Consider the following 223,372-nt stretch of genomic DNA (forward strand, 5'->3'; position numbering starts at 1 on the left):
TCTGAGCGATTTCGGGGGCTGTCAGGTCTGGCCACTGGCTCTTCAATACGGCATAGGCTCCAGTGACGTATGCGGCGGCATAGGACGTTCCACGCAAATGAGCGATGCCGGTGCCGTTGGGGATTCTCAGGATATCCACGCCTGGCGCAGCGAGGCAAAAATCCTGTGCGAGGCCACAGCGGTTGGAGAAGTCCGCTATGTTTTTGTCTTCATCCACCGCGACGACGGCGATGAAGTGGTCCTTATATTTGGGCAGGACAACTGGAATGCCTGCATTGACTGAAACTTCGGGCAGGCCGCTGTTTCCTGCACCAAAAACGATCATCAAGTCATTTTCTACCTTTATAGCTTCATCCAGGGCATCGATGGTATCGTTTCCAAGAAATCTTTCAAGCCGATCGCGATTCTCGTCCCGAGAGAAAATTGGATTTGTAAAACCAATGATTGTGTGTGTGACTTCGATGCCATTGTCTATCACGGTCTCACTCCAGCTGTTGTTCATGACATGCGCATCGGCCGCGATTGCGCGGTTAATGGCATCAGGCCATGTAGTTCTAGCAGACGTCCTGTTAATTCCTTTGAAGATGACAAGTTCCGAGGCAAAGGCAACGCCGTGCAGGCCTTGCCCGTCTTTCCTGGCTGCAGCGATGCTGGAAACGTACGTGCCATGAGGGTTAGCGTTAACGTTAGAAATATCGTCGGGGTCACCGACATAGGAGTGGCTGTGTTCAAAGTCGATTTTATTGTCGACGCCTGGAAGGGGGGCGAATTCTGGACTGTCGACATCGATGCCACTGTCCAGGATGGCAATCTTTACACCTTGTCCGCGTCCGCCTTTTGCGTAGCGTTCATCGGCGCCAATCAGAGATAGGCCACGGTTTTCCTCGAATTCCGGGGTTCGGTAGTAGGTGGGATCGTTAGGTCCGGGGCCTGGATCGATTGGATCAACTGGATCGACCGGATCAATGGGGTTAGGTGATGGGTTGGGACCGGGGCCCGGGTTTGGAGTGCCGGGACCTGGGCTTGGATTTGGACTGGGGTTTGGAGAAGGTGATGGGCTGGGACCTGGGTTTGGAATACCGGTGCCTGGATTTGGGCCGGAGCCTGTCTCAGAGTCTCCACCACCACCGCCTGCGAGAGAAGCTGCGAGCCCAACTGCGGCGAGCCCAAGGGCGATCGAACCAATTCCGAAGGTCTCCCCTGTGCTTAGCTCCGAAAGAGAAAAACTACGGGTGTCTGGTGCCCGGTCTAAGGTTTGGTTGAGGTAGTCCTCCATAATCGCTGGTCGGCTCAGGAGGATGTACTTGCGTGCATCCTCGAAGGTTGATGGATCGCGCGCATGCTCACTGACGAGGAATTGCAAGGCCTGTTGATTTGAATAGGAGGTGAGTTGATCCGAGTAGATACTCGCCGCGACGGAGGTGGCAAAGGTGACAATGGCCGTCGTGGTCAGGGCTAACGTCTTAAACAGGCGCATGATGATTGCTATTCTTTAGCTGTTAGATTGTAACTGCTTGGTTGCGACCGCGCGCCGTTGATACCGATGAACCGCCCGACCCACCCGGCTCGCAAGTAACAGGCTGAATGTATTGCGGATATTGAGGATTGCTGACCGATCATTCGGTGGGCAATCAGTTCGTTTCCTGCCCAACTTTAGAACCCAGTTACTGTATTGGGAAATACTCCGATCCTATGTTTGAATAGCCACCAGCTATGGTGAGCCTATGCCTGTCACGCTTTCATTTTGCCAACACGGCCTAACCAGACAGTCGCTCAGTCGTAGCAAAAGCTCATTAGGGCCCGCTCACCAGCCACTTGCCACCTGATTTCTAAATGTCCGGAATGCGTGGTCTGCGACTTGCCTGCACCGGCAAAGTCCCAGATGCTGTTGAAGGCCTGATAAGGGCTCAAACTGCTACCCTTGATGTGACAACTGTATAGAGTTTCTCTCGGGCGCTCAGTCTCAACAAGATTTGCTGCACAGTTGAATGGGGTTCAGTTCGAATTGGGGCTGATCTAGCCCTCTACCACCCGTTCCACTTCACTTTCAGTTTTTACAGCATTCTCAAACCACAAATCGGACACAAATTTTAGAACCGAAAATCTTCGAGACGGGAAAGACCGGGCAGATTCAGTATGTTAATTGGCTTTGCCGCTCGGAGCAAAGGAACAACCTGACACTGCCGTTCACAGTAGCGTGGTCAACCAATACACCGCGTTCGACCATGATCTCTTCTAAATCGCGGTAGAACATCGTGTATCCCAGACAGAAATACACGGCCCTCAAAACTGATATCCTTGAGGAAATGGCAGCTTGTCAGGTAGGTCATGCTGAAACCTGTTCCAGCAGTGTTCAACAAGTACAAACGTCAGATCTCACATACGCGTCAAGAAGGTCCTGAAGTATTGCGACACATCCGGCTTGCGCCCGTTTGAGGAGCGTGTATTGCAAGAGTGAGGCGCTCAAAGAATGCTCATTCCTCGTCCAACATCAGGTTTCACGCCAGGCAGGTCTTCGTTGCAGTTGCCAGCCTGAATTAACCCAAACAGCAGTATGAAGCCCTATTTAGAATACGGCCACGCGAAGTTTGTCGCACTTGCTTCCGCTGGCACGGCGAACTTTCTTGATCCGGAGTTTTCTTCGGTCAGGGTGAGTGTTCCTGTCTGTAGTCCTTGGGTGACAATTCAAATTCCCTTTGGAACGCCCGGGTGAAAGACTGTCTTCCTGAGAAACCGACGCTATATGAAAGAGCCTCAATATTTTTGCCTTTACCAGATCTAATAAGTTCTGCCGCCTTCCTGACCCTTGTTTTTTGGACTAACTTTTGAGGTGAACCTATTCTACGACAAAGTCGAAATAGCGTCGCCCGAGACATACCGGTCGCCATAGCCAAATATTCAGGTGTCAGGCTTTGTTCACTGTAGTGCGTTTCAATGTAGCTGAGCACCACGCTTAGCCTGGATTGACCTGGTATTTCCGTGCTGTCCAAATCTCGAATCATTTGGAAACGTATTGTGTCGATAGTAAGCTGGCGAAGATGGCCAAGCATTTGAGCAGCTTCTGTATCGGAGGCTGATTTAAGTTCTTGAAAAATGCACGGTATCAACTGACGCAGCGTATTGGAAAGTGAACTATTGCGAATTATTTCGCCGCTTTGGGTGTGGATGAAGGGAAGTTCACCCAATACATCGCTGCGGTTCAACACCAGATTCAAGCTCTGAAACCTGGACAAGTCTGAAAAAAAGGGCGCTGAAAATCAATAATTCTCAGATCTTGAGGTTCAGTAACACTAGTGTTGTTTCCAAAGACGGCTGCAGTATCCCTTCCAGCCATGCGGTAGTGTAATGACAACCGATCCGACTTCGCAGTCGCCTTAGATTCTTCGGTCACACGAACTTGGAATGGATTCCCGAAAGTTGTGCTCTCCAAGGCAATGTTTGGAGCACTATAGCGCTGCACTTTAAACTCGAACGGTGATTTTGTGGGTTCTCGTCGCTCCACGAGCATTCCGCACATAGGCGCGAGTTCCTCACGCAAAAACTCAAACTGGTCTGAAGACCGCCACGCGATCGAGTCCAGAGTGAACGAGTTTATAACTCCCTGGCGTGTCATTTTCGGTCGCTTTCCCACAGCTCCAAGCGTTTTAGGCTGCTTAGCAATCTAAGGTTGCAACAAGTATTCGGGTTTTCCCGTAGAAAATCACAGAAGTAGGCAATCTTCCGTTCAGGGTCAGGAAACTTAGCAAAAACCTGCCGATCTGACACTTGTATGTGAAACGCAGGTAGCGCTTGAGAAATTCGGGGGCCGGTGTTGTCATGAGTAGAAGTCGGGGATTGTAAGCTTTTTTAGCATTGCGATCGAAGAGCACTGGACTTGCAGCGGTCGTTTATGCGGTTTTTGCGGGAACAGCCTGATAATACGCACAGCCTGCAGATTGGTCCACATCGCTTTGGCAAGAGTTTTTCGTTGTGCATTTGCACCATTACCGGAAACTCACCGGTGAGAAAAAAACTTAAGGCACTTTTAGTGATAATCGCGCCTGAGGGAACGCATACGGAAATGAAATCAGCAGTATTGCGGCTATATTGAGGGCTGTTTTATGAACCGGTGCCAATATTGGCCGGATCAAGGAGGCTTAATGGTTCCCTTAAGCACGCTTATGTCTGAGGTTGAAGTCGTTACGGACGGTGGTTGTCGTCGCCAATGTCCTGCTTCCGGGGGACCTTCAGCCCGTCATGACTCTTACGGAAACCCACAAGCTTCTTTGCGACCAAAATCCGCATCCGGTTTGACGGTGGAACTATGGGAGCCCATTCAGTGCGCGGACGGATTTGATGACCAGCCCGGGTAAAAAACGGCCGCGTCGCAGGATGAAGTTTGCATGCGTATGATGACTGTGCCCAGTGTCGGTCCTATTGCTGCATTGACCTTCAAATGGGCAATTGATGATCCGACCAGGTTTAAAAAGTCTAGAACGGTGGTCGCGCACTTTGGACTCACACCGAGGCGGTATCAGTCCGGCGAGCACGATAACCCGGGCCGTATCTCCAAAGCAGGGGATGGAAATATACGATCAACTCTCTATGCAGCGGCCAATGCACTGCTCATGCAGAACGTTGGCGGATCGCAGATCAAATCGTGGAGACTGCGCCTCGTGCGAACAAAGTGCAGACGCCGCGCTGTGGTTGCCGTCGCCCGCAAACTTGCTGTTATCCTGAATCGGATGTTGGTCGAAGGCACCAATTTCCGTCAGGAACAGGTGGGAGAACAGGTATGAAGCCGTGGTCCACCAATTTACCTGACGGGATCGTCCCTCCGGACGAGGTGTGTGGATGAAGCTGAAAAAGCCTGCTGCGCAACTTGAAGTGCGACAGAGAGCGAGGCTCTCCATAGCCAATCAGACACATGCAAACAGCGGCGCAATTAACAACGCCAAACCAGACTGCGAAGAGAAGTGTGACCCGGATGAGCGACAAAAACCCCCAAAAAGAAAGGAAAACGAGCTTGACCTGAACACCCAATTTGAGAAGTAGGTTTTGCATGTTCGGTATCGTCTCTCCGCCGATCACCCAGCGGATCATGCAGGCAAAAGACGCTGCGGCTTCATCCAAGAAACTCCTTAGCCCAACTTTGACTTCATGAGCGCCCAAAAGTCCTCCCTGCTGTTGTTATGCGGAAAAGGTTCATTAGGGATGGGTACGTCCAGAAATGCGCAAAGCGGTTTCCAGCCCTCAGTCACGTCGAAAATGAGAACCCTCTCTTGGGCTGGATAGCATCGCACGTCCGCTTCACGCTTTTCGAAGGCCTGCAACGCTGCGGATTTGTCATCGTGAGATGATCCAAAGGTCTGCTTCGCGATCATCTCGTTGATCAATTCAGGCACAGTGCGAATTTGCTCCGTTCCGTCTGATGTACCTTTCATACCAATGACCTTGCCCACAGTCGATGAAAAGCTTGTCCACCACTGTTCCGGTGCGCGCGTTGTATGAATGATCTTAGCCTCAGGGAATGCGTCAGCCAATTGCTCCCAATAATGTGCCGCAGGCCAATCGACAGCACTGCTATATCCATCAAACGCCACTGACCAGTCGACATCATCTCCTCTCACCGCTTGCCGCCAAACTGGAAGCTGGTCGGGGTTTGCGATGACTTCGTCCATATGATGACAAGGCCCAACGCCGAGTTTGTTCAACGCGGCTTTCAAAGACATCGTGCCGGTTCTACCGAAGCCTGACCCTATTATCGAAAGTGGCATATTGTTTTCTCGCGTATTAAACTGTGCAATCAATCCCTAGATGAAGTGTCTATATGCATACTACTCCAGATTGTGTGCCGTGCAAACTGGAAATCGAGATTGAAGCGGTGGTTCAGCTGCCCTATTAAACCGACCGGAGACGAGTTGTGTGGTGACGATAGCGGACATTTGGGTCTTAAACTAAGATATCCACTTAGCAGACATCCGCGCTCCTTAGTGTGAGCAATTCGGCAGGATTGTCGCCGCCACAAATGTCTTAGTTACCACCACGCCGCAGGAAATCTCAAAGAACACTCCGAAGCTATTGATCAGCCCCATTTGTGTGGTCCAATTTGATTGTTAGTGCATGACCGGCCTTTGGTCCATTTGAACGATGGTTTCCGGGGCCGGCGGTTTATATCCCAGAGCACTGTGAGGGCGTTTTGTGTTGTAGTGTTTCCTCCATTCTTCGATCAAAATCTGCGCTTCTCTTAGACAGTAGAAGACTTCTCCATTCAGGAACTCATCTCTGAACCGCGCATTGAAACTTTCACAGTAACCGTTCTCCCATGGGCTGCCTGGCTCGATGTATGCGGTCTTTGCTCCAACTGCATTGATCCAGTCTTGCACCGCCACGGCAATGAACTCAGGGCCATTGTCGGAGCGAATGTAGCTTGGCACACCGCGCATGATGAACAGGTCACTCAGCACGTCGATGACATCGCTGGAGTTCAGCTTGCGGTCCACACGGATCGCCAAGCACTCCCGGCTGTACTCATCAATGACGTTGAGCGTGCGGAATGCCTTTCCGTCATCCGTTCGACAATGCACGAAGTCATAGCTCCAGACGTGGTTTCGATGCTCCGGCCGCAGCCGAACACACGATCCATCATTTAACCAGAGCCGCCCCTTCTTTGGTTGTTTCATTGGCACTTTCAGCCCCTCCCGACGCCAAAGCCTCTCGACGCGCTTGTCATTCACCTGCCAGCCCGCATCTCTCAGCAAAGCCGCGATCCGGCGATAACCGTAGCGGCCATACTGGCGGGCCAATTCTATCATGTCCGCCACCAGGCGCTTCTCGTCAGTTCGACCTTTCGGCAGCTTTCGCTGTGTGGATCGGTGCTGTTTCAGGACGCGACACGCCCGGCGTTCTGAGACACGCAGTTTGTGGCGCACATGGTTGATGCAGGCACGGCGACGGGCGGGGCTCAGTAGTTTCCCTTGGCCGCCTCCGTCAGGATCAGTTTGTCCAGGGTAAGATCCGAGACGGCCTTTCGAAGACGCTCATTCTCTTTTTGAAGGCGCTTAAGTTCCTTCAATTGATCCGTACCCATTCCGCCGTACTTCTTCCTCCAGCGATAATAGGTCTGTTCAACAACACCAATCTGCCGGATCGCATCCAGACGGGACATGCCTTGCCCCATCAATATCTCAACCTGCCGCAACTTCGAGACAATCTCTTCCGGCTTCGGTCGCTTGTTCGCCATGTGGTTCCTCCATTTTCTTAACCATAACGGCGGACCACTTCAGAGGGGGAGGATCAGTTGAAGCGTTTCGGGTTCATCGAAGGCGAGAAGGCAATCGAGCGCGAAGCTCGCTTTTTCTGCACTTCTTAGAAGCCCAAATAGCTCTGCTTCGAGATCTTCGCCGGAAAGCCCGTGTCCAGCCCCAATTCTATGGGCCAGTTTTGAGCAAGGTTTCTGGAACGGGCGGTCGCATGTTTAGAGCCTGATGGGGTCTGACACGATTGTACTGTCTAAGCCAGGTATTGATGACGATCTGAGCCTGTTTGGTGGTGTGGAACCATTCTGCGTTGAGGACTTCCCGGCGCAGAGTGCCATTGAAGCGCTCGTTGTATCCATTCTCCCAAGGTGATCCCGGGTAGATTTGGATCGGCTTAATGCCCACCTTTCTTAACCAGGTCTGCAGGGCCGTTGCGATGAACTCCGCGCCGTTGTCGGAACGGATGTGTTCGGGCTTCCCGTGCCGCAATAAGAGTGGGTAGAGCGCATCCAGCACGTCTGCGCTGTTCATCTTCGGCTTGACCGCTACGCAGAGCGCCTCACGGGTATACTCATCCAGCACCGTCAGCATCTTGTAGCTCTGTCCGTTGCTCAGCTTGTCGTGGACAAAGTCAATGCTCCAGATGTGATTGGGATGTTGCGGTCGGAGCCGGATGATCGAGCTGTCCTTGTGGTACAGCCGTTTGCGTTTCTTGTGCCGTTGTGGGAGCTGCAAGCCTTCTTCGCGCCATAGTCGTTCGATCTTTTTATGATTGACTGCCCAGCCTTCGACACGCAGCAGCTCGGCGACCTTGCGGTAGCCGTAGCGCCCATACCGTTTGGCCAATCGGATCATCGCCAGACGTAACGCCTCATCATCCTTTGGCGCTGCGCGGTATTGCAGCGTGCTCCGCGCCAATCCAATCACGCGACAGGTGCGCCTGTCCAGCCCCAATTCTATGGGCCAGTTTTGAGCAAGGTTTCTGGAACGGGCGGTCGCATGTTTAGAGCCTGATGGGGTCTGACACGATTGTACTGTCTAAGCCAGGTATTGATGACGATCTGAGCCTGTTTGGTGGTGTGGAACCATTCTGCGTTGAGGACTTCCCGGCGCAGAGTGCCATTGAAGCGCTCGTTGTATCCATTCTCCCAAGGTGATCCCGGGTAGATTTGGATCGGCTTAATGCCCACCTTTCTTAACCAGGTCTGCAGGGCCGTTGCGATGAACTCCGCGCCGTTGTCGGAACGGATGTGTTCGGGCTTCCCGTGCCGCAATAAGAGTGGGTAGAGCGCATCCAGCACGTCTGCGCTGTTCATCTTCGGCTTGACCGCTACGCAGAGCGCCTCACGGGTATACTCATCCAGCACCGTCAGCATCTTGTAGCTCTGTCCGTTGCTCAGCTTGTCGTGGACAAAGTCAATGCTCCAGATGTGATTGGGATGTTGCGGTCGGAGCCGGATGATCGAGCTGTCCTTGTGGTACAGCCGTTTGCGTTTCTTGTGCCGTTGTGGGAGCTGCAAGCCTTCTTCGCGCCATAGTCGTTCGATCTTTTTATGATTGACTGCCCAGCCTTCGACACGCAGCAGCTCGGCGACCTTGCGGTAGCCGTAGCGCCCATACCGTTTGGCCAATCGGATCATCGCCAGACGTAACGCCTCATCATCCTTTGGCGCTGCGCGGTATTGCAGCGTGCTCCGCGCCAATCCAATCACGCGACAGGTGCGCCGTTCAGAGGTTGCCAGCTTTTGTCGGGTATGCATCACGGCCTGACGAAGCTGGTCTGCCGTCAGGCCTTCGGCTTTAGATAATCAAGGCTCTCCTTGAGAATGAGCTTGTCCAGTTCAAGCTCGGCCACGATCTTCTTGAGCCGATCATTCTCTTTCTGCAGTGCCTTCAGATTGGCCATCTCAGATCGTCCCATCCCACCAAACCGCTTGCGCCATGTGTAATAGGTCGCATCACTGACACCAGCCGTTCTGCACGCCGTCGCGACATCCGAACCAGATGCCAGGCCCAGCTCAATCTCGCGCAAAAGCCGCAGAATATCTTCGTCCGAATACCGTTTCCGCGCCATCAATCCCGTCTCCAAAACTAAGCCAACTGTGGCACAGTTTTAGGGGGCCAAGACATTGCCACTATTGTTCGCGCCGACGAACAGAGTGCGCTTTTGATCAAGGTCGATGCGAGTTGACTTGAGTTTTCGGAAGTTCCGCAATTCAATAAAATCGAGCTTCATTTTGCGTTTCGCAATCTAAAATCTATTTTCTAGCCACGGCACAACCCTATGCCGAGCAGAAAAAGCGGGATAGAGCTTTCTTCACTGGGAACCAGTTTCCAGGGTACCCCGGCGGGCCATCCTGCCGAATGGCGGCTTTACGCTGCCGGAAAGCCATCTATCGCGTTCGCAGCGAATGACTGGAGTCCGCCCATGCTGTTGAAGAACTCTGTGTTGCAGTGCGGCAAGTCGTTTGATTCACTTGATTTATCGAGATTGGGAGGATCGGGCGATGATGGGCATTCAAAAGGTTGAAGCGCAGCTGTTCTATGAGTTCGATTTGGACGCACATGTGCCGCCTAATCACGTATTGAGAGAGATTGACCGTTTCCTCGACATGGGCGACATGCGGGAGAGGCTGAAGCCCTTTTACAGCCACACGGGCCGCCCTTCGATCGATCCCGAGCTGATCGTCCGGATGCTGGTGATTGGTTATGCGATGGGCATTCGGTCCGAACGACGACTGTGCCAGGAGGTGCATCTCAATCTTGCGTATCGCTGGTTTTGCCGGCTCGGTTTGGAGGACAAGGTGCCGGATCATTCATCGTTCTCGCGGTGCCGCCATGGCAAGCTTCGGGAAAGCGACATGCTGCGCCATATCTTCGAGGCGACGGTGGAGCGCTGCCTGAAGGAGGACCTCGTGTCAGGCGAAGGCTTTGCTGTCGACGCCAGCCTGATACCGGCGGATGCCAACAAAGCCCGTTCCATTGCGGCTAAGGACTGGAGCGAAGACGTCGCTCGAGCTGCGGGCAATCGCGCGGCCAGAGAGTACCTTGAAACGCTAGACGATGCGGCCTTCGGTGCAGCCTCGCCGGTACAACCTAAGTTCGTCGCCAAGTCGGATCCGGCAGCTCAGTGGACCCGAGCTGAGGAAAGTCGTCCCTACTTTGCCTATGCCACGAACCACCTGATCGACACAAAAAGCTCAGTCATCATGGATGTTGAAGCCACGCGGGCGATCCGACAGGCCGAGGTGGGTGCCTCGCAAACAATGCTGGATCGCACTGAACAGCGCTTCGGCATCCGGCCGGATTGGCTTGCCGCGGACACGGCCTATGGATCCAGCGACAACTTGGGGTGGCTGGTCAAGAAACGCGGCATCATCCCCTTCATTCCAGTGATCGATCATTCGAACCGCAAGGACGGCGCATGGACCCGTTTTGAGTTTGAATACGACGAGGCCAACGACCAATACATTTGCCCCGAAGGTTTCGCATTGAAGCAGTTCCGCCGGAATTACTCCGATCCCAATCGCGACAAGAACATCCGCGGCACCCGAAAGTATCGCGCTCTAAAATCCGATTGTCAGGGGTGCCCATCGAAAGAGAAGTGCTGCCCCAATGCGATCTGCAGATCGATCAGCCGGGAAGAGCACGAGGACGCCCGGGACTTCGCGCGATCGAGCCGGAAGACGAAAGCCTACAAGGTCAGCCGTGACAAACGGAAGAAAGTTGAGATGCTCTTCGCGCATCTGAAACGCATCCTGAACCTGACCAGGTTGCGATTGCGCGGCCCGAACGGGGCAAAAGATGAGTTCCTGCTCGCTGCCATCGCACAGAACCTCAGAAAGCTCGCCAAGCTCAGGCCCAGGACCGCCCAAACGGAGGCCATGGGATGATCTGACCCGCCAAATCAGCCCATTTGCGAGACGACTGGGCCAGCGTCCGGACCAAACAACTCGCGCTGGTTCTCCAGCGATAATCTGGCAGTCAATTGCACCGAGTTCTTCAACAGAATCCGCCCAATTTGACAGAAATAACAACGAGTTGAAAGCACCGAGGGTCGCTGCCTGATCATGATCCGAGTGCCCCGGCGTTAGAGCATGGGAGTATGCCATGAACGTGATCTTCAATCCTGCGCTTGCGCTGAGGGTGCTGGTCTCGCCAATGGTGCCAAGCCCGGTGGGTTGGGATACCCCGCAGGGATGGCGTGGGCGGTGCGAGCATCGGCGGCCTTGTGCAGCCGGTCCGCAGCGGTGAAGGGCGCGCCATCAAGGGCATGGGGCGCGGCAAGGGAGACCAGCTCCTGGACGGTTTCGGGAACGGCCATCCTCAACTCTCTCCCGCCATCCATGCGGCAGCGGTCTCGACCACGCGCTCATCGAGTTTGTCGATGCCCTCATTCTCCATGAGGCGGGCGCAGGCATCGGCCAGGGCCATCGCTAAGCGCCAGTTGCCCCCCGTCTTTCTGAGAAAGGCCGTGGCGCTCTTCTGAGTGATGCTCCCGAAGCGCGGGGCCAGGACATAGGCGGCCATCTCGCCCGCCTCCTGCACCGGCTGCATCACCACCTTCTTGGTGCCGATCCGCTGGCGGAACTGCTCCAGGAACACCCGGATTTGCGGGTGGATGAACTTTCTGGCCAGCAAGTCCGTGCCCGCGATCACCAGCCCCGCGCCGCCGATGTCAGAGATCGAGCGCAGCATCTCAAGGGTGGGCCAGCGCAGGTGATTGGCCTCATCCACGATGATCAGCTTGCCCTCGGTCCCCTGCCGGATGAGGCGCTGGATCAGGGTGTTGGATGTGCCGCTCGCATCGATGGGATATCCGGCCTTGGCAAAGGCATGCGCCAGCTCTTGCAGGCAGGTCTTTTCCTTCATGCCTGCCCAGGCCTCGATACGAATGGCCCCCAGCGTCTCGGCCAGCCAGTAGGTCGCCGAGGTCTTGCCGGTGCCCGGATCACCCGTGATCTGACCCAGGCGGCTGTATTGTGGCACGGACATCACCGTTTCGCACATCATGCGCGCCCGGCCCGCCATCTCCGTTTCGACGAAGCTCCTCAATCCTCTTCCTCCGCATATGTGAAAGTCCTGACCACCTCGGGGTCGGCGGTTTCCATTGTTCAATGGGTTTGCGCGGCTCGGTATTGGCGGCCTCGGCCAGGGCCTTTGCGCGCGCCTCGGCATCCATGCGCACCATGCGGTCGATGATCCCGGCATCGACCACTGCAGCCACCGGGGCCTCCGGCGCATCGGGCATATGAGCGATGTGCCGCTCGGTTTCCTCGGTCAGCGACAACAGGGCCACATGCTTGCGCTTTTCAGCGATCTGGCGGCGGAAGGCCTTGCCGCGCCGGTTGACCTCCCGAGCGCCTGCATCATCCAGGACACCAAAGGTGCGCTCCGGGAAGGCCTGGCAGATCAACTCACCATTGGCGAAACAGAACACAAACGCGGGATTGAAGGCGGGCACCCGGAGGGTGATCTTGTGGGTGAGGCCCAGGAGCGCATCGTCGTAGAAATAGATCGTCTCGCCACGGCGGGGGGTGTAGCTCACCCGCCCGCGATCCGGCATGCGCTCGACCTCCTCGGCAAAGGCGAGGGCGAGAACCTCGGGGTGCGAGAGTGTGGTCTTGCCCCATCCCTGATCAATGAAATTGCGCAGGGCCTCATTGGGGCTCATGCCTGCAAGCCGCCCATGCTGAGGGCGCTTGTGATACCACTCAAGGCTTTGCCAGCGGTCTCCAGAAAGGCACTCGCATCGCCATCGAAGGCCACCGGGTCTTTGCCCTTGGCGTGGGTCTTCTTGTTCATGCGGTCGCCATCGGTCCAGCCTGGGATTGTGGCGAAAAAGACTTGCTCGATGTTGCCAAAGGCACCCTCAATGCCCGGCTTGCCCTTCGCATTGTAGGGCATCGACCGCACCACGGCTTCACGGCCCTCGGCCACGCGCGCTGCGACCTTCGGATCACCGGTGAGATCAAACACCTTGAGCCCGCCCTGCGTCAGTCTGGAGAGCTGGGTGAACCCGCCGATCATCGCATCCCAGGAATACTCGGACCCGTTGTCGAGATAGAGCATCTCGGGCAGGCCCCATTCCGCGACCATCGCCTCAAAGCTCTGGGCCACATGCTCGCGCCGTATGCCTTCACCGGGCTCGCAAAGCACGAACGTCATATGGATTTCATTGGTAGCTACGTCGTACCAGGCAATCGCCTTGGGATAGACCACCGTGCCATCGGCGCGGCGCATCATGATATCCACGGGGTGCACGTCCCCACCACGATCTGACGTGGCAGCAACGTGGCATAGTCCCGCCGGATCGAGGGCACATACCTGTCCTGGAAGGTGGCGTTGTCTTTGTCCTTGATCGCGAGAAGCGCGTATTGGCGGTGATGCTCCACCTGGCGGCGGTTCACATTACAGAGGCCGAACTGGGTGCCTTTGGCATTCGTGTCGCCGCACCGGCCCAGCTCCAGCGCCTCGAAGGGCACGACCCGCAGGTCTCGGCTCATCTCGATCAGGCGGGTGGTGGATTTCTCCGAGATCGCGCGCCAGCCGCATTCCCCCGCTGCCCAGAGGGACCGGATATAGGTGGTCAGGTCCGCGCCGATCCCGGCCTGCGTGGCCGCATCGATATGCGCCTCAAAAAACGCATCCCAGGCGCGGGTGACCGTCTGGCGCCGGACGCCGTGATCGGCGCGGCGCTTGCGGACCAGACCATTTAGACCAAAGGCCTCATAGTCGCGCAGCCAGTTATAGAGCGTCTGCTTGGAGATCAGCTTGCGTTTCCCGTTGGGGAACAGGCGCGGTTCCCGGGTGAGGCCCTCGATCACCGCCGCCCGCTCAGGTGAGCCCTTCTCAAAGGCCAGGGCCGGGCGGATCACCTCCTGCCGCCACCGCGCCAAAGCCAGATCGGCCTCAAAGCGTGCATCCGTTTGGTGGGCCTGCTCCGGTACAAGACAGGTGCCGCCGGTCGCCACATCGGGCTTTGCGTGGAGCACGATGCCACGCTCCAGATACCAGGCCTCCCGCAGATCAGCGGGTAAGTGGTCTACATGCGCTTGAGGTGCTCGACCTCCAGCACCGCCACGCCCGATTTCAACTTCTCTGACAAGAAGATCGACACCGCGCCACTTGCGCGACTGCAGGGCTTTGCTGACCGCCTGTTTGGATACCCCAGACAACTCGACCAGGTCATTCATCGGCAACCATTTTTCGTGGTTGACCAATGGTTGACCAACAGGTTGACCAACGGCTTCTAGCGGCGGATTGGTCAACCCCGAGGCGTTGGCCTCAACCAGTTCGAATTTGCGCGATGCCTGCCCCATGGCTTACACCGCCACCGTCTCGGGGCGCCCGCCCCTTCTCCGGCACCGGGGACGCGTTCCGTGACGCGTTCCCTCGCTCAGCACCGCATCGCGGGGTGCCATGCGCTTCCGGCGTTTGAGGCGCGCCTGGCCCGTGTCGTCCCCAGATTGTCCGCAGGTAGCCACGGGAGTGGTGCTGGTGTGGATGTTCTGCTTCCCACGCCCGCCGAGGTCTGAGGCGCGACATGCGCCAACGATGATCTCACATAGAACCGCTCCGGGCTGGAACGGCTTGCTTCTTGCTGACATAGTGTCCTCGCAATGCTGGGGTGCGTCGGTATGTTGTAATATCACAAATAAGACCAAATGCTCCTATAATCAAGCGACATAAGAACAAATGGACATAAATGAGCGACTAAAAGAGGCCGTATCTGCTAGCGGTTTGAGTTTGCAGGATTTTACCAATAAGATCGGAGCGAACTACCGAACCATGCAGCACTATCTCTCGGGCTCCAGGAAGGTGAGCGCTGAGCTTTTAGCAGCAATGGCGGAGCATTTGGACATATCACCAACGTGGCTTCTAACCGGGCGAGGCGCCCGATTGATCACGGAGAGTGTCGGAGCAAATGCTCATGAGAACCAAGCTTTGGCACTTCAACCCAATGATCGTGTTGAAGAGTTTGTCGCCATTCCGCACTTCGATGCGCAGGCGTCCGCTGGCTTCGATTCGCTAGTGGAGGCCGACGTCGGCTCCGGTTACTACAGCTACAGTCGGGCTTCCATTCAGCGGCGCGGGCTAAGTGAGGATCATCTGTCGGTGATCCGCGTGACTGGCGACAGCATGGAGCCAGAGCTCTCAGATGGTGATCTCGTCCTGATCGCCACGGATCAGAAAGAGCCACGCAACGGCTTTATGTTCGCCGTACATTATGACGGGCAACTGTTTGTTAAACGCGTACAGCGGTTGCCAGGTAATAGGCTCCAGCTGATCAGCACCAACGCACGATACCCACCGATCATTGTGGATTTGGAGGCACCAGAGGATGTCCGATTGGAAGGCAGAGTGGTCGCATCCATGCGTGAGTGGTGAGAGTTAATGCCGTTTTTGGAAACATCCGGCATCATCCGGCATAGTCCAGTTTAGTTCGGGCCATCCTTGCCGAACGGCCGATTTTGCCGCGCCGTCCCGCATCGCCAATAAAACAAGGCTATCATGCGATGACCTTCATCCACCTGTTCCAGTTTAAACCGTACTCACCGTTCCAATTAATTCCGATCCCCCCCAGCGCGACACAGAGGAAGTCACAGGAAGGGGCGCCGCCAGTACTTTGTGAAACTGCGCGTCGTTTTGTGCCTCCCACTCCGTGAGGCCTTCGCGCAAAAACCCGTGTGCCTCTCGCAAGTTGTCCAACTCTTTCCGGGTGTCTTTAGCTTGACGCGCTAACGCTGCTGCGGCGAAATGGACCATCGCCGCGCTTTCCCTGCCGGAAGGGCGCTGACCTTTTAAGGCCTGCGCTATCTGACCGTTCAGCTTGGAACGATCATCGTCCGCTAAATTCGGGAGGGTCGCCATCAACTCTAGTGTTTCAGGGTGGTCTGGCAGAAGACGAAACGCGGCGCGGGCATGGGTTAAGGCGTCATCCAGTTGACCCAAAGCAATATACGCTTTGGCCAGACGTAATTGCCCATATTGAAACTTTGGATTGTGAGCGACGAGATCAGTCAGCAAATCCAGTGCTTTATCCCACTGACGCAGCTCATCCAAAATATCCGCTTTCAGGCACAGGGCCTGCAGGTTTTTCGGTTGAACCTTCAACAGCTTCTCAACGGCATCAAGCGCCTTATCCATTTGATGTTCGCGCAATAGCGCCATTGCTCGTATGAACAGTTGTGCCGGCGTCAAAGGTGCCCGGGTTCCGATCTGGTCGATAAACCGAAGCGCCTTGTCCGAGTTGCCACCCTGCACCAGACTCAGGCCGTAATTCTGGATCAATTCCGGGTTGTTCGGATCAAGGCTCCAGGCTCGTTCGAAATTTGTTTGAGCCAACTTGAATTTTTGCTGCTGGACTGCACTTAACCCTGCGAGTCTGGGCAGTGCCGACGTTTTCGGCCACTTTTTTGCTGCCTTTGTAGCCCGCTTATAAGCCCTGTCTGATCTGCCTTTTTTTAACAAGTCACCGATAGCGGAAAGCTCCGCGCTCAGCGGATCAAATTTATTAACCATTTTCAATGCCCTACAAGTCGCCAGAAATCGAATAGATCAAACCTGAACTCGTTAACTCACACCTAAAATCACGCTTGGGGATCTATCACTTTGATATCTAGGGCGATCAAAGATTTTACAATGCGACGCCGCGTCCTCTGGTACTTTCTGCGCAAGCAGCGTAAAAGGAGTGCTGCGCGAAACATTTGGAGCCCCGCACCGATGAAAGACCATCGTGGCCGTCTGACCAAGGACGGTATCCGCATCTATGAAAAGGGTGACTTTGCCGGCATGCACACGGCAGGGGCTCTGGCCGCGCGGATTCTTGATGACATCGCGAACCATGTCTTTCCCGGCCAGACCACGGGCGAAATCGACCGGGTTATTACTCGGATGGTCGAGGATGCGGGCGCGGAATCGGCAACCATTGGATACAAGGGCTATCAGCACGCCAGTTGTATCAGCGTCAATCACGTCGTGTGTCACGGTATTCCCGGCGACAAAAAGCTCAAAGACGGCGATGTTCTGAATATCGACGTCACGGTCATCGTCGACGGCTGGTTTGGTGACACCTCGCGTATGTATGTGGCCGGCAAACTACCGCGCAAGGCCGAGCGGCTGATTCAGGTGACCCATGACGCGCTGTTCAAGGGCATAGAGGTGGTCAAACCGGGCAACACCTTTGGCGATATCGGTCACGCGATTCAGGCTTATGTCGAAGCGCACCGGATGAGCGTTGTACGCGACTTCTGCGGCCATGGGCTGGGCCGGGTATTCCACGCACCGCCCAACGTGCTGCATTACGGACGTCCGGGTACCGGTGCGGTTCTGGAAGAGGGTATGTTCTTTACCATCGAGCCGATGGTCAACCTCGGTCGACCTGAGACCAAAACGCTGGCTGACGACTGGACGGCCGTGACCCGCGACAAATCCCTGTCGGCGCAGTTTGAACATTCTGTGGGTGTGACGGCGGATGGGGTCGAGATTTTCACCCTGTCACCGGGCAACAGGTTTCACCCTACCTACTCATCCTGATCCGCACTCTGCTCGCGCCAGAGTTTCAGAAGCATCGTGTCCGGTCCCCATGGCGTCACCGCGTCGTGGATGAAAACGGACGACCGCATTGGCTTGCGCTCCGGTCTGGTCGCCGTTTCAGCATCCCGGGACACAGCCCAGAGCGGTGGTGTCATTGCGCGGTCCATGCACCGAGGCTAACACGGAAGCCTCAGATTCCCAAAAGCGATGGCACCTCCGACATATCCTTGAACACTTCAGCCCCCAACTTGGCCAATTCCACGCCATCATGATCCGGCGCGTAGGCCAGGCATCGCATATTGGCGCGCATTGCTGCCACTACCCCGCTTGCGCTGTCTTCCAGAACCAGCGGCGCGGTGACTCCAAAGCGTTTTGCCGCCGTCAGAAACATCAGAGGGTCGGGTTTGGCCGTGCCCAACGAATGGGCAGAAAACAGGGCGTCTTTGAACCGCGGCCATAAACCGTTCTGGCCCAGAGTGATTTCCATTTTTTCCGGCGGGCCGTTTGAGGCAATACAATAGGGGATTCCGCTTCGGTCCAGTGCATCCAGAAGGTCTGGCACACCCGGCATCAAGGGCACGTTTTCACGCAGGCGTTCAAAAATCTCAGCATGGACTTCCTGCACCCAATCATCCGATAAATCAGCCCCCAACGATCGCGCCTTGTCCCGGACCCCTTCCATTGTGCTGCCAAGGAACAACCCGACACTGTCCTTGACGCTCAGGTTCAGCCCGTACCGCGCAAGGTTTTCGACCATCACCTGATTTGACAGTGGCTCGCTGTCGACCAAAACACCGTCACAATCGAAAATGACCAGATCGTGCATGCCTGACCCCCGCTCGGTTTCCACGTGACGTACAGGAGGGCAGGTTTTCTTGCAAACCAACAACCGGCATCAACCTGCGCGTCGTGTTTCAGTCTGAAACACTCCGCCACATCAAGGTGATATGCGTATCACCGTATTTTCGGGCATCGTGCAGGTCGAACCCGACCGGTGCCGCCATGGGGGCGCTTTCTTCCCACACGATCAGAGCGTTCTGGGCAACCCAGCCACCCGACACGGCAGCGGCCAATGCCTTTTGACCCAGACCCTTGCCATAGGGTGGGTCCAGAAAAATCAGGTCATAGGGCGCGCCGGGGTTTTCGCCCAGCCGTGTCGCATCGCGCCGGATCAGACCCGTGCGGTCGGCGCTGCGGGTCAGATCGATGTTCTTGCGGATCAGGCTTTGGGCCGTGCGTCCATCATCCACAAAAGTCACGTGAGCGGCCCCGCGCGACAGCGCCTCCAGCCCCAGTGCGCCGGTGCCTGCAAACAGGTCCAAAATCCGCAGGCCATCAAAATCGATCTGATGTATCAGAACGTTGAACAGGCTTTCCCGCACCCTGTCGGTTGTCGGTCGCAGATGGGCAGCGGTATCGCCCTTGCCCACAGACGCCAGCGCCCTTCCGCGGAAGTCCCCAGCGATGATCCTCACGCCTTGAGCAGCGGTTTCAGGTCCGCATCCGGGTTGGAAACAACAGCAGGATCAGCGGTCTTGCCCATCTCGATCAGCCGCTTGCCCACCATGTAGGCCCGCGGATCGTTCATCGCGTCGACGGCAATCAACTGATCACCTTTATAATACCAGAAAGACACGGTCTGCCCAGCGCCCTGACGCGTCACGACCCGGTCATAGCCTGTGTTCAGCCCGGCAATCTGCAATTTGATGTCATACTGGTCCGACCAGAACCACGGTGTCGCAACATATTCTTTCGCGGCACCCAACATGTTTTGTGCCACCACTTCGGCCTGATCAATGGCATTCGGCACACTTTCCAAACGAATGCGCTCGCCCGCATGTGGGAATGAGGCACAATCGCCTGCTGCCCAGATCGACGGGTCAGAGGTCCGCCCAAAGGCATCGGTCTTGATGCCGTTGTCCAGATCCAACCCCGCCATTTCGGCCAGGTCCGTCGCGGGCGCGATCCCCACGCCCACAATGACAATATCGACATCCAGCTCTGTGCCATCTGTCAGCAGTGCGGATCTGACCTTGCCGTTCTCACCCTTCAACCGATCCAGCCCAACACCTTCCTTGATGTCAGCGCCGTAGCCACTGTGCAGGTCGCGGAAGTAATCGCTGGTTTCGGGCGCGGCAACCCGTTGCAGAATACGATCCGCCATTTCAACCAATGTCACTTTCACGCCGCGCTTGGCACAGACTGCTGCGGCTTCCAGCCCGATATAGCCGCCCCCCACGATCAGCGCGCGCGCACCTTCAGTCACATACGGCTCCATATCATCAACATGGGCCAGATCGCGCACCACATGGACACCATCCAAATCGCCGCCGATGGCCGCCGGCAATCGGCGCGGGTGCGAGCCTGTGGTGAGGGCGAGTTGATCGTAAGAGATCACCGCGTCACCCACCGTCACCGTCTTGGCCTGTGGGTCAATCGCAGTCACCGGCTGTCCCAGGCGCAATGTGATGTTGTTTTCCGCGTAGAAGCTCTCGGGTCGCAGAAACAGACGCTCCAACTCCATCTCGCCCAAAAGGTAGGCCTTGGACAAGGGCGGGCGCTGATAGGGCAGGTGCGGCTCGGCCCCAACGAGCGTAATGTCCCCCTCGAACCCGTCCTTGCGCAACCTGGCGACCAGCGAGGCACCCGCTTGCCCGGCTCCGATCACGACAATATGGCTCATGTTTCTCCCACCCTGTCGAATTCCCGTGGTTACTTTTGTCTGCACACCTATATTGCGGCTGGGACTGACTCTGCAAATCCAATCGACAGGAGCAAAACAATGATTTCAACAGGTGACACGCTGCCCGAAGCCACGCTGATCCAGATGGGTGCGGACGGCCCCGAAGAGGTTCGGATTTCAGACAAGACAAAAGGGCGTAAAGTGGTGGTGTTTGCTGTTCCGGGCGCATTTACGCCGACCTGCCATTCGGCACATGTGCCAAGCTTCATGCGCACCAAAGACCAGTTTGACGCCAAGGGTGTGGACGAGATCATCTGCGTCGCGGTCAATGATCCTTTTGTTATGAAGGCCTGGGGCGAGGCCACCGGCGCCACCGGGGCCGGTTTGACAATGCTGGCCGACGCCGCGTCTGAGTTCACCAAAGCCATTGGAATGGAGTTTGATGCCCCGCCCGCCGGGCTGATCGCACGGTCCAAGCGGTATGCGATGCTGGTCGAAGACGGCAAAGTTGTTGCGTTGAACCTCGAAGAAAACCCGGGTGCCTGCGAAACCTCGGCCGGCGAAGGGTTGCTTGACGTTATCTGACGTTGCTCTGGCCCCGGCACGTCCGGGGCCAGATGAACTCTATTTAACTTGATAGGCTGCCCGGTTATGCGAATACTGACCGCATACAATTGAGGGAGTTCTTTTATGAAACTTAGAGCATTCACAACAACACTTGTCGGCGCTTGCTTGCTGGCGGCGTGCGGGCCGGCACCTACGCCGCAACAGCAGGCGGCACGACAGCATGAAATCGCCTGTCTCAGTGGTACTTTGGGTGGCGCATTGATTGGCGGCGCCATCGGGAACCAATTTGGTGGCGGTTCGGGCAAATCCATCCTGACTGCGGCAGGTGCCGCTGCCGGTGGATTCGAAGGTCAGAGATACGCATGCTGAGGAGAGCCAGAATGAAACGTGGATTACTTGTGATTGCCGCTGCGCTTCTGGCAAGTACTGCCAGCGCCGAGACCGTGGCCGAACTGAACGCCATCGACGCAAACAATGATGGCTTTCTGTCCAAGGATGAGTTCAACGCCTTTTCAGACTATGCTTTTCAGGAAATGGATGAGGACAAGAACGGAACGCTGGGTCTGGAGGAAGCCAAGCCCTTTCTTGATATCAAGCAATTCCAGGATGTTGACCGCAACAACAACAGCCTTATCTCCAGAGCAGAATACAACGCGCAGATGGATGACGATTTCGACTCTGCGGATCAGGACGGCAATGGCCTGCTAGATTAGGCCGACTCTGACAGGAGCGTCTTATGAACAAATGGATGGGCGTGGGCGCACTGACGTTTCTTGCGGCATGTGATGTGCCGCAAGCGCCTATTGTGACAGGCCCTGACGGGCAGCAACAGATACAGATTAATACCAGTGGTTTGACCTGCTACAACACGCGCTGCCTGGATATAAACCCGGTCGCGCGTAGCGTCCGCTCGATCGGCAACCGGACAATTGGCATTCCGCGAAACATCAATGTCAGCGATGGCACCGTGACCCCTGCTGAGTTCGAGCAGATGGGCGTTGCAGCATCGCTGGCGGGTGGCATGGGATCGCGCGGCGACAGGGGTTAGTCCAAAAGGCTGTCCATCTTGCGCGCCAGCTTGGCGTCCAGTGACGACAAGCCGCCTACGTCGTGGGTGGACAAGACCACGTCGACCGTGCGGTAAACATTCGACCACTCGGGGTGGTGGTTCCACTTTTCGGCCCAAATCGCCACCTGTGTCATCCAGCCAAAGGCCGATACGAAATTGTCGAAGATAAAGGTCTTGGTGATCGCATCCCGGCCTTCGACCATGGTCCAGCCGTTGTTGAACAACGGATCCAACAGAGGGCCACGGGTCTCGGTCGACAAGAGTTCGGTCATTGTTGTTCCTCCGGGTCAGATTTTCTGAATGGACCATAATCGGTCAGGATTTCAATCTCTTCTCCCACTGCGCGGCCTTCGGCGTCCAGAAATTTCTGAACCGCATCGGCGAATCCCGGATCACCGATCCAGTGCAGACTGTGGGTACGCGTGGGCAAATAGCCGCGCGCCAGCTTGTGCTCGCCCTGTGCGCCGGCTTCAACACGGGCGAGACCGTGCGCAATGGCAAAATCAATCGCCCGATAGTAACACAGTTCAAAATGCAGACACGGGTGATGTTCGACGCAGCCCCAGTAGCGGCCAAAGAGCGTTTCACGTCCAATGAAGTTCAGCGCACCTGCAATCGGAAACCCATTACGTTCCGCGAGAACCAAAGCCATGTCATCGGCCATCGTCTCCTGCGCGATATCAAAGAAATCGCGAGTCAGATAGGGCACGCCCCATTTGCGTGACCCGGTGTCCTGATAGAACCTCCAGAAGGCATCCCAGTGTTCCGGTTGCAATTCCGCCCCGGTCAGAGTTCGGATTTCGCCACCAAAGTCGCAGGCCTGGGCACGTTCCTTGCGTATGTTCTTGCGCTTGCGCGACGACAGCGCGACCAGAAAACCGTCAAAATCGGCATAGCTGTTGTTGAGCCAGTGGAACTGTTGCGAGGTGCGGTGCATCAGACCCATCTGCTCGCCCGCAAGCGCCTCGTCTTCGGTGCAGAATGTGACGTGCAGGGACGAGACGCGATTGTCAGCGGCCAATTGCACGGCGCCCTGAGTCAGGGCCGACATTCCGATCCCTTCATATCCGGGCCGCACCAGAAACCTGCGCCCGGTTGCAGGCGTAAACGGCACCGCGATCTGAAGCTTGGGATAGTAGCGCCCACCGGCGCTTTCATAGGCGTGGGCCCAGTTGTGATCAAAGATATACTCGCCCTGGCTGTGTGACTTGGCGTACATAGGCGCAGCCGCGATCAGCATTCCGTCGAGGTAGGCTGTCAGATATTGCGGCTGCCAGCCGGTGCCACGCCCGACCGAACCGCTTTCCTCTAGCGCCAAAAGCAACCGATGGGTGGTAAAAGGATCAAGGGGCCGACCGCCGTCGCTGGCTTCGGGACAGGCACAACTGTCCCATTCCGCAGCAGATATCTGCGAGAGCGTTGCCAGAACCTGAACTTCGATTTGTGCCTGATCCATTTGCCCTCCGCACCTGTCCATTATGTGTGGCGGGGTGGGCCCCGATCAACCCGGCTGCGTGGCCAAATACCCTTCGAAGGTCACATTGTCGGCAGTCTTGCGTGCCTCTACCTCTTGTTCAGGCGAGCGGACGGTCCAGCACAGGATCGGCACTCCGCGAGCCTTGAGTTCGGCGACACGGGGACGGTTCAGATCATGTACTTCGTGGCTGATGAAACTTGCGCCGACCCGGTCGAAATCCGGAATCTCGCGCAGGCGATCGCAGGTCTCAACAGGCAAAGGCCAATTCAGGGGGTTGTACGCGCTGGTCACCAATCCGCGGGGAAGATCTGGCGCCAGCCGCGCCAATTCTGCGACACTGTTGGGATTGAACGACATCACCGCCACCGGACCGTTATAACCCTGCAACGCGCGCACGGCATCCTGCTCCAGCGGTCCGATATCAGTGCCCATAGCTCCGTCCTGATCTTTAAATTCGATCAGCAAAGGCACTTTCCCTTCTACGAGCTCCAGCACCTCGCCCAGCGTCGGAATACCATCGTGGGCGTGCAGCAATGGCGTGGCAGACGCCTGTGCCGCCGAGAGCTGCCGGATTGGACCCGGTTTTCCGGTCAGGCGGGCCATGTCGTAGTCGTGAAACACCATGGCTCGGTTATCGGAGGTGAGTTGCAGATCAATCTCAATCCCATACCCGGCGTCGACTGCGGCGCGAATGGCCGCCCCGCTGTTTTCCGGGCGGTTATCCGAGATGTCATGCAAGGCCCGATGCGTAATCGGGATCTGCAGAAATTCTGCGGGCAAGGGTGGTGTCATTGCACTTCGAAAATACCCTCGATTTCGACCGCCACACCCAGCGGCAGAGAGGCCGCGCTGACAGCGGACCGGGAATGGCGGCCAGCGTCGCCCAGAGCTTCGACAAGAAAATCTGAGGCGCCATTGATCACTTGCGGTTGCGCGGTGAAATCCGATGTCGAATTTACGAAACCTGTCAGCTTGATCACGCGCACCAGTTTCTCGATGTCACCCCCGCAAGCTGCCTTGACCTGTGCCAGCAGATTGATCGCGCAGACTTTGGCCGCTGCGGCGCCAGCATCGACATCCATGTCGTCGCCCAACTTGCCGGTGATCAGATCGTCAGCCTTGGAAATCTGGCCCGAGACGTAAACGATGTTGCCCAAGCGCACAAAAGGCACATAGTTTGCCGCCGGTGCCGGGGCGTCTGGCAGCGTGACACCCAGGCTGTCCAGTTTTGCTGCGATGCTCATAGGAAGGTCCTCACCTAAATTGACTCGGGCGGACGCTAACCGGGCGGCGAGCTTTGGAAAAGGCGGAATCGCATATTTTCTAGACTGCCCGGATTGTGGGCATAAGTCCTCTTATTCCGGGCCATGGGTACCGTGTCACTTTACCTCGACCCGGTGACGGGGTTAAACGCAAGCTGTTTCAATGTGGTTACGAAACGTCTATGTGACGGAAACTTGTGTCGCCACACATAGTCGAAGGCAGTATTGATTGAATGTTCGGACGCATCGCAACCGGACGACTTGGAGTAACAAAGACCGTGTTAAGCAGAGCCAACTTCAAATTCATGTTGCTTCTACCTCTGATGGCGGTGCTCAGCGCCTGTGCGACACAGCCCGCAGATCAGGCAGCCCGGGGCGAAATCTTTGACCCTTATGAGGGTGCCAACCGCTCGGTCCACAAATTCAATCTGGGCGTTGACCGGTTCTTGTTCCGTCCAGCCTCGAAAGGGTACGTCAAGATTGTGCCCGATCCGATGGTGACCAGCTTCAATCATTTTGCCGAAAACATCTCCCTTCCGGGTCAGGCCATTGATTATTTGCTGCAGGGCAACCCCAAACAAATGGGCAACGCGTTGCTGCGGTTTGTCGTCAATATGACCGTGGGCGGGTTTGGTCTCTCCGCACCAGCCGATGAACTGAATCTGCCCCCCGTGGACACGGATTTCGGTGAGACCTTGCATGTCTGGGGTTTTGGCGAAGGCGCCTATGTCGAACTGCCCTTTTACGGCCCCTCGACCACGCGGGACGCGGTGGGTGTGGTGGTCAATCTGTTCTCGAACCCGATCAATTTCAGCCCAACGCGCCCGGCGGACAATCTGGGGGTGTATGCCGAAGTTGTACGGCGTATGGGAGACAGGGGGCGGTTCTCGGATACGGTCGACTCAATTCTCTATGAAAGCGCAGATAGTTACGCGCAGGCACGCCTGATCTATCTGCAAAACCGCCGCTTTGAACTGGCAAGGGATGACGAAGACGCCTATCTGGGACTGTATACCGATCCTTATGCCGATATCGGGACCGACCCGGTCAGGGACCCCTATCTCGACCCCTACGAGGACCCCTATGCCGAATAACATATTGAACCGACGCTATTTTATCGCCTCAGGTTTGGCCGGCCTGGCCGTAGCAACGCTGCCTGTGCCCGCCATAGCCCTGAGCAAGGCCAGCGCCACAGCCCTGGTCAACAATGTGGTTGCAGACATCAACCGCGTGATTGCCTCGGGCAAATCGGAAAACGCGATGTTGCGCGATTTCGAAAAGATTTTCGTCCAATATGCCGATGTGCCGATCATGGCGCGGTATGCCTTGGGTGCCGATGCCCGAACGGCCAGCCCGTCGCAGTTGAAACAGTTTACCGACGCCTTTCAGCGCTACATCTCGCGCAAATACGGGCGCCGCTTCCGCGAGTTCATCGGCGGTGAGGTGAATGTCAAAAACGCACGCAAGATCAAAGCGGGATACGAGGTCAGAACCTCGGTCAAGCTGCAGGGATCTTCACCTTTTGATGTGACCTTTCTGGTGTCGGACAAATCCGGGCGCGACAAGTTCTACAACATGTTCATCGAAGGGGTTAACCTGCTGCTGACGGAGCGGACCGAGATCGGCGCCATGCTGGATGCGCGCAAGGGCAATCTGAACCAGTTGATCAACGACCTGAATCGAACCGGGTAAACCGGGCTCGAACAAGCGGCAGGCCGCCTCTAAGGCATGTAACTGCGGACCAAGGCGCCTGCAATCAGCGCCCATCCGTCTGCAATAACAAAGAATGCCAGTTTGAACGGCAAAGACACGATGGCCGGCGGCACCATCATCATGCCCATCGACATCAGAACGGCGGCCACGACGAGGTCGATGATCAGAAATGGCAAAAAGATCAGGAAGCCGATCTGAAACGCCCGCGCAATTTCCGACAACATGAAAGATGGCATCAGAACGGACAGAGGGGCCGCAGGCGACAATTCCATCTCTTCTCCGTCCGGGCGCAGCGCCGCCATTGAATAAAATGTGTCCTGATCCAGCCGGGATGCCATAAACACGCGAAACGGCTCCAACGCACGTTCCAGCGCCGGTTCGACCGCCAGTGTTTCGTCAATCATCGGGCGAATCCCGGCCGTCCATGCTTCGGTAAAGACGGGCTCCATAATGAAATAGGTCAGAAACAGCGCCAGGCTGACAATCAACATGTTAGGCGGCGATTGCTGCAGCCCGATCCCCTGCCTCAGAATGGCCAGAACGGTGATCAGAAACGGAAAACAGGTGATCATAATAGCCAGCCCCGGCGCAAGACTGAGGATCGTGATCAGCAGAATCAGTTGGATGGTGCGTGCCGAGAGCGACTCACCGTCGCCCAGCGACAAGGTCACATCTTGTGCGGCGGCCAACGTTGGCGTCATAAAAGCGGCCAGCAGAACCAGCCAGATCAGGCGGCGCATCAGCCGATCCCGTTTTGCAGGTCCGCAATCTCGGTTAGCCGCACGGCCAACTGTCCCGCCTGATCGCCTTCCATTTCTTCCAGCAGCCCACGGGCAACCAGTTGATCGCCGACATACAGGTCCACCGGATCCTCGACGCGCTTATCTAGTGTCAGAACGGCATTCTCACCCATATTGAGCAGGTCGCGGATCAATGGGCGCGCACGGCCAACCGATACCGTTACTTCGATCGGGACCGTATCGAACGGGTTGGATTTTTCGGGGTTCGGGATCTGGGGATCACTCATTGGACAAAACCTCTCTCGCTTCAAATAGATATGCTTCGAATACCTGCGCGATGGACGCCAGCACTGCATCACAATCCACTTCTCTGGCGGCCGTACCCACCTGCAGTCGTGCCTGACCCTGATCCAGCGCAGGGTCTTCAACAACACGCGGTTTCGAGGACAGGTCCTGTGGAAGCAACGCCTCAACATCCTCCGAGCGGCCTTCCGGGACCATAATCTGCATCGGCTGGTTCATGTGTTCACGAGCCATGTCACATAGTTGTTCGGTTACCCGCAGGGCGAAGCTGCGCTCCATCATCTCTGGTAGGACCACTTGGATCAGGCTTTGAAACATCGGCTCCAACGAAAGGCTCATGCGGGCGATTGCCTCATGGTAGGTAAAATACATGTCTTCCAAAGACTTACCGAGTTCCATCGATACCTGCCCCCGGCTTTTCTCTTGTGCTTGAACGGCGTCTTCCCAGCCCGCGCCATAGCCGTCCTCGAACGCAGTAAGACGCTGATCCTCCAGGGCCTCTTGGTCCAGCAGGTGAAGCGCGCCTCCGCCAGAGTGCAATGTGAAATCCTCAAGAAGATGGGCGATCGACATCAGGCTGTCTCCTCACCCTCTTCAAGCCAGCTGCGCAGGATTTCGACCGTTTCCTCCTGTTTGTCACCAATCATCGACCGCAACCGATCGACCGGGTCCGCAGGTGGGGCAGGCGCCAGCACCGGCTGCGCCGAATGAGCTGACAAGGCCTCGAAACCCGACGCGTCATCCGCAGCAATCTCGCCAACCAGAACCGGCGTATCCTCTGACCCGGACCCAGATGCTGCCGGCAGCAAGGTCGGGGGCGTGGGCGGCTTCATAAGTATCGGCCGGATCACGAACAGGGCCAGAACCAGAGACACAACGGCCAGAACGGCCAACTGGATCAGGGACATGGCGTCGAGATGGATATTGCGCCACAGTGAGGCCGAGGCCAGTGTCCCCTGGGGCTCAATCAGAGGCAAATCCAGAGATTTCAGGGTGATCACATCCCCCCGCTCGGCATCAAACCCAACAGCCGACGCTACTAATTCCTGCAATGCATCCAACTCGGCTTCTGGCAACGGAGTGAACACCTCAGCGCCTGTCGCATCTGTGGTGCGGGTTCCGTTGACCAGAACCGCCACGGTCAGGCGTTTGATAGCTCCCGGCGCGCTGTGCACTTCGAGTTCCGTTTCCGACACTTCATAATTCACCCGTTCGCGGGTCTGTGTCGCGGTTGAGTTCGATTCGTCCCCACCCGCGCCGTCACCGTCCGGTAGGTTCGAGGCCACGGTGACATCTGAGGATTGGTTGCGCGCGCTGTCCGACCGTTCCTCGACATCGGTGCTGATCGCGACGCGGCCCTTTGGGTCAAAACGGCGCTCGCGGATCGATTCGGTTTTGGTGACCGTGTCGACACTCACCTCAACCACGGCGTTTCCGGTGCCGACGCGGGCCTCGACCAGACGCAGCACGCGTTCACGTAGCAAGCGGGATTTGTCATCTGCGGTGTCCGCAGCAACCGCAGTGTCCTGACCCCCGATCACGGACCCGTTCGAATCGATAACGGTGACACTTTCCGGCGCCATCCCACTGACCGCCGAGGCCACGAGAAACCGGATCGCCTTGGCCTGATCGCCGGTGATCTGTGCGCCTGACGGCACTAGATAAACCGAGGCAGTCGGTGCGATGCTGCGCTGAAACGGGTTGGCTGACCCGTTGGCAATGTGAACACGCGCCTGGCTGACATAGCGACTGCCGACAATTGTGCGCGCCAACTCACCCTCCTTGGCGCGCCAATAAGCTGCATCGAACATCTGCGAGGTGGTTCCGAAGCCACTGAGGGAATCGAGCAGTTCATAGCCCCGGCTGCCGTTGGCGGGCAGGCCTTCGCTGGCCAGCGTCATGCGCAGTTCATCGCGCTGGCCGCCCGGCACATAAATGGAACCGCCGCGAATCTCATAAGGCACACCGCGCTGATCCAGCGCGCGCACGATGTCACCAGCAGCGCCGTTCTCCAGACCCGCATACAGCAGTGTCATCGACGGAGCAGTCACCAGCCGTGACATCGCCAAAACCCCTAAAAACACCAGCACGACCGCACCGGCAACGATGATTTGCTTACGCCTGTCCAAACTTGCCCAGACAGTTCCGATCTGCTGCACGCTCACCTCCGACTCGCCGACATTCTGTCCGACGCGCCCCCTGTTTGGACGATTGCCCTTAACAATCGGTTAGTTCTGCAGGGTTATCACTGGCAAAGATTAAATGGATGAGGACGTCATGACCGACTCAACTGCAGAACAAGCGGAAACACCTGACAAAAAAGGAAAAAACAGACTGATCGCCGGGTTGATTCTGGCGATTTCCGGCGCAGCTGTGGGGTACTTCCTGACCACTTCCGACCTGCTGCCCTTCGGAGGTGCCGCAAAAACTGATGGTAGTGCTACGGACGCTGCGGACAAACCCGCCAAAGCGTTGGCGGACGTGCGTTTCGTCGATCTGCCGCCGGTGATCGTGTCCGTAAATGCCGGCGAAGCCCGGCATCTTAAGTTTCACGCACAGCTCGAAGTTAACGCGCCGTACACCTCTGACGTGGAAAAAATGCAACCGCGAATCATGGATGTCCTGAATGGGTATCTGCGCGCAGTCGAGGTTTCGGACCTGGAGGATTCACTGGCCTTGATGCGCATCCGAGGACATCTGCTGCGACGCATCGAAATCGTGGTCGGGGAGGGTCGTGTGCGCGACGTTCTGGTGATGGAATTTGTACTGAATTAGGAGGCGGAATTGGAGCTTATAGCAGATATTTTGCTGGTTGCCGGAGCGCTGGGTGCCGGTCTTTACTGTTTCGTTCTGTCCCGTCGGCTAAAACGCTTTACCGATCTTGAAAAAGGCGTTGGAGGCGCGGTTGCGGTCCTGTCGTCGCAGGTGGATGAGCTCAAAAAATCGCTCGACAGTGCGCGCAACGCATCCGATCACTCGGGCGACCTTCTGAAAGACCTGACGCACAGGGCCGAGTCCGTGGCACAGCGTCTTGAATTGATGATGGCGTCCATGCATGACATCGTTCCCGCGGATGACAGCGTACCGGCCAGCCCGAAATCTCCGGATACCGATGACGGTCCAAACGACACTGAAACCGAAGGTTCGGTTTTCGATGAACCAAATGCCGCACCTGCTGTGATTGGACCAACGCCCACGACCAAATCCGACGCCGAAACGGCACCCAAGGGGGTGATGTTCCTCCGACATGATCGCAAGCAAAGCGAGACATCGGCATGATAGGTGCGTCGCCCCGGAGAGGCCCAACCCGCACTGTCAGTGGCGTATTGACAGTAATTTCCCTGCTGTTGCTGGGATCGGCGGCAATTCGGCTGGCATTGGAAACGGGACCAGCCTTTGCCACAAACGCTGATCCCGAGGCACCCAAATCCGAGCCCCTCGCACCCGACATGCAGGTTCTTTTAACAGAGCTTTTGCGCCGAGAAGAAGTATTGGAACAGCGCGAGGTTGCCTTGCAGGACAAGGAAAAGGCGCTGGAGATCGCCGATCAGGCCATTGAGACACGATTAATGGCTTTGCAGGAGGCCGAAGAAAAACTGCGCGCCACGCTGGTCATTGCCGAGCAGGCTGCTGAAACCGACCTGACACAGCTAACGGATGTGTATCAGAATATGAAGCCTAAAGACGCAGCCGCACTGTTTGAAACAATGGACCCGACCTTTGCCGCCGGATTTCTGTCGCGCATGCCTCCGGATGCGGCGGCTGGTGTTCTGGCCGGTCTCAACCCAGAGGCTGCCTATACGATCAGTGTTGTGATGGCGGGCCGCAACGCCAACGCGCCGGTGGAATGACGGTCATGGTCTTTAATCCCCTTTTCGATGTCGCCGGAGGTTTCAGATGATCGGGTTGTTTGGAATTGTCTTCATTTTTGTCATGGTCTTCGGCGGGTATCTTGCAGCCGGCGGAAAGATGGCGATCATTCTAAAGTCTTTGCCTTTCGAGATCATGATCATATGCGGGGCTGCGGTCGGGGCCTTTCTGATCGCCAATGACAAAAGCGCGATCAAACATACCATCAAGGATATGGGGAAGATCTTCAAAGGACCGAAGTGGAAGCCCGAAGACTATCGCGATCTGCTCTGCCTGTTGTTTTCCCTGATCAGGACTGCGCGAGCGAACCCAGTTGACCTGGAACAGCATATTGAGGAGCCGGAAAACTCGTCTCTGTTCTCGATCTACCCCAAAATTCAGGCGGACAAAGAGGCGGTAGACCTGATTTGTGATACGATGCGGTCGGCAGCGATGAACTATGACGACCCGCATCAGGTCGAGGAGGTTCTGGAAAAACGGATGGAGGCAAATTTCCATCATGCCATGCATTCCAGCCACGCGTTGCAGGTTGTCGCGGACGGCCTTCCTGCATTGGGAATCGTCGCTGCGGTTCTCGGCGTGATCAAGACTATGGGCTCAATCGATCAACCGCCCGAAGTTCTGGGAAAACTGATCGGCGGCGCGCTGGTCGGCACGTTTTTGGGCGTCTTTCTGTCCTACGGGTTGGTCGGACCATTTGCAGGTCGATTGAAAGCGGTCGTTGAAGAAGACAATCACTTTTATCAGCTCATCAAAGAGGTGCTTGTGGCCAATCTGCACAATCACAACGCCGCCATGTGCATTGAAGTCGGCCGTCAGAACACACCAACCCACAATCGTCCTGATTTTACCGAGTTGGAAGTGGCATTAAAGGAAATCAAGCAGGCGGCAGCATGATCCGGATATGTATTTTGGTTTCGCTGCTGGTCGCTGGCGCGACCGGCGCGGCATCCCGGGAAGTCACGGTCCGATCCGGCGAGCACGATGGCTACACGCGGCTTGTCGTTCAAGTACCGCCGGACACCGGCTGGGTACTGACACATCGTAAAAACGGGGCACGACTGTCCGTCGCGATAGATGGTGTGACGTTTGGTACTAGTTCCGTCTTTCGGCGGTTGTCATCCAATCGGCTGGCATCCGTGTCACAGACTCAGCCGGGCGCAGCGCTGGACTTGGAATTCGGCTGCGACTGCGTTGCGTCCGCATTTCTGTATCAGCAATCGATGATTGTGGTGGATATCGCGCCAGGAACTGTACTGCCGCCGCTGGCGTTCGATATTCCGGCGCCGGTTTTTCGAGACCCCGAACCCCGGGACACATCCGAGGTTCTGGGGCCCGCGCAGGCTATGGCTCTGCCCTTGCTGAACCTGAAAAGACAGGGATTTGAGGACGCATTGTCAACGCGCCTGCTGCAGGGGGCAGACCGGCAGATTCTGGACCTGAACCTCGCGACGGCCGGTCCGCGCGGTTCCGTTGCCGTTGAACTTTCGGCCGGTCCTCGGAGGTTGGGCGACAATGTCAATCTATCGACGGTGCTGGATGACGCGAGCGCTCCGCTAGGCATCGAACTGCAGCAGATCGAAACGGAACCGGTCTGTATTTCAAACGTCGGGCTTGGCTTTGACAGCTGGACCGACACGCGCCCATTCCCCGAGCAGGTGGCGGATTTAAGAGCCGGTTTGTTCCATGAATTTGACCGTATTGATCGCGAACGGGCTGTAGCGCTCGCCAAGCTCTACGCGTTTTATGGGTTTGGGGCTGAGGCGCTCCAGACTCTGAGTTTATTGGAAGCCAAGCCGGACGAAAGGGAGCGGGTAGCTGCGATTGCCGCCCTTGTGGACGACCAAAGGCCAACGCATCGGAACCCTTTTCGCGGTTTGCAACATTGCGAGAGTGACGCCGCTTTGTGGGCGGTTCTCAGCGAGCGGGCACTGTCGCCTGACGCCCGGTTGGAGGTGATCGAGCAATCCTTTGTGCGGCTGCCGGATCATTTGAGACGCACGTTAGGACCGGTCCTGTCGTCTATTCTTGTGGATGCGCAGGAACTGGAAGCCGCGCGTCGCGTTTTGCGCGCGGCCGAACGGGTTGAGTCAGACACTCCGCCGGAGTTGGCGCAGGCCAAGGCTCAAGTTGCGCAGGCCGAGGGAGATCCTGACCGTGCCGAAAACCTGTTGACCGAGGTCATAAGTGCGCCGGATGCTGCGACCGAGGCACCGATCGCCCTTGCTCGTCTGGTCGAAAAACGATGGGTGGATCGGGGCGCCGTATCGCCCCGGGAACTGGACCTCGCCGCCTCTTATGCGAAAGAACTGCGTCGCTCAGAAATCGGTCCGCTAATGGCGCGAACGCACGCAATTGCCTTGAGTCTGAACCAGCAGTTTGATGCAGCGTTGGCGCAGATTCAGACCCTTTCGGACAGTGCTGACCAAGTCGGGGCTTTGAACCGCCATTTGCAAGTGCTTGCCGAACGGTCGGATGACCTGACTTTCCTGCGCCAGACGGTTGGAATGTCGCAAGAAATGACCGGCTCACTGACAACTGAAACAGCCATTGCCTTATCAGATAGGTTGGCGGCGCTGGGGTTCTCTGCTCAGGCGCGGCACCTGGCCGGCAGACCGCAGGACAGTATCCGACGAGCAGAGAGGGCCCGGCTGCGCGCCCGCGCAGCGTTGGCGGATGACAGACCGCATCAGGCAATGCTGGACCTGTCCGGAGACGAGTCGCCCGAGGCGTTGTCCCTGAGGGTTCAGGCCTTGCAGGCGACCGGTGATTTTGAGGCCGCGGGCTCAATCCTGCGCGATCTGGGCGAAACCGAGGCCGCCAATCGACTGTTCTGGCTGGCGGGGCTTGGAGAGAATGTTACCGCAGACCCGGTCGATCAGTATGCCGCATTGAACGGTGCAACCCAAACGCTGTCGAACCCGGCGGAGCGGCAACCCGACAAACCATTGGCCGATGCAGCGTATCTGTTGAAGGACAGCGCCGAGATACGGCAGGTGATCGCCGGCATGATGGATGCGGTCCAACTGCCATAACGTCGCTCTTCGCTACACAACCGGAACGCAAACACTTTGGCGGGGAAGACTGGGTAGCAGCGCGACCATGCGCCCATTGTAAAACTGAATTACTTCTATCAGGGCATCACAGGCGCGTAGATAAGGTTGGCCAGATCAGCATAGCGCGATCCGGGTTTCGTCCAACTCAAAATGGTTGCGCTGATGTCTTCTGCCCGTTTGTCGCCAATAACAGGCGATGCGTACTGGTGGAATTTCTTCATGACATCTTCTTTGTCCAGCGGTGCCTCGGGCCCGCCGCGGGCATTGACATCGCCCGAGGTCAGGATGCGACCGTCCGAGGTGGTAATCTCAACATCCGCCCAGCGCCCCTGCGGGAAACGCGCATTGTGCCGGTCACGCTCAGCGACGTGAATGCGTGACATCAACCCGGCCACATCCGGGTCGGTTAAACCCGAACCCGAGATGTGCCTGGCCTCAATACGGCCATGCACCGCCTGAACAGCCACGGCGAAGGCCAGCGAATATTGTGCTTGCGATGTAGTGTCCGGGATGCCCGCGTAAAGGCAAACTGCCTCGTTGAAACTGTGGATATGCACCGCCTCAATCTGGTCATGGATCAAACCGTGCTCCTGCATAACCGCGCGCAGGCCATCAATGGCAGCATGGGCCCATCGGCAAATCGGATAAGGTTTGATGTATTGATGTTCGACCTGCCAGAACTGGCCCAGATTCGCCCAGTGCGGCGCGACCACGTCGGCCTCGATGGTGATCGCAGGGGCGCCGGTAAATCCCTGCTCGGCAAGGATCGCCGCCGACATTCCGACCATGGCACCCCAACCCGAGCCGTCATGCAGCATTGTCGGATTTGCAATCTCGCGCATCATCTGACTGCGGGGCCCATGGTACTCGGCGATGCCCATTGCCTGACGCATGGTTTCCGGTGAGTGCCCGCGCAATCGCGCGGCCATCGCAACAACACCCAGCGCATTCCATGCGCCGGATGTGTGGTAATCGCTGACGCTTGCATGCAGCGACAGACCGGCCCGCCCGGCAATCTCGTACCCGGTGACAACAGCTGCCAGAGCGTCCGGGCCGCTCAGATCCGGACAGTGTTCCGCAAGAGCGGCCAGCGCGGGCAAAACGACGACCCCGATGTGACCCTTGGTCGGATTGTAACCGTCATGGCCGTCCAGATTGTCCGTCTGCGTGGCCGCGGCATAGGCCGCTCCGGCCAAGCTGACCCTTCGCCCGTCGAACATCATGCGGGCGCTGTGGGACGGATCGGTGCTGCCATACAGTAATGCGGCAGTATCGCGGGCAATCACACCGGCCTCCATCGGGCCCGAAGCGATCAGGACACCCATCGTGTCCAGCATCAGCAGCGCCGCAGCCTCGCGCGCGCTGGCCGGAAAATCCTTCACCGACCGGTTGAGGGTAAACTCGGCGATGCGGGTGAACGTATCCGTCACTTGACCGGCTCCATCACCGATGCCCGGATGTCCCGCAGGCGCAACCCATCCGGATCGAACGGTGGTTTGGCAAGAACCCGGGCGGTGTGCGGTTTGCCGAGGATGAATATCTCGACCGTATCGCCGGGCTCTGCCAGTTTGGGGTCCGCATATCCGATTGCCAGCGATTTGCCGACCGAATACCCATAAGCCCCCGACGTCACGCGCCCAACGGATCGTCCGTCTGGTGTGAAAATCGGCTCGCCACCTGCTGCATCGGCATCTTTGGCGTCTACCTCAAAGATCGACAACACTTCCCGCGGGGCATTGTCCCTGACGGACAAATAGGCGTCTTTGTGCAGAAACTCTTTGTCCAGCTTGACCAACCCGGCCAGACCAACTTCCTGCGGCCAGTATTCCTGCGAGTATTCGCGGCCCCAAGAGCCATAGCCCTTTTCGATACGCAAGGACCCCAGCGCGCGCCCCCCCACCGGACCGCCACACAGTTCCTTGGCAGCCTCCAAAAGCGCCGTATAGAGCTGGATCTGATCCTCTTCGGCACAATGCAGTTCCCATCCCAGATCACCGGTAAAACTGACACGGATTGCCAGACAGGTGACCCCCGCCACCTCAATGGTCCGCGATCGCATAAACCGGAAGGCGTCGTTGGACAGATCCGTATTCGTCAAACGCTGTAGAACCTCGCGGGATTTGGGCCCGGCCACATTGAAGCCGGCAATGCGATCAGTGGCAATCTCGAACGTTGTATCCTTGGGGAGGTCCACCATGTTGAAGAATCGCTGATGATAGCGTTCGGCCATACCGGAACCGATCATCATGTAGTTGTCTTCAGCAACTTTGGTGATGGTAAAGTCACCCGCCACGCCACCCCGGACCGAAATCAGCGGCGTCAGGCAAGAGCGACCAACCTCGGTCGGCACGCGGTTCGCGACCAGACGATCCAGCCAGGCATGGGCGCCCGGTCCTTTAGCAACGTAGTTTGCGAAATTCGAGATATCGATAATGCCCACGCTTTCGCGCAGCATCCGGACCTCGCGCCCAACCGGCTCCCACCAGTTTTGGCGTGTGAAGCCATTGGTTTCCACCGCGCCGGGCTGATCGGCGAACCAGAGAGGGTGTTCCCAGCCGCAGTTGAGCCCAAAGACGCAACCCATGTCCTTTTGCATTTCATAAGCGGGGCGCACGCGGGCCGGTCGGCCCGCGCTGCGTTCTTCGTTGGGAAAATGGATGGCAAAGCGGTGCACATACTGATCCTCGACCCGCGCCTTGGTGAACTTTTTATCGGCCCAATCGCCAAATCCCGCCAGATCCCAGGCAAACATGTCGTATTGCGGTTCACCCTCGATCATCCATTGCGCAGACAACAAGCCAAGTCCACCCGACTGCGAAAAGCCGGGGATGATACCGGTGCAACAGAAATAGTTCTGCAGCTCGGGCACCGGGCCCCAGATCGCATTCGAATCCGGAGACCAGATCATCGGCCCGTTGATGACCCGTTTGACCCCTGCAGTGGCAGCCACTGGCACGCGTTCCGTCGCGCGGATGACGTTTTTCATGATCCGGTCCAGATCGTCGGGAAAGAGGTCATGAGCGAAATCCAACGGTGTGCCGTCTTCCGCCCAGAACCGCATGTCCTTCTCATACGCCCCGATCAGCAGCCCGTTGCCTTCCTGCCGGAAGTAATATTCGCCGTCGCGGTCGGCGATCGACGGCAGACGACGGCCCAGAGTGGCAACTTCGTCAATCGCCTCGGTGACAAAATACTGGTGTTCAGTCGGTTGCAACGGCAACTCGATACCGGCCAGCGCGGCAACCTCGCGCCCCCACAGACCACCCGCATTGACCACCCATTGCGTTCGGATATCGCCCTTTTCGGTGCGCACGACCCAACTGCCGTCTGGCTGCTGATCAGTGCCTATCACAGGGCAAAACCGCTCAATGGTGGCACCCATCGCCCGGGCACCGGCGGCGTAGGCATGGGTCACACCCGAGGGGTCCACGTTGCCGCCATCTGGTTCAAACATGATACAGCGGATGTCGTCGAACTGGGCCAGCGGGTGCAGTTTCATCGCCTGTTCGCGGCTGATCTCGTAGAAATTCAGACCGTAGAATTTCGCTTTGGCTTCCTGAAGGCGCAACTGGTGCTCTCGGTCTTCGGCCTGGGCCAGATAGAGAGACCCCGATTGGAACACCCCGCAGCCCTGCCCGGTTTCCTTCTCCAGCTTTTTGTACAGGTTCATCGTATAGTGCTGGATACGGGTAATGTTGTTGTTGTCGTGCAGCCCATGAATGTTCGCTGCCGCATGCCAGGTCGAGCCGCTGGTCAACTCGTCCCGTTCCAGCAGGATCACATCGGTCCATCCAGGCTTGGCAAGGTGGTAGAGGATCGAACATCCGACCAGGCCTCCTCCGATCACAACGGCCTGTGCGTGGGTTTTCATAGGACAATTCTCCTGTAATGCGGGCCTCTCAGAGCGGCTCGGATACAAGAAAGTCAGCCATAGGTCGGATGGGGCTTGTGCTCTGTTCCCGACGCGAAATGTCGGGAACAGAGGTTTTTAAACCCAAAAACTCTCATGTGAAGTTGAGTTAGTAGGGTGCCTCGATATCATTCATGGACACGTAGACGGTCTTCATTTCACTGAAATGATTGATCGCCAGTTTCGAGTTTTCGCGCCCGACACCTGACATCTTGGACCCGCCAAACGGAGCTTCGACGGGCGCATTGTTGTAGGTGTTGATGTAGCAGGTGCCCGCCTCGAATGCAGCCACGATACGGTGAGCCCGGGTCAGGTCATTGGTGAAAACACCGGCCGCCAGCCCGAATTCGGTTCCGTTGGCGCGGGCCAACACGTCCTCCTCGGTGTCGAAATCAAGCACCGACATCACCGGGCCAAAGATTTCCTCGCGCGCGATTGTCATATCGTCGGTGACATCTGCAAAAACGGTGGGCTGAATATAAAAGCCCTCGCCATCGATCCGCGCGCCGCCATGGACCAGCCGTGCCCCTTCCGCCTTGCCCTTTTCGATGTATCCCAAAGCAATATTCATCTGGTTTTCGCTGACCATCGGACCAAAATTCACCGCTTCGTCGAGCGGGTCACCGATCTTGGCCGTAGCAAGGCGTTCGGACAGACGGGTCAGAAAGGCCTCTCTGATCCCTTTTTGCACAAAGACACGTGTGCCGTTCGAGCAGACCTGCCCCGAGGAATAGAAATTGCCAAGGATCGCACCCGACACCGCATTTTCGATGTCCGCATCGTCGAACACGATCATCGGGGATTTGCCGCCCAGTTCCATCGTCACATGCTTCATCCCATCGGCCGCAGCAGCATAGACTTTACGCCCGGTTGGAACCGATCCCGTCAACGACACCTTGGCCACGCGCGGGTCGGTGACCAGCGCGGCCCCCACGTCTCCGTAACCTTGAACGACATTGTAGATGCCCTTGGGTGCACCGGCCTCGACCAGAATCTCCGCAACTTGCAATGCGGATAAAGGCGTGGTCTCGGAGGGTTTGAATATCATAGCGTTGCCGCAGGCCAGCGCCGGGGCGCCTTTCCAACAGGCGATCTGGGTCGGATAATTCCAGGCCCCGATTCCAACGCAAACGCCCAGCGCTTCGCGGATGGTGTAGACAAAATCACCGCCGCCCAGCGGGATGTGCTCACCGGTCAGGGACGCGGCCAACCCACCGAAATACTCCAGTGCATCCGCGCCACTTGTAGCGTCCGCCACCAGGGTCTCCTGCAGGGGCTTGCCGGTGTCGTGCGTCTCGATAACGGACAATTCACGGTTACGCGCGCGCATGATGTCAGCCGCACGTCGCAGCACCCGCCCGCGCTCGGTTCCGGACAGAGCCTCCCAGGCGGATTGGGCTTCTTTTGCACTATTTAGAGCCTTTTCCACGATAGCAGGCGTAGCGGAATGCAGCCGGGCGATCACCTCGCCGGTGGCAGGAAACACAACGTTGATTTCGGTGCCGTCGGTGTCTTCGACATACGCGCCGTCGATGAAGTGACTGGCGGTGGGTTGAAATCTCATGGAATCGTCCTTTGATCTGTGTTGGACGCGCAGATAACGCGCGCCGAATATGGTCGCAAGACGACGGGACAGGCTGGTTTGAAAACGGCACGCCAAGTGTCGCGATCAGCAGAAATCTTGAAACAGTTCCGAGAATGTTCTATATTTGTTCTCACGTGGAACAAAGGTTAATGAGCCATGTCCAACGCTGCCCGTCAAAGCTGGTTCGACGCGCCCAGCAACGATTATCACCTGTTACCGGTTACCGACCGGCAAATACGTTATGCCCGCGCGATTGCAGAAAAATCGGCGCTTGAGATTCCGGTCGAGGCGCAACGTGATCGCAAATCCATGTCGGACTGGATCTCGGCAAACAAACCGCAGGATCCCTCGCCCTTTGCCAACTACCCGACCGGCAAGCAGGTTGCCTTTGCCGAACGGATCTCGCGCAGCAAACGGCGCCCGATCCCGTCGGAATGTTTTCGCGACAAACAGATGATGTCGCGCTGGATCGATAAGAACCGATAATCAGTGATGGGTGTGGGTGCGCGCGTATATGCTGACTGCCGCCGCCACAAACATGCCAAGCAGAATGTATCCGGTGACGGCCTCGGCCGCGGCAAGGCCCCTGCACAGGCCGACAGGGGTCAGATCGCCGTATCCCACGGTAGTAAACGTGACATATGAGAAATACAGCACGTCCGCAGGCCCGTTTGCACCAAGAACGCAAAGATCATTGTACCCGAATGCCCCGTACACAGCGGCGAATAGAAACGGGACCACCTGAATAAAGGACACACCCATCAGGAACAAAAGCCGGCGAGGTGACCTGACCTGCGTTACGTAGAACCAGGATTGCGAAACGATCCAAACTACCAGTCCCACTGCAGCAACCGTGCCGATGGTGTCCCCTGCGGTTGCATCACTGAGACGAGACAGCCCGAACCACGCCAGAAAGCTGGCCAAAACCAGCCCAAGCGCTGCAACCAGCGTCGATTTCCATTCTTCCAAAGTTCTGGGTTCGCGGGACATGCGCGCTCCAATTGGCTGATTTGCAGGCAATCTTCGGGGTTCGAGCCGATCACCGCAACCCGAATTCCGTGCCAGTCAGTCTGAACCCAGGTGCTCGACCCCACGCGCACGGGCCAGCAGGATTTGTTTCTGCCGTTCGCGGAATCGCCCCTTGTCCACCTCGGATGTCTCGTTGATGCACTGGTGACAACACACACCATGCTCGTATTCCGGGCGCTTCATGTCCTCGGGCAGAATCGGGCGTCGACACCCGTGGCACAGGTTGTGCGGCCCTTCGACCAGCCCGTGCCCCACGGACACGCGGTTGTCGAAGACGAAGCATTCGCCATGCCACGCACTGTCCTCGGCCGGCATTTCTTCGAGATAGCGCAGGATGCCGCCTTTCAGGTGATAGACATCCTCAACCCCCTGCCCTAGCAGGTAGTTGGTGGATTTTTCGCACCGAATGCCGCCTGTGCAGAACATGGCAACACGTTTATTGTGAAAGCGGTCTTTGTTTGCCTCCCACCAGGCCGGAAAGTCCCGAAAGCTGGCAGTTTCAGGGTCTATTGCGCCTTCAAATGTGCCAATCGCCACCTCGTAGTCATTGCGCGTATCAATGACCACCACATCGTCCGAGCGGATCAGATCGTTCCATTCCTGCGGTTCGACATAGTTGCCGACGCGGGCGCGCGGGTCGATATCCGGCTGGCCCATGGTCACGATCTCTTTTTTTAGACGCACCTTCATTTTGCCAAACGGCGGGTGATCGGCGGTCGCCTCTTTCCACTCCAGATCCGCGCAGCCGGGCAACGCACGGATATGGGCCAACACTGCGTCGATCCCGGCACGGGGGCCAGCGATCGTGCCGTTGATCCCCTCTTGCGCCAACAGCAAAGTGCCTTTGACCGATTGTGCACAGCAAAGTTTTGCCAAAGGCGCACGCAGGGCAATGTGATCCGGGAACCGGGTAAAGTGATAGAGGGCAGCGATCGTGTACATGCGCGCGGTCTAAACCTGCAGGCACAGAGTCGCAAGAGACCGCATTGACGCCCCGCGTCCGGCCCCCTACCGATAGGGCATCCAAGGAGGCCACCATGACCCACGCGCTGATCGTAATCGACGTCCAGAACGATTTTTGCCCCGGCGGCGCGCTGGCCGTGGCAGGCGGTGACGAGATCGTTGCACCGATCAATGCCATGATGGATGAGTTTGACGCCGTGATCCTGACGCAGGATTGGCACCCCGCTGGTCATTCGTCGTTCGCCAGTTCACATTCGGGCAAGGCGCCGTTCGAGATGGCCGACATGCCCTATGGGCCTCAGGTCCTGTGGCCGGATCACTGCGTTCAGGGCTCCGATGGGGCAGCATTCCACCCTGATCTGCGCACCGATGGCGACCTGATCCTGCGCAAGGGCTTCCGCAGTGCCATCGACAGTTACTCTGCCTTTTTTGAGAACGACCAGACTACGCCAACCGGCCTGAAAGGCTATCTGGAAACGCGCGGGATCGGCCAACTCACCATGGTCGGATTGGCAACCGATTTCTGTGTGCACTATTCGGCTGTCGACGCGGCCAAGCTTGGCTTTGATGTCACCGTCCAGCTAAGCGCGTGCCGTGCGATTGACATGGACGGCTCGCTTGCGGTGGCACAACAGGCCATGCGGGATGTCGGCGTTGCATTGACCTAAGGCGACGCGCCGGCTGCAGCCAGATACTTGAACAACGCAAACAAAATGACCGCCAGCCCCAGCGCAAAACCAATCCGACCGGGCAGTGCGCGCCGTTTCGGTTTACTCTCAGTTCGCTGCGGGACTTTCCGCCGAACAGGCCGGACACGCACAACACCGGCCTTGGGTCGCGCGCGCCGAACACAGTCCAGGAACTGCCACAGATCGAACTCACCGCAATATTCGCCTTGCACGCCCCGGCTTTTGATATTGGCGAACAAAGCGCGCAAAATCCTGTCCCGGTCCGGCAGGTCCTCGGGCGGATACACGCCGGACGCGATGCCGCTGACATGGTCGTCCAGACCAAACCCGGCATCCAGAAACATCTTGCGGATTTTTGGTGACGCGCCGCGCAGGGCATCTGCGGTTTTGATGTCCCGAAACAGCGCAAGAACCACGGCACCGTCTTTATCATCAGGTCCCGTGTCTTCGGTGTCTATGTCGCCAAATGTCTTCTTAACAATGTCAAAATCGTACTCGAGACTCATTCACCAACTTCAACCTTTTCGTTCCATCCCCACACTTCACTAATTGGCGAACAGAACGCACAATATGCCCGCAATGTGACTTGAGCTGGGCATTGTCACCAATTCAGCGACTCTTGCCATTCACGGTGTCGATTGATCTAACAACGGAAATCGCAGGAGTTCCCCATGGTCGACATCGCGACCCGTGTCTACAATCACAAATGGAAGATCGACCCGATTGTGCGGTCTTTGATCGACACAGACTTCTACAAACTGCTGATGTGCCAGTCAGTGTTTCGAAACAAGCCTCAAACAGATGTCGTTTTTTCACTGATCAACCGCTCGAATCACGTACCTCTGGCCCGTCTGATCGACGAGGGAGAGCTGCGCGAACAGCTTGATCACATCCGGTCGCTCAGCCTCAGCCGGGGCGAGAGCACCTGGCTGCGCGGCAACATGTTCTACGGCAAGCGCCAGATGTTCCGCTCGGATTTCATGGAGTGGTTCGAAGATCTGCGCCTGCCTCCCTATCACCTTGAGCGGAAAGGCGATCAGTATGAACTGACCTTCGAGGGCAAATGGCACGAGGTCATGCTGTGGGAGATTCCGGCACTGGCAGTGCTGATGGAACTGCGATCACGCGCGGTCATCAATCAGATGCGCCGCTTTGAATTGCAGGTGTTGTACGCCCGCGCCATGACCCGTGTCTGGCAGAAAATCGAACAGTTGGGCGCAATTGACGGCCTGGGCATCGCTGATTTCGGGACGCGGCGGCGGCATTCGTTTCTCTGGCAGGATTGGTGTGTCCAGGCGATGATCGAAGGGCTGGGCGGCTCGTTTACCGGTACCTCGAATTGCCTGATTGCCATGCGCCGCGAGGTTGAGGCCATCGGGACAAACGCGCATGAGTTGCCGATGGTGTATTCAGCGCTGGCCAACAGTGACGCGGAACTGGCGCAGGCGCCCTATGATGTTCTGAGCGATTGGCATGACGAGCATGACGGCAATCTGCGGATCATTTTGCCGGACACGTACGGCACCAAGGGGTTTCTGGATCGTGCGCCTGACTGGCTGGCGGGGTGGACGGGTATCCGCATCGACAGCGGCGATCCGGCGGCAGGCGCCGAAATCGCCATCGGCTGGTGGAAATCGCGCGGCGAAGATCCAAAAGACAAGCGGATCATCTTCTCGGACGGTCTGGACGTGGACAAGATTCACGAGTTGCACGCCCAGTTTACCGAGCGCGCCAATATCTCGTTTGGCTGGGGCACCTTGCTCACCAATGATTTCCGGGGTCTCGTGCCCAATGACGCCTTGGCGCCGTTTTCTCTGGTCTGCAAGGCGGTGTCGGCGAATGGGCGCCCGACCGTAAAGCTGTCGGACAACCCGGAAAAGGCCATGGGTCCGTCCGACCAAATCGAGCGATACAAGCGGGTGTTTGGCGTTGGCGCGCAGGAGGCGATCGAGGTGATTGTATAATACCCAGAGTCCAAAAGGAATCTGGAATTAGCGTCGGCTTTGGTCTCTGTTCTTTTTTTTAGGTCACAGGATATGCCTCAGGGCAAAGGCCGTGTGCTCAATACCCCTTGGGAGCGACCCGTTCCAAGCATTTCAGATGTCCGGAAAATCAAACGAATTCAGCTGGGTGCCTCACTCTGGCGTGCGATGGCTTGCTTCGGGCTGACTGTCGCTGGCGTAAGCTGGCTTTCGTTGGCTTTGGCTTGCTTTTGCTGGCGCGAGGCTGGCTTTTGCGTGCTGTTGCTTACGATAGCTTGCTGCAGCTGGGTTCCTGTGAATCCGTTATATGCCGGATACAAGAGCAACCAACGCAATGTCAATAAAAAATCGAATAAAAACATATAGTTGACATATTTTATCGGGTATTCTCACCGCAAAAACACTGGGGTTGCTCGGGGCCGCGGCGTCTTCAGCGCCCGGCAAGACGGCCGACATTCCGCACGGACGCAGCTGAAACGGTTGTACCGCTCTGCATATTGAACGGCAGCCCTCTCATGCGCAGAACTTGCCAAACGGTCTGACACGACTAGCTTCACCGGATGCGTGTTCTTGTACTCAGCCTGCTCCTCGGCACACCTGCACAGGCGTGGGAAGCCACGGTTTTGGACAGATCTGTACCCTGGTGCATGACACCGACACGGCGCGTATCTTTCTGACCTACGATCCCGGTCGTCCGCTCTACACCCTCACTATTACCCGCTTGGACGGTGGCTGGGCCGAGGCGCCTTGGTTTGCCATGCGGTTTGACGGCTCTCGCACAATCGACATTGCGACTGCGCGCCACACGCTTTCACCGGATGCATCCACACTAACGGTCACCGATACGGGGTTCGGGAACGTGCTGGACGGGTTGGAATACAACGAAACGGCCTATGCCTTTACGCAGGATCAGGTCACGCAATTCCCGCTAGGCGGTGCGGCACCGGAGGTTCAGATTTTCCGCGACTGCGCCGGTGCGCAGCTGTCCTGAGACTAACAGCCGGGCTCAGAAATCGAACAGCTCGTCAAGAAAACCGCCGCGTTTCTTCTTTTTGCGGTATCCGTGATCTGACCGGTCGTCGTAGCGCTGGCGCGGCGGAGGCGGAGGTGCGTTATAGGAAGCCGATCTTTCGATGATCTTGTCCAACTCGCCTCGGTCCAGCCATACACCTCGGCATTGCGGGCAGTAGTCTATCTCGACCCCGCTGCGGTCGGCGATCACCAAGTCGGCTCCATCAATCGGACATTTCATCAGACGCTCTCCTGTTGCTGTCAAAATGAAATGGGGCGCGCCGTCCCAATGTCACCCCGTCTGCGACCAAGTACCCCGGTCCGGCCAAGAGACAGGATCAGGGGCGCACGAACTTGGCGTTGCCAACCGCGCGCTGGGTCGGCGCACTGGTTGATGGCGGCGTGCTTTGTGGTGTGGCGCTCTGGATGGGTTGCAGACCAACCGAGCCGCAAGCCACCCCGTCCCCATCCGGGTCGTTGCGCTTGTGATACCCCGCCTGGCCCTCACGAAACGGGCCAAAACCCAGGGCCTCTACCGTATCGCAGCCTGCCATAGCCAGAAGGTGCAGCACCGCCTCGTTCCGGTCATAGTCGGAGATGCGTAAAAAGATGCCGGCCGAGACCACACCGACGGTCAGCGGCAGCAACAAAACCATCAAGATGATACGCACGGGCGACAAGGCCTCGCGCCGCGTTGCATCGGCACGGCGCTGTCGTTTGGACGGAGGCATATCCGCCTCTTCGTGCACAGATTTTCCAACCATGATGCGCAATGGATACATCGGATTTGTGGCAATGCGAAGGCAGCAAATAGGAGTCATCGACGCGCAGGGCTCGCATAGAGCCCGGCGCGTGTGTATCACTGAGAAAATCTCGAACAACCGGACCGAGGCACGTGACCAAAACCGACCCCTATCGCCAAACGGATGACGCGGCCCGGACCCTTGCGCGGGACCTGATAAAGACGGCAACCCATGCATCGCTGTCGTTTCTGCGCCCCGACAATGGCTTGCCATCTGTCTCGCGCATCGCGCTGGCAACCGACGATCTGGGGCGGCCCGTGACGCTGATCTCGACGCTGTCGGATCACACAAGAGCATTGCAGAACGACCCTGCCTGTTCACTTTTGGTTGGCGAGCCGGGCGGCACGGGCGACCCGCTGACCCATCCGCGCCTGACGCTACATGCGACCGCCCTGCCGATCCCGCGCGGCACGGCAGAGCACGACACCCTGCGCGAGAGATACCTGCGCCTGCGCCCCAAGGCGAAGCTCTATATCGACTTCGCGGATTTCAGTTTTGTCCGCTTTGACGTCCACGACGGCTTGCTGAACGGCGGGTTTGGCAAAGCCTACCGCTTGACTGCCGCGGATTTCTGACCGTTAGCGGACGACGTGTACCGCACATTTGGCATGCCGCACGACATGTGCCGCAGTGGATCCGAGCAACAAATCCTGCATCCCCGGCCGGTGCGAGGCCATGATGATAAGGTCCGGTTCGTTTACCTCGACCCAATCCAAAATCGTCCGTCCGGAATGCCCCTCAACAACAACACCCTTCGCCCCTGGAACCTTTGCGGCCAGATTATCCAGTTCGGTTTGAATGGCCTTGCGCGCTTCTTTCAGGTACTCGGAGGGCATATAGGATATCGCATAGTTCGGAATGTGCTCGACCACATGCAGCAGGATTACCTGCGCATCAGGTGTCGCCAACACCTGCGCAAGTTTCAACGGAGCCGACGTATCGCGCTCGGCATCGAAGGAAATCGGGACAAGGATTTTGTGATACATAACGCGGGACTCCATTTCTGCGCGTTTAGCTTGCCCCGAACATCCGGTTTGGGCTTTGATCCATATCAGGGATCGTCAAATGTTTCTGCGACGTCATACATGACAGGTTCGAAACTCTTGCACAATTCGTTGATCTTGCGGTTTCGGTCGCGCATCTCGGGTGTGCGCAACATGGCCAGAAAGTCTTCGCGCCGCCGCCATTGCGAGTAATTGGCGATGCGGGTCTGGGCGTCGTTGACATGTAATCCGGCGGCAACAAAACCGGGTTGTTTGGAAATGAAATTGGAATAGGCATCCGTCAACGCTTCCAAGAGATCTTGGCAGGTTCCGGGGGTCATTTCGAATGTTGTAATCACAGTCTGCACGCTGGCATTTTTGGCTATGTTAGGCATCTGAATCCTCCATTGGCTGATCCGAGCCTAACACAGCTTTTTGAAAGGTATCACGTTTCCAGGGCAGGCAGACCTGTTTCTCGCCCCCGTCGGATAGCGCGGTCAATCATCCAACCTGGACCGATAGGGGACAAAGCCGCCCGGGCGGGACGGCTTTGGATTGACTCAGCTTTCAATGCGCATCATCACCGACACTTCACCCTTCAGATTTTCCTGCCAGCGCAGTTGCACCGCATCCCCGTTGCTGCCTTGCTCGACATCGACGTATGGCGCAGTGTAGCGCGTCGTGTTCAATACGGTTCTGAGGGGTCCCAGAGCGGTCACAGCATCACAATTGCGGGCCTTTCCCCCAAAGGGCAAGCGGCTTTGCGATCCGACCGTCCAAACCTGGGCGGGGCTGTTCTGGGTGTGACGCACCCGCAGCGGGTTTTCCACCTTGGCCGAAATTCCGTGATAGGTGTTGTTTCTGAAGGTGACATTGAGATGTCGATTGCTGTCGAGATCGGCAAATGTCGTGTCCACCCGCTCCGCCCGGTCCAGATCGCTGCTGTTAGAGCGGAACTTGTTGCCGGTCACGGCCAGCCCGTTCAGGAAATGCCCCGGACCGTGCGGACGGATAACGATATAGCTGAACCATGGCGGCGCTTCGCTGGAATAGAAAATGTTGTCGGTGATACTCATCGCGCTGAACGAGTACCCGGCGGTGTATGTGGGCACTGAATCCCGCTCGTTCGTCCACTCGACAAAGCAGTTGTCGACATAGTTCTCGGCTATGGTCGAGCTGTTGTAAGGTCCGATCATGATCAGCCCGGCGGTTCTGACACCAAGCGGAATACTGTCTCCCTGAAAGAAGTGGTTGCCCAGAACCATATTGTTGTCACCCGCCAGCACCGCAAAGTGCTTGAACCGGACGGCCCGATTGTGCCGGATCTTCACGTCGTTGGCGTTGGTGTTCAGTGCAATCGAATTGCGATCCGGGACAATGAAGGATTCTTCGCTGGACAGGAACTGGCAATTGTCGATCAGCATGCCCTTGCACCCGGTCCCAAACGAGGTGATGCCGCGATCCAGCGGTCTGCTGACAAAGCAATCGGTAAGGGAAAACGTGCTGCCCGACGGCGCCAGACGGATCCCGCTGCATCGACCGTTACACTGGAACTCAATCTGCTCCATGCCGAATTTTCGCAAAACGGCGAAGCCACCGAAATCTAGCAGGTATTTGAACGACACGAACGTGTAGGTCTGGGTGCCAGAAGCGTCATAGATCGGCGCATTCAGGGTGATCTCACCCGCGCCTACATCCTTCGACCGCACGTATATCTCACGCCCAACCCCATTGCCCTGCACCAGCGATCCCACCGGAATGTTGGCCACGTTGGCCACATTTGTCAGGCGGGTGGAATCCGCTGGATCGTACGTCGCGACCGAGGTAAAGGTCTCGGTATCCCAGGCCGAGCTGCTTTTGACATCGAACTGGCCGTTACGCACGATCCGTCGCGTGGAAAAACCACTCTGTTTGTTGGGCACAGCGGCAGCCATATCTATCGGCCCCGTGACGGCAATCTTGCGCCCACCCAGATCCAGCGATTCATGATCTGAATTGTTCAGCAGCGCCTGAAACGCCTTTTTGAACGCCAGCTCCTCGTCGCCAAAGGCCGAGATATAGCTGGGCAGGTCGAAATTCTTGGTCAGCAACAGCATCTTGTCGTCGGGCATCGTGACCGTGCCTTCGAAATCCATCTCAGATGCCATGCTAGTGGTTTCGGCCAGCAGATAAGAGCCCTGAGGCACATAAACCCGGCGCCCGCCCGCCGCCTGATCCGCCGCCTCGAACGCCGCCGAGTCATCGGTCAAACCATCTCCGACGGCCCCGAAATCACGCACGTCGACGATGCTGATCATCTCGCGCAGGAAGACACCGGTGACATCGGTGATTTCAATGTCATCGACCCGCACCAGCGCGCCATTCGCCCCCTCGATATCCAGACCGAAATGCCCATAGAGCGCGGCAACCCCCCATGGCATGTCCACGCCAGGGCGCTGCCCAGTGCCCACGATCGCCGTGATCTCGAGCACGGTGCCATAGCCTGACAGTTGGGTCGCCGGGCCCTGCTCGACCAAGCCCGTCACATGCGCATCACCTGCACCTCCGGCCCAGCCAGCAATCCGAACCTCGGGCAGCGGGCCGCTGATCGCTTTGACCCGCGCCTTGATCTGCAGGTAACACCCCGGCAGCAACGGCGTTTGGCCCATGTATCGCAACTGCTGCGTTGCATTGACCTTCAGTATCTCGAGACAACCCCCAAAATCCGCGTCAGCTGGCACAAACGCCCCGGTCCCCGACCCCTCATAGGTCGGTGATCCGGGCGTTCCGTCGCCGGCGGACCACACGCCCAGACCATTCGCGAATTGAGGCGGCATGAACACTATGCCGTCGGTGATTGCCTTGTTCATAGAAATCCCTTTCCCAATCGCGCCGCATGCCCTTGCGGCACGTTCAAACCCGTGTTCAGGTCCAGCCCGAACGCGAAAGTCTGAGTATCGAAAAGGAGTTAACCGCCGCTCTCATCACCGTGACGGTGGTGTTGCATCAAGCGGTCGGGTCAGAATTTCCCAGCAACTGAACGCCATTGATTTTCCAGCCATTGTCCTGCTGGATCATCTGATAGTCCAGGATGTGAACCCGACCGTCATTGTCTGTGACCATGACTTTCTGCCACAAGGCGCCGTTGATCTCACGCAACTCAAGAAAGCGCACATCCGCAGGGCGCCAAACCATCGGATAGCCGCGTCGCACCATGACCCCGAAATTCTCGGGCGTTCCGAACAAGCGCTGGATATTGGGGCTGGCAAAGGTAAAGGCGGTGGCAAAGTCATCTGCCTTGAATGCCTGTATCTGCGCCGCGATGTTCGCCTCGATTTCGGCGTTCTGGCCAAAGGCTCCCGAGGCCAGTCCGGCGCTCAGAGAAGCAGCGAGTAACAAACGGCGCATGGGTCATCCTCCTACCGGAAGATTAGCCCCATACGCCTTTAGGTCAAATCAGACCAACTCTCCAGCCAGCGCCTTGTCGATCAGGGCGATGGTTTCCGGCACTCCATAAAGCGCGATGAACCCACCGAACCGAGGCCCTTGCGAGGCCCCCAGCAGCACTTCATACAGCGCCGTGAACCAGCCGCGCAGCGGGTCAAAGCGCTCGCGACCAACCGCGTAGACCACCGATTGCAGCGCCTCGTCCTCGACGGGGCCGTCATAGGCCGCCAAAGCCGTCTTCAACGCGTCAAGCGCCTCGCGCTCTTGCTCTGTCGGCGCGCGGTGCTTGCGCGTCGGTTTCACGAAATCGTTGAAATAGCGCACCGCAAAGCCCGCCGCCTGATCCAGATCAGGGTGCGTTTCCGCCGTGGCCTCGGGCGCATAGCGACGAATAAAGCCCCACAGAGCCTCTTTGTCCTCGGCACCTGATACGGACGCCAGATTCAACAGCATCGCGAAGGGCACCATCAGAGTGGATGCAGGCACGTCCCCGCCGTGTATATGCCACACCGGGTTGTTCAACTGCGCCTTCAGGTCCTGCCCCGGATAGGCGCGCAGCTGCTGGTGATACTCATCATAGGCCTTCGGGATCACGTCGAAATGCATCCGTTTCGCCGTTTTGGGCTTTTGATACATAAAATACGCCAGCGACTCGGTCGGCGCATAGGTCAGCCATTCGTCAATCGACACGCCATTGCCCGACGATTTCGAAATCTTCTGCCCGTTCTCATCCAGAAACAGCTCATAGCTGAAATGCTCGGGCGCACGACCGCCCAAGGCCCGGCAGATCGAGTCATAGATCTTTTCATTGGTGGCGTGCTCCTTGCCGTACATCTCGAAATCCACGCCCAGCGCCGCCCAGCGCGCACCGAAATCCGGCTTCCACTGCAGCTTCACGTGGCCGCCGGTGACGGGAAGCGTCCATTCCTTGCCGTCCTCGTCGTCAAAGGTGACCGTGTAGGTTTCGGCACAGACCTTCTTCATCGGCACATAGAGAACCTGTCCCGTCTCAGGATGGATCGGCAGGAAGATCGAATAGGTCTGCTGGCGTTCTTCCCGCAGGCTTTTCAGCATGATGGCCATCACGTCGTCGTAGTTTTCCACGGCCCGCTTCAGGATCTCGTCGAACTGACCTGAGCGGTAGAATTCCCGCGCCGAGTAAAACTCGTACTCGAACCCGAAGGTATCGAGGAACCTGCGCAGCATGGCATTGTTATGCTCACCAAAACTGGGATATTCGCCAAACGGATCCGGCACCGAGGTCAGCGGACATTGCAAATAGTCCTGCAACGCCTCAGGGTTCGGCACGTTGCTGGGCACTTTGCGCATGCCATCCAGATCGTCCGAGAAACAGATCAGCTTGGTCGGAATATCCGACAGTGCCTCAAACGCACGTTTGACCATCGTGGTCCGCGCCACCTCGCCAAACGTCCCGATATGCGGTAGCCCCGAGGGGCCATAGCCCGTCTCAAACAGCACATACCCCTTGTCCGGAGCCCCCTGTCTGTACCGTTTGAGCAACCGCCGCGCCTCTTCAAAGGGCCAAGCCTTGGATGTCATCGCGATTTCACGCAGGTCAGACATTGAGATACTCCATCGGGAAACGTGCCCGACACCCCATGCGCCCGGCCCGGCCCCTGTTATTGTGCGGATGCAGCATGAGTCAATAAAGCCCGGAAATTACGCGGTCTATTTCTGGCCGGTATCCGAAATCCAATTGAGAATGTCCCGGACATGAGGTTCGGCGGCCAATCCGTCGCGCGCCGACAGAAAATACCCCCGGCTGGACACTGCCGTTGATGCTTCTAGGCGTGTGATGGCGCCCGTCTTCAAAAAACTGTCGAGGACTCCATCCCAGCACAGACAAACACCCTGTCCGGCCAGCGCCGCGTTCACCAGCATGACATAGGAGCTGAAATCGAGCACCCGCGCCTTTTTCGGCATTGCCATCCCTGCGGCCTGAAACCAACTCGGCCAGTCATGCCACTGACTGCGGGCCGCTTCCATCGTGAGCAGGGTCATGCGTGAAAAATCATGTTGATCCCGGCTCATCTCTTTTCTTGCCAGATACAAAGGGCTGGCAGCCGGAAATACTGCATCACCCAATAGGCGAGTCTCCTCTTCGGTTTCCCGGTGCCCAAACCGGATGACGACATCACCGGGGCGAACGGCCTCTCCATACTCCTGACTTATGATACGGATCGTTGTGTCGGGAAAGGTGGATTCCAACTCTCCGAGACGCGGAATCAACCAGAATGCCACAAAGCCAGACGGTGCCGTAACGCTGACAACCTTGCCCTGAGACGCTTGCCGGATCTGACCCACCGCGCTTTCGATTTGCCCCAACCCGCTGTGCAATGCCCGTAGTAAGTCCCTGCCATGCTGTGTCATTTTCACAGGTTTCCGGCTGCGGTCGAACAAAGCGCATCCCAGATCGGCCTCAAGATCCGCAATTCTGCGGGACACGGCCGGTTGCGACACGTTCAATTCCTGGGCCGCCGCCGTCAGCGTTCCGCGACGCGCAGCCGCGTAAAACGCCGTCAAACCCGAAAAGCTAGGCAATCTGTCCACGTAACATAACCTCAGCGTATGATTGACTTCATCTTTCTCTTATTGCCCCGTCAATACAATCGCGTCAAATGGCAGTACAAGGAGGACCAAAAATGACACATGAATTGGACACGTTGGCAACGGATTACAGCGAGACCGTTATTGTGCATTGTGCCAGCAATCTTGCGCATCCTCCGCTGGCCACAGATGCCGCGCATGTTCCCTTGTCGGGCGGCACGGATCCCTCTTACGGCGAGGTGCGCTGGCGCACCCTGATCAACGGCACGCAGGCAAGTCCCCGCGATCTGGTTCTGGGTATTGCCGAATTCGGACCGGGCGACCGCCTTTTGCCCCACCGCCATGACCCGGCCGAGTTTTATTTGGGTCTGGACGGGGAAGGCACTGTGACAATCGATGGGGTTGTGCACCAAATTCGGCAGGGTGTCGCGCTGTACGTACCGGGTGGTGCGGAACATGGCGTTGTTGCGGGTGAGGATGGCCTGCGCTTTGCCTACGGGTTCGCCAGTCAGGGCTTTGAGCACATCGAATACAGGTTTTCCGCCACCGCCTGACGGCCATTCGATGTCGAACGGCTCATAAACTTTGCTTTGTCGACCCGCCGCAATTCCCGTGCGGCCAAACAAGGTGTTGAACCTGCTCTCTCTGGCTCATATCGTGCGCGCTCAGAAACATCCAAGCAGGACGACCCAATGACCGAGCAAGTTCCTCACCCCATGTCCCCCCAGGACTGCCTTGTGGCGATCATGGTGGCGATCTCAGCGTCAGACGAAAACATCCGAACGGCGGAACTGGTCAAGATCGAAGGTGCGGTCAACATGCTGCCGGTCTTTGCAGGATACGACATCGACCGGACGCGTACGGTGTCTCAAATCGTGTTCGATTTGTTTGAACAGGTGGACGGGTTGGATGCGCTCTTTGGTCTGATCCGCGACAACCTGCCGGAACGGTTGCACGAAACTGCCTATGCGCTGGCTTGCGATGTCGCCGCGGCGGATGGATCTCTGGCCGAAACCGAACTGCGCCTACTGGAAGAAATACGCTACGAGTTGAACATCGACCGACTGCATGCCGCCGCAATCGAGCGCGGCGCACGGGCGCGACACACCACCTAGGCTCAACTACCGTAAAGCGCGCCCCACCGTTCGATCAGCGCCCTTTGCAGCTTGCGCGATCTGCGGTTCCAACTGCGCGCGCCTTCCGGGCGTTCGCGGAGTTCCCGCGGAATCGTTGCGCGATGATCCACATCGGCGGTGAAAATGGCAAACGCCAGATCGGATCCGTCCGCAGTGGTCACGAACCCACCCAAGCCCGACACAAAATTCAGCGTCCCAGTTTTGGCATCCACCTTGATTGGATGATCCTTGATCACCTTGCCATTGCTGTCAGTCAGGGCAAAGGGTTTCAACAAATGTCGTAACGCACCGGTTTTCCGGGCGGCAACCAAGGCACTGACCAGATCGCCGGGCGCCATCCGCGAAGCGTCGCCCAGCCCCGAGTGATCGACCATTGCGATGCGTCCAACCCCATAGGTTTCAGCCGCCCAGCGGTTCATTTTAGCTGCTGACCCCGCCAGACTTTTGGGTTGAACACCACGGGCTCTGGTGGCCGTCATCCCCACCATTTCCGCCGTCAGGTTGGTCGAATACTTCAGCATCCCCCGTAAAATGCTATCGAGGGGATCACTTTGGTGCACAACCAAAACGGTGCCTGTCGGCGCCTGCCGGGTGACCTGTACCCGGTTCAACACAATTCCATTTGCCCGCGCCAGCGTCCGGAAGACATCACCCGCATAAAGCGCCGGCTTGCGCACCGGCAACCACCGCGCGCCACCATTGCCCAATGCGGCCTTTGCAACGGTCCAGCGATCCTGGCGGGCACTTGGCTGATAGGTATAGATCGGCAACCGCCGCGCCTCGATCTCCATCGCGGCCATGTCGACATCGGGTCTGTACCGCGCGGTACGCGCATCCATGGTGACGTCGAAATTGGTCCCGTCGCGTTTCCACTCGAAATGCACGCGGTTGAAGTTCAGCGATATCCCACTGATGGCCGGGCTGTAGCCCACATGATCCGGTTGTCCTGGATCAATGCTGAACACATAAGGCAGGGCCCCGTCATACACTTTGAATGCACCGCGCACCTCTGTTACCCCGGCTGCACGCAGATTGGCCGCCATCGTGGCAAGGTCATCCGTATCAAGCAGCGGGTCACCTCCGCCCACCAGAATGAGATCGCCATTCAGGATGCCGTTCTCAATTGTACCATCTGCGATCAGCTTTGTTTCAAACCGATAGTCCGCACCCAGAACGTCCAACGCATAAAGCGCGGTCAGCGCCTTGCCCACGCTTGCAGGAGGCAATCCCGTCTTACCGCCAACCGCTTCCAGTTGCGCCCCTGTCGCCACATCCGCAACAGCAAACACAACTTCGCCCGGCAGGCCAGCCGCTTTGATAACCCGTTCGGCCCCGCCAAAAGGCAAAGACCGCGCTTGCGGTCGCAGGGATGCCAATGGCGCCTGTGCCAGAGCAGCGCCCGGAATCACCGAGGCCCCCAATCCCCCCAAAAACAAACGACGCGAAATACGATCAACCATAGGCCAATTAAAATCTCAGAGATCAAAACCACACAACCACTCGGACCGATTATGCGTTCAGGGGGGCTATTCCGGCAACACCCTTTCGCCCCACCCGGAACGCGTGCGAATTTCGGTCGAGCTGACATCGACCATCGGCACATTCACGAAACACCAGGCCGGAGCAGTTGCCTGCCCCAGCAAGTGCCGCGCCTGCCCGTCGATGCGATACTTGGCATAAACACGAGCCGCAGGCGACATCCGGGCCGAGATCCGATCCCCCGGCCGCGCCACTACGCCGACAGGCACGCTGTCCATGATCAGTCGCCAGTCTTTCCATTTGTGAAACTGCGCCAGATTGTCAGCCCCCATCAGCCAAACAAACCGCACCTTCGGATAGAGCCGCCTGAGCGCCTCCAGCGTATCCGCCGTCGCCCGTGTCCCGGTCAGCGCCTCGATGTCCGTCACGTCCACACGCGGGTGCCGCATCACCGCCCGCGCCGCCACTATCCGCTGTGTCAACGGAGCAGGCCCCCGCTCTTTCAACGGATTACCCGGAGACACCAGCCACCACACCCGATCCAGCCCGAAGGCCTTCATCGCCTCGCGCGTGACATGCACATGCCCCTGATGCGGCGGATCAAAAGACCCGCCGAACAGCCCCACAACCTGCCCGGGCGACGCATATGGTAGCGAACTGCGTCTCATTTCAATACGACAAGAGGGAGGAAGGCATTACCCAAACTTACGCAATACTCTGAATCCAAGTAGGGCTTTGTTTCTCTAAGCGCTTTCTCGGGGAAATGCTCTTGGACGATTTTGATCAGCAGTTTCTGGAAGCTATTTGAAACGGCACCGCTGGCACGAACGCTCCAGTCCATCCAGTCATCGATTACCATAGGGCTATCTACGCCGTTTTCTTCGGCCCAACGATTGACTCCGGCAACAAACACATAGTCTTCACCAAGCGGATAGAACGAGTTACCAACCATTTCATGATGGAACATACTCTGATTTGCTCTTTCGCTCACGTAAGCCAAGTTTGCTTCAACTTCGCTAGGTACGTAGTGGTTGGAAAACTTGTTTCGTATGAAATTCGAGACCTTGTAGCCATCTTCACACTTTAGACTGGTCAGTTCCGTCATGCATTCATCAAACAATTTCAATGTCGCATCAGCATTTTTGCGCACAAGCTTACGCCTGTAATCCGAAAATTGCTTTAACGCCTCGAAGACTTTTGCATTTAAGGCCCGCGCAAGCGTGTGCTTTTCGATCGCGAACATCGCACGCATGCTTTCATCGTTAGTTTCGGGCCTTTTTGAAGCAACAAACAGTCTTTGGAAGGTGTTTATCTCATTCAACGCATAGGCCATTGCCGACAGAAGCGCCGTTGTTTCGCTGCCAAGTCGGTTCAGTTCCGCCTTCGAAAACGACAGTTCACCATAGCTGAGTATTCTCATGTTCTTCTTGCTCATGACCTCAGGAAACTTGTTGAAGCGCTGTTGTCAATCAACAGGTTGCACTGGATCACCCAACCTGACCCGCCCGGGCTGCACCACGTCAGCACACCAACCGCCGTGACCGCGCACGGCGGAATAGCCACCCTTTCCCAATGCTTCCTCCATCCGACTGCACGGCGCGCAGATCACGCTAAAACACAGGATGGCCTCGCCGACCTGCACTTCTCGCCCTTTAAGCGACGCCAGATTGATCCCAGAGACTACCAGATTGCGTCGCAAGATTTCGGGCGCGATCGCCCCACGTCCCAGAAAGCTGCCAATCGTCGTCAGGTGCTCGTGCTGCACTAAGGTTACCGCGCGTTTGCCCGCACGACCTCGGTCTCCGTCCAGCCCGTCGGCACCCATCCTGATCTCTTCTTTGGCAACAACATCGGACCGGCGCGAAGGCCGCACGCCGATCCACTCCACGCGCCCTGGTTTCGCCCAACCCGCGATCAACTCAGCCATTTCCGACAAATCGTGCCCCGTGTTCGTTCCGTTCAACCTAACCCCGACATCACTGCCGAAGAAATCACAAATCCACCAGCTTGCCCCGCCCGCCCCGCTTGTCTATCTAGCGGTTTAACCCGATTTCCCCGACCCAGAGGACGCGACATGGCCGCCTATCAATATGTCTACCACATGCAGGGTGTCTCCAAGACCTATCCCGGTGGCAAGAAGTGCTTTGAAAACATCCACCTGAGCTTTCTGCCCGGCGTGAAAATCGGTGTCGTCGGCGTCAATGGCGCGGGTAAATCAACGCTGATGAAGATCATGGCGGGCCTCGATACCGACTTCACCGGAGAGGCATGGGCGGCTGAGGGTGCCAAGGTGGGCTATCTGCCGCAGGAACCTCAGCTGGATGAATCGCTCACCGTCCGGGAAAACGTCATGCTGGGCGTGGCCGCGAAAAAGGCCAAGGTCGACCGCTTCAACGAGATTGCCATGGAGATTGCCGAGAACTACTCGGACGAGTTGATGGAGGAAATGACGACCCTGCAGGACGCGATCGACGCGGAAAACCTCTGGGACCTCGACAGCCAGATCGATGTCTCGATGGAAGCGCTGCGTTGCCCGCCGGACGACGCCGACATCGCCACCCTCTCGGGTGGTGAGAAACGCCGCGTGGCGCTCTGCAAGCTTCTGTTGGAAGCGCCCGACATGTTGCTGCTCGACGAACCGACCAACCACCTGGACGCCGAAACCATCGCCTGGCTGCAACAGCACCTGATCGACTACAAGGGCACCATCCTGATCGTCACCCATGACCGTTACTTTCTGGACGACATCACCGGCTGGATCCTCGAACTCGACCGGGGTCGCGGCATTCCCTACGAAGGCAACTATTCCGCATGGCTGGAACAAAAGGCCAAACGACTGGAACAGGAAGCCCGCGAGGACAAGTCCAAGCAGAAAACCCTGCAACGCGAGTTGGAATGGATGCGTCAGGGCCAAAAGGCCCGTCAGGCCAAATCCAAGGCCCGGATCAACGCCTATAACGAACTGGCCGAACAGTCCGAGCGCGAAAAGCTGACCCGCGCCCAGATCGTCATCCCCAACGGCCAGCGCCTTGGCGGCAAGGTGATCGAAGTTGAGGGCCTGTCGAAACACATGGGCGACAAGCAACTGATCGAAGGGCTGGACTTCGCCCTGCCTCCCGGCGGCATTGTCGGCGTCATCGGCCCCAACGGTGCCGGTAAATCGACCCTGTTCAAAATGCTGACCGGTCAGGAGCAGCCCGACAGCGGCACCATCACGCTGGGCGACACGGTTGAACTGTCCTACGTTGACCAGTCTCGCGACGACCTGAAAGACAACGACACCGTGTGGGAGGCGATCACCGGCGGCGCCGAGATCATCCAGCTGGGTGACGCGCAGGTCAATTCCCGCGCCTATTGCTCGTCCTTCAACTTCAAGGGCGGCGACCAGCAGAAAAAGGTCTCATTGCTATCCGGCGGTGAGCGCAACCGCGTCCACATGGCCCGCCTGCTGAAAGAGGGCGGCAACGTCCTGCTGCTCGATGAACCCACCAACGACCTCGACGTCGAAACCCTGCGCGCACTGGAAGACGCACTGGTCGATTTCGCAGGCTGCGCCGTTGTGATCTCACACGACCGTTTCTTCCTCGACCGGATTTGCACGCATATTCTGGCCTTTGAAGGGGATGCGCATGTTGAGTGGTTCGAGGGCAACTTCGAAGACTACGAAGAAGACAAAAAACGCCGTCTGGGACCGGATGCACTGGAGCCCAAGCGGTTGAAGCATAAGAAGTTTGCGAGATAGAAATGGAAGCCCCGCCATTATAGCTGCGGGGCTTTTTCGCCATGAGAACACTTGATCACGTCGATAATAAACTCTTTGAAGCTCAGTTTTTTATTGAACAAATGGAAAACAGCAAAAATGAGCTTTTTGCCATGCGTTGTTTCTTCAGCGCGTTTGTCTCGTCTGTTCGCAGTGTAACGTTTGCTATGCAGGCAAGCATGAAGGGCGTAGATGGGTTTGAAAATTGGTACGCTGATATCCAAGCCGAGCTTCGGAGTAGTCCTATTGCACGTTTTTTTCATGAATGCAGAACGGACGATCAGAAGATCGGTTTCAACCATATAGTTGGCGGTTTCCTCTCGGAAACAGGCGTCGAGTTCTGGTTTGGTGAACCCGAGCCGGGACGTTGTAAATTTGTCCCTGAAACAGATGTTTTAACCACGTGCAAGATGCACATGCGAACGACCTGTGCGATTGTCGACAAAGCCTACAACGATTTTGGCTTGGAGATTGATCCTGACCAAATCTACACACCAGACGGTTTGAAGCTAAAAAGTTGGTCTCTAGAAGACGTTGACGAGTATTTGGGTTACCCACGTGGCTGGACGGATGTCGAGTGGCCAAAAGGTAACAAATATGAACATCGTCTTGCATCACTAGTTCGAAACATACCGCGTAGCTACGTAAAGCCCCTTTTAGTTAAATACTTGGAAAGAGAGTTAAAATACCCGATCGGACCGTTCAGAGTTCGATCTGACTAACGTAGCAAGCGTAGGATGGGGTTTCACCCCATCACTCACTCAACGACCCTGCTCGAACACTCGTACGATCTGTTCCCGTGCACCAAACCAACTCCAAACTCCAACCTCCCAAATTATGGGGTAAAACCCCATCCTACGGCTCTCCAAACGCGCCATCGGTGACCACACCGCTCCACTCCGGATCAACCCGACCCGCGCGAATATCGCGATGGATTGACGAATACGGCCAATCGGTCGGGCGTTCCACCAACCCGTGTTTGACCGGATTACCCCAACAATACGCCATATGATTGCGGTAATCCCGCTCGTCCCGAATGGCATGCTCCCAAAACCGGCGTTGCCATATCCCGGCATCCCCTTTCGCGATTTTCGAATCCGTTCGTAGGGTGGGGTTCCACCCCACCACTCCCGACGCCTTCACCCCGCGCGTAAACCGCGCCTTGATCGCACCCCACCGCGTCGAATAATCCGCATCCCCCGGCGGCAAGGTCCAAACCGCATGCAAGTGATCGGGCAAAACGACAAATGCATCGCACCAGAACGGCCGCTCTCTCTGCGTCATCGCAAAGGCCGCCCGCAAATGTGCCACCTCGCGCACCAACACATCCGACGATCTGTCAGCCAGAGACACGGTGAAAAAATACTTGGCTCCAGGAATGCGGACGCGACGATAGTTGCTCATGCCGCGACAGGAACACAGGCATGGTTAACGGATTCTGAATTCCGTTTGTGTGCTGAGACCCAATAGTCAGATCATATAGAAAGCGCTCAAAACGATAACCGAACCCATCGGCGGAATCTTGTACAAAACGGACAATTGCCCTTCAAACCCTTGTACAAACCCCACAAAATCCCTTGTCACGTGGCCTGACCGATGCCATATCCAAGGAGCATACGTTTTTCTATTTCGACCTACTGTCTCCGTTTTCGGCGCTCAGTCTATCGATACAGACGACGACGCCGGGCTGCCGCAACACCGTGGGCAGCACATAAACAGGAGACAACGGATATGCCTACAGGCACCGTAAAGTGGTTCAACACCACCAAAGGCTTCGGCTTTATCGCACCCGAAGAGGGCGGCAAGGACGTGTTTGTGCACATCTCGGCCGTCGAGCGTTCGGGCCTTACCGGCCTCGCCGACAACCAGAAAGTCACGTACGAGCTGCGCGCTGGTCGTGACGGCCGCGAAAGCGCCGACGACATTCAACTGGTGTAACCGGTTGAAAGGGCGGGGAGTTTTCCCCGTCCGCTTTCTTTTTTCCGGCTTTGTCCGTTCTGCGCGACCCAAGTGTTGCGCGCAGACAACATAACGTTTGCGTTATGCTTGCCCCAGAAATGACCAAATCGGATATCATTCTGACGTTACAGTCATGAGTTGAGTGGTCATTGCGAAAGGGCATACCATGGTCACACGCCGCGTATTTCTGGCGGGCACCACCGCCAGCCTGCTGCCAGGCATCGCCAGTGCGAAAAAGGCGGTCGAGTTCGACGCGACCCCCCAATACGTGCGGATCAAGAAAGAATTCATACCGGGACAGCTTCTGGTCGTTCCGCGCTCATTCTATCTGTATTTCGTGACCGAACCCCGAAAGGCAATCCGCTATGGATGCGGCGTCGGCAAGGCAGGTCTGGAATTTACCGGCACAGCAACAATCGACGTGAAGAAAGAGTGGCCTACCTGGCGACCGACCAACGAAATGATCGAACGCGATCCGGTGGCTTACGCGCGGTTCAAAGACAACGACTACGTTCAACCCGGAGGGGATGGCAACCCGCTGGGTGCGCGGGCGTTGTATCTGTTCCAGAACGGGGTGGACACCTACTTCCGCATCCACGGCACAACCCAACCTCAAACTATTGGCCGGGCAGCGTCAAACGGGTGTATTCGGATGCTGAATGAACATGTCGTGGACTTATATAACAGAGTCCCGATCGGAACCGTGGTCACAGTCGTCTGAAAGTGCGTCTACGGCACCGACCAATCCACATCACCAGCCTCTTCGATGCGAAGCAACCCGTTCGGCCAGGGGCGCGCAATGGTCCGAGCCTTTGCCTCATCACCTGTCAGCCATACATCAACGCCCGTTCGATCCAGCAAAACACCCATGCGATGGTGGATCGGCTTGACGTCCGCATTTGGCTCGCAGGTCACCGCGGCAAACTGATCGACCCGCGTGCCACCCGGGGCCTCCCACGTGTCTGTGATCGCCGCAAAGAACAAGGGGCCACCATCCGCCGAGGTGATTTGCCAGGCCGTTTTACGGCGTTTTTCCCCGGTCCACTCGTACCAGCCATCTACTGGGACAACCGCTCGGCCAACACCTTGAAACGCGGTCTTGTCAAAAACGGTCTCGGACCGGGCATTAATGATGGTTTCCATGACCGGACGCCCCCGCGCGTTGACCCGACCGACCGGGATCATGCCCCACCGCATCGGCACGAGGCCGATTTCCGTCAGCACAACCATCTCCTGACCAGGCTGGATGTTCCGACGCGGTGGCTGGGAATTCACATCGTCCGAAACCCCCAGTGCCTCAGCGATCTCGGATATTGGTCGCGTCAGAAAGAAGCGTCCAGGCATCGATCACTCCTGATTGGCCGCTGTTTGGGCAAGATCAAGAACTTTTGGGCCCAACGCGTCAACGATCAGTGCTACACCAGCCGCATTCGGATGTATGCCGTCAGGCTGCATGAACGCGCCCACCGCACCCGGGTCGCCATCAGCCACCAAACCATCGAAAAAACTGTTGGCGTAAAATGTCTGAAACTCCTGAGCTAACTCCGGGTACATGCCATCAAAGGCCTGTTTGTACTCAATGCCATAGTTGCCCGGCGCCTGCATTCCGACAAGCAGAACGGTCACGTCGCTCGCCGCTGCAACGTTCAGGATTTTCTCGAGGTTGGCGCGTGAATTGGCTGGATCAATGCCCCGCAGCAGATCGTTTCCCCCGAGCGCCACAATCATACCGTCCACATCCGGCGTCAGCGTCCATTCCACGCGCGCCGCGCCGCCTGCCGTCGTGTCCCCTGACACACCCGCATTGATCAGACGGACATCCGCCCCCTGTTCCTTCAACCAGCGATCCAATTGGGGGACAAAGCCGTCCTCTTCGACCAGCCCGTACCCTTGCGTCAGCGAGTCCCCTAGTGCCGCAATGACAACCTGTTCCGCTGTGGCCGCAAAACCGCAACAGGCAAACAGCCCTGACAGGACAGCCTTGCGCAAAACTCTAAGTGCTCCATATCCCAAGTGACTGCTCCCCTTCGGAAAGACCCATGACAACACCAGTTCTTAAACTCCAAAATGCCGCATTGTCGCTGGATGGCAATGCCGGTCGGGTGAATATCCTGCATGACATTAACCTGACCGTAGCGCAGGGCGAAACGCTTGGGCTGGTCGGGCCGTCCGGATCCGGCAAATCCTCGCTGCTGATGTTGATGGGCGGGCTGGAGCAAGCGACTGGCGGCAGCGTAACCGCTTTGGGTCAGGACCTGACCGGGATGGACGAGGACACACTGGCCCGTTTCCGACGGGATGCAATGGGCGTTGTGTTTCAGAATTTCCACCTGATACCAACTATGACCGCACTTGAGAACGTCGCAACACCTCTGGAACTGGCCGGACACAAGGATGCCTTTGAACGTGCAGATGCCGAATTGCAGGCTGTGGGCCTGTCGCACAGGCGCGATCATTACCCCGCACAGCTGTCTGGCGGAGAGCAACAGCGCGTCGCCCTAGCCCGCGCCTCTGCGCCGCGCCCGAAGATTCTGTTGGCGGACGAACCAACCGGAAATCTAGACGAAACCAACGGCGCAGCCATTGTCGATCTGCTGTTCGGATTGCGTGACAAGCACGGCGCGACGCTGGTGCTGGTGACCCACAGCCATTCGCTGGCCGAACGATGCGACCGGGTCGTTCGCCTGCGGGACGGGCGGATCGCGCAAGACATCCAGAAAGAGGCTGCGGAATGAGCTTGCGTTTGGCCGGTCGACTTGCCCGCCGCGAACTGCGGGGCGGGTTGCGGGGGTTTCGCGTCTTTCTGGCCTGTCTGGCTTTGGGTGTCGCAGCAATTGCCGCCGTTGGCTCGGTTCGATACGCGATCCAGGCCGGGCTGACGCAAGAAGGCGCTGCCTTGCTGGGGGGCGATGCGCAGCTGGAATTCACCTATCGCTTTGCAGATGATGACGAACGCGCATGGATGGACGACACTGCGCAGCAGGTGTCCGAAGTGGTTGACTTTCGCTCTATGGCCGTCGTGCCGGGCGATACGGGCCCAGAGCGCGCGCTGACACAGGTAAAAGCTGTCGACGACATCTATCCTCTTCTTGGATCGGTTGTTTTAGAGCCTGACATGTCGTTGTCAGACGCTTTGAACGGAGATGGGGGCCTGCCGGGCGCCGTCATGGATCCGGCGTTGATTGATCGCCTCGCACTGTCGATAGGTGATCAGTTCGCCCTTGGAACACAGAATTTTATCCTCTCTGCGGCGCTGAAGAATGAACCTGACAGCGCGGCCGATGGGTTTGGCCTTGGGCCGCGTACGCTTGTGCGCACCGAAGACCTGCAAGCTTCGGGCCTGTTGGAGCCGGGCACCTTGTTTTCTACAAAGTACCGGCTGGACCTTATGCCGACGGCTGATCTTGAGGGCTTGAAATCTGAGGCGGGAAACTTTTTTGACGGCACCGGCATGCGCTGGACCGACGCCCGGAACGGAGCGCCCGGCATTGCCGAGTTTGTGGCGCGACTGAGTGTGTTTTTGGTGTTGGTTGGCCTGTCGGGCCTGGCTGTTGGCGGAATCGGCGTATCCGCAGCAGTGCGGGCCTATCTGTCGCAAAAGACCGAAACCATTGCCACCCTGCGCACATTGGGCGCAGATCGGGCGACGATATTCCAGACCTACATGATCCAGATCGGGATACTGTCGGTGGCGGGGATCGTGATTGGGATCGCGCTGGGTGGTCTGGCCCCGTTGGCGCTGGCCCCGGTGATCGAAAGCCGCCTGCCTGTCCCGGCGGTGTTCTCGCTCTACCCGCAACCCCTGGCCGAGGCTGCGCTGTATGGGATTTTGACGGCCTTCCTGTTCACGCTCTGGCCCCTCGCCAGAACCGAAGAGGTGCGCGCCGCGACCCTGTTTCGAGATGCGTTGACATCCGCCCGGAGTATCCCGCGCCTAGCCTACGTGTTAGCCACCGGACTGGGTCTGGCCGTGTTGATCGCAGCAGCATCGTGGTTCAGCGGTTCGACGCAGTTGACGCTGTGGACCAGCGGCGGGCTGGTCGGAGCCTTGTTGTTGCTGTCCCTGTCAGCCTATGCGATCCGGCGACTTGCGCGCGCCGGGGCACCCTGGGGCCGTGGTCGCCCCGCCTTGCGCTGGGCGCTGTCCGCCATATCCGATCCGCGGGAAGGCGCTGGTTCGGTTGTGTTGTCCCTTGGGTTGGGCCTGTCGGTTCTGGCGGCGGTTGGCCAGATCGACGGCACGTTGCGCAATGCGATATCCGGAAACCTGCCGGACGTAGCCCCGTCCTACTTTTTTGTCGATATTCAAAAGGACCAGATGCCCGGGTTCACCCAACGCCTCGAAACGGATCCGGATGTCAGCCGAATCGAAAGCGCGCCCATGCTGCGCGGTATCATTTCGCAGATCAACGGACGCCCCGCGCGTGAGGTGGCTGGAACCCATTGGGTTCTGGAGGGTGATCGCGGCGTGACCTACTCGGTTGAGCCGCCGGAAAACACCCGCATCACCGCTGGTGAGTGGTGGCCCGAGGATTATTCAGGGCCGCCGCAGGTCAGCTTTGCTGCCGAAGAGGCAGCGGAGATGGGCCTGAAACTCGGGGACGAACTGACGGTCAATATCCTGGGCCGCGACATCACCGCGGAACTCACCTCATTGCGCGAGGTGGATTTTTCCACCGCAGGCATGGGCTTCATCATGTCGATGAACCCTTCCGCACTGGCGGGCGCGCCGCATAGTTTCATCGCCACGGTTTATGCCGAAGAACCTGCCGAGGCTGCCATCCTGCGCGATCTGGCCGGGCAGTTTCCCAATATCACAGCAATCCGGGTACGCGACGCGATCGACCGCGTCTCAGGCTTGTTGGCGGGGCTAGCGGCTGCAACCTCGTACGGGGCTGGGGTATCCCTTCTGACCGGGTTTCTGGTTCTGATCGGGGCGGCCGCCGCAGGCGAGCCTGCGCGGCGGTACGAAGCAGCGGTCTTGAAGACTCTGGGAGCAGATCGCCGTCGGATTCTGATCAGCTTTGCTTTGCGCGCCATCCTCTTGGGCGCTGCGGCGGGCTGCGTTGCCTTGCTGACCGGTGTTTTGGGAGGGTGGGCCGTGGCCACTTACATCTTCGAGACCGGTTTCACCGTCATATGGCCGTCGGCGTTGGGCATTGTCGTCGCCGGAATTGCCGTCACGCTGGGCGCGGGTATGGCCTTTGCCCTGCGTCCACTATCAGTGCGTCCGGCTGGTATCCTGCGTGCCAGCGATTGAGGTCAGCGCGCGTATTGCACAGGCTGCATCATGCTGATCAACGGCGCGTTGTCACAAACCAGCGTATCCAGTGTGATGTCATCAACCAGTGTATCCAGCGTGATGTCATCAAGCGTGGAATAAAACAGCTCGATGGCGTCCTGCAGTGCCAGCCTCAGACGACGCGCAGCTGTTAGTGGACAGGAGTCATCGGAATCTGCAAAGCAGTCGACGACGGGCAGCGGCCCCTCGACATGGCGAAAAACGCCGCCAATCCTGATCTCTTCGGCGGGACGCGCCAGTTTCATCCCTCCGTTTCGACCGCGTTGTGTATTCAGGTAATTGAGTTGGCTCAATTGATTGATGACCTGCGCAAGATGGTTCTCGGATATGTTGCACGCCTCGGCAATCTCGGACTTCGTAACCAGTCGCCCCGGATGTCTGGCGCAGTACATCAGCAGGCGTACTGCAATGTTTGTCCGTTTGGTAATCCGCATGGTGGCCTCCCTAAATTCTAGGTGGGGCCTTATTGCATGTCTGACCAAAAAACGGTTTGACATACATCAATCGTCAACAAAGGACCCTGTGCTAGATGGCTGACCCCTATTTCTTTGGCTATGGCAGCCTCGTGAACCTCGCCACGCACGATTTCCCCGATCCGCGACCGGCTCGATTGAAAGGGTGGCGCAGGGCGTGGCGACACACCGATCTGCGTCCCGTCGCCTTTTTGACGGCGGTTCCCGACCCGAACTGTGAAATCGATGGCATGATCGCACATGTGCCCAAAAACGACTGGACAGCACTGGACGAACGGGAATGGGCATATGAGCGTGTCCCAACCACGCCAACTGTAACGCATCCCTTGACCCATGATGTTGAAATCGTAGTCTACGCGGTTCCGACAGGCCAGCATACCGAACCGAGCAACCATCACCCGTTGCTGCTGAGCTATATTGATGTGGTTGTTCAGGGATATCTGCGCACATTCGGATCCGAGGGAGCCGACCGTTTCTTTACCACTACGGAGGGATGGGACGCACCCATCCTGAATGATCGCGCCGAACCGCGTTACCCGCGTCACCAGGAACTGAACGCTGCCGAGACTGATTTTGTGAATGATCGTCTGCGACGCGTGTCCGCAAAGATCCTGCAACCCGGCCAGCAAAACAAAGCAGACGCGTTACCTGCCTCGTTTGTTTTTTAGGTTCGACACATCATCGTATGGTGGGATCCGCCGCGCGGATCACCTGCAACAAGGGCATCAGCGTCGCCATTTCCGGCCCGCGTTCCATGCCGGTCAGCGCTTTGCGCAGCGGCATGAACAGGCCTTTGCCCTTGCGCCCTGTTGCATCCTTCACCGCTTGGGTCCAGCTACTCCAGGTATCGCCGTCAAACGGACCTTCGGGCAGAAGTGCCATGGCCTCGGCGATGAAGTCACGGTCTTCATCCGCGACCAGAGGTTCTGCCCCCTCGCGGCACAAGTCCCACCAGCCTTTGAGGTCGTCCAATGTCGTGATGTTCTCGCGCGCCATGGCCCAAAACGGTTCGGCCAGTTCCGCTGGCACTCCGGCCTCGGCCACAGCCTGTGATACATCTGACAAAGGCAGCGACTGCAGATGTTTCGCTGTCAGAGGAAACAGATCCTGCACATCAAACTTTGTTGGTGCGGCTCCGAAACGTCCTATGTCAAACCCGTCGACCAGTTCAGCCATGTCCGCGCGCAGTTCGACTGGATCCGAGGACCCCAAACGCGCCATCAGGCTCAGCAACGCCATCGGCTGAACGCCCTGTTCGCGCAGATCGCGCAGCGCCAGAGTGCCCAGGCGCTTCGACAGCGCCTCACCTTGTGGACCGGTCAACAGGGAATGATGCGCAAAACGGGGGCAATTTCCCCCGAGTGCGTCAATGATCTGAATCTGAGTCGCGGTGTTGGTGACGTGATCCGAACCGCGCACCACATCGGTCACGCCCATTTCGGTATCATCCACCACCGACGCAATCGTATACAGCACCTGCCCGTCGCCACGGATCAGAACCGGGTCAGACACCGACGCCGCATCAATCGAGATATCGCCCAGAATACCGTCGGTCCATTCGATCCGCTCATGGTCCAGTTTGAACCGCCACACGCCATTGCCGCGCTCGGCGCGCAGCGCTTCCTTTTCGGCATCCGACAGGCTCAAAGCCGCGCGATCATAGACCGGTGGCTTGCCCATATTCAGTTGCTTTTTACGCTTGAGGTCCAGTTCGGTCGGAGTTTCAAACGCCTCATAAAAGCGCCCCATCTCACGCAGTCTATCGGCCGCTTCGGCATAGCGGTCCAGACGCTCCGACTGACGCTCAACCCGGTCCCAATGCAATCCCAGCCACTCGAGGTCCTGTTTAATCGCATCGACATATTCTTCCTTCGACCGCTCAGGATCAGTATCGTCGATGCGCAAAATGAACGTGCCGCCAGCCTTGCGGGCGATCAGATAGTTCATCAAAGCGGTGCGCAGGTTGCCCACATGGATGTAGCCGGTGGGCGACGGGGCGAAACGGGTGGTGGTCATGGAGTTCTCCTGTTGGCGCGGCTCTTGTCACATGGACGCGTTTTTGTCCAGCGACGGCTGTACCCGCACCGCAACGGCAGGGTCAGGTCGGGTCGACAGACCAGGTTTTTTCCAGATCATCCAATCCGGCGCGTATCAGTTCCGCCAAGACATCCAGATCGATATCCGCAAGCTTGTTGACATACAGGCATGACTTTCCAAGCTTGTGCTTGCCTAACCGTGACAAGATATGCGTGAAATCCGCGTATCCCGGCATGATGTAAATTGAGTGCGCCGCTTTGCGCGGGGAAAACCCGGTTGCCAGAAAGTCCCCTTCGCGTCCGGATTTGTAGCGATAGTGGTACCGACCATAGCCGACAATTGATGGCCCCCACATGACAGGCGCAAATCCAGTCGTGTTGCGAAAAAGCGTATCCAGCGCCTGGGCTTCTTCCGCTTTTCGCGCGGGCTGGATCGTCGACAAAAAGGCGTCGACGCTGTGCGTGGTCGGGACCGTCTTGTTCTGAGATCGCGGCATGAACAAAAATTAACACGTAATGTTCAGCCACGCAGCCCATGTATTGGTCTATAAAGTGGTCAGCGGTTTGCGCTGACCTAATTCCTTCCATGGTGTTCAGACAGGGAGACATAGAAATGACAATCAAATTGACACGCCGTGCGGCGCTGGGTGCTGCCGCTGCCTTGCCATTGGCATCTGTGGCAACGCCGGTTCTGGCGGCGGGAACCGACACCAAAGCAAATTCGACAATCGCCAAGTCGTTCCAATTGGGCGATTTCACCGTCACGACATTGCTCGATGGCAGCCTGCCACGCGATGGCGCGCAGGAAATCTTTGGCGGCGGCGCATCAGACGAGGACTTTGCCAAGGTCTCAGCCGACAACTTCATTTCGCCCGATGTTGCGCAATTCTTCTTTACGCCGACACTGGTCAATACCGGTGCCGAACTGATTTTGTTCGACACAGGTCTTGGCCAGGGCGGCATCCAGACCGCATTGGCAGACGCAGGCGTTGCGCCGGATCAGATCGACATTGTGGTTCTGACGCACATGCACCCGGATCATATCGGCGGCATGACCACCAATGACGCGGCCACGTTCCCGAACGCACGCTATGTCACGGCGGCGCCCGAACACGATTTCTGGGCAGCGCAGGAGGCCGGCAACCGAGTCGGCGATCTGGTCGCGGCCAAGGTTACTCCGCTGGCAGAAAAGATGACGTTCATCGAGGATGGCGGCGGTGTCGCGTCCGGCGTCACAGCAATGGCGGCGTTTGGACATACGCCGGGTCACATGGTCTACCATCTCGAAAGCAATGGTCAGCGCCTGATCCTGACGGCCGATCTGGCCAATCACTACGTCTGGTCCTTTGCGCATCCAGAATGGGAAGTGCGGTTCGACATGGACAAAGCCGCAGCGACGGCCTCGCGTCGCAACGTGCTGGGTCTGCTGGCCGCTGACAAGGTGCCGATGATCGGATACCACATGCCCTTCCCGGCTGCTGGATATGTCGAAGCCCGTGGTGACGGGTTCCGCTTTGTCCCGGTCAGCTATCAGATGATGGGCTGACGCGTTTAATACCCGGGGTCCAGCCGCACCTTTGAGCCATCCGTGAAACGGGACAGGCGAAAAGCGACCGGATCCACGCATGGGGTCGCCTGAGTGACTAGATCAGCCGCCAGGCGACCGGCCCCGGGGCCGATCCCGAACCCATGACCGGAAAACCCGGTTGCAATTGTCATCCCCGGCAGACCATCGACACCTGAAATCACCGGAACGGCATCGGGCGTTACATCGATCAGCCCGGCCCAACTTTGCACAATCTCGGCCTGTTCCAACACCGGGAAGCCTTTGCGTGCCCTCGCCCAGGCTGATCGCAGAACTTTCTGCGAGGGCTCCGGGTCCAGTACGCGGCAATGTTCAAACGGGGTGACGTCGGTGGGCAACCACGACCTGTCCTGACCGGCCTCCGCCATCCAGCGCTTTGACAAACGAAACCGCAGTGATCTCCACTCTTGCACAAAAGCCGGCAGAAATTGTCGCGCAAGTCGAAAGCTGTCCGGGACAATATCCACCGTGTTTTCATAGCCGGATGCGATGGTGTACCCGCCATCCGCTCGTTTCCGGATCGCAAAGTCATCGGACCACAAGGCGATCTCGGGGCCGTGTTCGACGGGCGACGTGCGCATCACCGTATTCAGAACCTTAAGCTGCGGTAGTGCAATTCCGGCGTTTCCGGCAAACAGACGCGACCACGCGCCGCCGGCCAGAACAACGTGATCACAGGCAACCCGGCCGCGTTCAGTGAACACTCCGGACACCCGGCCCACCTCAGTATCAACACTGCGCACGGCGCATTGCGTCATGATCGCTGCACCTTTGTCGCGCGCAGCCTCGGCGATTGCAGGGGCAGCCCATTGCGGTTCGGCTCGCCCGTCCTGCGGCATGTAAAGCGCGCAGTCAAAGCCGTTCTGATTGCCCGGCAACAACTCCGCCAGTTCCGACCCCGAGACCATACGCGCCCCGGTTTGCAGCTTGTCCACGTTCCGCATCCAGCGTTCCAGATTGCCGCCGGACCGCGCGCCCGATGCGCCAAACAGAATTCCGGAGCGTGTGTATCCGGTCTTTCGGCCTGTGCGTTTGTCCATTCCCTGCCACAGACGCAGGGCTTCCTGCATCAAGGGGATTTCCCTTGGATCACGCATGCCAAGTCGCGCCCAGCCCCAATTGCGCGAGCTTTGTTCCCCGGCTATTTGGCCTTTCTCGCACAGCAGAACGGAAACGCCCCGCTCGGCCAACTCCAGGGCCGTCGATGCCCCGATGATGCCGCCCCCAATGACCACGACATCCACGTGTTTTGGCAGGGAAGGATTGGAGTTGACTGCGGTCGGTTTTGGGCCGGGCATTACCTGCTCTTACTTAGTCGTAGGAGCCGCAATGGATGCGCAGAAAAAGAAACCTGGCAAGAGAGGCGGCGATGCGCGTTCAGATTTGTCGGAATCTGTGGCCGACGCGCCAATCGATATAGGCAGCCAGACAGGACCGCCCAAGTGTCGTTGCGCGGGGCGTTTATGCGGCCCCGGACAGTTCCGCCCATTTTTGGCGCAAAACCGCCGACAGACCAGCCTCCTTGGACGCTGTCTCAGCTTTCACACTGTCCTGCGATGGAAGATCAGGGAATTCCGGTCGAGACGGCATTTCAACCGGTTCTTCTGCGGCAGCTCCTTTGCCCAAAATGTCGGCGATCGCCGCATCCACGCGATCCTCATCCAGATCCTGTGCCGGAGATTCCATCGTGCTCAGTCCCCAAGGCGCATGAAGAGGTACGTCATATCCTTTGTACATAATACCACCAAACCATTAACTCAGACATCAACCCTGGATGCGCCGCACTTAAATCGACAAGCAATTTTCGATCACCCGCGAACTCAACAGCAATGCGTCACATCCGCCCCACATTGGGCAATTTTCAAGCGTAAATGTGGCAGAATATTGTCAGCCTTTCAAGGCGACGAGCGCCGACGATCAGATAATATCGATATATTTCAGCCGCTTGAAAAAACAATTGACCTGTAAAAGTATACACTGTCTTTAATATGGAAATAGTTAGTCCCACGCCCAAAACAGCTGTGTTCAGTCCCGGTCCCGCCAGCGATTCACAATCGGATAACGACGATCCAACCAAAACGCCCTGCTGGTTAGCCGCGTACCCGGGGCCGACTGAAACCGCTTATACTCGCTGATGTAAATCAGGTGTTCCACTTTGCGGGCGTCAGCCTCGGCGAACCCTGCTGCGACGCAGTCCGCAATCGAGCCGTCCTGATCGACAAGAATGTCCAGAATCCCGTCCAGAACCGGGTAATCCGGTAAGCTGTCACTGTCTTTCTGGTCTTCGCGCAGTTCAGCACTTGGCGGTTTGCCGATAATAGACCCGCGAATGATCTCTCCCTCCGGGCCCAGCATCCAGTCCCGGTGATTGACGTTGCGCCAACGGCAGGTTTCGAACACGCGGGTCTTGTACAGGTCCTTGATCGGGTTATAGCCCCCGTTCATGTCACCGTAGATCGTGGCGTACCCAACCGCAATTTCGGATTTGTTGCCAGTTGTCAGCAGCATCTCGCCAAACTTGTTCGAAAGCGCCATCAGCAGCACACCGCGCAGGCGCGACTGAATGTTCTCCTCGGTCAGGTCTTCGCCCAGGCCCGCAAACAAAGGCGCCAACGTGTTGGTGACCGCCGCGCGGCTCTCTGAGATTGGAACAAAGTCATAATGCACGCCCAGCGCTTTGGCGACGGCTTCGGCGTCGTCCAGAGAGGATTGGCTTGTGTATTCGGATGGCAACATCACACACCGAACGTTCTCCGCCCCGATCGCATCCACGGCAATCGCAGCCACCAGTGCGGAGTCTACACCACCTGACAACCCGAGCACCGCCTTCTTGAACCCGGTTTTGTTCATGTAATCCCGCAAGGACTGGACCATGGCGCGATAGTCCTGCTCCCACGCATCCGGCTGAGGGACAACGTCGGACGGAACGATCCGCCATCCGTCTTCGCCACCTTCGAGGTCAACGTTGGTCACCGCCTCGTCAAAGACCGGCATGCGAAAGGCAAGTTCACCGCCCGGGTTCAAGCCAAACGTCGCCCCATCAAACACCTGGTCATCCTGACCGCCCACCATGTTGAGGTAAATCAGCGGCAGTCCGGTCTCGACAACCCGTGCCACCATATGATTGAGCCGTATGTCGTATTTGTCCCGAAAGTAAGGCGAGCCATTGGGGATCAACAGAAACTCGGCGCCGGTTTCTTCCAGTGTTTCGGCGACATCCGGGTGCCAGCTGTCTTCGCAGATCGGGCTTCCGATCCGGGAATTTCCAACCGAATACGGGCCGCCCAGCGGACCGGCATCATACAAACGCACCTCGTCGAAAACGGTCTCGTTGGGCAAATGGTGTTTCAATACCTTGCTGGTGATACGCCCGCCCTTAAGGATCAAGTAGGCGTTGTACAGGCTCTCACCTTCGACCCAGGGCCCGCCGATGGCGATGGCCGGCCCATCCGCGCAACGCTTGGCCAATGCCTCGACCGCTGTCATCGCCGCATGGTGAAACACCGGCCTCATGATCAGGTCCTGGGTATTGTAGCCAGTGATAAACATCTCGGGAAACGCCACCAGGTCTGCCCCTGATGCACGCCCCTGCTCCCATGCCGCGAAAGCTTTGGCCGCGTTGCCGTCAATATCCCCAACAGTTGGGTTGAGTTGCGCCAAAGTGATGCGGAAACGGTCGGCCATGCTGCCCTCTTGCCCTCGTCGGTCATATTGCCATTTAGCAGATCGCACCGCGAGTGAAAGACCAATGCGGCAAAAGCCGTTGCTCTACCCACAGCGGTACCCTAGTTTTGCCCGAAAGGATGCAAACAGATGATCACCGGGCAGGCTGGAACAATCATGAACACAATCCGTACGTATTTGGTTGCGGGGGCTTTGAGCCTGATGGCAATGGCCGCCGCTGCGCAAGACGGCACTGTCATCATCAAAGATGACGAAGTGGGCGGCGTGTATGAGGGCACGTTTGAAAACGGGCTGCGCCATGGCACCGGGACATATCGCCTGCCTGACGGATTCGAATACACCGGCCAGTGGGTCGAGGGGGAGATTCAAGGTCAGGGCACGGCCCGCTATGCCAACGGCTCGATCTATGAAGGCCAGTTTTCCAAAGGGCAACCCGAAGGCCGTGGCAAAATCATCTTCGCGGACGGCGGCACCTATGAAGGCGATTGGGCTAACGGTTCGATCAACGGCTCTGGCGTGGCCGAATACGCCAACGGCATGCGGTATGAAGGTGGCTTCAAAAATGCGCGCCATCACGGCACCGGTCAGCTGACCGGCTCCGATGGCTACATCTATGAAGGCGACTGGGTAGACGGTGCCAAACAGGGCAAGGCGAAAATTACCTACGCTGGCGGCGGTGTGTACGAAGGGGACGTACTGGCCGGTCAACGCAGCGGACAGGGCACACTGACAATGCCTGATGGTATGATCTATGCCGGGGCCTGGAGCGAGGACCGGATCACCGGAACCGGCCGGTTGTCGCAAGCCAACGGCGACATTTACGAAGGCGATCTGGTCGACGGTCGGCGTCTGGGCAAAGGCAAAGTGACCTACGCGAACGGTGATGTTTACGAAGGTGATTTCGCAGATGATCGCCGTCATGGACAAGGCACCTTCACCGGGACCGACGGGTTCACCTATTCCGGCGAGTGGACCAACGGGCAAATCGAGGGTCTGGGCGAAGCGAATTATCCCGATGGGTCCATATATGTCGGCGACTTCAAGGCGGATTTGGCCGAGGGGAAAGGGCGCATCACGTATCCGGACGGCTCGACCTATGACGGCGACTGGATCGCCGGAGTAATTGAGGGTCAGGGAACCGCCACTTATTCCAACGGTATGATTTACAAAGGTCAGTTCAAAAACGCGCAGACCCACGGAACCGGTATTCTGACCCGCGCGGACGGGTCCAGCTATGACGGAGAATGGTTTGAAGGTGTCCGTCAGGGCAAAGGCAAGGCCACTTACTCCGACGGAACCATTTACACCGGCGATTTTGTAAATGGCCAGCGACACGGCAAGGGCGAAATCGTGGCCCCCGGCGGGTTCAAGTACTCCGGCGATTGGTCCGAGGGCAAAATCACCGGGATTGGCGTCGCGACCTATTCCAATGGTGACGTGTACGAGGGCAGCTTTGTCGACAACAAACGGCAGGGCAACGGAACCATGCGATATGCAGATGGCCAGGAAGCATCCGGCGTCTGGGAAGACGGCACCCTCGCAACACAAACGTCAGCAGAGCCCGACGCGGCAGAAAACTCACAGGACCCCGATTCCGAACCAGACAGCAATCAAGAAGAGCCCGCTCCGTCAGACGGGTAGTTTTCTACCAGGGGATCGGTTTTCCAGCCCAGTCAAAGAACCCACCGGTATCCTCCACCTTTAGCGATTGAATGACGCCAACCAAGTTACGGGCGGCCTGTTCAGGTTCCACAGCGGGGTGTCGACCGAGGTATTTTTCCGTGAAAGCGGTTTTGACCGTGCCGGGATGCAACGCAACGCAGATCGCCTCTTTATGTGTCCGGGCCAGTTCAATGGCCGTTGTGTGAACAATCTGGTTCACCGCCGCTTTGGCGGCACGGTAGCTGACCCAGCCACCCAGACGATTGTCTCCAATTGACCCGACCCGGGCCGACAGAACTGCAAAAACTGACCGTCCCTGACGGGGCAGCAAACGTGCGGCCTGGCTGAGCACCAGCGCGGGGCCCGCAGCGTTCAGGGCAAACTGATCCATCATCGCCTGCACCGAGAGCGCGCGCATTGTCTTTTCCGGCGCGGCCCCGTTGATCTCCAGCGCGCCGGACGCAACAAAAATCATATCGAACGGGCCCGGAATATCTTTGAGAGTCTGCGCTGCACTATCGTGTTGTGTCAGATCGAACCCATCTCTGGACCGCGACAGACCAGTCACCATGACATCCGACGCTGCCAGGTTTTCGCAGATGGCGCTGCCGATGCCGCCTGACGCGCCAATGATTAATGCGGTTTTCATATCGTGATACCTAGCAGCGTGACCTTGCCTATCAACGACCTTCTGCGGAGAACGCTCTGAAAACTCCCCCGACCGAAAATTGGTTCTTTTCATTCCCGGCGGGCTCTGTATAACTTCCCGCTCATGATCAACCACGCCGATATCCTGTTTGCCGACACCGCAATTCGCGGTGCCGACCTGCGTGGCCTACTGATCCTAATCCGCCTCTGAGCGTGCCAACCGGCGCGCCCGCTCAGAGGAGGACGCCTGCGCGCCATTGGCTTTAGGACAGAACAGAAAGTGACCCCCATGACGAACGTGACCGACCAAGACCGCGTCTTGATCTTTGACACCACTTTGCGCGATGGCGAACAAAGCCCCGGCGCGACCATGACCCATGACGAAAAGCTGGAAATCGCCGAACTGCTGGACGATATGGGCGTCGACATCATCGAAGCCGGGTTTCCCATCGCCTCTGAAGGTGATTTCAACGCGGTCACAGAGATTGCCCAGCGATCCAGAAACAGCCGCATCTGCGGGCTGGCGCGGGCCAATTTCGCCGATATCGACCGCTGCTGGGAGGCGGTGAAACACGCTGGTCAGAACCGGATCCACACCTTTATCGGCACCTCACCGCTGCATCGGGCGATACCGAACCTGACCCAGGATGAAATGGCGGAGAAAATCCACGAGACGGTCAGCCACGCTCGCAACCTGTGTGAAAACGTGCAGTGGTCGCCAATGGACGCGACCCGGACCGAGTGGGACTACCTGTGCCGCGTGATTGAAATAGCGATCAAGGCAGGCGCCACAACGATCAATATTCCTGACACAGTGGGCTATACAGCCCCGATGGAATCTGCCGATCTGATCAAGCGGCTGATCGAAACGGTTCCGGGCGCGGACGAGGTGGTGTTTGCCACCCATTGCCACAACGACCTCGGCATGGCGACCGCCAACTCGCTGGCTGCAGTGGCAGGCGGGGCGCGTCAGATCGAGTGCACGATCAACGGTCTGGGCGAACGCGCAGGCAACACCGCGTTGGAAGAGGTCGTCATGGCGTTGCGGACCCGCAACGACATCATGCCGTGGAACACGGGCGTCGACACCACAAAAATCATGCATATCTCGCGCCGCGTGGCGACTGTGTCGGGCTTTAACGTGCAGTTCAACAAGGCAATTGTCGGCAAGAACGCGTTTGCCCATGAAAGCGGGATCCATCAGGACGGGATGCTTAAGAACCGCGAAAACTTCGAGATCATGCGACCCGAAGATATCGGTTTGTCCGGAACTTCGTTGCCTTTGGGCAAACATTCCGGTCGGGCGGCCCTGCGCGACAAACTGAACACGTTGGGATACGAGGTTGGCGACAACCAGCTCAAGGACATCTTCGTGCGGTTCAAGGATCTTGCAGACCGTAAAAAAGAAGTCTTCGACGATGATCTTATCGCGTTGATGATGCTGGACGACGATGATGGCGATGATCATCTGCAATTGGTGTCGATGAAGGTCACCTGCGGCACGGTCGGCAAAGCCGAGGCCACGATCGAGATGGAAGTGGGTGGCGCGGAAGTGATTGCGACAAAAACCGGCGACGGCCCAGTAGATGCCGCCTTCCGGGCCATCCGCTCGGTTCATCCGAGCACCGCCCATCTTCAACTGTATCAAGTGCATGCGGTGACCGAGGGTACAGACGCGCAAGCCACCGTCTCGGTTCGGCTGGAAGAAGACGGCATGATCGCCACGGGCCAATCGGCCAATACCGACACCGTCGTTGCGTCCGCCAAGGCCTATATCCATGCCCTGAACCGGTTGGTTGTCCGGAGAGAAAAAGCCGGACCCGGCGCGGACGCGCGCGAGATCAGTTACAAGGATCTCACCTGACAAAACGATACCGACCTAAGGCTCCCGCAGGCGCGGGAGCCTTAGGTCAAACGTCCCTGCGACGTTGGACCCGATTCCGCTTCAATACAGGTGGCTGTTCCCTTCTTGATTGGTGCATCTCTGAAGCGGCACATCGGGGCTTTAGACCACGAGGTTCACACCCTCACAACCGGTCAAACAGTTCCGTTAACCGCGCTGTTTCAGTTTCGACACCGAACGGCGCATTGATCACGAACATCCCTGATCCGATCATCCCATGCCCCGCGCGCGCCGCAGGAAAGCGCACCTCATGACGCAGGGCCTTGGGAAAGGGTTGCTCAGTCAATGCGGCCAACATGGGTTCATGCCGCCCATCCGCCAGGATCGGATACCAAAGCGCAATCACGCCAACGTTCCATTTCCGGTGCAGCTTGGCGATGATTCCCGGCAAGCGGCTATAGTCCGCTTTCACTTCGTAACTGGGGTCAATCAACATCACGCCCCGCCGGGGCATTGGCGGCACAATCGACTTCGCCAACTTATACCCGTCCTGCCGATACACGCGAGTATTCGGCCCAGACAAAAATCGGGCCAAGGCGGCATGCTCTTGCGGATGCAATTCGGCAAGATGCAAAGTGTCTTGCGTCCGCAAAAGGCTGGCCGCGATCATTGGGGAACCGGGATAGACGGATGAACCAAACCGAGTTTGGGTTTCGAAAATGGCCTGCATCAACGGATGTGAAGGACCAAACCACGTCTCCTTCAGAGCCCGGTCGATGCCTGCGGCGGCCTCCCCCGTCTTTTGCGCCTCAACCGAGTCCAGGCGGTACAGACCCCGTCCGGCATGCGTTTCGACATAGCTGATGGGTTTGTCTTTCTGGGTCAGATAGGACAGCGTCCAAGCCAACAAAGTGTGCTTTTGTACATCAGCCAAATTGCCCGCGTGGTAAATGTGTTGATAAGAGAGCATTTTGGCTTCTAAAGTCCTTATCAATGAGGCGAAAAGGGTTTGATTGTCGCGGAATCGGCCCTTTCACCGGGCGTGTTGGCACCCTATAAGGCATCCGTCCCGGAACCGTCGAGTCGCGGGCAGTAGAAAAAAACATACAGGATCAGTGAAAACATGGGGATCTTTGGCAATCTGGGCGGCCTGTTCACAGCCGACATGGCAATCGACCTTGGGACGGCAAACACGCTGGTCTATGTCAAAGGGCGCGGAGTGATCCTGTCGGAACCATCCGTTGTGGCCTATCACGTGAAAGACGGCGTGAAAAAGGTTCTGGCCGTCGGCGAAGACGCCAAACTGATGCTTGGCCGAACACCGGGATCGATTGAAGCCATCCGCCCAATGCGCGAGGGTGTGATTGCCGATTTCGACACCGCCGAAGAGATGATCAAGCATTTCATACGCAAGGTTCACAAGCGCTCGACCTTCTCGAAGCCAAAGATCATTGTTTGCGTTCCGCATGGTGCGACGCCAGTTGAAAAACGCGCCATTCGTCAGTCGGTTCTGTCTGCCGGTGCACGTCGCGCGGGCCTGATCGCCGAACCGATTGCAGCGGCGATTGGCGCAGGGATGCCCATCACCGATCCGACCGGAAACATGGTCGTTGATATCGGTGGCGGTACCACCGAAGTTGCCGTTCTGTCTTTGGGCGATATCGTCTATGCCCGTTCGGTCCGAGTGGGCGGCGACCGGATGGACGAAGCTATCATCTCGTACCTGCGGCGCCAACAGAACCTGTTGGTGGGTGAATCCACGGCGGAACGGATCAAGACCACAATCGGCACCGCCCGGATGCCCGATGACGGGCGCGGGCAGTCCATGCATATCCGGGGGCGCGACCTGCTAAATGGCGTGCCGAAGGAAATCGAAATCAGCCAGGCGCAGGTGGCCGAAGCGCTGTCCGAACCGGTCCAGCAGATCTGCGAAGCGGTTATGACCGCGTTGGAAACAACGCCACCCGATCTGGCAGCGGATATCGTGGATCGCGGTGTTATGCTGACCGGTGGCGGTGCGCTGCTGGGCGATCTGGACCTTGCGTTGCGCGAACAGACCGGTCTGGCCGTATCGATTGCGGACGAAAGCCTCAATTGTGTGGCCTTGGGCACCGGTAAAGCTCTGGAATATGAAAAACAACTGCGCCACGCGATTGACTACGAAAGCTAAGGCGCGCACCCTCTGATATGAGGGTATTAAATCGGGCGCGAGCAGCACGGGAAGGAGTCCTGTGGCAAAAGACCGATCACAGAGTGATGACTACACAACCCCCCTGCGCCGTTTGCTGTTGGGAATACTCGTGTTGTGCCTGTTGGGCATCTTTCTGGTCTGGCGTATCGACAGCCCCCGCGTGGAACGGTTCCGCGCTCAGGTCGTGGACACTGTGGTCCCCTCGATGGAATGGGCAATGGTGCCCGTGACCGCCATGGTCAACCTCGTCCGCGACTTTCAGAGTTATCAACGGTTGAGCGAGCAAAACCAGGAACTGCGTAGCGAATTGCGCCTGATGCGGGCCTGGAAGGAAGCCGCCTTGCAACTCGAACAGGAAAACGCGCGACTGCTGGACCTGAACAACGTGCGTCTTGATCCCCGCCTGACCTATATCACCGGCGTTGTTATGGCTGACAGCGGGTCACCGTTCCGGCAATCGGTGCTTCTAAATGTGGGAGAGCGTGACGGGATCGTCGACGGATGGGCCACAATGGATGGCATCGGACTGGTTGGTCGTATCTCGGGTGTCGGTCCGGATACGGCGCGGGTTATTCTGATGACGGACGCATCCAGCGCCATTCCAGCCACCATTCAGCCCTCTGGTCAAACGGCATTGATCGCTGGCGACAATACCCCGGCCCCTGCCGTGGAGTTTCTGGAAAACCGCGAACTTGTTCGACCCGGCGACCGGGTGATTACATCCGGCGATGGCGGCGTGTTCCCCGCCGGCCTTTTGATCGGTCAGATTTCGGTGGACCCCGGAGGTAGGCTGCGCGTGCGTCTCTCTGCGGATTTTGAGCGGCTGGAATTTCTGCGCGTCTTGCGGTTCAATTCCGCACCGTCGATACGGGATCCCGGCGGGATTGTGGGTCCGCCGCGCCCCGAGGCCGCTTTGTCAGCGGAGGAGCCGGGCGATGGGTAAACCTCCTTCCCATACCTGGGCCATGCGCGGCCTTTATGTCTTTCTGGCCTTTCTGGTGTTGTTTCTCCACCTGTTACCGTTGAACACGCAACCGGATCGATGGCCCTTTCCCGATCTTCTGATCGCGCTGACTTTTGCGTGGGTCGTCCGACGGCCCGAATATGTTCCACCGCTGATCATCGCTGCGGTCATGCTGATGGCTGACCTGTTATTACAACGGCCTCCGGGGCTGTTGGCGACGCTGGTTTTGCTGGGATCGGTCTATCTGCGCTCCTCCGCGCCAAGTATGCGGGACGCTGGCTTTGTCGGTGAGTGGACCTCTGTTGCGGCGGTCGTTACAGTGATCTTTCTGGCGAACAGGGTTGTCCTGTCTGTTCTCTCGGTCGAACAAACCGCGCTGGGGCCTGTTGTGATTCAAATGGTGCTGACAATTGGGATCTACCCGATCATTGTTGTGCTCAGCCAGACTGTGTTTGGGGTGCGCCGTGTATCTGCCGCGAATGCCAGCACAACGGGGGCACGGGCATGACGCAGCGCAAGTCAAAATCACAGGGATTGGCCTACAAGCGCCTGCCACGCCGGGCGCTGGTGTTGGGTGGGCTGCAGGCGGCGTTCATCGGCGGACTGGCCGCGCGGATGCGGTTCATGCAGGTCGAGCAGGCGGATCAGTATCGCCTGCTGGCGGAGGAGAACCGCATCAACATCAGGTTGATCCCCCCCACACGGGGCCGGATCTATGACCGGAACGGACAGATCATCGGCCAGAACTCGCCTTCTTATCGCATCGTGATTGTGCGCGAAGACGCAGGCGACATCGACAAGGTGATCGACAAGCTTTCCAAGCTGATCCCGCTGACCGAAGATGAGATTGAACGCGCCCGCACGGAAATGCGCCGCTCGGCCCCGTTCCTGCCAGTTACTCTGGCCGATCAAGTGACATGGGAAGATATCTCAAAGGTTGCCGTAAACGCGCCCGCCCTGCCCGGCGTAACGCCCGAGGTGGGGCTGACACGGCAATACCCGCGCTATGAGGATTTTGCCCATATCGTCGGTTATGTGGGACCGGTCAGCGACTACGATCTCAGCCAGATTCAGGATCCCGAACCGGTCTTGCGTATCCCGCGCTTCCAGATTGGAAAAGTCGGGCTGGAAGCCAAGCAGGAAGCCGCCCTGCGGGGCAGGGCCGGAGCTAAACGGGTCGAGGTCAGCGCCACGGGCCGGGTCATGCGTGAACTGGACCGGCAGGAGGGCGAGGCCGGGTCAGATCTGCAACTGTCCATCGATGCCGACTTGCAGCAATATGCACAGGCCCGGTTAGCTGGCGAAAGTGCCGCCGCGGTTGTGATGGACTGCGAAACCGGCGATCTGCGCGCGATGGCGTCGGCCCCAAGTTTCGACCCCAACCTGTTCGTGCGCGGTATCTCAGTCGCAGACTACCAGTTTCTGACGCAGGACAAGTACCGCCCGCTGGCCAACAAAACCGTCCAGGGCACCTACCCGCCGGGTTCAACCTTTAAGATGGTCACGGCACTGGCCGCGCTTGAGGCCGGTGTCATCGGTCCCGGCAATACAGTCTATTGCCCCGGTCACTTGAAAGTCGGCAGCCGTCGCTTCCACTGCTGGAAGCGGGGTGGTCATGGAATGGTGGATCTCAACACGTCCCTAAAACGCAGCTGCGATGTGTACTATTATGACGTCGCGATTAAGGTCGGGATCGACAAAATATCCGAGATGTCCAACACCCTTGGTCTGGGGATCAAGCATGACATTCCGATGTCTGCCGTTCGCGCCGGGCTGGCCCCCAATCAGGACTGGAAACGGCGCGTGCATGGTGAGGAATGGCTGATCGGCGATACCGCCAACGCATCTATCGGACAGGGCTTCATGCTTGCCTCGCCGATGCAGTTGGCGGTGATGACCGCACGGATCGCCACCGGCCGTGCCGTCTCGCCCCGCTTGGTGCGGTCCATCAACGGGGTCGAACAACCCTCTGGCGCAGGCGACCCGCTGACGATCAGTCCCACCAATCTCCAATACATCCGCGAGGCGATGTGGGCCGTGTCGAACGACCGGCGCGGGACGGCCTATCGCAGCCGGATAATCGCCGAAGATTTCCGCATGGCGGGCAAGACCGGCACAAGCCAAGTTCGCAACATTACCAAGGCCGAACGGGCCGCTGGTGTGATCCGCAACGAAGACCTGCCATGGGAACGGCGCGATCACGCCCTGTTCGTCAGCTTTGCACCCTATGACAATCCCAAATATGCGATTGCGGTGGTGGTGGAACATGGCGGCGGCGGATCGAAGGCGGCGGCACCGGTCGCACGGGACATCATGCTGCAAGCGCTCTACAAAGGCACCCCGCCGCTCGAGGCCTATCCGGTTGCCGACCGCGACCGCATCAAGGAACAGCAAAAGAGGCTCGAGGGCGATCGCCGCCCCAAAGCGCGTCCCGATGAGAAAGATCGCGCATGAGCTATCTTGAATACGCCGTCAAATCCACACCGTCGGGGTTTCGCAAGTTTCTGTATATGAACTGGCCGCTGACGCTGCTGCTGATCAGCACGGCCAGTGCCGGGTTCCTGATGCTGTATTCTGTTGCAGGCGGTTCATGGTTCCCCTGGGCAGAACCGCAGGCAGAACGGTTCGGGCTGGGCCTTATCGTCATGTTTATCGTGGCGCTGGTGCCGATCTGGTTTTGGCGAAACATGTCGGTTGTGGCCTATCTGGGCTCTATCGGCTTGTTGGTTGTGGTTGAGCTGTTCGGATCCGTAGGCATGGGCGCACAGCGCTGGATCGATCTTGGTTTCATGCGCCTGCAACCGTCTGAACTTATGAAGGTGACATTGGTGATGCTGCTGGCGGCCTACTACGATTGGCTGCCGTCACACAAAACGTCCCGGCCACTGTGGGTGATCATTCCGGTCATCCTCATTCTAATCCCAACCTACATGGTTCTGCGCCAACCCGATCTTGGCACCTCGATCCTTTTGCTGGCGGCTGGTGGCGGGTTGATGTTTCTGGCAGGCGTCCACTGGGCATACTTCGCCGCCGTCATTGCGGCGGCGGTTGGGTTGGTCGCAACGGTTTTCAACAGCCGGGGTACAGAGTGGCAGCTGCTCAAGGACTATCAGTTCAGACGTATCGACACGTTCCTCGATCCCTCCACCGATCCGTTGGGCGCGGGCTATCACATCACCCAATCCAAGATTGCGTTGGGGTCCGGAGGTTGGAACGGGCGCGGGTTCATGCAAGGCACACAATCCCGGTTGAACTTCCTGCCCGAGAAACACACCGATTTCATTTTTACCACCCTGGCCGAAGAGTTCGGCTTTGTCGGCGGCATCACTCTGCTGGTGCTGTACACATTGATCATAATCTTCTGCCTGGTTACGGCGCTAGCCACCAAGGACAGGTTTTCCTCCTTGGTCACGCTCGGCATTTCATTGAACTTCTTTCTGTTCTTTGCCGTCAACATGTCGATGGTGATGGGGCTGGCGCCGGTCGTCGGTGTGCCGTTGCCAATGGTCAGTTATGGCGGGTCGGCCATGCTGGTTTTGATGGCCGCGTTCGGTATCGTTCAAAGCGCCCATATCCACCGCCCCCGTTGATTGGAACCCCACATGCCCGTGAATGTTCTGTTTTCCGCGCGCCCTGAGTTGTGGCCAGTGTATCAGCCGTTGTTGTCGCAGGGCTTAAGCGATGCCGGGCTGGATTTTTCGCTAGGAACTGAGTTTCAACCGGATCAGGTGGATTACGTTGTCTACACCCCAAACGGCGGGTTGCTGGACTTCACACCATACACCCGCCTCAAGGCCGTTTTAAGTTTGTGGGCCGGGGTAGAAAGCATTGCGGACAACACCACCCTGACCGTCCCGCTGGCACGGATGGTGGATCACGGGCTGACGCAGGGCATGACCGAATGGGTCGTTGGGCATGTGTTGCGGTATCATCTTGAGATGGACAAACACATCACACAGCAGGATGGTGTCTGGACGCCAGACGCCCCGCCCCTTGCCACGCAGCGCCGGGTTTGCGTGCTGGGGTTGGGAACATTGGGCCAAGCCGCTGCAAAAGCCTTAGCCGCATTGAATTTTCAGGTCACCGGGTGGAGCCGCACCCCCAAAGATATTCCCCGCGTCACCTGTCTGTATGGCAGCGACGGCCTGCGCGTTGCGTTGTCCAGCGCAGAAATCGTCGTCCTGCTTCTGCCCGACACGCCCGCAACCGAAAACACATTGAACGTCGAAACACTTGCAGCGCTGCCGCCGGGCGCCCGGATCGTCAATCCGGGCCGGGGGCCGTTGATCGACGACGAGGCACTGCTAGAGGCACTGAATTCTGGGCAGATCGGCCACGCCACGCTGGATGTGTTTAGAACAGAGCCCTTGCCGGCCAAGGACCCTTACTGGGCTCATCCCAACGTGACTGTGACACCGCATATCGCCTCGGAAACCCGTCCGGTTACAGCCGCACAGGTCATCTGCGAGAACATCCGGCGCGGCGAGGCGGGCGAGCCGTTCCTGCATCTGGTTGATCGTCACCTGGGCTATTGATCGCCTCTGCGTTCAGACGCCAATCAGTCCGCGCCCCTTGAGCAAAGCTTCAACGCCCGGCAAACGACCTCTAAACGCAAGGTAGAGGTCTTCCGCCTCCCTTGATCCGCCGGTGGACAAGATATTGTCCTCCAACGCTTTGGCACGCTCGGGATCAAATGCGCCTCCCGCCTCTTCAAAGGCGGCAAAGGCATCAGCATCCATGACCTCAGACCACATGTAGCTATAATACCCGGAACTGTACCCGTCGCCCGCAAACACATGCGCAAAATGCGGCGTTGCGTGGCGCATCCCAATCGCGCGGGGCATTCCGATCTCGGACAAGATGTCGGCTTGCTTCTCCATCGGATCCTCCGGCGCATCCCCGTCATGAAAAGCCAGATCGACCAAGGCCGACGCCACATATTCGACCGTCTGGAAACCCTGATCGAAATTGGCGGCTTTCAGAACCTTGTCGAGCATGTCTTGTGGCATGGGTTCCCCGGTGTCAGCATGGGTCGCGTATTCGGCCAGAACCTCGGGAACCTCCAACCAGTGTTCATAAAGCTGGCTGGGGAGTTCGACGAAATCCCGCGCAACGCTGGTGCCCGATATGCTCTCATAAGTCACATTGGACAGCATCTGGTGCAGTGCGTGGCCGAATTCATGGAACAGGGTGCGCGCGTCGTCATAAGACAGCAAGGCCGGATCGCCTTTGGCAAAGTTGCAGACATTGATAACAACCGGCGCCTGTTCCCGCGGGAACTTGGCCTGCGCGCGCATTGCACTGCACCACGCCCCAGACCGTTTGGACCCACGCGCAAAGTAGTCTCCGATGAACACAGCAACATGCCGCCCGTTCCGTGTCACCTCCCACGCGCGGCAATCGGGGTGGTAGAGGGGGATGCCCAACGGTGCAAACTCCAACCCGAACAGGCGGGTCGCACAGGCAAAGCTGGCCTCGATCATACGGTCCAGTTGCAGATACGGCTTCAGCGTCGCCTCATCGAGATCATGTTCGGCCTTGCGCCGTTTCTCGGCGTAGTAGCGCCAATCCCAAGCCTCGAGAGGGCCGTTGATACCATCTGCCTGCATCATCTGCGTGAGGGTTTCGGCGTCAGCAACTGCGCGTGATTTTGCGGGTTCCCAAACCTTCATCAACAGCTCGCGCACGCGATCAGGTGTCTGCGCCATTTCGGTTTCAAGCTTGAAATCTGCAAAGCTGTCATATCCCAACAGTTTGGCCCGCTCCTCGCGTAGCGTCAGGATTTCGGCTGCGATGTCCCGATTGTCTGTCGCCCCGCCGTTTGCGCCGCGCGCTGCCCAGGCCCGATAGGCCTTTTCCCGCAAATCGCGTCTTGGCGAAAACTGCAGGAACGGAACGATCAGGGACCGCGATAACGTGACAACCGGCCCCTCCGCGCCTTTTTCCCGACCCGCTGCGCGTGCAGCATCCGTGACAAAATCCGGCAGACTTTGCAGATCCTCTTCTGTCAGATCCATGAACCAATCGCGTTCATCGGCCAGCAGGTTCTGCGTAAAGGCCGTTCCCAGTGACGCAAGCCGCGACTTGATCTCTTGCATCCTGTCATCGGCGTCACCTTGCAAGGCTGCGCCCGCGCGTACGAATCCCTGATGCGTCAGCATCAGGACACGGGCCTGTTCTTCGCTGAGGTCCAGATCATCACGCTGTTCCCACAAGTCAGCCACGCGCTGGAACAGCGCCTTGTTCGAGGATATCGCCGAATAATGCGCCGACAGTTTGGGTGAGAATGCGCGCTGCAGTTCCTCTCGTTTCGAATTGCTGTCCGCCCCAGCAACAGTGAAAAAGACCGACAGAACCTTATCCATTTGTTCGCCTGCGGCCTCTAGCGCTTCAATCGTATTGGCAAAATTCGCGGGCTCGGGGTTCGAGGCAATTGCGTCGATCTGAATGTTGTGGGCCTGCATCGCCTGATCCAAAGCAGGTGCAAAATCATCGTCCGATATCTCACCGAAAGGTGCGATTTCAAATGGTGTGTTCCAGTTGGACAGAAGCGGGTTGGTCATACAGGTCTCCTTTAACCCTATAGCTAGGCAGGCTTGCGCGAACGATCCAGAGCGACCCGCCGATTTGCCGAAAGGTTAATCCGCGATGCTGCCGCAGACCGGACAGTCGGCGCGGCGCGACAGGGTGATTTTGCGGCTTTCGCCATAAAGCGCGTCGTAAATCAACATCTCGCCGCGCAGAGCCACGCCCGCGCCCGAGATCACTTTGATCGCCTCAACGGCCATCATCGAACCAACCACGCCTGGCAAAGGCCCGATCACCCCAGCCTCAGCGCAGGACGGTGCCAGCCCGGCGGCGGGGGCTTCGGGAAAGATGCACTGATAACAGGGGGCGCCGTTGGCGGGATCAAAGACGCTCACCTGTCCTTCCCATTGCGACAGAGCACCGGAAATCAGCGGCTTGCCAAGGGCAACGGCGGTTCGATTGGCGAGATAGCGGGTGTCGAAATTGTCGGTGCCGTCCAGGATCAGATCAAAATCTCCGATCAGATCAGCCGCAATGTCCTCGTTGAGACGACGATGATACGGCAAGACAACGACATTGGGGTTTTGCGCCTCCATCGCCTGCTGGGCAGAAAAGACCTTTGGCATGCCGATATCGGCATCGCGGTGGATTACCTGACGTTGCAGGTTGGCGTTTTCGACCACGTCGTCATCTATGACGCCGATCGTGCCAACGCCGGCGGCGGCCAGGTACTGCAAAGCGGGCGCGCCAAGCCCCCCGGCACCAATCACGAGCACACGCGCCTGCTTGAGCCTTTTTTGCCCGGGACCCCCCAATTCGCGCAGTACTATGTGGCGAGCATATCTCTCCAGTTCGGTTGCGCTGAATCGGTCGGACGGCATGCGGCGCTCCTGATCTGAGACTGGTTGGGCACGGCTGCGCAGTGCTTTCAGCACTCTGCCATACAGCAAAACCAGCGTCGCGAAACCGGCCAGAATCAGCCACAACGCCGCAGACCCACCCGTTGCCTCACGCAACGGATGACCTGCCGGCAGGATCAGCTGTGCCGTGAGCACTCCCAGCAAGAGAACCCCGACCGAGACCATGCGAGCCATGCGCGTGACACCTGCGAGATACCCGATCCCCCACAGGCCTGCGGCAAGGATCAGTACGAGCAGCATCAGCCCTGCCCGGTGGAGCCAAATCCACCTTCCCCGCGTTCAGTTGCGCCGAGTGCATCGACCGGTTCAAACACCGCCTGTACAACCGGCGCGACGACAAGTTGTGCAATGCGTTCGCCGTGAGCTATCTCGAACCGTTCCTGCCCTGCGTTCATCAGTATCACGCCCAGCGGTCCGCGATAGTCGCTGTCGATGGTGCCCGGTGTGTTCGGCAACGTAATCCCGTGTTTCAAGGCCAAACCTGAACGAGGCCGGACCTGAACCTCGTACCCCGGAGGGATTTCAATCCGCAAACCCGTCGGGACCAACACCCGCTGACCCGGCTCAAGAGCAATCGGTTTTCCATCTGGCAGGTTGGCGCGCACATCCGCACCCGCCGCTTCGGCGGTTTCGTATCTTGGCAAAGCGACCGAGGCATCGGCCCCGGCTTCGCGGATCACACGGATGGCAACCATCGCCATATCCCCTGTCCTATGGCTCACCGGTTCAGCCGGTCAATGCCGCAGCAATCTTTTGCGCCAGGCGGTCTGCGACCATGTCCTTGGTCATGCGCGGCCATTCCTCGACCCCCTCATCCGAAATCAGAACGACCGCATTCTCCGACCCGCCCATGATTCCTGTCGACGGGCTGACATCATTCGCCACGATCCAGTCACAGCCCTTGCGATCCCGTTTGGCGGTCGCGTTTTCAATCACATCATCCGTCTCCGCCGCAAATCCTACGACGAGTTCGGGCCGCCCCTGTCCAAGATGCGATATGTTTTTAAGAATGTCCGGGTTCTCGGCAAATTCCAAAACGGGTAATCCATCCTGGCTCTTCTTCAGTTTGCGGTCTGAGGCCGAAGCCACGCGCCAATCCGCCACGGCAGCGGCAAAAACAGCGGCGTCAGCTGGCAAAGCAGCCTCCACCGCATCTGACATTTGCTGCGCCGTTTCAACGCGAACGATCTGAACACCATCCGGCGGGGACACATCGGCCGGGCCGGTGACAAAGACCACCTCGGCGCCCAGCGCAGACAGGGCGCGGGCCACGGCAGCGCCCTGCGCCCCGGAGGAGCGGTTCGCAATATAGCGCACGGGATCGATCGGTTCATGCGTCGGCCCAGACGTGACAAGAATGCGCTTCCCACTCAGGGGACCATCCGCCAAGTGCGTCTCGATGGCAGCGACAATTTCCAACGGTTCCGACATCCGGCCCGGTCCATATTCTCCGCAGGCCATATCCCCTTCGTTGGGTCCCACAAACCGCACCCCGTCTGCCTGCAACTGGGCAAGGTTGCGCCGGGTGGCGGGATGGTCCCACATGCGTACATTCATGGCAGGTGCGCACAAAACCGCTGTATCCGTGGCCATCAGAAGGGTCGAGGCGAGATCATTTGCCAGACCGCTGGCCATCTTGCCCATCATGTCAGCAGTGGCCGGGGCAACCACAATCAGATCGGCGGATCTGGACAATTGAATATGCCCCATCCCGGCCTCATCCGTCAGGTTGAACAGGTCCCGATACACTTTTTCTCCTGCCAAGGCAGATACGGACAAGGGCGTTAAAAACTCTTCGGCGGCGCGGGTCAGAACCGGTGTCACGTCGGCCCCGCGTTCCTGGAGCCGCCGGATCAAATCCAGCGACTTATAAGCCGCGATCCCACCGCCAATGATCAGCAGAATGCGTTTGGATGCCAGCATGTTCAGCCTTTCCGGTCCCGGTCGGTCCTGACATTAGGCAACGCAACCGGGTAGTTCCAGCGATTAATTCTGTGTCTCAAAGGCTTTGCAAGGGTCTTCGCGCTCAATCGTCGGGCTGTCGATCACCGCATCAAACTCTCCATGCACGATACCGTCCTCGGATTGGCCCAGCGCAAACACTTTCAGTCCCGGGCGCAGGCGCGACAGGAACGTCGGAACACCGCGGTCTTTGCGCGCATGGCCGTTGCCAGTGATAACAACGACCGGACCCCCCGTTTCATCGACAGCTCGTAATACCGACCGGGCCAAAACCGCATCCCGAAGGCGTTGAATAGCAACCAACTGCGGCAGCGACTCGGCCGGGATTGCGTCACAATGCGCCGCCAGCTGATCGGCCTCGCGTTCGGCCTGTTCGGCGGGTGGCAAAGGTACCGTCAGCCCAAAACGTGCCGCATCAGCCCCCAGAGCGGTGGCCGCACCACGCTCCATTGCAGCGCGTGCCGCTGTACGCGGCACCATTGCCCCATAAACCGGCGCATCAGACGCTTGAAACACAGGGTAGTACATGCTGAGCGGCGGCCAGCCCGATTCAGCCCATCGCAGTATCGCAGAAAGCTCTTCTGGGTTAGAAACAGCCTTTTGGGCAAGACGTTGAGCGCCTTCTTCCGTCACCATCTCCCAAACCATGGCCGACGGATCGATTGCCGCCACCGCGTCGGTTTGAACCACATGGTGGCGCGGATTGTCATGGATTTCCCCGAGAAGCACTACATCCGCGGATTGCATCGACGCAATCACGTCCTCGGGAATAATATCATTGCTCCACCCCGGTCTCGCCAGAGCGAGCGTAGTCGTGAGTGAACACACCAGAATCGCAAGTTTTGTCATGCGATGAAGTGTTGCACCTCGCGCGATTGACCTTCAAGGTTCTTGCGCATTTTCACAAAGGCCGCAGCCTCAAGCTGACGCACACGTTCCTTGGACAGTCCCAGTTCATCCCCCAGGCTTTCAAGGGTTCTCGCAGGCTCGCGCAGCTTTCGTTCCCGCACGATAAACCTTTCGCGATCATTCAGGGCGCGCATCGCGGTCAGCAACCATTCGCGCAGTTGCTCCGTGTCGTGGGAGTGTTCCACGGTTTCGGCCGCCTGTTCGCGATCATCTTCCAGCGCATCGATCCATTCGCGACCATCCTCGTCAGCAGACTGGACGGCATTCAGGGAAAAATCAGACCCGGAAAGCCGGCCCTCCATCATTTCGACATCGCGCAGCGGCACACCAATTTCCGTGGCAATCAACTGATGGAGTTGATGGCGGTCCAATTCCAGACCTTCGGTGGCGGCTTCTCGTTCCAATCTGGCCTGTACGCGGCGCATGTTGAAGAAGAGCGATTTCTGAGACGATGTGGACCCGGTGCGGACCATCGACCAGTTGCGCATTACGTAGTCCTGAATGCTCGCCTTGATCCACCAGACTGCATAGGTCGAAAACCGCACGCCGCGATCCGGATCGAACTTATCCGCAGCCTTCATTAGACCCAATCCAGCCTCCTGGATTAAGTCATTCATCGGCGCGCCATAGCGTTTGAATTTGGCGGCCATGGAAATCGCCAGACGCATATACGCCGTAATAAGACGATGAAGAGCCTTCTCATCCCGTTCATCGCGCCAGGCGTAGGCCAGTTTCAATTCGGTCTCTGCGTCCAAAAGCTCGGCTTTCATCGCTTGCCGGGACATCGAAAAATCGGACGCGTTGTCAAGTGCCATGAAACTCTCCCCTTTTTCGCACGCTCAGGCCGGGCTTGCCTTGCCGACCTAGGGTCGATACGCAGAACAAAGCCGGGTGGATCACCAGAAAGGTAAGGATATTGAATCCCAGTTTAACCTTTGTTTTGGGAGGAGCCGCGTCGGGAAAATCGGCTTTTGCCGAACAACGGGTTGTTTCAACTGAAAAAACACGCGTTTACCTCGCCACTTCACAAGTTTTTGATGATGAAATGCGCACAAAAATTGAGCGCCACGTGTTCCAACGCGGACCTGATTGGGAAACCGTCGAGGCACCGCTGGAGCTGACCCCGGTTCTGTCCGGTCTGACCAAAGATCATATATGTCTGATCGACTGCGCCACAATGTGGCTGAGCAATCATATGATGGCAGACAGCAATTTGGAGGACGCTCAGACTGCGTTGCTCACCGCTTTGCGAACCTGCCCGGCCGAAATCGTCATTGTATCAAACGAAGTGGGCCACGGGATCGTTCCCGACAATGCTCTGGCCCGGCGCTTTCGTGAGGCTCAAGGGCGATTGAATATCGCACTGGCAGCCCAGGCCGACCTGGTCGTACAGGTCGTTGCCGGGCTGCCTTTGGTTCTGAAAGGCAAATTGCAGTGACCCGGCTGCATCTGATCCGACACGGTCCGACCCATGCCAAAACCATGGTCGGCTGGTCCGATTTGCCGGCGGACCTGAGCGACCGTGCGGCGATTGAGCGGCTGCAGAACCATATCCCATCCGATGCGATCCTTGTGTCATCGGATTTGTCACGTGCGATTGACACAGCGTATGCGATACAGGGCGCGCGTCACCGGTTGCCGCACCATCCCGCGCTGCGCGAAATCAATTTTGGAAGCTGGGAGTTGCGGCGCTTCGCCGAGATCGAAGCCGAAGACCCTGAGCTTGCCTTTGCCTATTGGGACACTCCCGGCGATGTGCGCCCACCCCAAGGAGAAAGCTGGAACGAAGTGCGCGCGCGCGTGGATGCCGCAATCGACACACTGATGTCGGATCACCAAGGTGCCAGCCTCGTCATCGTCGCCCACTTTGGGGTTATCCTGACTCAGGTTCAGCGCGCGCTGAACCTGGATGCACAACAGGCTTTTTCACACCGGATCGATAATCTCTCGGTCACCGAGGTTGTTTATGAAGCGGGCCGGTGGTCAGTCGGAAAAATCAATCACCGTCCGTGATCACGCAGCGCACAAATCACTGTTTTACCGAAACACAAACCCACGTCATCGTTCAGAAATGACTTATGACCTGTATATCGGTGACCGCTTGTTTTCCAGCTGGTCCCTGCGTGGCTGGCTGATGCTGGAAAAATTCGGCCTGCCTTATCGCAGCCATATGATTGGCCTCTATTCCGGCACCATGGCCAAGGACATGGCGCCATTGGCCCCGGCCCGGCTTGTGCCGGCATTGCGATTGCCGGATGGCACGGTTGTCGGCGAAAGCCTCGCCATGGCGGAAACCTTGGCCGAACGCCACCCCGAGGCCGGATTGTGGCCGCAGGATGCAGCCGCCAGAGCGACCGCGCGCTGGCTTTGCGCCGAAATGGTGGCCGGTTTTACCGCGCTGCGCGCAGAGTGTCCAATGCAGTTACTGCAGTTTTGGGAGGGGTTTGCACCTTCGGCAGAAACGCGGGCTGACCTTGGTCGGATTGAAACGCTATGGGCACATGCCCGGCATGTCTCGGGTGCAGCGTCGGGTCCCCTCTTTGGCACCTATTCTCTGGCAGACGTTTTCTACACCCCCGTCGCGGCGCGGATTATCGGGTATGGCCTGCCTGTTTCCGAGGCAAATCGCGCCTATTGCCTGCAATTGCTGTCGGAGCTGTCCGTCCGGCAATGGCGCGCGATGGCGATGACCTTGCAGTACGAGCCGTTTCCCTATCCGCAGAACCTGCCTTTTGGTCCATGGCCAATCGGAGACACATCGGACGCCACAGCTGTCGAACACGGGCCATCGGTGAATGCAGAATGCCCGTATTCCGGCGACCCTGTGAGCGATTTTCTGGAACTCGACGGAAAGTGTTGGGGGTTTTGCAATTCGTTTTGCCGTGACAAGACGGTGGCAGACCCAGAAGCGTGGCCCAAATTCACAGCCATGATCAGCGCCGTTAACCAATCCTAAACCGCAACCATGGCAGCAACGTCCTGTTAACCAACAACAGGAATGCCATGGTTGCCCGTGCCCACACCGTTGCCTTTCAAGGCGTTGACGCCCGCCCGGTCGAGGTGCAGTGCGCTGTCACCCCGGGCTTGCCTGCATTTTCGATTGTAGGGTTACCGGACAAAGCGGTCTCCGAAGCCCGCGATCGCGTGCGAAGCGCCCTGAGCGCCATGACCATCGCATTGCCGTCCAAACGGATTACGATCAACCTGTCGCCAGCTGACCTGCCGAAGGAAGGCAGCCATTTCGATCTCCCCATCGCCGTCGCCTTATTGTCGGCGTTGGAGATCATTCCTTCGGACGCTGCAGAAAGCACCGTTGCTCTGGGAGAACTTTCTCTGGATGGCTCGCTGGTGCCCGTCGTCGGTGCCTTGCCTGCCGCCATGACGGCTGCGTCCGAAGACCGGTCGTTGCTGTGCCCGCGCGGATCGAGTGCAGAGGCCGCTTGGGTGGACGCGACCCAGGTAATCGGAGCGGACACATTGGGTGACGTTGTACGCCATTTCTCTGGTCAGAGCCCTTTGGCCGCAGCCCTGCCGGGCGAAGTGAACCTGACGCAAAGCAGCCGCGATCTGCGCGATGTCAAAGGTCAGGAACGCGCAAAACGCGCGCTGGAGATTGCGGCCGCCGGACGACACCATCTGATCATGATCGGCACGCCGGGATCTGGAAAATCCATGCTGGCGGCACGTCTGCCGGGTATCTTACCCCCTTTGACTCCCGTCGAGGCCCTTGAAACTTCGATGATCCAGTCTTTGTGCGGATTGCTGGACGAAGGCGGCATCAGCCGCGCGCGGCCCTTTCGCGAGCCACACCACACGGCGTCGATGGCGGCAATTGTCGGAGGTGGCAAAGGGGCCAAACCCGGTGAGATTTCTTTGGCGCATAACGGCGTTCTGTTCATGGACGAGTTCCCCGAGTTCCCGCGGACCGTTCTGGAAACCCTGCGCCAACCGATCGAAACCGGCGAGGTCATGGTGGCCCGCGCAAATGCGCACATAAAATACCCTTGTCGTTTCATGCTGGTCGCGGCAGCCAACCCTTGCAAATGTGGATACCTGACCGATCCGTCCCGGGCATGCGCGCGCGCACCGGGGTGTGGCGATGATTACTTGGGCCGGATTTCGGGGCCGCTGATGGATCGATTCGACCTGCGGATCGAGGTCCCGCCGGTGGGTTTTACCGATCTCGACTTGCCACCCTCGGGCGACAGTACGGCGGTGGTTGCGACTCGTGTCGCAGAGGCTCGCGCCGTTCAGGCCAAAAGATACTGCGAAACCCCCTCAATCCGCCAGAATGCGGATGCCGAAGGAGAACTGCTTGAGGAGATCGCGGCGCCAGACGCGGAAGGCAAAGAGCTGCTATTGAAAGCAGCAGATCGATTCGGATTATCGGCGCGCGCTTTTTACCGCATCCTGCGTGTGGCTCGCACAATTGCAGACCTGGAAGGCGCGCCAAACGTCCGCAAACCGCACGTGGCCGAAGCGCTGAGTTTTCGCATCAGCGCCAGGGTTCTGGCCTAAAGCTTGGATTCAATGGCTTGCCAGATTTTTTCGGCCACGTTGAGGCTGTTGAACCGTTCAAGCTCCTGGATGCCTGTCGGAGAGGTCACGTTGATTTCCGTCAGATAGTCCCCAATGACGTCAATCCCGACGAACACCTGACCCTTTTCCTTAAGAAGCGGCCCGATAGCCTCGCAGATTTGCATATCCCTCTCCGAAAGGCCGATTTTTTCCGGTCGCCCGCCCACGTGCATATTGGATCGTGTCTCACCTTCGGCCGGGATGCGGTTGATGGCTCCAATTGCTTCGCCATCAACTAAAATAACGCGTTTGTCGCCGTTTCGAACATCGGGCAAAAACTTCTGTGCAATAAGCGGTTCGCGTGAAAACCCGGTGAACAGCTCGTGCAACGAGGTCAGGTTGCGGTCGTCAGCATCCAACCTAAAGACACCTGCTCCACCATTGCCGTAGAGGGGTTTTAGGATGATATCGCCGTGTTTGTCCTTGAACGCCTTGATCGTCTGCAGATCCCTGGCAATTGTTGTCGGCGGCGTCAGGTCCGGAAAGTCGAGGACAAGCAGCTTCTCAGGATAATTTCGCACCCAGAACGGATCATTCACCACCAGCGTTTTGCCCCTGAGGCGGTCCAGCAAATGCGTGGATGTGATGTAGTGCATGTCAAACGGGGGGTCCTGACGCAGCCAGATGACATCGAAATCCGAAAGATCCACCTCGCGCACGGGTCCGAGCAGTGCCGGTTCATCCGCAACCCGTTGGACCTGCATGTCGTGTCCTCGTGCGGTAACCCGACCCTCTTGATAGGCCAGATGGTCCGGTTCGTAGAAAAACAGGTGATGCCCACGCTTCTGCGCCTCTTCCGCCAGACGGAAAGAGCTGTCGGCGTTGATAGCTACGGCCCCGATCGGGTCCATTTGAAAGGCGATTTTCATGGCGTGTCCCTCAACTTTACGCCAGATACATGGCCCAGCCGGTCGAGGGGATCAATGGGCGTCAGAATTGTCCAAAGGCATTTTCGATAATTTGAACGGCACCCGACCCGTCCACAAGAGCGGCATCAAAGCGGACATTCGTCAGCTGACCATCCGGTTCATTTTCAAGATATTGCGCAGCAGAGGCCAGAATACGCTCTGTCTGTTTGCGGCTGATCCGCGCTGCAGCCAAGTCAAAACTGGCGCTCTTCTTGACCTCAACAAACACTAGCCCATTGTCATGGCGCGCAATCAGATCGATTTCGCCACCGACCCCGCGCCAGCGGTGATGCATGACGCGAAACCCGCGCCGTTCGTAATCCGCCGCGACCTGCAATTCTGCGGCCTGTCCTGCATGAAAGGACACCGAACCGGCAATAGACCGCGAGGCCATATCATCCCTTTCCCAGTTTTAGAGCCGTTTGATAAATCGGACGTCTCGGCAAGCTGTACATTTCCGCCACCAGATCAGCAGCATCCCGAACCGAATGTGTTTCCAAAGCTTTTTTCAAAGCATCTTCTACGTCAGATTCGTTAACGGATTGCGAATGACTGCGATCCACAAGCAGAACGACTTCACCTTTCACTGGTTTTTCACGATATGCGTAGGCGAGTTCACCAAGGCTGCCGCGTCGTACTTCCTCGAATTTCTTGGTCAGTTCTCGGCACAAAGCGGCCTGCCGGTCCGAGCCCAGAACATCCGCTAGATCACCCAAGCTGTTCGCGACCCGTTTGGGAGATTCGTAAAACACCAGCGTTCCCGGAATTGTGCGCAGCGCTTCGATCCGCTTGCGGCGGGCGCCTGAAGCGTTGGGCAGGAACCCGGCGAAAAAGAACGCATCCGTCGGCAACCCCGCCAGCGTCAACGCAACCAACGCTGCCGACGGGCCGGGTGCACAGGTCACGAGATGCCCGGATTCGGCAGCCAAACGGCCCAGATCATAGCCGGGGTCGGCAATCAAAGGCATTCCAGCCTCGGACGCATAGGCAACGGACTTGCCTTGATCCAGCGCCTCGATGATCTTGCTGCGGGTGCCGGCACCACTGTGGTCGTGATAGGCCTGAATGCGTCGCCCTTCCAACGGAACACCGTGAATCTCCATCAAACGTCGCAGGCTGCGCGTATCTTCAGCTGCAATCACGTCGGCTGAGGCCAGCACATCCAGCGCCCTCAGCGTGATGTCGCGCGCAGTTCCGATCGGAGTGGCAACAAAGTACAGGCCCGCAGCCAATCTGGTCTTTTGGAAATTCAAAGCTGGACCCTCACAGCGTGACGTCTATTATCGCGGCTCGATAGAACAGCAGCATACTCTGCCGCCGGATCAGGGAGTTTTCATTTAGATGTTTACCGTTTGCAAGCCCGTAAGCAAGCTGGCGAAAGCCGCCGCTGCTCTGGCAACTGCGGCACTTCTAGCCGCCTGCGAACCCGGCGCCATCGGTGGCGGGCCGTCGATCAACACATCCGATCCTGTTCCTGTCGCGCTGCTGGTTCCGCGCGGATCGGGACAGGCCGGTGACGCGGCACTGGCGCAAAGCCTTGAGAACGCGGCCCGACTTGCGATGTCAGACCTGCAGAACGTGCAGATCGACCTGCGGGTTTACGATACGGCTGGCAATGCGGGCACCGCTTCGACTGTAGCGCAGCAGGCCGCTTCGGACGGAGCCAAGATTATCATCGGCCCTGTTTACGCTCAGGCCGCCAACGCGGCGGGCCTTGCGGTTCTCAACAATGGCGTCAACGTCCTATCCTTTTCAAACAACCCGAGCATCGCCGGCGGAAACGTCTTCGTTCTTGGCCCGACCTTCCAGAACACCGCAAACCGGTTGGTCAATTATGCGCGCGGGCAAGGTAAAACCGGCATGGTCATTGTGCACAGCAACGACGCAGCAGGACAACTGGGTCAGACAGCAATCGCCAATGCACTGGGCAGCAGCCGGGTCAACAATGCCGGGTCCGTTGGATACGAACGCTCGCAACAAGGCGTGATCAACTCTGTTCCGACTATCAAAGCTACGGTGGACTCGACAGGTGCGGATTCGATTTTCCTGACCGCGACCACCGCCGGAGCGCTGCCGCTTTATACCCAATTGTTACCCGAGGCAGGCGTCTCCACGACAACCACGCAGTTCATCGGCCTGACGCGTTGGGATATTCCACCACAAACGCTGGAACTGCCGGGCGTTCAGGGCGGCTGGTTCGCCCTGCCCGATCCGTCCAAAGCGCAGGCTTATCGTCAGAGATACAACGCAACGTACGGAGAGGCTCCGCATCCGATCAGCGGCTTGGCCTATGACGGGATTGCGGCTATCGGAGCGCTGGTCAGCCAGGGAAAATCGGATGCTCTGACCACTGCGGCGCTGACACAAAACGCCGGTTTCCAGGGTGTCGGCGGTATTTTCCGCCTGCGCCCGAACGGTACCAATGAACGCGGTCTGGCCGTTGCCACGATCCAGAACAAACAGGTGGTTGTGATTGACCCTGCCCCACAAAGCTTCTCTGGCGCCGGTTTCTGATCGGCCCAGTCAGGTCGCGCCGCCCACCGGCGCTTTGATCTGCCCAGCCGAAGACATTTTCGACAGCGCCGGGGTCAACGCTCAGCTGTCGGAGATATTCGACAAGAGCACAGACAATACATCAATGCGTGCCGAAACGGTGCGCATCTTGCGAGATGCGCAAAAGGCGGGGCGAAAGGCGATAGCGGATGCGTTTGCGGACCGTCCTTTTGATGCCCGCCCGGTGACCCATTCCTACACCTACCTCACGGATCAACTGGTCTACACCGCCATGCAAGTTGCAAGTCAGCGGCTTCACCCACTTTCAACACCCACGCAGGGGGAGAAGATGGCGATACTGGCCGTTGGCGGATACGGACGGGGTGAGATGGCACCTTCGTCGGACGTGGATCTGCTGTTTCTGACCCCCTACAAGATAACTGCTTGGGCCGAGAGCGTGATTGAATCGATGCTCTACATCCTTTGGGATCTGCGCCTGAAGGTCGGCCATTCGTCGCGTACGATCAAAGATTGCCTGAGACTGGGGGCAGACGATTTCACGATCCGCACAGCAATGCTGGAACAACGTTACCTCGCGGGCGACCAAGGGTTGGCAGATGAGCTGGACCGACGCCTCCACACCGACCTTTTCAAAGGCAGTGAGCGCGAATTCATCGAAGCCAAACTGCAAGAACGCGATGAGCGTCACCACAAACAGGGTGAGCGCTATATGGTCGAACCCAACGTTAAAGAAGGCAAAGGGGGCCTGCGCGATCTGCAGTCACTGTATTGGATCCCCAAATATATCTACGGCGTTCAGGATGTTGCAGAACTGGTTCCACTGGGTCTGTTTACTCCTGAAGAGTTCCAGACCTTTGTCGAGGCCGAGGATTTTTTGTGGGCGGTACGCTCTCACCTGCATCTGGTGACTGGGCGCGCGACCGAACAGCTGACATTCGACATGCAGGTCGAGGTTGCGGCCCGCATGGGGTACAAGGATCGTGCCGGGCGCCGCGCGGTCGAAGTGTTCATGCAGCGTTATTTCCGCGAAGCTACGCGTGTCGGTGAACTGACCCGAATTTTCCTGACCAAGCTGGAAGCGTCACATATGAAAGGCGCTCCATTGCTGGAGCGTATCTTCCGTCGCAAACCAAAGGCCAAGCCGGGCTACAGGGTGGTGCACGGCCGACTTGACGTGGCAGATCCCACCACGTTTCTTGAAGACAAGCTCAACCTGTTGCGACTGTTCGAGGAGGGTCTGCGCACGGGAATGCTGATCCATCCGGATGCGATGCGTCTGGTGACGGCAAACCTGAACCTGATCGACGACGAGATGCGCAATGACAAGGAAGCTCAGCGTATCTTCCTTGATCTGATGCTGAAACATGGCAACCCGGAACGCGCCTTGCGCCGGATGAACGAACTGGGGGTCCTATCGGCCTTCTTACCTGAATTCGAACCCATTGTGGCGATGATGCAGTTCAATATGTATCACAGCTATACGGTGGACGAGCACACGATCCAATGCATCGTCAACCTGGCCCAGATCGAGCGCGGAGAATTGATCGAAGCGTTGCCGCTGGCGTCGTCGATCCTGAAGGGCGGGGTGAATCGCAAAGTGCTGTATGTCGCTTTGCTTTTGCACGACATCGCCAAGGGTCGGCCAGAGGATCACTCGATCCTTGGTGCGCAGATCGCCCGCAAAGTCGCGCCGAGACTGGGGTTGAACAAATCAGACTCGGAAACCGTCGAATGGCTTGTTCGGTACCATCTGCTGATGTCTGACATGGCGCAGAAACGCGACATTTCAGACCCCAGAACCGTCCGTGATTTTGCCAAGGCAGTGCAGACCGTCAAGCGGCTGGACTTGCTGACAGTACTGACGGTTTGCGATATTCGCGGTGTGGGTCCCACCACCTGGAACAACTGGAAAGCCACCCTGCTGCGTGCGCTGCATGCGGAAACAAAGCGGGCGCTGGAAACCGGTATGGAAGACCTGAACCGCGCCAACCGCGGCGCAGAAGCCAAGAAAGCATTGCGGGCGGCTCTGGACAGCTGGTCCAAAGGCGATCTTAAGGCCGAGACCGGCCGCCATTACGCCCCTTACTGGCAGGGTTTGAACCTGTCGACCCATATTGAGTTCGCCGAAATGCTGCGGATGCTTGATAACAGCGGCGATCCCGGCGAGATGGAAATCCGGCTGCACCCGGACGTCGACCGGGATGCCACGCGCGCCTGTTTTGCCATGGGTGATCACCCCGGCATTTTCGCGCGGATCGCCGGGGCCTTGGCGCTTGTCGGTGCAAACGTCGTGGATGCGCGCAGCTATACGACCAAGGATGGCTATGTCACGGACGCGTTCTGGATTCAGGATACCGAAGGCCATCCGTTCGAAGCCTCTCGACTGCCGCGCCTGACGCAGATGATCCACAAAACACTTAAGGGCGAAGTTGTGGCGCGCGACGCGCTCCGGTCCCGCGACAAGATCAAGAAACGCGAACGCGCGTTCAACGTGCCGACCCATATCACCTTCGATAATGACGGCTCAGAGATTTACACGATCATCGAGGTGGATACCCGCGACCGTCCCGGCTTGCTGTATGATCTGACCCGAACGCTGGCGGCAGCAAACGTCTACATCGCCAATGCCGTAATTGCGACCTATGGCGAGCAGGTTGTCGACACCTTCTACGTCAAGGACATGTTTGGTCTGAAATACCATTCCGAGAGCAAACAGCGCGGTCTTGAAACCAAGCTGCGGACAGCGATCACCGAAGGCGCGGAGCGCGCTGCGTCATGAAACAGATCCGACTGTTTTCGGGCCTGTTCACGGTTGGGTTCTGGACCCTTACCAGCCGCATTCTTGGCTTTTTGCGGGAAATCCTGCTGACCGCCTATATTGGGCCGGGCCCGGTCATGGACGCGTTTGTCGCAGCCTTTCGCCTCCCCAACATGTTCCGCCGCTTTTTTGCCGAGGGCGCCTTTAACGCCGCGTTTGTCCCAATGTTCTCGAAACGGCTGGAGGCTGACGAAGACGCCAAAGGCTTTGCACAGGATGCATTCAACTTGCTGGCGGCCGCTGTGCTGGCTCTGGTCGGTCTGGCAATGGTATTCATGCCCGGCCTCGTCTGGCTTACGGCCGAAGGGTTTTATGGCGATCAACGCTTTGATCTGGCCGTCGACTATGGCTATGTCGTGTTCCCCTACATCCTGTTCATGTCGCTCGCAGCGCTGTTTTCCGGCGTTCTCAACGCCACCGGGCGCTTTGCCGCAGCCGCTGCAGCCCCGGTACTACTCAACATCTTTGCCTGCTCGGCCTTGATACTCGGGGCCATATCCGGGGGTGAGGTGATCTGGTGGCTGATCACCGTCATTCCGATTGCAGGCGTCGCCCAATTGGCATTGGTCTGGGTTGCAACCGAACGGGCCGGTATCCGCATACGCCCCGGCAAACCAAGGCTAAGCCCGGAAATGCGCAACATGGTGCGGATCGCGATCCCTGCCGCCCTGGCCATGGGCGTCACGCAGGTTAATCTCGTCGTCGGACAATTGGTCGCATCAAAGACCGAGAAAGCCGTCAGCTGGCTGTTTGCGGCAGATCGACTGTATCAGTTACCTCTGGGCGTCGTTGGGATCGCCGTCGGAATTGTGCTGCTGCCTGACTTGTCGCGGCGTTTGCGCGCGGACGACAAGGAAGGTGCACGCAACGCCTTTTCTCGCGCTGGTGAGTTCACGCTCCTGCTGACAATCCCGTCTACTATTGCCTTTATCATCATCCCCAACCCGCTGGTTTCGGTCCTGTTCGAACGGGGGCAGTTCAGTGCCCAAGATACAACCGCCACGGCGCTTGCTGTCGCTGTGTATGGCGTCGGTCTGCCGGCGTTTATGCTGCAAAAACTCTTGCAGCCTCTGTTTTTTGCCCGCGAGAATACCCGGTCACCTTTCCACTATGCACTGGTTGCCATGGCCGTGAATGCCGGGCTTGCGTTTGGCCTTTATCCCGTTCTGGGTTGGATCGCGCCAGCGATTGCGGCTTCCGCGGCAGGCTGGGTGATGGTTGCACTGCTCGCCATCGGCGGGCGACGTATGGGGGAGGAGGCCCGTTTTGACGACCGGTTCAAACGCCGGGCCTGGCGGATCGTTGCGGCCTCGCTGGGGATGGGTGTGGTTCTGTTTGCTGCGATTCACATCTTCGGCTGGGCCTTCGAGGTCGCTGGCTGGCGCTATTTGGCACTCATCATCCTGATCAAGGTTGCGGCGGCAACCTATTTCTTTCTAGGTCACGTCTTCGGAGCCTTCGAGGTGTCCGAATTCAGACGCGCACTTCGTCGCTCATGAGCAAGCTTGATTGCTCTGCTGGTGCCGTTCTGCTCCGCCCGGGACGGGAATGCCTCAGCCCGCAACTGCTTGACTCGACAAAAGAGTGATATTGTCACCGACCCGTCCGCCAAAACGCGTCAATCTCTGCTCAAAACAAACCTGTTAGGAGATTCGTGATGACACGAAACGAAGGCACTCTCGACCGCGTGGCCCGGGTGGTTCTGGGCCTGATCCTGCTGTCCTTAACTGTGGTGGGTCCTCAGACCATGTGGGGTCTGGTCGGTTTGATCCCCCTGTTGACCGGTCTGGTCGGGTATTGCCCGATCTACAAATTGCTGGGTTTTGACACCTGCCCCGGAAAATGCTGACCTGAACGGCCCGGTCGACAGGTCAGTCCCGTCTCAACTTGCTGACAATTCGCGCCCAGCCGCCCGGCGCCAGAAAGAAAGACAGGCCGAACCCGGTCGCGAACCCGCCCAGATCGGCCACCCAATCCGACGTTCCGCCAAACAGCAAACCAAACACAAGCTGAATACCCATCAAGACGGCGATCAGGTAAAAGGCCCGCGTCTGGTTTTCACCAACCAGCGAGAGCTTCCGCCATAAAATCCAGGTGAATGCGCCAATCAGCCCGTAAACCGGAGGAAAGCCACCGACCAGTGGGTAGCGCGGATCAAGAATCAGGGCATAAACCAACGCACCGCCGATCCCGGACACCACAAAGATTACCAGCATCTGAACGCTGCCAAAGACCTCGGCCACCATTTTGCCCATTGCCAGCACAAAAACGCAGACAAAAATTGCTTGTGTGAAGCTGCCCGATACAAAGGGGTAAGTGACGAACCGGACCAGGTGTTCAAACGGCCAGCGCCCATTTTGCAGCATCCAGTCGAAGATATCGGGTGAAAAGGAATAGTGTTGCAGCGCGTCAAGGCGCCACCCGACCGCCGACGGGCCACCAACCAGCCCGCGCGTACCGAGGGTCAGCACCAGTTCAATGCCGATGATGAACAAAGCCAGCGCCACAACAACCGGCGGCAACGGGTTCACTGGGGGTGTGTAATGCGCACTGCTCATTGGGCTGGCCTTTCGCGGCTGTTGACGTCCCTTGGGCTCATGGGTAAGCGACGGGGCTGATTTTTCCAGACGGGAGTTCCCTTTGATGACTGAGACCCAATTCACGCCGCGCGTGTTTTCCGGCATCAAGCCTTCGGGAAACCTGCATCTTGGCAACTACCTGGGTGCGCTCAAGCGGTTTGTGGACATGCAGGGCCCCGAGTTCGAGACCATCTATTGTATGGTCGATCTGCACGCGATCACAGTCTGGCAGGATCCGGATCGTCTGCGCGAAAAAACCCGCGAAGTCTGCGCGGGCTTTATCGCTGCCGGTCTAAACCCGGAAAAATCCATACTGTTCAATCAAAGCCAGGTTGCGGAACACACGCAGCTTGCCTGGATCTTCAACTGTGTTGCCCGCATGGGCTGGATGCAGCGGATGACTCAGTTCAAGGACAAGGCCGGCAAGAACGCTCAGAATGCCTCTCTGGGTTTGTTCGCCTATCCGACGCTGATGGCAGCCGACATTCTGATTTACCATGCCACTCATGTGCCGGTGGGCGAAGATCAGAAACAGCATCTGGAACTGACCCGAGACATCGCAATCAAGTTCAATCACGACTACGGCGTTGACTTTTTCCCGATCACCGAACCGGTCATCGGCGGCCCCGCACCGCGTGTGATGAACCTGCGTGATGGTTCCCGCAAAATGTCGTCGTCTGACGCATCGGACATGACCCGGATCAATATGATCGACGATGCCGATGCCATCGCTAAAAAGATCCGTAAGGCCAAGACGGACCCGGATGCCCTGCCCTCGGAACTCGACGGTCTGGAAGACCGGCCTGAGGCGCGCAACTTGGTGAATATATACGCCGCCCTTAGCGATCAGACAGCAGAGCAGGTGCTGGCCGAGGTCGGCGGAAAACAGTTCGGTGAATTCAAGCCGATGCTGGCGGATCTGGCTGTCTCCAAGCTGGCACCTATCTCATCTGAAATGACACGCCTGATGAGTGAAGAAGCCGAGATTGACCGGATCCTTGCCAAAGGCGCGGAAAAGGCGCGGGCACTTGCTGCACCCATTTTGCAAGAGACTTATGAGATCGTTGGCATGATGGGCGCCAAACCACTGTGAACCAAGCGACAAATCCGCTGGACCTGCGCCCGGCGCCCTCATAGGGTTTGCCGGTAGCAAGAAAGAGGGCGTCATGGCAGTCGGTAAGAACATCCGCACCTATTTCGAAGGTCAGTGGCACGACAGCGACGCCCCGATTATGCGGGCTGCGGACCATGGTGCCTGGCTGGGCTCATCGGTTTTTGATGGTGCGCGCTATTTTGACGGGATGGCACCGGATCTTTATGCGCATTGCGCCCGCGTCAATCGCTCTGCCGAAGCTTTGATGCTGACACCGACTATCACGGCCGAACAGATGGTCGAACTGGTCTGGGACGGATTGCAGGCTTACACACCGGACACCGCTGTCTATATCCGCCCCATGTATTGGGGGATCGACGGAGATTCTACCGCGATTATGCCGCAGCAGGACAGCACAGGCTTTGCAATCTGTCTGGAAGAAATCCCGATGGCGCCGGATACCGCTTCGGTCACGCTGGGCACGACCCGGTTTCGCCGACCGGTACTGGAATCAGCTGTTGTAAATGCCAAGGCCGGCTGCCTCTACCCGAACAACGCCCGCATGCTGCACGAGGTTCGGGCCAAGGGGTTCTCGAACGCGCTGGTTGCGGACGCCCTTGGGCACGTGGCCGAAACCGCAACGGCAAACATCTTTATGGTCCGGGATGGAGAGGTGTTCACGCCAACGCCCAACGGGACGTTCCTTGCCGGGATTACCCGCGCAAGGCATATCGAGAATTTGAGGGCGGATGGTGTAACCGTTCATGAGGCGGTTCTGAGCTTTGACGATTTTCACAAAGCGGACGAAGTTTTCATGACAGGGAACATGAGCAAGGTCACACCGGTCACAGCGCTCGAAGACACGCAATATCAGGTCGGACCAATTGCCCGACGTGCCCGCGCCCTGTATTGGGACTGGGCTGCAAGTAACCGCTAGCTGCGCCGGAGCTTCTCCTGAGTTGCCAGCAGGTTTTGGGTCGGGCATGATCCCGGAAACCAAAGAGGACATCCATGCGCAAATTCCTAGTTGTTCTTGATGACAGCCGCGAATGCCTGAATGCGATGCGTTTCGCCGCGATGCGGGCCGCGCATACCGGCGGTGGCGTTACGGTTCTTTCGGTTATTCCACCGGACGAATTCAACCACTGGATCGGTGTTGCCGAAGTCATGCGGGAAGAGGCGCGTGAACGCATTCACGCCCATTTCGAAGTCTTTGCCAAATGGATGCGCGACAAACAGAATATCGAACCGGAACTTGCGATCCGCGAAGGTGACCCTGTGCCTCAGATTATCGAACATGTACAGTCCGACCCGGAGATCGGCGTGCTTGTATTGGGGGCCGGAACCGACAAAAAGGGGCCCGGTCCGCTGGTGACCCAACTGACCCGCAACTCTGGCAGTCTGCCCATGCCGATCACCATTGTTCCAGGTGATCTGAGCAAAGAAAAGCTGGAAGAAATCACCTGAGGTCACCGCATGGGCGCGACGGTCCAGTTCTGGTTCGAGTTTGCATCGACCTATTCCTATCTCAGCGCGATGCGCATCGAAGATGCCGCCGCAGCCAGAGGGGTTTCAGTAGAATGGGAGCCGTTTCTACTGGGACCGATTTTTGCCGAACAGGGCTGGACCACCTCGCCGTTCAACCTGTATCCCGCGAAAGGCCGTTACATGTGGCGCGATATGGAACGTCTCTGCGCCGCGCGTGACCTGCCCTTCAACCCCTCTGGGTCATTTCCTCAGAATGGACTGCAGGCTGCGCGTGTCGCCTTGGCTGTCGAGCATCAGGATCGACGGGCAGCCTTTGCCCGAGCCGTTTACACTGCGGAATTCGGAGATGGGCGCAACATTTCAGAACCTGACGTCCTTGGCGATTGCCTAGAACGGGTCGGTTTGCCAACCGAACTGCTTGACCGGGCGCGGGATGCAGATATCAAAGCAGCCCTTTTCGTTCAAAGCAAACGCGCCAAGGACGCGAACCTATTTGGGGCCCCGAGTTTTATTGTTGGTAGTGAACTGTACTGGGGCGATGACCGATTGGATGACGCACTGAAATATGCACAGGGAATTTAGAATCGTTCCAAATCTTGACTTCCCGGGAACCAGCCCGCATATCAAGAGCAACATAAACGGAGCTGTCTTATGTTTATTCAGACCGAATCCACCCCGAACCCGGCTACTTTGAAATTTCTGCCTGGTCAGACGGTGCTTGAGGCGGGAACAGCGGATTTCCCAACTGCTGAGGCGGGCGAAAAGTCCCCGCTGGCACAGCGCATTTTTGCTGTGAGCGGTGTGACCGGTGTGTTCTTTGGCAATGACTTCGTGACCGTGACCAAGTCGGATGACATGCAGTGGGATCACATCAAGCCCGCAATTCTGGGCGCGGTGATGGAGCATTACCAGTCCGGTCAACCTGTTATGGGCGCAGACGCCACACCCGCATCGGGCCATGCAGAACACACCGGAGAGGATGCCGAAATCGTTGATCAGATCAAGGATCTGCTTGACAGCCGTGTGCGCCCTGCCGTTGCTCAGGATGGCGGTGACATCACGTTCCACGGGTTCGATCGCGGCGTTGTCTATCTGCACATGCAGGGCGCGTGCGCAGGCTGCCCGTCTTCGACCCTGACGCTGAAGATGGGAATCGAGAACCTTCTGCGTCACTACATCCCGGAGGTGACTGAGGTTCGGCCCGTTGCCGTCTGACACAACCGTACTGGCATTTGACACATCGGCCGCGCATTGCGCGGCCGCTTTGCTACGCGGCGATGACATAATCACCGTGCACGCCGAAGCCATGTCGCGCGGGCAGGCCGAGCGGCTAATGCCGTTGCTGGAAGACCTGTTGATCCAAGCGGATTGCAAATGGGCAGACCTTGACGCGATTGGCGTTGGAACCGGCCCCGGCAACTTTACCGGTATTCGCATTTCTGTGTCCGCCGCACGCGGCCTTGCACTTGGGCTGTCGATTCCTGCCGTGGGTGTGACTGGTTTCGAAGTGCTGAGATCGCTCATGCCACGCGGGACGGTGCCTGCCATCTCTGCACCACGAGATCAGGTTTACGTTCAAACCGCTGATAACCCGCCGCAACTCGTCGCACGGAACGAAGCAGACGCGTTGGGTAAATTGTTTTTTAGTGCCGACCCAAGTGCAAACGTGCGGGCTATCGCAAAAATTTCAGCGAGCCGCTGGACAGATGTGCAAACATCCCCCGCACCTTTCTATTTGCGGCAGGCGGATGCGGCGCCGTCCAGTGACGTACCACCCGTGCTGTTGGACGGATGACCCCGCAGGATTTGGCATCCACACACGCAGCTGCGTTTACACAGTCTCGCCCATGGACACCCGATGAATTTGCTGACCTTTTGGCCAATCCGGTCACACAGGTTGTCGGAAATGTCCGGTGCTTTGCACTGTTTCGGGTCATCGAACAAGATGCGGAGTTGCTGACAATTGCGACTCACCCCGCGTATCAAAGACAAGGATTGGCCTTACGCTGTATGAAAGCCTGGCACGCTCGTGCCGTCGGGTTGGGTGCAAAACGGGCTGTTCTTGACGTGGCCGCCGACAATGACGCCGCCCTCGGCCTGTATGAGCGCTGCCGGTATCGACGCTGCGGCCTGCGCAAAAGCTACTATTTGCGCAATAACGGCAACAAATGCGATGCGGTTGTGATGGAATGCAGCCTGCCCTGACGGCAAATGCCATTTTTTCGACCATATGGTCAAAATACTGTTGACCCTTCCTGTTGCAAACGTCCTTAATTCCCGCCATCACAACGGTTATGCTCGCTCTGAGTGGGTAAACGGGGCTATCTTGGCTCCGAACCGACAAAAACCAACGGGAGTAACAAATGACCCTGATGAAATCCTTGATGGGCGCGGCCGCAGCGGTTGCATTGACAGCCGGCGCGGCGCTTGCTGAGCCAGCCCTGATCTTTGACCTGGGCGGAAAGTTTGACAAATCCTTTAACGAAGCCGCCCACAATGGCGCGCAACGTTGGGCCGACGAAACCGGCGGCACTTATCGCGAGATCGAACTGCAGTCCGAAGCCCAGCGTGAACAGGCGTTGCGCCGGTTTGCCGAAGCGGGCGCCAACCCGATCATCACCATGGGTTTTGCCATGGCTGATCCGCTGTCTGCCGTTGCCGGTGACTACCCGGACACCAAGTTCGTCGCCGTAGATGTCACCTGGCTGGATGCCCCAAACATCCGTCAGATCGGTTTTGCCGAGCATGAAGGCTCCTACCTGGTTGGCATGATGGCGGCGATGGCGTCGGAATCGGGCACCGTTGGCTTTATCGGCGGTATGGACATCCCGTTGATCCGCCACTTTGGCTGCGGCTATGCGCAAGGCGCCAAAGCTGTGAATCCGGATATCGAAGTGGTCGCCAACATGACCGGCACCACCCCGGCGGCTTGGAACGACCCGGTGAAGGGGTCGGAACTGACCAAGGCGCAGATCAGCCAGGGTGCTGACGTGATCTATGCAGCCGCTGGCGGCACCGGCGTTGGTGTTCTGCAAACCGCAGCCGACGAAGGCATCCTGTCGATCGGTGTGGACAGCAACCAGAACCACCTGCATCCGGGCAAAGTTCTGACCTCGATGCTGAAACGCGTTGACGTCGCCGTTTATGACGCGATGAGCGCAGGCGAGAACCTTGAAACCGGCGTATTCGCCATGGGGCTGGCCGAAGAGGGCGTTGGCGTTGCAATGGATGATAACAACGCCGCGCTGGTCTCGGATGACATGAAAGGCGCAGTCGACAAGGCACGTCAGGACATCATCGACGGCAACGTCGCCGTTGTCAGCTACTACGAGAACGACAGCTGCCCTGCACTACAGTTCTGATCTTACGCGGGACGGAGGCTTGGCCTTCCGTCCCGTTTCCACTCTGCCGCTTTTTGCAAACGCGGCCCCTTCGGCAACCCAAGGACAAGACATGACCGTCCCCGCCATTGAGCTCAAAGGGATTTCCAAAGCCTTTGGGCCGGTTCAAGCAAACAAGGACATCTCGATCAGCGTCGCCCCCGGAACGATCCATGGCATCATCGGCGAAAACGGTGCGGGCAAATCCACGCTGATGAGCATTCTCTATGGCTTTTACAAAGCCGATAAGGGCGAGATCTGGATCAACGGGCAAAAGACCGACATCCCGGACAGCCAGGCCGCAATCGCCGCGGGGATCGGCATGGTGTTCCAGCATTTCAAGCTGGTCGAGAACTTCACCGTTCTGGAAAACATCATTTTGGGCGCCGAGGATGGTGGCCTTTTGGGACCCTCACTGGCCAAGGCCCGCAAGGAACTGAAAGAGCTTGAGGAAGAGTACGAACTGTTCGTCGATCCGGACAAACGCATTGATGAGATCGGCGTTGGGGCTCAGCAGCGTGTCGAAATCCTCAAAGCACTGTATCGCCGTGCGGAAATCCTGATCCTGGACGAACCGACCGGTGTGTTGACCCCTGCCGAAGCGGACCAGCTGTTTCGCATACTCGCCCGGTTACGGGAAGAAGGTAAAACTATCATCCTGATCACTCACAAGCTGCGTGAGATCATGGAGGCGACCGATACCGTGTCGGTCATGCGGCGGGGTCAGATGACCGCGACTGTCAAGACCGCCGAGACCAACCCACAGGAATTGGCGGAGCTTATGGTGGGCCGCAAGGTCCTGTTGCAGGTGGACAAAGTGCCTGCAAAACCAGGAAAGCCTGTTCTCGAAATTGAAAACCTGCGAGTGACCGACGAAGCGGGTGTCGAACGGGTTAAAGGCATCAACCTAACTGTCCACGCTGGCGAGATCGTGGGCATCGCAGGCGTTGCCGGTAATGGGCAATCGGAACTGCTGGAAGTTCTGGGCGGGATGCGTCCCGGTACAGGGTCGATCAAGCTGAACGGTACGCCCCTGGCGCTCAGCGGTCCGGGATCGGACGGGCAGGCCCGACGCGCCCAGCATATTGCGCACGTGCCCGAGGATCGACAGCGTGAAGGCCTCGTCATGGACTTCCATGCATGGGAAAACGTGGCGTTCGGCTATCACCGCGATCCCGCCTACAAGCGCGGCATATTCATGGACAATGCCGCCCTGCGTGCCGATACCGAGCGCAAGATCGAGAAGTTTGACGTACGACCGCCAGATGGGTGGCTGGCAGCAAAGAGCTTTTCAGGCGGCAATCAGCAGAAAATCGTCGTCGCACGCGAGATCGAGCGCAACCCGGACCTTTTGCTGGTCGGGCAACCGACCCGTGGTGTCGACATCGGCGCCATCGAGTTCATTCACAAACAGATCGTCGCGCTGCGCGATCAAGGCAAGGCGATCCTATTGGTGTCGGTTGAGTTGGAGGAGATCTTCTCGCTGTCTGACCGGATCGCGGTGATGTTTGATGGACATATCATGGGCGAACGCCTGCCCCAGGAAACAGACGAAAAAGAACTGGGCCTGCTGATGGCCGGAGTTGCCGGAGAGGCCGCGTGAACCATGGATAAAATGCCCAAATGGGCCGATGTGGTCCTGATTCCTCTGATCAGTCTGATATTGGCGGCGATCCTCTCGGCTCTGGTTATTCTCGCGATCGGTGAGAACCCGGTGGAAGCCGTGAATCTGATGGTGACAGGCGCGTTGGGGTCGACTTATGGCTGGGGCTATACGCTCTACTACGCGACCAATTTCATGTTCACCGGGTTAGCGGTCGCGGTCGCTTTTCACGCACGTATGTTCAATATCGGTGGCGAGGGTCAGGCCATGCTGGGCGGGCTCGGTGTCGCCATGGTGTGCCTTTACATCGACTGGCCGCATTGGAGCATTGCTCTGGTGGCAGCAGGTCTGGCTGCGGCGCTGTTTGGCGCCGCGTGGGCCGCGATCCCGGCTTATCTGCAGGCCAAACGCGGCAGTCATATCGTGATCACTACGATCATGTTCAATTTCATCGCCGCCGCGTTTCTAAACTATATGCTTGTGAACATCATGCGCCCTTCGGGATCGCAGGACCCGGCCACGGCACGGTTCCCTGAGGCGGTTCATCTGCCGACCTTTCAGTCCATGTTCTCAACGGCTGAAAACGTCGTCTTTCGCGGTGCTCCGGCAAATGTCTCATTCTTCGTCGCGATCCTTGCTTGCGTTGTGGTCTGGGCACTGATCTGGCGCACCCGGCTGGGATATGAAATCCGGGCTTATGGCCACTCGGAAACCGGCGCAGTCTATGCCGGTATCTCTCCGGTCCGCATTACAATTGTCGCGATGCTGATTTCCGGTGCGCTGGCAGGTATGATGGCGATCAACAACGTCATGGGCGAGGCCGAACGACTGGTTCTGAACGCGACCGAAGGCGCGGGCTTCATCGGGATTGCGGTGGCGCTGATGGGCCGATCTCATCCATTTGGGGTGTTCCTCGCGGCCCTTCTGTTTGGATTCCTGTACCAGGGCGGCGCAGAACTGGCGCTCTGGACGTCGATCCCGCGCGAGTTGATCGTCGTTATTCAGGCACTGGTGATCCTGTTTACCGGCGCACTGGACAACATGGTGCGTATGCCGCTTGAGAAGCTGTTCCTTGGCTTCAGAAAAGGAGCGGAGTGATGGAGTTTTTCGTAACACTCATCCAGATCTTCGATTCCACAATCCGGCTGGCGACCCCATTGTTGCTCGCGTGTCTGGCGGGCCTGTATTCCGAACGCGCCGGGATCTTCGATATCGGCCTCGAAGGCAAGATGCTGATGGCTGCCTTCTTTTCTGCCGCCGTTGCCGCCGTCACCGGTTCAGTTTGGCTAGGTCTGCTGGCGGGAACGGCCTCATCGTTGATATTGTCGGGGCTGCACGGGGTCGCATCGATTACATTCCGTGGCAATCAACTGATCTCGGGCGTTGCCATAAACTTCCTGGCAGCCGGAATGACCGTCCTTGTGGCGCAGAGTTGGTTTCAACAGGGTGGTCGAACCCCATCCTTGTTTGGAGGCGGACGCTTCGAGTCCGCTGAATTCCCCTACGCAATCGGGCCAGAGGATGCCGAACTGACAGGGCGGTCTGTCTCGGACCTGATGTCCGATGCCAATGTCGTGCACCTTGTGTACTCCGAACTGCTGTCGGGACACTCGACCCTGGTGTACGTCGCCTTTCTGATGGTGCCTGCAACGTGGTGGGTTCTGTTCCGGACGCGGTTCGGCCTGCGACTGCGCGCAGTCGGGGAAAATCCAGCCGCGGTTGACACCGCAGGTGTCTCGGTCGTGGGCCTGCGATTTGCTGCGGTTGCAATTTGCGGCGTGTTGTGCGGAATCGCCGGTGCGTATCTTGCCACCGCCTTACAAGCGGGGTTCGTAAAGGAAATGACGGCTGGCCGGGGCTTTATTGCACTCGCAGCTCTGATCTTTGCAAAATGGCGGCCCTGGCATGCGATGTGGGCCTGTTTGCTGTTTGGGCTGTTACAGGCCATCGCCTTGCGATTCCAGAACATTGATCTAGGCGGGATAGTCATACCGGTGCAGGTCATGGATGCGCTTCCCTATATCCTGACCGTCGTGATTCTGGCCGGGTTTGTTGGCAAGGCAATCCCGCCCCGTGCGGGCGGCGAACCTTATGTGAAGGAACGCTGATCAGTCCAGATTGCGATCATTTTTAGATCCTGTTTGCTGCAGAGCGGCATACGTAGTTGATTTTATATGCTGCAACCGCTCTAAGGGGGTATGCACGCAAATCCCCTGATAGACAAAATGGCGAAATGGGTCTTGCCAGAAGCCGAGACTCATGGCGCAGAGGTTTGTGTTGGCCTGACGTTTGGCATGGCTCGGAAGCGGGCATACAAACCAACGGTGCCCGTTCCCGGACAGGCGCAGCTGCAATGCCGCTGCCGTATTCACTTTTCGAATTATTGGTCAAATAACAGCTATGCCGCGTTGTGCGGCACAGCCAAATACGTCTAGAAGCGCCTATGCAAATCTATCTTCCGATTGCCGAAGTTTCAGTGAATGCCTTTCTGCTTTTGGGGCTTGGCGGGATGGTTGGCATCCTGTCGGGTATGTTCGGCGTTGGTGGCGGGTTTCTAATGACGCCGTTGCTGTTTTTCATCGGCATCCCGCCCGCTGTTGCGGTCGCAACTGAGGCCAACCAGATCGTCGCCTCGTCCTTCTCGGGTGTTCTGGCTCACTTCCGACGAAAAACCGTTGATTTCAGGATGGGAACTGTCCTGCTGGTCGGCGGCCTGATTGGCGCCGCACTGGGTCTTGTCGTTTTCAACTACCTCAAGAGCCTCGGCCAGGTCGATCTGCTGGTTACGCTTTGTTACGTGGTGTTCCTGGGTGTGATCGGCACCCTGATGTTCATCGAAAGCCTGAGAGCGCTGCGCAAGGCAAAAAGGGGTGGACCCACACCCGCCAAACGGCGCCAGCGTGGCTGGATTCATGCGATGCCCTTCAAGATGCGGTTTCGCACGTCGGGCCTTTATATTTCAGTAATCCCGCCAGTGCTGGTCGGGCTGTGCGTCGGGGTTCTGTCGGCCATTATGGGTGTCGGCGGCGGGTTCATTATGGTGCCCGCCATGATCTACCTGCTGGGCATGCCGACAAAGGTTGTCGTCGGGACCTCACTGTTTCAGATCATATTCGTCACCGCCTTTACAACAATGCTGCATGCTACGACCAACTACACGGTTGATGTGGTGCTGGCCGTTCTGCTGCTGGTGGGTGGCGTCATCGGGGCGCAGATTGGCACGGTCATCGGTGCACGAATGCCGGCGGAACAACTGCGTGTCCTACTGGCTGCGCTGGTCCTTGCAGTCTGCGGCAAGCTGGCTCTCGACCTGCTTCTAGAGCCTACCGAACTGTATTCCCTCAGCGGCGGCGGAGGTCATTGAACGTGCTGCGCCTCCTGATCTCTGTACTGTGCCTGCTTTGCCTGCCTGCGGCGGCAGCTGAGGAACAGGTTGTCCTGGGGCTGAGCCAGGATCGCGTCGCCATCACAGCAGACTTCGATGGCTCCGAGATCCTCATTTTTGGTGCCATCAAACGCGAGGCCCCGATCCCCGCGGGTCCTCCGCTTGAGGTTATCGTTACTGTTGCCGGACCTTCGGAACCTGTGACTGTGCGGCGCAAGGCGCGCAGGCTGGGCATCTGGGTCAACACTGATAATGTTCTGATCGATCTCGCCCCCAGCTTTTACGCGGTCGCCACTAGCGGGCCGCTGGACGACATCCTGTCTGACACAGAGGACTTGCGCTACCGGATCTCTATCGAGCGCGCGATTCGGTCGGTCGGCGCAGCGATGCATATCAGCGAGGCGCAGGATTTCGCGAATGCTGTTGTACGCATCCGCGAAGAGGATGAGTTGTATTCAATTCGTGAAGACACCGTTGCCGTCGACGAGCAAACCCTGTTTCGCACCTCGATTGCCATGCCCGCCAATCTGACCGAAGGAAGCTATGCCGCCCGCATTTTCCTGACGCGGGGGGGCAATGTGATATCGCAATACGAAACCGCAATTGACGTCCGCAAGGTCGGGCTGGAACGGTTTTTGTACAACATGTCCCGCGAGCAGCCGGTTTGGTATGGGTTGATGTCATTGGTGATTGCGATTTCCGCAGGCTGGGGCGCCTCGACCGCGTTCCGGTTGTTGCGCGAGAAGTGACCCCTACCCTCTGCCAATATAGGGCATCGTCGTCGCCATCACGGTCATGAACTGCACGTTTGCCTCAGGCGGCAGGTTGGCCATATGCAGCACCGACCGGGCAGCATCTTCGACGGTCATGGTCGGATCAGGGGTTTCGCCCCGTGCAATTGCCGCATCGGCAAGCCCCTGAATCAACTGGGTCCGGGCGTTTCCAATGTCGATCTGCCCGCAAGCAATGCCAAAACCGCGCCCGTCCAGCGACAGGCTGCGGGTCAGACCTGTGATGGCATGTTTGGTTGCTGAGTAATGCACCGAGTTCGGGCGCGGGACGTGCGCCGCGATCGAACCGTTGTTGATGATCCGACCGCCCTGGGGGTCTTGAGTGCGCATCAAGCGGAACGCCTCGCGCGCGCACAGAAACATGCCGTTCAGGTTCACATTGACGCTCTGATACCAGTCATCCAGGGCGATTTCGTCAATTGTACCTCCGGGTGCGAAAATGCCTGCGTTGTTGAAAAGCACATCCAGCCGGTTTGCCTGTTCAATGAAGGACCGAAAGGCGCTGGCCACGGCATTGGGGTCAGTGACATCCGCGACTAGGGCAATTGCATTGCGATGAGCGTCCGCCATTTGTGTCAGAACGTCTTCGCTGCGGGCCAGCAAACCGACCGTCCAGCCTTCAGCCAAAAAAAGCTCGGCTGTGGCACGCCCGATGCCCGAGCTGGCGCCAGTTACGATGATCGATTTCATGTCTCTTCCGCCTCCAATGTCAAAGAGGCCGCTGGCAGCGCACGCAGATCATCCACCCGCAAGGGATGAGTGGGTTTCGACAGACGATTGCGAACAACCCAAACCAACCGCTCCTGCGCGCGCGTTATGGCGACATAGGCCAAGCGCTTCCAAAGGGGTTGTCCAGCTTCGGTGCGCCCCATCCTCGCTGCCGCATAGATATCCGGGGCAAAGACCTGAACCGTACCCCATTGCGACCCTTGGGCCTTGTGGATGGTCACAGCTGCGCCGTGCAAAAACGTTGCCCCCATACGCGCTGCGTAGGGGATAAACGGTTCCTCTTCATCGGGCATCTCGATCTTGACGATGGATGCCGCGCTGACCTGCGGATCCTCGGCCCCCATCACATGCAATCGGGAAAACCCCGGTTTGCGCCCGGGCCCAAGATAGATCACCTGTGCACCCTTGATCAGCCCTCGCGCCTCTAGGTCCAGCCGTTTCTTGCGGTGCTTCAGCGGCAGTTCAATACCGTCGCAAATCAGGGGCTCACCTTCGATCAGTTCGGTGTCCGGAGCGTTGTGAACCTGCCGGAACGCCTGGATCAAACGGACGCGCGTCGCATTGCGCCAGACCAGAACCGGGCTGCGGGCCATCAAATCAACTTCGACCCGCTGACCCCATATCACGCGATCGTCGGTTCGGGCCGTTTGTTCGACGAGGCGTTCGAAATCCTCAAAACCCATTGCCGGATCTGCCAGTGCATGGGCCAGATCCAGAATGGGGTTGTCGGCATCCTGACGATGCACCCTGTGAAGGGTCAGTTTCCGCGGCTCCGGCAAGGCGTCAAACACCATGTTTCCAGATTGGTTTACCGGGGCAAGCTGCGCAGGATCCCCAAACAGCAGCAGGGTCGGAAAGATCTCTTGCAGGTCCTCAAATTGCCTGTCGTCCAGCATCGAGGCCTCATCAACAAACCCAATATCCAGTGGTTCATCCCTGCGCTTCCAGCCGGTGATGAAATCGGACCCTCTCAAGCCAGCGGCAGCAAGGGCGCCGGGTAATGACTTGTTTTTCTCATAAAATGCCGCCGCGCGATCCAGTGCCTCGTTGGTCAGTCCTTCGATTTCGGGGCGGTCACCGTTGCCCGCCAACCATTCAGCGATGCGCTCGTATTCCGGGTCGTAAACGGGTGTATAGAGGATTCTGTGGATGGTCGTTGCCGGAACCCCGCGCAAGCGCAAAACGCTTGCCGCCTTGTTCGTTGGTGCGAGAATCGCGAGGCTGCGCTTGTCTCTCGACTTGCGGCTTTCATAGTCACCGGAAACGACGTGAACACCGGTGTCAGACAGGGCCTTGTAGAGCTCTGCCAGCAACAGCGTTTTGCCGGACCCGGCTTTGCCAATAACCGCCATGACACCGGATTTTCCGGCTCCAGGAAGCTTGAGCAGGGCATCGTCCTCCAGATCGACACCCGCTGATCGCAACATTTCGGCAATGCCGTCGAAGGCGGCGGCCTGATCTTCAGAAAAAGTCACATTCGGCAGAGACATGGCGCGACCCTACAGGGCCATGCCAGCCTTCGCCAGATGTGGAAACGCGAATTCAGGTGTTCAGGCGGACAAAGCAAATCTGTGCTGTCTGCCGGACCCAAACGCGGTGTTGAACCACAACCGCGACAGGTCGCGAGGAATACCCGCACGCCCGGCAACCCGGTCGCAATCGTTGGCAGAGTATGGCCACAGACCAACCGAAATCTGCTCCCGCCCCTGCCCCTGCGTTCCCAGCACAGTCGGGGACGAGCCAATCAGTCGGTAGATGCGGATCATCCGTGCGTCAAATACCCCGGCAATATGGGTCAGACCGAAGCCCTCCATCATTTCTCCGCCACTCAACATGATCGCACCTGCGGTATGCGGGCTTGCCGTACGAGACAAACAGAACCGCGTAACTTCCCAAATCAATGGGCTGCGGATGGGTTGACCGCCCGTCAGATGACCAAAGATGTCATTGACCATCACCGGACCGGTTGTCGGCAGAACCCGCATCGACCCACCATGGCTGCCGTCCGATTCTTCCCAGATGACGTAAAGTGGGTTGAGATCATCATATTGGTCTCGTTCTTCCCCTTTTTCATTAACCTTAACATCCCAGCCCAGCCGGGTTCTGAACTGATCTGCGCGATCCAGAAACATCCCTTTCGCCAGCTTTGGATACTTGTGTAACTCGTCCGCATAGACATAACGCAACATGACTTGTTCCCCTCTTCGTCCTGTACAGGAACGAAAGGGGTACAAAGTTACGGTTAATATCGGGTGTGGCGGGCGCGCGCGCTTTAAACGACTATTAATCCCCGGCTGAGCGCCGTGGCGATGGCATGAGTGGTGTTCTGAGCACCCAGTTTCGAGCGCGCACTTTCAATGTAAACTCTCAGGGTGTGCTCGGAAATCGACAGAGAATGTGCCACCTGAGCCCGGCTGTAGCCCAGCGCCAAAAGGGTCATTGCGTCAATTTCGCGCGGCGACAACCCCCGCGTCACATCCGGTTGCCTGTCCTTTTCGAATTCAAGAGCTTTGCGGTTGAAGTAATGCGCAATCAGGATCAGGTCACGTCCATGGTTGGAGATAAAGTCCTGCCAATACCTGTCATCGCAACTGTGGTTGACAGTGAACAGCGCAAATTGCCCGTTCGGCCCGCGGATCGGAATGGAATAACCCTGATTCCCAACGCCATGCTCCTGCGCATCCTGCAGAAATGCCTTGGCAACTTTGCTCGACCAATCCAGAGACTTCCAATCCACCGGATGAAACCGCTGAAAACAGCCCAGAATGACAGGGTCTATCCTGTGGTAGTTTTTTCCCGGTACCGTTTTTCCCACGCGTCGGAATAGGTGGTGCACCCGTACTGATCGCCAGCTCCGTCCACCCAATGATATGTTAGATGCTCGACGCCGAGCGTATCGCGCAACCGGTCGGCAACACCAATGAGCTCGTCAAGCGTGCTGGTGTTTTCCAAATCTTCCAGAATCTGACCCAAGTCGAGTTCTGTTGCCATCCCCAGGCGCCCGTGCCTCATCCTTCAGGGACGCGATTTCGGCCGCTGCGATCAACCTGGTGTCATCAAGCTGTTCGGCGAGCGCACTCAACCCGTTCGCAACTGCAAAGGCGTTGAGGTCCGACAATACGTCCAGTATCCACTCATTCTGCGCCATCAGGGTCTCTCTGAAATAGTTAACGAAGGGTTAACACAACCATAACATGTATGATGTTTTTCGGCCTATTCACCGGTTTCTACTCCCCAAAAATGGCGATAGGCATGTTTACAACTCTTTGAAACCTTGCAAGACGGCAGGCAAAAACAGGAAACCCGCGAACCGGTAATGCGATTCGCGGGTGACTACCTGTGAACAAAGAGAGGTATCAGCCTTTGGCGTCCAGCACCTCTTCGAGGGTCCGCAAACCGGTGCGGGGTGCCTGAACCAGAACCGACATGTTGCCAGGCTTGTGTTCATTTCGCAGCATTTTCATGTGCGCCTCAGGCAAGTCATTCCAGGTAAACACCTCAGACATGCAGGGGTCCAGCCGACGTTCCACCATCAGCTTGTTCGCGGCCGCCGCCTGTTTCAGATGTGCAAAGTGCGAACCCTGCAGGCGCTTCTGGTGCATCCACATATAGCGCACGTCAAAGGTACAGTTGAACCCGGTGGTTCCGGCACAAATCACAACCATGCCACCCTTTTTCACCACAAAGGTGGAAACGGGGAAGGTACTCTCACCCGGGTGCTCAAAGACCATATCGACATTGTTACCCTTGCCGGTGATGTCCCAGATCGCCTTGCCGAACTTCCGCGCCTCTTTGAACCAGTCTGCGTATTCAGGTGTGTTGACCGTCGGCAGCTGGCCCCAGCAGTTGAAATCCTTGCGGTTCAGAACCCCCTTGGCGCCCAGCCCCATGACAAAGTCGCGCTTGCTCTCGTCCGAGATGACACCAATCGCGTTCGCACCCGCCGTGTTGATCAATTGGATCGCGTAAGACCCCAAGCCACCAGAGGCCCCCCAGACCAGAACGTTCTGACCGGGCTTCAGATCATGCGGCTCGTGACCAAACAGCATCCGGTAGGCTGTCGCGAGGGTCAGCGTGTAGCAGGCTGCCTCTTCCCAAGTCAGGTGTTTTGGGCGAGGCATCAACTGCTGAGCTTGTACACGGGTAAACTGACTGAAGGACCCATCGGGTGTTTCGTATCCCCAGATGCGTTGGCTGGGCGAATACATCGGATCACCACCGTTGCATTCTTCGTCGTCGCCATCGTCCTGATTACAGTGAATGACAACCTCGTCGCCAACCTTCCAGCGCTTTACCTTGTCGCCCACCGCCCAGACAATGCCAGACGCGTCCGAGCCGGCGATGTGATAAGGCGCTTTGTGGCCATCAAACGGGCTGATAGGCTGGCCCAACGCAGCCCATACGCCATTATAGTTTACACCGGCAGCCATCACCAACACCAGCACCTCATTGCTGTCCAGCGTCGGAACATCCACCACTTCCTGCAGCATCGCGGTGTTTGGCTCGCCGTGGCGTTCCTTGCGAATGGCCCAGGCGTACATTTGCTTGGGCACAAACCCCATGGGCGGGATCTCTCCCATCTCATAGAGGTCTTTTTCGGGTGCCTCGTACGACGCGATACCGCTTTCGGTGTCCAAAGCCATGCTGGCCTCCTTTTTTGCTAACGCCGCGATGCAGAATCGCGCCTTTCAAAAGATGAGATATTGACCGTTATGAAATAATGCAACCTTTTTCGGCGCAAATTTGAAACTTTATGACCCAGCAGATGCAGAAAAATCTTCTGCACCTGCAGCGTCAGCATCTTTGACACCAACTGGAACAGAGGCCGCATAGAAATCGAACAGTTCTTGGCGCTGGCCAGACAGGGATAGAACATCGTTGTTCCGGCTCAGGAGTCGCCGCTCGACCAACTGGTGAATGGCACTTGCAATGGCGGCGGCATCTGCACCTGACTGACTGCCGTCGCGCTTCATCATAGCCTCTATTCGAGACCGGACGGCGTCAACCGCCATCGGGCCGTTTTCGCGCAATAACCAGCACACCGCAGGAACGGGCACCAAGGGAACCGCATGCCCGATGCGCTTCATCAGTTCACGCGCCAGATCCGTCATCACGTCGTCTTTGTCATCACCACGAAAACTCTGAAGCGAGATCGGCATGCCATACCGCACCGATGCAAGTCCGAAGCGCGTGTAGCGACCAATCAATCGCCGCCAGATCTGTTTCAGGCTCCACCGCGTAATGACGCCGATTCTGGCGCGGAAGCGACGGTCCGTTCCCAAAGCCGCACGGGTGAGGATCGTATCCTCAAGCACCCGGTCATAGTTCAGTGCCACGGGTACAAAGACGACGTCACGCCCATCAGGTTCGGTACCGTCGATGATGTACTTGAGCAATCCAAGTTTGGGACGACCGAGAGCCCCGGTGAGACTCAGCCCGCCCTCAGGGAACATGGCTTGGGTTACACCGGCTTCGGTCGCGTGACGCACATAACACGACAAAACCTGACGGTAGAGATCGCTGCCTGACTTTCGCCGGATGAAATAAGCCCCCATTGCCCGGATCAGGCGACTGAGCGGCCAGACCCGAGCCCACTCACCAACCGCGTAGGACAAGGCCGATTGTTGGGCTGCCAAATAGGTCACAAGCACATAGTCCATGTTGCTGCGATGGTTCATTACAAAGACAACCGTGGCTTCGGGGTCGATATCCCGCAGCGCTTTCTCATCTTCGTAGCTGAGCCGCACATCATAAAATGTATTACTCAGGATGCGGGCCAGGCGAATTGCGATACTGAAATAGGCGACAGCGGAAAAAGATGGCACGATTTCGCGGGCATAGCGACGCGCCTGTTCAAAGGCGACTGCTTCCGGAACGCCGGTCTGCTGAGCATGCAATTGCGCCGCTCGCCCCACCTGCGGATCATAGATCAGCCGTTGGATCATGTCGTGTCGCCGGGCCAGTTTGAACGGTTGGATAGGGCGTTGCAGGCGTTTGTTTAACCGAGACACGGCCCGTTCAAGGCGACGGCGAAAGAACCAGCGCACCGATGGAAACAGAAAATGCGAGGCCAGCGTGACCGCAGCAAAAACCACGATCAGAACAAACAGCCAAAGCGGGAGTTCCACAGTCTGTGTCATGCCCGCACAGTGCCATCAATCCGACCCGCTCACAATCTGCACAATCCAGAGATGCCGCAACGCAGCGAATTGACATGTCCCAAAAATTGCGCTTTAGAACCTTAGGACGTAATTTTGTTGCTCATCGATATGCGAGGCTCACCCATGACGCAGATGCAGAAAGATCGCCCCTGGTTGATCAGAACCTATGCCGGTCATTCCACAGCCCAAGCGTCTAACGCGTTGTATCGTGGCAACCTTGCCAAAGGTCAGACCGGGCTTTCCGTGGCCTTCGATCTGCCAACACAAACCGGATACGACAGTGACCATACGCTCGCGCGCGGCGAGGTTGGGAAAGTCGGTGTTCCGATCTGCCATTTGGGCGACATGCGGGTCCTTTTTGATCAAATCCCGCTCGAGCAGATGAACACTTCGATGACCATCAATGCCACCGCCCCTTGGCTGCTGGCACTTTATATTGCGGTCGCCGAAGAGCAAGGCGCCGATGTATCCAAGCTGCAGGGCACCGTGCAGAACGACCTGATCAAAGAGTATCTGAGCCGCGGGACTTATGTTTGTCCGCCAAAACCCTCCCTCAAAATGATCGCGGACGTCGCCGAATACTGCTACACGAATGTGCCCAAATGGAACCCGATGAATGTGTGTTCCTACCACCTGCAAGAAGCCGGCGCGACACCGGAGCAGGAACTGGCCTATGCTCTGGCGACTGCAATCGCGGTTCTGGACGAATTGCGTCCACGAGTGCCAGCCGAAGATTTCCCCGCTGTCTGTGGGCGTATTTCGTTTTTTGTGAATGCCGGGATCCGGTTTGTTACTGAAATGTGCAAAATGCGCGCCTTCGTGGATCTTTGGGACGAAATTCTGCAACAGAGATATGACGTCGAAGATCCCAAATTCCGCAGGTTCCGCTATGGCGTACAAGTCAACTCGCTGGGCCTGACAGAACAGCAACCGGAAAACAACGTCTACCGCATCCTGATCGAAATGCTTGCCGTGACCCTGTCGAAAAAGGCGCGCGCCCGCGCAGTGCAATTGCCCGCGTGGAACGAAGCCCTTGGTCTGCCGCGTCCGTGGGATCAACAATGGTCGATGCGCATGCAGCAGATTCTGGCCTACGAGACAGACCTTCTGGAGTATGGAGATCTGTTTGACGGCAATCCGGCCGTCGATGCGAAGGTTGAAGAATTAAAAGAAGGCGCGCGCGCAGAACTGGCCAACCTGGACGCGATGGGTGGAGCAGTCGCGTCAATCGAGTACATGAAATCCCGACTGGTAGAGTCCAACGCGGACCGTTTGAACCGGATTGAGCGCAACGAAACCGTTGTGGTGGGTGTGAACAAATGGACCGAGGGCGAACCCTCGCCGCTGCAGACCGAGGATGGGGGCATCATGGTTGTTGACCCTGCTGTCGAGCAAGAGCAGATCAACCGTCTCAATGACTGGCGGTCTAACAGGGACAGTGCGGCGGTCGCGGCGGCATTGGCTGCATTGCGCAAAGCCGCAAAGTCCGGGTCCAATATAATGGCGCCATCCATCGAAGCCGCAAAGGCGGGTGCCACCACCGGCGAGTGGGCCGAGGAAATGCGCAAAGCCTATGGAACCTATCGCGGGCCAACAGGTGTCTCCGGCTCGGTGTCCAACAAGACCGAAGGGCTCGAAGACCTTCGCGCCGCCGTTGATGCTGTCAGCGATAAATTGGGGCGGCGCCTCAAGTTCCTGGTCGGCAAGCCGGGCCTCGATGGCCACTCAAACGGCGCGGAGCAAATCGCTTTCCGCGCACGGGATTGTGGCATGGATATCAGCTATGATGGCATCCGCCTGACGCCCGAGGAGATCGTGGCTGCAGCCGCCAAAGATGACGCCCATGTCATCGGATTGTCGATCCTGTCCGGCAGTCACCTTCCATTGGTCGAAGACGTAATGGCGCGTTTACGCCAAGAAGGGTTAGGCCATATTCCGGTGGTAGTGGGCGGAATCATACCGGATGAAGACGCGGAGAAGCTCAAGTCTATGGGTGTATCCAAGGTCTATACACCGAAGAATTTTGAGCTAAATGCTATTATGGGTGACATTGTAACTCTGGTTGATCCACACAATCTCGCCGCTGAATAGCAGTCACTTTAGCAAATTATTTCCCCGTATCTATCCCAGCAACATTTGGGATAGATATTATTGTCATCCGCAATTAGGGTGCGTCGATACGCCAAAAAAATCACCCACGGAGAAATGCAATGGGGACCAATGTTGAAAAAATGTCGCGCAAAGAGCTTCTGAAACTGCGCGACGATGTCGAGAAAGCCCTCATCAATGCGGAAAAAAGGGAACGGCAGGAAGCATTAAAAGCTGCAGAAAAGGCGGCGGCGGAATTTGGCTTCTCTTTGTCTGAATTGTCCGGTGATGCACCGCGCGCGACTAAAGGCCGGAAAGCAAAGGCAAAATACCGCAACCCCGCGGAACCGCAGCAGACCTGGACAGGTCGGGGCCGCAAGCCGCAATGGCTGCATGATGCCCTCAAAGCTGGTGCGGATATCTCGGATTTGGAAATCTGATTTGGAATTAGTCTCAAAATGACAATTCATATTGGCGCAGAAAAAGGCGAAATAGCAGAAACCGTTCTTTTGCCGGGCGATCCCTATCGCGCGAAATGGGCAGCCGAAACGTTTTTACAAGACGTGCGGCAGGTCAATAATGTCAGGGGCATGCTTGGGTTCACCGGCACCTGGAAAGGGAACCCGGTTACAATTCAAGGCAGCGGCATGGGTATGCCGTCCCTGTCAATCTACGTAAATGAGTTGATCCGCGATTATGGTGCAAAAACGCTGATCCGGATTGGATCCTGCGGCGGCATGCAGGACAGAGTTAAAGTGCGTGATGTCATTCTTGCAATGACCTCCACCACGCTCAGCACGCCGTCACGTGGCATTATGAAAGAGCTCAACTTTGCCCCCTGCGCCGACTGGGACCTGTTGCAGGCGGCTGCCAAAGCGGCATCGGAAAAGGGCACACCAACGCATGTTGGTGGAATTTACTCCTCAGACGTTTTTTATGACGAACGCCCCGATCTGAATGAACAGATGGTTCGGCACGGCATTCTGGGGGTCGAAATGGAAGCCGCCGAGCTGTACATTCTGGCCGCCCGTCATAACTGTCGGGCGCTGGCTGTTCTTACCGTGTCTGACCATTTGCTGACCGGTGCGGCTTTGCCCGCCTCGGACCGCGAGCAAAGTTTTGGCGACATGGTCGAGATCGCATTGCAAGCGGCCTTTCCCGAAGCTGAATAACGGTTTTCGGGCGGGTACATCCCGCCGCCGTTTTCTATTGATCGTGCTCGTCGCGCAAGCAGCGCGTCGGGCTTTCATCTCCGGTCGTCTGCGCGCCGCAAAACGTGCAGACCCAAAGACCCTCTTTTCGATGCTGTCGCCACCTGCAGTCTCGTGTCAGCGACGACGTCCGCGCGCGCCATAGAAAATAAGCGAACACTCCGGCGGCCAGAAGAAGCAGAAGAATGGGCATGCTTATTGCATCGCCTATTCACAGTACCCTTGGCAAGCCTTACAGGCGTTTGGCTTAGGCGGCGTTGGCGTAGTCGAACAGTCTTGGTTCGTCCTTGGTCTCAGCCTGTACGGGTTCGGGCATATAGTACGCCCATGCCTGATCAAGCAGCTCCAAGGCTTCTTTGGCGGATGTTTGAGAACTGGATGTCTTTGTTATCATTGGAGTGATTCCGACCCAATCGTTTCACTCCTCCCTGCCGCAAGCCTACGCCTTCAAGCCGCGATTTTCATCAGCTTTTTTTGCATCGGCGACATGCGTCCAAAGCAATGCGGTCAGTTGATCATATGCCGGTCAAACAGCGCGTTCCACCATCATCTTCTTGATCTCTGCAATCGCTTTGGCCGGATTCAAGCCCTTCGGGCAGGTCTTGGCGCAATTCATAATCGTGTGACAGCGGTACAGTTTGAACGGGTCCTCAAGCTCGTCCAGACGTTCGCCCGTAGCCTCATCCCGACTGTCGATGATCCACCGATAAGCGTGGAGCAGAGCCGCCGGGCCAAGATAGCGATCACCATTCCACCAGTATGACGGGCAAGCGGTCGAGCAGCTGGCGCACATCACGCACTCATAGAGACCATCCAATTTCTTGCGGTCTTCGATTGACTGCTTCCATTCCTTTGCCGGGCGGTTGGTCTTGGTTTCAAGCCACGGCATGATGCTGGCATGTTGGGCGTAGAAATGCGTCAGGTCCGGAATAAGGTCCTTGACCACCGACATGTGCGGCAGTGGATAGATTTTCACGTCACCCTTGATCTCCTCCATCCCGTAGATACAGGCCAGAGTATTGATCCCATCGATATTCATCGCGCAAGAGCCACAGATGCCCTCACGACACGACCGGCGGAACGTCAGCGTGGGATCGATCTCGTTCTTGATCTTGATTAGCGCGTCCAGAATCATCGGACCGCAGGTATCCATATCGACGAAATACGTATCCACGCGCGGGTTTTGGCCATCATCCGGATTCCAACGGTAGATCTTAAACTTGCGCACATTGCTTGCGCCTTCCGGCTTGGGCCAGGTCTTGCCGGTGGTGATCCGGGAATTCTTGGGCAGGGTCAATTGGACCATGTCAAATCTCCGTAAGGTACATGGCCGCCATTCAGCCTGTATTGGCGCGTTTGGACGCGCCTCGGTTATGGTGGCCCCAATGGACCGTATTCACGTCGAAGTCCGGCGAAAGCCAGTCTGCGACGCTCTGCGGGTCACCCAAGTCGATATCAAACCGCAAAAAGCGCTCTGAACCGTCAAAATACGCTTCGACTTCGGCATGATGGACGTCGTACATATGCGCCCATCCACGCTTTACCTCAGCCGCTGTCAGACCATTGGCCTTGCAGCACTTTTCCAGATACCCGCCATTTGAGTGGCGCGACCGAGAAGCAATCCAGTCTGCCCGGTTCCGCGTGTTAAACAGAAAGTAAGCGTCCGGATATGCAGCGTGTAGTTCGCGAAAGAGTCGCGCACCGTCCAGCATGAAGCGTGAATTGACAAAAGCAATATCCGCGAATGCGCGCACGGCACCGAAACCCTGAAGTGGTTTCCGCCCCATTGCGATGTTCGTCACCATCCGTTGTGCAACGTTGGCTCCTTGCTCGTCCAACCAATGCAGCGACCGGATTCCACTGTTCTGAAACAGCTTATGAAACGACGTCGTGGCGCATCGGTTTAAACCGATCAGGATGATCTTGGGATCACTTTCTTGCGGATATAGCGCCTCAATCGTCATTGCATCTGCACCGCACCCGTCAGAAAGTCCGCGCCTTGGGCGCGATCTTCTTGAGGCTGATACCACCTTCGTCTTCTTTGGTCAGAGGGTCCTCGATAACCGGGCGATAGCTGAGATCGATATGGATTGCGTTGATCTTGCTACCGTGTGCCCGCGCAATTGTGTGGACCCGCCAGTTTTCGTCATCCCGGTTTGGATGATCCTCATGTGCGTGCGCGCCACGGCTTTCCTTTCGCGCTTCAGCACCAACAATTGTTGCCAAGGCATTTGGCATCAGGTTCGTCAGTTCCAGGGTCTCCATCAGGTCGCTGTTCCAGACCAGGGACCGGTCAGTGACCGACAGATCATCGACCTTTTCGGCGATCATCTTCATGGCTTCGACGCCATCGGCCATCGTCTTGGCCGTTCGGAACACAGCTGCGTCACGCTGCATCGTCTTTTGCATTTCCAACCGCAATTCCGCAGTCGATATGTCACCTTTCGCGTACCGCAAGCTGTCGAAGCGATCAAAAGCCGCATCAACCGAAATCTGATTCAGCGTCGGGTTGGGTGCATCGGCATCGACAACTTTTCCGGCCCGAATTGCTGCCGCACGACCAAACACAACTAGGTCAATCAACGAGTTTGAACCCAGACGGTTTGCACCGTGAACCGAGGCGCACCCGGCCTCGCCAACGGCCATAAGCCCGGGAACAACACGATTTGGGTCATCTTCTGTTGGGTCTAAAACCTCGCCCCAGTAATTTGTCGGGATACCGCCCATATTGTAATGCACGGTCGGCAGAACCGGGATCGGTTCCTTCGTGACATCAACCCCTGCAAAAACACGCGCTGATTCTGAAATCCCCGGCAAACGTTCCGCCAGAGCTTCGCTGGGAAGATGGCTCAGATTCAAGTGGATGTGATCGCCATCATCACCGTGACCGCGCCCCTCACGGATTTCCATGGTCATGGACCGAGAGACATAGTCGCGCGGTGCAAGATCTTTGTACTGGGGGGCATAGCGCTCCATAAAACGCTCACCTTCGGCGTTGGTCAGGTATCCGCCCTCCCCGCGCGCGCCTTCGGTAATCAGGCAGCCGGAACCGTAGATACCAGTCGGATGGAATTGGACGAATTCCATGTCCTGCAATGGCAGCCCGGCACGCGCCACCATGCCGCCACCATCGCCCGTGCAGGTATGAGCAGAGGTTGCACTGAAATAGGCGCGCCCATATCCGCCGGTTGCCAGCACAACCATCTTGGCATTGAAGACATGCATCGTGCCATCGTCGAGCTTCCAACAAACGACACCCTGGCATTGCCCGTCCTCGGACATGATCAGGTCAATGGCGAAATATTCGATGTAGAACTCAGCATTGTTCTTCAGGCTCTGGCCGTACAGCGTGTGCAGGATCGCGTGGCCGGTTCGGTCTGCTGCTGCGCAGGTCCGTTGCACGGCGGGTCCTTCGCCAAACTCGGTGGTGTGACCGCCAAATGGCCTCTGGTAGATCTTGCCCTCTTCAGTCCGGCTGAACGGCACGCCGTAATGCTCCAGCTCGTAAACCGCTTTGGGGGCTTCACGTGCGAGGTATTCCATCGCGTCCGTGTCACCCAACCAGTCCGACCCTTTCACGGTGTCATACATGTGCCATTGCCAGTGGTCTGGACCCATATTGGACAAGGACGCCGCGATGCCACCTTGTGCTGCAACCGTGTGGGACCGGGTTGGGAACACCTTTGTCACACATGCGGTCCGCAATCCCTGTTCTGCCATGCCCAGGGTCGCCCGCAATCCCGCGCCGCCGGCACCCACCACCACGACATCATATTCGTGGGTTTCATATTCATATGCTGTCATCGTTCCAAATCCTTACCGCACACACTACAGCGCGAGCTTGACCAGGGCAAAAAGACCCACTGCGATCACCGTATATGCAAAGGCCGATACAGCCATTAGGGTCAGTTTTTCAGCAACACCGTGTACGTAATCCTCGACAGCGACCAGCGCCTCTCTCATCAGATGCAGGGTTACGAATACCAATGTTAGTGCTGTAACGATGGCTGGAAAGGGACGGCTGTAATAGGCTAGGACCTCTTCGTAGGTTCCGCCAAGTCCAACAGCAAAGGTGATCACAAATAGCGGCACAAGAAACACCAAAGCCGTAGAGCTTGCCATCATTTGCCAATGGTGATGTGTGCCGCCGCGTCCAGCTCCTGTGCCTTCGGCACGCTTTCGGTCAGTAAGATAATGCATCGCCTCTATCCTTGCGCCACCAACACTGTCACAACGGTTAGAACAGTCGCCAACACGAACATCCCAACGCCCAGTTTTTCAGAGATCGGAACATCCAGGCAATATCCCAGATCCCAGATCACATGACGCAGCCGACCGAGCATATGGTAGTAAAGTGCCCACGCGGCCCCGAACATAACCAGATCGCCCAAGAAGCTGCGCATCAGCCCATCAATGAAGTTAAAAGCATTCTCTGATGTCGCCGCCGCAAGCAGCCACCACACGATCAAAGCGGACAGCACAAGCGTTGCGATACCGGTAATGCGCACCATGATCGAAGATATCGACGTCATTTGTGGACGATAAATCGTTAGATGTGGCGACAGCGGGCGGTTACCCCGATTTACATCGGCCATGGCGGCTCCTTTTCGGTTGGCTACCCTAGGTTTTACTAATTTTTGCCTTACTGTCACGTGCTGCAAGTGCAAAAACACTGAATTCGCCAGCAAAACACCGTAATATAGCATTATGTGATCACAGCTATAAATCTTGTGATCACATATCCCATTCAATGCCCTCAATGTTAGCGATTTCAATACCAAAGCAATGTGATCACGAATCTCAAACCATTACTTCATTCCGGCGGTTTGCTGTGTGACCTCCCGCAACAATTTTTTGCGTATGCGTTCAGGATAGTCGGCGAACCCCGCTGCTGACACAACAAACGCACCTTCACCGACAATAACGTTTTCAAAGAAATAGGCGGTCAGATCAGGCTCGCTTTGTTCAATGGCGATTGCGTTTACCGTAATGCCACGGGTGCGCAAAAGCGCATGCACCTGTTGCGGTTCAATCCCTTCATTCGAAACCCCGTCGCCTGAAATGTCGATCAGCAACCTTTTGCAATCCGAGACAGTCTGAAAACTGGCGAGGGTGGTTTCCAGCGCCTCACCAATTGCCGTGGAGAAATTGCGCCAAACACGGGGATCGGCCGCCACCTTTTCCGCGAACTTGTCGAGGACATCAAAGCTCTCGATCCGGGTCCACGGTATTGTGATTCTTTGGCGCGACGCACCCGTCCATTGAACAAGCATCAATCGTGCCTGACCCCGCACCAATGCCTCGGACACCACCGGATCGCGCAGACCTGCCGCGAGCCCGTCCATTTGTATCCTGTATTCCTGAGAGTCCACCGATCCGGAAACGTCTACGGCCAAGGCCAGGTCGCAGGCGACGGTAGGAGTAGCCAGAAAAGACGCGACAGCCGCCGCACGCAAGAACCGCATGCCTGACACCTAGCACATCCACAGATGCTTCAATTCAATTTCTTATTAGGGTGCGATTTCGCGCAGTCAGTCGTCGATGTTCAAACACATCTTAATTTTCGACCCGCTGTAGCCGGGGATATAGCCAGCACCGTACAGGACGCACGGCACCTCCACATCGCGGCTCCTAACCTGTCCCATCTCTACATTGGGACAAGGGCCCATATGTCAAGGTCCAGCAACACGCCGGGCAGGTACTTTCCGTCTTCACCCCTAAGCTCAAACGGAGGGCCACCTTTTGTCGCGACAAGACGTAGGCGCAAAGCCCCGATGCCGGAAGCGCCGGTCTCTGCCTTATCCAGGACCTCGGACCAGGCCTTGATCGTATCCCCCGCGAAACACGGGTTGGCATGTGCACCGCCATTCAGACCCACAATCATCTGTGCATTTGCAAGACCGTTGAAGGATAACGCGCGGGCCATCGAAATCACATGCCCCCCATAGATCAGGCGGCCGTCCGGGCGGAACGTCAGATCAAAATGCACCTTGGCGGTGTTTTGCCACAGGCGCGTGGCCAGCATATGCTCGGCTTCTTCCACGGTTACGCCGTCGACATGATCGATGGTCTCCCCAACGGCGTAGTCACCCCAGCGATGCGTCTCGCCTGATTGTCCAAAGTCATACGCGGTGAAATCCAGGCCTTGCGGTATCAGCAGATCGTCAGCATTCAACGCCTTTTTCAGGTCGGGCACAACGGCCTCTGGCGCTGGAACATCGAGGTTCGATTTGCGCACCATCACCCAGCGGACATATTCGATGACTACCTCGTCACGCTGGTTCAACCCGCGTGTGCGGACCCAGACAACTCCGGTCTTACCGTTGGAATTCTGCTTGAGACCGATCACTTCGGACTCTGACCGCACCGTGTCGCCGGGATAGACCGGCAGCAACCACCGTCCCTCGGCATAGCCCAGGTTGGCCACCGCGTTCAGCGAAATATCCGGGACCGTCTTGCCGAAAACCACGTGAAACGCCGCCAGATCATCAATCGGACTTTGCGGCAATCCGCAACTCCGGGCGAACTCATCCGAGGAATAGAGCGCATGGCGCGCCGGATACAGCGCGTGATAAAGCGCGCGTTCGCCCACTGTTACGGTACGCGGCACCGCGTGATGCAGTAGCTGACCGACAGAGTAATCCTCGAAGAAACGGCCCGGATTGGTTTTTGCCATTATTGCTGTCCCAATTTCATGTCAGGGGAATAGTCGGCTTTGACTTCTTTGGTGACCGCTTGCGCGCAGTACATCATGTTGGTCGCCGGATTGAAGGCGTACGAGGGGGAACCATACAGCTCCCACCCTTTCGCCAACGCGTCGGAGACCTTGTGGCAGAAGGCCGACGTATCCTCTTCAGTCAGGAGGCGGTAGAGCTTGGTCACAACGTCATCTCCTTAAGACGGGAAGGGCCACGGACCGACCAACCCATGGATGTAACCGATGATGCCCAGCAGAACGATTGAGGCAACAAAGAACATGGCGTCTTTGCCGTAGGTGCCGGGCTCGCCGGGGGTCCACTCAGGCTCGGACCGGTTGATGACGATGACTTCCGCAATGGCCCAGGCCAACAGCCCGCCGAACAAGACGATCGAGGCCAGATCACCATTGACCAGCAGGTGCGCAAACGCCCACAGCTTGAAGCCGCCCAGCATTGGGTGGCGCATCTTGTTCAGCAGACGGCCTTTGGCTCCCGCAGGGCTCATCATGAAGATCCCGATTAACACCAGCAGGTTGTTGATGTGAATCATGAACGACGGCGGCGCCCAGACATAGACGAAATCCGTCATCCGGTATCCGAAGATCATCAACAGGATGGATGCAACCAGTGCCAGAGCAACGACACCCTTGCCTGCGTCGCCCATCTTGGCCCGTTGTTCGGGCATGAGCCGTTTAAAGAAATGTGCGGCCCACCAAAGTGCCACACCAAGGATCAAAAGAACAAAGCCCATTGCTGGCCTACCCCGCTTGCAAAACTACTATCGCCTCCGCTTTTGCCAGAATTTCGCGGGCAGTTACAACGTGCAGGTTTTCAACAATTTTGCCGTCAACCACAGCAACCCCTTGTCCTTGGGCCTCAACCTCTTCGAATGCGGCGATTTGTCTGCGCGCCAGGTCGATTTCTGCGTCTGACGGTGCAAAGGCTGCGTTTGTGATATCAACCTGCGCGGGATGGATCAGGGTCTTGCCGTCAAAGCCCATGTCGCGACCTTGTGCGCACTCTGCGGCCAGCCCTTCGGCATCCTTGAAGGCGTTGTAGACACCATCAACAATGATCAAACCCTCGGCCTTGGCGGCCAACAGGCACAGACCCAAAGAGGTCATGAGCGGCAGGCGATCCGCGCGAAAGCGGACCTGAAGCTCCTTGGCCAGATCGTTGGTGCCCATGACAAAGCCCGCCATCAGAGGGTGCGCGGCGATTTCGGGTGCATTCAGCATACCGCGCGGCGTCTCCATCATCGCCCAGATCGGCAGATCGCCGGTGACAGCTGCCAAGCCATCTACATCAGCGGCCGCATTCACTTTGGGAAGCAAAACGACATCGGCGTCCATATCGCGCACAGCCTCGGCATCGGCCCGGCCCCATTCAGTGTCCAGCCCGTTGATGCGCACGATCTTGACACGCGTGCCATACCCGCCTGTTGCCAGCGCGGCCTTCAGTGTCTCACGGGCATTCGCCTTTTCCTCGGCAGCCACGGCATCTTCCAGATCGAAAATGATCGCATCAACTGGCAGCGTCCGCGCCTTTTCCAAAGCCCGCTCTTTGGAGCCGGGAATGTACAGAACCGAGCGATATGGGCGTTGACGTGGATCCATCTGCATCTCCCCAAGAAATAATATTGCGCGGAATGGGGCATTTTTTTCACGAAAGTTCAAGCGCAAAAACGCCGCGCTGCAGCATCAAGGGCGGCGACAATGCAACGTGCGTTGTTTTAACCGAATTTCGTGACCTGCAGAGCAAGGTTTCCAAATCAGGCGACAAGAGGGCCGGAGATGAAAAAGACACTGATCAAAATGACGATGGGGTTGTCCATCGTGGTTCTTGCTGCGCAACAACTGCCGGCACAATCACGCAATTGCGCGCCGCGCGCCGATGTGATCGAGCGACTTGCCGACACCTATGGCGAAACCCGCAAGGGCATCGGACTTGCGCGACAGGGTGCCGTCATGGAGGTATTCGCATCTGACGAAACCGGCACTTGGACCATCACCGTGACGCTGCCGGATGGCGTGACATGTCTGGTTGCAAGCGGGCAATCCTACGAAAATCTTGTCGAAGGGTTGCCGCCCGCAGGCGACGACGCCTAATTCAGGTCAACGCATCCCAGATCAGCTTTGAACCGGTGATCGTGAGCAGAACGTATGCAATGCCAAAGAACACGCGCTCGGACAGCATGAAATGCGCCCGAACGCCGAGCCACGCGCCAAGCAGTGCAAACGGAGCCAGCAACAGGTTTGCCCAGGCCGTTTGCAGCGTGAAAAGACCGAGATAGGCGTAGGGCACAAATTTGGCGATGTTAATCACCCAAAACACAAGAACCGTGGTGGCCTGAAACTCGGTTTTCGGCAGGCGTTGCGACAACAGGTAGACAGCAGCTGGCGGTCCTCCGGCGTGGCTAACAAAGCTGGTGAAACCGGCGACCAAACCCGCAAAGATACCCACTGGCGGCGGCAACCGTTTGTGCGCAGCACGCACCCATCCTCGGGATTGCCCAACATGCCAAACGACAAATCCAACCGATATTCCGCCAATTAACAACCGCAAAACATCGTCGTTTGTCGCACGAAACAGCCAAAAGCCCAACAAGACGCCGGGAATGGCGCCCAGCATCAGCAAACGGGAATCCGGCCAGCTCCACCGCTTCCAGTAGGGACCAAGGGTCGCAAAATCGATCATCATCAGCATGGGCAGCATCAAAGCGACCGCCTGCGCCGGCTCGAGGATCAGCGCCAGAATCGATGACGATGCAAACGCCACGCCCGAGCCAAACCCGCCTTTCGAAATGCCCGCAAAGATCACCGCCGGGATCGCCACGGCAAAAAACATCAGGTTCAATTCGAACATGCAGGGGCCCCGAAACGGCTTGTTTCAAAAGCCGTTTAGCGCAATCGGCCAAACATATGCAAACTGTATGCGGTCGCATGCCATGCGGCTCGGCCCTTGCACAAAGCCCTATTAACGACTAGCACAACCGCGATTTCAAAACCCACCGGAGATATTCCAAATGGCCAGACCCAAGATCGCGCTGATCGGCGCAGGTCAGATTGGCGGCACGCTCGCCCACCTCGCAGCAATGAAAGAACTCGGGGACGTCGTCCTGTTCGACATCGCCGAAGGCACCCCCGAGGGCAAGGCGCTGGATATCGCCGAGTCTGGCCCTGTTGAAGGGTTCGACGCGTCCCTGAAAGGTACGCAGTCTTATGAGGACATCGCTGGCGCCGACGTCTGCATCGTAACCGCAGGCGTGCCGCGCAAACCGGGCATGAGCCGCGACGACTTGCTGGGTATCAACCTTAAGGTCATGAAATCGGTCGGCGAAGGCATCGCCGCCAACGCCCCCGACGCGTTTGTGATCTGCATCACCAACCCACTGGATGCGATGGTTTGGGCGCTGCGTGAGTTCTCGGGACTGCCGCATAACAAAGTCTGCGGTATGGCCGGCATTCTGGACTCGGCACGCTTCCGCCACTTCCTGGCGGAAGAGTTCGAAGTGTCGATGCGTGATGTCACCGCCTTTGTGCTGGGCGGTCATGGCGACACCATGGTGCCATCGGTGCGGTACTCAACCGTTGCTGGTATCCCACTGCCCGATCTCGTTGAAATGGGCTGGACCACACAAGAAAAGCTGGACGCCATCGTACAGCGCACCCGCGACGGCGGCGCCGAAATCGTTGGCTTGCTAAAGACCGGCTCGGCCTTCTACGCTCCGGCTACCTCGGCAATTGAAATGGCAGAAGCGTATCTGAAAGACCAGAAACGCGTCCTGCCCTGTGCCGCTTATTGCGACGGTGAACTGGGTGTCAGCGGTATGTATGTCGGCGTCCCGACCGTAATCGGTGCAGGCGGCATCGAAAAGATCGTCAACATTACCCTGAACGAAGAAGAACAGGCGGGTTTCGACAATTCGGTGAACGCCGTGAAAGGCCTGATCGAGGCCTGCAAGGGCATCGACAACTCGCTGGCATAAGGCGCGAGATTAGGTGTTAAGAGACCGGTCTTTTCGGGCCGGTTTTCTTGTTTGCAGGTCAGATCACGTTCGCCGGTTATGTTGGCGCAAACGTCGCAAACGCCTTTTTTGAATGTGTTTTCAGGCCTAAGGTTCGTCTTCTCGAATCATAGGGCCTTGGCTATCAAATTTGTGATCACACCTAAAATGCTGTGATCACAAATACTGAAAATCTTCGTGAAAAAGCTCTCTTCCGTCAAAAAACCCTTTAAACTTTACCGTTAGAAACCCCTATAACGGTTCAATCGCATTCAGACGGGACAGCTTCGATGAACATCCATGAATATCAGGCCAAGGCGCTTCTGCGCAGCTATGGCGCTCCGGTTTCCGACGGTCGCGCCGTTTTACGCGCGGAAGAGGCCAAAACCGCAGCGGGTGAACTGGACGGACCGCTTTGGGTCGTCAAGGCGCAGATCCACGCAGGCGGGCGAGGTAAGGGTTCCTTCAAAGAAACCGACGCGGGTGAAAAAGGTGGAGTCCGTCTGACCAAGTCGGTTGAAGAAGCCGCCGAAGAAGCCAAAAAGATGTTGGGGCGCACGCTGGTCACCCATCAGACCGGCCCCGCAGGCAAGCAGGTCAACCGCATCTACATCGAGGCCGGGTCGGGCATCGAGCGCGAATTGTACCTGGCCCTGCTGGTCGACCGCCAAACCAGCCGCATCTCATTCGTTTGCTCGACCGAGGGCGGCATGGACATCGAGGAAGTGGCCGCTGAAACGCCCGAGAAAATCCTATCCTTCTCGGTTGACCCTGCGACGGGGTATCAGCCCTACCACGGCCGCCGCATCGCCTTCTCGCTGGGCCTTGAGGGCGCACAGGTCAAGCAATGCGTCAAGCTGATGAATCAACTCTATAACGCCTTCGTCGAGAAGGACATGGAGATGCTGGAAATCAACCCGCTGATCGTCTCGGACAGCGGTGACCTCAAGGTGCTGGACGCCAAGGTCGGTTTCGACGGCAACGCGGTCTACCGCCACCCGGATATTGCCGAACTGCGCGATACGACCGAGGAAGACCCCAAGGAACTGGAAGCCTCGAAATACGACCTGAACTACATCGCGCTGGACGGTGAGATCGGCTGCATGGTGAACGGTGCCGGTCTGGCGATGGCGACGATGGATATCATCAAGCTTTATGGAGCCGAGCCTGCCAATTTCCTCGACGTGGGCGGCGGTGCGACCAAGGAGAAAGTGACCGAGGCGTTCAAGATCATCACTTCGGACCCGCAGGTCAAAGGCATACTGGTCAACATCTTCGGTGGCATCATGCGCTGTGACGTGATTGCCGAGGGCGTTGTCGCTGCTGTGAAAGAGGTCGGCCTGCAGGTTCCGCTGGTCGTGCGTCTAGAAGGCACGAATGTCGAGAAAGGCAAAGAGATCATCAACACCTCTGGCCTGGACGTGATCGCGGCGGACAACCTGAAAGACGGTGCCGAGAAGATCGTGAAGGCGGTTAAGGGATGATTTGAGTTCAGAAGGTTCGTGGATTTCAAGGGTCTTCTTTCGAACTCAACTGTGTCACTAGCTCAAAGGCAACTTGCATGAAAGTCGGTACGATTTCCCTGGCAGCTTTACTTTTTGTCGCAAACTGTTCGTCGGCAGCTTTTGAATCGAAAGCGTACGATGAAGTCAGTATGCTATTCGAAAGTGCATGCATGGCCAACATTGGAAATCCTTCCCAATCCTTGCGAGCCCTAGAGAGGTCGGGTTTGAAGCGCAACTACGCGTCAAACGAGGATGATGTTAATTACTACAACCCAAAGACAGGCGTACGTTATACAGCCGGAACGAAAGTTGCGGAGATTAGCTCAGCTGGCCGCAATTTGGGTATCATCGAATACAACTATTGTTCCGCTGCTTCTTATGACTTGAACCAATCCCACTTTGAAAAAATCCAAAGCGAGATGACGTCGAAGTATATCTCGGGCAGATCAACATACAAAACTGCTCGACAGCCTTCCAATCATCGCGTGACCGCTGACAAACGAATTGCTGGCTGGAAGGTGTCTGTGGTCGCTGGACAACCACCGACACAACCGTCCGGGCGCAAATTTTCTTCCATAGAACTGCAACAAACGAAATAGCCAGCGAAGGAGTCACAAAATGGCAGTCCTAATCGACGAAAACACCAAAGTGAGACGAAAACACCAAAGTGATCTGTCAGGGCACTCGACAGACGCACGTGTGGCACTAACCGCACCTTCAAAGTGACAGCCGCCGCTACATATCGCGATTGCCCCACATGCGGGTCCGATGATGCCCCCAGATTGGAGGCATACTCTCCGGTCGATTGGTTTCTGGCCCAGTGCAAGGCGTGCGGTTTTGTGTTCCTCCGTGACCCGCCGAAACACGAGGCGTTGCAAGAGGACTTCGCGTGGGAGCGGACCTTTGCCGCAAAAAAGCAGACCTCGAAGGGGTCCACATTGTTCAGCCCGATCGCGCGAAAAATCCGCAGCAAACTGCGGATGAACCGCGACAAGAATGCGGCGTTCCGTAGGTGGTTCAACAACGGTCATGTGCTGGATATCGGATGCGGCGATGGCGTGCGGGTTGCGGAACCGATGACGCCTTATGGCATCGAATTGTCATCGGAACTGCATCGGCGCGCCGATGCAAATATGCGCTCTCGCGGCGGCTATTGCCTTCATGGCGCGGGGGCCAAAGCCATCTGGCAATTCGAGCCTGAGATGTTCGACGGTATCGTGATGTATTCCTACCTCGAACACGAAACTGACGCTCTGGATGTGCTTAAGGGCGCCTATCGCGCGCTTAAACCGTCGGGTGGTGTCTTTGTTCGTGTGCCGAACTTTGGCTCTCTCAACCGCAAAATCGTCGGCGCCAAATGGTGCGGCTTTCGACACCCCGATCATGTCAACTACTTCACTTTGAAAAGCCTTAGAGAGCTGGTCGGCAGGGCGGGTTTCTCAACCAGACTGGTTAACTGGATCAGCCTGCCGGTGGACGACAACGTTTCCGTGCTCTTACGCAAAAATCAATCAAAATCACTATAAGGACCAGGTACTCATGGCAGTCCTCATCGACGAAAATACCAAAGTGATCTGTCAGGGCTTCACCGGCTCGCAGGGCACATTCCACTCCGAACAGGCCATTGCGTATGGCACCAAGATGGTCGGCGGCGTGACCCCCGGCAAAGGCGGGATGGAGCATCTGGGCCTGCCCGTGTTCAACTCGGTCCACGAAGCCAAGCATGTGACCGAAGCCAATGCCAGCGTGATCTATGTGCCGCCGCCCTTTGCGGCTGACTCGATTCTTGAGGCGATTGATGCCGAGATGGAGGTGATCGTTTGTATCACCGAAGGTATCCCGGTTCTGGACATGATGAAGGTGAAGCGGGCGCTGGAAGGGTCGAGCTCGCGCCTGATCGGCCCGAACTGCCCTGGTGTGATTACGCCCGACGCCTGCAAGATCGGCATCATGCCCGGCCACATCCACAAGCGCGGCTCGGTCGGCGTTGTGTCGCGCTCGGGAACACTGACCTATGAGGCCGTCAAGCAGACGACGGACGTGGGTCTGGGCCAATCCACCTGCGTCGGCATCGGCGGCGACCCGATCAAAGGGACCGAGCATATCGACGTGCTGGAATGGTTCCTGGCGGATGACGAGACGGAGTCGATCATAATGATCGGTGAGATCGGTGGCTCGGCCGAGGAAGAAGCGGCACAGTTCCTAGCGGATGAAGCAAAGAAGGGCCGCAAGAAACCAACCGCCGGTTTCATCGCAGGCCGCACCGCCCCTCCGGGCCGCCGCATGGGCCACGCGGGCGCGATCGTCGCCGGCGGCAAAGGCGGTGCCGAAGACAAGATCGAAGCAATGCGCTCGGCCGGTATCGTCGTGGCCGAAAGCCCAGCGCAGCTGGGTGAAGCTGTGCTGGAAGCGATTGGGTGAGCTGTGATTTGGGGTGGTAAACCCATGTTTGGCTTTGCGGCTGTCATCTTGGCAGCCACTGCCGGCTCTACTATTGCCAGCAGCTCAGAGATGGCCTCAGAAACTGTTGCTGCTTGCCAGTCTACAACTGATTTGCCCACGCTGACATATACGCTTATTCAGGTTGGCTGGACCCCGAAGGTGCCTGCAAATCTTGATGACCGTGCAGTTCGTTCTTACGCCGCCACCTATTTGCCCAACCACTTAGGCAATGGTGACTACTCTAACCTGCGCATTGCAAACACTTGGGAGTTAGCTCTCACAAACGCGGCAGGTGCGCGCAACTTAAAGATTGTTGATGGCTCCGAAAAAAAGGACCGGTGGTTTGTTCGTGAGCAAACCGGAAGCGTTTTGCGAATCGATAGCTACAAGAGTGGAGAGTTTGAGCACATCCAATGTGTGCTGGCTCTCAAGGAAGAAGACTCTCCAACTACTTTTGCGGAGCTACTGGAGGGATCGGATCGCGACCCTCAATACCTTCAACCAATTCTTCATCTTCAGCATCAGTCTTCCGAAGACGATAATCTGAAAAGAAGCATGAAAGGCGCGATCCTAAACATACATCGAATAAAATCTGCCTCAGACACAGACTTTGATGTATCGTCAGTGTTCACTACTGCTACAACAAAACGACCGGAGAAGGCGCAATGACCTTCTCTGACGCCATCCGCACCTGTTTCTCGAAATTCTTCACCTTCTCGGGTCGCGCCTCTCGGCCGGAATACTGGTTCTTTTTCCTGTTCATCGTGATCTGGAGCTTTCTCGCCGGGATCATCGACTGGCAGTTCTTTACCCAGGTTGCAGTGACTGAAACCGAGACCTCCAAATCCGTGTCCGCCGCGTCCTCAGGGCCAGTGCAGAGCATCGTTGGCCTGATCGTGTTCTTCCCGCATCTGGCCGTTGCGTGGCGGCGGATGCATGATACCGGGCGCAGCGGGCTGTATGCTTTGCTGCCGATCCTGCTGATCGTCGGGGCTTTTGCGGTTCTGATCTTTGGCATCGGGATCGCCAACCAGTTTCATGGCGGCAGGCTCGATACTCTGTTCACAGAAGCCACCTTGCTGATTGTCCTTCCAACACTGCTGGTTTTGCTGGTGTCACCCCTTCTGGTGCTATGGTGGCTGACACGGCCCAGCCAAGCAGGCACCAACCAATACGGTCCCAACCCATATGAGGTAGCCCAATGACCGAACATTCGCCCAACACTGCCTTTCACGCCTCAAGCTTTATGCAGGGGCATAATGCCGAATATCTGGAGCAGCTCTACGCCCAGTACACCAAGAACCCCAGCGCAATGGATGCCGCCTGGGCCGAGTTTTTTAAGGCCATGGGAGATGCCACGCCGGATGTTCAGAAAGAGGCCGAGGGGCCGTCCTGGGCGCGGACCGACTGGCCGCCAATGCCAACAGATGATCTGACAGGTGCATTGACGGGTGAATGGGCCGAGATCGATGCCAAGGCGGCGGGCAAGAAGATCAAGGACAAGGCTGAAGCGAAAGGCGTCGAAGTTAGCGAAGACCAGATCAAACGTGCGGTGCTGGACAGCCTGCGCGCCTTGATGCTGATCCGGGCCTATCGCATCCGCGGCCATCTGGCCGCCAATCTGGATCCGCTGGGGATGCGCACGGCCAGCACACATCCTGAGCTGGACCCCAAGACCTATGGGTTTTCTGAGGCTGATATGGATCGGCCAATTTTCATCGACAACGTGCTGGGGCTGCAGATGGCCTCGATGCGGCAGATCGTCGAGATCGTGAAGCGGACCTATTGCGGCACTTTTGCGCTGCAATACATGCATATCTCGAACCCCGAAGAGGCCGCGTGGCTGAAAGAACGGATCGAGGGGTATGGCAAGGAAATCCAGTTCACCAAGGAAGGCCGCAAGGCCATTCTGAACAAGATGGTCGAGGCCGAAGGTTTCGAGAAATTCCTGCACGTGAAATACATGGGCACCAAACGCTTTGGTCTGGACGGCGGCGAAGCGCTGATCCCGGCGATGGAACAGATTATCAAGCGCGGCGGCGCCCTTGGTGTTCGGGACATCGTCATCGGGATGCCGCATCGGGGCCGCCTGAACATTCTGGCCAATGTGATGCGCAAGCCCTACCGCGCCATTTTCAACGAGTTCCAGGGCGGCAGCTTCAAGCCCGAGGATGTGGACGGCTCCGGTGACGTAAAATATCACCTTGGCGCGTCTTCTGATCGGGAATTCGACGGCAATTCGGTTCACCTGTCATTGACGGCAAACCCGAGCCACCTTGAGGCGGTGAACCCCGTCGTGCTGGGTAAAGTGCGCGCCAAACAGGATCAGTTGAAAGACGCGGATCGGACAGCGGTGATGGGTATCCTGTTGCACGGCGACGCCGCCTTTGCCGGTCAGGGCGTTGTGGCCGAAGGGTTCGGACTGTCGGGCCTGCGGGGACACAAGACTGGCGGCACGATGCATATCGTTGTGAACAACCAGATCGGGTTTACCACTGCGCCGCATTTCAGCCGCTCCAGCCCGTACCCAACCGACATCGCCCTGATGGTCGAAGCGCCGATCTTTCACGTCAACGGCGATGACCCCGAGGCGGTCACGCATGCGGCCAAAGTGGCCACGGAATTCCGGCAGAAGTTCCACAAAGACGTGGTTATCGACATCTTTTGCTACCGCCGGTTCGGGCACAACGAGGGCGACGAGCCCATGTTCACCAACCCGATCATGTACAAAAAGATCAAGACCCACAAAACCACGCTCAGCCTTTATACAGAGCGGTTGGTCAAGGATGGTCTGATCCCCGAAGGCGAGATCGAGGACATGAAAGCGGCCTTTCAGGCCCACCTGAACGATGAGTTCGAGGCCGGAAAAGACTATAAGCCCAACAAGGCAGACTGGCTGGATGGGCGCTGGTCGCATCTGGACAAGAACAAGGATGAATATGTACGCGGCGACACGGCGATTGCACCGGAAACCTTTGCCGAGATCGGCAAGGCGCTGACGCATGCTCCGTCCGACATCGCGCTGCACAAGACGGTTGGTCGCCTGCTGGAGCACAAAAAGCAGATGTTCGAATCCGGCAAGGGTTTCGACTGGGCGACCGGTGAGGCATTGGCCTTTGGCTCTCTGCTGACCGAAGGCTATCCGGTTCGCTTGTCCGGTCAGGACGCCACGCGGGGCACATTCAGCCAACGTCATTCCGGATTTGTCCATCAGGAAAACGAGGAACGGTTCTACCCGCTGAACAATGTTCGCGCCGGACAGGCGCACTACGAGGTGATCGACTCGATGCTCAGCGAATACGCGGTGCTGGGCTTTGAATACGGGTACTCGCTGGCCGAACCAAATGCGCTTGTCCTGTGGGAGGCGCAATTTGGCGATTTCGCCAACGGGGCGCAGATCATGTTCGACCAATTCATCAGTTCAGGCGAGAGCAAGTGGCTGCGCATGTCCGGTCTGGTCTGCCTACTGCCGCACGGGTTCGAAGGGCAAGGGCCAGAACACAGCTCGGCCCGGCTGGAACGGTTCCTGCAGATGTGCGGACAGGATAACTGGATCGTCGCGAACTGTACGACGCCCGCGAACTACTTCCACATTCTGCGTCGTCAGTTGCACCGCACGTTCCGCAAGCCGCTGATCCTGGTGACCCCGAAATCACTGCTGCGCCACAAGCTGGCCGTCAGCACGGCCGAGGAGTTCACAACCGGATCCAGTTTCCACAGGGTGCTCTGGGATGATGCGCAGCATGGCAATTCTGACACCAAGCTGGTTGCCGACGACAAGATCAAACGAGTGGTGATGTGTTCGGGCAAGGTCTATTACGACCTGCTGGAAGAGCGCGATGCCCGGGGTATCGACGATGTCTACCTGCTGCGGATCGAACAGTATTACCCGTTCCCGGCGCACTCGCTGATCAATGAACTTGAACGGTTCAAAGGTGCCGAGATCATCTGGTGTCAGGAAGAACCCAAGAACCAGGGGGCGTGGACCTTTATCGAACCCAATATCGAATGGGTGCTGACCCGGATCGGCGCAGATAACAAACGGCCACGCTATGTCGGCCGCGCAACCTCGGCCTCGCCCGCAACGGGTCTGGCCAGCCAACACAAAGCCCAACAAGAAGCGCTGGTTAACGAAGCGCTGAGCCTCGAAGGAAAGTAAGCGATGACGATTGAAGTTCGTGTTCCCACGCTTGGCGAGTCGGTCACCGAAGCCACGGTTGCGACCTGGTTCAAGAAACCCGGTGACGCCGTTTCCGTGGATGAGATGCTGTGTGAGTTGGAGACCGACAAGGTCACGGTCGAAGTGCCCTCTCCGTCCGCCGGCGTGATGGGAGAAATCGTCGCGGCCGAAGGGGAAACCGTGGGCGTGGATGCCCTGCTGGCCACGATCACGGCCGGAGAAGGTGCCACACCTGCCCCGGCGGCGGCCGAAGTTCCAGCGCCAGCGCCTGCCGCAGCCCCGGCATCATCGGGCGGCAGTGTTGACGTGATGGTGCCTACGCTGGGTGAATCCGTATCCGAGGCGACCGTTTCCACGTGGTTCAAACAAGTGGGCGATGCCGTCGCACAGGACGAAATGCTGTGTGAGTTAGAAACAGACAAGGTCTCGGTTGAGGTTCCGGCTCCCGCTGCTGGCGTTCTGGCTGAGATCGTCGCTCCGGAAGGCGCTACTGTAGACGCGACCGCCAAGCTGGCGGTGATCTCGGGCGCTGCGGCGGGTGTTGCAGCAGCTCCCGCAGCGCCTGCGGCAGCCGCGGGCGGCGGCGCCTCGACCAACGGCAAGGACATTGCCAACGCTCCGTCCGCAGAAAAAGCCATGGCCGAGGCGGGCCTGTCCGCGGATCACGTCACCGGCACCGGCCGCGATGGTCGCATCATGAAGGAAGACGTGGCGAAAGCGGTTGCAACAGCTTCGGCCCCAGCGCCTGCGGCGGCTGTGCCCGCCCCCGCTGCCCAGGCCCCACGCGCGCCCGTTGCCGCCGAGGATGCGGGGCGTGAAGAACGGGTTCGAATGACCCGTTTGCGGCAAACCATTGCCAAACGTCTGAAGGACGCGCAAAACACCGCCGCGATCCTGACCACCTTTAACGAGGTGGACATGACCGAGGTGATGGCGTTGCGAAATCAGTACAAAGACCAGTTCGAGAAAAAGCACGGCGTGCGTCTGGGCTTTATGTCTTTCTTCACGAAGGCCTGTTGTCATGCGTTGAAGGAAGTGCCCGAGGTCAATGCAGAGATCGACGGCACCGACATCGTCTACAAGAGCTTTGTACATATGGGCGTCGCCGCAGGTACCCCGCAGGGTCTGGTGGTTCCGGTCATCCGCGATGCCGACAGCATGTCCTTTGCCGCCATCGAAAAAGCCATCGCGGAGAAAGGCAGGCGTGCGCGGGACGGAAAACTGAGCATGGAGGAGATGCAGGGCGGTACCTTTACCATCTCGAACGGTGGCGTCTATGGCTCTCTGATGTCCTCACCGATCCTGAACCCGCCGCAGTCGGGTATTCTGGGCATGCACAAGATCCAGGACCGCCCGATGGTCATCAATGGCGAGATCAAGATCCGCCCGATGATGTATCTGGCGCTGTCTTATGACCACCGGATCGTCGATGGCAAAGGCGCGGTGACGTTCCTTGTCCGGGTAAAAGAGGCGCTGGAAGATCCTCGCCGCCTGCTGATGGATCTGTGACCATGGCAACGCATGTACTTTGGCAAGCCGATGTCGCGGATTTTGATGTCTGGCTGAACGTGTTTCTCGAGGACAAACCCATGCGAGAGGCAGCGGGCATTCACGATCTGCACATCTGGAAAGATCCTGAGCAAAAGGATCACGCGGTCGCGCTGTTCGAGATCGCAGATCTGGACCGGGCGCAGAGTTTCATCGAGTCGGAGGAACTGGCTATGCATCACGAACGCGGTGGCGTGGCGCATATTCAGGTTAAAGTGCTGACACCCGTCTAAGCAATGCACGTACGACTGGACATAAACCCGACCGGTTGCTCAACGCGAAAGCGCTTGGACAACATTTTTCAAGACGCTCGCCCATGACCCCCGAACTCACCGTCCTGACGTTGGCAGCGCTGTTGCAGGTCGTGCAATATGCGCTAATGGCAATCCCGGCCAATTTGGAGCTTGGCCCAGGAAAGACCACGTCAGCCCGGGACCGAGACCGCTTGGGTGGACCGATCGAGGATCAGTTGTCCCAAGGAACGGCGCGATTGTACCGGGCACTGAACAACCACTTTGAGGGGTTGATCCTGTTCACAATCGCCTGTGTGGTCGTCACGCTCAGCGGTATGGCAAACGGCTTTACGGCCGCGTGCGCTTGGATCTACCTGGCCGCCCGGTTCTTATATGTTCCCGCCTATTATTACGGCCTGAAACCCTGGCGTACTGTTATTTGGCTCGCTGGCTTTCTGGCCACGACCCTTATGCTTTTGGCGGTGTTATTGTGAAGCCGCTGATGTACAAACTGTTCAGAGATTTATGCTCTGCGACAGCCCGAATTCTCAAGGAGACCCTTCATGGCAAACTACGACGTCATCGTAATCGGATCGGGCCCCGGCGGCTATGTCTGCGCTATACGCTGTGCCCAGCTGGGGCTGAAAACCGCGGTGGTTGAAGGGCGCGAAACGCTGGGTGGCACGTGTCTCAATGTGGGCTGCATACCCTCAAAGGCGCTGCTGCATGCCAGCCATCAATTGCACGAGGCCGAGCACAACTTTGCCAAGATGGGTTTGAAGGGCAAAAGCCCCTCGGTCGATTGGAAGCAGATGCAGGCCTACAAAGAAGAGACAATCGAAGGCAACACCAAGGGGATCGAGTTTCTGTTCAAGAAGAATAAGATCGACTGGCTGAAAGGCTGGGGATCGATCCCGGCTGCCGGCCAGGTCAAGGTGGGTGACGAGCTGCATGAGGCCAAGAATATCATTATCGCTTCGGGCTCGGAACCGGCCTCGCTGCCCGGCGTCGAAGTGGATGAAAAGGTTGTTGTGACGTCGACCGGTGCGCTGTCGGTGGGCAAAATTCCGAGGAAGATGGTGGTGATCGGGGCAGGCGTGATCGGGCTGGAACTGGGCTCAGTGTATCAGCGTTTGGGCGCCGAGGTGACAGTGATCGAGTTCCTCGACGTGATCACCCCGGGCATGGACCCCGAGGTGCAGAAAACCTTCCAGCGCATTCTCAAAAAGCAGGGCCTGAAATTTGTCATGGGCGCGGCGGTCCAAAAGACCGAAGCGACAAAAACCAAGGCCAAGGTGACCTACAAGCTTCGCAAAGACGACAGCGAGCATGTGATCGACGCCGACACAGTGCTGGTCTCGACAGGGCGCAAGCCGTTCTCCGAAGGTCTGGGGCTTGAGGCGCTGGGCGTGGAGATGACTCCACGCGGGCAGATCAAAGTGGGTACAGATTGGCAGACCAACATACCGGGTATCTACGCCATCGGCGATGTCATCGAAGGCCCGATGCTGGCCCACAAGGCCGAGGATGAAGGCATGGCTGCTGCCGAGCAGGTTGCAGGCAAACATGGCCATGTAAACTACGGCGTCATTCCGGGGGTGATTTACACATGGCCTGAAGTGGCCAATGTGGGAGAGACCGAAGAAACCCTGAAAGAACAGGGCCGCGCCTACAAGGTCGGCAAGTTCATGTTCATGGGTAACGGTCGCGCCAAGGCGAATTTTGCTGCGGATGGCTTTGTGAAGATTCTGGCCGATAAGGAAACCGACCGGATCTTGGGCGCTCATATCATCGGCCCGGCGGCGGGTGATCTGATCCACGAGGTATGCGTGGCTATGGAGTTCGGCGCCTCGGCGGAAGACCTTGCCCTGACATGCCATGCCCACCCGACCTATTCCGAAGCTGTGCGCGAAGCGGCCCTTGCCTGCGGCGACGGACCTATTCACAGCTGAACACCGGGCCCCGGCGGTTACCGCGCCGGGGTAAGCCAGGCCGCGAGGTAGACATCCAACCTGTCTTCAAAGCGCTGCGCGTCGTGCAGGGCGCAAAATTTGAGTGACATCGCCTGAATGGCAAAGGCCTGGACGCCCTCGGCAAGCAGGTCGGCGGATACATCCTTGCGGACATCGGCGTACTTGAGCCAGCTTTCAACCAGACGAAAATAGCGCTCAAAGCAAAGGGCGATCGGCCCGATCTCGGCGATGGCTGCGGCCCCGGAGTAGCGCAGCAGCAGATCAAAAACATAGCGTTCTGATGTCATGAAGCCGTGAATCGGCGCGAGTGCGTCTATCAATTCGGCAACAGTCTTTGGAGATGGTCCCGCTTCTATCTGGTCGAAAATGATACCGAGACGCTGGCCAACCAGCGTTTCCATCAGCGCATCCTTGTCACGAAAATGCGCAAAAAACGTGCCTTTTGCGACGCCTGCGGCCGTCACAACTTCTTCCACCCGCAAGTCTTGGTAGCCGTGGCGATCAACGGCCTCTTCCGAGGCAACAAGCAGTTTGGCGCGTGTCTTTAGCGTACGTTTTTGGATTGTCTTTTGCATAGGGTCAGATTGCATGATTTTTGACCGCGGTCAAATTTTTATTGACCGTGGTCATTTTGTGAATATATAAATTGACCATGGTCATTTTTAGGAGACACCCCAATGCATCCCAAGAAAATACTTGTCCTCGACGGACATCCCGCAGAAAGCAGCCTGTCGCGCACCTTTGCTCAGACCTACGCAGATGCCGCGCAGGACAAAGGGCATGAGGTTCGGATGGTCCATCTGAGTGATTTGCAATTCGATCATGACTTTGGTCAGGGCAACTATCACGACTTCAAGCCGCTTGAGCCGGTTTTGGAACACCTCCTGCAGGACATCGAATGGAGCGACCATCTGGTCCTGACAACGCCCATGTGGTGGGGCGGTCTGCCCGCCAAGCTAAAGGGTCTGATCGACCGGATGTTTATTCCGGGACGCACGTTCGACACACGAAACACCACAAGGATCGGTTTGCCCGCACCAATGCTAACCGGCCGTACGGCGCGGGTGATCCTGACGTCCGACACTCCGGGCTGGTTCATGCGCCTGATCTATCGCCAGGCCCTCATCCGTCAGGTTCGCGATCAGATTCTGGGGTTTGTTGGCTTCAAACCAACCCGGTTCACATATTTCGCGGGCGCAAGCTATCCCAAACCGGGTAGTGTGGAGCGTTGGATTGACAAAGTTTCCAGAATTGGAGCGGCTGCAGTTTGACGTGCGGCCGACCCTCAGCCCTTACCACATCGTCTTGGCGGCGCGCGGCCCCCAGTCCCGGTCATACTGCGCGCCACCCTCTTCGCCGGCCGTCACCTCGGCAAGAATCTCACCGACACTCGGCAACTCGGCGACGTCTTGGTCGGCGTTCCAGGTTCCCGCCCGCATCAAAGCCCGCGCGCATTGTGTGTAAATCTCGTTGATTTCGATGACAACGACGGTCGCAGGGCGTTTCCCGTGTTTCTCAAACCGAGCCCGTAACGCGGTATCATCCGTCAATCGCGCCCTGCCGTTCAACCGCACAACGTTGTTTGACCCCGCCACCATAAACATCAGGGAGACGCGCGGATCCCGAATGATATTGCGTAATGAATCTAAACGGTTGTTGCCGCGCCAATCCGGCAGCGCCAGCGTATTCGGATCAAGCTCCAGAACCACCGGCCCGTCGTCGCCGCGCGGGCTTCCGTCGACGCCTTCTGGACCCACGGTACTCAGAATGCACAGCCGAGACGCCATGATCCATTTTCTGTAGAGGGGCGTCAGACGGTGGGCGACTTTACGCGTGGCAGGCGCGCCGGGCGTGCCATACAACGCCTCAAGAGCGGCTATGTCGTCAATATACTCCATCCGGATCAAACCCCACTTCCCGCATCAACTCGCCCGACCGTGCTTCGATCACCGTCTCCAGGCGTTTCAGAAAATCGTCCCGCGCGACACCCGGTTCAATCGGATCAAGGAAATCGACGATTGCGAGCCCGGGTTTGCGCAGAACACCAGCGCGCGGCCAGAATACGCCGGCATTTGTCGCAGCCGGTATGCAAGGAAACCCGAGGCCTTCATACAGAATTGCGGTGCCAACTTTGTAGGGTTTGTGCGTGCCAGGTGCGACCCGTGTGCCCTGCGGATAGATCACAAGCTGACCGGGCTCCGAAAACTCTTTGGCCACATCCTGAACCATCTTGGCAACGGCCGCGCCTTTCTTGCCGCGATCAACGGGGATGCAGCCCAGACGACGGGCATAAACGCCAATGATCGGTGTCCACAGAAGTTCGCGCTTCATGATGAACTTGCCGTGTGGCACCGCGTTGAAGATGATGATGATATCCAGAAACGACTGATGTTTGGCCCCGACCACCACTTCGTCTTTGGGGACAATGCCCCGGACCTCGCACCGAATACCGACCATCCACCGCGCCAGCCATATTGTCGTACGGGCGTAGGTCTTACACGCCTGTAGTGCACCACGCTTGGAAAAGACGGCATACGGTAAGAACAGGATGCCAAGGATCAGCATCCAGATGTAGATCACGACCATAAAGATCAGAGAGCGAACCCATTGAACGGCCATGGACATCAGGACAGCTCCTTCAATTTGCGACGGGCTGCAGTCAAGGTGGCAAAGAATGCAACCACGGCACCTAAAACTGGGATAAGGCCCGGAAGAATCCAGCCAATACCCTGAAAGCCCAATCCGGTCAAAAACCCGCCCGCATCGGAGGCGTCCGGAAGGAGCAAGACGCCGATCATGCCCAAAACCGTTCCAACAAGCGCGCCGAAAAACGCCCGGAAGGTAAAGCGCCGCACAAACGCCCCAGCGATGAACCGGTCGCGCGCCCCGATTTGCCGCAAGACCTCGATGATCTGCGCATTGGCGGCCAGCGAGGAATTCGCCGCCAACGTGATCATGGCCGCCGTCGCGCCACCGATGAGAAGAATGGAAATCCAACCCAGCCGTCGCAATGACTCTGCCGCATCGACCAGAGGTTCGCGCCATCTGGTGTGATCGTCCAGAACAGCACCGGGCACTTCGGCACCCAGCCGCAGGCGCAGGCCCATCGTATCCAGCCCCGGTTCGCCTTCAATGACTTCGATCAGCTGTGGGATGGGCAGCGTATCCAGCGGCAGATCCGGACCGAACCAAGGCGACAACAACGCCGCCTGCTCCTGCGCTGTCAAAGCACGAGCAGAAGCCACACCGGGGGTTTGGCCCAAAACCGTCAGAGCCGCATCGGTCTGTGCCGCCAATTGGTCTTCAGGCGCGTTGATGCGTACCGTTGCAGCCCCGGCCAGTTCCGTGGCCCAGCGATCTGCGATCCGACCCGAGGCAAGCGAGAGCGCAAGAGCAAAGACCGCAAGGAACGCCATTGCGCCGGATACAAATAGTGTCAGCTGGGCGGTATACCCTGTTGGGGGGACCACGCGGTCCGCGCGTTTATCCCTGTGCAGCAGATTGCGGATGTCGCCAGAGCTCATAAATCTGCTCCCGCCAATTGGAGCTGGCGCTGTGAAATGCGCAGAACCCGGGCCTGAACCTGACTTTTCGCCGCCCGGATCAGGCTGAGGTCGTGGGTTGCGATCAGGACGGTTTTGCCCATCCGGTTCAACTCGATCATCAAGCGCAACAGGCGCTGGGACATCTCCCAATCCACGTTGCCGGTTGGCTCGTCCGCCAGAACGACATCAGGCGACAGGGTGACAGCCCGTGCCAGCGCGGCGCGTTGCCGTTCCCCGCCCGACAGTTCCGGCGGTCGCGCCTCAAGACGGCCACCCAGCCCCACCCAGCTCAACAACTCCGTCAGGTTATCCTGCTCTGCATGTTCCGCGCGCCCGGATACCATCAAGGGCAGCGCCACATTTTCCGCCAGCGTCATGTGATCCAGAAACTGGCAGTCCTGATGCACCACGCCAACACGGCGGCGCAACAGGGCCATCTGGTCCCGATCCAGCGCCGAGATATCCTGATCAAACGCGCTCAGCCGCCCCGATGTCGGCAGCAACGCGCCGTAGCACAGCTTGAGCAGGGTGGTTTTACCGGCACCCGACGGGCCGGTCAGGAAATGAAATGAGCCCGGCTGCAATTGCACCGAAACACTGCTCAGCAATTCACCGTCGCCATAAGTGTAGCTGACATTCTCCAGCTCGATCACGGGTGCCCCCAAGGTTTTCTGTCGCTCTTCATGCCCGAGCAGGGATGCGGTTTCAATGCCCACACCGGGTCGAATTGGTGACACTTGCCCTGCGAAACCGAAAACGCCCTTTGCGGTTGGGTTTTAACGGAATATCATCCCTGAAAAAACCACCATAAGGCCGCCAGACTGGCCAAGAGAGGCAGCATGCGTCTTACATGTCCGAATTGCGGTGCCCAATACGAGGTTCCGGACGAGGTGATCCCGGAAGATGGCCGGGATGTGCAGTGTTCGAACTGTGATCACACATGGTTTCAGCCCAAGTACCCCGACCAAGCGGAGCCGTCACCAGAGCCTGCATTGGCTGAAGCAGCAGAGGTCAAAACCGCTGATAGTGACGTGGCTGAAGCAGACACCACGAACGAGGCGTCAGAGTCGACACCCGACGCCGCTGCAAAACCCGAACCGGAGCCAGAGACCGAAAAACCCGCGGCAGCCACTTCGGGGAACGTGGATCCTGCGGTCGCGACTATCCTTCAGCAAGAGGCTGCACGCGAATCCGAGTTGCGCGCGCAGGAAGGCGTGACGCTCCAAAGCCAACCTGACCTTGCCTTGGATACGGCGCCAGTGCCGAAGGTTGAACCCAAACGCCCGTCTGCAACCGAAACCGCAGAAGATTCCGGACAGAAGGATGCGCTGCCGGATGTTGAGGCAATCAACTCCAGCCTCCGCAGCGACGAGGCTGACGCAGCGCCCGCAGAACCGGTACGCAAATCCGGTGGGTTTGTGCGTGGCTTTGCCCTGATCCTGATTATGGGCGTGGTGCTATATCTGATCTACAGCAACGCCCAACAGATCAGCGAAGCCGTTCCGCAGGTTGATCCAGTTCTGCAATCCTACGTTTCGCTTGTGGATCAGGCCCGTATCTGGCTCGAGGCCCAGGCGGGATCCGGCGCATCGCAGAACTGACGCGCAATTTGTGCTGAGCGTCAGACGACATTGATCTTCGCGTCATTAACTGAGCAAAATTCCGGAAAACGGATCAAATTACTAGTTGTCTTGAAACATCTGCTTTGAGGGCAGTGGCTGCAGCATCGTGAACCATCGCTGAATGTCCGCTAACCTATCTGTTGCCTGCCTGACAGCAGGCCTTTGAGGTCCCGCAGGGACGTGGTTCCGATAATGCCGAGGTCTGGACCGTCTCTGACTTCCGTCAAGCACGCCTATGAGATGGGCACATCGGAACTACATCGAACCAGCATCATGTTGGCAGCCGTCGCGCTGACCACGAACCGAAGCATGTACCCGAAGGATCTAAATCGAAGGCCGTAACAGAAAGCGGGGCGGACACAAACGAAGAAAAGCTACACCGCCTTGCCGGATCAATTATTTTGCGCAAAACAGCTTGACTGAGACGGCCCCGTTACCGAAGTCCTGACCCTAAGCCGATCTGTTGATAAAGCGAAAGTCGATTAGCTGTTTGTGGCACGTTGAAGCACAAAAGCACGCGGCGATAACGCCCAGGCATGGATATATAGGGCAGTTGATGATACCTACACGAGCATTATCCAAAACAATACCCTGATGATGTTTCCCAACTCTTGGTTGTAAACCCCTAGAGTGAAGCCCAATATGTGCAGCATAAAATGCTGCGCCCTATGTTCCATGCCGCACAGATTAAAATCTTGCATCACAGTTTACGAATTGAAGTTCGATCCTGGCGCGACAGGCTGTTGATCGTATCCTATTTCTCAGCATCTCTGTCAGAGCCCGATGTGTCGATCGTTGCATCACAAACCGCGCACGCGCCGAAATAGTTCGCGGCCTAGCCTGATCCTTTCTCATCCGTTGCTTGTACAGTCATTGGTGCGTTGTCTGGATTGAATCCAAACATAGAATAGTACGATATTCAGGTTATCGAACTCCAGTGTTGTCTCATTCGACAAAGCACCCGTTCCGCTGGAGAGTTTGTTCGCGTATCATGCATGAGCGTTGTGACCTGCCCACGCGGACCAATCAGCCCACGAACCAGCCAGTCGACATCTGGCAATCTACTCACCAGGGCATGGGCGCCAATGTAATCGCTGACCTGACCGGTGGTCACAAAGAGGTCTAGATGGCGCCTTTGGTTGTGCCAGATGGTGTTCAGCGTTGGGTTCATGCCACCCTTAGTGTACTCGATCAGACGACTGTCCCCCGTTCATCGGGAAATTGATCCCCCAGATCATTTCCTAGTTATCCTTACTTCACCGCACGGCGAGACTCTGTGCTATGAGCTTCAAGATAGGTGGCATTGCTTCTCTTCATGTTTTCTTCCCCATTATCAGCAGCCAATCCCATTAACGTCTGTCCACAGCCGCCTTGTTTGTGACCGCAATCGAACCAGTGGTGATTTCCACTCGCTTCCAGCGCCTTCAAAGGCTGTACAGTGTCTTGTGTGTCTACCATGCTTTCGGCGCGCAAATATATTGTAAACCATTGAAAATTATTAATATAATCTCACTTAAAAACTCACCTCTTTTCAACTTGAAACTTGCCGTGGGATATTAGAGAGACGGGCGGATGTGTTGCACGCCGACCAGAGTTTGCGACAGTACCAGTTGAGCGTCAAAGCCCTCACTGCAAGATCGGCCACTTTGGGTGGAGTTAAAGTGACACCCATGGTTCGCGAAGGTCAACTCACGCTCAGAACTCCGTGCTTTTACCAATACTCTGAGTTTGCGGTCCGGAACCTGGGCGATCTCAAGTCTACGGGGCCAACCTAATACTTTGCGAAGAAACCGTATCAAGATGGTGTCCGCATTTGAACCACCGTTGAATACTCGCGCTTGCGCTCCTCAAGCCAAGTGCGTCTGTGAAGACCAATACAGGACTAAGGCGGTGAGACTATGCCAATTGCTTTAGCCGTGGCATCAAATCCAAGAGTTCCCGTGTATACGGATGCTCCGGAGCTGTGAACAATGAGGTCGTGTCCTGAACCTCAACCAGCTTTCCCTGGCGCATCACGCCGACCCGGTCACACATCTGACGCACGACGGGGAGATCGTGGCTGATAAAGAGCATGGTCAGGCCGAGGTGATCCTGCAGGTCTTTGAGGATGTTCAGAATTTGGGCTTGAATGGACACATCCAGGGCGCTGGTCGGCTCGTCGCAGATCAGAAACCGGGGCTGAGTTGCAAGGGCGCGGGCGATGCAAATGCGTTGGCGCTGCCCGCCGGAAAACTCATGTGGGTATTTACGCCACGCATCCTTGGCGAGCCCGACCCAGTCAAGCAATTCGCGCACACGCGGTTCGATCGCGGGCTTGGGCAGGATTTTGTGGTGATGGATTGGCTCGGCGACCAGATCCCCGACCCTCATGCGTGGATTGAGGCTGGAGAAAGGATCCTGAAAGATCATTTGAATTTGGCGACGATAGGCTTGCAGAGCCTCTGCCCCCATGGCCGTCACATCCTGACCGTCAAAGATCACGCGGCCACCATCCACCGGATACAATGTGCCGATCATCCGCGCGACGGTGGATTTGCCCGAGCCGCTTTCGCCGACAAGACCAAAAACCTCGCCGTCGCGAATGTCGAAACTGACCTGATCGACGGCCGTAAAGTACTTGCGTTGCGACGGTAGCAGCCCGCCCTTCTGCAAGAACGTTTTGGTGATGTTCTCGACCTCAAGCAGCTTGCCGGATTTTGACAGATCGGTTTTGTCCCAATGTGCAGCCAGATCATCGATCTTGAAGGTTCTTTCCCTTTCGCCATAGCTGACCACCGGAAAGCGTTCGACCTTGGTGTGCGGGCGCGGTACGGCGGCAATCAGGGACTTGGTATAGTCATGCGTGGGCGCGCCTAGAATCTGATCGGTGGTGCCGCTTTCGACCACATGGCCGGAGTACATGACGGTGACCGTGTCGGTGGTGTCGGCAATAACACCCATGTCGTGCGTCACGAGGATCACGCCCACTTGGCGTTCTTTCGCCAGTTCCTTGATCAAATCCAGCACCTGCGCCTGCACGGACACGTCCAAGGCCGTTGTGGGTTCATCCGCAATCAGGACGGTGGGTTCGGTGCACAGAGCCAAGGCGATCACAACCCGCTGACGCATCCCGCCGGAAAACTGGTGCGGATATTGATTGAACCGATCCGCCGGGTCGGGGATCGATACGCGATCCAGCAGGGCAATGGCGCGCTTTTTGGCCTCCGACGCAGACAAGCCAAGGTGCAGCTGGATCGTCTCGACCAGTTGCTCACCCACTGTGAATAGCGGGTTGAGCGAGGTTAGTGGGTCCTGAAAGATCATCCCGATCTCTTTGCCCCGGATCCTGCGTTTGTCCTCGGCATCAAGCGCGTCGATCCTGCGGCCATTGAGCCAGACCTCACCCTCGGACACATGCGCCGGAGGGTCCAGCAGGCCGATCACGGCGTTGCCGGTCATGGATTTACCAGCGCCGCTCTCACCGACGACGCCCCGGATCTCACCGGGGTAGAGGTCATACGTCACGTGTTCCACAGGCTTGAAGATACCGCGGCGGGTGGGGATCTCTACCGTAAGGTTGCGGATCGAAAGAACGGGGTCGGTCATTTCAGCCTCGGGTTCAAAACATCGCGCAGCCAGTCGCCCAGTAGGTTTACACTCAGCGCCAGTGCCAGCAGGGTGCAGGCCGGGAAAAACAGGATCCACCACTCACCCGAGAACAGGAAACCCTGTCCGATGCGGATGAGCGTGCCCAGCGACGGCTGCGTCGGCGGGGCGCCCACGCCAAGGAAACTGAGCGTCGCCTCGGCAATGATCGCCAGTGCCAATGAGATGGTCGCAATCACCAGCACAGGAGACAGCACATTGGGCAGGATATGGCGCAGCATGATCGTCAGCGGGCTCTGCCCGATGATGCGCGCGGCGGCGACATAGTCCTTGTTTTTCTCCACCAATGTCGCGCCACGTACGACCCGGGCGAACTGCACCCAATCGGACAGGCCAATCGCAAGGATCAGCACCCAGATCGCCATCTGATCGCGATATTCCACAGGTGTTATGCCCTTGGCGATGCCAAAGATCAGCATGGCCAGCAGGATCGAAGGAAAGGTCAGTTGCACATCTGCGGTGCGCATGATGATGGTTTCGGTCCAGCCGCCGAAGTAACCGGACAGAAGACCCAGAATGATCCCCAGAATCATGGCAAACAGGACCGCCGCGACCCCGACAAACAACGAGATTCGCATCCCGTACAAGATCGTCGAAAACACATCCCGCCCTTGATCGTCGGTGCCCATCAGGAAACTTTCGCCGGTAAAGGCATTCGGTTCCATCGGCGGGGTGAAGCCGTTCATCAGGTTCAGGCTCGACGGGTCGAACGGGTTCGTCGGTGCAATCAGCGGCGCGAACACTGTGGCAATCACAAGCACTAACGCCACAACCGCAGAAACTACGGCTACAGGGGAACGACGAAAGGCGTAGAACTGGTCGCTGTCCAGGATGGCTTGAAGACGGCTCATGCGCTGACCCTCAGGCGTGGGTCGATGAACGCGTAAAGAATGTCGACCGCAAGGTTGATGGTGACGAAGATGACCGAAATCATCATCAGGTAGGCTGCCATGACAGGTATATCCACGAACTGGATTGCGTTGATGAACAGAAGGCCCAGACCCGGCCATTGGAACACCGTCTCTGTGATGATGGCAAAGGCGATGATGGAGCCCAATTGCAGACCGATTATGGTGATCACAGGCACCATCGTGTTCTTCAACGCATGGCGATAGTTGATAGCCCGATCGCTCAGGCCCCGAGCGCGGGCAAAGCGGATGTAGTCTTGCCTGAGCACTTCCAGCATTTCAGACCGCACCAATCGCATGATTAGGGTCATTTGATATAGGCCAAGTGTAATCGCAGGTAAAATCAACGCCTTAAGGCCACTTGCAGTTAACAGCCCGGTGTTCCACCAACCCAGATCCACGACTTCTCCGCGTCCGAAGCTGGGAAGCCATCCAAGCTCGACCGAGAAGATGTAGATGAGCAGGATGCCGATCAGGAACGTGGGCAAGGATACCCCGATCAGCGAGGCCGACATGATGAAATTTGCCGCAAAACCATCCCGCCTGATGGCAGTGAAAACACCCAGCGCGATGCCCAGAACGATCGCGAATACGGCCGAGACCAGCGCCAGTTCCAGCGTTGCTGGTGCGCGTTCAGCCAGAATTTCTGCGACAGGACGGCCTTGGCGGAAGCTGACGCCAAAATTACCCTGCAGGGCCTCTTGCAGAAACTTCACATATTGCACCGGAAATGGCTGATCGAGACCCAACTGGCCGCGCAGACGTTCCACATCCTCCATGGTCCGTTCCTGCCCCAACATGTTGTCGATTGGATCACCGACAAAGCGGAACATGGAAAAGGCGACAAGGCCCACGACAAAAAGGACCAGCGCCGACTGGGCCACACGTCTGATAATGTATGACAGCATTTAGTTGACCGTGACCCAGCGCAGAAGGAAGAAGTTATCGGGCCGTTGTGTCAATTCGATATTGCTGCGCGCGCCCCAAACCAGCGGTTGGACGTAAAGGGGCACATAGGCCACCTCGTCCTGCAAGATGCCAGCGACTTCATCCAGCATCGCCTGACGCTTGGGTTCGTCAATCTCGGATTGGATCATCGGCAGTAACTCGTCGACGCGTGCGTTGGAATACCCGCCGAAGTTCCACGACCCCAGTTTCTTTTCCTCATTGGGGGTCGAGGCGAGAAACCGCACGGGGTGTTCGGCGTCAAACGTCCCGGGCGACCAACCCAGCAGATACATGTCGAAATTGTCAGCCCGCAGTTCCGGCCAGTAGTTCTGAACCGGCATAGCGTCGAGTGTAACATTCAACCCAACCTGCGTCAGCATGGCGGTGATCGCCTGGCAGACAGCCTCGTCGTTCAGATAGCGATTGTTGGAGCATTTGAAGCTAACCTCGGCACCTTCCGCGCCAGCCTCAGCCAGTAGCGCTTTCGCGCCTTCGGGGTCGAAGCCATACGGGTCTGCGTTCACCACCGAGAACCCGCGCATCGCGGGGCTGACAAGCTGGCTCGCCACTTCGGCGTTGCCGCGCATGATGGTTTGAAGGATGGCCGGAACGTTGACGGCCTTGGCCACAGCCTCACGAGCGCGCGGGTCACGGAACAGATCAGAACCGCCTTGCCCTGCTTCGCTTGCACCCTCCTGCTGATCAAAGCCCAGCATGATAACGCGTGCTTCGATACCTTGAACGACCTTTACGTCTGGATTGCTCTGCAACCGGGCCACGTCTTGAATGGGGACAGGATTGATGAAGTCCACATCACCCGACAACAACGCCGCCAGTGCGGTTGCCGGATTCTGGATTGGGACCAGTTCAGCGCGGGTCAGGTTGTGTTCCGGTTCACCCCACCACCCGTCGAACGGTTCCAGAACGGTGCGTAAGCCCGGTTCCCGTTCGGTCACGCGGAATGCGCCGGTGCCGTTGGCGTTGAGGGTCGCGTAGTTGCCAGCCTCTTTGTCCGGCAAAGCCGCGTCATTTGCCTCGGCCCATCCGCTATCCAGGATCATCCAGTTTGCGATGCTGTCTGGAAAGATCGGATTGGGCGCGGTCGTGATGACATCAACAGTGTAGTCGTCAACCTTCACCACCTCGCTGACCGGGGCGAACCAGCTACGGGTATCCGAGTTTTCATCCGAGGCACGCTGGTAAGAGAATATCACGTCATCTGCTTCGAACTCGGACCCATCGTGAAACGTGACGCCCTCGCGCAGTTTGAACCGCCAGCCGACGCCGTCACCGATGGTTTCCCAACTGGTCGCCAGGGCCGGTTCGATGGACATATCTTTGCCGCGACGGACCAGTCCTTCGTAGACATTGTTCAGAAATCCGAGAACGGGGGCAGAATTGACTGCATGAGGGTCCATCGTTTGTGGGTCGGTCGTGACGGCGAACGTGAATTCTTCGGCAGCTACGGGTAAGGCAAGCGCGCCCATGAGCGCGGCAGTGGTCAAACGTTTCATAATAGCTCTCACTTACGTGGCGGCGGGCCCCGAATTCCGAGGCCCGGCCACTCTGCTTAGTTCAGACCGAAGTGCTTCACCATGGGTTGATCCTCGGGATCGACGTCGATGGCGAGGTTTTCGGCCATGCCCCAGTTCAGCACTTGGTGGTGGATTGGGATGTACAGCTGCTCATCCTGCACGACACGCCAAATATCGGCGATGGCTTGGTCGCGGGCAACCAGGTCCGTGTTTGAGGCCAGCGATTTGATCTTGGCGTCAAGTTCATCATCATTGAAGCCGGTGCCATTCCAGGTGCCGATGTCGCTTTCCCGGCCATGGACCAGGAAGTTGAAGATGTATTCCGAGTCATATGTCGGAACACCCCAACCCAGCATGTAAAAGTCGGTCTTGCCATCAGTGATCAGAGGAAAGTGCTGTGCCTTGGGTTTGGCATCCAGATTCACGGTAATGCCGATCTGACCCAGCATGCCGACCGCCGCCTGGCAGATCCCTTCGTCGTTGATGTAACGATCATTGGGGCAGTCGAGACGGATAGAGAAGCCATCAGGATAGCCTGCCTCCGCCAGCAAGGCTTTCGCCCCTTCGACATCCGTGCTGCTTTCGGCGTCCATGTCGGCGGTCCAGCCGTTAACGAAGGGCGGTGCAATCATCCCGGCAGGCTGCGACTGACCGCGCATAACCACCTGCTGGATGGCATCACGGTTGATCGCCTTGGACATGGCCTGACGCACACGCACATCAGCAAGAGGGTTCTTGCCATCGACGTTATCCGCTTCGATATCGTCCCCACCCTGGTTCATGCCAAAGAAGATCACCCGGTTCTGCGGCGCTTGTTTGACGACCAGCCCATCCACGGCGTTCACCCGGTCCAGGTCCTGCACCGGCATATCCTGAAGAAAGTTCACCTCGCCCGACAACATAGCAGCAACGCGGGTGGCATCGTTCTGGATCGGTGTATAGATGATTTCGCTGATCGCCATCGGGAACTGATCACGACCCCAATAATCCTCGTTCCGTTCCATCACGGTTTTCACGTCGGGCTCACGGCTGACCAGCTTGTAGGGGCCGGTGCCGTTCACATTTGTGGTTGCAAAGGTGATCTCGCCACCTTCAAAATCCTGAACGTCAACTGCGTTGTTTGCCTCGGTCCAGCCTTTGTCCATGATGAACAGATCCGTCAGGTTCGCCGGCAGGATCGGGTTCGGACCATCGGTCACGATCTCGACCGTGTGGTCATCAACAGCGCGCACCTCGACGATCGAATTGATCAGCTCTTTCATGTCAGAGTTCGGCTGCATGGCGCGGTTGATGCTGAACACCACGTCTTCAGCGTTAAAATCGGCCCCATCGTGGAACTTCACGCCTTGGCGCAGGTTGAACACCCAGACATTCGGGTCTTCCTCGCTGGGCGCCCAATCGGTCGAGAGCGCCGGCTCAAAGGCACCGGTCGTGTCCCGGATAATCAAAGGTTCATACATCTGATGACGTACAGTATGCGTGGGTCCTTCGTTTTGCGAATGTGGATCCAACGTCAACGCATCTCCAGAGCGTGCCCATCGCAGTGTTTCCGCGTGAGCCAGCGTTGTCGTTGTCATCAGCACCGCGAGCGCGAGCATAGATTTCATCATTATTTTCTCCCCTTTTGCAGTCATTTAGCTGCATTGACTCCGCGATACAACGTCCCGGATTTCTGACAGAGTTGTAGTTAGCGATAGCATACCAACTGCGAATGCATGTCAATCGTTCAACGCAGCGCTGAATTGCCTAACGTACGCGAACTGAGACTTTAGAAGGACAGCTGCTCTACTCAAAAAAACATCGCGTCAAGCAACCACTGCTCATTTAGGACCCTAAAAACTGTAAAAATCATGTCTTTTATGCCGAGAAGGGTAGTGTCAGACAAACTCTGATCGGTCTGTGGATGTGTCGCAAAGTTTTCGGTCAGCCATGAAAAACCTGTGTTTGGATACACCGATCCTGCGAGGTCGGCAAATAGTCGAAACCCGGATGTAGTTGTGCTGGTGACCTGACCTTTGCGGATCATACTGGCGACCTCAGTACCGTCCAAAGTAGCCGACGCAGATCCCAGTGATTTGAAGCCACACATGTGTCGAACGCGCCGTTTAACAAGCCTGCGACCCCGTTCCAAGTTGTTGTTTACGTATTTGGACCTGATCTTTGCCCTTTGGTCGAATAGCCAAAACTATCCGGCGGGAATTTCCCCATGTCCGACTGAAGGTTGTCGAGGCGATCAGCGGATATCTGGCACCTTGGCTGGAGGACGGCACGGTCGACCTTGCGCTACTCTACGATCAAAGGAAAGAAATACAGCGGTACGCATGTGATCGATGATGAGTTTTTTTCTATTCAGCACCAGATGCTTGGGTATTTGGAGCACCGCCAAACCAGCCAATCCCATTTTTGCGAGTCAACTGGTGTCGAGATGATCCTGCCAAAAAGTGGCCTTCGCAACACGATCCGGCGGTATGCAGAGGCTTACAGAGTAGCCTTTAATGTAGTAACAGAGATGGATGCCATGCGGCAAATCATCGAACTCGTTTCACGCGGTTCTTATTGTGAAATCTTTGCACCGGCTGCGTGTCAAAAACAGGTCGACCGAAAAGAACTAGTCCAAGTGCCAATCATCAAACCGGTCTTGACCCGCCCGGTTCATCTTGTGCACCACTCAGACTAGGTTTCCACCCGTGCTGGTCGAACGGTCGAAGAGGTGACCAAAAAACTGTTAGAGAATTGGTTTCTCGCGGTATCTGGCAAGGCAAGATAGTTTGACCCAAGAAGTCGGACGCAAACAATCAAAAAGAATACGCTTCCCATTACCAAGCAGGGTTTGGTCGTCAGCGGCATGACCACTCTAAAGAATTCAAAGCGGTTGCAGTCGAGGTGCGGGGTTACTACGAAGATGTAATCGTGAAAGTGGGCTGGATTGTTCCCCGAAGCTACTGTCGTGTCCTTGTCTGTTTCACAGCCGAGCAATTGACTGTGCCTTACCGATTCCTAGGCCAGCGCGCTTTGCCGGTGGAACCTCAGACAAAAGCTTGCCGTCAAAACGAATGTCCCCGGTTGACTTCACATGGTCCATTACTGTTCGGAGCGTAGTTGTCTTGCCAGCGCCATTGGCGCCAATCTGGGCAATCGTGTCCGGTTGCGCTATGCGGAACGACACGCCTCGCAGAATCCGTGCGCCACCGAGGCTGACAGTAACTTTATCAAATTCAAGCTTTACAAATGCCCTCCCATAACATCACGGATGACGTCCGGGTGAGTCAGGACGTTCTTCGGTGTGCCGCGATAGAGAGCCTCGCCGCGGTTCCAGACGGCCACCTCGTCGGCGAAACGCTCAACGATCCCTTCATCGTGTTCAACGAACACGGAACTCACTTTTGCTTAGAAAATCCGAGCGCTCAGAACCGCTCCAGCAACCGCTTGAGGTACTCCAGTTCAATCTGTGGCCGGTCCTGCTCACCGGTGCGCCGGCGGATTTCATCTAGCAATTCGCGAGCGCGGCGATAGACGTCTTCGCCCTGCAGCAGGTTTTCATCGGTCGAGATTGATCCCGTTGCCCCGGGATTTCGGCCAAGTGGATCGCGGTTATTGGCCTGCATGTCGCCTTCCTGCGCGCCCTGACCCGGCTGGTTTTGCTGGTTCTGCGCCATGGCCTCGCCCAGTGACCGCATGCCTTCACGCAGGGCCTCCATCGCTTCGGACTGACGATCGATGGCCTCGGCCAGATCGTCGCTGCGCAGGGCGTCCTCGGCCTCATCCATGGCGCGACCGGCACGGCCCAGAGCCTCCCGCGCTGCTTCACCTTCTTCGGTTCCGGCTCCCGGCAGGCCTTGTTCCTGCCGTCTCAACTCATCGCGTAATGCCTGTTGGCGGTCGGCAAGCGAACCCTGGCCCTGCTGGCCTTCGCCGGGTTGATCCGCGCCCTGACCCTGACCGCCCTGACCTTCGTGGCTCTGTCCCCGGCCCTGACCGCCGGAACGGCCTTCGTTGCCCTGGCTTTCGCCAGCCTGCGCACCGGGATTGAATTGCTCCTGCAAGTCGCGGAAAGCCTGGTCGCTGAGACCCTGTTGTTCGCGCAGGGTTTCGGCGAGGCCTTCCATAGCTTGTTGCCCTTCGGATTGGCCGCCCTGACCTTGCCCCTGCGTGACCCGCATGTTTTCCATCATCTGCTGGAATTCTTCCAGCGCCTGCTGCGCTTCGGCCATGCGGCCCTGTTCCATCAGCTCCTGAATACGGTCCATCATGCGCTGCAGGTCATCCTGCGTCATCTGCAGGCTTTCCCCACTCTGACCGGGCTGCTGTTCGCCGTTTTGGCCGTCCTGTTGCGCGAGCCGCTGCAATTGTCGCATGTAGTCCTGTGTTGCGTCGCGCAGTTCCTGCATAAGCTCGGCGATTTCTTCGTCGCTGGCCCCGTTCTGCATTGCCTCGGTTAGACGTTCCTGAGCCCGCCGCATCCGTTCCAGCGCATCCGCCAGCGTTCCGTCTTCGATCAGCACGGCCAGTTCCCACAGAGCCTGAGCGATTTCCTCCTGTTGTTTGACGTCCAGAGCACCGTGGCGATCAAATGTCTCCAGCCGCCGCAACACAACGCGCAGCCGCAAATACGCGGTGTCGGATCGGAACAGGTCTTCCGGAAGGTGTGAGACGGCCCGCAACATCTGCGCTACACGCGGCGCGTTCGCCCGCGCCCACAACAAATCCCGCCGCTGTTCAATAACGGCTGCGGCAAGCGGATCAAAGAACCTGCGCGCGGGCAAGTCCGTCTGATACGGTTCAGACGCAAATTGCTGATCCCTGGCATCCTGCGCCATCAACGTGATCCTGACCGGTAAATGCGCCCAGGGGTGCTGCGAAAAATCCTCGATCAGGTCTTCGGTGAAATCGGCCCGGTCGCCGGTGATGGGCATCGGCAGCTCGACCTCGATCACGTCGCGCGGCTCGGGGTGTACCGTCAGGCCATAACGCCGATCAACGGTCACCAGATCGAGCTCGATCCGGGCCGAGCCGGAGACGATGCCATAGTCGTCACTGGCCGCAAATGGCAGTTTCATCTGCCCGCCCGCCTCGGACTCAGCTCTACCCGCAACCGAGATTTGAGGCGGCATGTCCGCAGTCACATCCAGCGCCCAGTTCTGGGCGGCCGGTCCATCTATGCGCAACTGCCCGGATTTTTCCGCCACAAATTCCTGTTCGGGTTCAATTGCAGCCTCTGTTCCTGTCGAAGATGTCGTCTCCGTCAGGCTATGCGCGCCAACCTCGCCGTAAAATCGCAGGGTGATGCGACTGCCTTGCGGGACGGACAAGTCCGCGCCGGATTGGTCGGCCAGATAAAGCGTCGGCAGGCCCGTATAGCGCGGCGGCTCAACCCAGCCTTCCCAGGTTGGACCTTGTCCTGCCACAGCGGTTCCCGGCGCCATTTCGGCGACCGATCCGATACGCCAGACCGAGCCAAACAACACCGCAACCACCAGCGCCAACAGGGCCGCGTACCGCAGCGCATACGGATCCCGGGCCGCCAGCCTGAGATCCGGTTTCACCGCCTCCGCCTGCGACACGCGATCCGCCATCCGTGCCTTGTGGACCTGCCACAGCGCCACAGAGTCCGTATCGGTTGCGCCAATTGCCTGATCATCCATCAATGCCTGAATAGGGCGGCCCGGGAGTGTTTGATCCAGCCGTGCAAGCGCCTCTGCACGAGACGGGATATGGAATCGCCTGAGGCCGATAACACCTGCGATCCCCAGTCCAGCCAACGCAACAGCGCCGGCACCCCACACCAGTTCGACACGCACGTGATCCTGCAGCCCCAGCATCAAAACCGCCAGAATGACCATCAAAATGGAAAAAACCGGCCAAAACGCACGCAAAACCTGCTCGGCCAACATCCCAAGATGCGTCAGCCACAGGGGCAGGCGTGGCACTGGCAGGTTTGCTCTGTCGCTCAAAGCGGGCCTCCTGATCCGGCCCGCGCGGTCATCGCGTCAAAGCCATACAGGTATGGTATCGCGGTTTATGATTTCGTCAAAGCTTGGGCGTTCACGAATAACTGCAAATTGATCCCGATGCACCATCACCTCGGGGATCAGGGGGCGGGTATTGTATTCACTGGACATAACCGCGCCATAGGCCCCTGCGCTGCGGAAGGCGATCAGATCACCGGATACAAGTGGCGGCATATTGCGCTCGCGGGCAAACGTATCGCCCGTTTCGCAAACCGGGCCAACGATGTCAAAGGGTCGCTGCTCAACTCCGGGCGCGGGTTCTTTGACGGCGACGATGTCGTGATACGCCTCATACATGGCCGGACGGATCAGGTCATTCATTGCCCCGTCCAGGATTAGGAAATCCCGGCCTTCCCCGGATTTGACATAGATGACCCTGGAGACCATTAGACCGGCATTTCCCGCGATCAGACGGCCCGGTTCAATTTCGATCTCGCAGTCGAGGTGACCCAGCGTTCTCTTGATCATTGCGCCGTATTCGACCGGCAAAGGTGGCGCATCATTCGAGCGGGTGTAGGGGATCCCCAAGCCGCCCCCGAGATCAAGGCGGCGTATCATGTGCCCCTCTGACCGTAACCGTTCGGTCAAATCGGCGACTTTGGCATAGGCCAGTTCAAAGGGCTCCAATTCCGTCAATTGCGAGCCGATATGAACGTCGATCCCGATCACTTCTAGACCCGGCAAGCTGGCTGCGCAGGCGTACACTTCCGATGCGCGTGAGATCGGAATGCCGAATTTGTTTTCAGATTTCCCGGTTGCGATCTTTGCGTGGGTTTTGGCATCCACATCCGGGTTCACCCGGACAGTGATCGGCGCGGTCACACCCAAGTCCAACGCAACAGCATTGATGACTTCCATCTCGGGTTCGGATTCAACGTTGAACTGCCTGACACCACCGGTCAGCGCCAAACGGATTTCATCCTCGGTTTTTCCAACGCCTGAGAATACGATCTTGTCGCCGGGCACACCGGCGGCTTTGGCGCGCAGGTATTCCCCGCCCGAAACCACGTCCATCCCAGCGCCAGCCAGGGCCAGCGTCTTGAGGATCGCCTGATTGCTGGCCGCTTTCATCGCATAGCAAACCAGGTGATCCGTTCCGTCCAACGCATCGTCAAACAGTTTGAAGTGCCGCAGAAGCGTGGCGGTTGAATACACGTAGAACGGGGTTCCGACCGCGGCAGCAATCTCGGAAATCGGGACATCCTCGGCGTAGAGCGCGCCGTCGCGGTAGAGAAAGTGATCCATGACCGCGCGCTTAGACCAAAAGTGGTAAGCAGATCAATTGATTCCGCGCCCAATGCGGCAATCGCCGTTTCTAGAACTCCGTCGAGACTCCAAAGCGACCATAGCCTGAGACGGAAACGCCTGTGCCCGACTGCCTAGGTTTAGCCTCAGGTTCTTGGCGCGGTGTTGTCGACGGTTCGCACGCCACCAGCACAACAAGAGTTAGGAACAATGCGATGGGTTTCATGCTTTCGATCACCGATAATCTCTTTTCACGCACCGAAGCACATGTGTTCTCAACTGGGGTCAGGCAACCCGGATTACAACAATCTCTAGCCTCAGAATCCCAGATAAATTCCGAGAGGGCCTCGATTCAGCCCGACGCCACCGCCAACATACCCGCCGCTTGAGCCAACACCCACGCTGGCGCTGACGGTTGGCTGCACAGGTTCACCATCGACGCCGCAGCCTGCAAGCGTCACGGCGGCTGCAACTACAAGGATCACACGCAAAAACGTCATCACACCATCGCTTTCCATCGGTCGACCTGTGCACGCACCTGATCCGGTGCGGTCCCACCATAGGACTGTCGCGAGTTTACCGAGTTTTCGACCGTAAGAACAGAATAGACGTCATCTGTGATATCTGCATGGACAGACTGCATGTCCTCGAGGGTCAGATCCGGCAAATCGCAGCCATTGCCCTCGGCCATGGCAACCAGCGACCCGGTGACATGGTGCGCATCGCGGAACGGCAGACCCAAAACCCGGACCAGCCAGTCGGCCAGATCGGTCGCAGTCGAAAAACCAGACCCCGCCGCGACAGCAAGGCTCTCACGGTTGGCGGTCATGTCCTTGACCATGCCTTCCATCGCAGCAAGCGCCAGCATCCAGTTGTCGGCGGCGTCAAAGACCTGTTCCTTGTCTTCCTGCATATCCTTGGAATAGGCCAGCGGCAGGCCCTTCATCACCATCATCAGCGCGGTGTTGGCCCCATAGATACGACCGACCTTGGCGCGGATCAGTTCTGCCGCGTCGGGGTTCTTCTTCTGCGGCATGATCGACGAGCCGGTCGAAAAGCGATCCGACAGAGTCACGAACCGAAACTGGGCCGAGGACCAGATCACAAGCTCTTCGGCGAAGCGCGACAGGTGGACGGCACAGATTGAGGCGGTCGACAGGAACTCCAACGCAAAGTCACGGTCGCTGACTGCATCCAGCGAGTTGGCTGCGGGGCGGTCAAAGCCCAACGCCTCGGCTGTCATCTGCCGGTCGATGGGGAACGAGGTTCCGGCCAACGCGGCAGCCCCCAGCGGGGATTCATTCATCCGGGCACGGGCGTCCCGAACACGACTCAGATCGCGGCCAAACATTTCGACATAGGCCATCATGTGATGACCCCATGTCACCGGCTGCGCGGTTTGCAGGTGGGTGAAGCCTGGCATGACCCAATCTGCCCCGGCCTCGGCCTGTGCCAAAAGCGCGCGGATCAGGGCCAGCAGGCCGGTTTCTGCCGCGTCCAGCTGATCACGCACCCAAAGCTTGAAATCGGTCGCCACCTGGTCGTTTCGGCTGCGACCTGTGTGCAGACGGCCTGCGGGCGCGCCAATGATCTCTTTCAAGCGCGCCTCGACATTCATGTGAATGTCTTCCAGCGCGGTCGAGAATTGAAACGTGCCGCTCTGGATTTCTGACAAAACGGTGAGCAGCCCTTCCCGAATAGCTTGCGCATCACTATCACTTATGACGCCTGTGGCAGCCAGCATGGCGGCATGGGCGCGCGAGCCTGCGATGTCCTGGGCTGCCATCCGCTGATCGAACCCGATCGAGGCATTGATCGCCTCCATGATCGCGTCCGGACCGGCGGCAAAGCGGCCGCCCCACATCTGGTTCGAGGATTGATCGGTCATGTAAGAAAACCCGGAGTTAATATGCGCCTATTTCGTCTGATCCCCCTTTATATGGCCCTTGCGTTGGGTGCAAACGCGGCTTTGGCCACTGATGCTGAAACTCTGGGTCCACTGCGTGATGGCACGTTGAAACGATTGATCCTGCACAAAGAGCCCAAGCCGGTCGAAGTGGTTGAGTTTGAGCTTGAGGATGATGGCGGCAAAGGGTCATTGGCCGATTATAAGGGCAAATATGTCCTTCTGAACTTCTGGGCCACGTGGTGTGCGCCCTGCCGCAAGGAAATGCCACAGATCGCGGAATTGCAGGAAGAATTTGGCGGTGACAGGTTCGAGGTTCTGACATTGGCGACCGGGCGCAACTCGCCAGCAGGGATTAAAAAGTTCTTCGATGAAAACGGCATCACCAACTTGCCGCGTCATCAAGACCCGAAACAGGCCGTCGCTCGGGAAATGGGCGTAATCGGCTTGCCCATCACCGTGATCATCGATCCAGATGGCAACGAAATCGCGCGGCTGATCGGCGATGCCAAGTGGAACTCGGACAGCGCCAAGGCGATCATTGCGACTCTGGTCGAAGGGAATAGCTGACATCGCAGGCCTTTTTGGCGCGTTTGTGCTAGACTGAAACCGGCCTCAAGGGGCCGGTTTTTTGTTTGCAAACATGGGAAAGGAGACTGCGATGAAACCGGTGGTTCTGCTGATTGGGCGACTACCGAATGTGATTGGAGATGTGGCCCGCCAACTCGATCATCTGCCGATACAATGGCTGGGTGCGCATGATCAGGACGAGGTTCGGCGACAGTTGGAAGCCGAGCCGCGCATCTCCTGCGCCATAATGGGGGCAGGATTGGATGACGCTGTACGAGGAGAGATGGTGGGCATCATCGCCGCGCGCCGGCCGGATATCTGCATCCATCTCAAAGACCGGTCCTCCGGTCCCGACGGACTGGTGCCCTTTGTGCAGCGGGTCGTGCAGCATGAAATTCTGGAACGACTCGAACGCGGCTGACGCAACGCCACCTTTGACAGTCTTCAACCCGCTTTGCACTCTGTGGCCGGGGAGGACGGAATGCCACTGGAAATTCTTTTGGTTCTTGTGGTCGGAGGTATCGCCGGAATAACCATGCTCTTGCATTTGACCGGGCGGTCGGATCGGCGTGTTCTGACGCAGGACGTGGCACGTGACGACTGGTTGCGTCATTTTCCCGATGATGTCGTTGTTGATGTAACGGTCTCTCATGACGCCTTGTCGGCGCTGGTCCGAACCGAGACCGGGCCAGGCCTGCTGTGGTCTTTCGGCGCGGACACGGTGGCGCGTCATCTGTTGGATTTCGACTGGATCGAGCATCCGAAGGGTTTCGAGTTTCAATTTCACGACTTTGCCACACCCAGCGCCCTCATCCACCTCGACGAAATGGAGCGCCGTCACTGGCGACATCTGATGGAGCCCGCATGACCGATACCACAAGTTTCCCAGACGCCGTGCAATGGGCCGTGCCGTTTTTCATCGCAGCAATCCTGATTGAGTTCCTTTGGATTGCGATCAAGGGCAAAGGCGGGCGTTATGAAACGCGCGATGCGGTGACCTCACTGATCATGGGGGCCGGCAACATCGCCTCGGGCTTTTTGCTGGGGTTTATCGCTTATGCGTTTTTCATGTGGCTTTGGCAGATCACGCCCCTGAACCTCGGCACATCGATCCCCGTCATTATTCTGTGCTTTGTTCTCGATGACCTGAGGTACTACTGGGTACACCGCTTTGGTCATCGCATTCGCTGGGTCTGGGCCAGCCATGTAAACCACCACAGCTCGCAACACTACAATCTGACCACAGCACTGCGTCAAACCTGGACCTATACGTTTACCTTTATGATGGTCGTACGGGCGCCGCTGATCCTGTTGGGTTTTCACCCGGCAATGGTTTTGTTCGTCGGCGGATTGAACCTCATCTATCAGTTCTGGATCCACACCGAGGCAATCAAAAAAATGCCGCGATGGTTCGAAGCGGTCATGAATACACCCAGTCATCACCGCGTGCATCACGGACGCAATGCCCGCTATCTGGATTGCAACTATGCGGGCGTTTTCATCATCTGGGACAAGCTGTTTGGCACATTCGTTCCCGAGCAGGACGACGACCGCGTTGATTATGGGCTGGTGCACAATATCGGAACGTTCAACCCGCTGCGTGTTGCGTTCCACGAATGGGTCGGCATCTGGCGTGATGCAACGCAGCCGGGCCTGACGTGGCGCCAACGTCTGGCCTATTGCTTTGCGCCACCGGGCTACAGCCACGACGGCAGCCGGGACAATTCCACGCAGATCAAGCAAAAGCACCTTGCACGCCACCCCGAAGACCGCGGCACGCCCGGATTCGAGCAATTCGACGAAAATCCGCCCAATACTCAGGCAGAACGCGCCTGACACTCTCGTGAACGCGGCCTGGAAGACTTGAAATCCGGGTCCCATAGGCCATATCTAAGTCCATGATTGGAGTATGAGTGACCGGAGACCCGAATGACCCGTGTAACAACAGTATCGACGTTTATTGGGCTTCTGGGTCTTGTTCTGGCTATGCTGGCTGCAATCGGCAGCGCATTGACGGCTTTGATTGTTCTAGGCTTTGTCATGATGGTTCTTGGGGTGATGGGCGCTTTGATCGGTGCTGCCGCGTCTCTGACCCGCGCCTGGCAATCGGCACGCTGAACCGAAACATCCTAAAATCCGTCTCGCCTTAACCGCAGATTCATCTGTTTGACCCGACAGTGTGGCTGAACCTTTTAGTCAGCAACAGTCTGGGACCGGCGCCTATGCGGGACAAGAAGCTTGCAGATCTGCCAGAAGGGTCCGAGAGCCCATTGACCACGGCGATCTCTGCCCGCGACCGCTCGGTTGTGCAGATGGCAACTGACGCGGTGAAACACAAACAGTGCAAATTGGCGTTCCAGCCGGTGGTGCAGGCGCAGCCCCCGCATGAAATCGCGTTTTACGAGGGGTTCCTGCGCGTTCTCGATGAAACAGGGCGGGTCATACCGGCCCGTGAGTTTATGCCTCAGGTCGAAAACACGCCGATTGGGCGGGAACTGGATTGTGTCGCACTGGAAATGGGTTTGCGCGCCCTTGCCCGAAACCCAGATATCCGCCTGTCCATCAACATGTCGGCGCGATCCATCGGGTTTGCCCGATGGTCCCGTATATTGGAGCGGTTTCTGAAACGAGATCCCACGATCGGGGACCGTCTCATCCTGGAACTCTCGGAAAGCTCGACAATGCAGGTGCCCGACCTCGTTGTCGATTTCATGGATCGGCTGCAAGACCGTGGCATAGCCTTTGCGCTCGATGACTTTGGCGCCAGCAATTTCAGCTTTCGTCATTTTCGAGAGTTCCTGTTTGACGCCGCCAAAATTGACGGTCAGTTCGTGCGGGGCGTCAGCACCAACCCGGACAATCAGGCCCTGGTGCGCGCGTTGATCGCTGTGGCACGCGAGTTCGAAATCCTCGTCACCGCCGAATCGGTTGAAACGCGTGAGGACGCCGAGTTTCTGATCGCCTGCGGTGTCGACTGCCTGCAGGGCTTCCTGTTCGGCGCGCCCTCGGTTTCGCCCCCGTGGCAGCAGGAAACAGGCTCGAAAACAGGAACTTAACGCGCCCAAAAGTGTCGCAATAGACCGCTGGTCAAAACTATGAGACAAGCTGTCCGTTGCTGCAGATGCAGCATTACGCTATGGCAGGTAGTGCTGAAGCGGGGGATCACTGGGCGCTCGTGTTTCGGGAGAACGCTTCTCCGCAGCCTGCGCCGTCGAATTTCCCTCAGGACCATGACGGTAAAGGACTGACCATATGACCAACGTAGTAATCGCATCCGCTGCACGCACAGGCGTCGGCAGCTTTAGCGGTTCGTTTGCGAACACCCCTGCACATGATCTGGGCGCTGCCGTTCTGGAAGCCGTCGTGGAACGCGCCGGGGTCGAAAAAGGCGACGTAAGCGAAACCATCATGGGCCAGGTGTTGACCGCCGCTCAAGGCCAGAACCCTGCCCGGCAAGCACACATCAATGCGGGTCTGCCGCAGGAAAGCGCAGCCTGGGGCATCAACCAGGTCTGTGGATCGGGCCTGCGCGCCGTGGCGCTTGGCGCACAGCACATTCAACTGGGCGATGCGGATATCGTTGCGGCTGGCGGTCAGGAGAACATGACCCTGTCCCCCCATGCCGCCGCCCTACGCGCCGGCCACAAGATGGGCGATATGAAATACATCGACACCATGATCCGCGACGGATTGTGGGATGCGTTCAACGGCTACCATATGGGTCAGACCGCCGAGAACGTCGCCGAGAAATGGCAGATCAGCCGCGACATGCAGGATGAGTTCGCTGTCGCCTCGCAAAACAAAGCCGAAGCGGCTCAGAAAGCCGGCAAGTTCGCGGACGAGATTGTGCCCTTTACCATCAAGACACGCAAGGGCGACATCGTGATGGATAAGGACGAGTACATCCGTCATGGCGCAAATATGGAAGCTATGGCCAAACTGCGCCCGGCTTTCTCCAAAGAGGGCTCTGTCACGGCTGCCAACGCGTCCGGTCTGAATGACGGTGCGGCCGCGACCCTGCTGATGTCCGCCGAAAACGCTGAAAAGCGCGGGATTGAACCGCTGGCGCGCATCGCCTCTTACGCGACCGCTGGCCTTGACCCGTCGATCATGGGTGTTGGTCCGATTTACGCCTCGCGCAAAGCGCTGGAAAAAGCGGGTTGGTCGATTGACGATCTGGACCTTGTAGAAGCAAACGAAGCTTTTGCCGCACAGGCCTGCGCCGTGAACAAAGACATGGGCTGGGATCCGTCAATTGTGAACGTGAATGGTGGCGCAATTGCGATCGGGCACCCCATCGGCGCGTCGGGTTGCCGCGTTCTCAACACGCTGCTGTTCGAAATGAAACGCCGGGATGCCAAGAAAGGTCTGGCGACCTTGTGCATCGGTGGCGGCATGGGCGTCGCCCTGTGCGTGGAGCGTGACTGACTGCGCTGAGGTCCGCCTCGAAAAAGGGCGCCCCAGTGGCGCCTTTTTTGTTACAATTCAACCCTATCACTTACATGCGACGATATTGTCACCCCGAATGCACAGAAACTCCGCGAAACAATATTGCGCATCTGGCGCTCTCAGAGTAACAGCATTACCAAGCCGACTTAATTTGGAGGATTCCTAAATGGCACGTACAGCACTCGTCACCGGCGGTTCCCGCGGCATCGGCGCAGCAATTTCCAAGGCGCTCAAGGCCGAAGGGTACAATGTAGCCGCCACCTATGCGGGGAATGACGAAGCCGCAGCGAAGTTTTCCGAAGAAACCGGCATCGCCACCTACAAATGGAACGTCGCGGATTATGACGAATCCAAAGCGGGAATTGAAAAAGTCGAAGCCGAGGTTGGCCCAATTGATATCGTTGTGGCCAATGCGGGCATTACCCGGGACGCACCGTTCCACAAGATGACGCCGGACCAATGGCACCAGGTCATCGACACCAACCTCACCGGCGTTTTCAACACTGTTCACCCGGTCTGGCCCGGAATGCGCGAACGCAAATTCGGCCGTGTGATCGTGATCAGCTCAATCAACGGTCAGAAGGGCCAGTTCGCGCAGGTCAACTATGCCGCGACCAAGGCCGGTGATCTTGGGATCGTTAAGTCACTGGCGCAAGAGGGCGCGCGCGCTGGCATTACCGCGAACGCCGTCTGCCCCGGCTATATCGCAACCGAAATGGTTATGGCTGTGCCTGAGAAAGTACGTGAGTCGATTATCAGTCAGATCCCCGCCGGCCGTTTGGGCGAACCCGAGGAAATTGCACGCTGTGTTGCCTTCCTCGCCTCAGACGACTCGCAGTTCATCAATGGCTCGACGATCTCGGCCAATGGCGCGCAGTTTTTCGTCTGACAAAGCGGAACATCCAAGAAAACGGGCCGGTCCTTTTGGACCGGCCCTTCCTTTATCCCGTAAGAACACGCGCGCTGCGTTCAGCGGGAACCAAACAACCAGTTAAGCGCGCGATTGATCACTCTGGACCGTTCAATATGCGCGCGCTGAAAGGCGCGGGCAGTAGCGGGGTTGGAGGAGACCTCGATCATCGCAGTGTTCCTTTCAGATCAGTTTCGTTTGACTTCACCTGAATATGCGCCTTAGATCGTTAATCGACAAACGAGCTTTTTGGATTTTCAGTTAAGCAAATCTTATGTGATTGATGAGCGACTACCTACCCCCTCTGACCGCTCTGCGCGCCTTTGATGCGGCCGCGCGGCATATGTCATTTGCAAAGGCGGCTGAGGAGCTACACGTCACCCCGGCCGCCCTGTCCTTTCAAATCAAGTCAATTGAGGAACATCTGGGCCGCCCTCTGTTTCATCGGTTGAACCGCGCGGTTGAGCTGACCGAGGCCGGGCGGACCCTGGCCCCCGGTGCGGCCGACGGGTTTGCCGCGTTACAGGCTGCATGGCGCGCCGTTTTGCGCCAAGACGATGACACCAGCCTGACCGTTACGGCGGGGCCTGCCCTGACGGCCAAGTGGCTTGCGCCGCGCCTGTATGATTTTGCCCGCGCCCATCCCGAGATTGACCTGAAGTTTTCAGCCACGCTGCGCAATATGGACCTGGAACGCGATGATGTGGATGTGGCCATTCGATTTGGATACGGGCAGGATGACGGGTTGTTTTCGGTTCCCGTCAGAAAAGAATGGCTGACACCGGTCATGACCCCTGACCTCGCAGAGCAGTTCCTGACACCCGACACCCTGAAAAACGCGCCTTTGATCCACGATGACTCGATCAGTTTTTTGACACCCCCATGTGATTGGCCCGCGTGGTTCCGGGCTGTCGGGATCGAATTCGATCCGACGCATGGCGCACATTTTTCAAATGCCGACCACGCGATTGACGCCGCCGCGGCCGGTGTTGGCGTCGCATTGGGCCGCCGCGCGATGATCCTCAAGGATCTGACCGAAGGCCGGTTGGTTGCCCCGTTCAAAACCGCCATTGAGACCAAAGCTCGGTTTCGCTTTTTGTGTTTACTCGGGGCGGAAAAGCGGCCTCAGATCGCGGCGTTCAAAGACTGGTTCATGACCGAGATTGAAAAGACAGCCCATATATCGGATGAGTTCACAATCGTACCGATTGAAGAGGTGTCCGAATAGTGACCAAAAAACGCGCAACGGCGATCGGCTTTGGCGCCGTGCTCCTTTGGTCTCTGCTGGCCCTGTTCACAGTCGGGTCCGCGCCAACCCCTCCTTTGTTGCTGAACACGATCTGCTTTTCTATCGGGGGAACCCTTGGGCTGATCTGGGCGGCATCTACGGGCGGTCTTGGTCAATTGCGACAGGTCAGGTGGACGACATACCTGTTCGGGGCTCTGGGGCTGTTTGGGTATCACGCGCTGTATTTTTCCGCGCTGAGGATGGCACCCGCCGCCGAAGCCGGGCTGATCGCTTATCTCTGGCCTTTGTTAATCGTGTTGTTTTCCGGTTTGTTACCCGGAGAGCATCTGCGCATCGGGCACCTCATCGGGGCGTGCCTGGGGTTCGCCGGCGCCGCCGTGATCATCGCCGGAGGGGGCGGAACCGGGTTTCAGGTACACCACGTGCCGGGATATGCACTGGCCTTGTTATGCGCACTCACATGGTCTGGCTACTCGGTATTGTCCCGCCGCCTGGGCGACACTCCAACCAGTTCGGTCGCAGTCTTTTGCATAGCTGCGGCGATTGCCTCGGGGGCGTTGCATTTGGGACTGGAAGAGACCATTTGGCCGGTCAGCACAATCGGGTGGGTGTCAGTGCTGGCCCTTGGGCTCGGGCCGGTTGGTCTGGCGTTTTACGTTTGGGATATCGGGGTCAAAAAAGGCGACATCCAAATCCTGGGAACCGCGTCTTATGCCGCCCCTTTGCTGTCGACGCTTGCACTGGTGGTGGCCGGGTCCGCAACCCCCTCCTGGGGGTTGGCGCTTGCGGCCCTATTGATTACCGGCGGTGCCGCAATTGCGGCACGCGCCAGCCTGAGACCTTAAGTGGACAGGCGTTCGATTTCTTCTTTTAGCTTGAGCTTTTGTTTCTTGAGCTGGGCGATATGGAGATCATCGATGCCTGGCGAGCGTTGGGCTTCTTCTACTTCAAGACCGAGAGATTCGTGTTTCTTCTTCAGTTCCGTCAGATGTGCGCTCACGCTCATGGCGATCCTCCTTCTTTACGTGTCTGGGTGTCACGTAAGAAGTTGATCACATCGTTTCCACCCTGTCACGCCGCAGACGCACAGATTCTGTCATAAATCCGACAATTTCGGCTGGTCGTTGCTTATGCTGCGCTGAATCCGGGTAGCGCTGCACCATATCTCAAAACGGCGGATACTTCGGGCGTGTAGCTGTCACCGTCCTTTTCGTGGGTATCTCCGGCATGCAGAACCAACGGCGCGTGCAAACGAAAGGCGCCCTTTCCGCCCTTTCGCGCACGCAGAATCACCAGTTCTGCGCTGCGTGCTCTGCGCGGGCTCAACGGCAAAACCTCGATCGAGCCTAAAAGCCTGGAACATGACGTAAGCATATCCGGTAGGCGATCGGCCTTTTGGATCATGTGCAGATAGCCACGGGGGGCAAGACGTTTTGCAGCCACTTCGATCCAGTCTGACAATGGTGTCTGTTCGCCCAGCGCGATTTGTCGCCCGCCGTCCTGCGCGGGACTGTGCGCGCCGGCGCGGTAATAGGGCGGGTTGGCGATGACATGATCGAATTGCCGTTGGCGCAGGTTCTGCGGCAGTCCGCTCAGGTCCGCTTCAACTACATCCAGTGTGGCACCGTTCTCTACCGCGTTCCGCTTTGCCAAATCCGAATATTCTGGCTGAATTTCAACCCCCGTCAGGCGAAGGTTCGGGACGCGCGCAGCAAGGCATAGAATCGCCGCCCCGGCACCGCATCCAAGTTCCAGCACGGATTGGCCGGACGTCGCAGGGACGGAAGCGGCGAGCAGGACCGGATCCACACCAGCCCGATATCCGGACTGAGGCTGCCACAGATGGATTCGCCCGCCCAAAAAGTCGTTGCGGGTCAGATCACTGTCATCAAACCGGGTCACCTCCCCAAAGGAATCTCATTGTCGCGCATGACGCGTTCGGCGCGCGTCAGATCGTCCGCGCGAACCATCAGGCGTCGGGGAAAGATTCCGATGCCACCTTCGAGGATGCTCATATTTACGTCCATCTGAAAGCAGTCTATATCCTCGCCCTCAAGAAGAGCGGATGCAAAGGCCAGGATTGTCGGATCGGTGCTGCGCAATAGTTCTTTCATGGGGATGGATGTAAGGGCAAGGCGCGGCAGAAGTCGAGCCTTGTATCAGGAGTTTGATGACCGTCAGCACAATCTCGAAACCGCATGATCGGCTGGCCGACATCCTGGCCGGTGAAATGGATGCCGTAAACACGTTGATCCGAACGCGCATGGCGTCCGAGCATGCGCCACGGATCCCCGAGGTGACGGCGCATTTGGTTGAGGCCGGGGGCAAGCGCCTGCGCCCGATGCTGACTTTGGCGGCGGCCCGACTGTTTGGGTACACGGGTGACCATCATGTAAGACTGGCCGCGACGGTTGAGTTTATTCACACTGCAACCCTGCTGCATGACGATGTGGTCGATGAAAGCGGACAGCGGCGCGGGCGGCCCACGGCGAACTTGCTGTGGGACAACAAATCCAGCGTTCTGGTCGGCGACTATCTGTTTTCCCGCAGTTTCCAACTGATGGTGGAAACCGGCTCGCTACGCGTTCTGGACATCCTTGCCAACGCATCCGCCACGATTGCCGAGGGTGAAGTGCTGCAAATGACCGCGGCGACCGATCTAGCAACGGATGAGAGCGTTTATCTGCAGGTTGTGCGCGGCAAGACGGCGGCCTTGTTCTCGGCTGCGACCGAGGTGGGCGGCGTAATCGCCGGCGCCTCGGACCAGCAAGTCAGGGCGCTGTACGACTATGGTGACGCACTGGGCATCGCGTTTCAGATTGCAGATGATCTGTTGGACTATCAGGGCGACAGTGCAGCAACCGGAAAGAATGTCGGCGACGATTTCCGCGAGCGCAAGCTGACGCTTCCGGTGATCAAAGCCGTGGCGCAGGCGACGCCCGACGAACGCGCGTTTTGGCAGCGGACGATCGAGAAAGGCCGCCAGCAGGACGGTGATCTGGAATACGCGCTGCGTCTGATGAATAAATACGGGACGCTAGAGGCCACCCGGATGGATGCGCTGGGCTGGGCGAGTAAAGCAAAGGCAGCCGTTGCCATTTTGCCGGATAACGAGATTCGTACCCTGATGCGGGATTTGGCCGACTACGTCGTCTCGCGCCTCAATTAAGCTGCGTGGCGCGGCACCACCAATCCGGGTGCGCTGCGCCAATTTCATAAGCTGCGAAATGAGCCGCTTTCATCGACGGATAAAGCGCAAAACAGGTCGAGCCCGAGCCGGACATCCGAGCCAGCAAGGCGCTTTTGGTTAGTCTGAGCTCATCTAGGAGACATTCAATCTCGCGCGCGATGCCAAAGGCTGAAGTTTCCAGGTCGTTGCGTTGATCCATCAGCCAATGCGCACAGTCTTCTGCAGTCTCAAAGTCCGGAATACCCTCGGGCATCGGTGGATTGTCCCGATGTGCCAGAGCCTCGAATACGGAACCGGTTGGGACCTCAATTCCAGGATTAACCAGCAAGGCGGGTAAAGGTGGCAGGGTCAGTAACTCCAGTCGATCCCCTATGCCCCGCATTCTTGTCGCCTGAGCCGCCAGGCACACCGGGACGTCGGCACCCAGGGTAACTGGCACCTCGGCCGGAATATCAATTCCTTGATCTGATAAAGCCCGTAAAGTCGCCGCAGCATCAGAAGACCCACTTCCAATACCGCCCCCATGGGGCAGAATCTTGTTCAACGAGATGTTGCCCGTCCACCCCGCAGCCTCGGCCGCTTTCCAAATCAGGTTTCGGCTGTCTTTTGGTACACCATCCGCATGCTCGCCCGCGACGTCGATTGAGAGTATCTGACCTGCGGTGAATTCCAACTGATCTCCGACATCCGCAAACACAACCAGAGAATCCAGCAGGTGATAACCATCCGCGCGCTGGCCGGTTACATGCAGTGTCAGATTGATCTTGGCCGGCGCGAAGGCCTTAGTTGCCATTGGCAACCTTCAGCGGTTCGGCACCTTCCTCGGCCAGAACAGCGTCCAGACCGATATCCAGTTTTCGACGTATGCGTTCGGGGTCGGCCTCTCCGTCAGTGTCTTCGGGATCCACAAACGAAAGCGCTCGTTTCCATTGGAACTCGGCCTCGCGCCCGCGTCCAACGGCCCAATAGACATCCCCCAGATGGTCGTTGACCACCGGATCAACCGGCATCAGTTCAACAGCGCGTTCCATATGCTCGACCGCTTCGTCATAACGCCCAAGGCGGAACAGGACCCATCCAAGGCTGTCAACGATATAGCCGCTATCGGGGCGTGCCGCGACGGCCCGTTCAATCATGTCGAGCGCCTCGTCCAGTTTTTCGCGGCGCTCAACCAGCGAATACCCCAGATAGTTCAGCACCTGCGGCTGATCGGGGTTCAGTTCCAACGCACGACGGAAATCAGCCTCAGCCTGATCCCAATTTTTGAGCCGCTCATGCGATATTCCGCGGGCGTAGTGCAAAAACCAGATGCCACTGGCCGCGCCGTCGGTCAGTCCAATGGCGGTATCATACGAGTCGACCGCCGCATCATAGTTTTCCTGCCGACGCTGCAAATCAGCCAGAGCGACGTGGACACTGGGCAGGTCGGGTTGCTGTGTGGCTAACGTCTGCAATGCTTCAATCGCTGCGTCGGTTTTGCCTGATCGCCCCAGGACTTCGGCCCGGCCCAGCTCGGCCGCGTGATGGTCCGTGCTGTCCGGCGGCACCATGCGATAGGCTTCGACGGCAAGATCGTACTGGTCCAACTGGTCCAGCAACTCGGCGCTCAGCAGGATTGCATCCACGTGATCCGGGCGCAGAAACGTCGCCGTTCGCGCGTACAGCAAAACATAGTCATGCGACGCCTCGACATTGAGTGCCGCGCCAACCGAGAAAAAAACCTCGGCCATGCCCTCGGTTGCAGAACGCGCATGGGTGAAGGGCAGGGTTTCCCCAGCGGTCAGCCGATCCACATAATCCTCGATGGACGGATCGTTTCCCGCTGCAAAAACGTCATCCAAAAACCGGACCGCGTCTTCGTTGCGGTCCAGCTGTGACAGAACCTCGGCGCGGGCCAGCGCCGCGCGCCTTGAGAACTGCGAGACAACGCCCTCATCCGCTGCAAAAATCGCCTCGGCCCCTTCGAAATCACCGATGGAGGCCAGTGCCATTGCTTTGTGATAAAGCGCAAACTCTTTCAGGCCTTCCTGAGTGGAAACAGTGTCAAACTGCTCCATCGCTTTGGTCATTTCGCCCTGTCCGATATAGGCCCAAGCGATCATCAAGCCATCCACAAGAGGGCCGACACCCTGTGTTTCCGGGTCACGCGCCAAAAGGTCGTCCAGCTTGTCATCGGAAATCAGATTGGCCGAAATCACCATACGCGCTGCCTGATTGGACAGGCCTGCATTTTCGATGCTTTGCGCTATCGGCAGCGCACGTTCAATTTCGCCAAGCGCAAAACGCGCCAGCAGAACGCTTTCCAGCAATTGCTCATTTTCGGAATCGAACTTCAGTGCCTGCGCATAATATTTCTCGGCAGCCGAATAATCGCTTTCATAGATCGCCTGCCGCCCGGCCAAATAGGATCCCGCCGCCGTATCCGAATGCACCGGGATTGCGAAAGAAGAAGAGAGCAACACGGCAAGCGCCGCGCGACGAACCAAGGAAACCACCGATATCCTGCCTTGCTATCATTGACTGATAAACAAGCTAGGGCTTCGGTGTGAAAGAGGCAATGGCAGAGCCTTCACGACCCTGCCAGTGCCCCGGTTCCCGCCTACATATTGGGATAGTTCGGGCCATCCCCCCCTTGAGGCGTGGTCCAGTTGATATTCTGGCTGGGGTCCTTGATGTCGCAGGTCTTGCAGTGAACGCAGTTCTGGAAGTTGATAACGAATCGCGCACCCTCGTCATCCTCGACCACCTCATAGACTCCTGCCGGGCAATAGCGCTGTGCCGGTTCGTCGAATTTGGGCAGGTTCACCTTGATCGGTATATCCGGATCGCCCAGATGCAGGTGGCAGGGCTGGCTTTCCTCGTGGTTGGTCATCGCAAACGAAACGTTGGTCAGACGGTCAAACGATAGCGCGCCATCGGGCTTGGGATAGTCGATTTCTGTGTGCTTGCTGGCATCCTCGGTCGCCTCGGCGTCGGTCTTGCCATGGCCCAGCGTCCCGAACAGCGAAAAGCCCAGCGTGTTGGTCCACATGTCCAAACCCCCCAGCGCCAATGAGGGCATCAGACCCCATTTCGACCACATCGGTTTGACGTTGCGCACCTTCTTGAGGTCCTTGCCGATCGCACCATCACGCACATCCGCCTCATAGGCTGTCAGTTCATCGCCCGAACGTTCGGCCTTTATCGCATCGTGCGCGGCCTCTGCCGCAGCGATACCGGACAGCATCGCGTTATGGTTGCCCTTGATGCGCGGCACGTTAACCATGCCAACCGAGCACCCCAGCAATGCGACGCCCGGCGCGACCATTTTCGGCATCGACTGATAGCCGCCTTCGGTGATGGCCCGCGCGCCATAGGCGACGCGTTTGCCGCCTTTCAGCAGATCAGCCACCATCGGATGATGCTTAAAGCGCTGGAACTCCATATAGGGGTAGAGGTACGGGTTCTTGTAGTTCAGATGCACCACGAAACCGACATAGACTTGATTGTTTTCAAGGTGATAGATGAACGAACCACCACCCGCATTGCCGCCCAGCGGCCAACCCATCGTGTGCGTAACCGAACCCTGTTTAAACTTGGCCGGGTCAATCTCCCAGATTTCCTTCATGCCAAGTCCGTATTTCTGAGGCTCTTTTCCTGCCTGCAGATCGTATTTGGCAATCACCTCTTTTGACAGCGACCCACGCACGCCTTCCGACAGAAATACGTATTTGCCGTGCAATTCCATACCCGGCTCGGTGTTCGGGCCATAGGACCCATCGGGTTCCAGACCAAACACACCGGCCACGACGCCTTTGACCTCGCCGTTCTCTCCGTAGACCATCTCGGAACAGGCCATGCCTGGGAAGATCTCAACACCCAGTTCTTCGGCCTGTTCGGCCATCCAGCGGCAGACATTGCCCATCGAAACGATGTAATTGCCGTGGTTGTTCATCAGCGGCGGCATGGGCCAGTTGGGGATCCGAACCTGACCGGCCTCACCCATCATGTAAAAGTGGTCTTCGGTCACCGGCGTGTTCAGCGGCGCGCCCTTTTCTTTCCAATCCGGTATCAGCGCATTCAGGCCGCACGGGTCCAAGACGGCCCCAGACAAGATATGCGCGCCCACCTCCGAGCCTTTTTCCAGAACAACGACATTCAGGTCGGCATCCAGCTGTTTCAGACGGATGGCCGCCGACAGGCCCGCAGGACCTGCACCCACGATCACCACATCATATTCCATCGCTTCGCGTTCAATTTCGGCCATCGCGGGCTCCTTAGCTAACTTTCCGAATTGGCGCTCTCACCGCATGGTCTGCGCAATTTTGTTTCACGGTTGATTACATGGCCTGAAAGACCTTGGTCAATCGAAACACGGCGTAACAACACCGCAATACGGCAGATCAGCCTTCGGGCGCATCACCCATCAGGTATCTGGGACCGCTACCATGTGATTTAGCGCGATCATCCGGGTTGTAGAGGGCGCATTTCGGCAAGCTCAGGCATCCGCATCCGATGCAGCCATCCAGATCGTCACGCAATCGGGTCAGGGTATCGATTCTCTGATCCAGATGCGCGCGCAACAAAACACTTATGTTCTGCCAGTCTTTTGGCGTTGGCGTGCGGTTTCCGGGAAGACCACCTAGCACCTCACGGATTTCCGGCAGGGTCAGACCGAACTGCTGTGCAATCATCACAAAGCTCAGGCGCCGGATGTCCGCACGCTGGTATCGGCGCTGCCCTCCAGCGTTGCGCCAGGGCGAAATCAGTCCCTGCGCTTCGTAGTATCGGATTGCCGACACCGCCAGCCCGGTCCGTTTCGCCAATGCACCGATCGCCAGCCCTTCGGATACCGCCATGACACGCCCTTCAGAAATACCTTGACCTAAAGTTAGGTTTAGAAATTACGGTGAGTCGGGACAAACCTCAAGACGAAAAGGAAATCCCATGATGGCATCGCTTGAACATACCAATTTTACGGTACGCGACCCCAAGGCTTCGGCGGCGTGGATGCAAAAGGTCTTTGGCTGGAAAACCCGCTGGGAAGGACCTGCCATTGCTGGGGGCTACACGGTCCATGTCGGCAGTGCACACACCTATCTGGCGCTGTACGCGCCTGGCGACCCGAAACCGGCCGGGGAAAGCAGCTACGACATCGTGGGTGGCCTGAATCACGTAGGTGTTTTGGTCGAAGATATCGACGCGACCGAAGCCAAGGTTCGCGAAGCGGGATTCACCCCCCATAATCACGCCGATTACGAGCCAGGAAAACGTTTCTACTTCGACGATGACGACGGCATCGAGTTCGAGGTGGTTCAGTATGATTGAGATGCTGTGGCTTAGCACGCCCCCGAACCGATGGCGCGCAAGCCGGCACGCCGATCATCGGCATCGCCGACATCCAACCCAGCCTGAGCGGCGCCAAGCCGCAAATTGAACAGTCGAATTTTCGTGGCCTCTTGCAATTTCCGCGCCATTTAGGTCAGGTATTCAACGACCCATCTTTCGCCCCGACGCTTCCAGTGCGGCGGGGCGACTCAATTTTTGCGTGGACGAAGAAAAAATGGAAAAGATTCCCATGACGCCCGCGGGCAATGCCGCGCTCGAGGCTGAGCTGAAAAACCTCAAATCCGTCGAGCGTCCGGCGATCATCGAAGCGATCGCTACGGCACGTGAGCTCGGCGACCTGAAAGAAAATGCAGAATACCATTCCGCGCGTGAAAAACAGGGCTTTATCGAAGGACGCATCAAAGAGCTTGAGGGGATTCTGTCCCTTGCGGATGTGATCGATCCCAGCAAATTGAACGGCGCGATCAAATTTGGCGCCAAAGTCACATTGGTGGATGAGGACACCGATGAAGAAAAGACGTGGCAGATCGTCGGTGAATACGAGGCCAATATTGAAAACGGCCTGCTGAACATCAAATCGCCGATTGCCCGGGCCCTGATTGGCAAGGACGAAGGCGACAGCGTCGAGGTGCGCACGCCCGGTGGAATGCGCTCGTACGAAGTCCTGAGTATCGAATACGCCTGACAGGAGCGTATGCCATGACGTCGCAAAATCCTGATCCGGAGACAGAACGGCCGACCTCGCTGGGGATTTATGACCGCCCTAAACGCCCGTTCATAACCGGTATCGAGATTGCCGCCCTTGTCCTCAGCGTAATCTGGCTGGTGGTATCCGTCGCGTTCCTGGTGATGCCGGACGCAGATCAGGGCGGCAGCTTTGTCGTGACGTTCCTGGCAGTGTTCATGCCGGTGGCGATGATCTGGGTGGCCGCAATGGCGATGCGTGCCAGCCGGATTATGCGCGAGGAAAGTGCCCGGCTGCAAACTGCAATCGACGCAATGCGAAATGCCTATGTTGTTCAGCAACAGCGCGCCGCCAGCACCACTGAGCCCGCTGTCAGCAAGAAACTCGACGAAATCGCCGCCAAAGCCAAAAAGGCCGAGGACGCGCTCGCCACGTTTTCATCCAAGCGCGCCGAGACAGGGGCCGGTTCTGCGCAGCCACCCAACCGGAACGATCAGACGTCGCTGGAACTTGGCACACCTGCCGAAGCGATTGCACCACCGCTAGAATCCGGCGTCTTTATCCGGGCTCTGAACTTCCCCGAAACCGAGAACGACACCGAGGGTTTCAACGCCTTGCGGATGGCGCTGAAAGACCGGAAGACTGCGCAACTTGTGCAGGCATCAGAGGACGTTTTGACCCTGCTCAGCCAGGAAGGCATCTACATGGACGACCTGCGCCCTGACATGGCCCGGCCCGAAATCTGGCGTCAGTTCGCGCAGGGCGCACGCGGCCGTGCCGTTGCAGCGTTGGGGGGTATTCGCGACCGGTCATCTCTTGCACTTACGGCGGCGCGGGTGAAGCAGGATCCGATTTTCCGGGATGCGGCACATCATTTCCTTCGGCGCTTTGACACCATGATTGTGGCCTTCGAGCCCAATGCAAGCGATGCCGAACTAACGGCATTGGGCGATACCCGAACCGCGCGCGCCTTTATGCTGTTGGGGCGCGTAGCAGGCACGTTTGACTAGTCTGGCGTGACCGACCAGCTCATCTTTGTGGCGCTTCCAAACCCAAAGATATGCCGGAATGGCCCAGTCTGCTCCTGACCCATGGCTCGAAACCCCTGACGTTCGTACAACGCGCGTGCACGTGTGTTCGTGTCGATCACGTCTAGCTGAACCTCGGACATACCAAGGTGCCGTGCCTCATCCTTGACGGCTGTCAGCAGCAACGTTCCCACACCTTTCCCGCGTGCCTCCACGGCGACAAAAATTCCGTCCATCTGAAAAACACCGGGCTTCAGATTGCGTTCGAGAACGCTGAGGAGCAAGGCACGCCACATCGCGCCGAACCACCCGTACACTTGCATCAGATTGGAGAGGCCGCCGCCGCTAAAGGCGCCCTCTGCAGTCTTGAACCCGGCAAGCCCCAACATGAGGCCCGACGGATCACGCGCAACAAACGCGAATTCGGGATTCAGACCCTGCTCAAAGAATGCCAAGCCTTTTTCGTCAGGCCCCATGACTTTGTGCAGCTTTGCAGAAAACGCCTGCCAGAACAGCGCTGCGGCTTGCGGGCGCTCTGTGTCATCGAACCCGCGCGAGATCGTGACGGTCACAAGCCGAAACTCCCAAAGGGAATGAATCGCACCGGGTCCCCGGGCCGGATATCCCGCGCGCCATCTTCAATTTCGACCAGTCCCTCGGCCCAGCTGAGCCCGCTGATGCGACCGGACCCTTCCGAATGGAACACCTCGGCCCGACCGTCGCGTATGCGGGCCCTCAGATACTCGCGGCGACCCGGTTTTTTACGTTTTCCGAACGCGGCGGGCACGTCGAATCCCTGAGGTACGCTCCACCCCTGCCCGGACATTAGCCCAAGGGCTGGGCGCGCAAAAACCAACGTGCACACCATGGCGGCAACAGGGTTGCCGGGCAGACCAAAGACGGGCGTGTGCGACCACATGCCAAGGGCAAGCGGCCTGCCGGGTTTCAGCGCAATCCGCCATTCCTGCATCGCCCCGGCCTCGCGCAGCAGCGCTGAAACGTGGTCCTCATCCCCGGCAGACGCACCACCACTGGTCAGGATCACATCCGCCTGTTGTGCTGCCTTGTCCAGACGCGACCGAAGCTGGGCGCGATCATCTCCGACTCGACCCAGATCGACCGGCACATATCCCATCCGTTCAATCAGGGATAGCAGCATGGGCCGGTTGGCATCGAAAATCTGCCCGGGTCCTGCGTTTTCGCCGGGGTCCACCAGTTCATCCCCGGTGGACAGGACCGCCACGCGCAAGGGTTTGCGTACCTCAATCGCGTCGATCCCAACCGCCGAGAGCAACGCCAAGTCAGCCGGGGTGACTTTGCGACCGGCAGACAAGACCACATCCCCCTCCGACACGTCTTCGCCGGCGCCGCGCATGTTCGCGCCCCGTTTCAAGGGACCCCGAAACGCGATGTGGCCGTCCTGAACGGTCACATCCTCTTCCAGAATAATGGTGTCCACACCCTTTGGCAGCGCCGCACCGGTCAGGACGCGCAGTGCCCGGCCCGTAGGCACGGCGTCATCAAACGGGATGCCCGCAACCGCGCGGCCGTCGATCAGGGGCATGACCTGCGCACCCTCGGGCGCAGGTCCGGCGAAACCGTAGCCATCCACAGCCGTGTTGGCCTGCGGTGGATTGGAACATTTCGCCACGACATCCATGGCCAGAATGCGACCGGCGGCTTGCATCAGCGCAACGGTTTCCACATCCGCCACCACCGTCAACCTATCCCGCAGCAGCGCCAGAGCGTCGTCAACAGGGGTCCAGTTCACCCCGGCAGGCAAGGCGAAACAGTCATCGCGCAGCGGCGGCGGGGAAATGTCCGGTGTGGCCTGTGGTTTGCCCAAATTCAGTTCTTCCTTTTTGCTCTGCTGACCGCAATTGCCCAGTAGCGTTAGACCTTTTACCACCAGTTACGGATCAGTGTGACTCGAGTCCGACCTCTCGTAGGATAAAATCTGCAATCCCTTGGGTGTCGTTCAGGTCAAAAACAGGACGATCCAGATTCATCGGTGTGTCACTGGCAACGGCGCGGATCGCTGAATCCCCGGTCGCAATCAACGGGTTTCCTGCTTCTGCTCGAAACGCTTCAATCTTGGGGTGACGTTCGCGCTTGTATCCTTCGACAAGCACAAGATCGACACGTGTCAGGCGGGCCAACAAAGCGTCGAGGTTCGGCTCTTCTGCTCCGCGCAATTCCTGCATCAGGGCCACGCGCTGTCCAGAGGCCAACATCACCTCGCGCGCGCCGGCCATGCGATGTCGGTGGCTATCGGTGCCTTTCTGGTCCACGTCAAAAGCATGGTGCGCGTGCTTGACTGTCGAGACAGAGTATCCGCGTCCGCTGATCTCGGCCACGAGACGCTCCATCAATCCGGTTTTGCCCGCATTCTTCCAGCCTGTTACACCGTATAGTCTCATTCAAGCTCTCGCAGATTTGCGGCCCGTTGCAGGTCTTCCGGTGTGTTCACGTTGAAGAATGGATCGAACGGGTCAACCGGGAACAGCGCCTCACGCCCATCATTCTTGTCGGTCCACTGCACAACCTTGCGAAGACCGTCATTCAGCGATGCCCTCAAGTCGTCCCGCAGCGCAACGGGCCAGAGGCCAAAGGTTGGATGCCTGTTGACCTTCTTGCCGCCGCCGGATTTCAGAGACGCGTCGCTTGTGCGGGGCGTGGTGGCCATGACCAGCGGATGCGGCTGCCCCTGCGCCGTTTGCATCAGGCGGTCGACCAGATCGAGCGGAAAAAACGGCGTGTCGGCGGCTGCCGTGACAATTGAGGCGGCTCCCTGTTCGGCGGCCCAGTCCAGACCGGCCAGCACGCCTGCCAATGGCCCGGCAAACCCCTCAATCGAATCCGCAATGACCGGCAGGTTCAACTGGGCAAATCGCTCGGGATCCCCATTGGCGTTCAGGGCCAGACCGTCTACCTGAGGGCCCAGACGGTCGATAACGCGCGACAACAGGCTCTGCCCACCTAGGTGCAGCAGTCCCTTGTCGCCGCCGCCCATGCGGGTCGCAAGCCCACCTGCAAGTATCACCCCTAGGGGACGCGTCATTCCGGCTCCCGATCTTCCTTGGTTAGACGGCGTAGATTCCCGCTCTTTTACGTCGAACTCAATTCAATTGGAACGCGGTGGGGTACAGATGATGCAGGACAAACAGCCACATGATCAAAGTGCCAACTGCCAGAAACGAGGTCGCCGAGACAATATGCGCGGCAAGCTCGGGTTCCTGATTGTAGTGCTTGGCAAGCAGGAAGATGTTCTTTGCAGTCGGAACAGCGGACGAAATGGTCGCAGCAATTGTCCACAGCGGGTCCAACCCGATCAGATGCGCCGCCAGCAGAACAAGCCCCGGAGCCAAGATCAGTTTGGCCAGTGTCAGGAACAGAATCATCGGTCCAGTTTGCACAATCGTGCGTACGCGGGTGGTGAACCCTATCGCAAACAGAGCTACTGCAGCCAGCGCCTGACTAAGCAGTTCAAGATAATCCGAGACGGCATCAGTGAATCCAAGGCCGGTGAAGGAATAGGCCACACCCAACACCGTAGCGGCGATGATCGGGTTCTTGAGCACGTTCAGGACAATTCGCCAGAGCGGCGTTTTTTCTGGCGCGTTGTGTCCAGCTGACGTTTCCAGAATTATGGTCAGGATCAAAAGCAGAATAACAACCACGAGATTTGCCAACACCGCTGGAAGCGCTCCGCTGGCCCCAAAGATCGAGTGCAGGATCGGCAATGCGACAAGTGCCGTGTTCGAGGCGACCGCAGCAAAGGCGGCGATGGTCGCCGATCCCACCTCTAGCCTGAGAATATATTTGAATCCCAGATACAGCACGGCGAACAGCAGGATCAGCGTCCCGCCATAGGCAAGGTAAAAGCCGTAGTTGAACAGATTTGCAAAGTCTTCCTGCCCGATCAAATAGAACATAATTGCCGGGATCAGAACGTAGACAGCAAACTGAACCAAGGCATCGGACGTGTCCTGAGAGAGAAGTTTGGTCCAGGAAAATGCGTACCCCGTCAAAATGACTGCAAAAACCGGCGCTATGAGGTTTATCAGTTCCATGCCGTCTCCGGACAGTTGTTCACACGCATGCCCTGTGGCAACCGCTCTTACAACTGTGCCCTACAATTGGGCTCATCCCAAAGATTTTTCAGGACAATTTCAGCAACTGAAGCTTCCGGGAAACAGCAGGATAATAAAGTCAGGCTTCTGAGCTCTTTCGTCTGTGCTTTTTGTCTTCCACAGGAACAGAGGCCGGGTCGACGTCCCGGACCAGGCGATCCTCGCCCGACAGGCACACAAAGCGCTGGCCCCGCATGCGCCCGATCAGCGTCAGCCCGACCTCGCGAGCAATCTCGACTCCCCATGCCGTAAACCCGGATCGAGACGCCAGCACCGGAATACCCATCATCGCGGTCTTGATCACCATCTCTGATGTCAGACGTCCCGTGGTGTAGAGGATCTTGTCTTCCGCGGTCTCACCCTCGGACATCATCCACCCGGCTATTTTATCGACCGCGTTGTGACGACCCACATCCTCCATATAAACCAGCGGGCGATTCTCATGGCACAGCACCGTGCCGTGAATTGCACCGGCTTCGAGATAGAGCGACGGGGTGCGGTTGATCTTGGCCGCCAGATCATAAAGCCACGAAGTGCGCACCGGCAATTGGGGCAGGCGCACGTCCTCAAGCCCTTCCATCATGTCTCCAAAAACAGTCCCGACGGCACAGCCGCTGGTTCGGGTCTTTTTTTTCAACTTGTCCTCGTACGAGGTTTCGCGGGCGGTGCGGACCACCACGGTTTCCAGATCCTCGTCATAGTCGACGCGCGTGATGTCGTCATCTGGCAGCAACATGCCCTGATTGCGCAAGAACCCCAGCGCCAGATATTCGGGATAATCGCCTATGGTCATGGCCGTCACGATCTCCTGCGCGTTGAGGAAGATCGTCAGCGGGCGTTCCTCGACCACGGAAATCTCGCTGAGCGCGCCATTCTGGTCCACCCCTTCGACCGCGCGGGTCAGGCGCGGTGCGCGCGGATCCGGGGCGATGATGAAATCCGAGACATCCAGTTCTTTGGCCAATTGCAACCCTTTCGCAAGACAGCTACTGCTGCTGCAACACCATAGGATTTAGCCATGGCAATCACCACATCCAAGTCGTACTTCTGGAAGGGTTTTCGCGACGGTTCGCCATTCGTCTTTGTGGCGATCCCGTTCGGCCTGTTGTTCGGCGTGTTTGCCACCGAAGCGGGGCTGGATATCGTGCAGACCATTGCCTTTTCCGCGACCGTTTTTGCGGGTGCCGCACAGTTCACCGCGCTGCAATTGCTGCAGGAGCAGACACCAACCGCCATTGTCCTAGCGTCGGCACTGGCCGTGAACCTGCGGGTGGCGATGTATTCAGCGTCTCTGACACCCTTTCTGGGTGCCGCGCCGCTTTGGCAGCGGGCTTGCGCGGCTTACTTTACCGTGGATCAATCCTACGCCTGTTCTATTGTTCAGTTCGAAAAAGAACCAAGGATGACCTTGCCTAAGCGGATGGCGTATTTCTTTGGGTCGGTGACCCCGATCACGCCATCTTGGATCCTGGCCACCTATGTCGGAGCCGTCTTAGGGACCCAGATACCGGAAAGCTGGGCGTTGGATTTTGCCTTGCCGATCACATTTCTTGCTATGGTCGGCCCAATGATGCGCACGTTGCCGCATGTGATTGCCGCATTCGTTGCAATTGTGTTCTCGTTGCTGACAGTCTCTGTCCCCTTCAACCTTGGCCTGCTGATCGCCGGCGCAGTGGGCATGATGGCAGGTGCGCAGGCTGAACTGGTGCTGGAACGCAGAAAGACCCTGATATGACACAGATTGATACTTCAACGATGTGGTTCATCATCATCGGGTTGGCCATAGGCAGCTTTGCCCTGCGGTTTGTGTTCATTGGCTTCGTCGGAGATCGACCCATGCCCCCGTGGCTGCTGCGCCATCTGCGGTATACGGCCGTTGCGATCCTGCCAGCTTTGATCGCGCCACTGGTCGTCTGGCCCTCAGCAACAGAAGGTCAACCTGACCTGCCCCGCATGGCCTCGGCGGCGGTTGCGCTGTCCGTTGGGGTGATCACCAAGAACGTATTGGCGGCCATTTTTACCGGGGCCGCCACATTGTACGGATTGCTGTTCTTACTCGGATGAGATCGCGTCCAGCTGGTTCAAGCGCGCGTTGTTGGCTGCCAAACCCCTTTTCAGGTCCGCATCGTCGTTTTCCCGGTATTCTTCAGTGACCACACCGGGAAGTTGCCCGAACTGATCGGACAATTTGACTGGGAAGAACGTAACATCGATCTTCTCGAACCCGGGCACCTGCTGAAGAATCCTTGCAGTCGAGTTGGCGCAATACGCACCCGGAACCGGCCCGGTCTGCTTGGCCAATTGATAGGCAATTTCGGCTTGTTGTGGCGTCACCTGGATCGTCTGGATGCGCGCATAATGCGTTTCACGGGCATGCGAGCTGCGGTAGGCGCGCTCGACTGCTGGTGTGATCCCGTAGAGAATATCATCTCTGGACGGAACGATATCGGCCTGAAAGGACCCGGCTGGGTCAAAAATGATACGTTCCCGTGCGTTGATCATAAGCGATGTATGCGCGCCCGATCCCGTCCGGGTATTGATCATCGTATAAAGCGTCAGTGTCGACGGGCCGGGACTGCTGTACGATCGAGATACAATCTCAGCCTGATCCGCTTGCGGTCGTTTGGATACCGCACAGCCCGCCACGGTTGCTGCCAGAAGGCAGGCGATCAGAACCCTGAACACACTCGACCCCGGACGACTCAGGAGGCGAAGACAGCCAGGAAAAGAAGAAGAAGAGCAATGGCAACGACACACCAAACCGTGGCCTTGATAAACCCGTCAAAGGTTTTGGTTTGAACGTCAATGTCCATTTCGCCGTGCTCGTGATCAGCCATATCTGAAAGATTCCCAAATCGCGTGTTTATCGGTTGAATAATGGAAAACGCGGGGTCTGTCACCACGTCATTCGCGCGCAGGTTCACGTTCTCCCAGAACCGAACATCCGGGATACCCAAAACCCCAGCGCCACGGCAGGCCGCTGCACGGCCCGCCCCCAAAACGCACCGCCCCAAACATCGCGTCAGCGGTCAGGGAATGGACCGTGCGAATTTGGTCTGGCGTCATGTCATATCTGCGTGCGTACTCCGCAGCGTGTTCCCTGCCATGTGCCTTGACGCAGGTCCGCAAAGTCTCATCAGCGGACAAGCGGGCATCGTAGCTATCTTTGGCGCGCAACGCGCCACCCGCATTATGGTAGGCCCGGTCGTGCGCCACGCAACACCCCTCCCACGGTGGCTGCACTTCATACAACTCTTCAATCTGCGGGAACGTATCTGCAACCCAGCGCCAGCTGGCCGACAAGCCGCCCGAGCAGCCATCTGAGTCAAATGGCGTTAGTTCGGCACTACCACGCTGCGCCATCAAAGCCTGATGCGCGGGCATCTCAAAACTGCGCATCAGGTCTTGCGCCGACGCTGTGGGGCAGAAAGCTGTCAGCGCGAGGATCAGGCTAAGGGCTCGCATCGCGCATCGCCTTGGTGTCGACCTGCATACCAAAGGTGGTTGCAAGCCAAAGCAGTAATCGCTCACTCGGCCCCATTTCGGAACGCACGCGCAGAACCTCTTTTGCCATGGCGGGGCGGTCTGTGATCAGCCCGTCTACGCCCATCGAGGCCATGGACGACATTTGCAGCGGGTCATTGACCGTCCAGACATAGATATCCTTACCCGCATCGTGAACCGAGCGGATCAGACCGGGCGACACCATGGCAGCGTTTACAGCAACAAAGTCCCCTTCAAGTCCGGCAAGATCGCCGATTGCGGTTGCTGCCAACACACCCGCGCGCCAATCCGGGCGCAAGGCCTTCATTTTCTGGACGGCCGGGTACTTGAGCGACATGGTGGCGATGTCGTCCTGCATTCCCAACTCTTCAACCAGTCGTGCAACGCGGTTTTCCAGATCGACGTCATGGCCATAATACTTGAGCTCAATGATGACCTTCGCCCTGCCTTTGGCTGCCAACAGCACGTCCCGCAGCGTTGGCGTGCGCTCAGCGGCATAGTCAGGCCCGAACCAACTGCCGATATCGATTTCGGCAACGTCCTCCATGGTCGCATCCCAAACCTTCAGGTCTACGCCAGCCAGCTTCATGAAATCGCTGTCATGGGCGACGATGACCACGTCATCTGCAGTTTCCTGTACGTCGATCTCGACCCAGTCCGCTCCGTCTTCGATGGCTTTGAGAACCGAGGCCATCGTATTCTCGGGGCGCAGTGCTGCGGCCCCCCGATGGCCGATGACATCCGCATGATCCGGCGCTTGAACACGATCCAAAAGGCTCTGTCCGAACCAAAGCCCCAGCAACAAAGCAATCACGGCCCCGCCGAGACTGACAAGAACCGGCGCCTTCAGCCTTTTGGGTTCGGGATGCGGCAGATTTTTGGGATCCGCGTCAAAAAACCCATCCAACAAAACGGCTAATGCACCGAGGGCCGTTGCAGCCAAAACAAGGCCCGCTAAAGACCAAACCGCGGCGACGATCAAACTGAGGGTCAACGCAAATCGCAGGTTCACACCATCCTGAAGCGGCACGAGTGCAAACAAAAGCCCGGCAACGGACGCGATCAGCGCGGCAATCACAAAACGAAAACCCAGCCACAAAACCAATTCGATCTTTAGGCGACCGCGCTTGCCTTCCATCCGCCCGGCACTGGTTTCGAATGCGGATTTCGGCGCGCTGCTTTCAAAAAGGACCAGATGCAGGCCCAGCGCCCAGCCCGACAATCGACGGATCAGGACCCAGGCTAGGGCAAGAACCAGAATACCGATTAGAATGCTTGCGACCCAAAAGGCAGGCGGGTGAAACGTCAGGTAGTAGTTGATGTCATATTCCGTCAGTGTCCACCATGCGATCACACCCGCAACGACAAGAAACGGCAGCGCCAGTGCCAGCACCCGCAAGATGAAGCGGACGGCGAAACCAAACAGAGCCGGTAGGCGCAACAGGATCAGACCGATGGCCGCACTGCCTGCGCGCCACGGGTCCGTTTCGGTCATCCGCAATGATCCCGCCATGACAGAAAAGACAAAAACTTCCGCCATCAAAAACAGGCCGAGCACAACCAAGGCCGCAATAAATCCAACTGGCGACAGAAGGAACATCGCAATGTCCTGATCCGTGAGCGCCGACTGGTCTGACAGGGACACCGCCAGATTGACCACCACTGCGACGCCCGGCGCGATCAAGGCAACAAGCAGCAATCGTACCGCAATATAGATTGGCAAAAAGACGCTACGCCTCGCCCATGCACTTGCGTAGGCAGTTGTAACGGTTGAGAAATAAGTCACGCGCGGGCCTCCGAAACGATCCGGTTATTCAAGGCCGGGCCCGCGCAAAATGCAAGTCGCGGGGTCAGTTGTCCGCAAGATCCGCTGCAAGCCGGAACCCAATGCGGTTGGCTGGTTTGTCCTCGACCGACTTAGGCAGGGCGCGCAGCATGACATTCAACTGGCTGACATGCTGCACCAGTTGGGTCCGCGCACCTGTGCCATCCGAGCCGTAAAAGGTGATGATATCGGGATCGAAATATCCCATCCCTTCGATCCGCATCACACCCGCGTCTCCACCGGTAAATCCCATGGCAACTTCGTGGTCGCCATCCAGCGTTTTTTCGAAGTTCTGAATATAGAGGATCAGACGCTCATAAGCCCATTGCGCCGGGCTTTTGCTTGCAACCGGCTTTTGCAGGGTTTCCGGCAAATCCTTTGTCCCGGATTCGGCTTCGGGATTGCAATGCACCTCGTGACAGCGCGGCAGTGCGGCAGCTTCGGCCGCCTCGGCTGAGGTTTCGATCTCGTCCTGCATTCCCTATCCCTTGCGCTGATAGACCCAAGCCCCGTCTGCCCGCCGCGTCCGGGTTACAGCCCCAATGTGGTAGAGATGGTTCAGGTGTGCAACCGCTTCGACCAGCGCCAGCCCGTACTCGCCCTCTTTGATCGACCGTTTGAACAGCGGAGCAAAACACTCCGCTGCCGCTTTGGGCGTTTTCAAATCATCCAGCAAACGCTCCAGCGCGCCGTGGTGGTTTTCGATCAGTTGCCGCAGGCGCGTCGGCAATCCGACAAATGGCAGCTTGTGCCCACCCAGAACAAGCTGGTCAGGCCGGGCCAGGACCTGCAGCCGCTCGCAGGCCTCAAGCCAATCTGCAATCGGATCGGCCATAGGCTCGGTCGCATAGACACCCAGATTCGGGCTGATCGAGCTGAGGATCTGATCTCCAGTGAGGACAAGGTTGTCATCACGGCTCCAGAACGTCGCGTGTTCCGGCGCATGGCCATTTCCCATATGCACGTCCCAGTCGCGTCCACCCATCCGGATCACCTCACCCTGTTTGATCCGGGTAAAACCCAGCGGCATCGGATAGACAACATCGGCGAAATTGAACGGGCGGTCCGCCATGCGCTTGGCCAAAATGTCGGCTGCCATCCCGGCGCTGCGATAGTAATCCAGCGTTTCCTGCGGCCAGCTGTCCTGGACGTCCAGGGTCAGCATCCGCGCAAACAGCCACGCGGTGCGGCTGGACAAAAGCTCGGCACCATGAACGGACTGGAACCAGCCTGCATTGCCGACATGGTCTGGGTGATGATGAGTGACCACGACCCGAGCCACGGGCTTGCCCGACAGCGGCCCAGCCATCAGCGTTTCCCAGATGCCACGTGTTTTTTTTGAGGACACACCAGTGTCGATCACCGTCCAGCTATCCCCATCATCCAGCGCATAGATGTTGACATGATCCAGGGCCATGGGCAGCGGCAGGCGCATCCACAAAACCCCATCGGCAATCTCGATCACCTCGCCCGGCGCCGGTGGTTCGGGCCAAGGATACCGGATTGACGATGCGTATTCGCCGTCCATCACGCGGCCAGATCGTCGGAGTCGAGCGCGAACAGGTCGCCAGCGCCATTCTGCGCCTGGGCCAAAAGACCGACATGCTCTGGCAACAGTGCGTTGATGTAGTACCGCGCAAGTTTGGCGCGCGGCCCGTCAGGATTGGCCAGCGCCGCCATCAGATGATAGTGCCCACCCAGAACGCGCGCGAAGGCGTGCAGATAGGCGACCGCTCCGGCAAATCGGTCATTCATATTGTCTTGCGACACAAGCCATTCCGTGGCTTCGCGCAGCGATTCGCTGGCCTCCCAAACCGGCCCGGCCAGATCCGGCATCGTGGCACGAGCGCGCTCGGCATGATCTTCGATCTCATCCAGCAGGCGCGACGCGGCATCGCCGCCATCCATCATCTTGCGCGCCACCAGGTCCATGGCCTGAATGCCGTTGGTCCCTTCGTAGATCGCGGTCACCCGGACGTCGCGGTAGTATTGCGCCGCACCGGTTTCTTCGACAAACCCCATGCCTCCGTGCACCTGCACACCGGTTTCGGCAACACGCATCCCTGTATGCGTGCCAAACGCCTTTCCGATCGGCGTCAAAAGCGCTGCACGCGCGGTCCAGTCCATATCTCCGGTGGCATGCGCCATGTCGATTGCCGCGGCATTGGCCAGCATGATCGCACGCGCGGCAAAGATATCGGCCCGCATTTCTGTCAGCATCCGGCGCACATCCGCATGATCGATGATCGTGCCTGACGGTGTTTTGCCCTGCTTACGTTCCAAGGCATAGCCCAGCGCATGTTGGTAGGCGCCTTCCGCTGACCCGACGCCCTGACCGCCAACGCCCAGCCGCGCGTTGTTCATCATAGTAAACATTGCAGCCATGCCGCCGTTTTCCTTGCCGACCAGCCACCCGGTCGCCCCATCATACTGCATTACGCAGGTCGGAGAACCATGCAGACCCATCTTGTGTTCCAGCGATACGACCTTGAGATCATTGGCAGCACCGGGGTTTCCGTTTTCATCCGGCAGGTATTTCGGCACCAGAAACAGCGAAATCCCTTTGGTCCCCGGCCCTGCATCCGGCAGGCGCGCCAGCACGAGGTGGCAGATGTTCTCACAAAAGTCGTTGTCCCCCCAGGAGATGTAGATCTTTTGCCCGGTCACCGCAAAAGTGCCGTCGCCATTTGGTTCAGCCTTTGAGGTCAACGCTCCCACATCCGACCCCGCCTGCGGCTCGGTCAGGTTCATGGTACCGGCATAGGCTCCGGACATCAGCTTGGGCAAGTACAGGGCCTTCAGGTCTTCGCTGGCATGAAGTTCCAGCGCCTCAATCTGCCCTTGTGTCATCAGCGGGGCCACCTGCAGCGACAGGCAGGCGGCGCTCATCATCTCGTTCACGGCAGCAGTCAAGGTCATGGGCAGCCCCATACCGCCATAGTCCGGATCGCCGCTCATCCCGATCCAGCCACCGTCGGCAATTGCCTTCCATCCATCGCCATACCCGGGCGATGTACGAACGACGCCGTTCTCCAGTTGCGCGGGTTCCAGATCGCCGGGGCGTTGCAGCGGCGCCAGAACCTCTTCGCACATCTTCCCGGCCTCAGAAAGGATCGCGCTGACCACATCGGGGCTCGCATCCGCAAACGTCTCGGTCGCTGCGATCTGGTCGAACCCCACGATATTTTTTAAGAGGAATTCATAGTCGGAGAGTGGGGCGCGATATGGCATGGCTTCCCTCAAGGTCTGTCTGAACGGTGTGCGCAGGCGGGCTTGGATTCTCCGGCCTGCGCCGGTATGCATCTGGGCTTGGATGCATTAACTATCCTTCCTTATATTGCGAGCAACCAAAACGCGGCGTCACCGACTATGATCCCCACAATTCTTGATCTGTCCGCAGACCCGGCCGGGATCGCCCGCGCGGCGGACCTGTTACGGCAGGGGCTGCTGGTCGCCTTTCCAACCGAGACGGTTTATGGCCTGGGAGGGGACGCCTGCAATGGTCAGGCCGTTGCGAGCATTTTCGAGGCCAAAGGGCGACCCAGCTTTAACCCGCTGATCGCGCATGTCGCATCGGTTGAGGCCGCGCAGCGATTTGTAGAATGGTCCGATCACGCCGGGCAACTCGCCGATGCCTTTTGGCCCGGTCCCCTGACGCTGGTATTGCCGCTGCGCAAGGGACATGGCGTGTCTTCGCTTGTGACCGCGGGGCTGGACACGTTGGCGGTTCGGGTGCCGGCGCATCCGGCAGCCCGGGCGCTGCTGGCCGCGTTTGATGGACCGGTGGCGGCACCTTCGGCAAACCCCTCCGGCCAGATCAGCCCGACCACAGCCGACCACGTCCGCTCGGGTCTGGGACAGCGCATCGCGGCCATTCTGGATGACGGGCCCTGCCAGGTTGGGCTGGAGTCAACCATCATCGGTCTGGCGGGAGAACCCACTCTGCTGCGCCCGGGTGGTGTCGCACTGGAGCAGGTCGAAAACGTTCTGAACACACACTTGCACATTCACCAGCCCAACGATGTGCTTACAGCACCCGGACAACTGCAATCGCATTATGCCCCCGATGCACCGGTTCGGCTTAACGCCCTGTCCCGCGAAGGCGACGAGGTTCTGCTGGGATTTGGTCCGGTGGATTGCGATCTGAACCTGTCTGCCGACGGCAATCTGATCGAGGCGGCCGCGACCCTGTTTTCCGCTTTGCACCAGCTGAATGCGACCGGTCGCCCGATTGCGGTTTCGCCCATTCCCAGCGGCGGAATTGGCGCAGCCATCAACGACCGTCTGAGCCGTGCATCGGCCCCGCGCAACAGCTGATCAGGCGCGTCCCGCGCTGGCCGAAAGGGTCAGCGGGTCAACGCCCAGCGTCGCCAAAGCGGCCTCCCACTTTTCGTCATCCGGCACATCGAACACCAGATTCGAGCTCGCCTCGGTCGTCAGCCAGCCGTTCATGGCAATCTCGTCTTCAAGCTGAGCGGGACCCCACCCGGAGTACCCCAGTGCCAGCATCGAGTTCAGCGGTCCCTGACCCGAGGCCAGATCTTCCAGCACATCCAGCGTGGCCGTCATGCTGAAATCGTCGGAAATCTGCATGGAATGCAGATTCGCTTCATAATCCGCGCTGTGAAGGACAAAGCCCCGGGACATTTCGACCGGACCTCCGAAATGCACCAGCCGTTCGCCCATTACCGGGATGCGGCAGGGAATGTTTAGCTGCCCCAGTAGCGTCTTGAGCCGCAAGTCGGACGGTTTGTTGACGATCAAACCCATCGCACCGTCATCGCCATGGCTGCAAATGTAGACGACCGAATGATCGAAGCGCGGATCGCCCATGCCAGGCATCGCAATCAACAGTTTTCCGGTCAGATCCATGTGTGAATATCTCTCACGCTGTGCCTCTCAACAATGACCCCCCAGCGCGGGAATTGGCAAGGGATCAGCCGATAATTCATGAGATTTCATCTTGGTGACCTGAACGTGACTTGGAATCAGCGAGCGCACCGCGCATTTATGACGTATGATGCACGTTATGAAACCTGTCGCTGCCGTCTTGACGGCCTGCATTGCCTTCGCTGCACCTGCCTCGGCGCAGGACCTGGATGGTGTTGTGAACTTGGATGTTCTGGACGGCGGTCGCACGGCCAATGGCACATACCTGGGCGCGTTGCGACTGACGCTGAAGGACGGGTGGAAAACCTACTGGCGCGCGCCCGGAGACGCCGGTATTCCTCCGCAATTCGACTGGAGCGAATCCGGCAATGTTGGTGATGTTTCAATAACATGGCCGGCACCGGAGATCTTTGATCAAAATGGCCTGCAATCAATTGGCTATGAGGATCAACTGGTGCTGCCGGTCGAAATCACGCCCAAGAACCCTGCAAAGCCTGTGAGGCTTCGGGGCGAGATGGATCTGGGCGTATGCAAAGACGTGTGCATTCCCGAGCGGCTGGATTTCGATCACACGCTCGACGCCGACGCCGGACGCAATCCCGCCATCGCTGCGGCGCTGGCCCAACGACCCTTTTCTGCCCGCGAGGCCAATGTGGCCAATGCCAGTTGCCGTCTCACGCCCACATCAGACGGAATGCAGATTGAAGCCCATGTCACCATGCCGTCAGCTGGCGGTCGCGAAATAGCGGTGATCGAACCGGGCAATCCGATACTCTGGGCCTCACAGCCCGAAACTGTCCGGCAGGGCGATACCCTGATCGCGCGTTCCGAAATCATCAGTGCCTCGGGCGCGCCTTTTGCGCTTGACCGATCCGAGATCCGGATCACGGTACTGGGGGCCCATCACGCCGTTGACATCCGGGGCTGCAGCGCAGGCTGATCGCATGATCCAAACCCCAAAGATCGGCGCGCTGGCGGTTGTCCTGCATCAGGATCAGGTTTTGCTGGTTCAGCGCAGCAAGCAGCCGGATGCCGGGTTATGGGGCTTTCCCGGAGGTCATGTGGAATGGGGCGAAACCGTATTGCAGGCGGCCCAGCGGGAACTGATGGAGGAAACGTCGGTTGCCGCGCACCCGTCCCACTACCTGAACAATCTCGACCTGTTGCGATGGAATGATACCGGGGACGTCGTCTCTCACTACTTGCTGGTGGGCGTGGCCTGTACGTTTCAATCCGGCGAACCAATGGCCGGGGACGACGCGCTGGATGCCAGATGGTTTCCGGTAAACCAGATTCGGCAGGGCGACTTGCCGATGAGCGCCCGCGTCTCGGACCTCTTGGAAACCGCGCTGACTGCGCGTTAGGCGCTGACCCTTGCCTTGAAACGGACATAGAGCAGTCCGGAGAACAGAACGCTCACAATCACAATCGGAACTGCGCCGGCAAGGAATGCCCCCAAACCCATCTGGAGCACGGCGAACCCATCCTCGCCGGGATACAAACCTGACAGCCATCCAATCGGTGCGCCCGAGACGGCTGGCCAGATCATTGTCACCGCGAACCAGATCATCATGGCCAACCCGGTGACGACAAGCGCCCCCTGAATCACCCGGTCCGGTGCTCGCATCGCACGGCGCATGGCCGTCATCGGACGGGATACGTCGTTCAGAATGGCCAACAGCGCGGGCACGAGTATCAACACCAACAGCATTCCAAAACCGAGACCATAGACCAGCGTAATCACCGTCGGTTTGAGGAACTGCGCCTGCTGAGACCCTTCGTAGAGCAGCGGCGTGAGCCCTAGAACCGTTGTCAGCGTCGTCAACATGACCGGGCGCAATCTGTCTGCGGTGCCTTCGACAATGGATGGGACCAACCCGCGTTCTTGCTGGTACCCGTCGATGGTTGTCACAAGCACGATAGAGTCGTTGATGATAATCCCGGTCATACCCAACAGGCCCACGACGGTGAACATACTGAGCGGCACCTCCCAGATGTAGTGGCCCCAGATGGCCCCAACCAGACCAAACGGGATAATGGCCATGACCACCAATGGTCTGCTCCAACTGGCAAAGACCCAGGCCAGCACCAGATAGATACCGGTCAGGCACAGGATCAGGCCGGTCCGGGCCTCGGACAGAAATTCGTCCTCTTGTTCGCTCAGACCCGACATGCGCCACTCGACCTGTCGTTCTGCAGCAATGTTGGGCAGGATTTCTTCGTTCAGAGCGCGTTCGATTTCCGCTGCACGTGTCGGATCATCCTCGGAGATATCGCCATTCACCGATATCACCCGCAGGCCATTTTCGCGCCGCACCGTCGAGAAACCTGATTTTCGGTCGACCGAGACGATATCGGCCAGCGGCACGTAAACCCCATCCGGTGTGCGCATCAACGTGCGTTCGAGGAAGTCCGCCGTCAACTCACCCTCGGGCAATTCCACGCGGATCTCGGCGCTGCGCGGCCCATCCGGATAGGTCGCAGCCTCGATCCCGTTTAAACGGTCGCGCAGCACCCGGCCCAGCGTTTCAATACGAAAGCCCAGCGCCTGCCCCTGTGCGGTCAGATCCAGAATATACTCTTCCTTGTCATACGCCAGATTGTCTTCAAGCGCCGACACTTCGGTGTATTTCGACAGCTCGGTCTGAAGATCCTCGGACGCGGCCTTCAGCGTGTTCACGTCAGCGCCGTAGAACTGAACGTCGATGGCGTCGCCGCCCGGACCAGACCGCCAGCCCCGGAAGGTCAGCAATTCGACCTTGGGATGGCGTGGAACAAAGTCTTGCAGCTCACCTACAAACTCGAAACTGGAATAGGGACGCAGGTCCGCGTCAATCAGTTCGATGGAGATTCCACCAAGCAGGTCTTCGTCCTTGCCCTCGGCCGCTGACAGACCGAACCCGGCGCTGCCACCGACCTCAGCCAACACATAGTCGATGGGATTGCGACCATGGCGTTCTTCGTAAATCTGACCCAGTTCGTCGGCAGCGCGCTGCAACTGATGCATCATCTCCAGCGTGTCGGCGCGGGTCGCGCCTTCGGCCATGATGAAGTTTCCGGTCACAGAACCCCGCTCTGGCGCGTTGAAGAACCTCCAGTTCACATCCCCCCGAATGAACAAGGCGATTTGACTGGCCAGGATCACGACCATCAGCGCGACAACCACATATCGCGCCCAGACGACCCAAGCGATGAAAGGGCGGAACAGGTTATCGCGCACCCAGCGGAAGCCGCGGTTCACAACACGATTGGGCAGGTCGTACCAGTGTTCCTTGGCCGAATGCGCAATCGCATGTGCCATGTGGTTGGGCAGAATCAGAAAACACTCAATCAGCGATGCGATCAGAACGGCGATGACCGTGAACGGAATATCGCGGATCAATTCTCCGAACCGGCCCCCGACAAGGGTCAGGCCAAAGAACGCGATCACAGTGGTAACCGTTGCCGCAAAGACCGGCATTGCCATGCGGCGGGCGGCACGCTCTGCGGCAACCATGGGCGCCTCACCCAGACGGCGTGCGCGAAAATCGGCATGTTCCCCGACGACAATGGCGTCATCAACGACGATGCCCAAGGTAATGATCAGACCAAACAGAGACACCATGTTGATTGAAAGGCCGCCGAGATACATCAGCGCAATGGCCGCCGACATTGCTACGGGAATGCCGGCCGCAACCCAAAACGCGATCCGCGCGTTGAGGAACAGAAACAACAGACAAACAACAAGACCCAGGCCCACAAGGCCGTTGTCGATCAGTATGTCCAGACGGTCGGTGATGGCCTGTGCCCGCGTTCGGATCAGCTCGACCGTGACACCTTCGGGCAGGCTGGCCTGCATCTCGGCCACGACGTCCTCTACCGTGTGCTGGATGTCGATGGCGTCCCCTAGGTTCGAGCGGTCCACACGGATCGACATGGCCGGATCATCGCCGACAAAATAGCTTCGATTGCGGTTGACGCCTTCAACCCGAATTTGCGCCACATCGCCGACAAACAGCTTGGAGCCGTCGGAGAAATTGCGCAGTGCAATGCCCTCGATTTCCTCGGGCGTTCGCTTTTCCGCACCGGTGCGTATGCGGGCATTGGCTCCGGTCACATCTCCTGCCGGGCTGGCATTCACTTCGGCAGCAATGGCAGAGGCGATTTCTGACAGCGCGATATCATTTGCAATCAGCTGTGCGGTCGGCACTTCGACCACGACACGCGGTGCTGCAAGACCACGGATCGTTGTTCGGGTGACACCGACGGCAAACAGCCGATTGATCAGCTCATCCGTGAGCTTTGCCAGTTGATCCGGTGCAACCGGCCCGGTCACGACAACATCGGTAACGCGATCCCGCCAGGCGCCGCGCCGGATGCTCGGTTCCTCAGCATCCTCAGGCAGATTTGTTACGCCGTCGACGGCGGTTCTGACCTCTTCAACCGCGCGAGACATATCCCAGTTGGGCTCAAATTCCAATCGGATGCGCGCCGAGCCTTCGCGTGACGTTGCATCAGTGCTGGCAACGCCTTCGACCGCCAGCAAAGCTGGCTCCAGCACCTGAACGATCCCGTTGTCGACATCTTCGGGGCCAGCTCCTTCCCATTCGACGTTAACATCAACGCGTTCCAGAATGACGTCGGGAAAGAACTGCGCCCGCATATTCGGGATCGCCGCCGCACCCAACACCAGCATCACGAGCAACAGCAAGTTGGCCACCGTCCGGTGCCGCGTGAAGTAACTCAGGATGCCGCCCGCCGCGCCGGGTATCTCGCGCATCATAGCATCTAGCCTCCCAAGCGACCTTCGATACGCCGCACGAGTGAGGCCGGAACCTTCGCTTCGTCAAGCTGGCCAAGTAACTGAGCCTTGACGTCTTGAGGCATGCGATCGCTTGCCTCAACCTGCGCGACCAGTTCTGCGCGTTGCTCATCCGTCAGTTCGACCATGTCCGGTTCCGCCGCTGCGCTGGCTTCCAGCCGCAGTGGTCGAACCCGCACGCCCGAGCCCAGCAATGGCGTGCGCCCAATCACGACCTCACGACCCTCAAGACCGGGGCCACGCAGCAAAACTTCGTCCCCCTGCCGACGTATCAGTTGCACCGGCAGAGCCTCGAGCCTGTCATCTGCCCCCAGAACCAACACGGTACCGGTTGCGTCCAGCACCGAGGACGGCAAACGTACGACATTGGTCAACGCCTGTTCCTGTACCGAGACAGTGACAAAATCCCCGGGTTTAAACCCCGATGCGTCGTCGAGACGTGCAAAGATCAGCCGTCCGGTTTGCCCCTCGCCCGCCGAGCCGCTGTCGCGGCTGATCCGTCCGGTGGCCACCAAATCTGCACCTGTCACTTCCAGAGAGACAGAGACTGGCGCATTGATCAGGTCACCTTCCTCATCCAGCAGTCGCACGTACTGTGCCGTCGAAACCCGGAACGCCACCTCTAGCGCGTCAGGGTCCACAAGCTCGGCGAGTTTCTCGTTTGCCGATACCAGCCGCCCTTCGACCAGCGTGACATCCGTCAAGGTCCCGCCAAAGCCTGCGCGGACTGTCATGTCATCGAGATCCCGTTCCGCCGCTTCCAATGCAATGCGCGCACGCGCCAGCAAGGTCGTCGCCTGATCGACACGCGATTCAGCCTGCGCAAGTGCGATTCTGCGCGCCAGGACCGATTGCTGGGCTGACGCGGCGGTCAGTTCGGCTTCTTCCACACTGGCCGTCGCGCCGACACCACGGGATTCCAGATCGCGCTGGCGCTGCAAGGCACGTTCGCGCAGCTCTGCCTGCGCTTCGGCAGATTTGAGTTCATCCTGCGCCAGCAGCAACGAGCGTTCCGCGTCGCGTTCTTCGAACTGTGCGTCCAGCAGATCGGATTTGGCCCGATCCAGCGCCGATTGGGCATCTGCGGGGTCAAGCTCGACCAGAACTTCGCCAGCTGTGACGGTTCCGCCATCTTCAAAATCATCTGCCAGCGCCACCACGCGGCCGCCCAGTGCTGCGCGCAATTCAAGACGACGACGACTTTGAACTTCGCCAAACGCTTCGAGATAGGGAGTGACAGTTTCCAACTCGGCGGCTTCGACTGTCACCGCGAACACCCGTTCCCTGGCTTCGGGCTGTGTGTTTTCGCGGGTGATGACGTCCTGCACGGCGCCCACAATCATCTGCGCCGCAACAAACAGCAGTGCCAGCGTGAGTGACGCCAGAAACACACCGACAAGACTCTGTCGCAAAAATCGCATTAATCATTCATCCCGGTTGCTTTCGGCTGCCTGCCGCAAGATGTAGCCGGACCCGGAAATATGCCAAGCCACAAAGCGGTTACGAGACATTAAACGTACGACCAGTCTACTTCCGTCGCAAATGTTCGTCCAATCTGGGCATTATTTCCACAAAATTGCAGGGACGATGGCGATAGTCGAACTGTTTTTCCAGAATTCCGTCCCATGCGTCCTTGCATGCACCGGGACTGCCGGGAAGCGCAAACAGATACGTTCCGCCCGCAACTCCGCCCGTGGCACGGGACTGCACGGCAGATGTCCCGATCTGCTCCATCGACAGGATTGTGAAGACGGTTCCAAAAGCTTCGATTTCCTTTTCGTACACGTCGCGATGGGCTTCGACTGTCACATCGCGCCCGGTCAGCCCGGTCCCGCCGGTGGAAATGACAACGTCGATTTCGGGGTCCGCAATCCAGGTGCGCAACTGGTCTGCAATCTGCGCACGCTCGTCCCGGATGATCTTTCGGTCGGCAATCAAATGGCCTGCCCGCTCAATCCGGTCCACCAGCGTTTGCCCCGAGCGGTCTTCGTCCATGGATCGCGTGTCCGACACCGTCAGAACGGCGATGCGGACCGGGATAAACTCCATCGTTTCGTCAATACGCGACATGCCGCTCAAGCCCTTTCCATTATCGCCAACCGGACCGCAAGGGCCGCAAAAATACCGCCTGTCACCCAGCCCATGATGCGTGAAGCGCGGGGGTTGGAAATCAGAACTCGCCCGGCACCGCCAGCAAATATGCCGACCAAACCGTTCACGACAAATCCGCCCAGCGCGATGATGACGCCAAAGATCAGAAACTGCACCAGTATCGAACCTGCAGCAGGGTCAACAAACTGGGGAATGAAGGCCAAAACGAACAGGATAACCTTGGGATTGGTCAGGTTCACCACCATACCGTCCCTAAAAGCATACCGCGTGGCTTTGTCCGGACCCTCAGCCGAAACGGTGCCATTCCGGATGGCGCCCCACGCGAGGTACAGCAGGTATGCGACGCCCAACCAGCGGATGACATCGAACACCCAGGGCATGGTGGCAACGGCCGCGCCAAGTCCCAGCCCGGCCACCAGAACATGCACCAACAGACCAGCCGAAATCCCGGCGCTTGCGACCAGCGCAGGTTTGGCACCGGATCGCAGCCCCTGGCCAAAACAGAACATCATATCCGCCCCGGGCGTGAAATTGAGGACAATTGCAGCAGGCACGAATGCGAATAGTGTCACAGTTTCGATCATAGTTTGACCTCGAACCAATTCACTTTCGGGCCGAGATTGGCGATCAGCGTGCGCCCGATTGTGCCGCGATATCCCCAGCTGTCGTGAATGTGACCGCAAAAGGCAAACCCCGGCTGAATGCGTTCAACCGCATTTCTGACAGCCACCGATCCAACGGAAACGCCTTGCGACGTCGTATCGCCATACCCCTTTGGCGGTGAATGCACGATCAGGACATCTGCACTGTCGCATCGGTCGAGCATTTCCGTGGCTTCAGCCTCGGTCAGGTCGCAGGACCAGTCGCCAAACGGCGTGACCGGCACGCCATAGCCAAGCCCGAACAGGCGCAATCCGTCCAGCGTCATCCCTGCGCCATGCAACACATGGACCCCTTCCGGGGCCGCCTCGGTCAACTCTCCGGCACTTTCGGCGTTGCCGGGCACAAGAACCAGTGGCGCGGAAACGCCCGCCAGCATTTGCATCGCCTCGTCCAAGCCCTGCCGCATATTGCAGTAGTCACCGGCCCCAATCACCAGATCGGCCTTGGCGCTGGCTTCAACGATTTCGGCAGCCCTGTTGCGCGCCATGTGCAAGTCAGAAAAGGCCAGAAGCTTCATCCCCGACCCTCCAGCCGCGCTTTTAGATCCAGAAGATCCGCCCAGGCCTGCTGCTTCATCTGGGGCTGGCGTAACAGGTAGGCGGGATGGAACATCGGAAGAACCGGCAGGTCCATCGCCTGATCCCAGTGCCCGCGCAACCGGGTTATCCCGCGTTTGCCCAGCACGGCCTGGCAACTGATGTTACCCATCAAGATCAGTATTTCCGGTTTGGCCAGCGCGACATGCCGTTCTAAAAACGGCTTCATCATGCCGATTTCTTCCGGCTTCGGATCGCGGTTCTGCGGTGGCCGCCACGGCAGAACATTTGTGATATAGACATTCTCGTTCCGGTTCAGATCGATCGCCGCGAGCATACGATCCAACAGTTGTCCCGCACGCCCAACGAAAGGTTTGCCCTCTCGGTCTTCGTCCCGACCGGGCGCCTCACCTATGATCATCACCCGTGCACCGGGGGTACCGTCAGCAAACACCAGCTGTTTTGCTCCGCGCTTCAGATCGCAAAGCTCGAACGCGTTCATCGTCGCGCGCAGCTGATCCAGCGAACCCGCAGCGCGCGCCGCGTTCTGCGCGATCAAAACCGGATCAACCTCATTTGGCTTTTGAGCGGCCTCCTGCGCCTGTGCAGGTTTTTTGGACTTGGGCGCCGTTTCGGGCAGCGCAAACCGGTCCAACGGCGCATCACCGATGGCCTCGGTTGCGCCCAGTTCGACCTGCCATTCCAGCAGGGCGCGCGCAGTGTGAAAGTCCAAGGCCGATTCCATGCCCTTCAATCTACTCACCTTTGGGCTGAGGGAAAGCGAATAGACCTTGCCACGGCGCTCTGCCGCACCGACCATGGCAACATTCATGTTGCCAACCCTGCGATTCCTTCTGATCGGACTGCTGTTTGCCGTCACAACCGGCGAACCGGCGCGAGCAACGTTTCACGATACACATGGCCAATGCCGGGCCGGGCAAATTCAATGTGGCAGCAGATGTTGCTCGGCGGGTCAAAGATGCAGTTTCGATGGTCATTGCGTCAGCCCAGGTCGCACATATTGCGGCCGCGGTCGGTCCTGTGGCCCCTTCGAAAGATGCGTCTCTGGCGGTATCCGCTGCGCGCCTGCCGGGGCGAACAAATGCACGGCGCGTCTGGACTGTCCCGGGGGCAGCTTCTGCAACGGGCGGGGCGAATGCGAGCGGATCACGCCAGAGTTTGACCCCAGCCCAGCGGCAACATGCGACGATGGGCGCACCTGCGCGCGGGGATCGTCCTGCCTGCCGGGTGGCGGGTGCTCGCGCCCCGGATGGTTCTTGTGCGAAGAGACCGGCTCGCAATGCCGACCAGGTTTCAAGTGTTCCCAGCATCAGGGATGTGTGCCGGTCAAAGCGATCGACTGCGGATATGGCAAGTGGTGCAAACCCGGCGAACAATGCCTGCCCGACGGCGGGTGCGAGAAACTGCCCCAAGATACAGACCCCTAGGTTGCCCCGCCGCGCCGTCCTTTCTATAAGCGGCCGGACTGTCAGACAGGAGCCCGCCCCATGCGTTTCGCCCATCGTCACCTTCTTGGCATCGAGCACCTGTCGCAATCCGATATCACCGCCATTCTCGATCTGGCCGAAAAGTATGTCGCTCTGAATCGACAGTCGGCGAAGCACTCAGATGTTCTGTCGGGGCTGACCCAGATCAATATGTTCTTTGAGAACTCGACGCGCACGCAGGCCAGCTTTGAGATTGCGGGAAAACGTCTGGGTGCGGATGTTATGAACATGGCGATGCAGGCCAGTTCGATCAAAAAAGGCGAGACGCTGATCGACACGGCGATGACGTTGAACGCAATGCATCCCGACCTGCTGGTGGTGCGGCATCCACAATCCGGCGCGGTCGACCTGTTGGCACAGAAGGTGAACTGCGCCGTGCTGAACGCTGGCGACGGGCGTCACGAGCACCCGACCCAGGCCCTGCTGGATGCGCTCACCATTCGTCGCGCCAAGGGTCGGCTGCACCGGTTGAACATTGCCATCTGTGGCGATGTCGCACATTCCCGCGTTGCCCGGTCGAACCTGATATTGCTGGGCAAGATGGAAAACCGCATCCGCCTGATCGGACCGCCGACACTTGTCCCCGCGCATTTCGCCGACTTCGGAGCCGAGGTTTATGACGACATCAACGAAGGGCTAAAGGACGTGGATGTCGTTATGATGCTGCGCCTACAACGGGAGCGGATGGATGGCGGCTTCATCCCCTCTGAACGGGAATACTATCACCGCTACGGGCTGGACGCGGCCAAACTGGCGCTGGCCAAGCCCGATGCCATCGTCATGCATCCCGGCCCTATGAACCGGGGCGTCGAAATCGACGGAACGCTGGCAGACGACATCAATCGCTCGGTCATTCAGGAGCAGGTGGAAATGGGTGTCGCGGTGCGTATGGCTGCAATGGAGCTCTTGGCGCGCAACCTGGGTGAAGCGGCATGAGTGATCTGAACGTCGCCCCGAATGAGCACGGTGTGCTGCGTGTCTTTTCTTTGGATATGCGTCCACAAGAAGCAAAGTTCCTGCGCGAACTCGGCGCGGCAGAGCAAGTTCTGGGTGTCTTCGAACTGGACCACGAACAGATCGATATCTTCCCGGTTTCAGATCTCGAAGACGTGGGGTTGTTTGGGTATCTGAGTGATGGCTGCGGTGTGTCAGAGGATCAGTTGGACCGCGGTGCGCTGGACGCAGTCGAAGGCTGGGTCATGGTCGTGCGCAGTGCCGCTTTCGAAGGCAGGGCGGTCACTTTGCAGATCGATCCGAGGATGCACCTGATAGGTCTTTATACTGAACAGGCCACAAACTGGACTGGGGGTGCGATTGCCACGGAAAGCGCCAAACCCTTTTCTGCCCCGCAAGCCCCGATCAAGGGGAGCGAGAAACCGCAGCGCATCGGATCGGCAGTACTGGCGCTGATACTCTTTCTGGTGATCGGAGGTGCCCTGTGGCTGATCCTGTGACCTTTACGCCTGACAAGGGCGCTTATGTTCGCACAAACGCGTGGATCGCGGCCGGGGCCATGGCGGCGGCCATGATCATATTGTGGTTGATCGGAAACCCCTATGTCTGGACGGGTGCACCGGCGGGTCTAGCGGCCATCGGTCTACGTGCGTGGTACCTGGCATCGGAAGAACTTGCCGCCAGATGGACGATGAGCGACGACACATTGACCGGGCCAGGACCACGGACCGTGCCGCTCAATCAGATTTCGGCGGTCAACACTATGGGCAGTTTTGTCCAGATCGTCACCAAAGGCGGCGATAAACACCTGATAAAGTATCAGGCAGATCCAGCCGCCACAAAAGCCTTGATCGAAAGGGCGTTGCCATGAGCGACACGATTTTCACCAACGCCCACCTGATTAACCCGGAAACCGGAACGGACAGTATCGGTTGGTTGCACGTCGTCAAAGGTCGCATCGCCGCTTTGGGCGATGGAGACGCACCGGCGACAGCGGGTCCATTGGTCGACTGCGGTGGCAAATGCCTCGCCCCGGGAATCGTCGATATCGGGGTCAAGGTGTGTGAACCCGGGGAACGGCATAAGGAAAGCTACAAGTCCGCTGGTCTGGCTGCGGCCGCGGGCGGTGTCACCACTATCGTCACTCGCCCCGATACGCTGCCTGCCATCGACACGCCGGAAACGTTGGAATTTGCCACGCGGCGCGCGCAAGCGGATGCGCCTGTCAACGTGCTGCCCATGGCCGCCCTCACCAAGGGCCGCGAAGGGCGCGAGATGACCGAGATCGGCTTCTTGCTGGACGCTGGCGCGGTTGCATTCACCGATTGCGATCACGTGGTCGCCAATACCAAGGTTTTGTCGCGTGCCTTGACCTATGCGCGATCCTGCGGCGCCCTGGTGATCGCCCATCCACAGGAACCGGGTCTCAGCAGCGGAGCTGCGGCAACCAGCGGCAAGTTCGCGGCGCTGCGCGGCCTACCCACCGTCTCGCCAATGGCTGAACGGATGGGACTGGATCGCGATATTGCATTGCTGGAAATGACAGGCGCGGCTTATCACGCCGATCAGATCACAACCGCGCGTGCGCTACCCGCGCTGGACCGGGCCAAGCGTAACGGGTTGAACATCACAGCAGGCACCTCGATCCACCATCTGACACTGAATGAGCTGGACGTCGCCGACTACCGCACCTTCTTCAAGGTCAAACCCCCTTTGCGATCCGAAGATGACCGGCAAGCGGTGATCGAAGCAGTGCGCAGCGGTTTGATCGACACAATCAGTTCGATGCACACCCCGCAAGACGAAGAAAGCAAGCGCCTGCCGTTTGAAGAGGCCGCCTCGGGCGCGGTCGCGTTGGAAACCCTGTTACCGGCAGCCTTGCGTTTGTATCACGCCGGACAGCTGGACCTGCCGACCCTGTTTCGTGCCATGGCACTCAACCCTGCGAAACGTTTGGGTCTGGACAGTGGTCGGCTTGCCACGGACGCACCCGCTGATCTGGTGCTGTTCGATCCGGATGTGCCCTTTGTGCTGGACCGGTTCACACTGAAGTCCAAGTCGCAGAATACGCCGTTTGACGGGCAGCGGATGCAGGGTAAGGTCACTGCCACCTATGTGGCAGGAAAAGAAGTCTACCGGAGAACATAATGCCTCTGATCGACAGTACCATGACTCAGCTCATCCTGTGGGCTGCTGTTGGCTACCTGATGGGGTCCATCCCCTTTGGCATGATTGTTGCCAAGGTCATGGGGCTGGGCAATCTGCGCCAGATCGGGTCCGGCAATATCGGCGCCACCAACGTATTGCGCACCGGTAACAAAGGGGCGGCGGCACTGACTTTGTTGTTTGATGGCGCAAAAGGCGCGGTGGCGGTTCTGTTGGCGCGGGCATTTGCCGGCGACGATGCCGCGCAGATTGCCGCTTTGATGGCGTTTTTGGGTCATTGCTTCCCTGTTTGGCTGGGCTTCAAGGGCGGTAAGGGCGTTGCCACCTTTCTGGGTTTATGGCTTGCGCTGGACTGGCGCGTCGGCGTCGCATGCTGCCTGACATGGCTGGTTGCGGCCGCCATCTGGCGTATTTCTTCGGTTGGCGCGCTGGCAGCCGCCGCCTTATCGACCACATGGGTGGTGGTTCTGACTAACGGGTCCGCGTTCCTGTTGGGGATCATCCTGACGGTCCTGGTATACTGGCGCCACAGCACCAATGTCGCGCGTATCAAGGCGGGGACCGAGCCAAAAATCGGCAAGTCGTGACCCCGCCTGATCGGTTTCTGAACGCACTCTTCGCCCTGCCCATTGGCACTTTTACAGGCTCAACAGGAAACCTGCGCTATGTCGTGTCACGTCAAGTGATGACAGGTGGCAAGTCGCATAAGTTGGTCGCCCATGAATTGGGCGGCGCGGATTACATCAGTTTGAACCTCTACCTGACGCAAAACAGCGGTTGGTTGCTGCGGCCCTGCGAAATGTCTGCCGAAAAAGTGACGGATTTTGTCATCGCACTGAGCCCGGAGTAGGACCCCTGGTGGTGCATGGATGAACACTGTCTCTTCGCACCTGCACAATCACGATTGATTGCTTTGAACGTGAACAGGTCTGTTCCCAACTCGGGTTTCGTGACGGCCAATTACCGACCGCACATCTCAAAATCACGGGAGCGCTCGTCTTGTTTTCGAAGACACAGAGTGCCCCAATTCACGAAAGGTGAAGCAATGAACAAGTTCAAATCCCTCCTGGGCGGTGTCGCCCTGTCCGTCGCAATCGCGGGTTCGGCAATTGCCGCTGGCGTGGAAATCAACGCAACACCCACCGGTCTGGCCATGCAGGGGTACGACCCGGTTGCCTACTTCACCGAAGGCGAGCCGACCAAGGGCAACTGGCAGATCACCGCGCTGCACGACGACGCGATGTACCGTTTTGCAAATGAAGAGAACAAAGCCGCATTCGAAGCCAACCCCGAGGCGTATCTGCCGGCCTATGGCGGATATTGTGCCTTTGGTGCTGCGATGGGCTTTAAGTTCGACGGCGACCCCACCTACTGGAAAATCGTGGACAACAAGCTGTATTTGAACCTGTCTGAGGACATCCAGCAGCGTTGGGAAGGCGACATTCCAGGCTTTATCGAAAAGGCCAGCGCAAACTGGGACGACATTGCCGACAAGGATCCGGCGGAGTTGCAGCAATAATCCGCTGAAAAGACAAGGCAAGTCGGCGGCGGATGGTTCTGCCGTCGCTTGTCGTTTGAAAACAGCAAATTCGAGACCTATTTCTGAAGTCAAACAAGCGTCCATATCAAGTGGACCAGCGTTGCTCAAAAGCAGTTCCGCAACGCACGTTACTGGGTCGGGACAAGTGGATCTGAAGTGATCCGATCGCAAGATCGGACCGTAACACCAATACAAAACCGCAGTCGGTGGTGGATCTGCGGTCGATCGTTTCGAACGAAAGGATAAATGAGATGACAGGAAAATTTGCACTTGTCACCGCTATTGCAACCCTGGCGGCGGGCTCGGCCATGGCACAATCTTCGGGCAATTGGACCGGGTTTTACGGTGGTGCGCAGATCGGTTATGCCGACGTAGATACCAGCGTGTCTGGCGTCGATGGCGACGGCGTGATCGGCGGTATCATCCTCGGGTATGACTTTGACCTCGGTGACTGGGTCGTTGGCGGCGGCTTTGACTATGACTGGACCGATGTGGACCTGTCCGGCGCAGCCACCCTTGAAGACGTCTGGCGCCTCAAGGCGCGCGCCGGCTATAAGGTGAACCCCCAAGGCTTGCTGTACGGCACCGCAGGGTATGCCGAAGCGAGCACCGACACTCTGGGCAGCGATGACGGTTGGTTCATCGGTGCGGGTTACGAGCAGATCGTCGCCCCAAATGTCAGCATTGCCGGTGAATTGCTGTACCACGAGTTCGATAACTTCAACTCGACCGGAATTGATGTGGATGCTACCACATTCCAGATCCGGGCGGCTTACCGGTTCTGAGTACGACATTCAGACCTGATACAGACCCGGTGCCAAGCACCGGGTCTTTTCGTTTCAAACATCCAAAATCGTGCTGCCGGTCGTTTGGCGGGCTTCAAGCGCACGATGGGCATCGGCGACCTGTGCCAGCGGAAATCGCTGGTCGATGTGGATCTTGACCTCTCCACTTGTGACCTTGCCGAACAGACGGCGCGCCATTGCCTGACAAACCGCGTGATCGGAGATGTGTGTAAACAGAGTCGGTCTGGTGATCTTGAGCGACCCCTTTGCCCCAAAATGCCGATATTGAACGGCGGGACCGGACCGGAAGCGTTGCCAAAGGAAATCAGCATCCCCAAGGGCTTGAGGCAGTCCAAAGATCCCTCGAAAGTGTCCGCCCCAACCGAGTCCATCACGACATCCACGCCTTTTCCACCAGTGATCTCGGCCACTCGTTCTGCGAAGTTTTCGGTCCGGTAGTTGATGCAATGCGCGGCGCCGTTGAACTGCGCCAGGCTGCATTTCTCATCGGTCCCCGCCGTCCCGATCAGTGTGATGCCTTCGGATTTCGCCCATTGGCTGGCGATCAGGCCAACGCCGCCGGCTGCTGCGTGGAACAAGACAGTGTCCCCGCGTTTCAGCGGCGTCGTCCGGTGAAACAGGTATTCCACGGTCATACCCTTAAGCATCATCGCAGCTGCGGTCTCAAAGGTCACATCATCTGGCAAGGGGCAAACCTGTGCCGCAGGCATCACTCGGGCCTCACAGTATGCGCCGGACGGCGCGGCGGCATAGGCCGCGCGTTGACCAGTCTCCAAATGCGTTACGTCTTCTCCGACGGCCTCGATCACACCGGCGGCCTCCATTCCCAACGCGTGCGGCAGGTCGAGCGGGTAAAGTCCGGTACGTTGATATACATCGATAAAATTCAATCCGCAGGCATGATGGCGAATGCGGACCTCACCCGGCCCAGGATCGCCCAGCGGTCTGTCTTCGATCCTCAGAACCTCGGGTCCTCCGAAATCGTGAATGACAACTGTACGTGCGGTTTGCTGCATGCTGACCTCCTCCTACCTGATGCCAAGCTACCATGCCTGACCGGCAGGGCAATTGGCGGGTTTTCGCCGCGGATTCGGTGATTTTCGAAACTGTGGTATACTTGGCCATGGCGTTGCCGGCTGGTCCGGCCACGGGCAACCTGATGCCGGATCCGTTCCGCGGCGCAAACTCGCCAGGGAAAGGGATGAAAATGGCAAAAACGATCGGTAATCCAATAAGTTGGATAGCCCAAAGTCTTGGCGCGACAAGCGATCATGTCTCTGAAAGCGTTTCCCGGATCGGCAGTTCTGACATCAAGGACTTGCCGATGGTGCAGACTCTGACGCTGCAGGACCTGCGCGCCTCTCTGCGGGCGGGGTATAACGATTTTCTGGAAACCCGCGCCGATGCGATTTTCGTTGTTCTTATTTATCCCATCGCTGGGCTCTTGATGTTTGCCATTGGGCTGAACATGAACCTGATACCGTTGTTTGCACCTTTGGTGGCGGGTTTCGCCTTAATAGGTCCGGTGGCCGCCGTTGGACTCTACGAGATCAGCCGCAAACGCGAGCAGGGCGAGGCCGTCCATTGGCTGGATGCTTTCGGCGTGTTCCGGTCTCCGTCTTTCGGAGCCATTCTTGCGCTGGGGTTTTATCTGGTCATGTTGCTGTTGGTCTGGCTGATGGTCGCGCAGAGCATCTATGTGCAGACACTGGGCCCCGAACCACCCGCGTCTGCCGGCGCATTTGTAGCGCAGGTTTTCACGACCGGAGCCGGTTGGGTCATGATCATCTTCGGTACTGCCGTTGGCTTCCTGTTTGCGCTCTGCGCTCTGGCCGTAAGTGTTGTCAGCTTTCCCTTGCTGCTGGACCGCAAAGTTGGGTTGCCGGTCGCGGTGGTCACCTCTGTTCGTGTGCTTCGTCACAATCCCGGCGTGATCCTGACATGGGGCTTCATCGTTGGTTCCCTGCTGCTTCTGGGGGGAATTCCGATGTTGTTGGGCCTGATCGTCGTGATGCCCGTCTTGGGTCACGCAACCTGGCATCTGTATCGCCGCGCGGTGGCCTAAGCACACGCGCAGCGCAGGACCTGTCAGTACAAAAAGGCGTCAGCCGAACACTTTCAGCACGATCTTACCGATATGGTCCGAGCTTTCCATGCGGCTGTGCGCTGCTGCAGCGTCTGACAATTCAAACTCGCTGTCCATGACCGGTGCCACCTTGCCGGCCTCCAGTAGCGGCCAGACTGCTTCGCGCAGATCCTGCGCAATCTTCGCCTTGGCCAGATCACTTTGAGGACGCAGCGTGCTGCCGGTGAGCGTTAGACGTTTGACCATCATCAGCGCAAAGTTCAGTTCGGCCACTGGTCCCTGTAGAAAGGCGATCTGCACCAACCGTCCGTCCTCGGCGAGCGCTTTGACATTTCGCGGGATGTAGTCGCCACCAACCATATCAAGGATCAGGTTCGCCCCGCCTTCGGCGCGCAGGACGCCGACGAAATCCTCATCGCGGTAGTTGATCGCGCGCTCTGCTCCCAAGTTTGTACAAGCTTGGCATTTTTCGTCCGACCCGGCGGTGGCAAACACGCGGGCCCCAAACGCATTGGCCAGTTGGATCGCGGTTGTACCGATCCCGCTGGATCCGCCGTGCACCAGAAACCGCTCACCCGGTTCCAGACCACCGCGTGAGAAAACGTTGGACCAGACTGTAAAGAAGGTTTCCGGCAAACAGGCCGCCTCATTCATGCCGATGCCAGATGGAACCGGCAGGCAATGCGCAGCAGGTGTGGCCACGTATTCGGCGTAACCTCCACCGGGCAGCAAGGCACACACCTTGTCCCCGACCGAAACACTGTCAACGCCAGGCCCCACGGCAACGACCTCACCCGCAGCTTCCAGCCCCGGCAAGTCGCTTGCACCCGGCGGCGGGTCGTAGGCGCCGGCCCTCTGAAGAGCGTCAGGGCGGTTCACGCCAGCGTAAGCAACTTTAAGAACAATCTGACCCTGACCGGCGACTGGCATCGGGCGTTCGGTCACCTGCAGAACATCCGGGCCACCGGGTGCGGTGATTTCAACGGCGCGCATCATCTGGGTCATCGGCAATTCTCCTTTTGCCAATGCCTAGCAGGCATCCGCGCAAAGGCCCAGCGGCATCGGAAACCTACTTTCTGGGATTGAGCAGGCCGGGCAGATCGGCGCGCATTTTCATCGGAGCACGCACCTGGGACGCCAGCCAGTTCGGCACTGCAAGAAATGGTTTGAACAGAGGGTTGTCGTTTACCTGCGCCTTGAGTTTATCGAACTGCATCACATCCGCGATGCGCCGATCCAGAAACTCCCACGTGCGCTGATGATCCGGACTGTCATCGCCCAGCCAGAACAGAAGCGTCGAAGAATACACGCCGGACAATGTGGCGCGTTTCGTGTACCAGTTCACATCTTCGGAGGTATCACCCAGCGCATCCCAAATCAGATCGCAGGTCCCCCAGATTGCCTTTGCCCCGTCTGGCGCGTGTGACGGTAGGGAAAACAGCGTCATGCCGCGACGCACGAGTTCTTTGTCTTCGACCGCACTTAATCGATAGCGCACAGCGGCCGCAATTTTTTCGCGGAACTTCAGATTACTCAGGTCCTCAGACTTCAGGCGTTCCAGCATGGCCGCATCTCCACGCGCGTGATACGCCAGTGCCAGATCGACCGCCCCACGCGGACAGATCGCCCGGGCGAGAGTGCCATCCAGATTGCAATCGGCAATAGCAGCGCGAAAACTCGTCTCAGACCAGCCGTCGAACGGAACGTGGATCAGCATCGCATCCAAAAGCTGCTGTTTAGCGTCTTCGTAGGTAACGGTCATGACAGTTCTCCGGTTCTGGGGCCAGTACTAGACAAGATAGGTGGGCTTTGCTATACGGCCAACTCCTGCAATTTCCTTGCAACTCGAATCTAGAAAGGTGGTGACAACCACATGCAGGTTAGTGTTCGCGACAACAATGTCGATCAGGCGCTTCGTGCCCTGAAGAAAAAGCTGCAGCGCGAAGGCGTGTTCCGCGAAATGAAGCTTAAGCAACATTTCGAGAAACCGTCCGAGAAAAAAGCGCGAGAGAAAGCTGAAGCGATCCGCCGTGCCCGTAAGCTGGCACGCAAGAAAGCCCAGCGCGAAGGTCTTCTCTAAGCACTCCTCGTCCAGCTTTGGATGACACTATGTGACGATCCCCGAGGCCCCGCCCGGGGGTTTGTCTTTTCGGGCAGTCTTTTTCCGAAATCACGCATTCCATTCAAGGCTTTTGGGGTGCTGCCCATGGATACAACAATCCAAGCCCGCCACGGTCTGAACGATCAGTAGACCTTGGGCACGTGCAACTCGTCCGGCAGGACCCGGCGTTCGTAGTCCGGGTTGTAGCGCCGGTCCGGCAGATTCACCTTTTCCTGCGGAACGTCGTCATATGGGATCTTGGTCAAAAGGTGCTCAATGCAATTCAGGCGCTCGCGTTTCTTGTCATTGCCTTCGACAATATACCAGGGCGCCTCGGAGATGTTGGTGCGAAAGAACATATCTTCTTTGGCCTTGGTATATGCTTCCCATCGAATACGGGATTCCAGATCCATGGGGGAAAGCTTCCACTGTTTCATCGGGTCGTGGATGCGCATCAGGAATCGCAATTGCTGCTCTTCATCTGAGATTGAGAACCAGTATTTCAGCAAGATGATACCCGAGCGCACCAGCATCCGTTCAAATTCGGGAACGTCCTGA

At 57.9% G+C, this 223,372-nt stretch carries 237 protein-coding genes and 6 pseudogenes (2 of these 243 running past the window's edge); 110 read left to right on the plus strand and 133 right to left on the minus strand.

The annotated features are described in order from the left end of the window. The 3 genes and pseudogenes from ACR3ES_RS04415 to ACR3ES_RS04425 form a co-directional block, all read right to left on the minus strand. Window positions 1-1,477, minus strand: the 5' portion of a protein-coding gene (locus ACR3ES_RS04415) for a S8 family peptidase (protein WP_480424913.1). The gene continues 1,154 nt to the left of window position 1, outside the view; 1,477 of the gene's 2,631 nt are visible here — the first part of the coding sequence; its start codon is at window positions 1,475-1,477; its stop codon lies beyond the left edge, outside the window. A gap of 708 nt (window positions 1,478-2,185) precedes the next feature. After that, a pseudogene (locus ACR3ES_RS04420) lies at window positions 2,186-2,330 on the minus strand (IS6 family transposase); the annotation flags it as partial. Between the two features lie 315 nt (window positions 2,331-2,645). Next, entirely contained in the window at window positions 2,646-3,206 is a 561-nt protein-coding gene (locus ACR3ES_RS04425) for a helix-turn-helix domain-containing protein (protein WP_480425554.1), read from the minus strand. A 1,182-nt stretch (window positions 3,207-4,388) separates the two neighbouring features. Here ACR3ES_RS04425 and ACR3ES_RS04430 point away from each other — a divergent pair. Further along, window positions 4,389-4,778 (plus strand): transposase, encoded by a 390-nt coding sequence (locus ACR3ES_RS04430; RefSeq protein ID WP_480473916.1) that lies wholly within the window; start codon window positions 4,389-4,391, stop codon window positions 4,776-4,778. Window positions 4,779-4,833: 55 nt separating this feature from the next. Next, window positions 4,834-5,034: a hypothetical protein gene (locus ACR3ES_RS04435; protein ID WP_480424914.1), complete on the plus strand. Its 201-nt coding sequence runs from the start codon at window positions 4,834-4,836 to the stop codon at window positions 5,032-5,034. Window positions 5,035-5,120: 86 nt separating this feature from the next. On the opposite strand, the gene ACR3ES_RS04440 is transcribed toward ACR3ES_RS04435, so the two are convergent. From ACR3ES_RS04440 to ACR3ES_RS04460, 5 genes and pseudogenes are all read right to left on the minus strand, one after another. Then, complete coding sequence (locus ACR3ES_RS04440) at window positions 5,121-5,756, minus strand: sulfotransferase family protein (protein WP_480424916.1); 636 nt, start codon at window positions 5,754-5,756, stop codon at window positions 5,121-5,123. A gap of 339 nt (window positions 5,757-6,095) precedes the next feature. Then, window positions 6,096-7,222, minus strand: a protein-coding gene (locus ACR3ES_RS04445; protein ID WP_480424917.1) for an IS3 family transposase whose coding sequence is annotated in 2 segments (ribosomal slippage) — window positions 6,096-6,958 and window positions 6,958-7,222 — 1,128 coding nt in all. Because the reading frame shifts where the segments join, the coding sequence is not laid out codon by codon here. Window positions 7,223-7,409: 187 nt separating this feature from the next. After that, entirely contained in the window at window positions 7,410-8,192 is a 783-nt protein-coding gene (locus tag ACR3ES_RS04450; protein ID WP_480424918.1) for an IS3 family transposase, read from the minus strand. 2 nt (window positions 8,193-8,194) lie between these two features. Next, window positions 8,195-9,312, minus strand: a pseudogene (locus ACR3ES_RS04455) (IS3 family transposase). Window positions 9,313-9,351: 39 nt separating this feature from the next. After that, a complete protein-coding gene (locus ACR3ES_RS04460) occupies window positions 9,352-9,474 on the minus strand; it encodes an AAA family ATPase (protein WP_480424919.1) in 123 nt (40 codons plus the stop codon). Window positions 9,475-9,745: 271 nt separating this feature from the next. On the opposite strand from ACR3ES_RS04460, the gene ACR3ES_RS04465 reads away from it, so the two are divergent. Next, the gene (locus ACR3ES_RS04465; RefSeq protein ID WP_480424921.1) at window positions 9,746-11,131 is read left to right on the plus strand and encodes an IS1182 family transposase; all 1,386 of its coding nucleotides are present in this window, start codon (window positions 9,746-9,748) and stop codon (window positions 11,129-11,131) included. A 230-nt stretch (window positions 11,132-11,361) separates the two neighbouring features. Here the strand turns inward: ACR3ES_RS04465 and ACR3ES_RS04470 are convergent, their stop codons facing one another. From ACR3ES_RS04470 to ACR3ES_RS04490, 5 genes are read right to left on the minus strand one after another with little or no spacing between them, the layout of a single operon-like run. Then, on the minus strand, window positions 11,362-11,562 hold the full coding sequence (locus ACR3ES_RS04470) for a hypothetical protein (RefSeq protein ID WP_480423912.1): 201 nt from the start codon (window positions 11,560-11,562) through the stop codon (window positions 11,362-11,364). 2 nt (window positions 11,563-11,564) lie between these two features. Further along, window positions 11,565-12,233 (minus strand): AAA family ATPase, encoded by a 669-nt coding sequence (locus ACR3ES_RS04475; RefSeq protein WP_480423910.1) that lies wholly within the window; start codon window positions 12,231-12,233, stop codon window positions 11,565-11,567. Continuing rightward, window positions 12,190-12,912: a hypothetical protein gene (locus ACR3ES_RS04480; RefSeq protein ID WP_480634694.1), complete on the minus strand. Its 723-nt coding sequence runs from the start codon at window positions 12,910-12,912 to the stop codon at window positions 12,190-12,192. The genes ACR3ES_RS04475 and ACR3ES_RS04480 overlap by 44 nt, the downstream gene beginning before the upstream one ends. Then, the gene (locus ACR3ES_RS04485) at window positions 12,909-13,481 is read right to left on the minus strand and encodes a hypothetical protein (RefSeq protein ID WP_480634695.1); all 573 of its coding nucleotides are present in this window, start codon (window positions 13,479-13,481) and stop codon (window positions 12,909-12,911) included. Before ACR3ES_RS04485 ends, ACR3ES_RS04480 begins: the two co-directional genes overlap by 4 nt. Further along, complete coding sequence (locus ACR3ES_RS04490) at window positions 13,481-14,560, minus strand: helix-turn-helix domain-containing protein (protein ID WP_480493450.1); 1,080 nt, start codon at window positions 14,558-14,560, stop codon at window positions 13,481-13,483. Before ACR3ES_RS04490 ends, ACR3ES_RS04485 begins: the two co-directional genes overlap by 1 nt. 60 nt (window positions 14,561-14,620) lie before the next feature. Here ACR3ES_RS04490 and ACR3ES_RS04495 point away from each other — a divergent pair, with 60 nt between their 5' ends. Continuing rightward, entirely contained in the window at window positions 14,621-14,776 is a 156-nt protein-coding gene (locus tag ACR3ES_RS04495) for a hypothetical protein (protein WP_480424923.1), read from the plus strand. A gap of 253 nt (window positions 14,777-15,029) precedes the next feature. Continuing rightward, on the plus strand, window positions 15,030-15,629 hold the full coding sequence (locus ACR3ES_RS04500; RefSeq protein WP_480492774.1) for a S24 family peptidase: 600 nt from the start codon (window positions 15,030-15,032) through the stop codon (window positions 15,627-15,629). 153 nt (window positions 15,630-15,782) lie between these two features. Here the strand turns inward: ACR3ES_RS04500 and ACR3ES_RS04505 are convergent, their stop codons facing one another. Continuing rightward, complete coding sequence (locus ACR3ES_RS04505; protein WP_480424925.1) at window positions 15,783-16,763, minus strand: tetratricopeptide repeat protein; 981 nt, start codon at window positions 16,761-16,763, stop codon at window positions 15,783-15,785. A gap of 201 nt (window positions 16,764-16,964) precedes the next feature. Here ACR3ES_RS04505 and map point away from each other — a divergent pair, with 201 nt between their 5' ends. Beyond that, window positions 16,965-17,777 (plus strand): type I methionyl aminopeptidase, encoded by an 813-nt coding sequence (gene map / locus ACR3ES_RS04510; protein ID WP_170428276.1) that lies wholly within the window; start codon window positions 16,965-16,967, stop codon window positions 17,775-17,777. Here the strand turns inward: map and ACR3ES_RS04515 are convergent. The 4 genes from ACR3ES_RS04515 to ACR3ES_RS04530 form a co-directional block, all read right to left on the minus strand. Next, window positions 17,765-17,932: a hypothetical protein gene (locus ACR3ES_RS04515; protein ID WP_480424927.1), complete on the minus strand. Its 168-nt coding sequence runs from the start codon at window positions 17,930-17,932 to the stop codon at window positions 17,765-17,767. The two genes, map and ACR3ES_RS04515, sit on opposite strands and share 13 nt — an antisense overlap. A 35-nt stretch (window positions 17,933-17,967) precedes the next feature. Continuing rightward, window positions 17,968-18,603, minus strand: a complete 636-nt coding sequence (locus ACR3ES_RS04520) for an HAD family hydrolase (protein WP_170428270.1) — start codon at window positions 18,601-18,603, stop codon at window positions 17,968-17,970. Window positions 18,604-18,691: 88 nt separating this feature from the next. Then, window positions 18,692-19,252: a 16S rRNA (guanine(966)-N(2))-methyltransferase RsmD gene (gene rsmD / locus ACR3ES_RS04525; protein ID WP_170428268.1), complete on the minus strand. Its 561-nt coding sequence runs from the start codon at window positions 19,250-19,252 to the stop codon at window positions 18,692-18,694. After that, a complete protein-coding gene (locus tag ACR3ES_RS04530; RefSeq protein WP_170428265.1) occupies window positions 19,249-20,460 on the minus strand; it encodes an FAD-dependent oxidoreductase in 1,212 nt (403 codons plus the stop codon). Before ACR3ES_RS04530 ends, rsmD begins: the two co-directional genes overlap by 4 nt. A 99-nt stretch (window positions 20,461-20,559) precedes the next feature. Here ACR3ES_RS04530 and ACR3ES_RS04535 point away from each other — a divergent pair, with 99 nt between their 5' ends. From ACR3ES_RS04535 to ACR3ES_RS04550, 4 genes are all read left to right on the plus strand, one after another. Continuing rightward, window positions 20,560-21,045, plus strand: a complete 486-nt coding sequence (locus tag ACR3ES_RS04535) for a peroxiredoxin family protein (RefSeq protein ID WP_170428262.1) — start codon at window positions 20,560-20,562, stop codon at window positions 21,043-21,045. A gap of 105 nt (window positions 21,046-21,150) precedes the next feature. Further along, the gene (locus ACR3ES_RS04540; protein ID WP_170428260.1) at window positions 21,151-21,396 is read left to right on the plus strand and encodes a glycine zipper 2TM domain-containing protein; all 246 of its coding nucleotides are present in this window, start codon (window positions 21,151-21,153) and stop codon (window positions 21,394-21,396) included. 11 nt (window positions 21,397-21,407) lie between these two features. Next, window positions 21,408-21,740 carry a CREC-EF hand family protein gene (locus tag ACR3ES_RS04545; RefSeq protein WP_170428257.1) on the plus strand — a complete coding sequence of 111 codons (333 nt, stop codon included), beginning with the start codon at window positions 21,408-21,410 and terminating at the stop codon, window positions 21,738-21,740. 23 nt (window positions 21,741-21,763) lie between these two features. Continuing rightward, a complete protein-coding gene (locus ACR3ES_RS04550; protein ID WP_170428254.1) occupies window positions 21,764-22,075 on the plus strand; it encodes a hypothetical protein in 312 nt (103 codons plus the stop codon). Here the strand turns inward: ACR3ES_RS04550 and ACR3ES_RS04555 are convergent. From ACR3ES_RS04555 to ACR3ES_RS04570, 4 genes are read right to left on the minus strand one after another with little or no spacing between them, the layout of a single operon-like run. After that, window positions 22,072-22,368 carry a 4a-hydroxytetrahydrobiopterin dehydratase gene (locus tag ACR3ES_RS04555; protein ID WP_170428251.1) on the minus strand — a complete coding sequence of 99 codons (297 nt, stop codon included), beginning with the start codon at window positions 22,366-22,368 and terminating at the stop codon, window positions 22,072-22,074. The genes ACR3ES_RS04550 and ACR3ES_RS04555 overlap by 4 nt on opposite strands. Beyond that, a complete protein-coding gene (locus tag ACR3ES_RS04560) occupies window positions 22,365-23,552 on the minus strand; it encodes a GNAT family N-acetyltransferase (protein WP_170428248.1) in 1,188 nt (395 codons plus the stop codon). The genes ACR3ES_RS04555 and ACR3ES_RS04560 overlap by 4 nt, the downstream gene beginning before the upstream one ends. A 45-nt stretch (window positions 23,553-23,597) precedes the next feature. Continuing rightward, the gene (locus tag ACR3ES_RS04565) at window positions 23,598-24,365 is read right to left on the minus strand and encodes a glycerophosphodiester phosphodiesterase family protein (RefSeq protein WP_480424928.1); all 768 of its coding nucleotides are present in this window, start codon (window positions 24,363-24,365) and stop codon (window positions 23,598-23,600) included. Beyond that, on the minus strand, window positions 24,362-24,817 hold the full coding sequence (locus ACR3ES_RS04570) for a RidA family protein (RefSeq protein WP_170428242.1): 456 nt from the start codon (window positions 24,815-24,817) through the stop codon (window positions 24,362-24,364). Before ACR3ES_RS04570 ends, ACR3ES_RS04565 begins: the two co-directional genes overlap by 4 nt. A 323-nt stretch (window positions 24,818-25,140) precedes the next feature. Between ACR3ES_RS04570 and ACR3ES_RS04575 the strand changes: the two genes are divergently transcribed. Continuing rightward, a complete protein-coding gene (locus ACR3ES_RS04575) occupies window positions 25,141-25,929 on the plus strand; it encodes an MlaA family lipoprotein (RefSeq protein WP_170429649.1) in 789 nt (262 codons plus the stop codon). Beyond that, entirely contained in the window at window positions 25,919-26,527 is a 609-nt protein-coding gene (locus ACR3ES_RS04580) for a Tgt2/MlaC family protein (protein WP_170428239.1), read from the plus strand. The genes ACR3ES_RS04575 and ACR3ES_RS04580 overlap by 11 nt, the downstream gene beginning before the upstream one ends. A 29-nt stretch (window positions 26,528-26,556) precedes the next feature. On the opposite strand, the gene fliP is transcribed toward ACR3ES_RS04580, so the two are convergent. Genes fliP through fliF form a run of 4 tightly spaced genes read right to left on the minus strand, consistent with a single transcriptional unit; the run spans window position 26,557 to window position 29,750 of the window. After that, on the minus strand, window positions 26,557-27,288 hold the full coding sequence (fliP, locus tag ACR3ES_RS04585) for a flagellar type III secretion system pore protein FliP (protein ID WP_170428236.1): 732 nt from the start codon (window positions 27,286-27,288) through the stop codon (window positions 26,557-26,559). Continuing rightward, window positions 27,288-27,575 carry a FliM/FliN family flagellar motor C-terminal domain-containing protein gene (locus tag ACR3ES_RS04590; RefSeq protein ID WP_170428231.1) on the minus strand — a complete coding sequence of 96 codons (288 nt, stop codon included), beginning with the start codon at window positions 27,573-27,575 and terminating at the stop codon, window positions 27,288-27,290. Before ACR3ES_RS04590 ends, fliP begins: the two co-directional genes overlap by 1 nt. Then, window positions 27,568-28,164: an ABC transporter ATP-binding protein gene (locus tag ACR3ES_RS04595; RefSeq protein ID WP_170428228.1), complete on the minus strand. Its 597-nt coding sequence runs from the start codon at window positions 28,162-28,164 to the stop codon at window positions 27,568-27,570. The genes ACR3ES_RS04590 and ACR3ES_RS04595 overlap by 8 nt, the downstream gene beginning before the upstream one ends. Continuing rightward, on the minus strand, window positions 28,164-29,750 hold the full coding sequence (fliF, locus tag ACR3ES_RS04600) for a flagellar basal-body MS-ring/collar protein FliF (RefSeq protein WP_170428225.1): 1,587 nt from the start codon (window positions 29,748-29,750) through the stop codon (window positions 28,164-28,166). Before fliF ends, ACR3ES_RS04595 begins: the two co-directional genes overlap by 1 nt. A gap of 118 nt (window positions 29,751-29,868) precedes the next feature. On the opposite strand from fliF, the gene ACR3ES_RS04605 reads away from it, so the two are divergent. Genes ACR3ES_RS04605 through ACR3ES_RS04625 form a run of 5 tightly spaced genes read left to right on the plus strand, consistent with a single transcriptional unit; the run spans window position 29,869 to window position 34,496 of the window. Continuing rightward, a complete protein-coding gene (locus ACR3ES_RS04605; protein WP_170428222.1) occupies window positions 29,869-30,366 on the plus strand; it encodes a flagellar basal body-associated FliL family protein in 498 nt (165 codons plus the stop codon). A gap of 9 nt (window positions 30,367-30,375) precedes the next feature. Further along, window positions 30,376-30,870 (plus strand): hypothetical protein, encoded by a 495-nt coding sequence (locus ACR3ES_RS04610; RefSeq protein WP_170428219.1) that lies wholly within the window; start codon window positions 30,376-30,378, stop codon window positions 30,868-30,870. Next, window positions 30,867-31,442 (plus strand): magnesium transporter MgtE N-terminal domain-containing protein, encoded by a 576-nt coding sequence (locus tag ACR3ES_RS04615; protein ID WP_170428216.1) that lies wholly within the window; start codon window positions 30,867-30,869, stop codon window positions 31,440-31,442. Before ACR3ES_RS04610 ends, ACR3ES_RS04615 begins: the two co-directional genes overlap by 4 nt. A gap of 46 nt (window positions 31,443-31,488) precedes the next feature. Continuing rightward, window positions 31,489-32,358: a flagellar motor stator protein MotA gene (gene motA, locus ACR3ES_RS04620; RefSeq protein WP_170428214.1), complete on the plus strand. Its 870-nt coding sequence runs from the start codon at window positions 31,489-31,491 to the stop codon at window positions 32,356-32,358. Next, window positions 32,355-34,496, plus strand: a complete 2,142-nt coding sequence (locus ACR3ES_RS04625) for a hypothetical protein (RefSeq protein WP_170428211.1) — start codon at window positions 32,355-32,357, stop codon at window positions 34,494-34,496. Before motA ends, ACR3ES_RS04625 begins: the two co-directional genes overlap by 4 nt. Before the next feature lie 98 nt (window positions 34,497-34,594). Here ACR3ES_RS04625 and ACR3ES_RS04630 read toward each other — a convergent pair whose 3' ends face one another. The 3 genes from ACR3ES_RS04630 to betB all read right to left on the minus strand — a co-directional run bounded on the left by ACR3ES_RS04630 (window position 34,595) and on the right by betB (window position 39,991). Then, window positions 34,595-35,947, minus strand: coding sequence for an MmgE/PrpD family protein (locus ACR3ES_RS04630; protein ID WP_170428208.1), 1,353 nt, complete (start codon window positions 35,945-35,947; stop codon window positions 34,595-34,597). Beyond that, entirely contained in the window at window positions 35,944-38,388 is a 2,445-nt protein-coding gene (locus ACR3ES_RS04635; RefSeq protein ID WP_480424931.1) for a GcvT family protein, read from the minus strand. The genes ACR3ES_RS04630 and ACR3ES_RS04635 overlap by 4 nt, the downstream gene beginning before the upstream one ends. 148 nt (window positions 38,389-38,536) lie before the next feature. Further along, entirely contained in the window at window positions 38,537-39,991 is a 1,455-nt protein-coding gene (gene betB, locus ACR3ES_RS04640; protein WP_170428203.1) for a betaine-aldehyde dehydrogenase, read from the minus strand. 177 nt (window positions 39,992-40,168) lie between these two features. On the opposite strand from betB, the gene ACR3ES_RS04645 reads away from it, so the two are divergent. Next, window positions 40,169-40,498 carry a hypothetical protein gene (locus ACR3ES_RS04645; protein WP_170428200.1) on the plus strand — a complete coding sequence of 110 codons (330 nt, stop codon included), beginning with the start codon at window positions 40,169-40,171 and terminating at the stop codon, window positions 40,496-40,498. On the opposite strand, the gene ACR3ES_RS04650 is transcribed toward ACR3ES_RS04645, so the two are convergent. Both ACR3ES_RS04650 and trhO read right to left on the minus strand, forming a co-directional pair. Further along, a complete protein-coding gene (locus tag ACR3ES_RS04650; protein WP_170428197.1) occupies window positions 40,499-41,002 on the minus strand; it encodes a potassium channel family protein in 504 nt (167 codons plus the stop codon). Between the two features lie 75 nt (window positions 41,003-41,077). After that, entirely contained in the window at window positions 41,078-41,983 is a 906-nt protein-coding gene (gene trhO / locus ACR3ES_RS04655; protein ID WP_170428194.1) for an oxygen-dependent tRNA uridine(34) hydroxylase TrhO, read from the minus strand. Window positions 41,984-42,078: 95 nt separating this feature from the next. On the opposite strand from trhO, the gene pncA reads away from it, so the two are divergent. Further along, complete coding sequence (gene pncA / locus ACR3ES_RS04660; protein WP_170428191.1) at window positions 42,079-42,672, plus strand: bifunctional nicotinamidase/pyrazinamidase; 594 nt, start codon at window positions 42,079-42,081, stop codon at window positions 42,670-42,672. On the opposite strand, the gene ACR3ES_RS04665 is transcribed toward pncA, so the two are convergent. Next, entirely contained in the window at window positions 42,669-43,199 is a 531-nt protein-coding gene (locus tag ACR3ES_RS04665; RefSeq protein WP_170428188.1) for a hypothetical protein, read from the minus strand. The genes pncA and ACR3ES_RS04665 overlap by 4 nt on opposite strands. A gap of 165 nt (window positions 43,200-43,364) precedes the next feature. Here ACR3ES_RS04665 and pncB point away from each other — a divergent pair, with 165 nt between their 5' ends. After that, complete coding sequence (pncB, locus tag ACR3ES_RS04670) at window positions 43,365-44,657, plus strand: nicotinate phosphoribosyltransferase (RefSeq protein ID WP_170428185.1); 1,293 nt, start codon at window positions 43,365-43,367, stop codon at window positions 44,655-44,657. Between the two features lie 661 nt (window positions 44,658-45,318). Beyond that, window positions 45,319-45,666 carry a hypothetical protein gene (locus tag ACR3ES_RS04675; protein ID WP_170428182.1) on the plus strand — a complete coding sequence of 116 codons (348 nt, stop codon included), beginning with the start codon at window positions 45,319-45,321 and terminating at the stop codon, window positions 45,664-45,666. A gap of 15 nt (window positions 45,667-45,681) precedes the next feature. On the opposite strand, the gene ACR3ES_RS04680 is transcribed toward ACR3ES_RS04675, so the two are convergent. Together ACR3ES_RS04680 and ACR3ES_RS04685 are read right to left on the minus strand one after the other, a co-directional pair. Beyond that, window positions 45,682-45,927, minus strand: a complete 246-nt coding sequence (locus ACR3ES_RS04680; protein WP_170428179.1) for a zf-TFIIB domain-containing protein — start codon at window positions 45,925-45,927, stop codon at window positions 45,682-45,684. Between the two features lie 97 nt (window positions 45,928-46,024). Further along, window positions 46,025-46,450, minus strand: coding sequence for an excalibur calcium-binding domain-containing protein (locus ACR3ES_RS04685; protein WP_480426457.1), 426 nt, complete (start codon window positions 46,448-46,450; stop codon window positions 46,025-46,027). A gap of 131 nt (window positions 46,451-46,581) precedes the next feature. Between ACR3ES_RS04685 and ACR3ES_RS04690 the strand changes: the two genes are divergently transcribed. Continuing rightward, window positions 46,582-47,064: a pyridoxamine 5'-phosphate oxidase family protein gene (locus tag ACR3ES_RS04690; protein ID WP_170428173.1), complete on the plus strand. Its 483-nt coding sequence runs from the start codon at window positions 46,582-46,584 to the stop codon at window positions 47,062-47,064. Window positions 47,065-47,067: 3 nt separating this feature from the next. On the opposite strand, the gene ACR3ES_RS04695 is transcribed toward ACR3ES_RS04690, so the two are convergent. The 6 genes from ACR3ES_RS04695 to ACR3ES_RS04720 form a co-directional block, all read right to left on the minus strand. After that, window positions 47,068-47,475 (minus strand): universal stress protein, encoded by a 408-nt coding sequence (locus tag ACR3ES_RS04695; RefSeq protein ID WP_170428171.1) that lies wholly within the window; start codon window positions 47,473-47,475, stop codon window positions 47,068-47,070. Window positions 47,476-47,540: 65 nt separating this feature from the next. After that, a complete protein-coding gene (locus ACR3ES_RS04700) occupies window positions 47,541-47,867 on the minus strand; it encodes an antibiotic biosynthesis monooxygenase family protein (protein WP_170428168.1) in 327 nt (108 codons plus the stop codon). Between the two features lie 165 nt (window positions 47,868-48,032). Beyond that, a complete protein-coding gene (locus ACR3ES_RS04705; RefSeq protein ID WP_170428165.1) occupies window positions 48,033-50,321 on the minus strand; it encodes a glycosyl hydrolase family 28-related protein in 2,289 nt (762 codons plus the stop codon). 136 nt (window positions 50,322-50,457) lie between these two features. Further along, window positions 50,458-50,859 carry a DUF4864 domain-containing protein gene (locus ACR3ES_RS04710; protein ID WP_170428162.1) on the minus strand — a complete coding sequence of 134 codons (402 nt, stop codon included), beginning with the start codon at window positions 50,857-50,859 and terminating at the stop codon, window positions 50,458-50,460. Window positions 50,860-50,907: 48 nt separating this feature from the next. Continuing rightward, window positions 50,908-52,482 (minus strand): lysine--tRNA ligase, encoded by a 1,575-nt coding sequence (locus tag ACR3ES_RS04715; RefSeq protein ID WP_170428159.1) that lies wholly within the window; start codon window positions 52,480-52,482, stop codon window positions 50,908-50,910. Window positions 52,483-52,587: 105 nt separating this feature from the next. Next, window positions 52,588-53,469 carry a LysR family transcriptional regulator gene (locus tag ACR3ES_RS04720; RefSeq protein ID WP_170428157.1) on the minus strand — a complete coding sequence of 294 codons (882 nt, stop codon included), beginning with the start codon at window positions 53,467-53,469 and terminating at the stop codon, window positions 52,588-52,590. A gap of 92 nt (window positions 53,470-53,561) precedes the next feature. On the opposite strand from ACR3ES_RS04720, the gene ACR3ES_RS04725 reads away from it, so the two are divergent. Both ACR3ES_RS04725 and ACR3ES_RS04730 read left to right on the plus strand, forming a co-directional pair. Beyond that, entirely contained in the window at window positions 53,562-54,020 is a 459-nt protein-coding gene (locus ACR3ES_RS04725; RefSeq protein WP_170428154.1) for a cupin domain-containing protein, read from the plus strand. A 138-nt stretch (window positions 54,021-54,158) separates the two neighbouring features. Beyond that, the gene (locus ACR3ES_RS04730) at window positions 54,159-54,581 is read left to right on the plus strand and encodes a tellurite resistance TerB family protein (protein ID WP_170428152.1); all 423 of its coding nucleotides are present in this window, start codon (window positions 54,159-54,161) and stop codon (window positions 54,579-54,581) included. 2 nt (window positions 54,582-54,583) lie between these two features. Here ACR3ES_RS04730 and dacB read toward each other — a convergent pair whose 3' ends face one another. The 4 genes from dacB to ACR3ES_RS04750 all read right to left on the minus strand — a co-directional run bounded on the left by dacB (window position 54,584) and on the right by ACR3ES_RS04750 (window position 58,008). Beyond that, on the minus strand, window positions 54,584-56,062 hold the full coding sequence (gene dacB / locus ACR3ES_RS04735; protein ID WP_170428149.1) for a D-alanyl-D-alanine carboxypeptidase/D-alanyl-D-alanine endopeptidase: 1,479 nt from the start codon (window positions 56,060-56,062) through the stop codon (window positions 54,584-54,586). Between the two features lie 66 nt (window positions 56,063-56,128). Then, on the minus strand, window positions 56,129-56,749 hold the full coding sequence (locus ACR3ES_RS04740; RefSeq protein WP_170428146.1) for a nicotinate-nucleotide adenylyltransferase: 621 nt from the start codon (window positions 56,747-56,749) through the stop codon (window positions 56,129-56,131). Continuing rightward, a complete protein-coding gene (locus ACR3ES_RS04745) occupies window positions 56,746-57,516 on the minus strand; it encodes a hypothetical protein (RefSeq protein ID WP_170428143.1) in 771 nt (256 codons plus the stop codon). Before ACR3ES_RS04745 ends, ACR3ES_RS04740 begins: the two co-directional genes overlap by 4 nt. A 30-nt stretch (window positions 57,517-57,546) precedes the next feature. Further along, window positions 57,547-58,008 carry an MOSC domain-containing protein gene (locus tag ACR3ES_RS04750; RefSeq protein WP_170428140.1) on the minus strand — a complete coding sequence of 154 codons (462 nt, stop codon included), beginning with the start codon at window positions 58,006-58,008 and terminating at the stop codon, window positions 57,547-57,549. Between the two features lie 147 nt (window positions 58,009-58,155). Between ACR3ES_RS04750 and ettA the strand changes: the two genes are divergently transcribed. Both ettA and ACR3ES_RS04760 read left to right on the plus strand, forming a co-directional pair. Then, a complete protein-coding gene (gene ettA, locus ACR3ES_RS04755) occupies window positions 58,156-59,823 on the plus strand; it encodes an energy-dependent translational throttle protein EttA (protein WP_170428137.1) in 1,668 nt (555 codons plus the stop codon). 41 nt (window positions 59,824-59,864) lie between these two features. Next, window positions 59,865-60,563 (plus strand): hypothetical protein, encoded by a 699-nt coding sequence (locus ACR3ES_RS04760; RefSeq protein WP_170428134.1) that lies wholly within the window; start codon window positions 59,865-59,867, stop codon window positions 60,561-60,563. Between the two features lie 133 nt (window positions 60,564-60,696). On the opposite strand, the gene ACR3ES_RS04765 is transcribed toward ACR3ES_RS04760, so the two are convergent. Continuing rightward, entirely contained in the window at window positions 60,697-61,245 is a 549-nt protein-coding gene (locus ACR3ES_RS04765; protein WP_170428131.1) for an REP-associated tyrosine transposase, read from the minus strand. Window positions 61,246-61,572: 327 nt separating this feature from the next. On the opposite strand from ACR3ES_RS04765, the gene ACR3ES_RS04770 reads away from it, so the two are divergent. Both ACR3ES_RS04770 and ACR3ES_RS04775 read left to right on the plus strand, forming a co-directional pair. Beyond that, window positions 61,573-61,779: a cold-shock protein gene (locus ACR3ES_RS04770; protein ID WP_170428128.1), complete on the plus strand. Its 207-nt coding sequence runs from the start codon at window positions 61,573-61,575 to the stop codon at window positions 61,777-61,779. Between the two features lie 187 nt (window positions 61,780-61,966). Further along, entirely contained in the window at window positions 61,967-62,521 is a 555-nt protein-coding gene (locus ACR3ES_RS04775; RefSeq protein ID WP_170428125.1) for a L,D-transpeptidase, read from the plus strand. Window positions 62,522-62,529: 8 nt separating this feature from the next. Here ACR3ES_RS04775 and ACR3ES_RS04780 read toward each other — a convergent pair whose 3' ends face one another. Next, window positions 62,530-63,144, minus strand: coding sequence for an SOS response-associated peptidase (locus ACR3ES_RS04780; RefSeq protein ID WP_480424938.1), 615 nt, complete (start codon window positions 63,142-63,144; stop codon window positions 62,530-62,532). 3 nt (window positions 63,145-63,147) lie between these two features. After that, a complete protein-coding gene (locus tag ACR3ES_RS04785; RefSeq protein WP_170428119.1) occupies window positions 63,148-63,813 on the minus strand; it encodes an arylesterase in 666 nt (221 codons plus the stop codon). A 26-nt stretch (window positions 63,814-63,839) separates the two neighbouring features. Here ACR3ES_RS04785 and ACR3ES_RS04790 point away from each other — a divergent pair, with 26 nt between their 5' ends. Together ACR3ES_RS04790 and ACR3ES_RS04795 are read left to right on the plus strand one after the other, a co-directional pair. After that, window positions 63,840-64,535 carry an ABC transporter ATP-binding protein gene (locus tag ACR3ES_RS04790; RefSeq protein WP_480424939.1) on the plus strand — a complete coding sequence of 232 codons (696 nt, stop codon included), beginning with the start codon at window positions 63,840-63,842 and terminating at the stop codon, window positions 64,533-64,535. Continuing rightward, entirely contained in the window at window positions 64,532-67,060 is a 2,529-nt protein-coding gene (locus tag ACR3ES_RS04795) for an FtsX-like permease family protein (protein ID WP_170428114.1), read from the plus strand. Before ACR3ES_RS04790 ends, ACR3ES_RS04795 begins: the two co-directional genes overlap by 4 nt. A 2-nt stretch (window positions 67,061-67,062) precedes the next feature. On the opposite strand, the gene ACR3ES_RS04800 is transcribed toward ACR3ES_RS04795, so the two are convergent. Then, complete coding sequence (locus tag ACR3ES_RS04800; protein ID WP_170428111.1) at window positions 67,063-67,536, minus strand: Rrf2 family transcriptional regulator; 474 nt, start codon at window positions 67,534-67,536, stop codon at window positions 67,063-67,065. A 95-nt stretch (window positions 67,537-67,631) separates the two neighbouring features. On the opposite strand from ACR3ES_RS04800, the gene ACR3ES_RS04805 reads away from it, so the two are divergent. Beyond that, window positions 67,632-68,243: a gamma-glutamylcyclotransferase family protein gene (locus ACR3ES_RS04805; RefSeq protein WP_170428107.1), complete on the plus strand. Its 612-nt coding sequence runs from the start codon at window positions 67,632-67,634 to the stop codon at window positions 68,241-68,243. Between the two features lie 10 nt (window positions 68,244-68,253). Here ACR3ES_RS04805 and gltX read toward each other — a convergent pair whose 3' ends face one another. Then, window positions 68,254-69,591, minus strand: coding sequence for a glutamate--tRNA ligase (gene gltX, locus ACR3ES_RS04810; protein ID WP_170428104.1), 1,338 nt, complete (start codon window positions 69,589-69,591; stop codon window positions 68,254-68,256). An 82-nt stretch (window positions 69,592-69,673) separates the two neighbouring features. Further along, entirely contained in the window at window positions 69,674-70,108 is a 435-nt protein-coding gene (locus ACR3ES_RS04815; RefSeq protein ID WP_170428101.1) for a DUF1801 domain-containing protein, read from the minus strand. Between the two features lie 116 nt (window positions 70,109-70,224). Between ACR3ES_RS04815 and ACR3ES_RS04820 the strand changes: the two genes are divergently transcribed. Continuing rightward, window positions 70,225-71,157, plus strand: a complete 933-nt coding sequence (locus ACR3ES_RS04820; protein WP_170428098.1) for an MBL fold metallo-hydrolase — start codon at window positions 70,225-70,227, stop codon at window positions 71,155-71,157. A 5-nt stretch (window positions 71,158-71,162) separates the two neighbouring features. Here the strand turns inward: ACR3ES_RS04820 and ACR3ES_RS04825 are convergent, their stop codons facing one another. The 3 genes from ACR3ES_RS04825 to ACR3ES_RS04835 form a co-directional block, all read right to left on the minus strand. Continuing rightward, on the minus strand, window positions 71,163-72,494 hold the full coding sequence (locus tag ACR3ES_RS04825; RefSeq protein WP_170428095.1) for an NAD(P)/FAD-dependent oxidoreductase: 1,332 nt from the start codon (window positions 72,492-72,494) through the stop codon (window positions 71,163-71,165). A 163-nt stretch (window positions 72,495-72,657) separates the two neighbouring features. Beyond that, window positions 72,658-72,933: a hypothetical protein gene (locus ACR3ES_RS04830; protein ID WP_170428092.1), complete on the minus strand. Its 276-nt coding sequence runs from the start codon at window positions 72,931-72,933 to the stop codon at window positions 72,658-72,660. Window positions 72,934-73,221: 288 nt separating this feature from the next. After that, entirely contained in the window at window positions 73,222-74,880 is a 1,659-nt protein-coding gene (locus ACR3ES_RS04835; protein WP_170428089.1) for an NAD+ synthase, read from the minus strand. A gap of 156 nt (window positions 74,881-75,036) precedes the next feature. Here ACR3ES_RS04835 and ACR3ES_RS04840 point away from each other — a divergent pair, with 156 nt between their 5' ends. Next, window positions 75,037-76,521 (plus strand): MORN repeat-containing protein, encoded by a 1,485-nt coding sequence (locus ACR3ES_RS04840; RefSeq protein ID WP_170429647.1) that lies wholly within the window; start codon window positions 75,037-75,039, stop codon window positions 76,519-76,521. 4 nt (window positions 76,522-76,525) lie between these two features. On the opposite strand, the gene ACR3ES_RS04845 is transcribed toward ACR3ES_RS04840, so the two are convergent. Next, window positions 76,526-77,191, minus strand: coding sequence for an SDR family NAD(P)-dependent oxidoreductase (locus ACR3ES_RS04845; RefSeq protein WP_170428086.1), 666 nt, complete (start codon window positions 77,189-77,191; stop codon window positions 76,526-76,528). A gap of 288 nt (window positions 77,192-77,479) precedes the next feature. Here ACR3ES_RS04845 and ACR3ES_RS04850 point away from each other — a divergent pair, with 288 nt between their 5' ends. After that, window positions 77,480-79,054 carry a 2-isopropylmalate synthase gene (locus ACR3ES_RS04850; RefSeq protein ID WP_170428084.1) on the plus strand — a complete coding sequence of 525 codons (1,575 nt, stop codon included), beginning with the start codon at window positions 77,480-77,482 and terminating at the stop codon, window positions 79,052-79,054. Between the two features lie 163 nt (window positions 79,055-79,217). On the opposite strand, the gene ACR3ES_RS04855 is transcribed toward ACR3ES_RS04850, so the two are convergent. Beyond that, window positions 79,218-80,003: a 23S rRNA (adenine(2030)-N(6))-methyltransferase RlmJ gene (locus ACR3ES_RS04855; protein ID WP_170428080.1), complete on the minus strand. Its 786-nt coding sequence runs from the start codon at window positions 80,001-80,003 to the stop codon at window positions 79,218-79,220. A gap of 153 nt (window positions 80,004-80,156) precedes the next feature. On the opposite strand from ACR3ES_RS04855, the gene ACR3ES_RS04860 reads away from it, so the two are divergent. From ACR3ES_RS04860 to ACR3ES_RS04885, 6 genes are all read left to right on the plus strand, one after another. Next, window positions 80,157-81,203, plus strand: coding sequence for a rod shape-determining protein (locus ACR3ES_RS04860; RefSeq protein WP_039523195.1), 1,047 nt, complete (start codon window positions 80,157-80,159; stop codon window positions 81,201-81,203). A gap of 61 nt (window positions 81,204-81,264) precedes the next feature. Further along, on the plus strand, window positions 81,265-82,167 hold the full coding sequence (gene mreC / locus ACR3ES_RS04865) for a rod shape-determining protein MreC (RefSeq protein ID WP_170428078.1): 903 nt from the start codon (window positions 81,265-81,267) through the stop codon (window positions 82,165-82,167). Continuing rightward, window positions 82,160-82,696: a rod shape-determining protein MreD gene (locus tag ACR3ES_RS04870; protein WP_480424942.1), complete on the plus strand. Its 537-nt coding sequence runs from the start codon at window positions 82,160-82,162 to the stop codon at window positions 82,694-82,696. The genes mreC and ACR3ES_RS04870 overlap by 8 nt, the downstream gene beginning before the upstream one ends. Then, window positions 82,693-84,642 (plus strand): penicillin-binding protein 2, encoded by a 1,950-nt coding sequence (gene mrdA / locus ACR3ES_RS04875; protein ID WP_170428072.1) that lies wholly within the window; start codon window positions 82,693-82,695, stop codon window positions 84,640-84,642. The genes ACR3ES_RS04870 and mrdA overlap by 4 nt, the downstream gene beginning before the upstream one ends. Then, complete coding sequence (rodA, locus tag ACR3ES_RS04880; RefSeq protein ID WP_170428069.1) at window positions 84,639-85,778, plus strand: rod shape-determining protein RodA; 1,140 nt, start codon at window positions 84,639-84,641, stop codon at window positions 85,776-85,778. Before mrdA ends, rodA begins: the two co-directional genes overlap by 4 nt. A gap of 12 nt (window positions 85,779-85,790) precedes the next feature. Further along, window positions 85,791-86,723 (plus strand): 2-hydroxyacid dehydrogenase, encoded by a 933-nt coding sequence (locus ACR3ES_RS04885; protein ID WP_170428066.1) that lies wholly within the window; start codon window positions 85,791-85,793, stop codon window positions 86,721-86,723. 12 nt (window positions 86,724-86,735) lie between these two features. On the opposite strand, the gene ACR3ES_RS04890 is transcribed toward ACR3ES_RS04885, so the two are convergent. The 6 genes from ACR3ES_RS04890 to ACR3ES_RS04915 form a co-directional block, all read right to left on the minus strand. Beyond that, the gene (locus ACR3ES_RS04890; RefSeq protein ID WP_170428063.1) at window positions 86,736-88,751 is read right to left on the minus strand and encodes a M3 family metallopeptidase; all 2,016 of its coding nucleotides are present in this window, start codon (window positions 88,749-88,751) and stop codon (window positions 86,736-86,738) included. Between the two features lie 75 nt (window positions 88,752-88,826). Next, window positions 88,827-89,876, minus strand: a complete 1,050-nt coding sequence (locus ACR3ES_RS04895; protein WP_170428061.1) for a molybdopterin-synthase adenylyltransferase MoeB — start codon at window positions 89,874-89,876, stop codon at window positions 88,827-88,829. Next, window positions 89,876-90,331, minus strand: coding sequence for a dUTP diphosphatase (gene dut / locus ACR3ES_RS04900; RefSeq protein ID WP_170429645.1), 456 nt, complete (start codon window positions 90,329-90,331; stop codon window positions 89,876-89,878). Before dut ends, ACR3ES_RS04895 begins: the two co-directional genes overlap by 1 nt. Before the next feature lie 31 nt (window positions 90,332-90,362). After that, window positions 90,363-91,559, minus strand: a complete 1,197-nt coding sequence (gene coaBC, locus ACR3ES_RS04905; protein WP_170428058.1) for a bifunctional phosphopantothenoylcysteine decarboxylase/phosphopantothenate--cysteine ligase CoaBC — start codon at window positions 91,557-91,559, stop codon at window positions 90,363-90,365. 63 nt (window positions 91,560-91,622) lie between these two features. Further along, entirely contained in the window at window positions 91,623-92,447 is an 825-nt protein-coding gene (locus ACR3ES_RS04910) for a ChaN family lipoprotein (protein WP_170428055.1), read from the minus strand. Beyond that, window positions 92,444-93,322 (minus strand): RNA polymerase factor sigma-32, encoded by an 879-nt coding sequence (locus tag ACR3ES_RS04915; protein WP_170428052.1) that lies wholly within the window; start codon window positions 93,320-93,322, stop codon window positions 92,444-92,446. The genes ACR3ES_RS04910 and ACR3ES_RS04915 overlap by 4 nt, the downstream gene beginning before the upstream one ends. 101 nt (window positions 93,323-93,423) lie before the next feature. Between ACR3ES_RS04915 and cobU the strand changes: the two genes are divergently transcribed. Genes cobU through ACR3ES_RS04935 form a run of 4 tightly spaced genes read left to right on the plus strand, consistent with a single transcriptional unit; the run spans window position 93,424 to window position 97,025 of the window. Further along, entirely contained in the window at window positions 93,424-93,945 is a 522-nt protein-coding gene (gene cobU, locus ACR3ES_RS04920) for a bifunctional adenosylcobinamide kinase/adenosylcobinamide-phosphate guanylyltransferase (RefSeq protein ID WP_170428048.1), read from the plus strand. Further along, window positions 93,942-94,520 (plus strand): histidine phosphatase family protein, encoded by a 579-nt coding sequence (locus tag ACR3ES_RS04925; protein WP_480424944.1) that lies wholly within the window; start codon window positions 93,942-93,944, stop codon window positions 94,518-94,520. The genes cobU and ACR3ES_RS04925 overlap by 4 nt, the downstream gene beginning before the upstream one ends. A 58-nt stretch (window positions 94,521-94,578) precedes the next feature. After that, a complete protein-coding gene (locus ACR3ES_RS04930) occupies window positions 94,579-95,463 on the plus strand; it encodes a glutathione S-transferase (RefSeq protein ID WP_170428040.1) in 885 nt (294 codons plus the stop codon). Window positions 95,464-95,510: 47 nt separating this feature from the next. Further along, window positions 95,511-97,025 (plus strand): YifB family Mg chelatase-like AAA ATPase, encoded by a 1,515-nt coding sequence (locus ACR3ES_RS04935; RefSeq protein ID WP_170428037.1) that lies wholly within the window; start codon window positions 95,511-95,513, stop codon window positions 97,023-97,025. Here the strand turns inward: ACR3ES_RS04935 and gshB are convergent. The 3 genes from gshB to rsmI all read right to left on the minus strand — a co-directional run bounded on the left by gshB (window position 97,022) and on the right by rsmI (window position 99,246). Further along, on the minus strand, window positions 97,022-97,954 hold the full coding sequence (gene gshB / locus ACR3ES_RS04940; protein ID WP_170428034.1) for a glutathione synthase: 933 nt from the start codon (window positions 97,952-97,954) through the stop codon (window positions 97,022-97,024). The genes ACR3ES_RS04935 and gshB overlap by 4 nt on opposite strands. Before the next feature lie 61 nt (window positions 97,955-98,015). Next, on the minus strand, window positions 98,016-98,387 hold the full coding sequence (locus ACR3ES_RS04945) for a YraN family protein (RefSeq protein ID WP_170428031.1): 372 nt from the start codon (window positions 98,385-98,387) through the stop codon (window positions 98,016-98,018). 1 nt (window position 98,388) lies between these two features. Further along, window positions 98,389-99,246 (minus strand): 16S rRNA (cytidine(1402)-2'-O)-methyltransferase, encoded by an 858-nt coding sequence (gene rsmI, locus ACR3ES_RS04950; protein WP_170428028.1) that lies wholly within the window; start codon window positions 99,244-99,246, stop codon window positions 98,389-98,391. An 88-nt stretch (window positions 99,247-99,334) separates the two neighbouring features. Here rsmI and ACR3ES_RS04955 point away from each other — a divergent pair, with 88 nt between their 5' ends. From ACR3ES_RS04955 to ACR3ES_RS04970, 4 genes are all read left to right on the plus strand, one after another. Further along, the gene (locus ACR3ES_RS04955) at window positions 99,335-100,507 is read left to right on the plus strand and encodes a penicillin-binding protein activator (RefSeq protein WP_170428025.1); all 1,173 of its coding nucleotides are present in this window, start codon (window positions 99,335-99,337) and stop codon (window positions 100,505-100,507) included. Continuing rightward, window positions 100,467-103,286 (plus strand): [protein-PII] uridylyltransferase, encoded by a 2,820-nt coding sequence (locus tag ACR3ES_RS04960; RefSeq protein ID WP_170428022.1) that lies wholly within the window; start codon window positions 100,467-100,469, stop codon window positions 103,284-103,286. Before ACR3ES_RS04955 ends, ACR3ES_RS04960 begins: the two co-directional genes overlap by 41 nt. Then, window positions 103,283-104,824 (plus strand): murein biosynthesis integral membrane protein MurJ, encoded by a 1,542-nt coding sequence (gene murJ, locus ACR3ES_RS04965; protein WP_170428019.1) that lies wholly within the window; start codon window positions 103,283-103,285, stop codon window positions 104,822-104,824. Before ACR3ES_RS04960 ends, murJ begins: the two co-directional genes overlap by 4 nt. 158 nt (window positions 104,825-104,982) lie before the next feature. After that, the gene (locus tag ACR3ES_RS04970) at window positions 104,983-105,174 is read left to right on the plus strand and encodes a YgaP family membrane protein (RefSeq protein WP_170428016.1); all 192 of its coding nucleotides are present in this window, start codon (window positions 104,983-104,985) and stop codon (window positions 105,172-105,174) included. 22 nt (window positions 105,175-105,196) lie between these two features. On the opposite strand, the gene ACR3ES_RS04975 is transcribed toward ACR3ES_RS04970, so the two are convergent. Then, window positions 105,197-105,883, minus strand: a complete 687-nt coding sequence (locus ACR3ES_RS04975; protein ID WP_170428013.1) for a rhomboid family intramembrane serine protease — start codon at window positions 105,881-105,883, stop codon at window positions 105,197-105,199. Between the two features lie 85 nt (window positions 105,884-105,968). On the opposite strand from ACR3ES_RS04975, the gene trpS reads away from it, so the two are divergent. From trpS to ACR3ES_RS05045, 14 genes are all read left to right on the plus strand, one after another. After that, entirely contained in the window at window positions 105,969-106,997 is a 1,029-nt protein-coding gene (gene trpS, locus ACR3ES_RS04980; RefSeq protein ID WP_170428010.1) for a tryptophan--tRNA ligase, read from the plus strand. Between the two features lie 73 nt (window positions 106,998-107,070). Continuing rightward, the gene (locus ACR3ES_RS04985) at window positions 107,071-107,934 is read left to right on the plus strand and encodes a branched-chain amino acid aminotransferase (protein WP_170428007.1); all 864 of its coding nucleotides are present in this window, start codon (window positions 107,071-107,073) and stop codon (window positions 107,932-107,934) included. A 74-nt stretch (window positions 107,935-108,008) separates the two neighbouring features. Beyond that, a complete protein-coding gene (locus ACR3ES_RS04990; RefSeq protein WP_170428004.1) occupies window positions 108,009-108,464 on the plus strand; it encodes a universal stress protein in 456 nt (151 codons plus the stop codon). Between the two features lie 9 nt (window positions 108,465-108,473). Further along, entirely contained in the window at window positions 108,474-109,067 is a 594-nt protein-coding gene (locus ACR3ES_RS04995; RefSeq protein ID WP_480424947.1) for a DsbA family protein, read from the plus strand. Between the two features lie 69 nt (window positions 109,068-109,136). Beyond that, a complete protein-coding gene (locus ACR3ES_RS05000; RefSeq protein WP_170427999.1) occupies window positions 109,137-109,700 on the plus strand; it encodes a NifU family protein in 564 nt (187 codons plus the stop codon). Beyond that, the gene (gene tsaB, locus ACR3ES_RS05005; protein ID WP_170427996.1) at window positions 109,690-110,280 is read left to right on the plus strand and encodes a tRNA (adenosine(37)-N6)-threonylcarbamoyltransferase complex dimerization subunit type 1 TsaB; all 591 of its coding nucleotides are present in this window, start codon (window positions 109,690-109,692) and stop codon (window positions 110,278-110,280) included. Before ACR3ES_RS05000 ends, tsaB begins: the two co-directional genes overlap by 11 nt. A gap of 11 nt (window positions 110,281-110,291) precedes the next feature. Further along, the gene (locus ACR3ES_RS05010; protein WP_480634696.1) at window positions 110,292-110,690 is read left to right on the plus strand and encodes a GNAT family N-acetyltransferase; all 399 of its coding nucleotides are present in this window, start codon (window positions 110,292-110,294) and stop codon (window positions 110,688-110,690) included. Between the two features lie 158 nt (window positions 110,691-110,848). Continuing rightward, window positions 110,849-111,847, plus strand: a complete 999-nt coding sequence (locus ACR3ES_RS05015; protein WP_170427990.1) for a BMP family ABC transporter substrate-binding protein — start codon at window positions 110,849-110,851, stop codon at window positions 111,845-111,847. 91 nt (window positions 111,848-111,938) lie between these two features. Beyond that, on the plus strand, window positions 111,939-113,468 hold the full coding sequence (locus ACR3ES_RS05020) for an ABC transporter ATP-binding protein (protein ID WP_170427987.1): 1,530 nt from the start codon (window positions 111,939-111,941) through the stop codon (window positions 113,466-113,468). Window positions 113,469-113,471: 3 nt separating this feature from the next. Then, window positions 113,472-114,566, plus strand: a complete 1,095-nt coding sequence (locus ACR3ES_RS05025; protein WP_170427985.1) for an ABC transporter permease — start codon at window positions 113,472-113,474, stop codon at window positions 114,564-114,566. Further along, window positions 114,566-115,576, plus strand: a complete 1,011-nt coding sequence (locus ACR3ES_RS05030) for an ABC transporter permease (protein ID WP_170427982.1) — start codon at window positions 114,566-114,568, stop codon at window positions 115,574-115,576. Before ACR3ES_RS05025 ends, ACR3ES_RS05030 begins: the two co-directional genes overlap by 1 nt. A gap of 117 nt (window positions 115,577-115,693) precedes the next feature. Further along, on the plus strand, window positions 115,694-115,903 hold the full coding sequence (locus ACR3ES_RS05035; protein ID WP_170427979.1) for a hypothetical protein: 210 nt from the start codon (window positions 115,694-115,696) through the stop codon (window positions 115,901-115,903). Window positions 115,904-115,911: 8 nt separating this feature from the next. Beyond that, window positions 115,912-116,832: a sulfite exporter TauE/SafE family protein gene (locus ACR3ES_RS05040; RefSeq protein ID WP_170427976.1), complete on the plus strand. Its 921-nt coding sequence runs from the start codon at window positions 115,912-115,914 to the stop codon at window positions 116,830-116,832. 2 nt (window positions 116,833-116,834) lie between these two features. Next, window positions 116,835-117,602 (plus strand): TIGR02186 family protein, encoded by a 768-nt coding sequence (locus ACR3ES_RS05045; protein WP_170427972.1) that lies wholly within the window; start codon window positions 116,835-116,837, stop codon window positions 117,600-117,602. A gap of 3 nt (window positions 117,603-117,605) precedes the next feature. On the opposite strand, the gene ACR3ES_RS05050 is transcribed toward ACR3ES_RS05045, so the two are convergent. The 6 genes and pseudogenes from ACR3ES_RS05050 to ACR3ES_RS05075 form a co-directional block, all read right to left on the minus strand. Next, window positions 117,606-118,334 (minus strand): SDR family oxidoreductase, encoded by a 729-nt coding sequence (locus ACR3ES_RS05050; protein ID WP_170427970.1) that lies wholly within the window; start codon window positions 118,332-118,334, stop codon window positions 117,606-117,608. Next, window positions 118,331-119,863, minus strand: a complete 1,533-nt coding sequence (locus ACR3ES_RS05055; RefSeq protein WP_170427967.1) for an AAA family ATPase — start codon at window positions 119,861-119,863, stop codon at window positions 118,331-118,333. The genes ACR3ES_RS05050 and ACR3ES_RS05055 overlap by 4 nt, the downstream gene beginning before the upstream one ends. Window positions 119,864-119,923: 60 nt before the next feature. Continuing rightward, a complete protein-coding gene (locus ACR3ES_RS05060) occupies window positions 119,924-120,562 on the minus strand; it encodes an acyl-homoserine-lactone synthase (protein ID WP_170427962.1) in 639 nt (212 codons plus the stop codon). Between the two features lie 83 nt (window positions 120,563-120,645). Continuing rightward, window positions 120,646-121,364: pseudogene (locus ACR3ES_RS05065) on the minus strand (helix-turn-helix transcriptional regulator). Window positions 121,365-121,729: 365 nt separating this feature from the next. Further along, the gene (ccrA, locus tag ACR3ES_RS05070) at window positions 121,730-123,016 is read right to left on the minus strand and encodes a crotonyl-CoA carboxylase/reductase (protein ID WP_170427956.1); all 1,287 of its coding nucleotides are present in this window, start codon (window positions 123,014-123,016) and stop codon (window positions 121,730-121,732) included. Between the two features lie 108 nt (window positions 123,017-123,124). Next, window positions 123,125-124,513 carry a 1-acyl-sn-glycerol-3-phosphate acyltransferase gene (locus ACR3ES_RS05075; RefSeq protein WP_170427953.1) on the minus strand — a complete coding sequence of 463 codons (1,389 nt, stop codon included), beginning with the start codon at window positions 124,511-124,513 and terminating at the stop codon, window positions 123,125-123,127. A 144-nt stretch (window positions 124,514-124,657) separates the two neighbouring features. Here ACR3ES_RS05075 and ACR3ES_RS05080 point away from each other — a divergent pair, with 144 nt between their 5' ends. The 3 genes from ACR3ES_RS05080 (at window position 124,658) to deoD (ending at window position 127,794) form a co-directional block, all read left to right on the plus strand. Further along, window positions 124,658-126,625 (plus strand): protein meaA, encoded by a 1,968-nt coding sequence (locus ACR3ES_RS05080; RefSeq protein WP_170427950.1) that lies wholly within the window; start codon window positions 124,658-124,660, stop codon window positions 126,623-126,625. A 119-nt stretch (window positions 126,626-126,744) separates the two neighbouring features. Continuing rightward, the gene (locus ACR3ES_RS05085; protein WP_170427947.1) at window positions 126,745-127,062 is read left to right on the plus strand and encodes an H-NS histone family protein; all 318 of its coding nucleotides are present in this window, start codon (window positions 126,745-126,747) and stop codon (window positions 127,060-127,062) included. A gap of 18 nt (window positions 127,063-127,080) precedes the next feature. Beyond that, window positions 127,081-127,794, plus strand: a complete 714-nt coding sequence (deoD, locus tag ACR3ES_RS05090) for a purine-nucleoside phosphorylase (RefSeq protein WP_170427945.1) — start codon at window positions 127,081-127,083, stop codon at window positions 127,792-127,794. Window positions 127,795-128,080: 286 nt separating this feature from the next. On the opposite strand, the gene ACR3ES_RS05095 is transcribed toward deoD, so the two are convergent. From ACR3ES_RS05095 to ACR3ES_RS05145, 11 genes are all read right to left on the minus strand, one after another. Next, window positions 128,081-128,227, minus strand: a complete 147-nt coding sequence (locus ACR3ES_RS05095) for a hypothetical protein (protein WP_170427942.1) — start codon at window positions 128,225-128,227, stop codon at window positions 128,081-128,083. A 132-nt stretch (window positions 128,228-128,359) separates the two neighbouring features. Beyond that, window positions 128,360-129,139 (minus strand): succinate dehydrogenase iron-sulfur subunit, encoded by a 780-nt coding sequence (locus ACR3ES_RS05100; protein ID WP_480424951.1) that lies wholly within the window; start codon window positions 129,137-129,139, stop codon window positions 128,360-128,362. A gap of 31 nt (window positions 129,140-129,170) precedes the next feature. After that, window positions 129,171-129,797 carry a sulfotransferase gene (locus ACR3ES_RS05105; protein WP_170427936.1) on the minus strand — a complete coding sequence of 209 codons (627 nt, stop codon included), beginning with the start codon at window positions 129,795-129,797 and terminating at the stop codon, window positions 129,171-129,173. A gap of 19 nt (window positions 129,798-129,816) precedes the next feature. Continuing rightward, window positions 129,817-131,637 (minus strand): succinate dehydrogenase flavoprotein subunit, encoded by a 1,821-nt coding sequence (gene sdhA, locus ACR3ES_RS05110; RefSeq protein WP_170427933.1) that lies wholly within the window; start codon window positions 131,635-131,637, stop codon window positions 129,817-129,819. Between the two features lie 24 nt (window positions 131,638-131,661). Beyond that, window positions 131,662-132,033 carry a succinate dehydrogenase, hydrophobic membrane anchor protein gene (sdhD, locus tag ACR3ES_RS05115; RefSeq protein ID WP_170427930.1) on the minus strand — a complete coding sequence of 124 codons (372 nt, stop codon included), beginning with the start codon at window positions 132,031-132,033 and terminating at the stop codon, window positions 131,662-131,664. Between the two features lie 5 nt (window positions 132,034-132,038). Then, the gene (gene sdhC / locus ACR3ES_RS05120) at window positions 132,039-132,428 is read right to left on the minus strand and encodes a succinate dehydrogenase, cytochrome b556 subunit (protein WP_170427927.1); all 390 of its coding nucleotides are present in this window, start codon (window positions 132,426-132,428) and stop codon (window positions 132,039-132,041) included. Window positions 132,429-132,641: 213 nt separating this feature from the next. Continuing rightward, entirely contained in the window at window positions 132,642-133,298 is a 657-nt protein-coding gene (locus tag ACR3ES_RS05125) for a DUF1194 domain-containing protein (RefSeq protein ID WP_480424953.1), read from the minus strand. Between the two features lie 182 nt (window positions 133,299-133,480). Next, window positions 133,481-134,509, minus strand: coding sequence for a MaoC family dehydratase (locus ACR3ES_RS05130; protein ID WP_170427921.1), 1,029 nt, complete (start codon window positions 134,507-134,509; stop codon window positions 133,481-133,483). Then, the gene (locus tag ACR3ES_RS05135; RefSeq protein ID WP_170427919.1) at window positions 134,509-134,715 is read right to left on the minus strand and encodes a DUF1737 domain-containing protein; all 207 of its coding nucleotides are present in this window, start codon (window positions 134,713-134,715) and stop codon (window positions 134,509-134,511) included. The genes ACR3ES_RS05130 and ACR3ES_RS05135 overlap by 1 nt, the downstream gene beginning before the upstream one ends. 12 nt (window positions 134,716-134,727) lie before the next feature. Beyond that, entirely contained in the window at window positions 134,728-135,282 is a 555-nt protein-coding gene (locus ACR3ES_RS05140) for an NnrU family protein (protein ID WP_170427917.1), read from the minus strand. A gap of 7 nt (window positions 135,283-135,289) precedes the next feature. Beyond that, on the minus strand, window positions 135,290-136,147 hold the full coding sequence (locus tag ACR3ES_RS05145; protein WP_170427915.1) for an HpcH/HpaI aldolase/citrate lyase family protein: 858 nt from the start codon (window positions 136,145-136,147) through the stop codon (window positions 135,290-135,292). Between the two features lie 177 nt (window positions 136,148-136,324). Between ACR3ES_RS05145 and ACR3ES_RS05150 the strand changes: the two genes are divergently transcribed. After that, a complete protein-coding gene (locus ACR3ES_RS05150; protein WP_170427913.1) occupies window positions 136,325-136,639 on the plus strand; it encodes a hypothetical protein in 315 nt (104 codons plus the stop codon). A 1-nt stretch (window position 136,640) separates the two neighbouring features. Here the strand turns inward: ACR3ES_RS05150 and ACR3ES_RS05155 are convergent, their stop codons facing one another. Beyond that, window positions 136,641-137,396 (minus strand): sulfite exporter TauE/SafE family protein, encoded by a 756-nt coding sequence (locus ACR3ES_RS05155; RefSeq protein WP_170427910.1) that lies wholly within the window; start codon window positions 137,394-137,396, stop codon window positions 136,641-136,643. A 160-nt stretch (window positions 137,397-137,556) separates the two neighbouring features. Between ACR3ES_RS05155 and mdh the strand changes: the two genes are divergently transcribed. The 12 genes from mdh (at window position 137,557) to lpdA (ending at window position 150,397) form a co-directional block, all read left to right on the plus strand. Further along, window positions 137,557-138,519: a malate dehydrogenase gene (mdh, locus tag ACR3ES_RS05160; protein ID WP_170427907.1), complete on the plus strand. Its 963-nt coding sequence runs from the start codon at window positions 137,557-137,559 to the stop codon at window positions 138,517-138,519. Window positions 138,520-138,827: 308 nt separating this feature from the next. Next, on the plus strand, window positions 138,828-140,021 hold the full coding sequence (sucC, locus tag ACR3ES_RS05165) for an ADP-forming succinate--CoA ligase subunit beta (RefSeq protein WP_170427904.1): 1,194 nt from the start codon (window positions 138,828-138,830) through the stop codon (window positions 140,019-140,021). Window positions 140,022-140,098: 77 nt separating this feature from the next. After that, window positions 140,099-140,641 carry a hypothetical protein gene (locus tag ACR3ES_RS05170; RefSeq protein ID WP_170427902.1) on the plus strand — a complete coding sequence of 181 codons (543 nt, stop codon included), beginning with the start codon at window positions 140,099-140,101 and terminating at the stop codon, window positions 140,639-140,641. 240 nt (window positions 140,642-140,881) lie between these two features. After that, window positions 140,882-141,568: a class I SAM-dependent methyltransferase gene (locus ACR3ES_RS05175; RefSeq protein ID WP_480581781.1), complete on the plus strand. Its 687-nt coding sequence runs from the start codon at window positions 140,882-140,884 to the stop codon at window positions 141,566-141,568. Window positions 141,569-141,581: 13 nt separating this feature from the next. Next, the gene (gene sucD / locus ACR3ES_RS05180; RefSeq protein WP_117870362.1) at window positions 141,582-142,463 is read left to right on the plus strand and encodes a succinate--CoA ligase subunit alpha; all 882 of its coding nucleotides are present in this window, start codon (window positions 141,582-141,584) and stop codon (window positions 142,461-142,463) included. A 24-nt stretch (window positions 142,464-142,487) separates the two neighbouring features. After that, window positions 142,488-143,153 carry a hypothetical protein gene (locus ACR3ES_RS05185; protein WP_170427896.1) on the plus strand — a complete coding sequence of 222 codons (666 nt, stop codon included), beginning with the start codon at window positions 142,488-142,490 and terminating at the stop codon, window positions 143,151-143,153. Further along, complete coding sequence (locus ACR3ES_RS05190) at window positions 143,150-143,689, plus strand: DUF805 domain-containing protein (RefSeq protein ID WP_170427894.1); 540 nt, start codon at window positions 143,150-143,152, stop codon at window positions 143,687-143,689. Before ACR3ES_RS05185 ends, ACR3ES_RS05190 begins: the two co-directional genes overlap by 4 nt. Continuing rightward, the gene (locus ACR3ES_RS05195; protein ID WP_170427891.1) at window positions 143,686-146,643 is read left to right on the plus strand and encodes a 2-oxoglutarate dehydrogenase E1 component; all 2,958 of its coding nucleotides are present in this window, start codon (window positions 143,686-143,688) and stop codon (window positions 146,641-146,643) included. Before ACR3ES_RS05190 ends, ACR3ES_RS05195 begins: the two co-directional genes overlap by 4 nt. Before the next feature lie 3 nt (window positions 146,644-146,646). Further along, window positions 146,647-148,173 (plus strand): 2-oxoglutarate dehydrogenase complex dihydrolipoyllysine-residue succinyltransferase, encoded by a 1,527-nt coding sequence (odhB, locus tag ACR3ES_RS05200; RefSeq protein WP_170427890.1) that lies wholly within the window; start codon window positions 146,647-146,649, stop codon window positions 148,171-148,173. 2 nt (window positions 148,174-148,175) lie between these two features. Further along, on the plus strand, window positions 148,176-148,445 hold the full coding sequence (locus tag ACR3ES_RS05205; RefSeq protein ID WP_480424957.1) for a hypothetical protein: 270 nt from the start codon (window positions 148,176-148,178) through the stop codon (window positions 148,443-148,445). Window positions 148,446-148,528: 83 nt separating this feature from the next. Then, window positions 148,529-148,939: an MAPEG family protein gene (locus ACR3ES_RS05210; RefSeq protein ID WP_480424959.1), complete on the plus strand. Its 411-nt coding sequence runs from the start codon at window positions 148,529-148,531 to the stop codon at window positions 148,937-148,939. Between the two features lie 69 nt (window positions 148,940-149,008). Then, the gene (gene lpdA, locus ACR3ES_RS05215) at window positions 149,009-150,397 is read left to right on the plus strand and encodes a dihydrolipoyl dehydrogenase (protein WP_170427885.1); all 1,389 of its coding nucleotides are present in this window, start codon (window positions 149,009-149,011) and stop codon (window positions 150,395-150,397) included. Between the two features lie 17 nt (window positions 150,398-150,414). Here lpdA and ACR3ES_RS05220 read toward each other — a convergent pair whose 3' ends face one another. After that, entirely contained in the window at window positions 150,415-150,993 is a 579-nt protein-coding gene (locus ACR3ES_RS05220; RefSeq protein WP_170429643.1) for a TetR/AcrR family transcriptional regulator, read from the minus strand. Between the two features lie 102 nt (window positions 150,994-151,095). Between ACR3ES_RS05220 and ACR3ES_RS05225 the strand changes: the two genes are divergently transcribed. Then, window positions 151,096-151,689 (plus strand): NAD(P)H-dependent oxidoreductase, encoded by a 594-nt coding sequence (locus ACR3ES_RS05225; protein ID WP_170427883.1) that lies wholly within the window; start codon window positions 151,096-151,098, stop codon window positions 151,687-151,689. A 21-nt stretch (window positions 151,690-151,710) separates the two neighbouring features. Here the strand turns inward: ACR3ES_RS05225 and ACR3ES_RS05230 are convergent, their stop codons facing one another. Genes ACR3ES_RS05230 through ACR3ES_RS05245 form a run of 4 tightly spaced genes read right to left on the minus strand, consistent with a single transcriptional unit; the run spans window position 151,711 to window position 154,616 of the window. Further along, window positions 151,711-152,316 carry a pyridoxamine 5'-phosphate oxidase family protein gene (locus tag ACR3ES_RS05230; protein WP_170427881.1) on the minus strand — a complete coding sequence of 202 codons (606 nt, stop codon included), beginning with the start codon at window positions 152,314-152,316 and terminating at the stop codon, window positions 151,711-151,713. Continuing rightward, complete coding sequence (locus tag ACR3ES_RS05235) at window positions 152,303-153,043, minus strand: lysophospholipid acyltransferase family protein (protein WP_170427879.1); 741 nt, start codon at window positions 153,041-153,043, stop codon at window positions 152,303-152,305. Before ACR3ES_RS05235 ends, ACR3ES_RS05230 begins: the two co-directional genes overlap by 14 nt. Next, a complete protein-coding gene (locus tag ACR3ES_RS05240) occupies window positions 153,043-153,942 on the minus strand; it encodes an FtsX-like permease family protein (RefSeq protein ID WP_170427876.1) in 900 nt (299 codons plus the stop codon). The genes ACR3ES_RS05235 and ACR3ES_RS05240 overlap by 1 nt, the downstream gene beginning before the upstream one ends. Continuing rightward, window positions 153,939-154,616, minus strand: coding sequence for a cell division ATP-binding protein FtsE (locus tag ACR3ES_RS05245; protein ID WP_480425558.1), 678 nt, complete (start codon window positions 154,614-154,616; stop codon window positions 153,939-153,941). The genes ACR3ES_RS05240 and ACR3ES_RS05245 overlap by 4 nt, the downstream gene beginning before the upstream one ends. Window positions 154,617-154,802: 186 nt before the next feature. On the opposite strand from ACR3ES_RS05245, the gene ACR3ES_RS05250 reads away from it, so the two are divergent. Beyond that, window positions 154,803-155,564: a zinc-ribbon domain-containing protein gene (locus ACR3ES_RS05250; protein WP_170427874.1), complete on the plus strand. Its 762-nt coding sequence runs from the start codon at window positions 154,803-154,805 to the stop codon at window positions 155,562-155,564. A 1,033-nt stretch (window positions 155,565-156,597) separates the two neighbouring features. Here ACR3ES_RS05250 and ACR3ES_RS05255 read toward each other — a convergent pair. The 7 genes and pseudogenes from ACR3ES_RS05255 to ACR3ES_RS05285 form a co-directional block, all read right to left on the minus strand. Continuing rightward, window positions 156,598-156,792, minus strand: a pseudogene (locus tag ACR3ES_RS05255) (IS5/IS1182 family transposase); the annotation flags it as partial. A 689-nt stretch (window positions 156,793-157,481) separates the two neighbouring features. After that, window positions 157,482-159,170, minus strand: coding sequence for an ABC transporter ATP-binding protein (locus tag ACR3ES_RS05260; RefSeq protein WP_170427871.1), 1,689 nt, complete (start codon window positions 159,168-159,170; stop codon window positions 157,482-157,484). Further along, the gene (locus tag ACR3ES_RS05265; protein ID WP_170427868.1) at window positions 159,167-160,081 is read right to left on the minus strand and encodes an ABC transporter permease; all 915 of its coding nucleotides are present in this window, start codon (window positions 160,079-160,081) and stop codon (window positions 159,167-159,169) included. The genes ACR3ES_RS05260 and ACR3ES_RS05265 overlap by 4 nt, the downstream gene beginning before the upstream one ends. Beyond that, window positions 160,078-161,046: an ABC transporter permease gene (locus ACR3ES_RS05270; protein WP_170427865.1), complete on the minus strand. Its 969-nt coding sequence runs from the start codon at window positions 161,044-161,046 to the stop codon at window positions 160,078-160,080. The genes ACR3ES_RS05265 and ACR3ES_RS05270 overlap by 4 nt, the downstream gene beginning before the upstream one ends. Next, window positions 161,047-162,600 carry an ABC transporter substrate-binding protein gene (locus tag ACR3ES_RS05275; RefSeq protein WP_170427862.1) on the minus strand — a complete coding sequence of 518 codons (1,554 nt, stop codon included), beginning with the start codon at window positions 162,598-162,600 and terminating at the stop codon, window positions 161,047-161,049. A 56-nt stretch (window positions 162,601-162,656) separates the two neighbouring features. Further along, window positions 162,657-164,228, minus strand: a complete 1,572-nt coding sequence (locus ACR3ES_RS05280) for an ABC transporter substrate-binding protein (RefSeq protein WP_170427859.1) — start codon at window positions 164,226-164,228, stop codon at window positions 162,657-162,659. 182 nt (window positions 164,229-164,410) lie between these two features. Then, window positions 164,411-164,782: pseudogene (locus ACR3ES_RS05285) on the minus strand (DDE-type integrase/transposase/recombinase); the annotation flags it as partial. A 117-nt stretch (window positions 164,783-164,899) separates the two neighbouring features. Here ACR3ES_RS05285 and ACR3ES_RS05290 point away from each other — a divergent pair. Then, window positions 164,900-165,298, plus strand: a complete 399-nt coding sequence (locus tag ACR3ES_RS05290; RefSeq protein ID WP_170427857.1) for a LysR substrate-binding domain-containing protein — start codon at window positions 164,900-164,902, stop codon at window positions 165,296-165,298. Between the two features lie 285 nt (window positions 165,299-165,583). On the opposite strand, the gene ACR3ES_RS05295 is transcribed toward ACR3ES_RS05290, so the two are convergent. From ACR3ES_RS05295 to argH, 6 genes are all read right to left on the minus strand, one after another. Then, window positions 165,584-165,787 (minus strand): ATP-binding cassette domain-containing protein, encoded by a 204-nt coding sequence (locus ACR3ES_RS05295; RefSeq protein WP_170427854.1) that lies wholly within the window; start codon window positions 165,785-165,787, stop codon window positions 165,584-165,586. A gap of 56 nt (window positions 165,788-165,843) precedes the next feature. Next, the gene (locus ACR3ES_RS05300) at window positions 165,844-166,002 is read right to left on the minus strand and encodes a hypothetical protein (RefSeq protein ID WP_480581784.1); all 159 of its coding nucleotides are present in this window, start codon (window positions 166,000-166,002) and stop codon (window positions 165,844-165,846) included. A gap of 23 nt (window positions 166,003-166,025) precedes the next feature. After that, the gene (locus ACR3ES_RS05305; RefSeq protein ID WP_480424962.1) at window positions 166,026-168,572 is read right to left on the minus strand and encodes a TIGR02302 family protein; all 2,547 of its coding nucleotides are present in this window, start codon (window positions 168,570-168,572) and stop codon (window positions 166,026-166,028) included. 36 nt (window positions 168,573-168,608) lie between these two features. Next, window positions 168,609-169,874, minus strand: a complete 1,266-nt coding sequence (lysA, locus tag ACR3ES_RS05310) for a diaminopimelate decarboxylase (protein ID WP_170427851.1) — start codon at window positions 169,872-169,874, stop codon at window positions 168,609-168,611. A 317-nt stretch (window positions 169,875-170,191) separates the two neighbouring features. Continuing rightward, a complete protein-coding gene (locus ACR3ES_RS05315) occupies window positions 170,192-170,374 on the minus strand; it encodes a hypothetical protein (RefSeq protein WP_170427848.1) in 183 nt (60 codons plus the stop codon). Then, entirely contained in the window at window positions 170,374-171,762 is a 1,389-nt protein-coding gene (gene argH, locus ACR3ES_RS05320; RefSeq protein WP_170427845.1) for an argininosuccinate lyase, read from the minus strand. Before argH ends, ACR3ES_RS05315 begins: the two co-directional genes overlap by 1 nt. Before the next feature lie 21 nt (window positions 171,763-171,783). Here argH and ACR3ES_RS05325 point away from each other — a divergent pair, with 21 nt between their 5' ends. The 10 genes from ACR3ES_RS05325 (at window position 171,784) to yddG (ending at window position 179,803) form a co-directional block, all read left to right on the plus strand. Continuing rightward, window positions 171,784-172,350: a TlpA disulfide reductase family protein gene (locus ACR3ES_RS05325; RefSeq protein WP_170427842.1), complete on the plus strand. Its 567-nt coding sequence runs from the start codon at window positions 171,784-171,786 to the stop codon at window positions 172,348-172,350. A 91-nt stretch (window positions 172,351-172,441) separates the two neighbouring features. Next, entirely contained in the window at window positions 172,442-172,771 is a 330-nt protein-coding gene (locus ACR3ES_RS05330; protein ID WP_170427839.1) for a hypothetical protein, read from the plus strand. Between the two features lie 60 nt (window positions 172,772-172,831). Then, window positions 172,832-173,218: a hypothetical protein gene (locus tag ACR3ES_RS05335; protein WP_170427836.1), complete on the plus strand. Its 387-nt coding sequence runs from the start codon at window positions 172,832-172,834 to the stop codon at window positions 173,216-173,218. Continuing rightward, window positions 173,215-174,186: a sterol desaturase family protein gene (locus tag ACR3ES_RS05340; RefSeq protein ID WP_170427833.1), complete on the plus strand. Its 972-nt coding sequence runs from the start codon at window positions 173,215-173,217 to the stop codon at window positions 174,184-174,186. Before ACR3ES_RS05335 ends, ACR3ES_RS05340 begins: the two co-directional genes overlap by 4 nt. A 93-nt stretch (window positions 174,187-174,279) precedes the next feature. Next, the gene (locus tag ACR3ES_RS05345) at window positions 174,280-174,468 is read left to right on the plus strand and encodes a hypothetical protein (RefSeq protein ID WP_170427830.1); all 189 of its coding nucleotides are present in this window, start codon (window positions 174,280-174,282) and stop codon (window positions 174,466-174,468) included. A 104-nt stretch (window positions 174,469-174,572) separates the two neighbouring features. Next, window positions 174,573-175,406 carry an EAL domain-containing protein gene (locus tag ACR3ES_RS05350; RefSeq protein WP_480424964.1) on the plus strand — a complete coding sequence of 278 codons (834 nt, stop codon included), beginning with the start codon at window positions 174,573-174,575 and terminating at the stop codon, window positions 175,404-175,406. 196 nt (window positions 175,407-175,602) lie between these two features. Then, window positions 175,603-176,778, plus strand: a complete 1,176-nt coding sequence (locus ACR3ES_RS05355) for an acetyl-CoA C-acetyltransferase (RefSeq protein WP_170427825.1) — start codon at window positions 175,603-175,605, stop codon at window positions 176,776-176,778. A 187-nt stretch (window positions 176,779-176,965) separates the two neighbouring features. Continuing rightward, on the plus strand, window positions 176,966-177,688 hold the full coding sequence (gene phbB / locus ACR3ES_RS05360) for an acetoacetyl-CoA reductase (RefSeq protein ID WP_170427821.1): 723 nt from the start codon (window positions 176,966-176,968) through the stop codon (window positions 177,686-177,688). A gap of 304 nt (window positions 177,689-177,992) precedes the next feature. After that, a complete protein-coding gene (gene gcvA, locus ACR3ES_RS05365) occupies window positions 177,993-178,937 on the plus strand; it encodes a transcriptional regulator GcvA (RefSeq protein ID WP_170427819.1) in 945 nt (314 codons plus the stop codon). Further along, entirely contained in the window at window positions 178,937-179,803 is an 867-nt protein-coding gene (gene yddG / locus ACR3ES_RS05370; RefSeq protein WP_170427816.1) for an aromatic amino acid exporter YddG, read from the plus strand. The genes gcvA and yddG overlap by 1 nt, the downstream gene beginning before the upstream one ends. On the opposite strand, the gene ACR3ES_RS05375 is transcribed toward yddG, so the two are convergent. From ACR3ES_RS05375 to ACR3ES_RS05385, 3 genes are all read right to left on the minus strand, one after another. After that, window positions 179,800-179,964 (minus strand): DUF465 domain-containing protein, encoded by a 165-nt coding sequence (locus tag ACR3ES_RS05375; protein ID WP_170427814.1) that lies wholly within the window; start codon window positions 179,962-179,964, stop codon window positions 179,800-179,802. The two genes, yddG and ACR3ES_RS05375, sit on opposite strands and share 4 nt — an antisense overlap. Before the next feature lie 122 nt (window positions 179,965-180,086). Continuing rightward, a complete protein-coding gene (locus ACR3ES_RS05380) occupies window positions 180,087-180,860 on the minus strand; it encodes a methyltransferase (RefSeq protein ID WP_170427812.1) in 774 nt (257 codons plus the stop codon). After that, window positions 180,857-181,072 carry a putative signal transducing protein gene (locus tag ACR3ES_RS05385; protein WP_037316655.1) on the minus strand — a complete coding sequence of 72 codons (216 nt, stop codon included), beginning with the start codon at window positions 181,070-181,072 and terminating at the stop codon, window positions 180,857-180,859. The genes ACR3ES_RS05380 and ACR3ES_RS05385 overlap by 4 nt, the downstream gene beginning before the upstream one ends. Before the next feature lie 56 nt (window positions 181,073-181,128). Between ACR3ES_RS05385 and ACR3ES_RS05390 the strand changes: the two genes are divergently transcribed. Next, window positions 181,129-182,127, plus strand: a complete 999-nt coding sequence (locus tag ACR3ES_RS05390; RefSeq protein WP_170427789.1) for a polyprenyl synthetase family protein — start codon at window positions 181,129-181,131, stop codon at window positions 182,125-182,127. Here the strand turns inward: ACR3ES_RS05390 and ACR3ES_RS05395 are convergent. From ACR3ES_RS05395 to soxR, 4 genes are all read right to left on the minus strand, one after another. Then, the gene (locus ACR3ES_RS05395) at window positions 182,120-182,941 is read right to left on the minus strand and encodes a 4-(cytidine 5'-diphospho)-2-C-methyl-D-erythritol kinase (RefSeq protein WP_170427785.1); all 822 of its coding nucleotides are present in this window, start codon (window positions 182,939-182,941) and stop codon (window positions 182,120-182,122) included. The two genes, ACR3ES_RS05390 and ACR3ES_RS05395, sit on opposite strands and share 8 nt — an antisense overlap. After that, window positions 182,931-184,643: a tetratricopeptide repeat protein gene (locus ACR3ES_RS05400; RefSeq protein ID WP_170427782.1), complete on the minus strand. Its 1,713-nt coding sequence runs from the start codon at window positions 184,641-184,643 to the stop codon at window positions 182,931-182,933. Before ACR3ES_RS05400 ends, ACR3ES_RS05395 begins: the two co-directional genes overlap by 11 nt. A gap of 104 nt (window positions 184,644-184,747) precedes the next feature. Further along, a complete protein-coding gene (locus ACR3ES_RS05405) occupies window positions 184,748-186,394 on the minus strand; it encodes an electron transfer flavoprotein-ubiquinone oxidoreductase (RefSeq protein WP_170427780.1) in 1,647 nt (548 codons plus the stop codon). 136 nt (window positions 186,395-186,530) lie between these two features. After that, a complete protein-coding gene (gene soxR, locus ACR3ES_RS05410; RefSeq protein WP_170427777.1) occupies window positions 186,531-186,986 on the minus strand; it encodes a redox-sensitive transcriptional activator SoxR in 456 nt (151 codons plus the stop codon). 88 nt (window positions 186,987-187,074) lie between these two features. On the opposite strand from soxR, the gene ACR3ES_RS05415 reads away from it, so the two are divergent. Further along, window positions 187,075-187,455: a VOC family protein gene (locus ACR3ES_RS05415; protein WP_170427775.1), complete on the plus strand. Its 381-nt coding sequence runs from the start codon at window positions 187,075-187,077 to the stop codon at window positions 187,453-187,455. 11 nt (window positions 187,456-187,466) lie between these two features. Here the strand turns inward: ACR3ES_RS05415 and ACR3ES_RS05420 are convergent, their stop codons facing one another. Next, on the minus strand, window positions 187,467-187,604 hold the full coding sequence (locus tag ACR3ES_RS05420; protein ID WP_480493444.1) for a hypothetical protein: 138 nt from the start codon (window positions 187,602-187,604) through the stop codon (window positions 187,467-187,469). Window positions 187,605-187,690: 86 nt separating this feature from the next. Here ACR3ES_RS05420 and greA point away from each other — a divergent pair, with 86 nt between their 5' ends. Both greA and ACR3ES_RS05430 read left to right on the plus strand, forming a co-directional pair. Next, complete coding sequence (greA, locus tag ACR3ES_RS05425) at window positions 187,691-188,161, plus strand: transcription elongation factor GreA (RefSeq protein ID WP_170427772.1); 471 nt, start codon at window positions 187,691-187,693, stop codon at window positions 188,159-188,161. A 14-nt stretch (window positions 188,162-188,175) separates the two neighbouring features. After that, window positions 188,176-189,171, plus strand: a complete 996-nt coding sequence (locus ACR3ES_RS05430) for a hypothetical protein (RefSeq protein ID WP_170427769.1) — start codon at window positions 188,176-188,178, stop codon at window positions 189,169-189,171. Here the strand turns inward: ACR3ES_RS05430 and ACR3ES_RS05435 are convergent. The 6 genes from ACR3ES_RS05435 to ACR3ES_RS05460 form a co-directional block, all read right to left on the minus strand. After that, the gene (locus ACR3ES_RS05435) at window positions 189,168-189,761 is read right to left on the minus strand and encodes a GNAT family N-acetyltransferase (RefSeq protein WP_480424967.1); all 594 of its coding nucleotides are present in this window, start codon (window positions 189,759-189,761) and stop codon (window positions 189,168-189,170) included. The two genes, ACR3ES_RS05430 and ACR3ES_RS05435, sit on opposite strands and share 4 nt — an antisense overlap. Beyond that, window positions 189,758-191,035 carry a molybdopterin-binding protein gene (locus tag ACR3ES_RS05440; RefSeq protein WP_170429635.1) on the minus strand — a complete coding sequence of 426 codons (1,278 nt, stop codon included), beginning with the start codon at window positions 191,033-191,035 and terminating at the stop codon, window positions 189,758-189,760. Before ACR3ES_RS05440 ends, ACR3ES_RS05435 begins: the two co-directional genes overlap by 4 nt. A gap of 73 nt (window positions 191,036-191,108) precedes the next feature. After that, window positions 191,109-191,609 carry a molybdopterin-guanine dinucleotide biosynthesis protein B gene (gene mobB, locus ACR3ES_RS05445; protein ID WP_170427766.1) on the minus strand — a complete coding sequence of 167 codons (501 nt, stop codon included), beginning with the start codon at window positions 191,607-191,609 and terminating at the stop codon, window positions 191,109-191,111. Further along, window positions 191,606-192,250, minus strand: coding sequence for a molybdenum cofactor guanylyltransferase MobA (gene mobA, locus ACR3ES_RS05450; RefSeq protein ID WP_170427762.1), 645 nt, complete (start codon window positions 192,248-192,250; stop codon window positions 191,606-191,608). Before mobA ends, mobB begins: the two co-directional genes overlap by 4 nt. 58 nt (window positions 192,251-192,308) lie before the next feature. Continuing rightward, a complete protein-coding gene (locus ACR3ES_RS05455; protein ID WP_170427759.1) occupies window positions 192,309-193,262 on the minus strand; it encodes an AEC family transporter in 954 nt (317 codons plus the stop codon). Between the two features lie 139 nt (window positions 193,263-193,401). After that, complete coding sequence (locus ACR3ES_RS05460) at window positions 193,402-194,286, minus strand: formate dehydrogenase accessory sulfurtransferase FdhD (protein WP_170427756.1); 885 nt, start codon at window positions 194,284-194,286, stop codon at window positions 193,402-193,404. 54 nt (window positions 194,287-194,340) lie between these two features. Here ACR3ES_RS05460 and ACR3ES_RS05465 point away from each other — a divergent pair, with 54 nt between their 5' ends. Together ACR3ES_RS05465 and ACR3ES_RS05470 are read left to right on the plus strand one after the other, a co-directional pair. Further along, window positions 194,341-195,057 (plus strand): AzlC family ABC transporter permease, encoded by a 717-nt coding sequence (locus ACR3ES_RS05465; RefSeq protein WP_170427753.1) that lies wholly within the window; start codon window positions 194,341-194,343, stop codon window positions 195,055-195,057. Next, window positions 195,054-195,386 (plus strand): AzlD domain-containing protein, encoded by a 333-nt coding sequence (locus tag ACR3ES_RS05470; RefSeq protein WP_170427750.1) that lies wholly within the window; start codon window positions 195,054-195,056, stop codon window positions 195,384-195,386. The genes ACR3ES_RS05465 and ACR3ES_RS05470 overlap by 4 nt, the downstream gene beginning before the upstream one ends. Here ACR3ES_RS05470 and ACR3ES_RS05475 read toward each other — a convergent pair. From ACR3ES_RS05475 to ACR3ES_RS05505, 7 genes are all read right to left on the minus strand, one after another. Next, complete coding sequence (locus ACR3ES_RS05475; protein WP_170427749.1) at window positions 195,375-196,007, minus strand: hypothetical protein; 633 nt, start codon at window positions 196,005-196,007, stop codon at window positions 195,375-195,377. The two genes, ACR3ES_RS05470 and ACR3ES_RS05475, sit on opposite strands and share 12 nt — an antisense overlap. 17 nt (window positions 196,008-196,024) lie before the next feature. Further along, on the minus strand, window positions 196,025-196,159 hold the full coding sequence (locus tag ACR3ES_RS05480) for an aa3-type cytochrome c oxidase subunit IV (RefSeq protein WP_170429629.1): 135 nt from the start codon (window positions 196,157-196,159) through the stop codon (window positions 196,025-196,027). A gap of 67 nt (window positions 196,160-196,226) precedes the next feature. After that, entirely contained in the window at window positions 196,227-196,787 is a 561-nt protein-coding gene (locus ACR3ES_RS05485; protein ID WP_480424972.1) for a hypothetical protein, read from the minus strand. Further along, on the minus strand, window positions 196,774-198,612 hold the full coding sequence (locus ACR3ES_RS05490; protein WP_170427743.1) for a glycerophosphodiester phosphodiesterase: 1,839 nt from the start codon (window positions 198,610-198,612) through the stop codon (window positions 196,774-196,776). The genes ACR3ES_RS05485 and ACR3ES_RS05490 overlap by 14 nt, the downstream gene beginning before the upstream one ends. A 64-nt stretch (window positions 198,613-198,676) precedes the next feature. Beyond that, the gene (locus ACR3ES_RS05495) at window positions 198,677-199,129 is read right to left on the minus strand and encodes a DUF6173 family protein (protein WP_170427740.1); all 453 of its coding nucleotides are present in this window, start codon (window positions 199,127-199,129) and stop codon (window positions 198,677-198,679) included. A 3-nt stretch (window positions 199,130-199,132) separates the two neighbouring features. Further along, window positions 199,133-200,179 (minus strand): MBL fold metallo-hydrolase, encoded by a 1,047-nt coding sequence (locus ACR3ES_RS05500; protein WP_170429626.1) that lies wholly within the window; start codon window positions 200,177-200,179, stop codon window positions 199,133-199,135. Beyond that, window positions 200,179-201,882 (minus strand): acyl-CoA dehydrogenase, encoded by a 1,704-nt coding sequence (locus ACR3ES_RS05505; RefSeq protein WP_170427737.1) that lies wholly within the window; start codon window positions 201,880-201,882, stop codon window positions 200,179-200,181. The genes ACR3ES_RS05500 and ACR3ES_RS05505 overlap by 1 nt, the downstream gene beginning before the upstream one ends. A gap of 138 nt (window positions 201,883-202,020) precedes the next feature. Here ACR3ES_RS05505 and ACR3ES_RS05510 point away from each other — a divergent pair, with 138 nt between their 5' ends. Continuing rightward, window positions 202,021-202,968 (plus strand): L-threonylcarbamoyladenylate synthase, encoded by a 948-nt coding sequence (locus ACR3ES_RS05510; RefSeq protein WP_170427734.1) that lies wholly within the window; start codon window positions 202,021-202,023, stop codon window positions 202,966-202,968. Here the strand turns inward: ACR3ES_RS05510 and ACR3ES_RS05515 are convergent, their stop codons facing one another. Continuing rightward, window positions 202,969-203,523, minus strand: a complete 555-nt coding sequence (locus ACR3ES_RS05515; RefSeq protein ID WP_170427731.1) for a YqgE/AlgH family protein — start codon at window positions 203,521-203,523, stop codon at window positions 202,969-202,971. It abuts the gene before it with no gap. A gap of 157 nt (window positions 203,524-203,680) precedes the next feature. Between ACR3ES_RS05515 and ACR3ES_RS05520 the strand changes: the two genes are divergently transcribed. Both ACR3ES_RS05520 and ACR3ES_RS05525 read left to right on the plus strand, forming a co-directional pair. Continuing rightward, complete coding sequence (locus ACR3ES_RS05520) at window positions 203,681-204,481, plus strand: protein-disulfide reductase DsbD domain-containing protein (protein ID WP_480424975.1); 801 nt, start codon at window positions 203,681-203,683, stop codon at window positions 204,479-204,481. A gap of 4 nt (window positions 204,482-204,485) precedes the next feature. After that, a complete protein-coding gene (locus ACR3ES_RS05525; RefSeq protein ID WP_170427727.1) occupies window positions 204,486-204,905 on the plus strand; it encodes an NUDIX hydrolase in 420 nt (139 codons plus the stop codon). Here the strand turns inward: ACR3ES_RS05525 and ACR3ES_RS05530 are convergent. The 6 genes from ACR3ES_RS05530 to ACR3ES_RS05555 form a co-directional block, all read right to left on the minus strand. After that, window positions 204,902-208,303 carry an efflux RND transporter permease subunit gene (locus tag ACR3ES_RS05530; RefSeq protein WP_480424977.1) on the minus strand — a complete coding sequence of 1,134 codons (3,402 nt, stop codon included), beginning with the start codon at window positions 208,301-208,303 and terminating at the stop codon, window positions 204,902-204,904. The two genes, ACR3ES_RS05525 and ACR3ES_RS05530, sit on opposite strands and share 4 nt — an antisense overlap. 5 nt (window positions 208,304-208,308) lie before the next feature. Then, window positions 208,309-209,763, minus strand: coding sequence for an RND family efflux transporter (locus tag ACR3ES_RS05535; RefSeq protein ID WP_170427721.1), 1,455 nt, complete (start codon window positions 209,761-209,763; stop codon window positions 208,309-208,311). A gap of 106 nt (window positions 209,764-209,869) precedes the next feature. Continuing rightward, the gene (gene moaB / locus ACR3ES_RS05540; protein ID WP_170427718.1) at window positions 209,870-210,412 is read right to left on the minus strand and encodes a molybdenum cofactor biosynthesis protein B; all 543 of its coding nucleotides are present in this window, start codon (window positions 210,410-210,412) and stop codon (window positions 209,870-209,872) included. 5 nt (window positions 210,413-210,417) lie between these two features. Next, window positions 210,418-211,038: a LysE family translocator gene (locus tag ACR3ES_RS05545; protein WP_170427715.1), complete on the minus strand. Its 621-nt coding sequence runs from the start codon at window positions 211,036-211,038 to the stop codon at window positions 210,418-210,420. Beyond that, window positions 211,035-211,634, minus strand: a complete 600-nt coding sequence (locus ACR3ES_RS05550) for a metallophosphoesterase family protein (RefSeq protein ID WP_480424979.1) — start codon at window positions 211,632-211,634, stop codon at window positions 211,035-211,037. The genes ACR3ES_RS05545 and ACR3ES_RS05550 overlap by 4 nt, the downstream gene beginning before the upstream one ends. Continuing rightward, window positions 211,631-212,398: a uracil-DNA glycosylase gene (locus tag ACR3ES_RS05555; protein WP_170429623.1), complete on the minus strand. Its 768-nt coding sequence runs from the start codon at window positions 212,396-212,398 to the stop codon at window positions 211,631-211,633. The genes ACR3ES_RS05550 and ACR3ES_RS05555 overlap by 4 nt, the downstream gene beginning before the upstream one ends. A gap of 763 nt (window positions 212,399-213,161) precedes the next feature. On the opposite strand from ACR3ES_RS05555, the gene ACR3ES_RS05560 reads away from it, so the two are divergent. The 8 genes from ACR3ES_RS05560 (at window position 213,162) to ACR3ES_RS05595 (ending at window position 218,606) form a co-directional block, all read left to right on the plus strand. Then, window positions 213,162-214,097 carry an aspartate carbamoyltransferase catalytic subunit gene (locus ACR3ES_RS05560; RefSeq protein ID WP_170427708.1) on the plus strand — a complete coding sequence of 312 codons (936 nt, stop codon included), beginning with the start codon at window positions 213,162-213,164 and terminating at the stop codon, window positions 214,095-214,097. Next, a complete protein-coding gene (locus ACR3ES_RS05565) occupies window positions 214,094-214,615 on the plus strand; it encodes a hypothetical protein (protein WP_170427705.1) in 522 nt (173 codons plus the stop codon). The genes ACR3ES_RS05560 and ACR3ES_RS05565 overlap by 4 nt, the downstream gene beginning before the upstream one ends. Beyond that, window positions 214,600-214,986, plus strand: coding sequence for a hypothetical protein (locus ACR3ES_RS05570; protein ID WP_480424981.1), 387 nt, complete (start codon window positions 214,600-214,602; stop codon window positions 214,984-214,986). Before ACR3ES_RS05565 ends, ACR3ES_RS05570 begins: the two co-directional genes overlap by 16 nt. Continuing rightward, complete coding sequence (pyrC, locus tag ACR3ES_RS05575) at window positions 214,983-216,263, plus strand: dihydroorotase (protein WP_170427702.1); 1,281 nt, start codon at window positions 214,983-214,985, stop codon at window positions 216,261-216,263. Before ACR3ES_RS05570 ends, pyrC begins: the two co-directional genes overlap by 4 nt. Further along, the gene (gene plsY / locus ACR3ES_RS05580) at window positions 216,263-216,868 is read left to right on the plus strand and encodes a glycerol-3-phosphate 1-O-acyltransferase PlsY (RefSeq protein WP_480424983.1); all 606 of its coding nucleotides are present in this window, start codon (window positions 216,263-216,265) and stop codon (window positions 216,866-216,868) included. Before pyrC ends, plsY begins: the two co-directional genes overlap by 1 nt. Then, window positions 216,865-217,131 (plus strand): hypothetical protein, encoded by a 267-nt coding sequence (locus ACR3ES_RS05585; protein ID WP_480424985.1) that lies wholly within the window; start codon window positions 216,865-216,867, stop codon window positions 217,129-217,131. Before plsY ends, ACR3ES_RS05585 begins: the two co-directional genes overlap by 4 nt. 195 nt (window positions 217,132-217,326) lie before the next feature. Beyond that, on the plus strand, window positions 217,327-217,800 hold the full coding sequence (locus ACR3ES_RS05590) for a YHS domain-containing (seleno)protein (protein ID WP_170427696.1): 474 nt from the start codon (window positions 217,327-217,329) through the stop codon (window positions 217,798-217,800). A 272-nt stretch (window positions 217,801-218,072) separates the two neighbouring features. After that, window positions 218,073-218,606, plus strand: a complete 534-nt coding sequence (locus ACR3ES_RS05595) for a porin family protein (protein ID WP_170427693.1) — start codon at window positions 218,073-218,075, stop codon at window positions 218,604-218,606. 54 nt (window positions 218,607-218,660) lie between these two features. On the opposite strand, the pseudogene ACR3ES_RS05600 reads toward ACR3ES_RS05595, so the two are convergent. Beyond that, window positions 218,661-219,517 (minus strand): annotated as a pseudogene (locus ACR3ES_RS05600) (quinone oxidoreductase family protein). Window positions 219,518-219,834: 317 nt separating this feature from the next. On the opposite strand from ACR3ES_RS05600, the gene ACR3ES_RS05605 reads away from it, so the two are divergent. Continuing rightward, complete coding sequence (locus ACR3ES_RS05605) at window positions 219,835-220,692, plus strand: DUF2189 domain-containing protein (protein WP_170427687.1); 858 nt, start codon at window positions 219,835-219,837, stop codon at window positions 220,690-220,692. Between the two features lie 39 nt (window positions 220,693-220,731). Here ACR3ES_RS05605 and ACR3ES_RS05610 read toward each other — a convergent pair whose 3' ends face one another. Together ACR3ES_RS05610 and ACR3ES_RS05615 are read right to left on the minus strand one after the other, a co-directional pair. Further along, window positions 220,732-221,718, minus strand: coding sequence for an NAD(P)H-quinone oxidoreductase (locus tag ACR3ES_RS05610; RefSeq protein ID WP_170427685.1), 987 nt, complete (start codon window positions 221,716-221,718; stop codon window positions 220,732-220,734). A gap of 64 nt (window positions 221,719-221,782) precedes the next feature. Next, complete coding sequence (locus ACR3ES_RS05615; RefSeq protein WP_170427682.1) at window positions 221,783-222,475, minus strand: COQ9 family protein; 693 nt, start codon at window positions 222,473-222,475, stop codon at window positions 221,783-221,785. A gap of 111 nt (window positions 222,476-222,586) precedes the next feature. Here ACR3ES_RS05615 and rpsU point away from each other — a divergent pair, with 111 nt between their 5' ends. Beyond that, window positions 222,587-222,793 (plus strand): 30S ribosomal protein S21, encoded by a 207-nt coding sequence (gene rpsU, locus ACR3ES_RS05620; RefSeq protein ID WP_005614280.1) that lies wholly within the window; start codon window positions 222,587-222,589, stop codon window positions 222,791-222,793. Between the two features lie 164 nt (window positions 222,794-222,957). Here the strand turns inward: rpsU and ppk2 are convergent, their stop codons facing one another. Beyond that, on the minus strand, window positions 222,958-223,372 hold the end of the coding sequence (ppk2, locus tag ACR3ES_RS05625; protein WP_170427679.1) for a polyphosphate kinase 2. Its footprint extends 500 nt past the window's final position; the window shows 415 of its 915 coding nt (coding positions 501-915); its start codon lies beyond the right edge, outside the window; its stop codon occupies window positions 222,958-222,960.

The organism is Ruegeria sp. B1 (assembly GCF_056535885.1).

Excerpts from the sequence above, each read along its gene's own strand:
- ACR3ES_RS04430 (WP_480473916.1), top strand. The coding sequence starts at position 4,389 with ATGATGACTGTGCCCAGTGTCGGTCCTATTGCTGCATTGACCTTCAAA.
- ACR3ES_RS04435 (WP_480424914.1), top strand. The coding sequence starts at position 4,834 with ATGAAGCTGAAAAAGCCTGCTGCGCAACTTGAAGTGCGACAGAGAGCG.
- ACR3ES_RS04440 (WP_480424916.1), bottom strand. The coding sequence starts at position 5,756 with ATGCCACTTTCGATAATAGGGTCAGGCTTCGGTAGAACCGGCACGATG.
- ACR3ES_RS04460 (WP_480424919.1), bottom strand. The coding sequence starts at position 9,474 with ATGAAGCTCGATTTTATTGAATTGCGGAACTTCCGAAAACTCAAGTCA.
- ACR3ES_RS04465 (WP_480424921.1), top strand. The coding sequence starts at position 9,746 with ATGATGGGCATTCAAAAGGTTGAAGCGCAGCTGTTCTATGAGTTCGAT.
- ACR3ES_RS04470 (WP_480423912.1), bottom strand. The coding sequence starts at position 11,562 with ATGGCCGTTCCCGAAACCGTCCAGGAGCTGGTCTCCCTTGCCGCGCCC.
- ACR3ES_RS04475 (WP_480423910.1), bottom strand. The coding sequence starts at position 12,233 with ATGTCCGTGCCACAATACAGCCGCCTGGGTCAGATCACGGGTGATCCG.
- ACR3ES_RS04480 (WP_480634694.1), bottom strand. The coding sequence starts at position 12,912 with ATGAGCCCCAATGAGGCCCTGCGCAATTTCATTGATCAGGGATGGGGC.
- ACR3ES_RS04485 (WP_480634695.1), bottom strand. The coding sequence starts at position 13,481 with ATGCGCCGCGCCGATGGCACGGTGGTCTATCCCAAGGCGATTGCCTGG.
- ACR3ES_RS04490 (WP_480493450.1), bottom strand. The coding sequence starts at position 14,560 with ATGGGGCAGGCATCGCGCAAATTCGAACTGGTTGAGGCCAACGCCTCG.
- ACR3ES_RS04500 (WP_480492774.1), top strand. The coding sequence starts at position 15,030 with ATGCAGCACTATCTCTCGGGCTCCAGGAAGGTGAGCGCTGAGCTTTTA.
- ACR3ES_RS04505 (WP_480424925.1), bottom strand. The coding sequence starts at position 16,763 with ATGGTTAATAAATTTGATCCGCTGAGCGCGGAGCTTTCCGCTATCGGT.
- map (WP_170428276.1), top strand. The coding sequence starts at position 16,965 with ATGAAAGACCATCGTGGCCGTCTGACCAAGGACGGTATCCGCATCTAT.
- ACR3ES_RS04515 (WP_480424927.1), bottom strand. The coding sequence starts at position 17,932 with ATGACACCACCGCTCTGGGCTGTGTCCCGGGATGCTGAAACGGCGACC.
- ACR3ES_RS04520 (WP_170428270.1), bottom strand. The coding sequence starts at position 18,603 with ATGCACGATCTGGTCATTTTCGATTGTGACGGTGTTTTGGTCGACAGC.
- ACR3ES_RS04530 (WP_170428265.1), bottom strand. The coding sequence starts at position 20,460 with ATGAGCCATATTGTCGTGATCGGAGCCGGGCAAGCGGGTGCCTCGCTG.
- ACR3ES_RS04535 (WP_170428262.1), top strand. The coding sequence starts at position 20,560 with ATGATTTCAACAGGTGACACGCTGCCCGAAGCCACGCTGATCCAGATG.
- ACR3ES_RS04540 (WP_170428260.1), top strand. The coding sequence starts at position 21,151 with ATGAAACTTAGAGCATTCACAACAACACTTGTCGGCGCTTGCTTGCTG.
- ACR3ES_RS04545 (WP_170428257.1), top strand. The coding sequence starts at position 21,408 with ATGAAACGTGGATTACTTGTGATTGCCGCTGCGCTTCTGGCAAGTACT.
- ACR3ES_RS04550 (WP_170428254.1), top strand. The coding sequence starts at position 21,764 with ATGAACAAATGGATGGGCGTGGGCGCACTGACGTTTCTTGCGGCATGT.
- ACR3ES_RS04555 (WP_170428251.1), bottom strand. The coding sequence starts at position 22,368 with ATGACCGAACTCTTGTCGACCGAGACCCGTGGCCCTCTGTTGGATCCG.
- ACR3ES_RS04560 (WP_170428248.1), bottom strand. The coding sequence starts at position 23,552 with ATGGATCAGGCACAAATCGAAGTTCAGGTTCTGGCAACGCTCTCGCAG.
- ACR3ES_RS04565 (WP_480424928.1), bottom strand. The coding sequence starts at position 24,365 with ATGACACCACCCTTGCCCGCAGAATTTCTGCAGATCCCGATTACGCAT.
- ACR3ES_RS04570 (WP_170428242.1), bottom strand. The coding sequence starts at position 24,817 with ATGAGCATCGCAGCAAAACTGGACAGCCTGGGTGTCACGCTGCCAGAC.
- ACR3ES_RS04575 (WP_170429649.1), top strand. The coding sequence starts at position 25,141 with ATGTTGCTTCTACCTCTGATGGCGGTGCTCAGCGCCTGTGCGACACAG.
- ACR3ES_RS04580 (WP_170428239.1), top strand. The coding sequence starts at position 25,919 with ATGCCGAATAACATATTGAACCGACGCTATTTTATCGCCTCAGGTTTG.
- fliP (WP_170428236.1), bottom strand. The coding sequence starts at position 27,288 with ATGCGCCGCCTGATCTGGCTGGTTCTGCTGGCCGCTTTTATGACGCCA.
- ACR3ES_RS04590 (WP_170428231.1), bottom strand. The coding sequence starts at position 27,575 with ATGAGTGATCCCCAGATCCCGAACCCCGAAAAATCCAACCCGTTCGAT.
- ACR3ES_RS04595 (WP_170428228.1), bottom strand. The coding sequence starts at position 28,164 with ATGTCGATCGCCCATCTTCTTGAGGATTTCACATTGCACTCTGGCGGA.
- ACR3ES_RS04605 (WP_170428222.1), top strand. The coding sequence starts at position 29,869 with ATGACCGACTCAACTGCAGAACAAGCGGAAACACCTGACAAAAAAGGA.
- ACR3ES_RS04615 (WP_170428216.1), top strand. The coding sequence starts at position 30,867 with ATGATAGGTGCGTCGCCCCGGAGAGGCCCAACCCGCACTGTCAGTGGC.
- motA (WP_170428214.1), top strand. The coding sequence starts at position 31,489 with ATGATCGGGTTGTTTGGAATTGTCTTCATTTTTGTCATGGTCTTCGGC.
- ACR3ES_RS04625 (WP_170428211.1), top strand. The coding sequence starts at position 32,355 with ATGATCCGGATATGTATTTTGGTTTCGCTGCTGGTCGCTGGCGCGACC.
- ACR3ES_RS04635 (WP_480424931.1), bottom strand. The coding sequence starts at position 38,388 with ATGAAAACCCACGCACAGGCCGTTGTGATCGGAGGAGGCCTGGTCGGA.
- betB (WP_170428203.1), bottom strand. The coding sequence starts at position 39,991 with ATGAGATTTCAACCCACCGCCAGTCACTTCATCGACGGCGCGTATGTC.
- ACR3ES_RS04645 (WP_170428200.1), top strand. The coding sequence starts at position 40,169 with ATGTCCAACGCTGCCCGTCAAAGCTGGTTCGACGCGCCCAGCAACGAT.
- ACR3ES_RS04650 (WP_170428197.1), bottom strand. The coding sequence starts at position 41,002 with ATGTCCCGCGAACCCAGAACTTTGGAAGAATGGAAATCGACGCTGGTT.
- trhO (WP_170428194.1), bottom strand. The coding sequence starts at position 41,983 with ATGTACACGATCGCTGCCCTCTATCACTTTACCCGGTTCCCGGATCAC.
- pncA (WP_170428191.1), top strand. The coding sequence starts at position 42,079 with ATGACCCACGCGCTGATCGTAATCGACGTCCAGAACGATTTTTGCCCC.
- ACR3ES_RS04665 (WP_170428188.1), bottom strand. The coding sequence starts at position 43,199 with ATGAGTCTCGAGTACGATTTTGACATTGTTAAGAAGACATTTGGCGAC.
- pncB (WP_170428185.1), top strand. The coding sequence starts at position 43,365 with ATGGTCGACATCGCGACCCGTGTCTACAATCACAAATGGAAGATCGAC.
- ACR3ES_RS04680 (WP_170428179.1), bottom strand. The coding sequence starts at position 45,927 with ATGAAATGTCCGATTGATGGAGCCGACTTGGTGATCGCCGACCGCAGC.
- ACR3ES_RS04685 (WP_480426457.1), bottom strand. The coding sequence starts at position 46,450 with ATGGTTGGAAAATCTGTGCACGAAGAGGCGGATATGCCTCCGTCCAAA.
- ACR3ES_RS04695 (WP_170428171.1), bottom strand. The coding sequence starts at position 47,475 with ATGTATCACAAAATCCTTGTCCCGATTTCCTTCGATGCCGAGCGCGAT.
- ACR3ES_RS04700 (WP_170428168.1), bottom strand. The coding sequence starts at position 47,867 with ATGCCTAACATAGCCAAAAATGCCAGCGTGCAGACTGTGATTACAACA.
- ACR3ES_RS04705 (WP_170428165.1), bottom strand. The coding sequence starts at position 50,321 with ATGAACAAGGCAATCACCGACGGCATAGTGTTCATGCCGCCTCAATTC.
- ACR3ES_RS04710 (WP_170428162.1), bottom strand. The coding sequence starts at position 50,859 with ATGCGCCGTTTGTTACTCGCTGCTTCTCTGAGCGCCGGACTGGCCTCG.
- ACR3ES_RS04715 (WP_170428159.1), bottom strand. The coding sequence starts at position 52,482 with ATGTCTGACCTGCGTGAAATCGCGATGACATCCAAGGCTTGGCCCTTT.
- ACR3ES_RS04725 (WP_170428154.1), top strand. The coding sequence starts at position 53,562 with ATGACACATGAATTGGACACGTTGGCAACGGATTACAGCGAGACCGTT.
- ACR3ES_RS04730 (WP_170428152.1), top strand. The coding sequence starts at position 54,159 with ATGACCGAGCAAGTTCCTCACCCCATGTCCCCCCAGGACTGCCTTGTG.
- dacB (WP_170428149.1), bottom strand. The coding sequence starts at position 56,062 with ATGGTTGATCGTATTTCGCGTCGTTTGTTTTTGGGGGGATTGGGGGCC.
- ACR3ES_RS04740 (WP_170428146.1), bottom strand. The coding sequence starts at position 56,749 with ATGAGACGCAGTTCGCTACCATATGCGTCGCCCGGGCAGGTTGTGGGG.
- ACR3ES_RS04745 (WP_170428143.1), bottom strand. The coding sequence starts at position 57,516 with ATGAGCAAGAAGAACATGAGAATACTCAGCTATGGTGAACTGTCGTTT.
- ACR3ES_RS04750 (WP_170428140.1), bottom strand. The coding sequence starts at position 58,008 with ATGGCTGAGTTGATCGCGGGTTGGGCGAAACCAGGGCGCGTGGAGTGG.
- ettA (WP_170428137.1), top strand. The coding sequence starts at position 58,156 with ATGGCCGCCTATCAATATGTCTACCACATGCAGGGTGTCTCCAAGACC.
- ACR3ES_RS04760 (WP_170428134.1), top strand. The coding sequence starts at position 59,865 with ATGAGAACACTTGATCACGTCGATAATAAACTCTTTGAAGCTCAGTTT.
- ACR3ES_RS04765 (WP_170428131.1), bottom strand. The coding sequence starts at position 61,245 with ATGAGCAACTATCGTCGCGTCCGCATTCCTGGAGCCAAGTATTTTTTC.
- ACR3ES_RS04770 (WP_170428128.1), top strand. The coding sequence starts at position 61,573 with ATGCCTACAGGCACCGTAAAGTGGTTCAACACCACCAAAGGCTTCGGC.
- ACR3ES_RS04775 (WP_170428125.1), top strand. The coding sequence starts at position 61,967 with ATGGTCACACGCCGCGTATTTCTGGCGGGCACCACCGCCAGCCTGCTG.
- ACR3ES_RS04780 (WP_480424938.1), bottom strand. The coding sequence starts at position 63,144 with ATGCCTGGACGCTTCTTTCTGACGCGACCAATATCCGAGATCGCTGAG.
- ACR3ES_RS04790 (WP_480424939.1), top strand. The coding sequence starts at position 63,840 with ATGACAACACCAGTTCTTAAACTCCAAAATGCCGCATTGTCGCTGGAT.
- ACR3ES_RS04795 (WP_170428114.1), top strand. The coding sequence starts at position 64,532 with ATGAGCTTGCGTTTGGCCGGTCGACTTGCCCGCCGCGAACTGCGGGGC.
- ACR3ES_RS04800 (WP_170428111.1), bottom strand. The coding sequence starts at position 67,536 with ATGCGGATTACCAAACGGACAAACATTGCAGTACGCCTGCTGATGTAC.
- ACR3ES_RS04805 (WP_170428107.1), top strand. The coding sequence starts at position 67,632 with ATGGCTGACCCCTATTTCTTTGGCTATGGCAGCCTCGTGAACCTCGCC.
- gltX (WP_170428104.1), bottom strand. The coding sequence starts at position 69,591 with ATGACCACCACCCGTTTCGCCCCGTCGCCCACCGGCTACATCCATGTG.
- ACR3ES_RS04815 (WP_170428101.1), bottom strand. The coding sequence starts at position 70,108 with ATGCCGCGATCTCAGAACAAGACGGTCCCGACCACGCACAGCGTCGAC.
- ACR3ES_RS04820 (WP_170428098.1), top strand. The coding sequence starts at position 70,225 with ATGACAATCAAATTGACACGCCGTGCGGCGCTGGGTGCTGCCGCTGCC.
- ACR3ES_RS04825 (WP_170428095.1), bottom strand. The coding sequence starts at position 72,494 with ATGCCCGGCCCAAAACCGACCGCAGTCAACTCCAATCCTTCCCTGCCA.
- ACR3ES_RS04830 (WP_170428092.1), bottom strand. The coding sequence starts at position 72,933 with ATGTACAAAGGATATGACGTACCTCTTCATGCGCCTTGGGGACTGAGC.
- ACR3ES_RS04835 (WP_170428089.1), bottom strand. The coding sequence starts at position 74,880 with ATGGCCGACCGTTTCCGCATCACTTTGGCGCAACTCAACCCAACTGTT.
- ACR3ES_RS04840 (WP_170429647.1), top strand. The coding sequence starts at position 75,037 with ATGAACACAATCCGTACGTATTTGGTTGCGGGGGCTTTGAGCCTGATG.
- ACR3ES_RS04845 (WP_170428086.1), bottom strand. The coding sequence starts at position 77,191 with ATGAAAACCGCATTAATCATTGGCGCGTCAGGCGGCATCGGCAGCGCC.
- ACR3ES_RS04850 (WP_170428084.1), top strand. The coding sequence starts at position 77,480 with ATGACGAACGTGACCGACCAAGACCGCGTCTTGATCTTTGACACCACT.
- ACR3ES_RS04855 (WP_170428080.1), bottom strand. The coding sequence starts at position 80,003 with ATGCTCTCTTATCAACACATTTACCACGCGGGCAATTTGGCTGATGTA.
- ACR3ES_RS04860 (WP_039523195.1), top strand. The coding sequence starts at position 80,157 with ATGGGGATCTTTGGCAATCTGGGCGGCCTGTTCACAGCCGACATGGCA.
- ACR3ES_RS04870 (WP_480424942.1), top strand. The coding sequence starts at position 82,160 with ATGGGTAAACCTCCTTCCCATACCTGGGCCATGCGCGGCCTTTATGTC.
- mrdA (WP_170428072.1), top strand. The coding sequence starts at position 82,693 with ATGACGCAGCGCAAGTCAAAATCACAGGGATTGGCCTACAAGCGCCTG.
- rodA (WP_170428069.1), top strand. The coding sequence starts at position 84,639 with ATGAGCTATCTTGAATACGCCGTCAAATCCACACCGTCGGGGTTTCGC.
- ACR3ES_RS04885 (WP_170428066.1), top strand. The coding sequence starts at position 85,791 with ATGCCCGTGAATGTTCTGTTTTCCGCGCGCCCTGAGTTGTGGCCAGTG.
- ACR3ES_RS04890 (WP_170428063.1), bottom strand. The coding sequence starts at position 88,751 with ATGACCAACCCGCTTCTGTCCAACTGGAACACACCATTTGAAATCGCA.
- ACR3ES_RS04895 (WP_170428061.1), bottom strand. The coding sequence starts at position 89,876 with ATGCTGCTCGTACTGATCCTTGCCGCAGGCCTGTGGGGGATCGGGTAT.
- dut (WP_170429645.1), bottom strand. The coding sequence starts at position 90,331 with ATGGTTGCCATCCGTGTGATCCGCGAAGCCGGGGCCGATGCCTCGGTC.
- coaBC (WP_170428058.1), bottom strand. The coding sequence starts at position 91,559 with ATGCTGGCATCCAAACGCATTCTGCTGATCATTGGCGGTGGGATCGCG.
- ACR3ES_RS04910 (WP_170428055.1), bottom strand. The coding sequence starts at position 92,447 with ATGACAAAACTTGCGATTCTGGTGTGTTCACTCACGACTACGCTCGCT.
- ACR3ES_RS04915 (WP_170428052.1), bottom strand. The coding sequence starts at position 93,322 with ATGGCACTTGACAACGCGTCCGATTTTTCGATGTCCCGGCAAGCGATG.
- ACR3ES_RS04930 (WP_170428040.1), top strand. The coding sequence starts at position 94,579 with ATGACTTATGACCTGTATATCGGTGACCGCTTGTTTTCCAGCTGGTCC.
- ACR3ES_RS04935 (WP_170428037.1), top strand. The coding sequence starts at position 95,511 with ATGGTTGCCCGTGCCCACACCGTTGCCTTTCAAGGCGTTGACGCCCGC.
- gshB (WP_170428034.1), bottom strand. The coding sequence starts at position 97,954 with ATGAAAATCGCCTTTCAAATGGACCCGATCGGGGCCGTAGCTATCAAC.
- ACR3ES_RS04945 (WP_170428031.1), bottom strand. The coding sequence starts at position 98,387 with ATGGCCTCGCGGTCTATTGCCGGTTCGGTGTCCTTTCATGCAGGACAG.
- ACR3ES_RS04955 (WP_170428025.1), top strand. The coding sequence starts at position 99,335 with ATGTTTACCGTTTGCAAGCCCGTAAGCAAGCTGGCGAAAGCCGCCGCT.
- murJ (WP_170428019.1), top strand. The coding sequence starts at position 103,283 with ATGAAACAGATCCGACTGTTTTCGGGCCTGTTCACGGTTGGGTTCTGG.
- ACR3ES_RS04970 (WP_170428016.1), top strand. The coding sequence starts at position 104,983 with ATGACACGAAACGAAGGCACTCTCGACCGCGTGGCCCGGGTGGTTCTG.
- ACR3ES_RS04975 (WP_170428013.1), bottom strand. The coding sequence starts at position 105,883 with ATGAGCAGTGCGCATTACACACCCCCAGTGAACCCGTTGCCGCCGGTT.
- trpS (WP_170428010.1), top strand. The coding sequence starts at position 105,969 with ATGACTGAGACCCAATTCACGCCGCGCGTGTTTTCCGGCATCAAGCCT.
- ACR3ES_RS04985 (WP_170428007.1), top strand. The coding sequence starts at position 107,071 with ATGGCAGTCGGTAAGAACATCCGCACCTATTTCGAAGGTCAGTGGCAC.
- ACR3ES_RS04990 (WP_170428004.1), top strand. The coding sequence starts at position 108,009 with ATGCGCAAATTCCTAGTTGTTCTTGATGACAGCCGCGAATGCCTGAAT.
- ACR3ES_RS04995 (WP_480424947.1), top strand. The coding sequence starts at position 108,474 with ATGGGCGCGACGGTCCAGTTCTGGTTCGAGTTTGCATCGACCTATTCC.
- ACR3ES_RS05000 (WP_170427999.1), top strand. The coding sequence starts at position 109,137 with ATGTTTATTCAGACCGAATCCACCCCGAACCCGGCTACTTTGAAATTT.
- ACR3ES_RS05015 (WP_170427990.1), top strand. The coding sequence starts at position 110,849 with ATGACCCTGATGAAATCCTTGATGGGCGCGGCCGCAGCGGTTGCATTG.
- ACR3ES_RS05020 (WP_170427987.1), top strand. The coding sequence starts at position 111,939 with ATGACCGTCCCCGCCATTGAGCTCAAAGGGATTTCCAAAGCCTTTGGG.
- ACR3ES_RS05025 (WP_170427985.1), top strand. The coding sequence starts at position 113,472 with ATGGATAAAATGCCCAAATGGGCCGATGTGGTCCTGATTCCTCTGATC.
- ACR3ES_RS05030 (WP_170427982.1), top strand. The coding sequence starts at position 114,566 with ATGGAGTTTTTCGTAACACTCATCCAGATCTTCGATTCCACAATCCGG.
- ACR3ES_RS05035 (WP_170427979.1), top strand. The coding sequence starts at position 115,694 with ATGGCGAAATGGGTCTTGCCAGAAGCCGAGACTCATGGCGCAGAGGTT.
- ACR3ES_RS05040 (WP_170427976.1), top strand. The coding sequence starts at position 115,912 with ATGCAAATCTATCTTCCGATTGCCGAAGTTTCAGTGAATGCCTTTCTG.
- ACR3ES_RS05050 (WP_170427970.1), bottom strand. The coding sequence starts at position 118,334 with ATGAAATCGATCATCGTAACTGGCGCCAGCTCGGGCATCGGGCGTGCC.
- ACR3ES_RS05055 (WP_170427967.1), bottom strand. The coding sequence starts at position 119,863 with ATGTCTCTGCCGAATGTGACTTTTTCTGAAGATCAGGCCGCCGCCTTC.
- ACR3ES_RS05060 (WP_170427962.1), bottom strand. The coding sequence starts at position 120,562 with ATGTTGCGTTATGTCTATGCGGACGAGTTACACAAGTATCCAAAGCTG.
- ccrA (WP_170427956.1), bottom strand. The coding sequence starts at position 123,016 with ATGGCTTTGGACACCGAAAGCGGTATCGCGTCGTACGAGGCACCCGAA.
- ACR3ES_RS05075 (WP_170427953.1), bottom strand. The coding sequence starts at position 124,513 with ATGACACAGACTGTGGAACTCCCGCTTTGGCTGTTTGTTCTGATCGTG.
- ACR3ES_RS05080 (WP_170427950.1), top strand. The coding sequence starts at position 124,658 with ATGACGCAGATGCAGAAAGATCGCCCCTGGTTGATCAGAACCTATGCC.
- ACR3ES_RS05085 (WP_170427947.1), top strand. The coding sequence starts at position 126,745 with ATGGGGACCAATGTTGAAAAAATGTCGCGCAAAGAGCTTCTGAAACTG.
- deoD (WP_170427945.1), top strand. The coding sequence starts at position 127,081 with ATGACAATTCATATTGGCGCAGAAAAAGGCGAAATAGCAGAAACCGTT.
- ACR3ES_RS05095 (WP_170427942.1), bottom strand. The coding sequence starts at position 128,227 with ATGATAACAAAGACATCCAGTTCTCAAACATCCGCCAAAGAAGCCTTG.
- ACR3ES_RS05100 (WP_480424951.1), bottom strand. The coding sequence starts at position 129,139 with ATGGTCCAATTGACCCTGCCCAAGAATTCCCGGATCACCACCGGCAAG.
- ACR3ES_RS05105 (WP_170427936.1), bottom strand. The coding sequence starts at position 129,797 with ATGACGATTGAGGCGCTATATCCGCAAGAAAGTGATCCCAAGATCATC.
- sdhA (WP_170427933.1), bottom strand. The coding sequence starts at position 131,637 with ATGACAGCATATGAATATGAAACCCACGAATATGATGTCGTGGTGGTG.
- sdhD (WP_170427930.1), bottom strand. The coding sequence starts at position 132,033 with ATGCATTATCTTACTGACCGAAAGCGTGCCGAAGGCACAGGAGCTGGA.
- sdhC (WP_170427927.1), bottom strand. The coding sequence starts at position 132,428 with ATGGCCGATGTAAATCGGGGTAACCGCCCGCTGTCGCCACATCTAACG.
- ACR3ES_RS05125 (WP_480424953.1), bottom strand. The coding sequence starts at position 133,298 with ATGCGGTTCTTGCGTGCGGCGGCTGTCGCGTCTTTTCTGGCTACTCCT.
- ACR3ES_RS05130 (WP_170427921.1), bottom strand. The coding sequence starts at position 134,509 with ATGGCAAAAACCAATCCGGGCCGTTTCTTCGAGGATTACTCTGTCGGT.
- ACR3ES_RS05140 (WP_170427917.1), bottom strand. The coding sequence starts at position 135,282 with ATGGGCTTTGTTCTTTTGATCCTTGGTGTGGCACTTTGGTGGGCCGCA.
- ACR3ES_RS05145 (WP_170427915.1), bottom strand. The coding sequence starts at position 136,147 with ATGGATCCACGTCAACGCCCATATCGCTCGGTTCTGTACATTCCCGGC.
- ACR3ES_RS05150 (WP_170427913.1), top strand. The coding sequence starts at position 136,325 with ATGAAAAAGACACTGATCAAAATGACGATGGGGTTGTCCATCGTGGTT.
- ACR3ES_RS05155 (WP_170427910.1), bottom strand. The coding sequence starts at position 137,396 with ATGTTCGAATTGAACCTGATGTTTTTTGCCGTGGCGATCCCGGCGGTG.
- mdh (WP_170427907.1), top strand. The coding sequence starts at position 137,557 with ATGGCCAGACCCAAGATCGCGCTGATCGGCGCAGGTCAGATTGGCGGC.
- sucC (WP_170427904.1), top strand. The coding sequence starts at position 138,828 with ATGAACATCCATGAATATCAGGCCAAGGCGCTTCTGCGCAGCTATGGC.
- ACR3ES_RS05170 (WP_170427902.1), top strand. The coding sequence starts at position 140,099 with ATGAAAGTCGGTACGATTTCCCTGGCAGCTTTACTTTTTGTCGCAAAC.
- sucD (WP_117870362.1), top strand. The coding sequence starts at position 141,582 with ATGGCAGTCCTCATCGACGAAAATACCAAAGTGATCTGTCAGGGCTTC.
- ACR3ES_RS05185 (WP_170427896.1), top strand. The coding sequence starts at position 142,488 with ATGTTTGGCTTTGCGGCTGTCATCTTGGCAGCCACTGCCGGCTCTACT.
- ACR3ES_RS05190 (WP_170427894.1), top strand. The coding sequence starts at position 143,150 with ATGACCTTCTCTGACGCCATCCGCACCTGTTTCTCGAAATTCTTCACC.
- ACR3ES_RS05195 (WP_170427891.1), top strand. The coding sequence starts at position 143,686 with ATGACCGAACATTCGCCCAACACTGCCTTTCACGCCTCAAGCTTTATG.
- odhB (WP_170427890.1), top strand. The coding sequence starts at position 146,647 with ATGACGATTGAAGTTCGTGTTCCCACGCTTGGCGAGTCGGTCACCGAA.
- ACR3ES_RS05205 (WP_480424957.1), top strand. The coding sequence starts at position 148,176 with ATGGCAACGCATGTACTTTGGCAAGCCGATGTCGCGGATTTTGATGTC.
- ACR3ES_RS05210 (WP_480424959.1), top strand. The coding sequence starts at position 148,529 with ATGACCCCCGAACTCACCGTCCTGACGTTGGCAGCGCTGTTGCAGGTC.
- lpdA (WP_170427885.1), top strand. The coding sequence starts at position 149,009 with ATGGCAAACTACGACGTCATCGTAATCGGATCGGGCCCCGGCGGCTAT.
- ACR3ES_RS05220 (WP_170429643.1), bottom strand. The coding sequence starts at position 150,993 with ATGCAAAAGACAATCCAAAAACGTACGCTAAAGACACGCGCCAAACTG.
- ACR3ES_RS05225 (WP_170427883.1), top strand. The coding sequence starts at position 151,096 with ATGCATCCCAAGAAAATACTTGTCCTCGACGGACATCCCGCAGAAAGC.
- ACR3ES_RS05230 (WP_170427881.1), bottom strand. The coding sequence starts at position 152,316 with ATGGAGTATATTGACGACATAGCCGCTCTTGAGGCGTTGTATGGCACG.
- ACR3ES_RS05235 (WP_170427879.1), bottom strand. The coding sequence starts at position 153,043 with ATGTCCATGGCCGTTCAATGGGTTCGCTCTCTGATCTTTATGGTCGTG.
- ACR3ES_RS05240 (WP_170427876.1), bottom strand. The coding sequence starts at position 153,942 with ATGAGCTCTGGCGACATCCGCAATCTGCTGCACAGGGATAAACGCGCG.
- ACR3ES_RS05250 (WP_170427874.1), top strand. The coding sequence starts at position 154,803 with ATGCGTCTTACATGTCCGAATTGCGGTGCCCAATACGAGGTTCCGGAC.
- ACR3ES_RS05260 (WP_170427871.1), bottom strand. The coding sequence starts at position 159,170 with ATGACCGACCCCGTTCTTTCGATCCGCAACCTTACGGTAGAGATCCCC.
- ACR3ES_RS05265 (WP_170427868.1), bottom strand. The coding sequence starts at position 160,081 with ATGAGCCGTCTTCAAGCCATCCTGGACAGCGACCAGTTCTACGCCTTT.
- ACR3ES_RS05270 (WP_170427865.1), bottom strand. The coding sequence starts at position 161,046 with ATGCTGTCATACATTATCAGACGTGTGGCCCAGTCGGCGCTGGTCCTT.
- ACR3ES_RS05275 (WP_170427862.1), bottom strand. The coding sequence starts at position 162,600 with ATGAAACGTTTGACCACTGCCGCGCTCATGGGCGCGCTTGCCTTACCC.
- ACR3ES_RS05280 (WP_170427859.1), bottom strand. The coding sequence starts at position 164,228 with ATGAAATCTATGCTCGCGCTCGCGGTGCTGATGACAACGACAACGCTG.
- lysA (WP_170427851.1), bottom strand. The coding sequence starts at position 169,874 with ATGGATCACTTTCTCTACCGCGACGGCGCGCTCTACGCCGAGGATGTC.
- ACR3ES_RS05315 (WP_170427848.1), bottom strand. The coding sequence starts at position 170,374 with ATGACGTTTTTGCGTGTGATCCTTGTAGTTGCAGCCGCCGTGACGCTT.
- argH (WP_170427845.1), bottom strand. The coding sequence starts at position 171,762 with ATGACCGATCAATCCTCGAACCAGATGTGGGGCGGCCGCTTTGCCGCC.
- ACR3ES_RS05325 (WP_170427842.1), top strand. The coding sequence starts at position 171,784 with ATGCGCCTATTTCGTCTGATCCCCCTTTATATGGCCCTTGCGTTGGGT.
- ACR3ES_RS05330 (WP_170427839.1), top strand. The coding sequence starts at position 172,442 with ATGAAACCGGTGGTTCTGCTGATTGGGCGACTACCGAATGTGATTGGA.
- ACR3ES_RS05335 (WP_170427836.1), top strand. The coding sequence starts at position 172,832 with ATGCCACTGGAAATTCTTTTGGTTCTTGTGGTCGGAGGTATCGCCGGA.
- ACR3ES_RS05340 (WP_170427833.1), top strand. The coding sequence starts at position 173,215 with ATGACCGATACCACAAGTTTCCCAGACGCCGTGCAATGGGCCGTGCCG.
- ACR3ES_RS05345 (WP_170427830.1), top strand. The coding sequence starts at position 174,280 with ATGACCCGTGTAACAACAGTATCGACGTTTATTGGGCTTCTGGGTCTT.
- ACR3ES_RS05350 (WP_480424964.1), top strand. The coding sequence starts at position 174,573 with ATGCGGGACAAGAAGCTTGCAGATCTGCCAGAAGGGTCCGAGAGCCCA.
- ACR3ES_RS05355 (WP_170427825.1), top strand. The coding sequence starts at position 175,603 with ATGACCAACGTAGTAATCGCATCCGCTGCACGCACAGGCGTCGGCAGC.
- phbB (WP_170427821.1), top strand. The coding sequence starts at position 176,966 with ATGGCACGTACAGCACTCGTCACCGGCGGTTCCCGCGGCATCGGCGCA.
- gcvA (WP_170427819.1), top strand. The coding sequence starts at position 177,993 with ATGAGCGACTACCTACCCCCTCTGACCGCTCTGCGCGCCTTTGATGCG.
- ACR3ES_RS05375 (WP_170427814.1), bottom strand. The coding sequence starts at position 179,964 with ATGAGCGTGAGCGCACATCTGACGGAACTGAAGAAGAAACACGAATCT.
- ACR3ES_RS05385 (WP_037316655.1), bottom strand. The coding sequence starts at position 181,072 with ATGAAAGAACTATTGCGCAGCACCGATCCGACAATCCTGGCCTTTGCA.
- ACR3ES_RS05390 (WP_170427789.1), top strand. The coding sequence starts at position 181,129 with ATGACCGTCAGCACAATCTCGAAACCGCATGATCGGCTGGCCGACATC.
- ACR3ES_RS05395 (WP_170427785.1), bottom strand. The coding sequence starts at position 182,941 with ATGGCAACTAAGGCCTTCGCGCCGGCCAAGATCAATCTGACACTGCAT.
- ACR3ES_RS05405 (WP_170427780.1), bottom strand. The coding sequence starts at position 186,394 with ATGGCCGAAATTGAACGCGAAGCGATGGAATATGATGTGGTGATCGTG.
- soxR (WP_170427777.1), bottom strand. The coding sequence starts at position 186,986 with ATGGCGGTATCCGAAGGGCTGGCGATCGGTGCATTGGCGAAACGGACC.
- ACR3ES_RS05415 (WP_170427775.1), top strand. The coding sequence starts at position 187,075 with ATGATGGCATCGCTTGAACATACCAATTTTACGGTACGCGACCCCAAG.
- ACR3ES_RS05420 (WP_480493444.1), bottom strand. The coding sequence starts at position 187,604 with ATGGCGCGGAAATTGCAAGAGGCCACGAAAATTCGACTGTTCAATTTG.
- greA (WP_170427772.1), top strand. The coding sequence starts at position 187,691 with ATGGAAAAGATTCCCATGACGCCCGCGGGCAATGCCGCGCTCGAGGCT.
- ACR3ES_RS05430 (WP_170427769.1), top strand. The coding sequence starts at position 188,176 with ATGACGTCGCAAAATCCTGATCCGGAGACAGAACGGCCGACCTCGCTG.
- mobB (WP_170427766.1), bottom strand. The coding sequence starts at position 191,609 with ATGAGACTATACGGTGTAACAGGCTGGAAGAATGCGGGCAAAACCGGA.
- mobA (WP_170427762.1), bottom strand. The coding sequence starts at position 192,250 with ATGACGCGTCCCCTAGGGGTGATACTTGCAGGTGGGCTTGCGACCCGC.
- ACR3ES_RS05455 (WP_170427759.1), bottom strand. The coding sequence starts at position 193,262 with ATGGAACTGATAAACCTCATAGCGCCGGTTTTTGCAGTCATTTTGACG.
- ACR3ES_RS05465 (WP_170427753.1), top strand. The coding sequence starts at position 194,341 with ATGGCAATCACCACATCCAAGTCGTACTTCTGGAAGGGTTTTCGCGAC.
- ACR3ES_RS05470 (WP_170427750.1), top strand. The coding sequence starts at position 195,054 with ATGACACAGATTGATACTTCAACGATGTGGTTCATCATCATCGGGTTG.
- ACR3ES_RS05480 (WP_170429629.1), bottom strand. The coding sequence starts at position 196,159 with ATGGCTGATCACGAGCACGGCGAAATGGACATTGACGTTCAAACCAAA.
- ACR3ES_RS05485 (WP_480424972.1), bottom strand. The coding sequence starts at position 196,787 with ATGCGAGCCCTTAGCCTGATCCTCGCGCTGACAGCTTTCTGCCCCACA.
- ACR3ES_RS05495 (WP_170427740.1), bottom strand. The coding sequence starts at position 199,129 with ATGCAGGACGAGATCGAAACCTCAGCCGAGGCGGCCGAAGCTGCCGCA.
- ACR3ES_RS05500 (WP_170429626.1), bottom strand. The coding sequence starts at position 200,179 with ATGGACGGCGAATACGCATCGTCAATCCGGTATCCTTGGCCCGAACCA.
- ACR3ES_RS05505 (WP_170427737.1), bottom strand. The coding sequence starts at position 201,882 with ATGCCATATCGCGCCCCACTCTCCGACTATGAATTCCTCTTAAAAAAT.
- ACR3ES_RS05510 (WP_170427734.1), top strand. The coding sequence starts at position 202,021 with ATGATCCCCACAATTCTTGATCTGTCCGCAGACCCGGCCGGGATCGCC.
- ACR3ES_RS05515 (WP_170427731.1), bottom strand. The coding sequence starts at position 203,523 with ATGGATCTGACCGGAAAACTGTTGATTGCGATGCCTGGCATGGGCGAT.
- ACR3ES_RS05520 (WP_480424975.1), top strand. The coding sequence starts at position 203,681 with ATGAAACCTGTCGCTGCCGTCTTGACGGCCTGCATTGCCTTCGCTGCA.
- ACR3ES_RS05525 (WP_170427727.1), top strand. The coding sequence starts at position 204,486 with ATGATCCAAACCCCAAAGATCGGCGCGCTGGCGGTTGTCCTGCATCAG.
- ACR3ES_RS05530 (WP_480424977.1), bottom strand. The coding sequence starts at position 208,303 with ATGATGCGCGAGATACCCGGCGCGGCGGGCGGCATCCTGAGTTACTTC.
- ACR3ES_RS05535 (WP_170427721.1), bottom strand. The coding sequence starts at position 209,763 with ATGCGATTTTTGCGACAGAGTCTTGTCGGTGTGTTTCTGGCGTCACTC.
- moaB (WP_170427718.1), bottom strand. The coding sequence starts at position 210,412 with ATGTCGCGTATTGACGAAACGATGGAGTTTATCCCGGTCCGCATCGCC.
- ACR3ES_RS05545 (WP_170427715.1), bottom strand. The coding sequence starts at position 211,038 with ATGATCGAAACTGTGACACTATTCGCATTCGTGCCTGCTGCAATTGTC.
- ACR3ES_RS05550 (WP_480424979.1), bottom strand. The coding sequence starts at position 211,634 with ATGAAGCTTCTGGCCTTTTCTGACTTGCACATGGCGCGCAACAGGGCT.
- ACR3ES_RS05555 (WP_170429623.1), bottom strand. The coding sequence starts at position 212,398 with ATGGAATCGGCCTTGGACTTTCACACTGCGCGCGCCCTGCTGGAATGG.
- ACR3ES_RS05560 (WP_170427708.1), top strand. The coding sequence starts at position 213,162 with ATGCGTTTCGCCCATCGTCACCTTCTTGGCATCGAGCACCTGTCGCAA.
- ACR3ES_RS05565 (WP_170427705.1), top strand. The coding sequence starts at position 214,094 with ATGAGTGATCTGAACGTCGCCCCGAATGAGCACGGTGTGCTGCGTGTC.
- pyrC (WP_170427702.1), top strand. The coding sequence starts at position 214,983 with ATGAGCGACACGATTTTCACCAACGCCCACCTGATTAACCCGGAAACC.
- plsY (WP_480424983.1), top strand. The coding sequence starts at position 216,263 with ATGCCTCTGATCGACAGTACCATGACTCAGCTCATCCTGTGGGCTGCT.
- ACR3ES_RS05590 (WP_170427696.1), top strand. The coding sequence starts at position 217,327 with ATGAACAAGTTCAAATCCCTCCTGGGCGGTGTCGCCCTGTCCGTCGCA.
- ACR3ES_RS05595 (WP_170427693.1), top strand. The coding sequence starts at position 218,073 with ATGACAGGAAAATTTGCACTTGTCACCGCTATTGCAACCCTGGCGGCG.
- ACR3ES_RS05605 (WP_170427687.1), top strand. The coding sequence starts at position 219,835 with ATGGCAAAAACGATCGGTAATCCAATAAGTTGGATAGCCCAAAGTCTT.
- ACR3ES_RS05610 (WP_170427685.1), bottom strand. The coding sequence starts at position 221,718 with ATGACCCAGATGATGCGCGCCGTTGAAATCACCGCACCCGGTGGCCCG.
- ACR3ES_RS05615 (WP_170427682.1), bottom strand. The coding sequence starts at position 222,475 with ATGACCGTTACCTACGAAGACGCTAAACAGCAGCTTTTGGATGCGATG.
- rpsU (WP_005614280.1), top strand. The coding sequence starts at position 222,587 with ATGCAGGTTAGTGTTCGCGACAACAATGTCGATCAGGCGCTTCGTGCC.